Origin of the sequence: Rhizobium sp. CC1099 (assembly GCF_029714385.1) — a bacterium.
GTDB lineage: Bacteria > Pseudomonadota > Alphaproteobacteria > Rhizobiales > Rhizobiaceae > Rhizobium.
In genome coordinates, this window is record NZ_CP121641.1 from 961,080 (window position 1) to 1,186,470 (window position 225,391).

At 60.7% G+C, this 225,391-nt stretch carries 221 protein-coding genes, 5 tRNA genes, 7 pseudogenes and 1 riboswitch (2 of these 234 only partly in view); of the genes and pseudogenes, 121 read left to right on the plus strand and 112 right to left on the minus strand.

The features are described 5' to 3' along the window. Both QA644_RS04805 and cysS read right to left on the minus strand, forming a co-directional pair. On the minus strand, positions 1 to 143 hold the 5' end (the start) of the coding sequence (locus QA644_RS04805; RefSeq protein ID WP_074067203.1) for a GFA family protein. 331 nt of this gene lie to the left of the window's left edge; 143 of the gene's 474 nt are visible here — the first part of the coding sequence; its start codon is at positions 141 to 143; the stop codon falls past the left edge of the window. 214 nt (positions 144 to 357) lie between these two features. After that, entirely contained in the window at positions 358 to 1,749 is a 1,392-nt protein-coding gene (gene cysS / locus QA644_RS04810; RefSeq protein ID WP_283071311.1) for a cysteine--tRNA ligase, read from the minus strand. Between the two features lie 313 nt (positions 1,750 to 2,062). On the opposite strand from cysS, the gene QA644_RS04815 reads away from it, so the two are divergent. Further along, complete coding sequence (locus QA644_RS04815; protein ID WP_283071313.1) at positions 2,063 to 2,812, plus strand: GH25 family lysozyme; 750 nt, start codon at positions 2,063 to 2,065, stop codon at positions 2,810 to 2,812. Positions 2,813 to 2,815: 3 nt separating this feature from the next. Here QA644_RS04815 and QA644_RS04820 read toward each other — a convergent pair whose 3' ends face one another. The 4 genes from QA644_RS04820 to radA all read right to left on the minus strand — a co-directional run bounded on the left by QA644_RS04820 (position 2,816) and on the right by radA (position 7,451). Further along, positions 2,816 to 3,556: an SDR family NAD(P)-dependent oxidoreductase gene (locus tag QA644_RS04820; RefSeq protein ID WP_074070214.1), complete on the minus strand. Its 741-nt coding sequence runs from the start codon at positions 3,554 to 3,556 to the stop codon at positions 2,816 to 2,818. Positions 3,557 to 3,648: 92 nt separating this feature from the next. Next, on the minus strand, positions 3,649 to 5,139 hold the full coding sequence (purF, locus tag QA644_RS04825) for an amidophosphoribosyltransferase (RefSeq protein WP_074067213.1): 1,491 nt from the start codon (positions 5,137 to 5,139) through the stop codon (positions 3,649 to 3,651). Positions 5,140 to 5,311: 172 nt separating this feature from the next. Beyond that, a complete protein-coding gene (locus QA644_RS04830) occupies positions 5,312 to 5,950 on the minus strand; it encodes a CvpA family protein (RefSeq protein WP_039844445.1) in 639 nt (212 codons plus the stop codon). 97 nt (positions 5,951 to 6,047) lie between these two features. Then, positions 6,048 to 7,451, minus strand: a complete 1,404-nt coding sequence (gene radA, locus QA644_RS04835) for a DNA repair protein RadA (protein ID WP_194729337.1) — start codon at positions 7,449 to 7,451, stop codon at positions 6,048 to 6,050. 141 nt (positions 7,452 to 7,592) lie between these two features. Here radA and QA644_RS04840 point away from each other — a divergent pair, with 141 nt between their 5' ends. Beyond that, on the plus strand, positions 7,593 to 8,228 hold the full coding sequence (locus QA644_RS04840) for a LysE family translocator (protein ID WP_074067219.1): 636 nt from the start codon (positions 7,593 to 7,595) through the stop codon (positions 8,226 to 8,228). 8 nt (positions 8,229 to 8,236) lie between these two features. On the opposite strand, the gene alr is transcribed toward QA644_RS04840, so the two are convergent. Together alr and QA644_RS04850 are read right to left on the minus strand one after the other, a co-directional pair. Beyond that, on the minus strand, positions 8,237 to 9,397 hold the full coding sequence (gene alr, locus QA644_RS04845; protein ID WP_239599409.1) for an alanine racemase: 1,161 nt from the start codon (positions 9,395 to 9,397) through the stop codon (positions 8,237 to 8,239). Positions 9,398 to 9,501: 104 nt separating this feature from the next. Next, positions 9,502 to 10,998 (minus strand): replicative DNA helicase, encoded by a 1,497-nt coding sequence (locus tag QA644_RS04850; RefSeq protein ID WP_283071315.1) that lies wholly within the window; start codon positions 10,996 to 10,998, stop codon positions 9,502 to 9,504. A gap of 316 nt (positions 10,999 to 11,314) precedes the next feature. On the opposite strand from QA644_RS04850, the gene QA644_RS04855 reads away from it, so the two are divergent. Then, positions 11,315 to 11,758, plus strand: a complete 444-nt coding sequence (locus tag QA644_RS04855) for a MarR family transcriptional regulator (RefSeq protein ID WP_194729339.1) — start codon at positions 11,315 to 11,317, stop codon at positions 11,756 to 11,758. A gap of 77 nt (positions 11,759 to 11,835) precedes the next feature. Here QA644_RS04855 and rplI read toward each other — a convergent pair whose 3' ends face one another. The 4 genes from rplI to rpsF all read right to left on the minus strand — a co-directional run bounded on the left by rplI (position 11,836) and on the right by rpsF (position 14,296). Continuing rightward, on the minus strand, positions 11,836 to 12,414 hold the full coding sequence (gene rplI, locus QA644_RS04860) for a 50S ribosomal protein L9 (protein WP_039844450.1): 579 nt from the start codon (positions 12,412 to 12,414) through the stop codon (positions 11,836 to 11,838). A gap of 21 nt (positions 12,415 to 12,435) precedes the next feature. Next, positions 12,436 to 13,419 carry a DUF2232 domain-containing protein gene (locus tag QA644_RS04865; protein WP_283071317.1) on the minus strand — a complete coding sequence of 328 codons (984 nt, stop codon included), beginning with the start codon at positions 13,417 to 13,419 and terminating at the stop codon, positions 12,436 to 12,438. Positions 13,420 to 13,572: 153 nt separating this feature from the next. Continuing rightward, complete coding sequence (gene rpsR, locus QA644_RS04870) at positions 13,573 to 13,821, minus strand: 30S ribosomal protein S18 (RefSeq protein WP_004680498.1); 249 nt, start codon at positions 13,819 to 13,821, stop codon at positions 13,573 to 13,575. A gap of 13 nt (positions 13,822 to 13,834) precedes the next feature. Continuing rightward, a complete protein-coding gene (rpsF, locus tag QA644_RS04875; protein WP_039844451.1) occupies positions 13,835 to 14,296 on the minus strand; it encodes a 30S ribosomal protein S6 in 462 nt (153 codons plus the stop codon). A 326-nt stretch (positions 14,297 to 14,622) separates the two neighbouring features. Here rpsF and QA644_RS35100 point away from each other — a divergent pair. After that, a pseudogene (locus QA644_RS35100) lies at positions 14,623 to 14,876 on the plus strand (plasmid stabilization protein). Positions 14,877 to 14,937: 61 nt separating this feature from the next. Here QA644_RS35100 and QA644_RS04880 read toward each other — a convergent pair. Beyond that, a complete protein-coding gene (locus tag QA644_RS04880; protein WP_194729341.1) occupies positions 14,938 to 15,981 on the minus strand; it encodes an aldo/keto reductase in 1,044 nt (347 codons plus the stop codon). Between the two features lie 200 nt (positions 15,982 to 16,181). Here QA644_RS04880 and fabD point away from each other — a divergent pair, with 200 nt between their 5' ends. The 7 genes from fabD (at position 16,182) to gmk (ending at position 22,674) form a co-directional block, all read left to right on the plus strand. Continuing rightward, entirely contained in the window at positions 16,182 to 17,126 is a 945-nt protein-coding gene (fabD, locus tag QA644_RS04885) for an ACP S-malonyltransferase (RefSeq protein WP_239599402.1), read from the plus strand. 30 nt (positions 17,127 to 17,156) lie between these two features. After that, positions 17,157 to 17,894, plus strand: a complete 738-nt coding sequence (gene fabG, locus QA644_RS04890; RefSeq protein ID WP_039844455.1) for a 3-oxoacyl-[acyl-carrier-protein] reductase — start codon at positions 17,157 to 17,159, stop codon at positions 17,892 to 17,894. Between the two features lie 286 nt (positions 17,895 to 18,180). Continuing rightward, complete coding sequence (locus QA644_RS04895; protein ID WP_022714691.1) at positions 18,181 to 18,417, plus strand: acyl carrier protein; 237 nt, start codon at positions 18,181 to 18,183, stop codon at positions 18,415 to 18,417. Between the two features lie 88 nt (positions 18,418 to 18,505). Beyond that, positions 18,506 to 19,768, plus strand: a complete 1,263-nt coding sequence (gene fabF / locus QA644_RS04900; protein ID WP_283071319.1) for a beta-ketoacyl-ACP synthase II — start codon at positions 18,506 to 18,508, stop codon at positions 19,766 to 19,768. 117 nt (positions 19,769 to 19,885) lie between these two features. Beyond that, entirely contained in the window at positions 19,886 to 21,106 is a 1,221-nt protein-coding gene (mltG, locus tag QA644_RS04905; RefSeq protein ID WP_194729343.1) for an endolytic transglycosylase MltG, read from the plus strand. 14 nt (positions 21,107 to 21,120) lie between these two features. Further along, entirely contained in the window at positions 21,121 to 22,008 is an 888-nt protein-coding gene (locus QA644_RS04910) for a YicC/YloC family endoribonuclease (protein WP_283071321.1), read from the plus strand. Between the two features lie 3 nt (positions 22,009 to 22,011). Next, positions 22,012 to 22,674, plus strand: a complete 663-nt coding sequence (gmk, locus tag QA644_RS04915; RefSeq protein ID WP_022714695.1) for a guanylate kinase — start codon at positions 22,012 to 22,014, stop codon at positions 22,672 to 22,674. On the opposite strand, the gene rsmA is transcribed toward gmk, so the two are convergent. The 7 genes from rsmA to QA644_RS04950 all read right to left on the minus strand — a co-directional run bounded on the left by rsmA (position 22,671) and on the right by QA644_RS04950 (position 31,083). Then, positions 22,671 to 23,498, minus strand: coding sequence for a 16S rRNA (adenine(1518)-N(6)/adenine(1519)-N(6))-dimethyltransferase RsmA (gene rsmA / locus QA644_RS04920; protein ID WP_074067240.1), 828 nt, complete (start codon positions 23,496 to 23,498; stop codon positions 22,671 to 22,673). The genes gmk and rsmA overlap by 4 nt on opposite strands. Then, complete coding sequence (gene pdxA / locus QA644_RS04925) at positions 23,498 to 24,520, minus strand: 4-hydroxythreonine-4-phosphate dehydrogenase PdxA (protein ID WP_283071323.1); 1,023 nt, start codon at positions 24,518 to 24,520, stop codon at positions 23,498 to 23,500. Before pdxA ends, rsmA begins: the two co-directional genes overlap by 1 nt. A gap of 5 nt (positions 24,521 to 24,525) precedes the next feature. Next, a complete protein-coding gene (locus QA644_RS04930) occupies positions 24,526 to 25,476 on the minus strand; it encodes a SurA N-terminal domain-containing protein (RefSeq protein ID WP_194729347.1) in 951 nt (316 codons plus the stop codon). Positions 25,477 to 25,651: 175 nt separating this feature from the next. Next, positions 25,652 to 28,018 (minus strand): LPS-assembly protein LptD, encoded by a 2,367-nt coding sequence (locus QA644_RS04935; protein ID WP_194729348.1) that lies wholly within the window; start codon positions 28,016 to 28,018, stop codon positions 25,652 to 25,654. Next, positions 28,018 to 29,106: an LPS export ABC transporter permease LptG gene (gene lptG / locus QA644_RS04940; protein WP_092583163.1), complete on the minus strand. Its 1,089-nt coding sequence runs from the start codon at positions 29,104 to 29,106 to the stop codon at positions 28,018 to 28,020. Before lptG ends, QA644_RS04935 begins: the two co-directional genes overlap by 1 nt. After that, positions 29,103 to 30,281 carry an LptF/LptG family permease gene (locus QA644_RS04945; RefSeq protein ID WP_074070217.1) on the minus strand — a complete coding sequence of 393 codons (1,179 nt, stop codon included), beginning with the start codon at positions 30,279 to 30,281 and terminating at the stop codon, positions 29,103 to 29,105. The genes lptG and QA644_RS04945 overlap by 4 nt, the downstream gene beginning before the upstream one ends. A gap of 106 nt (positions 30,282 to 30,387) precedes the next feature. Continuing rightward, positions 30,388 to 31,083, minus strand: coding sequence for a phosphatase PAP2 family protein (locus QA644_RS04950; RefSeq protein WP_083635819.1), 696 nt, complete (start codon positions 31,081 to 31,083; stop codon positions 30,388 to 30,390). Positions 31,084 to 31,320: 237 nt separating this feature from the next. On the opposite strand from QA644_RS04950, the gene QA644_RS04955 reads away from it, so the two are divergent. Then, a complete protein-coding gene (locus QA644_RS04955) occupies positions 31,321 to 32,811 on the plus strand; it encodes a leucyl aminopeptidase (protein ID WP_239599389.1) in 1,491 nt (496 codons plus the stop codon). A gap of 7 nt (positions 32,812 to 32,818) precedes the next feature. Then, entirely contained in the window at positions 32,819 to 33,268 is a 450-nt protein-coding gene (locus tag QA644_RS04960) for a DNA polymerase III subunit chi (protein ID WP_194729350.1), read from the plus strand. Between the two features lie 9 nt (positions 33,269 to 33,277). On the opposite strand, the gene QA644_RS04965 is transcribed toward QA644_RS04960, so the two are convergent. The 3 genes from QA644_RS04965 to QA644_RS04975 all read right to left on the minus strand — a co-directional run bounded on the left by QA644_RS04965 (position 33,278) and on the right by QA644_RS04975 (position 36,840). Beyond that, a complete protein-coding gene (locus QA644_RS04965; protein ID WP_074067253.1) occupies positions 33,278 to 33,829 on the minus strand; it encodes a GrpB family protein in 552 nt (183 codons plus the stop codon). 83 nt (positions 33,830 to 33,912) lie between these two features. Further along, positions 33,913 to 34,839, minus strand: coding sequence for a Gfo/Idh/MocA family oxidoreductase (locus tag QA644_RS04970; protein WP_283071326.1), 927 nt, complete (start codon positions 34,837 to 34,839; stop codon positions 33,913 to 33,915). Positions 34,840 to 34,956: 117 nt separating this feature from the next. Then, the gene (locus QA644_RS04975) at positions 34,957 to 36,840 is read right to left on the minus strand and encodes an ABC-F family ATP-binding cassette domain-containing protein (RefSeq protein ID WP_283071328.1); all 1,884 of its coding nucleotides are present in this window, start codon (positions 36,838 to 36,840) and stop codon (positions 34,957 to 34,959) included. Between the two features lie 460 nt (positions 36,841 to 37,300). On the opposite strand from QA644_RS04975, the gene ndk reads away from it, so the two are divergent. After that, on the plus strand, positions 37,301 to 37,723 hold the full coding sequence (ndk, locus tag QA644_RS04980) for a nucleoside-diphosphate kinase (RefSeq protein ID WP_022714709.1): 423 nt from the start codon (positions 37,301 to 37,303) through the stop codon (positions 37,721 to 37,723). Positions 37,724 to 37,796: 73 nt separating this feature from the next. Here the strand turns inward: ndk and QA644_RS04985 are convergent, their stop codons facing one another. Beyond that, a complete protein-coding gene (locus tag QA644_RS04985) occupies positions 37,797 to 38,303 on the minus strand; it encodes a hypothetical protein (protein ID WP_039844469.1) in 507 nt (168 codons plus the stop codon). Beyond that, entirely contained in the window at positions 38,300 to 38,845 is a 546-nt protein-coding gene (locus tag QA644_RS04990; protein WP_239599385.1) for a CGNR zinc finger domain-containing protein, read from the minus strand. The genes QA644_RS04985 and QA644_RS04990 overlap by 4 nt, the downstream gene beginning before the upstream one ends. 66 nt (positions 38,846 to 38,911) lie before the next feature. Here QA644_RS04990 and QA644_RS04995 point away from each other — a divergent pair, with 66 nt between their 5' ends. Beyond that, the gene (locus tag QA644_RS04995; RefSeq protein ID WP_074067263.1) at positions 38,912 to 39,808 is read left to right on the plus strand and encodes a branched-chain amino acid ABC transporter permease; all 897 of its coding nucleotides are present in this window, start codon (positions 38,912 to 38,914) and stop codon (positions 39,806 to 39,808) included. Here QA644_RS04995 and QA644_RS05000 read toward each other — a convergent pair whose 3' ends face one another. The 5 genes from QA644_RS05000 to QA644_RS05020 form a co-directional block, all read right to left on the minus strand. Then, on the minus strand, positions 39,809 to 40,270 hold the full coding sequence (locus tag QA644_RS05000) for a molybdenum cofactor biosynthesis protein MoaE (RefSeq protein ID WP_074067265.1): 462 nt from the start codon (positions 40,268 to 40,270) through the stop codon (positions 39,809 to 39,811). It abuts the gene before it with no gap. A 262-nt stretch (positions 40,271 to 40,532) separates the two neighbouring features. After that, a complete protein-coding gene (gene moaD, locus QA644_RS05005; protein ID WP_039844473.1) occupies positions 40,533 to 40,787 on the minus strand; it encodes a molybdopterin converting factor subunit 1 in 255 nt (84 codons plus the stop codon). Beyond that, complete coding sequence (gene pgsA, locus QA644_RS05010) at positions 40,784 to 41,374, minus strand: CDP-diacylglycerol--glycerol-3-phosphate 3-phosphatidyltransferase (protein ID WP_022714716.1); 591 nt, start codon at positions 41,372 to 41,374, stop codon at positions 40,784 to 40,786. Before pgsA ends, moaD begins: the two co-directional genes overlap by 4 nt. Before the next feature lie 110 nt (positions 41,375 to 41,484). Continuing rightward, on the minus strand, positions 41,485 to 43,524 hold the full coding sequence (gene uvrC / locus QA644_RS05015) for an excinuclease ABC subunit UvrC (protein ID WP_239599383.1): 2,040 nt from the start codon (positions 43,522 to 43,524) through the stop codon (positions 41,485 to 41,487). Next, a complete protein-coding gene (locus QA644_RS05020) occupies positions 43,521 to 44,288 on the minus strand; it encodes an SDR family oxidoreductase (protein WP_074067273.1) in 768 nt (255 codons plus the stop codon). The genes uvrC and QA644_RS05020 overlap by 4 nt, the downstream gene beginning before the upstream one ends. 366 nt (positions 44,289 to 44,654) lie before the next feature. Here QA644_RS05020 and QA644_RS05025 point away from each other — a divergent pair, with 366 nt between their 5' ends. Next, a complete protein-coding gene (locus tag QA644_RS05025) occupies positions 44,655 to 45,290 on the plus strand; it encodes an outer membrane protein (protein ID WP_074067274.1) in 636 nt (211 codons plus the stop codon). A gap of 54 nt (positions 45,291 to 45,344) precedes the next feature. Here the strand turns inward: QA644_RS05025 and QA644_RS05030 are convergent, their stop codons facing one another. Continuing rightward, positions 45,345 to 45,941: a glutathione S-transferase gene (locus tag QA644_RS05030; RefSeq protein WP_194729358.1), complete on the minus strand. Its 597-nt coding sequence runs from the start codon at positions 45,939 to 45,941 to the stop codon at positions 45,345 to 45,347. Positions 45,942 to 45,996: 55 nt separating this feature from the next. Continuing rightward, positions 45,997 to 46,866: a 23S rRNA (adenine(2030)-N(6))-methyltransferase RlmJ gene (locus tag QA644_RS05035; protein ID WP_283071332.1), complete on the minus strand. Its 870-nt coding sequence runs from the start codon at positions 46,864 to 46,866 to the stop codon at positions 45,997 to 45,999. A gap of 83 nt (positions 46,867 to 46,949) precedes the next feature. On the opposite strand from QA644_RS05035, the gene QA644_RS05040 reads away from it, so the two are divergent. The 3 genes from QA644_RS05040 to QA644_RS05050 all read left to right on the plus strand — a co-directional run bounded on the left by QA644_RS05040 (position 46,950) and on the right by QA644_RS05050 (position 51,138). Continuing rightward, positions 46,950 to 49,088 (plus strand): molybdopterin oxidoreductase family protein, encoded by a 2,139-nt coding sequence (locus tag QA644_RS05040; protein ID WP_283071334.1) that lies wholly within the window; start codon positions 46,950 to 46,952, stop codon positions 49,086 to 49,088. After that, positions 49,085 to 49,678: an NUDIX domain-containing protein gene (locus QA644_RS05045; protein ID WP_283071336.1), complete on the plus strand. Its 594-nt coding sequence runs from the start codon at positions 49,085 to 49,087 to the stop codon at positions 49,676 to 49,678. The genes QA644_RS05040 and QA644_RS05045 overlap by 4 nt, the downstream gene beginning before the upstream one ends. A 296-nt stretch (positions 49,679 to 49,974) precedes the next feature. Further along, entirely contained in the window at positions 49,975 to 51,138 is a 1,164-nt protein-coding gene (locus QA644_RS05050; protein ID WP_194729362.1) for an alpha-D-ribose 1-methylphosphonate 5-triphosphate diphosphatase, read from the plus strand. Between the two features lie 4 nt (positions 51,139 to 51,142). Here the strand turns inward: QA644_RS05050 and purN are convergent, their stop codons facing one another. Further along, positions 51,143 to 51,805 (minus strand): phosphoribosylglycinamide formyltransferase, encoded by a 663-nt coding sequence (purN, locus tag QA644_RS05055; RefSeq protein ID WP_074067283.1) that lies wholly within the window; start codon positions 51,803 to 51,805, stop codon positions 51,143 to 51,145. Then, positions 51,802 to 52,875, minus strand: a complete 1,074-nt coding sequence (purM, locus tag QA644_RS05060; protein WP_283071338.1) for a phosphoribosylformylglycinamidine cyclo-ligase — start codon at positions 52,873 to 52,875, stop codon at positions 51,802 to 51,804. The genes purN and purM overlap by 4 nt, the downstream gene beginning before the upstream one ends. Before the next feature lie 238 nt (positions 52,876 to 53,113). Here purM and QA644_RS05065 point away from each other — a divergent pair, with 238 nt between their 5' ends. The 4 genes from QA644_RS05065 (at position 53,114) to ppx (ending at position 58,736) form a co-directional block, all read left to right on the plus strand. After that, complete coding sequence (locus QA644_RS05065; RefSeq protein ID WP_074067286.1) at positions 53,114 to 54,235, plus strand: AI-2E family transporter; 1,122 nt, start codon at positions 53,114 to 53,116, stop codon at positions 54,233 to 54,235. Beyond that, positions 54,232 to 54,930, plus strand: a complete 699-nt coding sequence (gene hdaA / locus QA644_RS05070; RefSeq protein ID WP_283071341.1) for a DnaA regulatory inactivator HdaA — start codon at positions 54,232 to 54,234, stop codon at positions 54,928 to 54,930. The genes QA644_RS05065 and hdaA overlap by 4 nt, the downstream gene beginning before the upstream one ends. Before the next feature lie 65 nt (positions 54,931 to 54,995). After that, on the plus strand, positions 54,996 to 57,200 hold the full coding sequence (locus QA644_RS05075; protein WP_239599372.1) for an RNA degradosome polyphosphate kinase: 2,205 nt from the start codon (positions 54,996 to 54,998) through the stop codon (positions 57,198 to 57,200). Positions 57,201 to 57,212: 12 nt separating this feature from the next. Continuing rightward, positions 57,213 to 58,736 carry an exopolyphosphatase gene (gene ppx, locus QA644_RS05080; RefSeq protein ID WP_283071344.1) on the plus strand — a complete coding sequence of 508 codons (1,524 nt, stop codon included), beginning with the start codon at positions 57,213 to 57,215 and terminating at the stop codon, positions 58,734 to 58,736. A 291-nt stretch (positions 58,737 to 59,027) separates the two neighbouring features. On the opposite strand, the gene QA644_RS05085 is transcribed toward ppx, so the two are convergent. The 4 genes from QA644_RS05085 to tnpA (QA644_RS05100) all read right to left on the minus strand — a co-directional run bounded on the left by QA644_RS05085 (position 59,028) and on the right by tnpA (QA644_RS05100) (position 63,317). Then, positions 59,028 to 60,386, minus strand: a complete 1,359-nt coding sequence (locus QA644_RS05085) for an esterase-like activity of phytase family protein (RefSeq protein ID WP_283071346.1) — start codon at positions 60,384 to 60,386, stop codon at positions 59,028 to 59,030. Positions 60,387 to 60,441: 55 nt separating this feature from the next. Continuing rightward, complete coding sequence (locus tag QA644_RS05090; protein ID WP_283071347.1) at positions 60,442 to 61,506, minus strand: adenylate/guanylate cyclase domain-containing protein; 1,065 nt, start codon at positions 61,504 to 61,506, stop codon at positions 60,442 to 60,444. A 93-nt stretch (positions 61,507 to 61,599) separates the two neighbouring features. Further along, positions 61,600 to 62,745: a ribonuclease D gene (gene rnd, locus QA644_RS05095; RefSeq protein ID WP_239599366.1), complete on the minus strand. Its 1,146-nt coding sequence runs from the start codon at positions 62,743 to 62,745 to the stop codon at positions 61,600 to 61,602. Positions 62,746 to 62,888: 143 nt separating this feature from the next. Then, positions 62,889 to 63,317: an IS200/IS605 family transposase gene (tnpA, locus tag QA644_RS05100; protein WP_283072454.1), complete on the minus strand. Its 429-nt coding sequence runs from the start codon at positions 63,315 to 63,317 to the stop codon at positions 62,889 to 62,891. Positions 63,318 to 63,383: 66 nt separating this feature from the next. Here tnpA (QA644_RS05100) and QA644_RS05105 point away from each other — a divergent pair, with 66 nt between their 5' ends. Further along, positions 63,384 to 64,631 (plus strand): transposase, encoded by a 1,248-nt coding sequence (locus QA644_RS05105; RefSeq protein WP_283071349.1) that lies wholly within the window; start codon positions 63,384 to 63,386, stop codon positions 64,629 to 64,631. A gap of 311 nt (positions 64,632 to 64,942) precedes the next feature. Here the strand turns inward: QA644_RS05105 and QA644_RS05110 are convergent, their stop codons facing one another. Beyond that, the gene (locus QA644_RS05110) at positions 64,943 to 66,334 is read right to left on the minus strand and encodes a multicopper oxidase family protein (RefSeq protein WP_283071351.1); all 1,392 of its coding nucleotides are present in this window, start codon (positions 66,332 to 66,334) and stop codon (positions 64,943 to 64,945) included. Positions 66,335 to 66,591: 257 nt separating this feature from the next. On the opposite strand from QA644_RS05110, the gene aspS reads away from it, so the two are divergent. Next, on the plus strand, positions 66,592 to 68,382 hold the full coding sequence (gene aspS, locus QA644_RS05115) for an aspartate--tRNA ligase (RefSeq protein WP_283071353.1): 1,791 nt from the start codon (positions 66,592 to 66,594) through the stop codon (positions 68,380 to 68,382). A gap of 61 nt (positions 68,383 to 68,443) precedes the next feature. Here the strand turns inward: aspS and QA644_RS05120 are convergent, their stop codons facing one another. Beyond that, positions 68,444 to 69,631 (minus strand): hypothetical protein, encoded by a 1,188-nt coding sequence (locus tag QA644_RS05120; RefSeq protein WP_283071355.1) that lies wholly within the window; start codon positions 69,629 to 69,631, stop codon positions 68,444 to 68,446. Between the two features lie 221 nt (positions 69,632 to 69,852). Here QA644_RS05120 and parC point away from each other — a divergent pair, with 221 nt between their 5' ends. Beyond that, entirely contained in the window at positions 69,853 to 72,108 is a 2,256-nt protein-coding gene (gene parC / locus QA644_RS05125) for a DNA topoisomerase IV subunit A (protein ID WP_194729371.1), read from the plus strand. A gap of 154 nt (positions 72,109 to 72,262) precedes the next feature. Further along, positions 72,263 to 72,718 carry an SRPBCC domain-containing protein gene (locus QA644_RS05130; protein ID WP_239599358.1) on the plus strand — a complete coding sequence of 152 codons (456 nt, stop codon included), beginning with the start codon at positions 72,263 to 72,265 and terminating at the stop codon, positions 72,716 to 72,718. Here QA644_RS05130 and QA644_RS05135 read toward each other — a convergent pair. The 5 genes and pseudogenes from QA644_RS05135 to hemB form a co-directional block, all read right to left on the minus strand. Next, entirely contained in the window at positions 72,707 to 72,892 is a 186-nt protein-coding gene (locus QA644_RS05135) for a hypothetical protein (RefSeq protein ID WP_338112346.1), read from the minus strand. The two genes, QA644_RS05130 and QA644_RS05135, sit on opposite strands and share 12 nt — an antisense overlap. A gap of 67 nt (positions 72,893 to 72,959) precedes the next feature. Next, a pseudogene (locus QA644_RS05140) lies at positions 72,960 to 73,819 on the minus strand (DMT family transporter). After that, positions 73,820 to 74,596 carry an arginyltransferase gene (locus tag QA644_RS05145; RefSeq protein ID WP_194729374.1) on the minus strand — a complete coding sequence of 259 codons (777 nt, stop codon included), beginning with the start codon at positions 74,594 to 74,596 and terminating at the stop codon, positions 73,820 to 73,822. 168 nt (positions 74,597 to 74,764) lie between these two features. After that, complete coding sequence (locus QA644_RS05150) at positions 74,765 to 75,223, minus strand: RDD family protein (RefSeq protein WP_074067308.1); 459 nt, start codon at positions 75,221 to 75,223, stop codon at positions 74,765 to 74,767. 71 nt (positions 75,224 to 75,294) lie between these two features. Beyond that, positions 75,295 to 76,308 carry a porphobilinogen synthase gene (hemB, locus tag QA644_RS05155; protein WP_283071358.1) on the minus strand — a complete coding sequence of 338 codons (1,014 nt, stop codon included), beginning with the start codon at positions 76,306 to 76,308 and terminating at the stop codon, positions 75,295 to 75,297. 132 nt (positions 76,309 to 76,440) lie between these two features. Between hemB and QA644_RS05160 the strand changes: the two genes are divergently transcribed. From QA644_RS05160 to QA644_RS05190, 7 genes are all read left to right on the plus strand, one after another. Beyond that, positions 76,441 to 76,878: a DUF6163 family protein gene (locus QA644_RS05160; RefSeq protein ID WP_283071359.1), complete on the plus strand. Its 438-nt coding sequence runs from the start codon at positions 76,441 to 76,443 to the stop codon at positions 76,876 to 76,878. A 131-nt stretch (positions 76,879 to 77,009) separates the two neighbouring features. Further along, positions 77,010 to 77,525, plus strand: coding sequence for a MarR family winged helix-turn-helix transcriptional regulator (locus tag QA644_RS05165; protein ID WP_074067312.1), 516 nt, complete (start codon positions 77,010 to 77,012; stop codon positions 77,523 to 77,525). Between the two features lie 463 nt (positions 77,526 to 77,988). Continuing rightward, positions 77,989 to 79,290: a L,D-transpeptidase family protein gene (locus QA644_RS05170; protein ID WP_039844501.1), complete on the plus strand. Its 1,302-nt coding sequence runs from the start codon at positions 77,989 to 77,991 to the stop codon at positions 79,288 to 79,290. Between the two features lie 325 nt (positions 79,291 to 79,615). Further along, entirely contained in the window at positions 79,616 to 80,914 is a 1,299-nt protein-coding gene (glyA, locus tag QA644_RS05175) for a serine hydroxymethyltransferase (RefSeq protein ID WP_283071362.1), read from the plus strand. 9 nt (positions 80,915 to 80,923) lie between these two features. Continuing rightward, the gene (gene nrdR / locus QA644_RS05180) at positions 80,924 to 81,400 is read left to right on the plus strand and encodes a transcriptional regulator NrdR (protein ID WP_283071363.1); all 477 of its coding nucleotides are present in this window, start codon (positions 80,924 to 80,926) and stop codon (positions 81,398 to 81,400) included. 3 nt (positions 81,401 to 81,403) lie between these two features. Further along, positions 81,404 to 82,660, plus strand: a complete 1,257-nt coding sequence (ribD, locus tag QA644_RS05185) for a bifunctional diaminohydroxyphosphoribosylaminopyrimidine deaminase/5-amino-6-(5-phosphoribosylamino)uracil reductase RibD (protein ID WP_283071364.1) — start codon at positions 81,404 to 81,406, stop codon at positions 82,658 to 82,660. After that, the gene (locus tag QA644_RS05190; RefSeq protein ID WP_074067318.1) at positions 82,660 to 83,280 is read left to right on the plus strand and encodes a riboflavin synthase; all 621 of its coding nucleotides are present in this window, start codon (positions 82,660 to 82,662) and stop codon (positions 83,278 to 83,280) included. The genes ribD and QA644_RS05190 overlap by 1 nt, the downstream gene beginning before the upstream one ends. Here QA644_RS05190 and QA644_RS05195 read toward each other — a convergent pair. From QA644_RS05195 to QA644_RS05205, 3 genes are all read right to left on the minus strand, one after another. Next, the gene (locus QA644_RS05195; protein WP_194729378.1) at positions 83,243 to 83,776 is read right to left on the minus strand and encodes a GNAT family N-acetyltransferase; all 534 of its coding nucleotides are present in this window, start codon (positions 83,774 to 83,776) and stop codon (positions 83,243 to 83,245) included. The genes QA644_RS05190 and QA644_RS05195 overlap by 38 nt on opposite strands. A gap of 29 nt (positions 83,777 to 83,805) precedes the next feature. Continuing rightward, entirely contained in the window at positions 83,806 to 84,300 is a 495-nt protein-coding gene (locus tag QA644_RS05200) for a cupin domain-containing protein (protein ID WP_074067320.1), read from the minus strand. Between the two features lie 113 nt (positions 84,301 to 84,413). Beyond that, complete coding sequence (locus QA644_RS05205; RefSeq protein WP_283071367.1) at positions 84,414 to 84,773, minus strand: hypothetical protein; 360 nt, start codon at positions 84,771 to 84,773, stop codon at positions 84,414 to 84,416. A 321-nt stretch (positions 84,774 to 85,094) separates the two neighbouring features. Here QA644_RS05205 and ribH point away from each other — a divergent pair, with 321 nt between their 5' ends. The 3 genes from ribH to QA644_RS05220 all read left to right on the plus strand — a co-directional run bounded on the left by ribH (position 85,095) and on the right by QA644_RS05220 (position 88,369). After that, positions 85,095 to 85,556, plus strand: a complete 462-nt coding sequence (gene ribH, locus QA644_RS05210; protein WP_074067324.1) for a 6,7-dimethyl-8-ribityllumazine synthase — start codon at positions 85,095 to 85,097, stop codon at positions 85,554 to 85,556. Next, a complete protein-coding gene (nusB, locus tag QA644_RS05215) occupies positions 85,553 to 86,035 on the plus strand; it encodes a transcription antitermination factor NusB (RefSeq protein WP_239599342.1) in 483 nt (160 codons plus the stop codon). Before ribH ends, nusB begins: the two co-directional genes overlap by 4 nt. 198 nt (positions 86,036 to 86,233) lie before the next feature. Next, entirely contained in the window at positions 86,234 to 88,369 is a 2,136-nt protein-coding gene (locus tag QA644_RS05220; RefSeq protein WP_283071369.1) for a sodium-translocating pyrophosphatase, read from the plus strand. 55 nt (positions 88,370 to 88,424) lie between these two features. Here the strand turns inward: QA644_RS05220 and QA644_RS05225 are convergent, their stop codons facing one another. Further along, on the minus strand, positions 88,425 to 88,949 hold the full coding sequence (locus QA644_RS05225; protein ID WP_074067331.1) for an outer membrane protein assembly factor BamE: 525 nt from the start codon (positions 88,947 to 88,949) through the stop codon (positions 88,425 to 88,427). Positions 88,950 to 89,138: 189 nt separating this feature from the next. On the opposite strand from QA644_RS05225, the pseudogene QA644_RS05230 reads away from it, so the two are divergent. The 7 genes and pseudogenes from QA644_RS05230 (at position 89,139) to QA644_RS05260 (ending at position 93,882) form a co-directional block, all read left to right on the plus strand. Beyond that, a pseudogene (locus QA644_RS05230) lies at positions 89,139 to 89,728 on the plus strand (ubiquinol-cytochrome C chaperone family protein). 10 nt (positions 89,729 to 89,738) lie between these two features. Then, positions 89,739 to 90,293: a DUF177 domain-containing protein gene (locus QA644_RS05235; RefSeq protein ID WP_194729379.1), complete on the plus strand. Its 555-nt coding sequence runs from the start codon at positions 89,739 to 89,741 to the stop codon at positions 90,291 to 90,293. Between the two features lie 105 nt (positions 90,294 to 90,398). After that, positions 90,399 to 91,445 (plus strand): phosphate acyltransferase PlsX, encoded by a 1,047-nt coding sequence (gene plsX, locus QA644_RS05240; RefSeq protein WP_039844515.1) that lies wholly within the window; start codon positions 90,399 to 90,401, stop codon positions 91,443 to 91,445. Positions 91,446 to 91,464: 19 nt separating this feature from the next. Next, positions 91,465 to 92,436: a beta-ketoacyl-ACP synthase III gene (locus QA644_RS05245; protein ID WP_194729380.1), complete on the plus strand. Its 972-nt coding sequence runs from the start codon at positions 91,465 to 91,467 to the stop codon at positions 92,434 to 92,436. A gap of 111 nt (positions 92,437 to 92,547) precedes the next feature. Next, entirely contained in the window at positions 92,548 to 92,886 is a 339-nt protein-coding gene (locus tag QA644_RS05250; RefSeq protein WP_022714764.1) for an integration host factor subunit alpha, read from the plus strand. 132 nt (positions 92,887 to 93,018) lie between these two features. Next, positions 93,019 to 93,603 carry a MerR family transcriptional regulator gene (locus QA644_RS05255; RefSeq protein ID WP_074067345.1) on the plus strand — a complete coding sequence of 195 codons (585 nt, stop codon included), beginning with the start codon at positions 93,019 to 93,021 and terminating at the stop codon, positions 93,601 to 93,603. 6 nt (positions 93,604 to 93,609) lie between these two features. Continuing rightward, positions 93,610 to 93,882, plus strand: a complete 273-nt coding sequence (locus tag QA644_RS05260) for a hypothetical protein (RefSeq protein ID WP_283071371.1) — start codon at positions 93,610 to 93,612, stop codon at positions 93,880 to 93,882. A 75-nt stretch (positions 93,883 to 93,957) separates the two neighbouring features. Here QA644_RS05260 and QA644_RS05265 read toward each other — a convergent pair whose 3' ends face one another. Continuing rightward, positions 93,958 to 94,272: a DUF1236 domain-containing protein gene (locus QA644_RS05265; RefSeq protein WP_239599338.1), complete on the minus strand. Its 315-nt coding sequence runs from the start codon at positions 94,270 to 94,272 to the stop codon at positions 93,958 to 93,960. Between the two features lie 303 nt (positions 94,273 to 94,575). Between QA644_RS05265 and QA644_RS05270 the strand changes: the two genes are divergently transcribed. The 3 genes from QA644_RS05270 (at position 94,576) to QA644_RS05280 (ending at position 96,015) form a co-directional block, all read left to right on the plus strand. After that, on the plus strand, positions 94,576 to 95,190 hold the full coding sequence (locus tag QA644_RS05270; protein WP_283072455.1) for an HAD-IA family hydrolase: 615 nt from the start codon (positions 94,576 to 94,578) through the stop codon (positions 95,188 to 95,190). A 194-nt stretch (positions 95,191 to 95,384) separates the two neighbouring features. Next, positions 95,385 to 95,458 (plus strand) — tRNA-Pro (locus QA644_RS05275). Between the two features lie 248 nt (positions 95,459 to 95,706). Further along, complete coding sequence (locus QA644_RS05280; RefSeq protein WP_239599337.1) at positions 95,707 to 96,015, plus strand: hypothetical protein; 309 nt, start codon at positions 95,707 to 95,709, stop codon at positions 96,013 to 96,015. 60 nt (positions 96,016 to 96,075) lie between these two features. On the opposite strand, the gene QA644_RS05285 is transcribed toward QA644_RS05280, so the two are convergent. Further along, the gene (locus QA644_RS05285) at positions 96,076 to 96,339 is read right to left on the minus strand and encodes a hypothetical protein (RefSeq protein WP_283071372.1); all 264 of its coding nucleotides are present in this window, start codon (positions 96,337 to 96,339) and stop codon (positions 96,076 to 96,078) included. A 317-nt stretch (positions 96,340 to 96,656) separates the two neighbouring features. Between QA644_RS05285 and QA644_RS05290 the strand changes: the two genes are divergently transcribed. Continuing rightward, positions 96,657 to 96,869, plus strand: a complete 213-nt coding sequence (locus tag QA644_RS05290) for a hypothetical protein (RefSeq protein WP_039844526.1) — start codon at positions 96,657 to 96,659, stop codon at positions 96,867 to 96,869. Between the two features lie 3 nt (positions 96,870 to 96,872). On the opposite strand, the gene QA644_RS05295 is transcribed toward QA644_RS05290, so the two are convergent. From QA644_RS05295 to QA644_RS05320, 6 genes are all read right to left on the minus strand, one after another. Then, entirely contained in the window at positions 96,873 to 97,022 is a 150-nt protein-coding gene (locus QA644_RS05295) for a hypothetical protein (protein WP_283071374.1), read from the minus strand. A 74-nt stretch (positions 97,023 to 97,096) separates the two neighbouring features. Continuing rightward, positions 97,097 to 97,390 (minus strand): transcriptional regulator, encoded by a 294-nt coding sequence (locus QA644_RS05300; RefSeq protein ID WP_039844528.1) that lies wholly within the window; start codon positions 97,388 to 97,390, stop codon positions 97,097 to 97,099. Between the two features lie 39 nt (positions 97,391 to 97,429). Further along, entirely contained in the window at positions 97,430 to 98,674 is a 1,245-nt protein-coding gene (locus tag QA644_RS05305) for an O-antigen ligase family protein (protein ID WP_194729383.1), read from the minus strand. Next, on the minus strand, positions 98,671 to 100,221 hold the full coding sequence (locus QA644_RS05310; RefSeq protein WP_283071376.1) for an undecaprenyl-phosphate glucose phosphotransferase: 1,551 nt from the start codon (positions 100,219 to 100,221) through the stop codon (positions 98,671 to 98,673). The genes QA644_RS05305 and QA644_RS05310 overlap by 4 nt, the downstream gene beginning before the upstream one ends. A gap of 46 nt (positions 100,222 to 100,267) precedes the next feature. Next, entirely contained in the window at positions 100,268 to 101,449 is a 1,182-nt protein-coding gene (locus QA644_RS05315) for a glycosyltransferase (RefSeq protein WP_074067359.1), read from the minus strand. A gap of 6 nt (positions 101,450 to 101,455) precedes the next feature. Then, positions 101,456 to 102,031: a polysaccharide biosynthesis/export family protein gene (locus QA644_RS05320; protein WP_022714777.1), complete on the minus strand. Its 576-nt coding sequence runs from the start codon at positions 102,029 to 102,031 to the stop codon at positions 101,456 to 101,458. A 193-nt stretch (positions 102,032 to 102,224) separates the two neighbouring features. Between QA644_RS05320 and QA644_RS05325 the strand changes: the two genes are divergently transcribed. After that, on the plus strand, positions 102,225 to 104,363 hold the full coding sequence (locus tag QA644_RS05325; protein ID WP_283071377.1) for a Wzz/FepE/Etk N-terminal domain-containing protein: 2,139 nt from the start codon (positions 102,225 to 102,227) through the stop codon (positions 104,361 to 104,363). Here the strand turns inward: QA644_RS05325 and QA644_RS05330 are convergent, their stop codons facing one another. Both QA644_RS05330 and QA644_RS05335 read right to left on the minus strand, forming a co-directional pair. Next, entirely contained in the window at positions 104,364 to 105,587 is a 1,224-nt protein-coding gene (locus QA644_RS05330) for a GNAT family N-acetyltransferase (protein ID WP_283071378.1), read from the minus strand. Between the two features lie 123 nt (positions 105,588 to 105,710). Then, positions 105,711 to 105,920, minus strand: a complete 210-nt coding sequence (locus QA644_RS05335) for a DUF2842 domain-containing protein (protein WP_074067363.1) — start codon at positions 105,918 to 105,920, stop codon at positions 105,711 to 105,713. Between the two features lie 111 nt (positions 105,921 to 106,031). Here QA644_RS05335 and QA644_RS05340 point away from each other — a divergent pair, with 111 nt between their 5' ends. Beyond that, a complete protein-coding gene (locus QA644_RS05340; protein WP_283071380.1) occupies positions 106,032 to 107,135 on the plus strand; it encodes a COX15/CtaA family protein in 1,104 nt (367 codons plus the stop codon). Positions 107,136 to 107,156: 21 nt separating this feature from the next. Here QA644_RS05340 and QA644_RS05345 read toward each other — a convergent pair whose 3' ends face one another. The 4 genes from QA644_RS05345 to QA644_RS05360 form a co-directional block, all read right to left on the minus strand. Then, positions 107,157 to 107,948, minus strand: coding sequence for a sulfite exporter TauE/SafE family protein (locus tag QA644_RS05345; RefSeq protein WP_074067368.1), 792 nt, complete (start codon positions 107,946 to 107,948; stop codon positions 107,157 to 107,159). A gap of 21 nt (positions 107,949 to 107,969) precedes the next feature. Then, positions 107,970 to 108,902 (minus strand): N-acetyl-gamma-glutamyl-phosphate reductase, encoded by a 933-nt coding sequence (gene argC, locus QA644_RS05350; protein ID WP_283071383.1) that lies wholly within the window; start codon positions 108,900 to 108,902, stop codon positions 107,970 to 107,972. A gap of 78 nt (positions 108,903 to 108,980) precedes the next feature. Next, positions 108,981 to 109,934, minus strand: a complete 954-nt coding sequence (gene speB / locus QA644_RS05355) for an agmatinase (RefSeq protein ID WP_283071384.1) — start codon at positions 109,932 to 109,934, stop codon at positions 108,981 to 108,983. Positions 109,935 to 110,018: 84 nt separating this feature from the next. Further along, positions 110,019 to 110,810 carry a phenylalanine 4-monooxygenase gene (locus QA644_RS05360; RefSeq protein WP_194729391.1) on the minus strand — a complete coding sequence of 264 codons (792 nt, stop codon included), beginning with the start codon at positions 110,808 to 110,810 and terminating at the stop codon, positions 110,019 to 110,021. A gap of 152 nt (positions 110,811 to 110,962) precedes the next feature. Here QA644_RS05360 and QA644_RS05365 point away from each other — a divergent pair, with 152 nt between their 5' ends. Further along, complete coding sequence (locus QA644_RS05365; RefSeq protein WP_074067377.1) at positions 110,963 to 111,424, plus strand: Lrp/AsnC family transcriptional regulator; 462 nt, start codon at positions 110,963 to 110,965, stop codon at positions 111,422 to 111,424. Between the two features lie 75 nt (positions 111,425 to 111,499). On the opposite strand, the gene rpsI is transcribed toward QA644_RS05365, so the two are convergent. The 3 genes from rpsI to QA644_RS05380 form a co-directional block, all read right to left on the minus strand. Next, on the minus strand, positions 111,500 to 111,967 hold the full coding sequence (rpsI, locus tag QA644_RS05370; protein WP_022714787.1) for a 30S ribosomal protein S9: 468 nt from the start codon (positions 111,965 to 111,967) through the stop codon (positions 111,500 to 111,502). A 2-nt stretch (positions 111,968 to 111,969) separates the two neighbouring features. Further along, positions 111,970 to 112,434, minus strand: coding sequence for a 50S ribosomal protein L13 (rplM, locus tag QA644_RS05375; protein WP_022714788.1), 465 nt, complete (start codon positions 112,432 to 112,434; stop codon positions 111,970 to 111,972). Positions 112,435 to 112,663: 229 nt separating this feature from the next. Then, the gene (locus QA644_RS05380; protein ID WP_039844541.1) at positions 112,664 to 113,089 is read right to left on the minus strand and encodes a PaaI family thioesterase; all 426 of its coding nucleotides are present in this window, start codon (positions 113,087 to 113,089) and stop codon (positions 112,664 to 112,666) included. Positions 113,090 to 113,290: 201 nt separating this feature from the next. Between QA644_RS05380 and QA644_RS05385 the strand changes: the two genes are divergently transcribed. Both QA644_RS05385 and QA644_RS05390 read left to right on the plus strand, forming a co-directional pair. Further along, positions 113,291 to 114,358, plus strand: coding sequence for an IS110 family transposase (locus tag QA644_RS05385; protein WP_283071386.1), 1,068 nt, complete (start codon positions 113,291 to 113,293; stop codon positions 114,356 to 114,358). Positions 114,359 to 114,635: 277 nt separating this feature from the next. Then, complete coding sequence (locus tag QA644_RS05390) at positions 114,636 to 115,466, plus strand: enoyl-CoA hydratase (protein WP_074067380.1); 831 nt, start codon at positions 114,636 to 114,638, stop codon at positions 115,464 to 115,466. Between the two features lie 52 nt (positions 115,467 to 115,518). Here the strand turns inward: QA644_RS05390 and tnpA (QA644_RS05395) are convergent, their stop codons facing one another. Then, positions 115,519 to 115,947 carry an IS200/IS605 family transposase gene (tnpA, locus tag QA644_RS05395; protein ID WP_283072456.1) on the minus strand — a complete coding sequence of 143 codons (429 nt, stop codon included), beginning with the start codon at positions 115,945 to 115,947 and terminating at the stop codon, positions 115,519 to 115,521. Positions 115,948 to 116,013: 66 nt separating this feature from the next. Here tnpA (QA644_RS05395) and QA644_RS05400 point away from each other — a divergent pair, with 66 nt between their 5' ends. Beyond that, a complete protein-coding gene (locus QA644_RS05400) occupies positions 116,014 to 117,261 on the plus strand; it encodes a transposase (RefSeq protein WP_283071388.1) in 1,248 nt (415 codons plus the stop codon). A 76-nt stretch (positions 117,262 to 117,337) separates the two neighbouring features. Next, positions 117,338 to 117,508 carry a hypothetical protein gene (locus QA644_RS05405; protein ID WP_239599324.1) on the plus strand — a complete coding sequence of 57 codons (171 nt, stop codon included), beginning with the start codon at positions 117,338 to 117,340 and terminating at the stop codon, positions 117,506 to 117,508. A 3-nt stretch (positions 117,509 to 117,511) separates the two neighbouring features. On the opposite strand, the gene QA644_RS05410 is transcribed toward QA644_RS05405, so the two are convergent. Both QA644_RS05410 and QA644_RS05415 read right to left on the minus strand, forming a co-directional pair. After that, a complete protein-coding gene (locus QA644_RS05410) occupies positions 117,512 to 118,348 on the minus strand; it encodes an EamA family transporter (RefSeq protein ID WP_194730107.1) in 837 nt (278 codons plus the stop codon). Positions 118,349 to 118,818: 470 nt separating this feature from the next. Further along, positions 118,819 to 119,142, minus strand: a complete 324-nt coding sequence (locus tag QA644_RS05415; RefSeq protein WP_239599323.1) for a hypothetical protein — start codon at positions 119,140 to 119,142, stop codon at positions 118,819 to 118,821. Positions 119,143 to 119,239: 97 nt separating this feature from the next. On the opposite strand from QA644_RS05415, the gene QA644_RS05420 reads away from it, so the two are divergent. The 3 genes from QA644_RS05420 (at position 119,240) to QA644_RS05430 (ending at position 121,406) form a co-directional block, all read left to right on the plus strand. Next, the gene (locus QA644_RS05420) at positions 119,240 to 119,668 is read left to right on the plus strand and encodes a CoA-binding protein (protein ID WP_022714794.1); all 429 of its coding nucleotides are present in this window, start codon (positions 119,240 to 119,242) and stop codon (positions 119,666 to 119,668) included. Between the two features lie 104 nt (positions 119,669 to 119,772). Continuing rightward, positions 119,773 to 121,056, plus strand: a complete 1,284-nt coding sequence (locus QA644_RS05425; protein WP_239599322.1) for an O-acetylhomoserine aminocarboxypropyltransferase — start codon at positions 119,773 to 119,775, stop codon at positions 121,054 to 121,056. Positions 121,057 to 121,061: 5 nt separating this feature from the next. Next, positions 121,062 to 121,406: a cupin domain-containing protein gene (locus tag QA644_RS05430; protein ID WP_283071389.1), complete on the plus strand. Its 345-nt coding sequence runs from the start codon at positions 121,062 to 121,064 to the stop codon at positions 121,404 to 121,406. Here the strand turns inward: QA644_RS05430 and QA644_RS05435 are convergent. Continuing rightward, complete coding sequence (locus tag QA644_RS05435) at positions 121,403 to 121,894, minus strand: MarR family winged helix-turn-helix transcriptional regulator (RefSeq protein WP_239599321.1); 492 nt, start codon at positions 121,892 to 121,894, stop codon at positions 121,403 to 121,405. The two genes, QA644_RS05430 and QA644_RS05435, sit on opposite strands and share 4 nt — an antisense overlap. Positions 121,895 to 122,041: 147 nt before the next feature. On the opposite strand from QA644_RS05435, the gene QA644_RS05440 reads away from it, so the two are divergent. Both QA644_RS05440 and QA644_RS05445 read left to right on the plus strand, forming a co-directional pair. Further along, positions 122,042 to 122,845, plus strand: a complete 804-nt coding sequence (locus QA644_RS05440; RefSeq protein ID WP_283071390.1) for an SDR family oxidoreductase — start codon at positions 122,042 to 122,044, stop codon at positions 122,843 to 122,845. A gap of 274 nt (positions 122,846 to 123,119) precedes the next feature. Then, positions 123,120 to 123,902: a DUF1194 domain-containing protein gene (locus QA644_RS05445; protein ID WP_283071391.1), complete on the plus strand. Its 783-nt coding sequence runs from the start codon at positions 123,120 to 123,122 to the stop codon at positions 123,900 to 123,902. Between the two features lie 17 nt (positions 123,903 to 123,919). Here the strand turns inward: QA644_RS05445 and QA644_RS05450 are convergent, their stop codons facing one another. Together QA644_RS05450 and QA644_RS05455 are read right to left on the minus strand one after the other, a co-directional pair. Beyond that, positions 123,920 to 125,164 (minus strand): cytochrome P450, encoded by a 1,245-nt coding sequence (locus QA644_RS05450; protein WP_283071392.1) that lies wholly within the window; start codon positions 125,162 to 125,164, stop codon positions 123,920 to 123,922. A gap of 50 nt (positions 125,165 to 125,214) precedes the next feature. Next, positions 125,215 to 126,468 (minus strand): GGDEF domain-containing protein, encoded by a 1,254-nt coding sequence (locus QA644_RS05455; protein ID WP_239599315.1) that lies wholly within the window; start codon positions 126,466 to 126,468, stop codon positions 125,215 to 125,217. 367 nt (positions 126,469 to 126,835) lie between these two features. Here QA644_RS05455 and clpP point away from each other — a divergent pair, with 367 nt between their 5' ends. The 6 genes from clpP (at position 126,836) to QA644_RS05485 (ending at position 135,903) form a co-directional block, all read left to right on the plus strand. Next, positions 126,836 to 127,465 (plus strand): ATP-dependent Clp endopeptidase proteolytic subunit ClpP, encoded by a 630-nt coding sequence (gene clpP / locus QA644_RS05460; protein WP_039844551.1) that lies wholly within the window; start codon positions 126,836 to 126,838, stop codon positions 127,463 to 127,465. Between the two features lie 302 nt (positions 127,466 to 127,767). Further along, a complete protein-coding gene (gene clpX / locus QA644_RS05465; RefSeq protein WP_022714809.1) occupies positions 127,768 to 129,045 on the plus strand; it encodes an ATP-dependent Clp protease ATP-binding subunit ClpX in 1,278 nt (425 codons plus the stop codon). 401 nt (positions 129,046 to 129,446) lie between these two features. Further along, on the plus strand, positions 129,447 to 131,864 hold the full coding sequence (gene lon / locus QA644_RS05470; protein ID WP_283071393.1) for an endopeptidase La: 2,418 nt from the start codon (positions 129,447 to 129,449) through the stop codon (positions 131,862 to 131,864). A gap of 205 nt (positions 131,865 to 132,069) precedes the next feature. After that, the gene (gene hupB, locus QA644_RS05475; protein WP_028739578.1) at positions 132,070 to 132,345 is read left to right on the plus strand and encodes a DNA-binding protein HupB; all 276 of its coding nucleotides are present in this window, start codon (positions 132,070 to 132,072) and stop codon (positions 132,343 to 132,345) included. A 121-nt stretch (positions 132,346 to 132,466) separates the two neighbouring features. Beyond that, positions 132,467 to 132,621, plus strand: a riboswitch (FMN riboswitch). A gap of 90 nt (positions 132,622 to 132,711) precedes the next feature. After that, positions 132,712 to 133,611, plus strand: a complete 900-nt coding sequence (locus QA644_RS05480; protein ID WP_283071395.1) for a DMT family transporter — start codon at positions 132,712 to 132,714, stop codon at positions 133,609 to 133,611. 81 nt (positions 133,612 to 133,692) lie between these two features. Continuing rightward, entirely contained in the window at positions 133,693 to 135,903 is a 2,211-nt protein-coding gene (locus tag QA644_RS05485; protein WP_283071397.1) for an esterase-like activity of phytase family protein, read from the plus strand. Between the two features lie 63 nt (positions 135,904 to 135,966). Here the strand turns inward: QA644_RS05485 and QA644_RS05490 are convergent, their stop codons facing one another. Continuing rightward, complete coding sequence (locus tag QA644_RS05490) at positions 135,967 to 136,953, minus strand: aldo/keto reductase (RefSeq protein WP_283071399.1); 987 nt, start codon at positions 136,951 to 136,953, stop codon at positions 135,967 to 135,969. 214 nt (positions 136,954 to 137,167) lie between these two features. Here QA644_RS05490 and QA644_RS05495 point away from each other — a divergent pair, with 214 nt between their 5' ends. From QA644_RS05495 to QA644_RS05625, 27 genes are all read left to right on the plus strand, one after another. Beyond that, positions 137,168 to 137,569: a cupin domain-containing protein gene (locus QA644_RS05495; protein ID WP_039844554.1), complete on the plus strand. Its 402-nt coding sequence runs from the start codon at positions 137,168 to 137,170 to the stop codon at positions 137,567 to 137,569. Between the two features lie 217 nt (positions 137,570 to 137,786). Further along, positions 137,787 to 137,863 (plus strand) — tRNA-Asp (locus QA644_RS05500). Positions 137,864 to 137,910: 47 nt separating this feature from the next. Then, positions 137,911 to 137,987, plus strand: a tRNA-Asp gene (locus QA644_RS05505). 246 nt (positions 137,988 to 138,233) lie between these two features. Then, positions 138,234 to 138,599, plus strand: a complete 366-nt coding sequence (locus tag QA644_RS05510; protein WP_028739579.1) for an NADH-quinone oxidoreductase subunit A — start codon at positions 138,234 to 138,236, stop codon at positions 138,597 to 138,599. After that, on the plus strand, positions 138,590 to 139,174 hold the full coding sequence (locus tag QA644_RS05515) for an NADH-quinone oxidoreductase subunit B (RefSeq protein WP_074067398.1): 585 nt from the start codon (positions 138,590 to 138,592) through the stop codon (positions 139,172 to 139,174). Before QA644_RS05510 ends, QA644_RS05515 begins: the two co-directional genes overlap by 10 nt. Positions 139,175 to 139,192: 18 nt before the next feature. Next, positions 139,193 to 139,795 (plus strand): NADH-quinone oxidoreductase subunit C, encoded by a 603-nt coding sequence (locus QA644_RS05520; protein WP_239599308.1) that lies wholly within the window; start codon positions 139,193 to 139,195, stop codon positions 139,793 to 139,795. 180 nt (positions 139,796 to 139,975) lie between these two features. After that, positions 139,976 to 140,059 (plus strand): hypothetical protein, encoded by an 84-nt coding sequence (locus QA644_RS35105; RefSeq protein ID WP_082046593.1) that lies wholly within the window; start codon positions 139,976 to 139,978, stop codon positions 140,057 to 140,059. A gap of 213 nt (positions 140,060 to 140,272) precedes the next feature. Further along, a complete protein-coding gene (locus QA644_RS05530; RefSeq protein WP_022714819.1) occupies positions 140,273 to 141,463 on the plus strand; it encodes an NADH-quinone oxidoreductase subunit D in 1,191 nt (396 codons plus the stop codon). Next, a complete protein-coding gene (locus tag QA644_RS05535; protein WP_283071405.1) occupies positions 141,463 to 141,735 on the plus strand; it encodes a hypothetical protein in 273 nt (90 codons plus the stop codon). The genes QA644_RS05530 and QA644_RS05535 overlap by 1 nt, the downstream gene beginning before the upstream one ends. A 16-nt stretch (positions 141,736 to 141,751) precedes the next feature. After that, positions 141,752 to 142,882, plus strand: a complete 1,131-nt coding sequence (gene nuoE, locus QA644_RS05540; RefSeq protein WP_283071407.1) for an NADH-quinone oxidoreductase subunit NuoE — start codon at positions 141,752 to 141,754, stop codon at positions 142,880 to 142,882. Between the two features lie 12 nt (positions 142,883 to 142,894). After that, positions 142,895 to 144,199, plus strand: a complete 1,305-nt coding sequence (gene nuoF / locus QA644_RS05545) for an NADH-quinone oxidoreductase subunit NuoF (protein WP_239599305.1) — start codon at positions 142,895 to 142,897, stop codon at positions 144,197 to 144,199. 5 nt (positions 144,200 to 144,204) lie between these two features. Then, positions 144,205 to 144,813, plus strand: a complete 609-nt coding sequence (locus QA644_RS05550) for a 5' DNA nuclease (protein ID WP_283071410.1) — start codon at positions 144,205 to 144,207, stop codon at positions 144,811 to 144,813. Between the two features lie 221 nt (positions 144,814 to 145,034). Continuing rightward, a complete protein-coding gene (gene nuoG / locus QA644_RS05555) occupies positions 145,035 to 147,116 on the plus strand; it encodes an NADH-quinone oxidoreductase subunit NuoG (RefSeq protein ID WP_283071411.1) in 2,082 nt (693 codons plus the stop codon). A gap of 11 nt (positions 147,117 to 147,127) precedes the next feature. Continuing rightward, positions 147,128 to 148,171 (plus strand): NADH-quinone oxidoreductase subunit NuoH, encoded by a 1,044-nt coding sequence (gene nuoH / locus QA644_RS05560; RefSeq protein WP_283071412.1) that lies wholly within the window; start codon positions 147,128 to 147,130, stop codon positions 148,169 to 148,171. A 40-nt stretch (positions 148,172 to 148,211) separates the two neighbouring features. Next, complete coding sequence (nuoI, locus tag QA644_RS05565) at positions 148,212 to 148,703, plus strand: NADH-quinone oxidoreductase subunit NuoI (protein WP_028739580.1); 492 nt, start codon at positions 148,212 to 148,214, stop codon at positions 148,701 to 148,703. A gap of 142 nt (positions 148,704 to 148,845) precedes the next feature. Further along, the gene (locus QA644_RS05570; RefSeq protein ID WP_283071414.1) at positions 148,846 to 149,460 is read left to right on the plus strand and encodes an NADH-quinone oxidoreductase subunit J; all 615 of its coding nucleotides are present in this window, start codon (positions 148,846 to 148,848) and stop codon (positions 149,458 to 149,460) included. Between the two features lie 24 nt (positions 149,461 to 149,484). Then, positions 149,485 to 149,793, plus strand: a complete 309-nt coding sequence (gene nuoK / locus QA644_RS05575) for an NADH-quinone oxidoreductase subunit NuoK (RefSeq protein ID WP_022714828.1) — start codon at positions 149,485 to 149,487, stop codon at positions 149,791 to 149,793. A 7-nt stretch (positions 149,794 to 149,800) separates the two neighbouring features. Further along, entirely contained in the window at positions 149,801 to 151,801 is a 2,001-nt protein-coding gene (gene nuoL, locus QA644_RS05580; RefSeq protein ID WP_194729410.1) for an NADH-quinone oxidoreductase subunit L, read from the plus strand. Beyond that, positions 151,801 to 153,312, plus strand: coding sequence for an NADH-quinone oxidoreductase subunit M (locus QA644_RS05585; protein ID WP_194729411.1), 1,512 nt, complete (start codon positions 151,801 to 151,803; stop codon positions 153,310 to 153,312). Before nuoL ends, QA644_RS05585 begins: the two co-directional genes overlap by 1 nt. A gap of 18 nt (positions 153,313 to 153,330) precedes the next feature. Beyond that, a complete protein-coding gene (gene nuoN / locus QA644_RS05590; protein ID WP_074067425.1) occupies positions 153,331 to 154,776 on the plus strand; it encodes an NADH-quinone oxidoreductase subunit NuoN in 1,446 nt (481 codons plus the stop codon). Next, positions 154,776 to 155,540, plus strand: coding sequence for a biotin--[acetyl-CoA-carboxylase] ligase (locus QA644_RS05595; RefSeq protein WP_194729412.1), 765 nt, complete (start codon positions 154,776 to 154,778; stop codon positions 155,538 to 155,540). The genes nuoN and QA644_RS05595 overlap by 1 nt, the downstream gene beginning before the upstream one ends. Positions 155,541 to 155,548: 8 nt before the next feature. Beyond that, positions 155,549 to 157,219: a ribonuclease J gene (locus QA644_RS05600; protein WP_074067428.1), complete on the plus strand. Its 1,671-nt coding sequence runs from the start codon at positions 155,549 to 155,551 to the stop codon at positions 157,217 to 157,219. 3 nt (positions 157,220 to 157,222) lie between these two features. Beyond that, positions 157,223 to 157,627 (plus strand): methylmalonyl-CoA epimerase, encoded by a 405-nt coding sequence (gene mce / locus QA644_RS05605; RefSeq protein WP_074067430.1) that lies wholly within the window; start codon positions 157,223 to 157,225, stop codon positions 157,625 to 157,627. Between the two features lie 122 nt (positions 157,628 to 157,749). Further along, positions 157,750 to 158,025, plus strand: a complete 276-nt coding sequence (locus QA644_RS05610) for a DUF1467 family protein (RefSeq protein WP_194729413.1) — start codon at positions 157,750 to 157,752, stop codon at positions 158,023 to 158,025. Positions 158,026 to 158,618: 593 nt separating this feature from the next. After that, a complete protein-coding gene (proS, locus tag QA644_RS05615; protein ID WP_283071417.1) occupies positions 158,619 to 159,941 on the plus strand; it encodes a proline--tRNA ligase in 1,323 nt (440 codons plus the stop codon). Between the two features lie 17 nt (positions 159,942 to 159,958). After that, on the plus strand, positions 159,959 to 161,266 hold the full coding sequence (locus QA644_RS05620; RefSeq protein WP_239599301.1) for a lipoprotein-releasing ABC transporter permease subunit: 1,308 nt from the start codon (positions 159,959 to 159,961) through the stop codon (positions 161,264 to 161,266). Positions 161,267 to 161,281: 15 nt separating this feature from the next. Beyond that, on the plus strand, positions 161,282 to 161,965 hold the full coding sequence (locus QA644_RS05625; RefSeq protein WP_074070226.1) for an ABC transporter ATP-binding protein: 684 nt from the start codon (positions 161,282 to 161,284) through the stop codon (positions 161,963 to 161,965). Here QA644_RS05625 and QA644_RS05630 read toward each other — a convergent pair whose 3' ends face one another. Continuing rightward, complete coding sequence (locus tag QA644_RS05630) at positions 161,966 to 162,430, minus strand: DUF5680 domain-containing protein (RefSeq protein ID WP_074067441.1); 465 nt, start codon at positions 162,428 to 162,430, stop codon at positions 161,966 to 161,968. 71 nt (positions 162,431 to 162,501) lie between these two features. Continuing rightward, a complete protein-coding gene (locus tag QA644_RS05635; protein ID WP_239599300.1) occupies positions 162,502 to 163,080 on the minus strand; it encodes a hypothetical protein in 579 nt (192 codons plus the stop codon). A gap of 305 nt (positions 163,081 to 163,385) precedes the next feature. Between QA644_RS05635 and dnaE the strand changes: the two genes are divergently transcribed. Then, positions 163,386 to 166,868: a DNA polymerase III subunit alpha gene (gene dnaE / locus QA644_RS05640; RefSeq protein WP_239599299.1), complete on the plus strand. Its 3,483-nt coding sequence runs from the start codon at positions 163,386 to 163,388 to the stop codon at positions 166,866 to 166,868. Positions 166,869 to 166,891: 23 nt separating this feature from the next. On the opposite strand, the gene QA644_RS05645 is transcribed toward dnaE, so the two are convergent. The 4 genes from QA644_RS05645 to QA644_RS05660 all read right to left on the minus strand — a co-directional run bounded on the left by QA644_RS05645 (position 166,892) and on the right by QA644_RS05660 (position 170,809). Further along, positions 166,892 to 167,398, minus strand: coding sequence for an HIT domain-containing protein (locus tag QA644_RS05645; protein ID WP_283072334.1), 507 nt, complete (start codon positions 167,396 to 167,398; stop codon positions 166,892 to 166,894). Between the two features lie 59 nt (positions 167,399 to 167,457). Further along, entirely contained in the window at positions 167,458 to 167,922 is a 465-nt protein-coding gene (locus QA644_RS05650; protein WP_194729418.1) for a hypothetical protein, read from the minus strand. Positions 167,923 to 168,143: 221 nt separating this feature from the next. Then, positions 168,144 to 169,382 carry a L,D-transpeptidase family protein gene (locus tag QA644_RS05655; RefSeq protein ID WP_283071421.1) on the minus strand — a complete coding sequence of 413 codons (1,239 nt, stop codon included), beginning with the start codon at positions 169,380 to 169,382 and terminating at the stop codon, positions 168,144 to 168,146. Positions 169,383 to 169,516: 134 nt separating this feature from the next. Continuing rightward, positions 169,517 to 170,809: a DNA polymerase IV gene (locus QA644_RS05660; RefSeq protein ID WP_239599297.1), complete on the minus strand. Its 1,293-nt coding sequence runs from the start codon at positions 170,807 to 170,809 to the stop codon at positions 169,517 to 169,519. Positions 170,810 to 170,887: 78 nt separating this feature from the next. On the opposite strand from QA644_RS05660, the gene QA644_RS05665 reads away from it, so the two are divergent. After that, positions 170,888 to 171,475, plus strand: a complete 588-nt coding sequence (locus QA644_RS05665; protein WP_283071422.1) for a GNAT family N-acetyltransferase — start codon at positions 170,888 to 170,890, stop codon at positions 171,473 to 171,475. Here the strand turns inward: QA644_RS05665 and QA644_RS05670 are convergent. Both QA644_RS05670 and QA644_RS05675 read right to left on the minus strand, forming a co-directional pair. Next, complete coding sequence (locus QA644_RS05670; protein WP_074067454.1) at positions 171,450 to 172,133, minus strand: hypothetical protein; 684 nt, start codon at positions 172,131 to 172,133, stop codon at positions 171,450 to 171,452. The two genes, QA644_RS05665 and QA644_RS05670, sit on opposite strands and share 26 nt — an antisense overlap. Before the next feature lie 5 nt (positions 172,134 to 172,138). Then, positions 172,139 to 172,447: a DUF3572 domain-containing protein gene (locus tag QA644_RS05675; RefSeq protein ID WP_092583059.1), complete on the minus strand. Its 309-nt coding sequence runs from the start codon at positions 172,445 to 172,447 to the stop codon at positions 172,139 to 172,141. 132 nt (positions 172,448 to 172,579) lie between these two features. On the opposite strand from QA644_RS05675, the gene QA644_RS05680 reads away from it, so the two are divergent. Both QA644_RS05680 and QA644_RS05685 read left to right on the plus strand, forming a co-directional pair. Beyond that, positions 172,580 to 172,951, plus strand: a complete 372-nt coding sequence (locus QA644_RS05680) for a response regulator (protein ID WP_022714852.1) — start codon at positions 172,580 to 172,582, stop codon at positions 172,949 to 172,951. An 18-nt stretch (positions 172,952 to 172,969) separates the two neighbouring features. Next, positions 172,970 to 174,343, plus strand: a complete 1,374-nt coding sequence (locus QA644_RS05685) for a PleD family two-component system response regulator (RefSeq protein ID WP_283071427.1) — start codon at positions 172,970 to 172,972, stop codon at positions 174,341 to 174,343. 747 nt (positions 174,344 to 175,090) lie between these two features. On the opposite strand, the gene rpmG is transcribed toward QA644_RS05685, so the two are convergent. The 10 genes and pseudogenes from rpmG to QA644_RS05735 all read right to left on the minus strand — a co-directional run bounded on the left by rpmG (position 175,091) and on the right by QA644_RS05735 (position 186,320). Beyond that, positions 175,091 to 175,258, minus strand: coding sequence for a 50S ribosomal protein L33 (rpmG, locus tag QA644_RS05690; RefSeq protein ID WP_003547442.1), 168 nt, complete (start codon positions 175,256 to 175,258; stop codon positions 175,091 to 175,093). Between the two features lie 93 nt (positions 175,259 to 175,351). Next, positions 175,352 to 176,536 (minus strand): MFS transporter, encoded by a 1,185-nt coding sequence (locus QA644_RS05695; protein ID WP_039844585.1) that lies wholly within the window; start codon positions 176,534 to 176,536, stop codon positions 175,352 to 175,354. Positions 176,537 to 176,767: 231 nt separating this feature from the next. After that, on the minus strand, positions 176,768 to 177,229 hold the full coding sequence (locus QA644_RS05700) for a DUF983 domain-containing protein (RefSeq protein ID WP_194729423.1): 462 nt from the start codon (positions 177,227 to 177,229) through the stop codon (positions 176,768 to 176,770). Between the two features lie 108 nt (positions 177,230 to 177,337). Next, positions 177,338 to 179,710, minus strand: coding sequence for a ribonuclease R (rnr, locus tag QA644_RS05705; protein WP_283071429.1), 2,373 nt, complete (start codon positions 179,708 to 179,710; stop codon positions 177,338 to 177,340). A gap of 2 nt (positions 179,711 to 179,712) precedes the next feature. Next, positions 179,713 to 182,373: a type I DNA topoisomerase gene (gene topA, locus QA644_RS05710; protein WP_239599295.1), complete on the minus strand. Its 2,661-nt coding sequence runs from the start codon at positions 182,371 to 182,373 to the stop codon at positions 179,713 to 179,715. Between the two features lie 419 nt (positions 182,374 to 182,792). Next, positions 182,793 to 182,987: pseudogene (locus QA644_RS05715) on the minus strand (hypothetical protein); the annotation flags it as partial. Positions 182,988 to 183,070: 83 nt separating this feature from the next. Next, positions 183,071 to 183,310: pseudogene (locus QA644_RS05720) on the minus strand (DNA-protecting protein DprA); the annotation flags it as partial. 1 nt (position 183,311) lies between these two features. Further along, a complete protein-coding gene (plsY, locus tag QA644_RS05725; protein ID WP_074067465.1) occupies positions 183,312 to 183,932 on the minus strand; it encodes a glycerol-3-phosphate 1-O-acyltransferase PlsY in 621 nt (206 codons plus the stop codon). Between the two features lie 157 nt (positions 183,933 to 184,089). Next, positions 184,090 to 185,382: a dihydroorotase gene (locus QA644_RS05730; protein ID WP_283071430.1), complete on the minus strand. Its 1,293-nt coding sequence runs from the start codon at positions 185,380 to 185,382 to the stop codon at positions 184,090 to 184,092. Continuing rightward, entirely contained in the window at positions 185,379 to 186,320 is a 942-nt protein-coding gene (locus tag QA644_RS05735; RefSeq protein ID WP_283071431.1) for an aspartate carbamoyltransferase catalytic subunit, read from the minus strand. The genes QA644_RS05730 and QA644_RS05735 overlap by 4 nt, the downstream gene beginning before the upstream one ends. Positions 186,321 to 186,498: 178 nt before the next feature. On the opposite strand from QA644_RS05735, the gene QA644_RS05740 reads away from it, so the two are divergent. Further along, the gene (locus QA644_RS05740) at positions 186,499 to 188,148 is read left to right on the plus strand and encodes an acyl-CoA dehydrogenase family protein (protein ID WP_074067469.1); all 1,650 of its coding nucleotides are present in this window, start codon (positions 186,499 to 186,501) and stop codon (positions 188,146 to 188,148) included. Here QA644_RS05740 and QA644_RS05745 read toward each other — a convergent pair. Then, complete coding sequence (locus QA644_RS05745) at positions 188,145 to 188,405, minus strand: type II toxin-antitoxin system VapB family antitoxin (protein ID WP_349254106.1); 261 nt, start codon at positions 188,403 to 188,405, stop codon at positions 188,145 to 188,147. The genes QA644_RS05740 and QA644_RS05745 overlap by 4 nt on opposite strands. 103 nt (positions 188,406 to 188,508) lie before the next feature. Between QA644_RS05745 and QA644_RS05750 the strand changes: the two genes are divergently transcribed. The 3 genes from QA644_RS05750 (at position 188,509) to QA644_RS05760 (ending at position 189,782) form a co-directional block, all read left to right on the plus strand. Further along, positions 188,509 to 189,168: a TetR/AcrR family transcriptional regulator gene (locus tag QA644_RS05750; protein ID WP_194729428.1), complete on the plus strand. Its 660-nt coding sequence runs from the start codon at positions 188,509 to 188,511 to the stop codon at positions 189,166 to 189,168. Positions 189,169 to 189,288: 120 nt separating this feature from the next. Beyond that, complete coding sequence (locus QA644_RS05755) at positions 189,289 to 189,459, plus strand: transposase (protein ID WP_052451501.1); 171 nt, start codon at positions 189,289 to 189,291, stop codon at positions 189,457 to 189,459. Next, the gene (locus QA644_RS05760) at positions 189,456 to 189,782 is read left to right on the plus strand and encodes a DUF6105 family protein (protein ID WP_074067474.1); all 327 of its coding nucleotides are present in this window, start codon (positions 189,456 to 189,458) and stop codon (positions 189,780 to 189,782) included. The genes QA644_RS05755 and QA644_RS05760 overlap by 4 nt, the downstream gene beginning before the upstream one ends. Here the strand turns inward: QA644_RS05760 and ruvX are convergent. Next, on the minus strand, positions 189,725 to 190,213 hold the full coding sequence (ruvX, locus tag QA644_RS05765) for a Holliday junction resolvase RuvX (RefSeq protein WP_039844596.1): 489 nt from the start codon (positions 190,211 to 190,213) through the stop codon (positions 189,725 to 189,727). The genes QA644_RS05760 and ruvX overlap by 58 nt on opposite strands. Before the next feature lie 115 nt (positions 190,214 to 190,328). On the opposite strand from ruvX, the gene QA644_RS05770 reads away from it, so the two are divergent. The 4 genes from QA644_RS05770 (at position 190,329) to QA644_RS05785 (ending at position 193,291) form a co-directional block, all read left to right on the plus strand. After that, positions 190,329 to 191,033, plus strand: coding sequence for a metal-dependent hydrolase (locus QA644_RS05770; RefSeq protein ID WP_074067475.1), 705 nt, complete (start codon positions 190,329 to 190,331; stop codon positions 191,031 to 191,033). Positions 191,034 to 191,103: 70 nt separating this feature from the next. Beyond that, entirely contained in the window at positions 191,104 to 191,391 is a 288-nt protein-coding gene (gene gatC / locus QA644_RS05775) for an Asp-tRNA(Asn)/Glu-tRNA(Gln) amidotransferase subunit GatC (protein ID WP_074067477.1), read from the plus strand. Positions 191,392 to 191,443: 52 nt separating this feature from the next. Beyond that, a complete protein-coding gene (gene gatA / locus QA644_RS05780; RefSeq protein ID WP_074067479.1) occupies positions 191,444 to 192,925 on the plus strand; it encodes an Asp-tRNA(Asn)/Glu-tRNA(Gln) amidotransferase subunit GatA in 1,482 nt (493 codons plus the stop codon). A 90-nt stretch (positions 192,926 to 193,015) separates the two neighbouring features. Beyond that, positions 193,016 to 193,291 carry a hypothetical protein gene (locus QA644_RS05785; protein WP_074067481.1) on the plus strand — a complete coding sequence of 92 codons (276 nt, stop codon included), beginning with the start codon at positions 193,016 to 193,018 and terminating at the stop codon, positions 193,289 to 193,291. A gap of 57 nt (positions 193,292 to 193,348) precedes the next feature. Here the strand turns inward: QA644_RS05785 and QA644_RS05790 are convergent, their stop codons facing one another. Then, a complete protein-coding gene (locus QA644_RS05790; RefSeq protein ID WP_133940261.1) occupies positions 193,349 to 193,606 on the minus strand; it encodes a YjhX family toxin in 258 nt (85 codons plus the stop codon). Positions 193,607 to 193,901: 295 nt separating this feature from the next. Here QA644_RS05790 and QA644_RS05795 point away from each other — a divergent pair, with 295 nt between their 5' ends. The 6 genes and pseudogenes from QA644_RS05795 (at position 193,902) to QA644_RS05820 (ending at position 197,768) form a co-directional block, all read left to right on the plus strand. Then, a complete protein-coding gene (locus tag QA644_RS05795) occupies positions 193,902 to 194,417 on the plus strand; it encodes a GNAT family N-acetyltransferase (RefSeq protein ID WP_283071435.1) in 516 nt (171 codons plus the stop codon). Positions 194,418 to 194,498: 81 nt separating this feature from the next. Beyond that, the gene (gene gatB, locus QA644_RS05800) at positions 194,499 to 196,001 is read left to right on the plus strand and encodes an Asp-tRNA(Asn)/Glu-tRNA(Gln) amidotransferase subunit GatB (RefSeq protein WP_022714873.1); all 1,503 of its coding nucleotides are present in this window, start codon (positions 194,499 to 194,501) and stop codon (positions 195,999 to 196,001) included. Positions 196,002 to 196,006: 5 nt separating this feature from the next. Next, complete coding sequence (locus tag QA644_RS05805) at positions 196,007 to 196,510, plus strand: GNAT family N-acetyltransferase (RefSeq protein WP_194729432.1); 504 nt, start codon at positions 196,007 to 196,009, stop codon at positions 196,508 to 196,510. Between the two features lie 24 nt (positions 196,511 to 196,534). Continuing rightward, a pseudogene (locus tag QA644_RS05810) lies at positions 196,535 to 196,720 on the plus strand (GNAT family N-acetyltransferase); the annotation flags it as partial. Positions 196,721 to 196,822: 102 nt separating this feature from the next. Then, positions 196,823 to 197,221, plus strand: coding sequence for an NADH:ubiquinone oxidoreductase subunit NDUFA12 (locus tag QA644_RS05815; RefSeq protein ID WP_239599277.1), 399 nt, complete (start codon positions 196,823 to 196,825; stop codon positions 197,219 to 197,221). A 115-nt stretch (positions 197,222 to 197,336) separates the two neighbouring features. Next, the gene (locus tag QA644_RS05820; RefSeq protein ID WP_022714877.1) at positions 197,337 to 197,768 is read left to right on the plus strand and encodes a DUF2155 domain-containing protein; all 432 of its coding nucleotides are present in this window, start codon (positions 197,337 to 197,339) and stop codon (positions 197,766 to 197,768) included. A 201-nt stretch (positions 197,769 to 197,969) separates the two neighbouring features. Here the strand turns inward: QA644_RS05820 and aat are convergent, their stop codons facing one another. The 5 genes from aat to QA644_RS05845 all read right to left on the minus strand — a co-directional run bounded on the left by aat (position 197,970) and on the right by QA644_RS05845 (position 201,784). Beyond that, entirely contained in the window at positions 197,970 to 198,584 is a 615-nt protein-coding gene (gene aat / locus QA644_RS05825; protein WP_194729435.1) for a leucyl/phenylalanyl-tRNA--protein transferase, read from the minus strand. A 5-nt stretch (positions 198,585 to 198,589) separates the two neighbouring features. Further along, a complete protein-coding gene (gene accC, locus QA644_RS05830) occupies positions 198,590 to 199,936 on the minus strand; it encodes an acetyl-CoA carboxylase biotin carboxylase subunit (RefSeq protein ID WP_074067497.1) in 1,347 nt (448 codons plus the stop codon). Between the two features lie 10 nt (positions 199,937 to 199,946). Next, positions 199,947 to 200,423: an acetyl-CoA carboxylase biotin carboxyl carrier protein gene (gene accB / locus QA644_RS05835; RefSeq protein WP_074067498.1), complete on the minus strand. Its 477-nt coding sequence runs from the start codon at positions 200,421 to 200,423 to the stop codon at positions 199,947 to 199,949. 20 nt (positions 200,424 to 200,443) lie between these two features. Then, positions 200,444 to 200,881 carry a type II 3-dehydroquinate dehydratase gene (gene aroQ, locus QA644_RS05840; RefSeq protein WP_074067500.1) on the minus strand — a complete coding sequence of 146 codons (438 nt, stop codon included), beginning with the start codon at positions 200,879 to 200,881 and terminating at the stop codon, positions 200,444 to 200,446. A gap of 144 nt (positions 200,882 to 201,025) precedes the next feature. Next, positions 201,026 to 201,784: a DsbA family protein gene (locus QA644_RS05845; RefSeq protein ID WP_074067501.1), complete on the minus strand. Its 759-nt coding sequence runs from the start codon at positions 201,782 to 201,784 to the stop codon at positions 201,026 to 201,028. A gap of 210 nt (positions 201,785 to 201,994) precedes the next feature. Here QA644_RS05845 and QA644_RS05850 point away from each other — a divergent pair, with 210 nt between their 5' ends. Beyond that, on the plus strand, positions 201,995 to 203,152 hold the full coding sequence (locus QA644_RS05850; RefSeq protein WP_283071439.1) for an aminotransferase class I/II-fold pyridoxal phosphate-dependent enzyme: 1,158 nt from the start codon (positions 201,995 to 201,997) through the stop codon (positions 203,150 to 203,152). Between the two features lie 597 nt (positions 203,153 to 203,749). Here the strand turns inward: QA644_RS05850 and QA644_RS05855 are convergent. Next, positions 203,750 to 206,584 carry a ribonuclease E/G gene (locus tag QA644_RS05855; RefSeq protein ID WP_283071441.1) on the minus strand — a complete coding sequence of 945 codons (2,835 nt, stop codon included), beginning with the start codon at positions 206,582 to 206,584 and terminating at the stop codon, positions 203,750 to 203,752. 629 nt (positions 206,585 to 207,213) lie between these two features. Between QA644_RS05855 and QA644_RS05860 the strand changes: the two genes are divergently transcribed. The 4 genes from QA644_RS05860 to QA644_RS05875 all read left to right on the plus strand — a co-directional run bounded on the left by QA644_RS05860 (position 207,214) and on the right by QA644_RS05875 (position 214,791). After that, positions 207,214 to 208,473, plus strand: a complete 1,260-nt coding sequence (locus QA644_RS05860) for an N-acetylmuramoyl-L-alanine amidase (RefSeq protein ID WP_074067507.1) — start codon at positions 207,214 to 207,216, stop codon at positions 208,471 to 208,473. Positions 208,474 to 208,711: 238 nt separating this feature from the next. Continuing rightward, positions 208,712 to 211,171: a penicillin-binding protein 1A gene (locus QA644_RS05865; RefSeq protein WP_283071442.1), complete on the plus strand. Its 2,460-nt coding sequence runs from the start codon at positions 208,712 to 208,714 to the stop codon at positions 211,169 to 211,171. A 99-nt stretch (positions 211,172 to 211,270) separates the two neighbouring features. Continuing rightward, positions 211,271 to 212,402 (plus strand): peptide chain release factor 2 gene (prfB, locus tag QA644_RS05870; RefSeq protein WP_239599276.1). Its coding sequence is split into 2 segments (ribosomal slippage): positions 211,271 to 211,339 and positions 211,341 to 212,402, totalling 1,131 coding nucleotides; the frame shifts between segments, so codons are not numbered across the junction. A gap of 550 nt (positions 212,403 to 212,952) precedes the next feature. After that, positions 212,953 to 214,791, plus strand: a complete 1,839-nt coding sequence (locus QA644_RS05875; protein ID WP_283071444.1) for an ABC transporter ATP-binding protein — start codon at positions 212,953 to 212,955, stop codon at positions 214,789 to 214,791. 68 nt (positions 214,792 to 214,859) lie between these two features. On the opposite strand, the gene QA644_RS05880 is transcribed toward QA644_RS05875, so the two are convergent. Further along, the gene (locus QA644_RS05880) at positions 214,860 to 216,311 is read right to left on the minus strand and encodes an MFS transporter (RefSeq protein ID WP_283071446.1); all 1,452 of its coding nucleotides are present in this window, start codon (positions 216,309 to 216,311) and stop codon (positions 214,860 to 214,862) included. A 229-nt stretch (positions 216,312 to 216,540) separates the two neighbouring features. On the opposite strand from QA644_RS05880, the gene QA644_RS05885 reads away from it, so the two are divergent. After that, a complete protein-coding gene (locus tag QA644_RS05885) occupies positions 216,541 to 217,473 on the plus strand; it encodes a LysR family transcriptional regulator (RefSeq protein WP_283071448.1) in 933 nt (310 codons plus the stop codon). Here QA644_RS05885 and QA644_RS05890 read toward each other — a convergent pair. The 7 genes from QA644_RS05890 to QA644_RS05920 all read right to left on the minus strand — a co-directional run bounded on the left by QA644_RS05890 (position 217,448) and on the right by QA644_RS05920 (position 220,211). After that, positions 217,448 to 217,957 carry a hypothetical protein gene (locus QA644_RS05890; RefSeq protein ID WP_074067517.1) on the minus strand — a complete coding sequence of 170 codons (510 nt, stop codon included), beginning with the start codon at positions 217,955 to 217,957 and terminating at the stop codon, positions 217,448 to 217,450. The two genes, QA644_RS05885 and QA644_RS05890, sit on opposite strands and share 26 nt — an antisense overlap. Positions 217,958 to 217,961: 4 nt before the next feature. Further along, positions 217,962 to 218,735, minus strand: coding sequence for an NAD kinase (locus tag QA644_RS05895; RefSeq protein ID WP_074067519.1), 774 nt, complete (start codon positions 218,733 to 218,735; stop codon positions 217,962 to 217,964). Between the two features lie 120 nt (positions 218,736 to 218,855). After that, complete coding sequence (locus tag QA644_RS05900; RefSeq protein ID WP_156886385.1) at positions 218,856 to 219,194, minus strand: hypothetical protein; 339 nt, start codon at positions 219,192 to 219,194, stop codon at positions 218,856 to 218,858. Positions 219,195 to 219,219: 25 nt separating this feature from the next. Then, positions 219,220 to 219,357 (minus strand): hypothetical protein, encoded by a 138-nt coding sequence (locus tag QA644_RS05905; RefSeq protein ID WP_156886386.1) that lies wholly within the window; start codon positions 219,355 to 219,357, stop codon positions 219,220 to 219,222. Beyond that, positions 219,354 to 219,527, minus strand: a complete 174-nt coding sequence (locus tag QA644_RS05910; protein ID WP_283071452.1) for a hypothetical protein — start codon at positions 219,525 to 219,527, stop codon at positions 219,354 to 219,356. The genes QA644_RS05905 and QA644_RS05910 overlap by 4 nt, the downstream gene beginning before the upstream one ends. A 130-nt stretch (positions 219,528 to 219,657) precedes the next feature. Beyond that, positions 219,658 to 219,864 carry a hypothetical protein gene (locus QA644_RS05915; protein ID WP_022714900.1) on the minus strand — a complete coding sequence of 69 codons (207 nt, stop codon included), beginning with the start codon at positions 219,862 to 219,864 and terminating at the stop codon, positions 219,658 to 219,660. An 86-nt stretch (positions 219,865 to 219,950) separates the two neighbouring features. Then, positions 219,951 to 220,211 carry a hypothetical protein gene (locus tag QA644_RS05920; protein ID WP_074067521.1) on the minus strand — a complete coding sequence of 87 codons (261 nt, stop codon included), beginning with the start codon at positions 220,209 to 220,211 and terminating at the stop codon, positions 219,951 to 219,953. Between the two features lie 192 nt (positions 220,212 to 220,403). Here QA644_RS05920 and QA644_RS05925 point away from each other — a divergent pair, with 192 nt between their 5' ends. Beyond that, a complete protein-coding gene (locus tag QA644_RS05925) occupies positions 220,404 to 220,577 on the plus strand; it encodes a hypothetical protein (RefSeq protein WP_022714902.1) in 174 nt (57 codons plus the stop codon). Between the two features lie 1,141 nt (positions 220,578 to 221,718). Here the strand turns inward: QA644_RS05925 and QA644_RS05930 are convergent. Next, a tRNA-Thr gene (locus QA644_RS05930) sits at positions 221,719 to 221,794 on the minus strand. Positions 221,795 to 221,956: 162 nt separating this feature from the next. Further along, positions 221,957 to 222,187, minus strand: a pseudogene (tnpA, locus tag QA644_RS05935) (IS200/IS605 family transposase); the annotation flags it as partial. A 62-nt stretch (positions 222,188 to 222,249) separates the two neighbouring features. Here tnpA (QA644_RS05935) and QA644_RS05940 point away from each other — a divergent pair. Next, complete coding sequence (locus tag QA644_RS05940; protein ID WP_283071454.1) at positions 222,250 to 223,503, plus strand: transposase; 1,254 nt, start codon at positions 222,250 to 222,252, stop codon at positions 223,501 to 223,503. An 80-nt stretch (positions 223,504 to 223,583) separates the two neighbouring features. Further along, positions 223,584 to 223,904, plus strand: a complete 321-nt coding sequence (locus QA644_RS05945) for a hypothetical protein (protein WP_194729446.1) — start codon at positions 223,584 to 223,586, stop codon at positions 223,902 to 223,904. Between the two features lie 121 nt (positions 223,905 to 224,025). Here QA644_RS05945 and QA644_RS05950 read toward each other — a convergent pair whose 3' ends face one another. Together QA644_RS05950 and rlmB are read right to left on the minus strand one after the other, a co-directional pair. Next, the gene (locus tag QA644_RS05950; protein WP_167377864.1) at positions 224,026 to 224,184 is read right to left on the minus strand and encodes a hypothetical protein; all 159 of its coding nucleotides are present in this window, start codon (positions 224,182 to 224,184) and stop codon (positions 224,026 to 224,028) included. 84 nt (positions 224,185 to 224,268) lie between these two features. Continuing rightward, the gene (rlmB, locus tag QA644_RS05955) at positions 224,269 to 225,159 is read right to left on the minus strand and encodes a 23S rRNA (guanosine(2251)-2'-O)-methyltransferase RlmB (RefSeq protein ID WP_194729447.1); all 891 of its coding nucleotides are present in this window, start codon (positions 225,157 to 225,159) and stop codon (positions 224,269 to 224,271) included. A 200-nt stretch (positions 225,160 to 225,359) separates the two neighbouring features. Between rlmB and QA644_RS05960 the strand changes: the two genes are divergently transcribed. Then, positions 225,360 to 225,391, plus strand: a tRNA-Tyr gene (locus tag QA644_RS05960); it runs 53 nt beyond the window's last position.

Genomic DNA, 225,391 nt, shown 5'->3' on the forward strand with positions numbered 1-225,391 from the left:
CCGCGCACGGAAACAAGCGGCGCATAATAGCCGCCGAACGCCTTCTGGCACATGCGGCAATGGCAGATCGACGAATGCGAAAGCTCGCCTTCCACCCGGAATCGGATCGCGCCGCACTGGCAGCCGCCGGCATAGACAGTCATCGACACTTCCTCCCGTTTGGCATGGGTAAAAAGACCTCTTCCAACCCTCCCCACAAGGCGGAGGTCTGGTTCGCGCCGCCGCGGGCATTGTCAGCGCCAATCTCGGCGGATGCTGCATGCTCGACAGGGGTGTTGCTCCGAAGCGGCGTGACGCAGTAGCCCCTCCCATATGTGGGGAGGGGTTGGGGAGAGGAATTTTTCGATAGCACTGACCTCACCGCTTCACCTCCCAGGTCGTCACGCGCTCGCCGGTGACCGCATCTTTGCCGTCCTTGAGCTGGATGCCCTCGGCAAGCAGCGTCTCGCGGATCTTGTCGGCCTCATTGAAGTTTTTTGCCTTCAAGAGTTCAAGGCGGGCGCGCACCCGCCTGTCGACCTCGGCGGCGACCGCCTCATCCACTTCCGTTTCCTTCGGCTCCACGCCGAGAAGGGCAGCGCTCGCCGCGAAGGCGGCGGCGTTGCCGGACTGCGCCAGGGCATGAAGCGCCTGAACGGCGGCGACGGTGTTCAGGTCATCGGCAAGCGCGTTCAGTACTGCCTCGTCCGGCGACGCGTCGCCGGCATCCGCCGCTGGCCACTTCGCCAGCAGGCGTTCGGCCTCTTCTAGCCGCTTGATCGAAAAATCGATCGGCTCGCGGTAATGCGTCATCAGCATCGCAAGCCGCAAAACTTCGCCCGGCCACTTCCGGCCGCCGAATTTTTCGGTGTGCAGCAGCTCGTAGATGGTGACGAAGTTGCCCTCGGATTTCGACATCTTGCGGCCCTCGACCTGCAGGAAGCCGTTGTGCATCCAGACATTCGACATCACATCCGTGCCGTGGGCGCAACGGGATTGGGCGATCTCGTTTTCGTGGTGCGGGAAGATCAGGTCCAACCCGCCGCCGTGAATATCGAAGACCTCGCCGAGATAGCGCTGGCTCATCGCCGAGCATTCGATATGCCAGCCCGGACGGCCGCGGCCCCAGGGGCTTTCCCAGCCCGGTTCGTTATGGCTCGAAAGCTTCCAGAGAACGAAGTCGCCGGGGTTCTTCTTGTGCGCATCGACGGCGACGCGCGCGCCGGCCTGTTGCTCATCGAGATTGCGCTTCGAAAGCGCGCCGTAATCCGCCATGGATTTCGTGTCGAACAGCACTTCGCCCTCCGCCTGATAGGCGTGGCCCTTGGCAATCAGCGTTTCGATGATCTCGATCATCTGCGCGATGTTTTCGGTCGCGCGCGGCTGGATGGTCGGATCAAGGCAGCCGAGAGCCGTGGCATCTTCGAGATACTGCGTCTCGGTTTTTTCGGTGACCAGGCGGATCGCCTCGTTCAGCGGCAAGCCGGGGTGGTCGCGCAGAGCCCGCAGGTTGATCTTGTCGTCGACGTCGGTGATATTGCGCGCATAGGTGACGTGCTCGGCGCCATAGACGTGCCTGAGCAGCCGGAACAGCACGTCGAAAATGATGGCGGGCCGCGCATTGCCGATATGGGCGTAGTCATAAACCGTCGGCCCGCAGACGTACATGCGGACGTTGAGCGGATCGATGGGCTTGAAGACCGTCTCCTCGCGCGTCAGCGTATTGTATAGCTTGATTTCCGGCTTCTTCAGTTCCGGCTGGCCGGCCATGTCTATTCTCCCAAAATGCAATGATCCGAAAAATACCGCCGCCGGCGGGCCGGGGCGTTTCTCATCTTTGGGTATTTGGGAGACGAAAACGGCCAGGCCAGCGAGCGCGCTAGCGAATAATCTTCCGGCAGATAATGCAGGTAACCGTTTTCATGGCGGGTTTTATGGCGCGGGAACGATGTTTGGTCAAGTGGTGCGTAAGAGACGAGCGTCGCGAACGCAAGTGCAGGGCTGGCATGGCGAATAATTCGCCATCTTTCCGGCGCAAGCCTTTCCTGGCCAAAGGCGGAAGCGGTGGAGCGAGAGAGCATCAGTGAAGAAAGCAGTTCAACGAGCCGTCATCAGCGCGGCGATTCTAGCGGTCGCATCCGCTTCCTATTTGGCTTACGATTTCGGCATGATCCGCTTCAATCATCCATCCATCAAGGACTATCCGATCCAGGGCATCGACGTTAGCCACCATCAGGGCGACATCGACTGGAAGAAGCTCGCCGCTCAACTGAATGTCCGCTTCGCCATCATGAAGGCGACAGAGGGTGGGGATCATAAGGACAGGCGATTTGCCCGGAACTGGCAGGCCGCAAAAGAGGCCGGCATCGTGCGCGGGGCATATCACTTCTTCACCTTTTGCCGTCCGGGCCGTGAGCAGGCGCGGAACGTATTGGCGACAGTTCCCAAAGAGCAGGGCACGCTGCCCATTGCGATTGATCTCGAATTTGTCGGCAACTGCGACAAAGTTCCGACGGTCGAGCAGCTGACCGCCGAGGTCAATGCCTTCCTGGCCGAGATCAAGAGCACATATCCGGAAAAGCCGATATTCTACGTCACGCAGGAATTCTTCGACCAATATCTGAAAGGCAACGAATCCAGCTTCCCGGATCATTATCTCTGGCTGCGCAGCGTATTCAAAGAACCAGAGCAGGAAAAATGCGGCCGCTGGTCGATATGGCAGTTTGCCGACAACGGCAAAGTCGATGGCATCGACGGGCCGGTTGACCTCAACGCGCTCTGCCCTACGGAAACGGGCCTTGCGGCGCTGTTTGCTGAAAAAGCCGGCCGGTAGCCCTTATTCCGGCAGCCGGTAATCTACAAGCCTGTTCTCGCGGACGATGAAGAGCTTGCCTGTCTCGGTTACATCCGGGCCGACGAGCGGCAGGATCGCCTTGGCGACTTCGGAAGGATGCGGCAGCGTCGCGGGATCTTCGCCGGGCACGGCCTGGGCGCGCATGGCGGTGCGGGTGGCGCCGGGATCGACGCTGGTGATGCGAAGAGCCGTCGACCGGCTTTCGCCGGCCCAGGTGCGGGCGAGCGCTTCGACCGCGGCTTTCGACGCGGAGTAAGGCCCCCAGAAAGGCCGGCATTTGTGAGCGGCAGCCGAAGAAATGATCACGGCGCGGCCGGCGTGCGAGCGCGCCAGCAGCGGATCGACGGAGCGGATCAGCCGCCAGGTGGCCGTGACGTTGATGTTCATCACTTTGTCGAAGGTCTTTGCCTCGATATGGCCGATCGGCGAGATGACGCCGAGCACACCGGCATTGGCAACGAGGATGTCGAGCTTGCCCCAGCGCTCGAAAATCGAGGCGCCGAGCGCGTCGATGGCGTTCATATCCGCAAGATCGAAAGGCACGAGTGTGGCGCTGCCGCCCGCAGCCTTGATCGCGTCGTCAAGCTCCTCGAGGCCGCCGACCGTGCGGGCGCAGGCGATCACGTGGGCTCCGGCCTTTGCCAGTTCCAGCGCCGTGAAATAGCCGATGCCCCGCGATGCACCGGTGACGAGTGCGATGCGGTTTTTGAGGTCGATGGTCATGATCGTGTGGTCCGTGTCGGTTGCGCGCAAACGCATCCCACCTGATGAGGGGAAGAGGAGGCGCCGGCGTTCATTCAGGTTTATGAAGTCCCTTAGCCGTTGCTGGCCATCACGGCGAGCTTGCGCACGTTGCTCGTGCTTTCCTTGTCGAGCAGGCGCGTCGGGTAGTCGCCGGTGAAATAGTGGTCGGTGAACTGCGGATTCTCGTTGTTGCGATCTTCCCCGCCGACCGCACGATAAAGCCCGTCGATCGAGAGGAATTCGAGCGAGTCCGCGCCGATGTAATCGCACATCGCCTTCAGGCTGTTGTACTGGTTGGCAAGCAGCTTGTCGGCGTCCGGCGTATCGATGCCGTAGAAGTCCGGGAAATAGATCATCGGGCTTGCGACGCGGATATGGACTTCCTTCGCGCCCGCGTCGCGGATCATCTGGACGATCTTCAGCGAGGTGGTGCCGCGCACGATCGAATCGTCGACGAGGACGACGCGCTTGCCTTGGATCATCGCCCGGTTGGCCGAATGCTTCAGTTTGACGCCGAAGGCGCGGATCTGCTGCGTCGGCTCGATGAAGGTACGGCCGACATAGTGGTTGCGGATGATGCCGTATTCGAAAGGAATGCCGCTCTGCTGAGCGTAACCGAGCGCTGCCGGCGTACCGCCGTCCGGAACCGGCACGACGACATCGGCATCGACCGGGGCTTCCTTGGCGAGATTGATGCCCATGTTCTTGCGGGCGACATAGATGCTGCGGCCGCCGACGACGGAGTCAGGGCGAGCGAAGTAAACAAATTCGAAGAGGCAGAGACGCTCCGGCTTCGGCGCTTCGGGCTTGCGGGCGTCGATGGTGATCGAGCCGTCCGGCTGGATTTCGCAGATGACGACTTCGCCGTTCTCGACGTCGCGGATGTATTTGGCGCCGATGATGTCGAGCGCACAGGTCTCCGAACAGAAGATCGGCTTGCCGTCGAGCTCGCCCATGACGAGCGGACGGATGCCGATCGGGTCGCGCGCGGCGATCAGCTTCGTGCGGGTCATGGCCAGCATCGAATAACCGCCTTCCATCTGGCGGATCGCATCGATGAAGCGGTCGGAGGAGGAGACCTGTTTGGAGCGGGCGATCAGGTGGAGGACGACTTCGGTATCCGAGGTCGACTGACAGATGGCGCCGTCGGCAATCAGTTGACGGCGAAGCGTCAGGCCGTTGGTGAAGTTGCCGTTATGGGCGACAGCGATGCCACCGACTTCCAGTTCGGCAAAGAGCGGCTGGACGTTGCGGAGTGCCACTTCGCCCGTCGTCGAATAGCGCGTGTGGCCGATGGAGATGAAGCCTGGCAGCTTCGCGAGCGTTGCAGGATCGGTGTAGTGGTCGCCGACGAGCCCCATGCGCTTTTCGGTATGGAACTGGCGGCCGTCGAAGGTGACGATACCGGCCGCTTCCTGTCCACGGTGCTGGAGGGCGTGAAGCCCGAGAGCCGTCAGCGTTGCTGCATCGGGATGGCCGAGAATGCCGAAGACGCCGCATTCCTCGTGGAGTGTATCTCCATCGAGTTCATCGTTGAGCGTGGAGGAATGGGACTGGTTCATTGATGCGGGCCTTTGCTCTCACAAGAATGGATCGGCTTTCCATAGCATGATGCCGGATTCAGGCATTTTAAACGGCGGGGGCCCGGCAGAGCAAATGCCCGGCCGGACCCTTATGTCACGTCCCGCTCAAATGGCAATTGCCACGCGGCAGGTCAAGCTGTTGAACACTGTGTCAATTCGACTGCGGCTGCGCGCCGCCCGACGGGGCTGCGCCACCTGCAGGCGCTGTATCATCCGCCGGGGCCTGTTCGCCGGCCGGTGCATTGCTGCCTTGCGTGCCTTCGGCCGGCGGCTGAACCTTCTCGAGCACGCTGGCTTTCACCATCTGTGCGAATTCCTCAGGCAGGACCGATTGCAGCTTTACGACCATCGAGTCAAGGAACGGCTTGGACTTGGCGTTGTTCACCCAAGAGGGCCGGTGATCGGCATCGACGAGCCAGTTCCAGAAGGCCACTGCCACGACGAGAAGCAGTATGCCGCGTGCCGCGCCGAAGAGGAAGCCCAAAGTGCGGTCGAGCGCGCCGATCCGGCTGTCGATGATGAAATCGGCAATCTTCATGGTGATGAACGAGATGACGATCAGCGCAATCAGGAACACGACGGCGGCGGAGCCGACGATCGCGATGCGGTCATCATCGGTGTACCTCTTCGCGTAAGGCACGAGGTACGGATAGAGGTAGTAGGCAGCGGCAGCCGAGCCGCCCCAGCTTGCGATCGACAGCACCTCGCGCGAAAACCCGCGGACCATCGCCAGAACGGCGGAGAATAGGACGACGCCGATGACAATACCGTCGAAAATCGTGATGGGCATATAAATTCAACTCCAGGACCGCCGCGTCGGTGATGCGGTTCGGTCGGGCCTCATTCGTGTGCATCCTATATCATCACCGTTTATGGCAATGAAAGGATCAAACCTCGTCTTCCACACGTCGTAGCGCACCTTTGGATCCGGCAATGCGCACGACCAGATCCGGCAGGCTGTCGATCTCGCTCCAGCGTCCGCCCGAACCCTTCGGCAAATCGACGGATGCTGACGGAAGCAGCGCTGCAGAAAATCCCAGCTTCTCGGCTTCTTTGAGGCGCTGAGGGGTATGCGCAACCGGACGGACGGCCCCCGACAGGCTGACTTCGCCGAAATAGACGCAATCGGCCGGCAGAGCAATACCGGCAAGCGAGGAAACCAATGCGGATGCGACGGCGAGATCAGCGGCCGGCTCGCTGATACGATAGCCGCCCGCGACATTCAAATAGACGTCATGCTGGCCGAGCCGAACGCCGCAATGGGCCTCGAGCACCGCAAGGATCATCGAAAGTCTGGCGGAATCCCAGCCGACCACGGCGCGGCGCGGCGTTCCGAGCGATGTCGGCGCCACCAGCGCCTGCACTTCGACGAGGATCGGGCGCGTTCCTTCCATGCCGGCGAAGACCGCCGCTCCCGGCGACTTTTCATTGCGCTCGCCGAGGAAAAGTTCAGATGGATTGCCGACCTCACGCAGGCCGCCGTCGGACATTTCGAAGACGCCGATCTCGTCGGTCGGCCCGAAGCGGTTCTTGACCGTGCGCAGGATGCGGTAGTGATGGCCGCGGTCACCTTCGAAGTAGAGCACGGCGTCGACCATGTGTTCCACCACCCGCGGACCGGCGATCTGGCCGTCCTTGGTGACGTGGCCGACGAGAACCATGGCCGCTCCCGTCTGCTTGGCGAAGCGGATCATCGACTGCACGCCGGTGCGCACCTGCGTGACCGTTCCGGGCGCCGATTCGGCCAGTTCGCTCCAGAGCGTCTGGATCGAGTCGATGATGACGAGGTCCGGCCGCTTGCCGTCGGCGAGCGTCGCGAGGATATCCTCGACATTGGTCTCCGCGGCAAGCATGACGTCGGTATCGGCCGCGCGCAGGCGCTGGGCGCGCAGCCGCACCTGCGCCACGGCCTCTTCGCCCGAGACGTAGATGATCTTGTGGCCGCGGCGCGAAAGCGCTGCCGCCGCCTGCATCAGCAGCGTCGACTTGCCAATGCCGGGATCGCCGCCGACGAGCACCGCCGAGCCGCGCACGAAACCGCCGCCGAGCGCCCGGTCGAGTTCCGAGATGCCGGTATGGATGCGCGGCGCTTCTTCGATCTCGCCGGAAAGCGCCGTCAGCGTCACCGGGCGGCCCTTCTTCGGCGTCCTTGCCGGTCCGCCGCCAATCCCGCCCATCGGATCTTCTTCGACGATGGTGTTCCACTCGCCGCAGTTTTCGCATTTGCCCGCCCAGCGGTTGTGGATCGTGCCGCAGCTCTGGCAGATGAATTGTGTCCTGGCCTTGGCCATCAATGATGCTTTCGTCCATGAGCGCCGGCGCGCCCGAATCAGATTTGCCCTAGATAATGGCCTGCGGGACCGATCAAAACTAATGATTTTCCCATCAGGCGCCCAAGTGGCAGCATGGCGGGATCATCCGACGGATCGCCAATGCTCGATTATTCGCTCGCCCACTGGATCGCCTTCTTCACCGCCGCCGTGCTTCTGAACCTGTCGCCGGGTCCGGATATGGCTTTTATCCTCGGCCATACGATCAAGAGCGGCACGCGTGCCGGCTTTTCGGCTGTCTTCGGCATCTGGACCGGCGCCTGCCTGCACGCGCTTCTCGCAGCCTTCGGCCTTTCGGCGGTCCTTGCCGCCTCTGCCGTTGCCTTCTCGGCAGCGAAGTGGATTGGTGCGATCTATCTCGTCTGGCTCGGCATCCAGGCCCTGCGGTCGAGCGGCGAGGGCGGCTTCGTCAAGGCGACAGGCGAAAGGCTGGGCTCAGGACGGATCTACCGGCAGGGTTTGCTCGTTTCGCTGCTTAACCCGAAGGTTGCGATCTTCTTTCTCGCCTTCCTGCCGCAGTTCGTCGTCGAAGGCGCCGGGCCTGCCTGGCTACAGCTTTCCGTGCACGGTGGGCTGATTATCGTCGTGGCCGCCTTCATAGAGCCGCCGCTGATCCTGGCCGGAGGGCGGCTTGCCGATCTGATCAAACGCAACAGGAGGGTCGGCCTCTGGCTCGATCGCGGGCTTGGCGCGCTGTTCGTTGCCCTCGGCGTGCGGCTGGCCCTGACAAGCCGCTGAGCCGGACCTCATTCTTCGCTGACGTATTTTCGCTCGTACCGCAACCCGACGCTTGCCAGCATCTCGTAGCTGATCGTGCCTGCCGCCCGTGCCGCATCGTCAACGGGGATGTTCCTGCCGAAGAGCTCGATGTAATCGCCGGCACGGATGAGGTTTTCCGGTAGGTCGGTCACATCGAAGATGGAAAGGTCCATGGTGATGCGCCCGGCGACCGGCACGGTGTAGCCCTCAAAGAAGCCTTGGCCGCCCTGCGGCACGACTTGGCGAAGCGGGACGCCGCCGCTCGACTGGCTGCGCATGTAGCCGTCGGCATAACCGGCGGAAACGATGGCGAGGCGGCTATCGCGGTCAAGCTTCAGCGCCCGGCCATAACTCACGGATTCGCCAGCGCGCACGGTGCGGACCTGGATCACGCGGGCCTCCGCGGTCGCAACCGGCCGCATGGGGTTCGCCATGCCGCTCACCGCTTCGCCGCCGTAGATGGCAATGCCGGGGCGCGTCAGGTCGAAATGATAATCCTCGCCAAGAAAGATGCCGCCGGATGCTGCGAGGCTTGATTCGATACCTTCATATGCGGCGCTAACCTTGCGGAATGATTCGAGCTGCTGCTTGTTCATCTGCGATGAAGGATCGTCGCCGCAGGCGAGATGACTCATGACCAGAACCGGGGCGAAGCTGGCCGGGCGGGAGACGTCATCAGCCAGCGCAAGCGCTTCGTCGATATGAAGGCCGAGCCGGTTGAAGCCGGTGTCGACATGCAGCGCGCAAGGGTAATCGCCATACTCCGAAAGCACCGCCATCCAAAAGGCGAGCTGCTCCTCGGAGGAGATGACCGGCACGAGGTCGTTTTCAAAGAAACGTCGTTCAGTGCCTAGCCAGATGCCGGCGAGCACGAAGATGCGCGCATCAGGCGCGTAGAGGCGCAGCGTCACGCCTTCATCGACCGTTGCGACGAAGAAGTCGCGGGCACCCGCGATGTAGAGCGCTTCCCCAGCGTCCTCGATGCCCATGCCATAGGCGTCGGCCTTCACGACCGCGGATGCGCGCGCCCTTTTGGAGCGCCGTGCCATGTCCCGCCAGTTTTCCGTCAGCGCAGTCAGGTCGACAGTCAGTCGCACGCCGGCGGAAGCAAACCTGTCTTCTTCGGAGGCGGCGGAAATTTCAGTCATGAATCCACATAAAAAAATGGCCGGAGATGAGTCTCCGGCCAGTTTAAAGGTCAATTTGGTCAATAGGAAGTCCGCCCCGCACTGCAGCAAGAAATCGGAACTGCTCAGTGTTCCTCGTACTGAATGAAGGACGGGTCGGCGAGGTCGGCAAAGCGCGTGAATTCCGCCTGGAAGGCAAGCTTTACTGTGCCGGTCGGTCCGTGACGCTGCTTGGCGATGATGACGTCCGCCGTGCCCTTCACCTTGTCGAACAGCGCTTCCCACTCCGCATATTTCGGATCGGCCGGATCGCGGGGTTCCATGTTCTTGACGTAATATTCCTCGCGGAAAACGAAGAGCACGACGTCGGCGTCCTGCTCGATCGAGCCCGATTCACGCAGGTCGGAGAGCTGCGGGCGCTTGTCGTCGCGGCTTTCGACCTGACGCGAAAGCTGTGAGAGCGCGATGATCGGAACGTTCAGTTCCTTGCCGAGGGCTTTCAGGCCGGTCGTGATCTGGGTGATTTCCTGGACGCGGTTCTCGTTCGACTTACCCGAGCCGGTCATCAGCTGCACGTAGTCGACGACCAGCACGTCGAGGCCGCGCTGGCGCTTGAGCCGCCGTGCGCGGGCGGCAAGCTGGGCGATGGAGATGCCGCCGGTCTGGTCGATGTAGAGCGGCACCTTCTGCATCATCATCGAGCAGGCGACGAGTTTTTCGAAGTCCGCGTCGTTAATGTCGCCGCGGCGGATTTTCGAGGAGGAGACTTCCGTCTGCTCGGAGATGATGCGGGTGGCGAGCTGTTCCGACGACATTTCGAGCGAGTAGAAGCCGACGACGCCACCGTTCTTCGCCTTCATGCCGCCGTCGGATTGGACTTCGCCCTCATAGGCGGCGGCGATATTGTAGGCGATATTGGTTGCAAGCGAGGTCTTGCCCATGCCCGGACGTCCGGCAAGGATTATCAAGTCGGAGCGCTGCAGTCCGCCCATCTTCGAATCGAGCGAATGGATGCCGGTCGAAATGCCCGAGAGGCCGCCGTCGCGCTCCTTGGCGACTGCCGCCATGTCGATCGCCAGCGCCACGGCGTCGTTGAAGGCCTGGAAGCCGCCGTCGTAGCGGCCGTTTTCGGCAAGCTCGAAGAGGCGGCGTTCGGTATCTTCGATCTGCGTCTGCGGCGGCATGTCGAGCGGCGCGTCGTAGGCGATGTTGACCATGTCCTCGCCGATGGTGATCAGCGCCCGGCGCAGCGCCAGATCGTAGATCGCGCGCCCGTAGTCCTCGGCGTTGATGATTGTCACGGCTTCGCGGGCAAGGCGCGCGAGATATTCGGAGACCGTCATGTCGCCGACCTTCTCGTCGGCCTTCAGGAAGGTCTTGATCGTCACTGGATTGGCGATCTTGCCCATACGGATGATGTCGCCCGCGACCTCGAAAATCTTGCGGTGGAGCGGTTCATAGAGATGGATCGGCTTCAGGAAGTCGGACACCCGGTAATAGGCGTCGTTGTTCATTAGGATGGCACCCAGAAGCGCCTGCTCGGCTTCGATGTTGTTGGGTGCTTCGCGGTAGTGCTGCTCTGCTGGAGCAACGGCGGCAATCTTTCGCGCGGCGTCGTTCATCTTGATCCGTTCTGTCTTTTCCGTTCCCGGATTTGAAGGCTCGCCAAGGCAAATGCAAGTGCAGCTCAGCAACAGCCTTGGGCCTGTCGTGAAATCTGTAACGCTTTGCACATTGTTCGACTTCTCCACAGCGCTGATGGCCGCCAGGGAGAAAATATTGCCGATGTCACCTTGAGGACACGGCATGAAGACCGCGACTCATTCCAACCGATAATATTTTAGCCTGAATGCCTTGAGCGTGGCACTTGAAAAGACGTCTGAACTCAATTAGACAGAGGAAATATAATTAGTGCGCTAACTAAATAATGGGGAATCTATGGGGAATATGCTTCTCAGGCGGCAACTCATTGAGGACATCGCTGCGTTTACCCGAAAATTGAGAGCGACGTTCGATTCCCTGGTGCGTGAGAGAAACATGACACTGCCGCGCGCGCGAGTCTTTTTTACGCTCAACAAGAAGGACGGCATCAATCAGCGAGAACTGGCCGAACGGCTGGAACTCGAAACGCCGACGCTGGTCCGGATCCTGGACGCAATGGAGGCGCAAGGCTTCCTGGAACGCCGTGTCGCTGGTTCCGATCGCCGCGCCAAGGAGATCTACATGACGGATGCGGGAAGGGTCGTCGCCGGCGAGGTCGAGGATCTTGCCGCAGACGTGCGCGCCCGGGTCGTCGCCGGCATTTCCGAAAGTGACTTGAGGACGACGCTGAGCGTCATCCGCGCCATGCAGGCAAACCTGCTGGCAGTTCGGGGGCAATGAGAACCGCGGCCAACTGACAAACGCAAGAAGCCCGGCCTGGAGCCGGGCTTCTGCTTTGTGAAGTAAGCGTGCTAAGCTTATGCTTCGTCTTCGGCGTTGCCGTCGGCATCCGGATCGAAGAAGTCTTCCGCACGAAGGGCGTCTTCATCAACGCCGTAGATCGCGTCGACGGAGGTGAGCGTCTCGCCCTTTGCCTGGCGCTCGGCTTCGTCGGCGGAGCGGGCAACGTTGAGATTGACGTGGATTTCGACTTCGGCGTGAAGCTGCAGTTCGACCTTGTGGATACCGATCGCCTTGATCGGCGTGTTCAGGTGAACCTGGTTGCGGCCGATGTTGAAGCCTTCGGCGGCCAGGATTTCAACGACGTCGCGGGCAGCAACCGAGCCGTAGAGCTGGCCGGTTTCGCCGGCAGAGCGAACGACGATGAAGGACTTGCCGTTAAGGACGTCGGCGACCTTCTGGGCTTCCGACTTGCGCTCGAGGTTGCGGGCTTCGAGCGTTGCGCGTTCGGATTCGAAACGGGCCTTGTTGGCGGCGTTGGCGCGCAGTGCCTTGCCGAGCGGCAGGAGGTAGTTGCGTGCAAAGCCGTCACGAACCTTGACGGTTTCGCCCATCTGGCCGAGCTTGGAGATGCGTTCGAGAAGAATGACTTCCATCTTCGTTTTCCTTTCGTGTCTCTAGGTTTTCTTGTCTGTGGATTGAGGGGCATCGGCATTCTTGTTCGGGGTCAGGGCAATCGCCTTGCGCGTATCGGACAGACCGACGACAAGAATGAAAAAAGCTGGCAGCATCAGAACGAGCGATGCCAGGTAGCAGAGGACGAGCGCCGGCAGGCGCCAGTCCTTGCCGCGCGTGCGGAAATGCAGCGCGGCGAAGCCGGAAAGCAGGAAGCCGGCGCCAAAGGCGCCGACGACAGTTGCTCCGATCATCGCCGGAACGCCGCCGAAGAAGGTGGCGGCAAGACCAGCGAGGAAGACGAAGATCGCATTGCGATTCATGCGCAGCGCGGACGGAATGTCCTCGCGCGGGCGGAGCGCGCGGCCGGACGCATTCACGATGCGTGCCGCGATATAGTAGGCCGCAAACAGCATCAGCACCCACATCGCGCCCTGAATGGCGGGCAGCATCAGGAGCAGCAGCGACTTGGTCTGCGCGGTGGCCGTGTCATTGAATGTGAAATCCGGCTGTTGTTGCGCAAAGGAACCGAAAAGTGCATCGACCATCTGGCCGATAAGTTCCGGGCCATAGCCGATCATGTAGCCGGTCACGATGACGGCGAGCGTCACCAGGCCGCAGAGATGCAGCAGGATGTCGGAGAGCGGATACCAGGCCGTCAGGTGTTCCGGGCCGCCGAGCTCGGCGGCGGGGCGGGCAAGGTTTGCCAGGTGGCTGATCCAGCCGGCGGGAATCAGCGTCACCAGCGTCATCATCAGCGCGAAAGCCGGAGAGGCGGCGACAGCGCCGAAGGCGGCAGCGGTGACGACGGCAGAGATTGCCGCGGCATTGCCCCAGCCGAGACCCACGAGAAGGATGGGCAGGGCGGAAGCGGCGTAGAGCAGGGCGCTGAACGACAACTGGACGCTCGCGCCGAGCGCCAGGAGCGCGGCGGTCAATCCGGCGAGCGCGCCGGTCAGCAGCCTCTTGAAGTTCATTTTGGTCACGTCGCTGTCCTGCTTCATCAAGCAGTTAGAGGATGTCTCCTGAATCAAATTCAGAAAAACCCGCCTCAACATGGGTTTTCAGGGTTCCGATCCGCGCCCACCGCGGAAGGGATGCGACCCTCTGGTTTGGGACCAGAGGGCCGCGATAGCAAATTAGGCTACGACGTACGGCAGCAGGCCGAGGAAGCGGGCGCGCTTGATCGCCTGGGCGAGTTCGCGCTGCTTCTTCTGCGAAACAGCCGTGATGCGGGACGGAACGATCTTGCCGCGCTCGGAAATGTAACGCTGCAGAAGACGGACGTCCTTGTAGTCGATCCGCGGAGCATTCGCGCCCGAGAACGGGCAGGTCTTGCGGCGGCGGTGGAACGGGCGGCGGACCGGAGCGGAGGAAGCTTCAGACATATCTCAAATCTCCTTATACGCGGTCTTCGCGCGGACGGCGCGGACGGTCTTCACGGTCGCCGAAGCCACCTTCGCGCGGCGGGCGCGGGCCACGGTCGAAACCGCCTTCGCGCGGGCCACGGGCGCCGTCACGCGGGCCGCGGTCGTCGCGGTCGCGCTTCTGCATCATGGCAGACGGGCCTTCTTCGTGCTTTTCGACAGCGAGCGTCATGTAACGCAGAACATCTTCGCTGATGCGCATCTGGCGTTCCATTTCTTGGACGGCAGCTGGCGGTGCATCGATGTCCATCAGGGCGTAGTGAGCCTTGCGGTTCTTCTTGATGCGGTAGGTGAGGGACTTAAGACCCCAGTTTTCGATGCGCCCGACTTTGCCGCCGTTAGCTTCGATCACGCCCTTGTACTGTTCTACGAGGGCATCGACCTGCTGAGCGGAAATATCCTGCCGGGCAAGGAATACATGTTCATAAAGAGCCATGACAGCTTTGCCTTTCTTGCGTTGGTTCAACCCGATATTCGGCGGCTAAGCCTCAACGACTGCTCCTGATTGGGCTGAACCCAGGCAAGAAAAGCGTTTCCGAGACGGTCGAGAGCGGAGACACGGGAGGCTGGAACGCTTCCGTTCCGAACGATTTCCAAAGAAACCGGCCCTCCGTTCAGCCACCAGCCAGAAGACCGGGTTTGCGAACAGGGGCGCTTATACGGATTTTTCGGCGAAAGGCAAGCGTTCGGATACAATTAAGCAGGGCCATCTTGCCGTTTACAGTCATCTTGAGGGCAAATTCTGCATATGTCAGAAAGGAGTTGTCCGCGGCCGAACCTCGGCTTTTCGCTCGCAGCGCCAAGCCCATAATCTTGTCCACAGGCTTGCGCACCGTGAAAACCGTTCTATCGCCGATATAGTCGTGAGCGCTCTCGAATTCGATGAGATCCGACAGGCGAGCCGGGAACCCGGCCCGGCTTTCTATAAGCGCTTGTCCGAAAGGCATGCGACAGACACCGACCTGAAAGCGGTCATCAAGGAAGGGCGCAGTCCTCACAAGGGTATAGACCTTTAATTCTCCGCAGCGCTGGAAACAGATGTTCCGGGCTTGGTTTATCCGAAGTCCGTAGCGCTCGTCACAGCGGCATCGGATACTGCCGGTGGACCTTTTCGATCTCGGAGAGGACGTCGCTCGAGAGTTTCACCTCGACGGCGCTCAGATCGACCTTCAGCTGCTCCATCGTCGTTGCGCCGATGATGACGGAGGTCATGAAGCGGCGGGTGAGGCAGAAGGCAAGCGCCATGGCTGCCGGATCAAGCCCGTGCCTCGCTGCAATCTCGACACAGGCCCTGGTGGGCGCTTCCTGCAGCGGCTGCAACCGGCCGCCGAGATCGCCGTTGATCGTAGCGCGCGATCCTTCTGGCCTGACGCCATCGAGATATTTTCCGGTGAGCAGGCCAGCCGCAAGCGGTGAATAGGCGAGCAGGCCGACATCCTCGTGATGCGACAGTTCCGCCATGTCCAGGTCGAAGTGGCGGTAGAGCAGGCTGTATTCGTTCTGGATGCTGGCGACACGTGGAAGGCCCTTGTGCTCGGAGAGCGTCAGGTATTTCTGCGTGCCCCATGCAGTTTCATTGGACAGGCCGACGGCGCGCACCTTGCCTTCCTTCACGAGCATATCCATCGTCTCGAGGATATCGGTGATGTTGGCGACCGCCTTTGCCCGATCCTGCTTGAAGGGGTCGTAATGCCAGTTCTGCCGGAAGTGGAAATGCCCACGGCTCGGCCAATGGATTTGGTAGAGATCGATGTAATCGGTCTGTAGCCGCTTGAGGCTCGCTTCGACGGCAAGCTTGATATTCTTGGCGTCGGCACCTTCGCCGCCCCGGATATAGGAGCGTCCAGGCCCCGCGACCTTTGTCGCCAGCACGATGTCGTTGCGCTTGCCGGTCGTTGCGAACCAGCTGCCGATATAGTCCTCGGTGCGCCCCTGTGTTTCCGCTGAAAGGGGAGTTGTCGGGTAAAGCTCGGCGGTATCGAAGAAGTTGACGCCTTTCTCGACGGCGTAATCCATCTGCTCGTGCGCTTCGGTTTCGGTGTTCTGCGTGCCCCACGTCATGGTGCCGAGGCAGATTTGCGAAACGGAAATATCGGTGCGGCCTAATCTATTAAACTTCATTGGAACCTTGAAAACGGATGAGCGGAGGTAGCCGGGGAGGGCGGCGCAAATTTAGGCGCGAATTGCGCAAGCGCAAGGAAAAAATCGCGGCTTTTCGCGCCTGCAACGGCTCTGGAGACCCTGGCAGCGCTATTGACTCTGCCCGCAAGAACGTCAATTGGAGGCGAAATAGTCCAAATTGACATAATAAGGGACATTAGATGACCGTCGCTTTCACATTTCCCGGCCAGGGAAGCCAGGCCGTGGGCATGGGCAAGGAACTCGCGGAAAATTTTTCCGAGGCCCGTTCCGTCTTCGAAGAGGTTGACGATGCGCTCGGCGAAAAGCTTTCAACAATCATGTTCGAAGGGCCGGAAGATACGCTGACGCTGACGGCCAATGCCCAGCCGGCGCTGATGGCGGTATCGCTTGCGGTGGTCCGTGTCCTTCAGGCGAAGGGTCTCGACCCCAAGTCGAAGGTGTCCTATGTTGCCGGTCATTCGCTCGGCGAATATTCCGCACTCTGTGCCGCCGGCACCTTCTCACTCGCCGAAACCGCGCGTCTACTGCGTATTCGTGGCAACGCCATGCAAGCTGCCGTTCCTGTCGGCGTTGGTGCCATGGCGGCGATCATCGGGCTCGAACATGCCGATGTCGTGGCCGTTTGCGAAGCTGCTTCGGTCGCTGGTGCCTGCCAGATCGCCAACGATAACGGCGGCGGCCAGATCGTCATCTCCGGCGAAAAGGCCGCGGTCGAAAAGGGCGCGGCACTGGCAACCGAGAAGGGCGCCAAGCGTGCGATCCTTCTACCGGTTTCCGCTCCCTTCCACTCCTCACTGATGGCGCCGGCTGCCGAGGCGATGCGCGAAGCGCTCGCGGGCGTTTCAAAGGCCAACCCGGTCGTGCCACTGATCGCCAACGTTCGCGCCGCGCCAGTGACAGACGCCGATGAGATTGCCAGGCTCCTCGTCGAGCAGGTCACCGGCCAGGTCCGCTGGCGCGAAACGGTGGAATGGTTTGCCGCAAACAATGTCACGACGCTTTATGAACTCGGCTCCGGCAAGGTGCTGACCGGCCTTGCGCGCCGCATCGACAAGACGGTGAACGGCATTGCCGTCAATACGCCCGCCGATATCGACGCGGCCGTCGCCGCCCTCATGGCCTGATTGGTTTCACCAGATATAAGGAACGCATCCATGCTCGATCTTTCCGGCCGCAAGGCGCTCGTCACCGGTGCATCCGGCGGCATCGGCGAGGAAATCGCCCGCATTCTCCACAAACAGGGCGCCGTCGTCGGCCTTCACGGCACGCGCGTCGAAAAGCTCGAAGCGCTGGCAAACGAGCTTGGCGACCGCGTCAAGATATTCCCGGCGAACCTCTCCGACCGTGACGAGGTCAAGGCACTCGGCGTCAAGGCCGAAGCCGAGCTCGAGGGCGTCGATATTCTGGTGAACAACGCAGGCATCACCAAGGACGGCCTCTTCGTCCGGATGAGCGACGAGGACTGGGATAACGTCATCGAGGTCAACCTGACAGCGATGTTCCGCCTGACGCGCGAGCTGACGCATCCGATGATGCGCCGTCGCTACGGCCGCATCATCAACATCACCTCGGTGGTCGGTGTCACCGGCAACCCGGGTCAGGCGAACTACTGCGCCTCCAAGGCCGGCATGATCGGCTTCACCAAGTCGCTCGCCCAGGAGATCGCGACCCGCAACGTGACCGTCAATTGCGTCGCGCCGGGCTTCATCGAATCCGCCATGACCGGCAAGCTGAACGACAAGCAGAAGGAAGCGATCATGGGCGCAATCCCGATGAAGCGCATGGGCACGGGTGGCGAAGTGGCGTCCGCCGTTGCCTATCTCGCCTCCTCCGAAGCCGCCTATATGACGGGTCAGACGCTGCACGTAAACGGCGGCATGGCCATGATCTGAAACAGAAACTGGCCCTGTTTGCGTTTTTCGGCGGAATAGCGTGTTGAGCAATGGAACAGGGTTGATTTTCAGGCTTTGCGGCAGACATAAACCGTGTTAAGCGGGCCATGACTGTCACAGTCGTTCCGGGAAACAAGGCGGACCAGCGGGCGTTTTGCCAGCGGGGAACATCTTAGAGAGCCGGGCTAACGAGTTTGCTGAAAGTGCCGAGAGGGCGCCGAAGGCTGAACCAGGGTAGGGATGTCGGAAGGCATTCTCATCAGGATATAAGGTCGAGGAAACCGACATGAGCGATATCGCAGAACGCGTAAAGAAAATTGTTATTGATCATCTTGGCGTCGATGCCGAGAAGGTTGTCGAGAGCGCCAGCTTTATCGACGATCTGGGCGCTGACTCGCTCGACACGGTCGAACTTGTCATGGCCTTCGAAGAAGAATTCGGCGTAGAAATTCCGGACGACGCAGCAGACTCGATCCTCACGGTCGGCGACGCAGTAAAGTTCATTGAAAAGGCCCAGGCTTAATCCTGTGTGATTTTCAAAGGGCGGGCCATGAGTCCGCCCTTTTTGTTTGTGCATTGCTTTAGCGAAAGAACAGGCGGGGAAGCTGTCGATGAGACGGGTCGTCATCACCGGTACCGGTATGGTATCACCCTTGGGATGCGGAACTGAAGTGACGTGGTCGCGGTTGCTCGCCGGCCGCAGCGGCGCCCGCCTTGTCACCGAATTCGAGGTGGATGATCTCCCTGCCAAGATTGCCTGCCGCATTCCGGTTGGTGATGGCACAGAGGGCACATTCAACCAGGATGACTGGATGGAGCCGAAGGAACAGCGCAAGGTCGATCCCTTCATCATCTACGGCATGGCCGCTGCCGACATGGCGCTGAATGACGCCGGCTGGCATCCTGAGAACGACGAGGACCAGATCGCGACCGGCGTGCTGATCGGCTCCGGCATCGGCGGCATCGAGGGTATCGTCGAGGCGGGCTATACGCTCCGCGATAGGGGCCCGCGCCGCATCTCGCCCTTCTTCATTCCCGGCCGCCTGATCAACCTCGTATCCGGCCAGGTCTCGATCCGCCACAAGCTTAGGGGGCCGAACCACTCGGTCGTCACCGCCTGCTCGACTGGCGCGCACGCCATCGGCGATGCTGCCCGTATGATCGCGCTCGGCGATGCCGATGTCATGGTCGCGGGCGGTACGGAATCGCCGGTCAGCCGCATCTCGCTTGCGGGCTTTGCTGCCTGCAAGGCGCTTTCCACGCAGCACAACGACGATCCTGAGAAAGCATCGCGTCCCTACGATCGCGACCGCGACGGCTTCGTCATGGGCGAAGGCGCCGGTATCATCGTTCTCGAAGAGCTGGAACACGCCAAGGCGCGAGGCGCGAAGATCTACGCCGAAATCGTCGGCTACGGCCTCTCGGGCGACGCCTACCACATCACCGCGCCGGCGGAAGACGGTGACGGCGCGCAGCGCTGCATGGCCATGGCGCTGAAGCGCGCCGGTCTGACGGCTGCAGATGTCGATTATATCAACGCGCATGGCACGTCGACCATGGCCGATACGATCGAGCTTGGCGCCGTCGAGCGTCTGGTCGGCAATGCGGCATCGAAGATTTCGATGTCTTCGACCAAGTCGGCGACCGGCCATCTGCTGGGCGCAGCCGGTGCCATCGAGGCGATTTTCGCGACGCTTGCGATCCGCGACAATGTCGCTCCGCCGACGCTCAATCTCGATAATCCCGAGCGCGAAACGGCGATCGATCTTGTCCCGCACAAGGCTCGTCAGCGAGAAATCGATGTTGCACTCTCGAATTCCTTCGGATTCGGCGGTACGAATGCATCGCTGGTGCTGCGCCGCTATACTGCCTGAAGGCGGTTTTTGACAGGACGGGAGGACGGGCCAGTACCTTTCGGGAGGGTGGCCTACCTGTTTTTTGCCGTATTGCTTCTTAAAACAGCGGACAGGGCCAAGTTTAGAGGATTGCCGGTGAGCGATACGAATCAGAGCAACGACGCGGCGGGCCACAACGGCCATCCGGCGCAGAACGGGCCGATCATTCCGAAGTCGCCCAATGAAGCGCTGCGCCCGGAACGCGTTCCGGAGCCGCCGAAGCGCTCGAAGAAGGCGCGCAGCCAGGTCGTCATCTTCCTGAACTTCCTGATGACGATGGTCGTGCTTGCCTGCGCCGCCGGCATCTTCGCCTTCTACTACGCGATCTCCAGTTACCAGGACCCCGGTCCGCTGGAGACGAACACCAATTTCATCGTGCGCAGCGGCGCGGGCCTTTCGGAAATCGCCACCAATCTCGAGCGCAACAACATCGTCTCCGACGCCCGCATCTTCCGCTATCTCACGGCGACGTACCTGAACGAGGGGGAGAGCCTGAAGGCCGGCGAATACGAGATCAAGGCGAAGGCTTCCATGAACGACATCATGGAACTGCTGAAGTCCGGTAAATCGATCCTCTATTCGATCTCCTTCCCGGAGGGCCTGACGGTGCGCCAGATGTTCAACCGCATGAGCGGGGATACCGTCCTCGAAGGCGAGCTGCCGACGGCGCTGCCGCCCGAAGGCAGCCTGCGTCCCGATACCTACAAGTTCTCCCGCGGCACGAAACGCTCCGAGATCATCGACCAGATGGCTGCAGAGCAGAAAAAGCTCGTCGACCAGATCTGGGAGAAACGCGATCCTTCGGTCTCGCTGAAATCCAAGGAAGAGTTCGTGGTACTTGCTTCGATCGTCGAGAAGGAGACTGGCATTCCCGACGAGCGCGCGCATGTCGCATCCGTTTTCCTCAACCGGCTCGCCAAAGGCATGCGGCTTCAGTCCGATCCGACGATCATCTACGGCCTCTTCGGTGGTGACGGCAAGCCTGCCGACCGGCCGATCTACCTGTCGGACCTGAAGAAGGAAACGCCTTACAACACTTACGTGATCAAGGGCCTGCCGCCGACGCCAATCGCAAATCCCGGCCGTGATGCCCTGGAAGCGGCGGCCAATCCCTGGAAGACGGCGGACCTCTATTTCGTTGCCGACGGCACCGGCGGCCACGTTTTTGCGGCGACGCTCGAAGAGCACAATGCCAACGTCAAGCGCTGGCGCAAGCTCGAAGCTGACAAGGGCGCCGATCCGAATATCGTGGTTGACGGCCAGCCGGAGGCCCAGGCCGAGCCGGCGGCTCAGCAGAAGAAAAAGAAGACGAACTGATTTCGGAGGCTCGGATGGCTTTGCAGTCCATGACCGGTTTTGCGCGGCGCGAGGGAACGAGCGGCCGCTGGCGCTGGGCTTGGGAACTGCGGTCGGTCAACGGCAAGGGGCTCGACCTGCGCCTTCGCCTGCCGCCGGGCCTCGAGCGCATGGAAACAGACGTTCGCCGCATTACGGGTGAACAGTTCAGCCGAGGCAACATGCAGGCCAACCTTTCGGTTTCGGCAGCCGAAAACCGCTTCGAAACGGTTCTCAATCAGCACGCTCTGGCCAATGTGCTTGCAATGCGTGACCAGCTTGCAGGCGTCATCGATCCGGCGCCTCTGACCCTCGATACGCTGCTTTCGATCCGCGGACTCGTCGAATTTCGCGAGACGGAGGACAGCGAAGAAGAAATCGCCGCCCGCGATGCGGACGTCACCAGGGGCCTGCTGGCTGCACTTGCTGACCTCAAGCTCATGCGGGAACAGGAGGGGGCTGCACTGTCTCGCGTGCTGCTCAATCATGTCTCGACGATCGAGGACTTGACGCACGCGATCGAACGCGACCCGTCGCGCACGCCGCAGGAGATTTCCGCGCGCATCAAGGCGCAGGTTGCCTTGCTGATGGACGGAGCGGGCGCGCTCGACCGCGACAGGCTGCATGCGGAGGCCGCTCTGCTTGCGACGAGGGCCGATTTGCGCGAAGAAATCGACCGGCTGAAGGCGCATGTCGCGGCCGCACGGGATCTGTTGGGCCGCGGCGGCCCGGTCGGCCGCAAGCTCGATTTCCTTGCACAGGAATTTAACCGCGAATCGAATACCATCTGTTCGAAGTCGAATGCCTCGGCGGTCACTGCCGCCGGCATCGAACTGAAAGTCGTCATCGACCAGTTCCGCGAACAGGTCCAGAATCTGGAGTAGGACATGAAACCGGCGAAAGCCTCGCCCGTTCCGATCGCTCGCCGCGGTCTGATGCTCGTCATCTCGTCGCCCTCGGGCGCGGGAAAGTCGACGATTGCGCGGACGCTGCTTGCGCAGGATAGCCAGATCGGCCTCTCCGTCAGCGTGACGACCCGCCAGCGGCGCCCGAGCGAGGTCGAGGGCATTCACTACCACTTCAAGAGCATCCGCGAATTCGAGCGACTGCGCGATTCCGATGCGCTGTTGGAATGGGCTGAAGTGCACGGCAATTTCTACGGCACGCCGCGCGAACCGGTGGAAGCAGCGATGGCCGAAGGCCGCGACATGCTTTTCGACATCGATTGGCAGGGCGCCCAGCAGCTGCAGGAGAAGATGTCGGCAGATGTCGTATCCATCTTCGTGCTGCCGCCGACGATGACCGAGTTGCAATCACGGCTTCACCGCCGTGCGGAAGATTCGGAAGAGGTCATCGCCCAGCGGCTTGCCAATTCGCGCGCCGAAATCGCCCATTGGCGGGAATATGACTATGTCATCGTCAACGACGATCTCGATACTGCCTTCGACGCCGTGCAGTCGATCGTGAAGGCCGAGCGCCTGCGCCGCGACCGGCGGCACGGCATCTACGATTTCGTCACCAAACTGCTGGAAGAGACGCCGGTCCTTTAAAGCGAATTCGCGAGCAGGCAGAATTCCTCGACGGATAGCGTTTCGGCGCGGCGCTGCGAGTCTATACCCACCTTGTTGAGCAGATTCTCGCCGCCGAGCGGCTTGAGGCTCTGGCGAAGCATCTTGCGCCGCTGACCGAAGGCCGCATGTGTTACTCTTTCAAGATTGGCGACGGCGCAGGGGATGGGGTTTGCCTTCGGCGTCAGATGCACCACCGTCGACGTCACCTTCGGAGGCGGCGTGAAGGCTTGCGGCGATACGTCGAAAGCCATGCGGGCATCGGCGCGCCAGCCGCAGAGTACGCCGAGGCGGCCATAGTGGTCGTCATCCTGTTCGGCGACGATGCGCTCGCCGACTTCTTTCTGGAACATCAGCGTCAAGGATTCCCAAAATGGCGGCCACTCTTTTGGCAGCAGCCAATTTACCAGCAGTTGCGTGCCGACATTGTACGGAAGATTGGCGATGATCTTGACGGGTCCCCCAGGCGCCAGCGCCTCGAAATCGGTCTTCAGCGCATCGCCGCCCATGACCTCGAGCCTGCCAGGATAATGAGCGGATATTTCCGCCAGTGCTGGCAGGCAGCGCGGATCACGCTCGACGGCAATCACCTTCTTCGCACCCAGCGCCAGGATGGCGCGCGTCAGCCCGCCGGGTCCAGGTCCCACTTCGAAGACGGTGCAGCCTTCCAGCGATCCTGCCGTGCGGGCGACTTTCTGCGTCAGGTTGAGGTCGAGAAGGAAGTTTTGCCCGAGCGCCTTGCGCGCATCAAGGCCGTGACGCTGGATCACGTCGCGAAGCGGCGGCAGACCATCGAGCGCAGCCATCAGCGGTGTTCCGCGGGACGACTGAGATGGGCTGCAAGCTTGAGGGCGGCAATCAGGCTCTTTTCGCGCGCGATGCCCTTGCCGGCAATGCCAAAAGCTGTGCCATGATCCGGCGATGTCCGCACGAAAGGCAGGCCGAGCGTCACATTGACGGAATCGTCGAAGCCGAGCGCCTTGACCGGGATCAGGGCCTGATCGTGATACATGCAGACCGCGACATCATACCGGGCGCGAGCCTCGTCGTGGAACATGGTATCGGCGGGCAGGGGGCCGATCGCGTCGATGCCCTCGGAGCGCAGAAGCTGTATGGCGGGATGAATGATGTCTTCGTCCTCGCGCCCCATCGTTCCGTTTTCGCCGGCATGCGGATTGAGACCGGCGACGGCAAGGCGCGGCCTTTCGATGCCGAAGCGGTGCCTGAGATCGGAATGCGCGATACGGCAGGTCTCTGCGATCAATTCACCGCTCAAAGCCTGCGGCACGTCCTTGATTGGGATGTGAATGGTAACCGGTATCGCCCGCAACTTCGGTCCGGCAAGCATCATCACCGGCCTGACCGGATTGCCGGTCGCGCGGCTCGCGAGATCAGCAAGGAATTCGGTGTGGCCGGGAAACTTGAAGCCGGCCTCGTAAAGAACAGCTTTGGCGATGGGATTGGTGACGACGCCCTCTGCCTCGCCCTTGACGACCAGCGATACGGCCGTTTCGATCGCGGCGATCGTACCCGCTGCAGTCGCGACATGCGGCTCGCCGGCAGCCACCTCGACGCCCGCAGGAACAGGCAGGACGGGGAGAGCATCGGCAAAGACATCCGCGGCCGTTGCGGCGTTCGCTTCGGCTATCGCGACGGAAAGATCGAGCTGGCGTGCTCTTACCGCCAGCACGTCAGGATCGCCGATCAGAAAGAAGGGCGGCAGGCCGAGCTCATGCCGCCTCAGCCAGGCCATCAAGGTTATGTCCGGGCCGATGCCGGCCGGATCGCCTTGCGTCAGCGCAAGCGGGCGCGAAAACGGGGTAGCCACGGCGGTCAGCGATAGATGATCTGCGCCTTCTTGCGCAGCTCTTCGAGATATTTGGTAGCGTTTTCGTTTTCCGGGGCGCTCTTGCCAGCCTTGGCCTTGTCGAGATCCTCCTGGCGGAACACGATCTCAGCGGCGGTGTCGTCGGATACCTCGCGCTGGCTGCAGATTGCAAGATATTCCACGCCCTTTTCTGTCACGCGGGTTGCCGTAGTATTGCCCTTGGCCTGCTCGATCAACGGCTTCCACTCGACCGGAAGCTCCGGTGCCAGCACGCGGCCGAGTTCGCGGACCGATACGTCACGCATCGTTGCTGCAAAGACCTTTGCCTGTTCGCAGCCTGGATATTTCGAACGGGAGGCTTCGGCCTCGCTCTTGCGTTTGCCCGTAATGCCTTTCTTCGATTGCGGCACCACGAAGATGATCTGCTGAAGCATATATTCGGTCGTGACGGGCTTCTGCTTATTGTTTTCCATCATGCGGCTGACAAGGTCGCTGCTCGACATGCGGGCGCTCGACCCGTAGCGCGCATTGACGACGCGCGGCCAGCTCATTTGCACGGCAATATACTGCTTGAAATGATCGGCCCCGACCCCAGCCTGAGTGAGAATTTGCGTAAGCTGCTCGGTGGAGAGCTTGTTTCCGGACGCAAAACGCACAAAGGACGCATCGACTTCATCCTTGGAGACGGACATGCGCACACGCGAGATTTCCTGACGTTTCAGGGTCTCGTCAACGAGCGATTCTTCCGCCGTCTTCGCATCGGCCTTCTGGTGCTGGAGACGAAGAAATGCCTGGCGCCTTGCGACATCGCCCGTGGTCAGTGCCACCCCGTTGACGACGGCCTTGACTTCGCTGGCTGCAAATGCGGAACCGCTTTGTGGCTGAGCAAGCGCCGCGAGCACACAGAACGCAGCGCCGGCAAACAGAGTCGTGACAGTCTTTCTCGCGCCAATCATGTGTCGATCCTTCCCATAGACGCTGCGGCAGCACGTGCGCGTGAACACAGCTTTACCGAGGTCGAAGCCGCCTCCACGCGACATTCCTATGCCTCATAACCCGATTGACGGCAATGTCCTGCATAGTGTTGCGGCGAAAGAAAGGCTCGCTTTCTTTCGCCGTCCAATATCGCAATCAATTATTGTAGATATTCTTTTCGATATCGTCAGAATATCCGACGTTGACATCGCCGAGCGTACGGAACGTAAGTCTGGCGCCAATGCTCCAGTCGCTTGCCGACTCGTCGCTTGTATCGCGTTTTGAAGTATAGGCGATCGTGAAGATCGTGCATTCGTCTTCATAGGAGAGGCCGAGCGTCTTCCTGCTAATGACGTCGTTGTTGAGATCCCACGCAATGCCGCCGAAGACGGACCAATAGTCCCTGAACTTGACCGTTGCCTTGGTCTGGATTTCATCACCGCCTTCGGCGGACCCGTAATCCGGCTGAGGCGAAATGTGGGTGTAAAGAAGCTGGCTCTGGAATGTATCGGTCTGGAACCCGGCCGTCAGATCGCCACGGCGAAAAGAGAGATCCTTCTCGTCCAGACGGTACGAGGCGGCGAGGGAAAGGCCCTGCGGCGTCTCGATGCCGCCCAGCCCGACATAGTCGGAACGGTCGGTCTCAAGACCCGAATTCGCCCCCGCATTCACGAGATCGTCCGTGGCGAACGAGTTCTGGCCGGCAAGATGATAGGACTGGCCGAAAATGCCGTGAAGTTTGTAGCCGTTGTCGAAGGTGCCGGTGTACTGGAAGCCGATATTGGCACGCGTGCCGCCCTCGATGCGATCGTAACCCGAGAACTTGTCGCGCTCGAAGAGCGACGTCGCGTCGAAGACGAAGCTCTGCGCGTCCTCGTTGGGCAGGGCGCCCGCCAGAGACTCATCGGGACGGGCGTAGATTTGGGCGATTGGCTCGAAGACATGCGTGCTGTTGGCCGTCGTCATCAGAATCGGATAGCGCGCTTCCAGGCCGGCGGTGATCATCCCGCGCGTTGCGCCATCACCGTTTTCGAAGTCGCCGTCGTATACGGACGTCCCGCTGATGGAGTTGGGATCGTCCACATTCAGCGCCAGTGCATCGCCGCGCGCGGCGAGCAGAGGCGTGATGAGTACGCCCTGCGGCGTCACGAAAGTTCGCTTCCACTCGAGTTCCCCGGTCAGACGCGATGTCTGCCCCTTCAATGAGAAGCGATCATCACCTACGGGGTTGTCGAAGAAACTGTCATGCGTGCGCGAAATATTCGTGAAGTTGACGTCGAGCGACAATTCGCCGCCGGCCAGCGGCTGCGGAGCCACGGCATGATAGTCTATCACGGGATAGACGATCGCCTGCTGCTTTTCTTCCTCGCTATGCGGGTCGGAGTCCTGAACGTCGAAGTAGAACGATCTGATGTCGAAGTAATTCCGCTTCCCGAGGCCGGTCAGGTAGACTTGGTTGACATGGGTTGTCTCGTTGAACCCTCTGAGTTCGTAGGTACGCGAGAAGTTATTATCGCTCTGCACCATGACATCCCAGCCGAATGCCCAGCGGGGATTGATCTTGAACTCCGCCTTGGATCCAATCATTCCGCGGTCATCGGCCTCCTGGTCGCTTGTTCCCTCGGTGAAGCTCTCCGGGCGCATCTGGTTGATGCCCGCTACGCGCAGGGTATGCGTGCCGTTCTCGAAACGCTGCCGGAACTCCGCGTCGAGCAGGAAGCCCTGATTCGTGTAGCCGGTGCCGCTGACCGTCAGGTCCATGCTGGGCGAGAAGACATAGTAGTAGGGAACGGTAACGCCGAATCCGAGGTTTTCCGATGTACTGAAACTCGGAAACAGAAAGCCGGACTTCCTCTTGACCGTCTGGTCCGGGACCTCGATCCAGGGGAGGAAGGCGATCGGATGGCCGAGCAATTCGAAGCGTGCCTTCTCCAGCCGGATGGTATGTTTTTCGCCATTCTGAATGACGCGCTCGGCCTTGACTTGCCAGAAAGGCGGTCGTTCCGGCCGTTCGGCGCAGGGAAGGCATGCGGTGTAGACGCCCTTGTTGAGGATCATCAGATTGTCGTTGACGCGCTCACCGCTTTCGGCCGCGATGCGCGTGTTGTCCGTGGTCTCGATACGCAACGCATTGACGAAGCCTTCGGCGAAGTCGTCGGTTACATCGAGCTTGTCGGAATACATGCGGTTGCCGTCGGGGCTGATCAGCTCGATATTGCCGACCGCCATCATGCGGCCCGTCTTCTGGTTGTATTCCACGCGCTGGGCCACCATTCTGTAGCCCGCATAGTTGATCTGGACGCCCCCGACTGCGGAGACGATCTGCTGGTCCCTGTTGTAGACGAGCTCGTTGGCCGAAAGCATCATTTTCGCTTCGGGATCGATCTTCGGCTGCAGCCTCTGCAACGTCGAATTCTCCTGCGCGAACACAGCAGGAATGCTTCCAGAATAGCCAAGCAGAGTCGCCCCTGCGAGCAGGGCAACCAACTGTTTACTAAAAGTCTTGCGGTCGCCTGCCGCCACTAGCCGTCCTCCTGATGAAGCAGAATCGTTGCGCCCAGAGCCAGCGCGACGACTACCGGAATCCACGCCGCCACGAAAGGCGGTACGACTCCGCTGCTTCCAAATGCTTTTACAAGCACGTTGACGACATAAAGCACGAAGCCCGAAAGGATTCCACCCAGAATCACCGACCTCGACTGGTTGAACCGGCTAAATTTTAAAGACACTGTTGCAGCAATGAGAGTCATCGCGACAAGCAGCAGTGGTTGAGACAGCAATGAGTGAAATTGCGTCTCCAGCGCCTTCGTCGGAACACCGAAGGATTTTGCAATTGCTATTCGATTGGAAAGGTCAAAAAAAGCAATGGTTTCAGGCGATGTCAGGCGCTCCTGGACGAAGTCTTGTTTCAAATTGGTGCGAAGCTGGACCGTATCCTTGCGGACCGCGATTTCGCCCGGCCGGCGCTCGGTAACGTTCTTAAGGAGCCAGTAACCATCTTCCAATTTTGCGGAAGCTGCATCCTGGCGCAGAATCACGCGGCCGTCCGAATCGAAGTGGATCAAAACGGCATCGATCAGCAGCGTTCCGTTCTCCTGAATCGTACGAGCGCCGATGATGACGTCGTCCTTTCCGCTGATCTGGCGCAGCCAGGGAACCTGCGGCTTACTGCTTGTGGCCTTCTCCTGGCCGCGCCAATCGGTCTCCACCAGTGCCGCCTGACGCTGGCCCCAGGCCGCGAGCGGATTGATGACTGCCATCGTCAGGATGCCGAGCAGGAAGGCACCGGCGATGAAGGGCGACATGAACTGCCATACCGAGATGCCGGCTGCGCGCGCCACCACGAGTTCATACTTGCGGTTCAACCCGATCAACACCGTCATTCCGACAAAGAGCGCAATGAACGGAACGGTCTGCTGGATGATGAGCGGCAGTCGGACGGCCGTCATCAACAGGCCACCGGCTACGGTATAGCCCGGAAGCCCGGACATTCGGCCTGCCGTCTCGCTGAAATCGATCAGAAAGACAATCGAGATGATTCCAAGGAAGAACCAGATCGTTATCGCAAGATAGCGGCGGAAGAAGTAGCGTCCCAAGGTGCCGAAGATCATGCGCTGCCTCCGGGCGTCTTTCCGAGCGCAGAAGGCAGTCGCCGCTCGATTCTGTGCCAGATGCCGGCGGCACGTTCGCCCACGGCGGCCGGAATCGAAAGGCGCTTATGCATATTGAGGAAGCCGCTCGCCGCGACGCCGGCCACGACCGGAATCGCATACAGCACGCCGATGTAAAACGGATTGGTGTCGATCTGGTTCGCGGCGTAGAACGACGCCCAGCGCAGCGCAAAGGAAAAGGTCAAAGCCGTGACCATCGGGTGCAGGCGCGCCTCGCGATGCGAACGCGCGTCACCGGCGATCGCCAGCGAAATCAGCGCCAAAACGAAAGGCAGAACCCAGTCCGTCAGCCGTCTGTGAAGTTCGGCGCGGTATGATTGCGGCCTGGAGATGTAATCCTTGTCGGCCGGATCCGGATTGAGCAGGAAGCCCAGGTCGCGGTCGCTGGCGCGGAGCGTCGCCTGTCCGCGGTTCTGCGTCAGATCGGAGAGATCGAAAGAATAGGAGTCGAATTTGATAATCGAGACGTTGCCGTCGCGGGCCTTGCGCTGAACCTCGCCGTCGCGCATGATGAGCGATGTTCCCGTATCGTCGACGGCGCCCTCGCGCGCATAATAGATCATGTCGAAGGCAGGATCGCGCTCGTCGACGACGAACAGGCCCCTCAGCACGCGGCCGGCCAGCCGCTCCGAAATCTGCACATAGAGACCCTCATCGATCCTGCGGAAGTTCTTTTCTTCTATGACGGTGGACAGAAGATCGGCATAGGCCGCCGCAATCATCTGTCGCGCACCGGTCTTTGCCTTCGGCTCGACGACGTTGTCGACGAAGAAGGAGAACGCGCTGATGACAGCCGCAAGCAGCAGGATCGGCCGGACGATGATGTTCCGCTTGGCGCCGGCCGCATCGATAACGGTCAGCTCCGAATCGTTGTTCATCGTTGTCAGCGTCTGGGTGACGCCGATCACAAGGGCGAAGGGCAAGACGACAGGAATAATCGACGGCAGGATCAGCGTCGCAAGCTTGGCGAACGAGCCGATCGACTGACCGCTATCGGTGACCAGGTTGATGCGCTGCAGGACCTGGGTCGTCCATATGATCGCGAGCACCGGCAGCAGCGCTACGAGAAACATCTGGCCGACGCGCCGCAATATGTAGATTTCAAGTAGTTTCATGCCTGCCCTTGAAACGCACCTGCGAAGCGGAAGCATCGCAGCAGGAACCATCTAAGCTCTTTGCTGCGCTTTTGCGACAAGCAGGTGTCAAAATTTCATGCAAAATTCAGAATTTTTTGGCCCGTGTGATGAATTCGGTACCCGCATAGACACCGGCAAAAACGACAATCGCCAATAGCCAGCCGAGTACGATATCGGAAAGGAAGTGCGCGCCGAAGGAAAGCCGCATCAGCGGCGTGAGGATAGAGATCGCCAAAATCGGCAGGAATAGTCCGGTTCGTGCCGGCTGCGGTATCAGCATGACGAGACAGAGCAGCCAGCCGGCGCTTGCCGCTTCTCCGGAGACAAACGAGCAGTTCGAAATGCACTTTCCGGCAAGCGATCCCGCCTGCACGAAATCGAGGGTACCGCCGAAATTGAGGGTCTCGATCGGCCGCGGGCGGCCCCAATGCTCCTTGAGGATGACGTTCGCGATAAGGCCGGGTCCGAGCAGCAGCGATGCCAGAGCGATCTTGAGATTTCGGGCCCGAAGCGCGTTGAACGTTGCACCGTGAGGCCAGTAGCACGCGATCAGCATGGCGAGTTGAACAGCCGCCACAACATACGGCAGCCGGAAGAAGATCGTTCTGAGCGTGTCCAGAAAGGCTGTCTGACGGGAGGGGAAACGTCCGCAAACCTGTGCCGCTGCGTCCGAGGTTTTGCAGGTATCGACGAGAAAGAAATGCCACGACGCTACGATGTCGACATGCGGGAAGGTATGGAATATCAGAAGCAGCGCCCACCACAGACAGAAGAGGCCGATGAAAGTACCTGCCGCGCTGGGCGGGAAGCGAACTTGGGAGCCGGATAATTTGTCTGCAAGACTAGCGGTCACGTCAGGGCATTCTTCTCGTGGTTTTCGGCGCCGTTTCAAGCACAGTTGCTTTTTGACTCGGTATCGCGGATTTGTCCATGGCCTCCCGATCAAGCCTTGTTTTCGGCGCTGAAACCCGAAATTATCGCCGCCGGTTGGATTCTGCAGAATCCGAATGGAGAAAACATGGCAGCCAAATTCGATATCTCATTTTCAAAGTCGGCCAAGATCAGCGGCGGACTGACCATTGTGTTGAAGGCAAGCGACGCCGATTTGGCTGCGGGAGCTGAAATCGCCGACCCGGCCGGTGTCATCGCCAGGGCCGCGAAAATTGCCAAATTCTCGGCAAAACCGGTGAGTACGCTTGATCTTGTCGCCCCCGAAGGCTCGCCGGCCGAACGCGTCATCGTGGTTGGTCTCGGCAAAGCCGAAGAACTGACGGCGCATGACTGGCTGAAAGCTGGCGGTACGGCTGCCTCGAAGATCAAGGGAGCCGAGAAGGCGACGGTCTTCATCGACGCGCCAGGCGTTGGCGTCGATGCCAGGGCCGGGGCCGATTTCGCGCTCGGCATGCTGCTGCGGGGCTACAGCTTCGACACCTACAAGACGAAGAAGACCGATGACGAGGACAAGGCGAGCGGCAAGGCCAAGGTTACTATCATTACCGCCGATGCGGCTGGCGCAAGGAAGGCCTTTGCCGATGCCGAAACTGTCGCCGATGGCGTCAACCTGGCGCGCGATCTCGTGAACGAACCGCCGAACGTCCTTGGCCCCGTCGAGTTCGCCGCGAAGGTAAGGGAACTGGAAAAGCTCGGTGTCGAGGTCGAGATCCTGACGGAGCGCGAGATGAAGCGCCTCGGCATGGGCGCGCTGCTCGGCGTCGCCCAGGGTTCCGTCCGTCCGCCGCGCCTTGCCATCATGCAGTGGAAGGGCGGAAAGGCCAAGGAGCGTCCCGTCGCCTTCATTGGCAAGGGCGTCGTCTTCGATACAGGCGGCATCTCGATCAAGCCGGCAGCGGGCATGGAAGACATGAAGGGCGATATGGGCGGTGCGGCGGCCGTTACCGGCCTCATGCATGTTCTTGCGGCGCGCAAGGCGGCCGTCAACGCGGTCGGCATCATCGGCCTTGTCGAGAACATGCCGGACGGCAATGCCCAACGCCCGGGTGATATCGTCACCTCGATGTCCGGCCAGACGATCGAGGTTATCAACACCGATGCCGAGGGCCGTCTCGTGCTCTGCGATGCGCTTTGGTACTGCAACGACCGCTTCAAGCCGCAGTTCATGGTCAACCTTGCGACGCTGACAGGCGCTGTCGTCGTGGCGCTCGGCAGCGTCTATGCCGGCCTGTTTTCGAACGACGACGCGCTTGCCGGCCAGTTGACGGAGGCCGGCTTCTCCACAAGCGAGAAGGTCTGGCGCATGCCGCTCGGCAAGGAATACGACAAGATGATCGACAGCAAGTTCGCCGACATGAAAAACACCGGCGGCCGCTATGCAGGTTCGATCACGGCGGCGCATTTCCTCAAGCGCTTCGTGCAGGACACCCGCTGGGCGCACCTCGATATCGCGGGCACCGCGATGGGTTCGCCGCTGGATGAGATCAACCAGTCCTGGGGCTCCGGCTTCGGCGTCCGCCTGCTGGATCGCCTGGTGCGCGACCACTACGAAGCCTGATCGCGCAATGACGGAAGTCCTGTTCTATCATCTGACCGAATCCAAGCTGGAGGACGCGCTGCCGCCGCTCGTCGACAAGAGCGTGGGGCGCGGCTGGCGTGTCGCGATCCAGGTGAAGGAAACGGCTCGAAGGGATGCGCTCGACGCGCATCTGTGGACTTTCCGCGAAGACAGCTTTTTGCCGCACGGTACGGACGAGGCTGAATTCGCCGAAGACCAGCCCGTCCTGTTGACGGCATCGGCCGGAAACGCCAACGCTGCGACCGTGCGTTTCGTCGTCGACGGCGCCGAACCGCCGTCGGTGGACACCTATGAGCGCATCGTCTTCATGTTCGACGGATACGACCAGGAGCAGCTCGAAGCCGCGCGGGCCCAGTGGAAGAGGCTGAAGGGCGAGGGGCACAGCCTCACCTATTGGCAGCAGACGCCGGAGGGACGCTGGGAGAAGAAGGCCTGACCGCCAAGGTCAGGCAAGACCGCTGTCCGTCACGACCTTGTCGATGAAAGCCTTCTTCGACGCGGTATAAGCGGCGCGATTTTGGGCATATTTCCGCGCAAGATCGATCTTCAGCTCTTCATAGGCTTGGACGAGAATGGGATCGCTCCGAAGCCTATCGCGGAAAAGAATGTTCCGCTTCCAATTGTGACCCTGATACTCGACGATATGGGCGAGGTGCGTGCGCGTCTCGCCCTTGATGCCGCGGCCGAAGATGTAGTCGTCGGGCACGATATCGGCTCCAGCATAATCGTAGCCGATCTGTTCCATCGGGCCGATAAAGGTCGCCCCGTCTTCGAAACGTCTGACGCCGATCAGAATGTCGATTATTGGTTTTGCTTTGATTGCCGGGATGGCGGTGCTGCCAAAATGCTGGATGTCGAGCGCCAGAGATCCGAGCGCACCTCGGATTCTAGCCTCTTCCAGCGCATAGGCTTCCCGCCATCTTGCGTCGGGAGCGGCGAGCGTGACGGTCAGATGCCGCACGCCCAACCCAAAAGATTCGTCTTGCTCCTGATGCATGGTATTGGACGTCCTTGGCGAGGGTCGATCTTGCCACTCTAACATTCAACGGTAGCACTGGCAGCCGGCCGACGATCCGTCGGTCAGTCGTGGAATGCTTCCACGAACTTCCGCTTGCCGAGCATGAAGGCGTCGGCCACGTGACGTAGCGGTGCGAGGTCGACATCCGACGTGCCTGCCTTGATGATCTCTGCGAAGCGCCGGTAGAGCGCCGGATATTCCTCCTCCGGAGCGGAGAATTTCAGTTCGCCGTTGACGGAAAGCTTCGATCCGCCTTCCGCAAGCTCCATCTTGCCGGCTGCCGTCTCGGCAATGATGTCCCAACTCTGTTTGCCGGTTTGGCGCCAGTCGAATTCGCCGTGAACCGGGACATCGTCGGCATTCTTGAAATGCATGTCGGCCGCAATCGGCGCGTCGCGGTTTTCCGGAAACTCCAGCGTGGCGCTCGTCAGGAAGATCGCCCTCGGCAGGATATGGGTGACGATTGACAGCGCATTGATACCCGGATCGAAAACGCCGAGCCCGCCCGACTGCCAGATCCAGTCCTGATTCGGATGCCAGTGGCGCACGTCCTCCTTCCAGATGACGTGGACGCTTTCGATCTTCGTCGAGGCGAGGAAGGCCTTCGCGGCCTCGACCGCAGCCGCATAGCGCGAATGCCAGCTTGCAAAAAGCGAGACGCCTCTTTCGGCGGCCAGCGCTTCAAGGTCGGCGACCTCGCTCAGGGTCGCGCCCGGCGGCTTTTCGAGGAAGACGTGCTTGCCGGCAGAAAGCGCCTTATGGGCTGCCTCGTAGCGATATTGCGGCGGCATGCAAAGCGACACGGCGTCGATATCAGGCACGGCGTCGAGCATGGCCTCGATGCTTGTGAAGCTCTGGATGCCGTCGACGCTGCCGTGGCGGCTTGCCGTCGCGATAAGCTTGAAATCCGGATTCTTGGCGATCGAGGGGAGGTGCTGGTCGCGGACGATCTTGCCGACGCCGACGATGGCGAGGTTGATGGGTGACATGGCTGAAGCTCGCGTTCGGTGTTTCGCTCAAAAGTATGATTTATTGGGCGGTGTTTTATCAGAATGTTACCGCCGGGCAAGCGGCCTTGTCACGTGCAGATCGAAAAGGCGCGACACTCAGCCCGCCATGGCGTCCTCATATTCGGCAGAAAGCTCCAGCCACTGTTCTTCGGCGGCTGCGAGCTTTGCGGCTGCCTCGCCACGCTGCTTGGCTTTCTCGCTGGCCTTTGCCGGCGCCTTTTCGTAGAGCGCCGGATCGGCAAGCTCCGCATCGAGCTCCTGAATCTGTTTCTCCAGCTTTGCCGTCAAAGATTCGATTTCATTGATCTTTTTCCTGAGCGGCGCGAGCGAGGCGCGCTTGCCGGCATTCGCCTTGCGCTGCTCCGACTTGGAGGAGGGCTCTTCGCTCAGATCAGGCCTTTCGTCTTTTTTTTTGCCCGAAGAGACGACGAGATTGCGGTATTCCTCCATATCGCCCTCGAAATTCGAAACCGTGCCGTTGTTGACCAGCCAGAGACGGTCGACCGTCGCCTCGATGAGATGGCGGTCGTGCGAAATGAGGATGACGGCGCCATCGTAGTCGTTAAGCGCTTCTATCAAAGCGCGGCGGCTGTCGATGTCCAGGTGGTTGGTCGGCTCGTCGAGAATGAGAAGGTTCGGCGCGTGGAATGCAGCAAGCCCCATCAGCAGGCGGGCCTTCTCGCCGCCAGAAAGATCCTTGGCGGCGGTCGTCATCTTTTCCGTCGAAAGCCCCATCTGCGCCACGCGGGCGCGGACCTTGGCCTCGGGCGCTGCGGGCATCAGGCGGCGCACATGCTCGACCGGCGACTCGTTGGGGACGAGATCGTCGAGCTGGTGCTGGGCGAAAAAGCCGATCTTCAGGCTCGGTGCGAGTTTGATGTCGCCGCTTTCGGCCGAAAGCCGGCCGGCGATGAATTTTGCGAAGGTCGATTTGCCGTTGCCGTTGGAGCCGAGCAGCGCGATGCGGTCGTCGTTGTCGATGCGAAGGCTGATGTTTTTGAGGATCGGCTTGCCCGATTCGTAACCGACGGCACCGCTCTGGATGGCGACGATCGGCGATGCCGGCTGCTTTTCCGGTTCCGGGAAAGTGATCGGCTGCACATGATTTTCGATCACCGCGGCGACCGTGCCCATGCGTTCCAGCGCCTTGACGCGGCTCTGCGCCTGGCGCGCCTTGGAGGCCTTTGCCTTGAAGCGGTCGATGAAACTCTGCAGATGTTTGCGCGCGGCCTCGTTCTTGGCCTTCGCTTTCGTCTGCAATTCGTCGGCTTCCGCCTTCTGCCGCTCGAACTGGTCGTAGCCGCCGCGGTAGAAGGTCAGCTTCTTCTGGTCGAGATGGACGATCGAATTGACGGCATTGTTCAGAAGGTCGCGGTCATGGCTGATGATGATGACCGTGTGCGGATAGCGCCGCACATAGTCTTCCAGCCAGAGCGTACCTTCGAGGTCGAGATAGTTCGTCGGCTCGTCGAGAAGCAGCAGATCGGGTTCGGCAAAGAGCACTGAGGCAAGGGCCACGCGCATGCGCCAGCCGCCGGAGAAGGCCGAGGCCGGGCGCTGCTGGGCATCCTGGTCGAAGCCGAGGCCGGCAAGAATGCTTGCCGCCCGCGCCTCTGCCGAATGCGCATCGATATCGACAAGGCGCATCTGGATTTCCGCAATCCGGTGCGCATCGGTCGCGATCTCGGATTCGACAAGCAGCGCGGCGCGCTCCTTGTCGGCGGACAGCACGATCTTGATCAGCGAATCTTCCGTGCCCGGTGCTTCCTGCGCCACCTGGCCGATGCGGGCGTTCTTCGGTATGGAAACTGAGCCAGTTTCTGCGCCGAGATCGCCGGTGATGATCCTGAAAAGCGTAGATTTGCCCGCGCCGTTCCGCCCCACAAGGCCAGCCTTCGTGCCCGCCGGAAGCGTCACGCTGGCATTGTCGAGGAGAAGGCGCCCGGCGATGCGGGCAGAAATGTCGGTAATCGTGATCATGCGCGGCGTTTTGGCCGAAAGCCGCGATCAAGGCAAGACCGTGGCGGCAACCTCGTGAATGTCGATCCGAGATACACGTCCGTGACCTGCTGCGAATGCGGGGTCGAGGGACAAGGGAAACCGCGAAAACCAAGCGAAGTTCCTCTGCCTCTCCTGCGGACAGGCAGACCATGCCGACGTCAACGCGGCGGTCAACATCCTGGCGGCCGGAACACGGCCATCGAAGGCGGTTAAACACGTCTCCCGAGAACGCGAAAGGGCGACCTGAGCCGCCCCTGAAAATCTCCGTCCTTTCGGGCGGGGAAAGATGTCAAGAGTTGGTTCGAGCGCTGCCTTGATCTGTATGAAGGCAGGGCCGCACCATGACAACGGCGTGAAATTGCCGCGTCCCCCTTGTTTTCGGGGCTAGGGGCGGATAAAGACCGCCCACTTTTCCCGCTAAACCAGAGGATTTGACCCAATGGCGATTGAACGCACCTTTTCGATGATCAAGCCGGACGCAACGAAGCGCAACCTGACGGGCGCTATCACCAAGATGCTGGAAGATGCGGGCCTGCGCGTCGTTGCTTCCAAGCGCGTTTGGATGAGCAAGCGCGAAGCTGAAGGCTTTTACGCCGTTCACAAGGAGCGCCCGTTCTTCGGCGAACTCGTCGACACCATGACCTCCGGCCCGACCGTCGTGCAGGTTCTCGAAGGCGAAAACGCAATCCTCAAGAACCGCGAAATCATGGGTGCGACGAACCCGGCAAACGCTGACGAAGGCACGATCCGCAAGGTGCACGCCCTTTCGATCGGCGAAAACTCCGTTCACGGCTCCGACGCTCCGGAAACGGCTGCGCAGGAAATCAAATACTGGTTCTCCGACACCGAAATCGTCGGCTGAATCGGAATTTCAGCCGAGAGGCTGAAGCCTTTGAAATGTTTCTGAAAGCCGGTGCTTCGCTCCGGCTTTTTCGTTATGCGGCAGGGCACTTGTCTGTATTGCTGAAGTCCGTCGTTCCGTCCGGCTTGAAGACATCCGGGTTCTGCGTATAGAGCGGCCCGACGACCAGCGGCTTGCTCGGCAGGATCGATTGATCGACGTCGGAGACCAGTTGTGTCTTCAACTCCTGCAGCGTCGCCCCCTCGGCATCGACGAGACGGATCTTTACGGAATAAGGCCTATCCTTGCGGATGCAGTGTACTTTTGGGCTCTGGAGGGTGATCTTGTCCCAGGCCGGATAGATCTTCTCGGTGAGCACGATTGGGTCGCCGCCGGCCGGGTTCTCGAATTCCGCGATCGCCACCGCGCCATCGGGAATGGCTGCAGTCTTCTTCAATGTGACGAGGTAGGTCGCGCTTGCGACGCGGTAGTTGAACACGAAAATATGGCCGCTCACTTCGACCATCTTCTCCATCTCGCGCTGGCAGCCGGCGAGCAGCGCGGCGCTCAGCGCCAGCGCCGTGATAACCTTGATCTTCATGTCGCGTCCTCTTTCTTCCGGCGGTAGTGCCGGCTTGCCTTGGCGCGGTTGCCGCAGACGCCCATGTCGCACCAGGCACGGCTTTTGTTCTTGCTGCGGTCTATGAACAGCCAGCCGCAATTGCGGCATATCTTCAAGCGCTCCGCATCAGGCATCGCGATCAGGCGAAGCACCGAATGCGCGGTCGCGGCGTCGAGCCCGTTGGGCCGGGCATTGCGGAGGGTTACGGCAAGTTTTCCAAGCAGGTCCGCGAGGAGTCGATCGTCATTGCCTGTCAAAACCCGTTGCCGGAAATAGCGGTCCGTCGCCTCGCGCAGCGCGATGAAATTCGGCCTGTCTTCTGGCGCCACCGGCAGAACTTCCCTGAAAAGTGCGCGCTCCGCGCAGAATTCCGCAGCTGCATGCGGAAAGCTCGTGAACTGTTCATCCGCCGCAAAGCGGTCGATGCTGCGCGCTATATCATGACGCAGAATGACGCTGTTGGCGACATCCAGCGCCAGCGCGCCGCCAGAGAAACGATGTGCGGTCCAGGCAAAGATCATAAAGAAAATATAACTGGTAAAATAGGTTTTGCCAGTTATTATTTGCAGAGGATCCGGAGTTTCCTGATGGGTTATCTATTGCAGCAGCTGGCAAACGCGGTGCCGTTGGCAGCGCTCTACGCGGCACTTGCCTTTGGCTATGCGCTTGCCTTCGGCGTCACCAAGCGCGCCGATATCACCTATGGTGCGGTCTTCGCTTTCGCGGGACAGATCCTGCTGCTGTTCACCGATTTCGCCTATAACCGCCTCTGGCTGGTCCTGCCCGCATCGCTCGCGATCGGCGCCGTCATGTCTTTCGTCTATTCGCTCGGCGCCGGCTTCTGGATCGGCCGCTCCGTCATGCAGCCGCTCGTGCGACGCTCACCGAATACGGTCATCGTCGCAGCCCTCGGCGTGACCATCCTGCTCATGGAGACGGCGCGGTTGGCCTCCGATACGCGGGAGCTCTGGCTCTCGCCCTTCCTCAACCGCACCGTCGTTTTCTGGAGCGACGCATCCTTCAAGGTGACGCTGACCTATATCCAGCTTATCAATACCGGGCTGATGTGTGCGCTGATCGCGGTCGGCGGCCTGGTGCTGCGCCGCAGCGCCTGGGGTCGCGTCTGGCGCGCAGTGACGGACGATCCGCTCGCCGCTGAACTCTGCGGCGTCAGCGCAATCCGCGTGTTCCTCGCTGCCTATGTGGCCGCCGTCTTCATCGCCACCTGCTGTGGCATCCTGACGACCTTCTATTATGGTTCGATGGATTTCGGTGCGGGTCTGCTCTTCGGCCTCAAGGTGCTGATGATCGCCGCTGCCGGCGGCTATTCCGATCCGCTGAAATCCGCAGGCGGTGCAGCAGGCATCGGTTTTGCCGAAACCCTCTGGACCGCCTACGGCCCGTTCCTCTGGCGGGATTTCGTCATCTTCTCGCTGCTCGTCTTCCTGCTGGTGCTGAGCCGGCGCGAGCGCGCCATTCCGTGACTACTTCCACTTGTCGCGCGCAGCGTCGTCTGCGTCCTTGGCAGAGACCCAATCGCCTGCCGAGCCATCCGTGCCATGTTCCCTCTTCCAGAAGGGCGCGGAGGTCTTCAGATAATCCATGACGAAGTTCGCGCCGTCGAATGCCGCCTGCCTGTGCGGCGCCGCGGCAATCACCAGCACGATATTTTCCCTTGCGGCGATTTTTCCGAAGCGGTGGATGGCGGTGAGCCCAAGCAGGCCAAAACGCTCGATCGCCAAATCGGCGATGCGCGTCATCTCCGCCTCGGCCATGCCCGGATAATGTTCCAGTTCCAGCGCTGCCAATGTGCCGCCTTCGTCGCGGCAGAGGCCGGAGAATGTCACGATCGCTCCAACGCCGGGCGCGGCCTTTTTCAGCCGGTCGACTTCAGTCTGCATGTCGAAATCTTCGCGCTGGACGCGGATGGTGGGGGCTGGGCTCACGTCATGCTTCCCCTTTGCTGATGTACGATGACCTCAAAACGCACTCCCTCATCGCTGTGCTTGTCACAGGCAGCGGGTGCGCCCAACGCCTTGGGAGCGAAAGAAGTTCTTGCAAGACAAAGAGAGTCATTCACGGCGTGGACGCGCCGTGGCTCGATTCCGGTGACAAGCACAGGAATGACGGAGAAGCGTGGGGCAGCCGTCTCCATAGGCAGTGTTTCCATTTGTCTTCTCGGAAACGCGAGCGTGCGTCCGTCATCCGTCACCCGCCCGTCATCGGCGGAAAAATCCCGATCTCCCGGGCATTGCCGACCGGTTCGTCGTGTTCGGCGTGTTCCTGATCGAGCGCCACGCGGATGACGTTTTCGTATTGAAGCGCCGTTTCGTATTCTTCGCCCAGGGTCTTCAAGTGACCGAGAAGATCGGCAACGGTGACGACGGAGGCGGGAAGGGCGATGTCTTCCTCACTCTTGCCGATCCGTTCCCGCACCCAGGCAAAATAGACAAGACGCGTCATTCTTCGTCATCCACGATATGCTTCAAGCCGGCGCGGAAATAGTCATAGCCGGTATATATGGTCAAAATGGCCGCGATCCAAAGCAGGCCGATGCCGATCTGCGTCGTATAGGGAAAAATCTCGTCGCCCGCAGGACCGGCAAGCAGGAAGGCGATAGCCACCAGTTGCAGCGTCGTTTTCCATTTGGCGATCCGTGTGACGGGAACGCTGACCTTGAGGGCGGCGAGATATTCCCGCAGTCCCGAAACGAGGATTTCGCGGCACAGGATGGTGATTGCCGCCCAGATCGACCAGCCGGCGATTGTCTGATCCGCGGCAACCAGGAGCAGGATCGAGGCGACCAGGAGCTTGTCGGCGATCGGGTCGAGCATGCGGCCGATATTCGAAGTCTGGTTCCAGATGCGCGCCAGATAGCCGTCCAGGAAATCGGTGAGAGAAGCGATGATGAATATCCAAAGGGCGACCCATCGCGCCGTGTTGCTGATCGCAAGCCGTCCCTCGACAAAGAAGCACAGGACGATCAGCGGTACCGCGAGAATGCGGCCGTAGGTCAGCAAATTGGGAATATTATACGCGCGCGATGCCATGAAACCGTTCTCTGAATTTATGTGCTTGTAGATGACGGGTTTGACCGCAAGCCGTCAACATTCTTTCTGTTTTTCTGCCGCCTTTGCGTGGAATTTGCGACCGTAGCCGCCTATTTCGCGGCATCGTCGTGAAAATGGTTATAGACCTGCTTTGCGACCGTTTCGGAAATGCCGTCGACTGCCATGAGATCGGAAAGCGCTGCCCGCGAAACGGCCTTTGCGGTGCCGAAATGCTGCAGCAGCGCCCGCTTGCGCGACGGGCCGATGCCGCCGATCTCGTCGAGCGGGTTCTTCACCATCTCCTTCTTGCGTCGCGCGCGATGCGAGCCGATGGCGAAGCGGTGGGCTTCGTCCCGCATGCGCTGGATGAAATAGAGCACGGGATCGCGTGGCGGCAGCGTAAAGCTTTCGCGCCCCGGCGGGAAGAAACGCTCGCGCCCCGCATCGCGGTCGACGCCCTTGGCAACGCCGATGGCAATGACGCTGTCCGAGATGGCGAGTTCCTCGAGGATGGCGCGCACCGCCGTCATCTGACCCTGGCCACCGTCGATCAGGATCACGTCCGGCCAAACAGGGAAAGGCAGATCGGCGGCCTCAGCGCTCGATACCGTCTGCGTCCGGTCCGGGATGCCTTCCTCCTTGATGAGCCGCGAAAAGCGCCGGGTCATCACCTCGCGCATCATCCCGAAGTCGTCTCCGGGCGTGATGTCGGTCGATTTGATGTTGAACTTGCGGTACTGGCTCTTCACGAAGCCTTCTGGCCCCGCCACGACCATGCCGCCCACGGCATTCGTGCCCATGATATGCGAGTTGTCGTAGATCTCGATCCGCTGCGGCGCATAGGGTAGACCGAACGTTTCCTTGAAGCCCTCGAGCAGGCGCGATTGCGAAGCAGTCTCGGCGAGCTTGCGGCCATGTGCCTCGCGGGCATTGGCAACGACATGGTCGACTAGATCGCGCTTTTCGCCGCGCTGCGGCACCAGGATCGAAACCTTGTGCCCGGTCTTCTCGCCGAGCGCTGCCGCCAGCAGCGCCATTTCCTCGACGGTTTCCGACAGCATGATCTGCTTCGGCACCGGCTTGTCGTCATAGAACTGCGCGAGGAAGGCATTCAGAACCTCGGCGCCCGAAAGCTGCGGGTCGGCCTTTGGGAAATAGGCGCGATTGCCCCAGTTTTGGCCGGTGCGAAAGAAGAAGACCTGGATGCAGGAAATCCCGCCCTCGTGGTGGATCGCAAAGACATCCGCCTCCTCGACGCCTGCCGGATTGATGCCCTGATGGCTCTGGACGTGCGACAGCGCGGCAAGGCGATCGCGATAGATCGCCGCACGCTCGAAATCGAGATCTTCGGCGGCGGCGTTCATTTCCTGCGCCATGTGAGCCTTCACCTTCTGGCTTTTGCCGGAAAGGAAATCCTTCGCCTCCTGCACCAGTTGCGCATAGCCTTCGTCGCTGATCTCCCGGGTGCAGGGGCCAGAACAGCGCTTGATTTGATAAAGCAGGCAGGGGCGCGTGCGCGTCTCGAAAACGCTGTCCGTGCAGGTGCGGATCAGGAAGGCGCGCTGCAGCGAATTGATCGTGCGGCCGACTGCGCCGGCGGAAGCGAAGGGACCGAAATAATCGCCCTTGCGGGCGCGGGCGCCGCGATGCTTGAAGATCGAGGGGGCGCGATGATCGCCGGTGATGAGGATATAGGGAAACGACTTGTCGTCGCGCAAAAGCACGTTAAAGCGCGGCCGCAAGCGCTTGATCAGATTCGCTTCCAGGAGCAGCGCCTCGGTCTCCGTGCGCGTCGTCACGAATTCCATATGCGAGGTCAGGCGGACCATCTGCGCGATGCGGTTGGAATGGACCCGGCCCATCGCATAGTTGCCGACGCGCTTCTTGAGGCTGCGCGCTTTGCCGACATAGAGCACGTCGCCATCGGCATTGAACATGCGGTAGACGCCGGGGCTGTTCGGCAGCCGCTTGACGAATTCGCCGATCAGTTCCGCGCCGGCAAGCCCGCTCTCGTTGCCGCCGCCTTCATTCCAGTCGATCGCAGCCGGAAGCGGCGAGGCGGAAAGGTCGCTTTCCACCTCGATATCGTCTTCGTTTTCATCGGTTTCATCATAAAGAACACCGCCATCGGGCAGCTTCTTGGCATTCATTCCTTGATCTCCAGCACATCCGGCGTCTGCCACGCGAGATGCTGGCCGCCGTCGAGTGCAATCATCTGACCCGTGATCGAAGGCGTCTCGAACAGAAAACGAATCGTCCGGCCGAATTCCTCCAACGCAGGTCCTTGCTTCAAGATAAGGGCTGCGACCTGCGCTTGGAAGTCTTCCTGCAACTGCCGTTCGCTTGGCATCGAGGGGCCGGGCCCGATGGCGTTGACACGAATCTTCGGAGCAAGCGCCTGCGCCATCGTCTGTGTTGCGGTCCAAAGCGCCGACTTCGACAGGGTGTAGGAATAGAAGCTCGGCCGCAGCGCCCAGACGCGTTGGTCGATCACATTGACAATGAGGCCAGTGGACTTTTCCGGTAGCTGGGCGGCGAATTGGGCGGCGAGGATCGACGGCGCCCGGACATGCACGGCGAAATGCTCGTCCCAGACACCGGCATCCATCTTTCGCACCGAATCTTCGCGGAAGACGGAGGCATTGTTGACGAGCAGATCGATGGGACCAAGCCGGTCTGCGGCCCTTTTTACCAGGGCTTCCGTCTCGTTTATTTTCGTGAGGTCGCCTTGCACTGCGACGGCGTATTTGCCTTTTTGCCGCAATTCCGCCGCAACCGCCTCCGCCTCGTCGATCGAGCTATTGGCATGAATGGCAACGGAAAAGCCGTTTTCCGCCAAATCCTCGACTATCGCCCGGCCTATTCTCTTGGCAGCCCCGGTTATGAGCGCGGCCTTAAGTCTTTTCTCGTTCAAAAGCGTGCCTTCTGGTCCCGCGAGTCTAAGTGCGTTTCTATATAGGGGCAGGCACAGACTATATAAATAGGGTGTCACGATTGCCTTTGTGGCAGACCTATTCTATGTATTATTTGAGAAATAAATTTCTTAGAATAAGTAGTGACAATTTAACCCATCGTTATGGTTAACAAATATTCTGTTGCTCTATAGCAACATCAAATTTCAGCCGCTTCGCTGCCTCAATCATTTCACAATTTGGCTCTCTCAAATCCGCAATTGCGCTCCACTTTCGACCTCGATCCGAGAGGGACATCTTGTAATTTCTCGCGAATGCTTCGGCGTAGGACAGTCACGAAGGGCGCGAGATCGAAAGGAGAAATGAGTATGCGTACATTTATTGCTAGTCTGATGGCGTCCGCCTTCGTGATCGCCGGCTTTTCTGCCGCCAACGCCGCCGATGCAGTCGACCAGGTTCCGGAAGCTCCGGTAGCACAGGCCGAGCCGGCCGCTCCGGCAGGTAACTGGGAAGGCTTTTACCTCGGCGGCGCGGGCACCTATAACAAGGGCAACTTCGGTGCAGACCGCGACGGTTACGCGATGGGCGGCCAGCTCTACACGGGCTACAACTGGCAGAGCGGCCAGATCGTCTACGGTGTCGAAGCCGATCTCGGTTATTCCGGCCTCGACAGCACGTCTGACGGCATCACCAACAAGAACCGCTTCAACGGCTCCGTTCGCGGCCGTGTCGGTTACGACCTGAACCCGTTCCTGCTCTACGCCACGGCTGGTGCCGCTGCAGCGAACAACAAGGTCAGCGGCTTCGGTCAATCCGATACCAATACGGCTTTCGGTTACACCGTCGGCGCCGGCGCTGAAGCTATGGTGACGAACAACATCACGGCACGTGTCGAATATCGCTTCAGCGACTATCAGAACAAGGACTTCGATCTCGGCGCCACGAACGTATCCCGCGGCTATGACGAACACAGCGTCAAGGTCGGTATCGGCGTCAAGTTCTAAGTCTGCCGAACACATCTAATGAAAGCCGGGCCTCGCGCCCGGCTTTTTTGTTTCTCAGCCGTGCGGCTTGAGTTCCTGATAGGCAGGAAATTTCTTCTCGAATTTGCGTGCCCAGTCGATCAGTTCCGGATGTTCGGCTTCCCACTGGCCCTTGAAGCGCAGTTCCAGATAGCCGATCGTCGCAGCAAGCGCGAAGTGACCGCCATTCAGCCTCCGGCCGATCTTCGGTGGATGCGCGCTGATGTGGTTCAGGCCGCTGACGGCCTTCTTCCACTGCCGGTCGATCCAGGGCTGGTGCACCTTCTCCTCGTCGCGGAAGCGGCGCTCGTAAACGATCGCCAGCAGGCAGTCGCAGATGCCGTCGCAGAGTGCTTCCAGAATTTCGGCATCGGTTCGCTTGCCGTTCTTCGAAGGGTAGAGCTTCGTGTTCTTGAGCCGCCCGAAATAATGCATGATCGCCACGCTGTCGAAGACCGAAACCCCTTCGTCGGTCAGAAGCGTGGGGATTTTGCCGAGCGGGTTGTTGTCGACGAGGATTGCCGGGCCGGCATTGGTATCGACACGGATTTCGGTGACGCCGAGTTCCAGATAATGCGCAGCCATCAGCACCTTGCTGGAATAGGGCGATGTCGGGGAGCAGAGCAGCTTCATGTTTCACCTCGAAAGCGGTTTCGGTGCGGACAAATTTCGCACGCGCAGCAAGCGGTCAATCGGCGTTTCCGGACTTCGCTTCGCCACGCAGCCAGAATGCGCGCTGTGAGGCGAACCGATCTTGGGCGAGATGATCCTTGAGCGCCGGCAGCAGCGCGTGCAACTCGTCCTTCAGCGTGAAGGGCGGGTTGACGATGATGAGACCGGAGCCCGTCAACCCGGTAACGCTGCGGTCGCTGCGCACGCTGAGTTCAGCGCACAACATCTTCGGAATTTGGGTCGCCTGCAGCGCCTCGTGAAATTCCTTGATGGGAGCGCCCTTCTTCAGCGGATACCAAAGGCAATAGGTGCCGCCCGGAAACCGCCGGTGGGCCCTCGCCAGGCCGTCAACTAGACGCTCGTATTCGCCGTCCTCCTCGAACGGTGGATCGACAAGCACGATGCCGCGTTTTTCCTTCGGCGGCAGATGCGCGCCGAGCGCCAGCCAGCCGTCGAGCTCGGTGATGCGGGCATGGTGATCGCCTTCGAACAGCCGGTGAAGGCGGATATAGTCCTCCGGATGCAGTTCCATCGCCGAAAGCCTGTCCTGTGGGCGAAAGAGCATGCGCGAAAGCTTCGGCGAACCGGGATAGAAGCGCACGCCGCCATCCGGGTTGAGTTCCCGGACCGCGGAAAGATAGGGCTCGAGCAGTCCGGCCACCTGCGGCGCAAGCTCGGCCTCCATGATCCTGCCGATGCCGTCCTGCCACTCGCCAGTCTTTTGCGCCTCTTCCGAGGAGAGGTCGTAAAGCCCGACGCCGGCATGCGTGTCGAGCACTCGGAAAGCGCCGTCCTTCTTTTGCAGATAGCGGATGAGACGCGCCAGAACGGCGTGCTTCAGCACATCGGCAAAATTGCCCGCGTGATAGATGTGGCGGTAGTTCATTTTCGCTGATGCCTGTTATGAATTCATGTCATAGCCGTCATTTCCGGCTTTTGGCGGATGACGGCTTGGAATATAGAAAAGCCATGAACATTGCGACCCCCATTCACGCCAAATCCGCCGATCCCGGCAAGAAGGTCGGGCACACCGCGTGTCCGCACGACTGTCCCTCCACCTGCGCGCTGGAAGTGGAGATTGCGGAGGACGGCCGCATCGGCCGTGTGCGCGGTGCCAACGACCACACCTATACGTCCGGCGTCATCTGCGCCAAGGTCGCGCGCTATGCCGAACGCCTCTACCATCCGGACCGGCTGATGCATCCTCTGCGCCGCATCGGCGCGAAAGGCGAGGGGCGCTGGCAGCAGATTTCCTGGGACGAGGCTCTGGACGAGATCGCCGAAGCCTTCATGAAGGCCGAAGGGAAGGATGGCAGCGAGGCGGTCTGGCCTTACTACTATGCCGGCACCATGGGTTGGGTGCAGCGCGACAGCATCGAGCGCCTGCGCCACGCCAAACGCTATTCCGGCTTCTTCTCGTCGATCTGTACCAACCCGGCCTGGACCGGCTTCACGATGGCGACGGGCACGCTCCGCGGTCCCGATCCGCGCGAGATGGGCCGCACCGATTGCGTCGTCATCTGGGGTACGAACGCGGTCGCGACGCAGGTTAATGTGATGACGCATGCGATTAAGTCGCGCAAGGAACGCAGCGCGAAGATCGTCGTCGTCGATATCTACGACAATCCGACGATGAAGCAGGCCGACATGGCGCTGATCGTCAGGCCTGGCACCGATGCGGCGCTCGCCTGCGCCGTCATGCACATCGCCTTCCGCGACGGCTACGCCGACCGGGCCTATATGGCAAAATATGCCGACGATCCGGCAGGTCTCGAAGCGCACCTCAAGACGAAGACGCCGGAATGGGCGGCCGCGATCACCGGTCTCTCGGTGGATGAGATCGAAGCCTTCGCAAAGCTCGTCGGTACGACGAAGAAAACCTATTTCCGCCTCGGCTACGGCTTCACCCGCCAACGCAACGGCGCGGTCGCCATGCATGCCGCAGCCTCGATCGCCACCGTGCTCGGCTCCTGGCAGTATGAGGGCGGCGGCGCCTTCCATTCGAACAGTGACATCTTCCGCATGAACAACGCGGAGCTGACTGGAAAATCGATGAAGGATCCGGATATCCGCATGCTCGACCAGTCGCAGATCGGCCGCGTGCTGACGGGCGATGCCGCATCACTCCGCCATCGCGGACCGGTCACCGCCATGCTTGTTCAGAACACCAATCCGATGAACATCGCGCCTGAGCAACGCCTTGTGAAGGGCGGCTTTGCGCGGGGCGATCTCTTCGTGGCCGTACACGAGCAGTTCATGACCGAGACGGCGGAAATGGCCGATATCGTCATTCCCGCCACGATGTTCGTCGAGCATGACGACATCTACCGCGCCGGCGGCCAGAACCATATCCTGCTCGGCCCGAAACTCGTCGAACCGCCGCCGACGGTGCGCACCAACCTTTTTGTCATCGAGGAGCTCGCAAAGCGCCTCGGCGTTGCGGATCAGCCAGGCTTCGGCTTTAGCGCCCGGGAAATGGTTGACCGCATTCTCGAAACAAGCGGCCTGCCGGACTACGATCACTTCCTCGAGCATAAATGGTTCGACCGCCAGCCTGACTTCGAAGACGCGCATTTCCTCAACGGTTTCGCGCATACGGACGGCAAGTTCCGCTTTCGGCCGGATTGGGCGAACCAGCCGGCGCCTAACCGTCCACCGGAATCCGTCGGCTTGCTCGGCCCGCATCCCGAGCTGCCGGCTTTTCCCGATCAAGTGGATGTCATCGAAATGGCCGATGCCGAACATCCCTTCCGGCTGGCAACCTCGCCCGCGCGCAACTTCCTCAATTCCAGCTTTTCCGAAACAAAGACGTCGCGGCAGAAGGAGGGGCGTCCCGAACTGATGATCAATCCGCAGGATGCCGAGATAAACGGCATTGGCCACGGCGATCTCGTCCAGATCGGAAACCGGCGCGGCGAGGTGCGCCTGCACGCCCACGTCACGACCGAGGTCAAGCCGGGCGTTCTGATCGCCGAAGGCTTGTGGCCCAACAAGGCGCATGTCGACGGCGAGGGCATCAATGTGCTCACCGGCGCAGACCCCGTTGCGCCCTATGGCGGTGCGGCGGTCCACGACAACAAAGTCTGGCTGCGCAAGGATGCCGTATGACGAAGTTCGCGAAGGCAAGGGCGGAGGTCGTCGAGGAAACGACGCTCGCGGAGGGCTGGACGCGGCTGAGCGTTTATAAGCTCGATTACACGGATTCGAACGGCCTTACCCATCGCCTCCATCGCGAGGTCTATCACCGCACGCCGGCCGCGACGATCCTGCTCTACGATCCGAAACGCGGCTCCGTCGTACTCGTCAAACAGTTCCGCCTGCCGCCCGATCTTCGGGGCGAGCCCGCCTTCATGATCGAAACGCCGGCCGGCCTTCTCGACGGCGAGGAGCCGGAAGCAGCGATCCGCCGCGAAGCGATGGAAGAGACGGGCTTCCGCGTCCGCGACGTCCGGTTCCTCTTCAGGGCCTACAGCTCGCCCGGTTCGAACAGCGAAGTCGTGCATTTCTTCGCCGCGCCGATCGATACGTCCGACCGCGTCTCGAACGGCGGTGGCCTGGACGAAGAGCATGAGGATATCGAAGTGCTGGACGTGCCGCTGGACACGGCAACAGCCATGATCGAAAGCGGCGATATCCGCGACATGAAGACGATCATCCTGCTGCAATGGGCGGCGATGAAGAGGGATAGCTTGATCTAATCGACATTTTTTCCCAGGACCGTTGATCTTTCGGCAGTCGACCGGTTGGATCGATGACCCTCACCTGATACGCAAGCGTGCTCGACCATTTCCAGAGTACGAGATTGATGGCCGTTTCCGCACGATGGGCAAAGGACGGCACGAGCAGGCCGACATATTTTTCATGCAGCTCATCAAGTATTGTGAAAGTGCTTTGGGTTGATTGTCGCAGCAGCATCCAAGTTCATACCGTTGTCACGAATCCCGCCTAAGCGCTGCAGTTTATCAAATCATGGAATGCCGTCAGGAGAGTGCCTATGTGGCTCAGCAATTTCACGCTCGTTCTTCCCGAAGAGGTGGTGAGCCGGGGCGCAATCCGGATCGAGGACGGGGCGATTGCCGAGATACGGTCGGAGCCGGTCGGCAATGCCGCGATCGACGGCGGCGGGCGGTTGCTGATGCCGGGTTTCGTCGATCTGCATGGCGACATGGTCGAGCGCGAGATCGCGCCGCGCCCGAACGCCATGATGCCGATTGATTTCGGCATCCATGAACTCGACAAGAAACTCGCGGCCGCCGGCGTGACGACGGCTTTTGCGGCGATCTCCTTTGCGACCGAGAGCGTCTACGGCTATGTCCGCTCACTCGAAACAACAGGTGCGATCATCGAGGGGATCAACCGGCTCAAGCACGATCTGCTGATCGACCATCGCGTCCATGCGCGCTATGAGATCACCAATCTGGGTGCCGCGCCCGCGCTTGAAAAGCTGCTTGAAGCCGGTCATATCGATATGGTGTCGCTGACCGACCATACGCCGGGGCAGGGGCAGTACAACAACATCCAGAGCTACATATTGAGCATCGCCGAGCGCCGGGCGATCTCCGAGGAAATGGCAGCGGAAATGGTCGCCAAGCGCATTGCCATGCGCAGCAATCCGGAGATCGAGGCAAAGCTGAAGGAGATCGTCGCCCTCTCGCTCAAGGGGAAGCTGTCGCTTGCTTCGCACGATGACGATAGTGCTGAAAAGGTCGCCGAGATGCATGATCTCGGTGTGACGATCAGCGAGTTTCCGGTCACGCTACCAGCTGCCGTGGAGGCCCGCCGCCGCGGGCTCTGGACGCTTATGGGAGCGCCCAATGCGCTTCGCGGCCAGTCAATGTCGGGCAATCTGAGTGCGCTCGATGCCGCCAAGGCCGGGCTACTGACGGTGATTGCTGCCGATTATCACCCGGCGGCTTTCGTGCCCGGCATCTTCAAGATCGCCGAGTACACCGCAATGCCGGCCGCGGTCGCCATGGCGACCAGGAATGCTGCCCGTTCCGCAGGTCTGACGGACCGCGGCGAGATCGCCGTCGGTCAGCGCGCCGATCTGGTCGTCGTCGAGCCGGGCGATGTGCACCGCATCCGCGCCACCTTCTGCGGCGGACGCTTCGTCTACAGCGACGGCACCTTGCATCAGCTTCGGGCGCTCGTTGCCTGAAGGATCAGGCGATCAGGGAAATGATGTGATTGGCATTGGGGCGGGCGGATATCTCTGCGCCCACCGCCCTGCCGCCTTCCATCCGCACCTTGCCTTCGGCAAAGAGCCGCAGCGCTTGCGGATAGAGCTGATGCTCGACCGTGAGGACACGCGCGGCGAGCGTCTCGGCGGTATCGCCGGACAGAACCGGTACGGCGGCCTGTCCGATCGCCGGCCCTTCATCCATGCCTTCGGTCACGAAATGCACCGTGCACCCTGCGATCCGCATGCCGGCGTCGATGGCGCGCTGATGCGTGTGGAGGCCCGGGAAGAGCGGCAGAAGGGAAGGGTGGATGTTGATCATCCGGCCCTCGTAACGTTGGATGAATCTCGCGCTCAGAAGCCGCATATAGCCCGCAAGGCAGAGAATATCCGGCGAGAGCCGGTCGAGCGCTTCAAAGATCGTCGCCTCGTGGGCTTCCTTACTGGCATAATCCTTGCGAACGAAAGCGAACGTGGAAATGCCTTCCGCGGCGGCTTTCGCAAGGCCGCCCGCATCCGCCTTGTCGGAAATCACGCCGACGATTTCAGCGGGAAAGTCCGGAGCTTTCGCTGCCGCGACGAGCGCCATCATGTTGGAGCCGCCGCCGGAAATGAAGACGACGACGCGTTTGCGCGGCATGGTCATAGAGCGAGCGTGCCCTTGTAAACCGTTCCCGGCGCACCTTCTGCGCGGCCGATCATCCGGCCGAGCGTGACGATCTTCTCGCCTTCCGATTCCAGGACGGCGGTCACCGCAGCGGCATTTTCAGCCGAGACGACGGCGATCATGCCGACTCCGCAGTTGAAGGTGCGCAGCATTTCCTTCGCCTCGACGCCACCCGTCTTGGCAAGCCAGGAGAAGACCGGCGGAACCTTGACCGCGGCAAGATCGATCTCGGCGGCAAGATGCTTAGGCAGCACGCGCGGGATATTTTCGGGGAAGCCGCCGCCGGTGATGTGCGCCAGCGCCTTGACGGCGCCGGTTTCGCGGATCGCCTTCAGAAGCGGCTTCACATAGATGCGGGTCGGCGTCAGCAGCGCTTCGCCGAGAGCCGTGCCTTCGGCGAAAGGCGCCGGCGCCTCCCAGCCGAGACCCGAAAGCTCAACGATCTTGCGCACCAGCGAAAAGCCGTTCGAGTGAACGCCGGAGGAGGCGAGGCCGAGGATGATATCGCCCTCGGCAATATCGCCTGCAGGCAGAAGCTGGCCGCGCTCGGCGGCACCAACGGCAAAGCCTGCGAGATCGTAATCGCCGGAAGAATACATGCCCGGCATTTCCGCCGTCTCGCCACCGATCAATGCACAGCCCGCCTCGCGGCAGCCGGCAGCAATACCGCCGACGATCGCCGCACCCTGTTCCGGATCGAGCTTGCCGGTCGCGAAATAGTCGAGGAAGAAGAGCGGCTCAGCACCTTGCACGACAAGGTCGTTGACGCACATGGCAACGAGGTCGATGCCGACCGTTTCGTGGTAATCCGCGTCGATGGCGATCTTCAGCTTGGTGCCGACGCCGTCATTGGCGGCGACGAGAACCGGATCGGTGAAGCCGGCGGCCTTGAGATCGAACAGGCCGCCGAAGCCTCCTATTTCGCCATCGGCGCCAGGCCGCCTCGTGGAGCGTACGGCAGGCTTGATCTTCTCAACCAGAAGATTTCCGGCATCGATATCGACGCCTGCGTCGCTATAGGTCAGGCCGTTTCTTCCAGACTGGCTCATGCTGATCTCCGATGGCTGGTTCGGGCGGTATAATGGACCGCGTCACATGCGGGTCGCAATTGCATGAGAGTGCGCTTTATGCAAGGCGGCGATGGAGAAAAGCCCCAATTTCCCGCTCTTTCCATAGGGGAGGGTTGGATTTTCCGCCGCAGGGTTGACCATCTTCCGGCCCGCATCCTATGTGCTTCGAGTAGCGGCGCGAAAAGATTGCGTCACGGGCGGACGAACGGGGAAAGCGATGCCACATCAGGTCAGCGGAGCAAGTCTCAAACGGCAGGTCTTCTTCTGGCTGGGCGTGCTCGTCTTCTTCATCGTCTTTCTCTATATATTCAGCTCCATCCTGCTGCCCTTTGTCGCCGGCATGGCGATCGCCTATTTCCTTGATCCCGTGGCCGACCGTTTGCAGCGTCTGGGGCTCAGCCGCCTGATGGCAACAATCGGCATCCTGGTCGCCTTTGTCATCATCTTCGCGCTGGCCCTGATGATCCTCATTCCGGTCCTGATCAATCAGTTCAACGATTTCGCCCAGCGGCTCCCCGGATATATCAGCCAGCTGCAGGCCTTCATCGCCAATGTACAGGATTCCGTGCTGCCGGGTTGGATCAGGAACCAGCTCGGCACGATCAAGGACAATTTCTCCGGCATATTGTCGGAAGGCATGGGCTTCCTGACCGGCCTCTTTGGCCAGATCTGGAATTCCGGCAAGGCCATCGTCGACGTCATCTCGCTGCTGGTCGTGACGCCGGTCGTTGCTTTTTACATCCTACTCGACTGGGACCGCATGATTTCCAAGGTCGATCAGTGGATTCCGCGCGATTATGTCAGCGACGTTCGCCAGATCGCTCATGAGATCGATCAAGCGATCGCCGGCTTCATTCGCGGGCAGGGCTCTCTCTGCCTGATCCTCGGAATCTACTACGCCGTCGGTCTGTCGCTCGTCGGCTTGAACTTCGGCCTGCTCATCGGACTCTTTGCCGGCATGATAAGCTTCATCCCCTATGTCGGCTCGCTGGTCGGGCTGGTTCTTGCGGTCGGCGTGGCGCTCGTTCAGTTCTGGCCGGATTATCTCTGGGTCGGCGCCGTGCTCGTTGTCTTCTTCAGCGGCCAGTTCCTGGAAGGCAATATCCTGCAGCCGAAACTCGTCGGCCACAGCGTCGGACTTCACCCGGTCTGGCTGATGTTCGCGCTCTTTGCGTTCGGCGCGCTCTTCGGCTTCGTCGGCCTGCTCGTTGCCGTGCCGGCCGCTGCCGCCGTCGGCGTCCTTGTCCGCTTTGCGCTCTCGCGCTACCTTCAGAGCGATCTTTATGCGGGCCGTTCGCAACCTGCCGACGCCCGGAAGACAAAAGCCGAATCCAAATGAACGACGTGAAGCGCAAGGCGGGGGAACAGCTCCCGCTGGTCTTTTCCCATGATGCGGCAAGCGGCCGGGACGACCTGCTGGTCTCCGACCGGCTGAGCGCTGCGGTGACCATCATCGACGCCTGGCCGCAATGGCAGTCGCCGGTCGTCATTCTGGCCGGGCCGGTCGGTTCCGGAAAGTCGCATCTTGCAAGCATCTGGAAAGAGCATAGCGGTGCCGTCAGCATCCATCCGAAGCGAGGATCGGATGCCGCCGTTACTGCGGCAAACGGGCCTGTCCTTTTCGAGGATGTCGACCGCCTCGGCTTCGATGACACCGAACTTTTTCACGTCATCAACAGCGTGCGCGAAAACGGCAACAGCCTGTTGATGACGAGCCGCCTGTGGCCGATGTCGTGGCCGGTGGAGCTTGCCGACCTGCGCTCGAGGCTCAAGGCTGCGACCGTCGTCGAAATCGGCGAGCCGGACGAGGAATTGCTGTCGCAGGTTATCGTCAAGCTCTTCTCCGACCGGCAGCTTAATATAGATGACAAACTCGTCCTTTATATCGTGAACCGGATGGAGCGGTCGCTGAACGCGGCCCAGACGATCGTCGAAAGGCTCGACCGGCTGGCCCTTGCACGGGGCACGAAAATCACCCGGTCTCTCGCTGCCGAAGTGTTGAATGAATTGGGTAATTCGGCGTCGTCCGATTGACTGTCACAGTTCCGTCGTGAAACTGATATACTGCGCATGGACGAGTGAAACGGGGTGATCGGAACATGGACAGTGCGGTAGCAGAGCATCAGGAACCCATTCCGGAAACAGCGGCAGCAGTCCCGCCGCTGGAAGACCTGCTCGCTAGTCCCGAACGTTTCATCAACCGTGAATTTTCCTGGCTGCAGTTCAACCGTCGCGTTCTCGAGGAAACGCTGAACACTGAGCACCCGCTGCTCGAGCGCGTCCGTTTCCTGTCGATTTCCGCGGCCAATCTCGACGAATTCTTCATGGTGCGCGTCGCGGGCCTCGAAGGCCAGGTACGCCAGAACATCGTGGTTCGCACGCCGGACGGGAAGACGCCCGCCGAACAGCTCGATGCAATCCTGCAGGAGATCGACAATCTGCAGATGGAGCAGCAGGCTTCGCTTGCCGTCCTGCAGCAGTATCTCGCGAAGGAAGACATTCTGTTCGTCCGTCCCGGCGCTCTCAGCGACGCCGACCGGCAGTGGCTGGCCGCAGAGTTCGAGCAGGCGATCTTTCCGGTTCTGACGCCGCTGTCGATCGACCCGGCTCACCCGTTCCCGTTCATCCCGAACCTCGGTTTCTCGATCGGCTTGCAGCTGACCAGCAAGCACGGGCGCGAGCCGATGACGGCGCTGCTTCGCCTGCCGCCTGCGCTCGATCGCTTCGTGCGCTTGCCCGATGACGCCGGCACGATCCGCTATATCACGCTGGAGGATGTCGCGAACATCTTCATTCACCGGCTCTATCCCGGTTACGAGGTGCAGGGCTCCGGTACATTCCGCCTCATCCGCGACAGCGATATCGAAGTGGAGGAAGAAGCCGAAGACCTCGTGCGCTTCTTTGAAACCGCGCTGAAGCGCCGCCGCCGCGGCAAGGTGATCCGCATCGAGACGGATTCCGAGATGCCGGCATCGCTGCGCCAGTTCGTGGTGCAGGCGTTGAACGTTCCAGACAATCGTGTCGCCGTTTTGCCGGGCCTGCTCGCGCTCAATACGGTCTCCGAGATCACCAAGGCACCGCGCGACGACCTTCGGTTTCCGCCCTACAATGCGCGATTTCCCGAACGCGTTCGCGAGCATGCCGGAGACTGCTTCGCGGCCATTCGCGAAAAGGACATGGTGGTTCATCACCCCTACGAGTCTTTCGACGTGGTGGTCCAGTTTCTTCTCCAGGCTGCGCGCGATCCTGACGTTCTGGCGATAAAGCAGACCCTTTACCGCACTTCGAACGACAGCCCGATCGTCCGGGCTCTCATCGATGCTGCCGAAGCCGGTAAGTCGGTGACTGCCCTCGTCGAGCTCAAGGCCCGTTTCGACGAAGAGGCGAACATCCGTTGGGCACGCGACCTAGAACGCGCCGGCGTGCAGGTCGTCTTCGGCTTCATCGAGCTCAAGACACACGCAAAGATGTCGTTGGTCGTTCGCCGCGAGGAGGGCAGACTTCGCAGCTACTGCCACCTCGGCACCGGCAACTACCATCCGGTCACCGCGAAGATCTATACCGACCTCTCGTTCTTCACCTGCAATCAGGTGATCGCCCACGATATGGCGAACATCTTCAACTTCATCACCGGCTACGGCGAGCCGGAGGAGAGCATGAAGCTCGCCGTTTCGCCTTATACGCTGCGCTCGCGCATCCTCCGTCACATCGACGAGGAGATCAAACATGCCAAGAACGGTGCGCCGGCAGCGATCTGGATGAAGATGAACTCGCTTGTCGATCCGGAAATTATCGACGCGCTCTATACGGCAAGCCGGGCAGGCGTTGAAATCGATCTGGTTATTCGCGGTATCTGCTGCCTACGCCCGCAGGTGCCGGGCCTCTCCGACAATATTCGCGTCAAGTCGATCGTCGGCCGCTTCCTGGAGCACAGCCGCATCTTCTGCTTCGGCAATGGACACGGCCTGCCGTCCGACAAGGCGCTCGTCTATATCGGCTCCGCCGACATGATGCCCAGAAACCTCGACCGCCGCGTCGAGACGCTCGTCCCGCTCATCAATCCGACTGTGCACGAGCAGGTTTTGTCCCAGATCATGCTAGGCAATATCATTGACAATCAGCAGAGCTACGAGATATTGCCCGACGGCACGTCTCGGCGCATGGAAGTGCGCAAAGGCGAAGAACCGTTCAATGCGCAGCAGTATTTCATGACCAATCCCAGCCTTTCCGGCCGTGGTGAAGCCCTGAAATCCAGTGCGCCCAAGCTGATTGCCGGCCTGCTTTCCGGCTGGACCAAGAGATAAAACTGGACCTGCATGGTTGAATCAGAAGCCCAGGGGCGCCTGCCAGGGATTGCCCCGGTCTCCGTCGTCGATATCGGGTCGAATTCGATCCGCGTGGTCATCTACGAAGGCATGTCCCGGTCGCCGGCGATCCTTTTCAACGAAAAGGTGCTCTGCGGCCTCGGTAAGGGCATCGCGCTGAACGGCAGGATGGATGAGGAAAGCGTCGCCCGCGCGCTGGCCGCCCTGCATCGTTTCAAGGCACTTTCCGACCAGGCCCGCGCGGCGACCATGTATGTGCTGGCGACGGCTGCCGCGCGCGAAGCCTCCAACGGGCCTGACTTCATCCACCAGGCCGAAACGATCCTCCAGCGCAAGATTCGCGTGCTTTCCGGCGAGGAGGAGGCGAAGTTTTCCGCGCTCGGCGTCATCAGCGGCTTCTTCCATCCGGACGGCATCGCGGGCGACCTCGGCGGCGGCTCGCTGGAACTCATCGACATCAAGGAGCGCGAGATCGGCAGGGGGATCACCCTGCCGCTCGGGGGGCTTCGCCTTTCGGAATATGCCGGCGGCTCCCTCGTGAGAGCCCGCACTTTCGCGCGCAAGCATGTTCGAAGCGCGACGAAAATCCTGGAAAAGGGGGCCGGGCGAACCTTCTACGCGGTTGGTGGCACCTGGCGTAACATCGCCAAGCTGCACATGGAACTTACCCAATATCCGCTTCACATGATGCAGGGCTACGAGGTTTCTCTCGAAGGGATGATGCAGTTCCTCGATCAGGTGGAAGTAGCCAGGGACTCCAAGGATCCGGCCTTCCAGGCGGTCTCGAAGCATCGCCGTGCGCTGCTGCCCTTCGGCGCCGTTGCCATGAAGGAAGTGTTGAGCGCGATGAATCCCGGTGTCATTTCCTTCTCGGCGCAGGGCGTTCGCGAAGGCTACCTCTACTCGCTGCTGTCGGAGGGCGAGCGCCGCGCCGATCCGCTGCTTTCGGCGGCCGGCGAGCTTGCCATCCTGCGCGCGCGTTCCCCTGAGCATGCGCGCGAGCTTGCGCGATGGACCGGCTACATGATGCCGTATTTCGGGGTTGTGGAAACGGAAGAGGAAGCCCGCTACCGCCAGGCGGCGTGCCTGCTCGCCGACATCAGCTGGCGGGCGCATCCGGACTACCGCGGCCTGCAGGCGCTGAACCTGATTGCCCATTCCTCCTTCGTCGGCATCAGCCATCCCGGCCGGGCCTTCATCGCGCTCGCCAATTACTACCGCTTCCAAGGCCTGCATGACGACGGCTCGACGGCACCGCTTGCCACGATCGCCGGCCCGCAATATGTCGAGCGCGCCAAGCTGCTCGGCGGCATGCTGCGCGTCGTCTATCTCTTCTCGGCCTCCATGCCGGGCCTGGTGAAGAACCTGACATTCCGCAAGTCCTCCAATCCAAGCATCGACCTCGAATTCGTCGTGCCATCGGAATATCGCGACTTCGCGGGAGAACGCCTCGACGGCCGCCTGCAGCAGCTCTCGCGGCTGACGAACAGACGGCTGGCGTTCAGGTTCGAGTAGGGGGCATTCGTGGATTTTGTTCTGCGGTGAAGCGCCCTTGAACACCGTCATTCCTGTTCTCGTCAGAGGAACCCAGCCACGGCGGGTCTGCGCCGTGAATAACTCTCCCGCAAATCAAAATGAACCTCCCGCGCCTCAAGGACTTGGGCGCACCTGATTCTGTGGCAGGCACAGGTATGAGGCGGGAGAACGAAAAAACGGTCTGCCGAGCAACGCCTCATCCGCAGTCAGCCGCAAGGAAGGGGAGGATGGCACTCACGCGCCACCCTCTCCATCCCCAAGAGCGTCTATCTATTTCGCACTCAAAAAATCACCCACTTCCAGCAGGCTGAACTCGTTGTCATCTGCCTTGTCGACGGCGCGGCCGGCGGAGAAGGGAAGGTTGTTGTCGTTGCCGACGATGATGTGCGTGGCATCGACGCGGTCGACATTCTCGATCGTCACGAAGGGCATGTCGTAGAAGCCTTCGCGGCCGCCCTGTTTCTTCTTGTTGTCCGGGTCTTCGATATGCATCAGGTCGATGTAACCGATCTTGCGCACGGCCTTGCCGGCGTTGGCATCGTCGAGCTCGATTTTGTAGATGCGCTTGAACTCCGCCGGAGCTTGGAAGCAGTCCGGCTTAGGCTCCTTGGGATCGGCACAGACCTTGTCCTTCGTACCGGCGCCATTGTCGCGCTCGATGACGAGGGCGGTCGTGTCGTCCAGCATGTTGAAGTCGCCAATCGCGGCACCCTTGTCCTCGAATGGATAAAACCAGCTGCGGCCCGTCCATTTCTTGGAGGCGACGTCGAACTCGATGACGCGGATGGCAGTGTGGCCGTCAACGGATTCCATCTTGCCGTCATCCTGATAGAGCGCGCCTTCCAGAAGGCCGTAAAGCTTGGTTCCGTCCTTCGACATGGCAAGACCTTCGAAGCCACCGGAGCGCTTGAGGTTGAAGGCAGGCATCTTGGCGGCCGGATTTGCCGGAACCGAGAGCAGCGGGTTGTCGGGCGACATCACCAGCTTGCCATCGGCCGTGGTGGCGATCACGTCGGTCAACCGGCCTTCGGTATCGACTTTCAAAAGATAGGGACCGAACTCATCGCCGAGCCAGAAGCCGTCGGCGACCGGCTGGATGGATTCGATGTCGAAATCTCCGCCGGTCAGATAGCGTTTCTCGGCACCTTCGAGAGTAATCGGGAAGGGCGCGATCTTGTTTGGATCGGAGAGGAAGATGTTCTTGACGACGTCGGCCTTGCCGGTCGTCCAGTCGAGTTTCATCTGGTGCAGGAAGAGCATGGCGTCGCTGGAGTTGCCCTTGGAGCCGAAACCGTTGTCGGAGAGCGTCCAGAACGTGCCGTCTTCCATCGACTTGATGCCGGAAAAGCCTTGGACAGGCTGGCCGTCGAGCGGCAGCTTGATGTCGGTGACGCGCTGTCCATCCTTGCCGGGAACGGAGCCGAGCGCTTCGGTGCGCTTGCGGTCCGGAGTGGTGAACTTGCCGGCGTGCTTCAGGAATTCGGGCGCGTCGGCGGGTGCCGGAACCAGCGTGTTGGCAGGCAGGATCGCCTGGCCGGCGAGCTTGGCCGGAAAAGCCCGCTGGTCGGCGGAAGCGGAGGCGGCGACGAGGAAGAAGAGGGAGACGGAACTGAAAAGCGCAGCTTTCATGGAAACCTCCAGTAAAATGAAATGGCGGTTTCGCTTAGCAGTCCATTGATGGCGCCTAATTGAAGGTTGAATGAAGCTTTGGTGACGCTGCCGACGTGGGCAGGGCCTGTGCCAGCGTCATGACGCCGAGTCCTTGGCCCCGGCCCTTGAGCGCATGAACACCCAGGTCCTGCGCGCTGATCCTTTCAGGCAGCGTCAGACGTTGGGCAAGCTCGCTCGAGATCAGCACCGGCCGGTTCAGTGTCTTGCAAAGGGACTCAAGCCTTGAAGTTGTATTCACAGTGTCGCCGAAATAGGCGATCTTGTGGTGATCGACGCCGATTTCCGCTGTGATGACGAAGCCACCATGGAGTGCTGCGCGCAGGCGGGGCACCTGTCCATATTGCTTCAGCCAGCTTTCCGCATCGGCTTCGATATCGTTCAGGATGTCGAAGATACAGCGCACGCAGCGGCCATCCTTCAGCCCGCGCGCGAGCGGCCAGGTTATGATCGCGGAATCGCCGACGTAATCATCAATCGCCCCTTTGTTCCGCCGCACCGGTTCGGCAAAAGCGGCAAACAGCGAGTTCAGCAATTGCTGCGCTCGAAGATCTCCGTGCTTTTCGGCAAAAGGGGTCGAATCGACGAGGTCGATAAAGAGGAAGATGCGTTCCTCCTGGACGGGGGTCCGGTAGCGGCCGGAAAACATGCTGAGAAAAACATCGCGGCCGAGCAGTTCGCGCACGCGCAACACGAAGATGACGATGGCGCAGACCCCCAGCGCATACATGAAGACGTTGAACGGCATCACCAGGATGTTCAAGAGCGACTCAGGCTTGATCAGCCCGATCGCCGACAGCAGCGAGGCGGCCAGCGCATAGCCGATGTTCATGAGGGCTTCATAAATCAGCAAAGCTGAAATGATGAACGACGCCGTCGGAAGTTTCTGGAGCCGCCGGTAGAGCGGGCGCAGGAAGGCTCTCCGCTCGAAGGCCAAAATCGGCATGCCGATAAAGACCGCAAAGACCGCGCCGATGATGACCGGTTCGTCGGGATAGACCACCAGGCTATAGGCTACGCCGCTTGCAGCCATCACGGCCGTTAAGAGAAGCCAGTTCTGCGCTGGAGAAATCTCTCTCATGACATCTGACCTGTGTTGGCGCCCGCGCGCATTTTTCCACGCGAGACACTTCGGTCAAGCGATTTCGCAAGCCGGCTCAAGGGGCGAGGGCCATCAAAGCGAAACGGTATCGACTTTCTTGCCGACGAAACGAAGCGCGATCTCGCCCTTGATAAGCTGCAGCGCGGGCGCACCGAACAATTCGCGGCGCCAACCGCTGAGTGCTGCGACCTCCGCCTTCTCGCCGTCCGCGGCAATCTTGTCGAGGTCTTCGCTGTTGGCGATGACTTTCGGCGCGACGCCGTGTTTTTCCGAAATCAGCTTCAACAGTACCTTGAGCAATTCGACCGCGGCGGCAGCACCCTCCGGCGCCTGCGTGTGGCGGGGCACATGGGGCATCTCGGCTTTCGGCAGGGCAAGGGCCGTATTGACGGCTTCGAGAACCGCCGTACCGGCGGCAGAACGCTCCCATCCCTTCGGGATCGTGCGCAGGCGGCTCAGGGCCTCGGTGTCCTTCGGCTGCTGCTGGGCGATCTCGTAGATCGCATCGTCCTTCAATACGCGCGAACGCGGCACGTTGCGCGATCGCGCCTCCCGCTCGCGCCAGGCCGCGACATATTTGAGGGTCGCAAGTTCCTGCGGTTTGCGCAGCCGCATCTTCAAACGTTGCCAGGCGTCATCCGGATGCATGTCGTAGGTCTCGCGCGATTCGAGAATATCCATCTCCTCCGAGAGCCAGGACGAGCGGCCTTCGCGCTCCAGTTCGGCCTTGAGATAGAGATAGGCGTCGCGCAGATGTGTGACGTCCGCCAACGCATAATCGAGCTGCTTTTCGGAAAGTGGCCGGCGGCTCCAGTCGGTGAAGCGCGAGGATTTATCGATTTGCACGCCCTTTGTCCGGCTGATGAGCTGGTCATAGGAAACGCTGTCGCCGAAGCCGCAGACCATGGCGGCGACCTGCGTGTCGAAGATCGGATGCGGGATCAGCCCGCCGCGATGGAAGATGATTTCGATGTCTTGGCGCGCCGCATGAAAAACCTTCAGCACATTCGGGTTGGCCATCAACTCGAAGAAGGGTGCAAGGTCTATGCCCTTAGCAAGTGGGTCGATGATGACTTCCGTCGTCAAGCTTGCCATCTGTATCAGGCAAAGCTCCGGCCAGAATGTCGTCTCACGCAGGAATTCAGTGTCGATTGTAATGAAGTCGGACTTGGCCAGCTCTTTGCAGGCGGCCGCCAATTCGGCGGTTGTTTCTATCATGTCAATTCATTCGCAAGGAAAAAGGTCGATTAACCTTCCTTCTCCTTTACGCTCGATATGTCAATACGTTGAAGGTGCCTATGCCGGCGTGGCCGGCGGGTTATTCGCCGGGATCGATACAGCGCTTCGCACGATTGCTGTATTCATCGTGAACCTCGCGGGATACCCCGGCGTTCAGGCCGGGGAGGAACGCCAGAGCGGCCTTGGGCCGCTTCCCGCTGGGATTTGACATATTCGGCGATCACCGAGAGCGGTGCGCCGCCACAGCTTGCCGCAAAGGAGGACGGCGACCACAAAACGCCGTTGTGGTAGCGCCCGGTGATTTCCGGGCGGCTCTCGCGCCGACGTCGGCTGGATACGCCTTTGCGGCTGTTGACCAGCTTCGACAGGGCGATCTTCGGAGGGTAATGCACCCGCAGGTGAACATGATCGTCCTCGCCGTCGCATTCGATCAATTCGGCCTCGAAGTCGCGACACAGCTTGGCGAAGATGCGCCGCAGGTGGCGGATTGCCGGTTCTGACAGAACGTCACGGCGGTATTTCGTGACAAAGACCAAATGACCATGGAGCATGTAGACGACATGCCTGCCGGTGCGATCCACGGTTGCGCTCCTTGGAGCAATTGATAGAATCGTAACATGATCCACCGCGCTTTCCGCTACAAGCGCGCTCCGACCGCCGAACAGGAAGTCCTGTTGCGGCAGTTCGCGGGTGTTGTGCGGCTGGTCTATAATCTGGCGCTGGAGCAGCGCAGGGACTGGTGGCGGCATTACCGGCGGCAGACCGGGAACCGCTTGAACGACATCGCCCAGGCGCGGGAATTGACCGCACTGCGGGCCGCGTTCGACTGGATTGCCGCCGTGCATGTGACGCCCCAGCAGCAGGCCCTGCGCGATCTGGATAAGGCGTATGCCAACTTCTTCGCCGGGCGCGCAGGATATCCCTCACCGCGCAAGAAGGGCGTGAACGGCGCCTTCCGCTTTCAGGGGCGGGAGATCGAGGTCAAGCGCCTGAACGGCAAGTGGTCCGCCGCGCGCCTTCCCAAGATCGGCTGGGTGAAGTTCCGCGACACGCGGCGCCTGCGTGGCAAGACCATGAATGTGACGGTGAGCCTGGCGGCGAACGGCTGGCACATCGCCTTCGCCTGCGAAATCGACCATGCCGTCCCGCAAAACGATTTGCCCGCCGTGGGGATCGACCGGGGCGTGGCGAACACGCTGACGCTTTCGACCGGGGAGCATTGGTGGATGCCTGCCGGCCTTGCGGAGATCGAGCCCAGGAAGCGCCGGGCCCAGCGCGTTCTGGCGCGGCGCAAGCGCGGGTCGCGTCGCCACGCGAAGGCCCGCCGCCGGGTTGCAGCCTTGCAGGCCCGTGCTGCCCGCATCCGGCAGGATTGGCGGCACAAGGCCAGTCTTGATATCGCCCGTCGCTTCGCAACGGTCGTGCTGGAAGACCTCGCCACGCGCAACATGACGCGCAGCGCCAGGGGAACCGTGGACGCGCCCGCAACCAACGTCTGCCAGAAGGCGGGCCTGAACCGGGCGATCCTCGAACAAGGCTGGCACGGCTTTGAAACCGTGTTGGCCGACAAGCTCGAAGAACGGGGCGGATACCTGTGCAAGGTCGATCCCCGCCACACCTCGCAGACCTGTTCGGCCTGCGCAGCCGTGGACAGGGAAAGCCGCGAAAGCCAAGCGTCTTTCCGCTGTTGCCAATGCGGCTTGCGCGCCCATGCCGACCACAATGCTGCAATCAACATCCTGCGTCGGAACACGGCGTCTATGATCGTGGAGGAAGGGCAGCGGCTCTCCGTTGAAGCGATAACGATCGGCGGAGCTTCGCGCCCCCTCGGAAATCCCCCGCTTTCAAGCGGGGGAAGATGTTAATGGCGAGCACGGCAATCCAGCCTCCGGCGGCGATCGTCGCAGGCAGAACAATGAAAGCGAAGATTGCGATGCCGCTCATAGGGGTAGGCCCTCTCAGTGCACGTCCTCCTCCGAGATGTAATGCAATCGGCGAGGAACAAGATGCAGGAGGCTGCGTCATGCCGAAGCCCTTCACCCTAACCCTCTCCCCGCAAGCGGGGCGAGGGACTTGCCTCGCGAAATGGCTGAGAAGGACGGAGAGGTTGCGGCATATCACCTGTGCCCCGTTAAAGCCGAAGGTGCCGGCAGGCGGACGAGGGCTTTAGCTTACCTCAAGCAACCCGCACATAACTCGTCATGCCCGTCTTCTGATGCTCGATGATATGGCAATGAAGCACCCAGTTGCCCGGATTGTCGGCGACGAAGGCAAGCTCGACCTTCTCATCGGGCTGGACGAGATAGGTGTCGGAAACGAGCGGCATCACCTCGCGTGTCGAGGACGAAATGACCGTGAAGCTCATGCCGTGCAGATGGATCGGATGCAGGTGCGGCGTCAAGTTCTCGAGCTGGAAGATGTAGCTCTTGCCAAGCTTCAGTTCGGCAAGCGGGGCGGTCGGATCGGCAATGTCGCCCGGCCACGGCAGCCTGTTGATCGCCCAGAAACTGAAGCCGAGTGTGCCGCATATGCTGTCGACGGAGGCGCTTTCCGCTGTGGCGCTGAGCACCAGCGGGATCTTTTCGGCGGCGGAAAGATCGGCCTGCGCGACCGGATTGGCGGCAAGCGGGGCAAGGTCGCCCGCGTTGCGTTTCAGCGACTGACCGACGGCGCGCAGGCTCGCGATCGTTTTCGGCGTGGTCCCGCGGATATCCTCCAGTATCGCTACACCGCCTTCGCTGTCCGGCATCCGCACGGCAAGGTCCAGCCGCTGCCCGGGACCGATCTGGAGCAGGTCAAGCGGAAAGCGCTGCGGCACCGGATTGCCGTCGATGGCGATTACCGTCGCCTTGGCGCCTTCCATCCGCAGCGAGAAGACGCGGGTGACATCCGTCACGGCGATGCGCAGGCGGACAAGGCCGCCGGCCGGCGCATCATATTGCGGCTCCTGCTGCCAGTTCGCCGTGCGCACCGATCCATAGGTGCCGGTCTTTGCCGCCTCGCGCGGACGGAAGGGCGCGATGAATTGCCCATCTCCGCCGAGCCGCCAGTCGCGCATGTTGAGCGCGATCTCGGCATCGAAAGCCGGATCGGCAGGATCCTCGATGACGATCACGCCGGTCATGCCGCGGCCCATCTGGGTCAGCGTATTGCAATGCGGGTGATACCAGAAGGTGCCGGCATCCGGCGGCGTGAAGGCGTAGTCAAAGCTGTCACCCGTATAGACGTAGGGCTGCGTCATGAAGGGCACGCCGTCCATCCTGTTGTCGATGCGAAGGCCATGCCAGTGGATCGTCGTCGGCTCGTCGAGAGCATTGGTCAGGCGTGCGGCATAGGGCCTGCCGCGGGTCATGCGAAGCACCGGCGGCGGGCCGCCATCGCCCCAGGTCATGACATCCCTCGTGGGTCCGGCAGCAGTAAGCGAAGCCTCGGTCTTCACCGCCTTCAGCACCTGCGGTTCGGGCGCCGAGCCGGCAAAGCCGAACTTGCCGGCAATGCCCATGCCGGCACTGTAGGCGCCGGCGACGGCGGACGCCTTCAACAGATTGCGGCGGGTGAGTAGGGGCATCTGGCGCTCCGGCAACAACAATGGCGCCATCTTTAAAGTTGACTGCGCTTTTCATCAATAAGGAAGTGAGGGCCAAACTGCCGCAGTTGCCTTGCATCAGGCGCCCGAATAAACCGCGCCAAAGTGGTGCTCAATGCGGCCCAAGCCTTGACAAATCAGACCGTCCATGCGCTTTTCCGCCCGATTTTCTTGTCGGCACCGGAGAGCCATTCGAGCCCCTGCTGCCGTCTCAAGCCAAAATACCAGGATTAGACATTATGCATCGCTACCGCAGCCACACATGTGCAGCCCTCCGTAAGTCGGATGTTGGCGCGAATGTCCGGATTTCCGGCTGGGTCCACCGCGTTCGCGACCATGGCGGCGTTCTCTTCATCGACCTTCGCGACCATTACGGCATCACCCAGGTTGTTGCCGATCCGGATTCGCCGGCTTTCAAGATCGCTGAAACCGTTCGCGGCGAATGGGTCATCCGCATCGACGGCCTCGTGAAGGCGCGTACTGAAGACACCATCAACAAGGCGATGGCGACCGGCGAGATCGAGCTCTACGCGCAGGAGATCGAAATCCTGTCCGCCGCCAAGGAACTGCCGCTGCCAGTCTTCGGCGAGCCGGACTATCCAGAAGACGTCCGCCTCAAGTACCGCTTCCTCGACCTTCGCCGCGAGACGCTGCACAAGAACATCGTCAAGCGCACGCAGATCATCTCTGCCATGCGCCGTGAAATGGGCAATATCGGCTTCACCGAATATTCGACGCCGATCCTGACGGCCTCCTCGCCGGAAGGCGCGCGTGACTTCCTCGTGCCGAGCCGCATCCATCCCGGCACCTTCTACGCCCTGCCGCAGGCGCCGCAGCTGTACAAGCAGCTCTTGATGGTTGCCGGTTTCGACCGCTATTTCCAGATCGCGCCCTGCTTCCGTGATGAAGACCCGCGAGCCGACCGCCTGCCTGGCGAGTTCTATCAGCTCGACCTCGAAATGAGCTTCGTGACCCAGGAGGACGTCTGGAACGCCACGGGTCCGCTGATGACCAAGGTGTTCGAGGAGTTTGCCGAAGGTAAGCCGGTGACCAAGGAATGGCCACGCATTCCTTATGACGAGGCAATTCGCAAATACGGCTCCGATAAGCCGGACCTGCGCAACCCGATCGTCATGGAGGCCGTGACCGAACACTTCGCCGGCTCCGGCTTCAAGGTCTTCGCGAACATGATCGCGTCCAACCCGAAGGTCCAAGTCTGGGCGATCCCGGCAAAGACCGGCGGCTCCCGCGCCTTCTGCGACCGCATGAACGCTTGGGCGCAGAGCCAGGGCCAGCCCGGCCTCGGCTACATCTTCTGGCGCAAGGAAGGCGAGAAGCTCGAAGGAGCCGGTCCGCTCGCCAAGAACATCGGCGAAGAGCGCACGGATGCGATCCGCACTCAGCTCGGCCTCGATGACGGCGATGCCTGTTTCTTCGTCGCCGGCGAGCCGGACAAGTTCTACAAGTTCGCAGGCGAAGCGCGCAACCGCGCTGCCGACGAGCTGAACCTCATCGACCGCGACCGTTTCGAACTCTGCTGGATCGTCGACTTCCCGTTCTTCGAATGGAACGAGGACGAGAAGAAGGTCGACTTCGCGCACAACCCCTTCTCCATGCCGCAGGGCGGTTTGGAGGCGCTGCAGAACCAGGATCCGCTGACGATCAAGGCCTTCCAGTACGACGCCGTCTGCAATGGCTTCGAAATCGCTTCGGGCTCGATCCGTAACCAGTCGCCGGAACTGATGGTCCAGGCCTTCGAAAAAGTGGGTCTCAGCCAGGCGGACGTCGAGGATCGCTTCGGCGGTCTCTATCGCGCCTTCCAGTACGGCGCACCGCCGCATGGTGGCGCCGCCTTCGGCATCGACCGGATCGTGATGCTGCTTGCTGGCGCGAAGAACCTGCGCGAAATCTCGCTCTTCCCGATGAACCAGCAGGCCCAGGACCTCCTGATGGGCGCACCGTCGCCGGCAACGCCTGCGCAGCTGCGCGAACTGGCGATCCGCCCGATCCCGCCGGTCAACAAAGACTGAGTTATTCCAATGCAATAAGCCCGGTGCGTTACCGGGCTTATTTGTTGGTGGAGTTCAAATCTTACTGGTTCGCCGTCACCTTCACGCCGAGCACGCCGGGCAGTGTGTTCGGAGCGCCCATGGCAGCACCCATGATGGTCGGGAAGGGGACAGGCTTGGCCGGTGCGGCGCTGACGGCGAAGCTTTTCGGGTCGTCGAGATAGGTGTTGACCGCTGCCGAAATCGCATTTTGCAGTTCCGGGATGTTGAGCTGCGCCAGCGCAATCGGCGCCATAGCCTTCAGCGCATCCGCCATCTGCTGTGCCGAGATGTTCTGCTTGGAGCCAGCATATTCCAGCGCACGCTTGGTGATCGATGCGTCATCGAAGCGGATTTCGGCGCCGTTGAACGAAAGTTGCTGCATCAGGCCGAGCATGGCAAGGCCAAGCGCCTGCTGCGCTTCTTCCTTGTTCGGGTTCGCTTCGGAGGCCTTCGCCGCTTCCTGCAGCGACTTCATGAAGGGCAGGGTGTATCCCGAAATCTTGAAGGCAAGGTTTAGGCGGCCGACATTTGTCACGTCGAAGGCAAATTCGGAGATGTCGATCGTGCCGGGGCCGAGATCCCAGGCGCCCTTCATCGTGATGTCGCCGTTGACGTGCTGCAGGGTTAGCTTCTCGATCGCTTCCTTCGCCTGTGGGTCCGGAGCATCGCTGAGGTCCGCCTTCATGCTCTTGAATGCGCCGTCGAAGTCGAAGCCGGATTCGTCTTCACGAAGCGACAGGTTCATCTGGGTTTCGCCGAGCGAGAAGACTTCCTTGCCATTCTTGGTAACCTTGAACGGGCCGACATGCGCCGTTTCGTAAAGCAGTATGGAGTCGAGGCCGTCACCGCTGACATCAGCAGGAATGGATATGCCGCCGAGCGTCATTTCGGAGGCGCTGACGGTCGCGCCGTCTTCCGTGATGTTGATGTCGGGAAAGGCTGCTTCCTCGATGTAGTAACCGCCGTCTTCGTCTTCCTCGACGCCGGTCATCGTGATGTCGCCGATGTGGAGGGCCTCGCTGCCAGTGGGCTTGAAGCTCGCGTTCTTCAGCGTCACCGTCGTGTCGTCGACATCGACACCATCGGCAGTGATCGTTCCGCCTTGGGCGCTATAGGCGGCATTCAGCTTCTTCAGGAGATCCTGCCCGTCGAGCGCGAACGCGGAGCCGGCGAGTGACAGGAACGCGGCGCCAGACAGGATCAGCCGGGTTGTCCGGTAAAAGGTCATAGGTAAGTCCTTTGGTGGCGGTTGCAAATTGCAGTGAAATTACTGCGAATCGAACGCGGTTTATATTTGCAGGTTTCTAAATTTCTGTTGAAGGGGAAAGCAAACAAAGTCCAAATTGGTGGCGATGCTTGATGACCTTTTCATGTCGTTCCGGGAGGTCATCCACAGGGCCACCCCGCTCATTCCTTGCCGTGAATCGCCTTCTGGGCTAGGCAAGGCTCATGGGACAAGAGATTTTGCCGCCTTCCGGCGGAGACGACGACAGCATTCACCCGGTTGATCTGAAGGCCGCGCTCGAGGAGCGTTACTTGGCCTATGCACTTTCGACCATCATGCACCGCGCGCTTCCAGACGTCCGCGACGGTCTGAAGCCGGTTCATCGGCGCATCATTCATGCCATGAGCGAGATGGGCATACGCCCGAACGCGGCCTTTAAGAAATGCGCCCGCATCGTCGGCGACGTCATCGGTAAGTTCCACCCGCATGGAGACCAGTCCGTCTACGATGCGCTGGTGCGTCTCGCGCAGGATTTCTCCCAGCGTTATCCGCTCGTCGACGGGCAGGGAAACTTCGGCAATATCGACGGTGATAACGCCGCCGCCTACCGTTATACCGAAGCGCGCATGACGGAGGTCACGGCGCTGCTTCTCGAAGGCATCGAGCAGGATGCCGTCGATTTCCGCCTGACCTATAACGAGGAAGACGAGGAACCGACCGTTCTTCCGGGGTCTTTCCCGAACCTGCTCGCGAACGGCTCCTCCGGCATCGCCGTCGGCATGGCGACTTCCATTCCTTCGCATAACGCCCATGAGCTTTGCGATGCGGCACTGCACTTGATCAAGCATCCGGATGCGACCGTCGAAAAACTCGTCGAGTTCATTCCGGGGCCGGATTTTCCGACGGGTGGCATCATCATCGACGGTCGCGAAAGCATCATCGAAAGCTACCGGACCGGCCGCGGCGGCTTCCGGGTACGCGCCAAGTGGCAGATCGAAGATCTCGGTCGCGGCGGCTATCAGATCATCGTCACCGAAATCCCCTTCCAGGTGCAGAAGTCGCGATTGATCGAAAAGATCGCCGAGCTGCTGATCGCCCGCAAGCTGCCGCTGCTGGAAGACATACGCGACGAGTCTGCCGAAGACGTCCGAGTCGTGCTGGTGCCGAAGAGCCGTACCGTCGATCCGACGATCCTGATGGAATCGATGTTCAAGTTGACGGAGCTGGAAAGCCGCTTCCCGCTGAACATGAACGTTTTGTCCATGGGGCGCATTCCGCGCGTCATGGCGCTGAACGAGGTGCTGAAGGAGTGGCTGAATCACCGCCGCGAGGTCCTGCAGCGCCGTTCACGCTTCCGCCTTGCCGCAATCGACAGACGCCTCGAAATCCTCGGCGGCTTGCTCATTGCCTACCTGAACATCGACGAGGTGATCCGCATCATCCGCGAGGAGGACGAACCGAAGCCGGTGATGGTGGCCCGCTGGGGACTGACCGACAACCAGGTCGAGGCGATCCTCAACATGCGGCTGCGCTCTTTGCGCAAGCTCGAAGAGTTCGAAATCCGAACCGAGTTTGACGAACTCACGAAGGAGAAGACCGGCATCGAGGCGCTGCTCGCCTCCGAGGAAAAGCAGTGGCAGACGGTCGCCTGGGAAATTGGCGAGGTGAAGAAGAAGTTCGCCAAGGCAACCGAAATCGGCCGCCGCCGCACCCAGTTCGCCGAGGCGCCCGAAGCCGACGAACAAGCCATCCAGCACGCGATGATCGAGAAGGAACCGATCACCGTCGTGGTTTCCGAAAAAGGCTGGATCCGTGCGCTGAAGGGCCACATCGCGGACACCGCGAGCCTGACCTTCAAGGAAGGCGATGCGCTGAAGATAGCCTTCCCGGCACAGACGACGGACAAGATCCTTGTCGTCACCACCGGCGGCAAGGTCTTCACGCTCGGCGGCGACAAGCTGCCCGGCGGGCGTGGCCATGGCGAGCCGCTGCGCATCATGGTCGACATGGATAACGATCAGGCTGTGCTGACGGCCTTCGTCCACGATCCGGCGCGCAAGCAGCTGATCGTCTCGACGGCCGGCAACGGCTTCGTTGTGGCGGAATCCGAAATGGCTGCCAACACCCGCAAGGGCAAGCAGATCATGAATGTTGCGATGCCGGACGAGACCAAGCTCATCGTGCCTGTCGGCGGCGATCACGTCGCTGTCGTCGGAGAGAACCGCAAGATGCTGGTCTTCCCGCTGGCCCAGGTTCCGGAGATGGGCCGCGGCAAGGGCGTGCGCCTGCAGCGATACAAGGATGGCGGCATTTCCGACGTCCGTTGCTTCGCGATCGCCGACGGTCTCGTCTGGGAAGACAGCGCAGGTCGTACGTTCACAAAAAACAAGGAAGAACTGGCCGAATGGTTGGGCGACCGCGCTTCTGCGGGCCGCACGGTTCCAAAGGGCTTCCCCCGCAGCGGCAAATTTGCCGGCTGAGGCAATAACAAATTGGCGATCCGCTCTTGGCGAGCGGGTCGCATCCTCTATTTCATTCCTGTTATCAAAATTGGGAACAGGTTCATTCCGAGGACGGACGGAATGGCCGTTGGGCATTGCGCTCGCAGCGCAGCCCCCACACGGAGGAGCATCAATGTCTGCCAATACCATCAAGCTGCATGTCGATCACACCTATAATGCGCCGCCTTCCGTCGTCTACGACGCATGGCTCAACCCGCAAATCGCCAGGCGCTTCCTTTTCGCGGCGAAGGATGGCCATGTTATCCGCGCCGAAATCGCTCCCCATGTCGGCGGCCGCTTTCTGATCATCGACAGGCGCCCAACCGGCGACGCATGCCACTGCGGCATATTTCTCGAACTTCGCAGGCCGAGACACATGGCCTTCAGCTTCTCGGCGGAGGAGCACGACCACAATCCCGACCGCGTCGAGATCGACATCGAGCCGCTGGGTAACGGCAGCCGCCTGACGCTGTCCCACGAAATGTGCGCCGAATGGGGGGCCTTCGAAGAAAAGACCCGTCAGGGTTGGACGCGTGTGATGGACGGTCTGGAACGGGTGCTGGAACAGACGGACCGGCTAGCGAGCTAAGGATACGCTGAAATCGCGCAGAAAACGCGTCACGCCCGCTTCGTCTATTTCGCAGGCGGCGACAGAGGCGACGAAGGCAACAATTCGTGCATTCTCGGCATCAATGAGACAGCCGTTTACATATAGGAAGGCGAACGCAGCGAGGGAGCCGGTCTGCTTGTTGCCGTCGATCAAAGGATGGTTTCGGACAATCCCATGAAATATGCATCGGCGAGGACAAAGATATCGTCCTCGCCGAACGCTATCGTCGCTGCCGAACACCGCTTCCGCGTGCCATCCAGAGCGAATGCGTCATGATCGCTATGAAGAGGATGGCGCCGCCCATGAGTGTCATCGCGGTCGGAATTTCGGCGAAGATGAATCAGACCCAGATCGGGGCAAGTACCGTCTCCAGCAGGTAGAACATGCCGACTTCGGGGGCCGGGAGATAGCGCGGGCCGGTTGCCAGACACCAGAAGGCGACGGGCATGACGATGGCGCCGTTGAAGATGATCCAGCCGGGATGATCGATCGAAACGCCCGCAGGCAGCGCCATGCCGAAGCCGAGGATCGCCGGGAACATCGCGGCAAGGAGCGGCACGAACCCCATGTCGCGCCGAGAGGCCCGGCCGACCGTGATTGCCGCGCGAAGGATGAGCGCGCTCAGCAGCGCCGTCGCGTCGCCGAAGATGTGGCCGCTCGAAATTCCGTCATGCACGATCAGCCCGACGCCGACGATCATGGCGGCCATCGCCAGCAAGGTCGAAACCGGCGGCCGCTCTTTCAGAAATATCCACGAAAGCAGCGCGCCGAACATCGGATTGAAGGCAACGATGAAGACGACGTCGGCCGTCGCCGTGTTGAAAACTGAAACCGTAAAGCAGTCCCGCAGCGATGCCGTGCCGTCCCGGGATCAGGATCGGCCTTTTCCCTTTCAGCACGCCGATCGCTGCGACGATAAGCAGCGTCACCAGAACCGTCGTGATGCTGCGAAGGCCAAGGATCGGCCACATCTTTCCTTCGGCGAGTCGCACGAAGCGGAATGTCCATGGAAAGGGCAAGGCCACCGATTGCCGTCAGGGCAAGGCCTTTCCGGTGACCGGAAAGGGCAGGAAGGGACATTTAGTCGTGCGTGCTTTCGGGCACCGTGGAGGGATCGAAGCGTTCCCAGCCGCGCGGCGTCAGGTGCTCTTGCGGCTGGAAGCGCGTCTTGTAATCCATTTTGCGCGATCCCTGAACCCAGTAGCCGAGATAGACATGTGGAAGGCCGAGCGCCTTTGTGCGCTTCACATGATCGAGGATCATGAAGGTGCCGAGCGAGCGCTTGTCATATTCGGGATTGAAATAGGAATAGACCATGGAAAGGCCGTCGCTCATCGTGTCGGTCAGCGCGGCAGCCAGGAGCTCGCCGCGCGGACGGGTCTCCAGCCCCGAACCTTCCTCGCGTTTGCGGTATTCGATGATCTTGGTGTTCACATGCGTATCTTCCACCATGATCGCATAGTCGAGCACCGTCATGTCGGACATGCCGCCTTGCTGATGGCGGTCGTCGAGATAGCGGCGGAAGAGTGAATACTGCTCGCTGGAAGGCTGCGCCGGAAATTCGGTCGCAATGACGTCGACGTTGTGGGCGAGCACCCGTTTCATCGAATTCGTCGGCTGGAACTCCTGCGCGAGGATACGCACCGAGACGCAGGCACGGCAGGCTTCGCAGGCGGGGCGGTAGGCGATGTTCTGCGAACGGCGGAAGCCGCCTTGTGTCAGGATGTCGTTCATTTCTGCAGCGCGCGGACCGACGAGATGCGTGAAGACCTTACGCTCCATCTCATGCGGCAAATACGGACATGCAGCCGGAGCCGTCAGATAAAACTGCGGTGATGGCGAGGCCTGCGTATTCATCTGCCGGGGAAATGTCCTTTCGCACTGACTATTTGAAGACAGCATGAACTAAGAATAGAAAACGTCAACAGCGCGGCTGGTCTATCCGCGCTATCAATTTTCTGTTCTTTTTTGATATGGCGCCGCGGGCCGGCCGGCAAAGACCGGCGGCGGATTTTATTTGCCGCCTCAGTCGGTGCGAACGGTAACCGTGCCGACAAGCAGGTCGTGAATCAGCCGGCTGCGCTCGGTAAAAAGACCAGCAAGCAGAATCAGCGGCGTCAATAGCGAATTAAGGATCCAGAAAAGCGCCAGATGAGCGATCGCCAAAAGGAAATCCATCGGGCGGCCATCGACGCGCACGATTGCGATCCCCATCGCCCGCATGCCGGGCGAAGCCTGGTTCGGCCCGCCGACCGTCAAGCCGAAATAAAGGCCGGCAACCAGCACGAAGAGCGCCGGATAGAGAAAGAAGCCGAGGCCGAGCGTCAGAATCGACAGAAAAAACAGCACGACTGCCGCGGGAATGCAGAGCAGCAGCACAATGATGTAGTCGAGAATGAACGCGAAGACTCGCCGGCTCAGCGTGCCGCTATACGCGCGCCAGTCTTCCGGTGCGGCATAAAGCGGGTTCGGATTAAGGCTCATCTGCGGTCTCCTTTGGAAATCGATGCAACTGATATGGTGTCGGCCGCCGGAGATACAATAATGCGCGAGGATCAGCGCTTTGCCAGCAGTCTGGCGACCTCGATCGCGAAATAGGTCAGGATCCCGTCGCAGCCGGCGCGCTTGAAGGCTAGCAGCGTTTCCAGCATCGCCCGTTCGCCGTCGATCCAGCCATTCATCTCTGCAGCCTTGATCTGCGTATATTCCCCGGAAACCTGATAGGCGAAGGTCGGAAGTCCGAAGGCCTCTTTCATCCGCCAGCAGATGTCGAGATAGGGCAGGCCGGGCTTGACCATCAGCATGTCCGCACCCTCTTCGACATCGAGTGCCGCATCGCGGATCGCCTCGGTGCCATTGGAAGGATCGATATAGTAGGTCTTCTTGTCACCCTTCAGCAGGCCGCCGGTTGAGATCGCCTCGCGATAAGGCCCGTAGAATGCCGACGCGAACTTGGTGGCATAGCTCATGATCCCGACATTCTGGTGCCCTGCAGCATCGAGCGCCCGGCGGATCGCGCCGATGCGGCCGTCCATCATTTCCGACGGGGCAATGATATCGGAACCGGCATCAGCCTGCATGACGGCGGCGCGCGCGACCTGATCGACGGTCTCGTCGTTGACGATTTCGCCACCGTGCAGGATGCCGTCATGGCCGTGACTGGTGAAAGGGTCGAGAGCCACGTCGGTGATCACGCCGATGTTTCCAACGGCTTTCTTGATGGCGATCGTCGCCTGATTGATGAGATTGTTGGCCTCCAGGCTGTTCGAGCCCGTTTCGTCACGTAGTGCCATCTCGATGTTCGGGAAGGTGGCGATTGCCGGGACGCCGAGGTCAGCCGCTTCCCTGGCTGCATCCGCCAGCTTGTCGATGCTCATGCGGTTGACGCCGGGCATGGCGGGGATCGGTTCCACGATGCCGGAACCGGGGATCACGAAGACCGGCCATATCAGGTCGTCCACCGTCAGCCGGTTTTCCTGCACCAGCCGGCGCGTCCAGTCCGCCTTGCGGTTGCGGCGCATGCGGCGGTGTCCGGTGATCTCGTCGACGAGGTGCGTCTTGTCCTGCATTGTCTTTCGTCCCTGGCCATTCCATTTCTTGGTCCGCTCATTATCATGACGGACCGGAAAACCAAACCGGGCGATTGGCCGCGGCGGATCAGCCGCTGGTGGAGCCGCAACGGGAACCCTAAAGTCTGCGCCATGGAAAATGATTCTCCGACGATGCCGAAGCGGACGCTGATAGACATCCTGTTCATCCTCTTCCTGAGGCTGATCGCGATCTCCTGCTTCTGGTTCGGCCTACAATATTGGGCGATGCTTGTTGGCTATTCACTGGTGGGGGCAGGGCGCTTCGATCTTCTGAGCTTGCCGTGGAAAGTTGCGGCCACCAGCCTTGCCGTTCTCTTCCCCGTCGCTTCGCTCGGCCTCTGGCTGACGGTATCCTGGGGCCCGGTCGTTTGGGTGCTCGCCGCAGGCGGACAAATCCTGATGTATGGCCTGCTGCCGCAGACCTTCGGCTCCAACCGGCTCATCCTTGTGATGCATGGCGCGGTTGCCTTGGTCTATCTGGTTTTCCGCCTGGCGCTCTGGCTGGAGAAACGCCGCCAGCGCCGCAAAGTAAGCGTTGATTTACCCTGATACAACGCGGGGTTTCCGGTAAGGTGCTGTTAAGCCTGCAGTTTAAGTAGAATTTTATTTGTATTCGATAGGGTCTGTCTCAAGGCGGGAAGAAAACCAACACCGCCAAACAAAACAGTGAGGCAGTCATCATGAATACGAAAATCAAGCCGCAGGCGGTATCGAACCTCCGTGATCAGCAGGACCAGGACATCCGTGATCTTTACATGGAATCCCTTCACCTTGTTGAACGTCTTCACCGCCGCCTTCTGGATGTCATCAAGGACGAGTTCGACCGTCAGGGCCGCAGCGACGTCAACGCCATCCAGGCTCTGCTCCTTTTCAACATCGGCAATTCCGAGCTGACCGCCGGCGAGCTGCGCTCGCGTGGCTACTATCTCGGCTCGAACGTGTCCTACAACGTCAAGAAGCTGGTCGATCTCGGCTTCATCAACCACCAGCGTTCGCGCATCGACCGCCGCTCCGTCCGCATCAGCCTGACGGAAACCGGCACTGAGGTCGCCGAAACAGTCGCCAGGCTCTACGAGCGCCACATCGCCTCGATCGACAAGGTCGGCGGCATCGGCACGGACGAGTTCACCCAGATGAACAAGCTCCTGCAGCGCCTCGACCGCTTCTGGAACGACCAGATCCTTTACCGGCTCTAAGGTAAGAGACCTCCTCCAAGGTCGAAGAAAACCGGACGCGTCCCTGCGCGTCCGGTTTTGCCGTTCCGGGCCAAGCGTGTCATCTTTGCAACGCATCGCACCCAAGCACAGCGGCCTGTATTCAGGTCCTGTATTCAGGCCGTTTTTTAGCCGTTATTAACCAGCACCGTTTACGACGGATCGATTGGTTTCGTCCGTGCCGCTCCCGACCATCGGTAGGCACCTTGGACGTCGGCGACACGAATTGGCCATATTGGTATGACAGCGGACATGCAAGGCAAGCGGCGCTTCTCAGATGGTAGTTCAAAGTCGTCCGCGCTTCCGGCTCGCAATCTTGTGATGGCCAGGCGCGGAAAACCTGTGATGCGCCGGAAAACGGAATGGTAGTGATCTGGGCCGTGGCGCAGTGAATCGCAAAGCCCGCGGTTTTCCTTTCAAGCTGCGGCATTGAGTGGTTGGGATTATGTCGAAGAAAAACCGTATTGAAGCTCTTTCGCGTCGCGCCTTTCTTGCGTCTGCGGCAACCGTCGGCGCCAGTGCAATCGCCGCCCCGGCATTTGCGCAGTCCGCGCTCGATGCGCTGATCAACGCACCGCGCCGCGGCGCCTGGGATGACCAGTTCGATGCCAAGGCTGCCTCGCGTACGGCGAGTGCCGCCGTCTCCAATACCCCGATCCTCAGCCCGCAATCGGTTCCGAGCATCCAGCAGGCGATCATGGAGTATCAGCAGATCGCCTCAGCAGGCGGTTGGCCTGAGGTCAATCCGGCTGGCCTGCGTCTCCAGCTCGGCGTGACGGATCCTTCCGTTCAGGCTCTGCGCCAGCGCCTTGCCATCACCGGCGACCTGCCGCGCGAAGCAGGCATGTCGTCTGCCTTCGATTCCTATGTCGATGGAGCGGTCAAGCGCTTCCAGGCTCGTCATGGCCTTCCGGCGGACGGCGTCATTGGCGAATTCACGCTGAAGGCGATGAACATTCCGGTTGATGTGCGCCTGCAGCAGCTGAACACCAACCTCATCCGCTTGCAGACCTTCCCGGAAGATCTCGGCCGCCGCCACGTCATGGTCAATATTCCGGCCGCCTATGTCGAGGCGGTCGAGGACGGCAGCGTGGCGACACGTCATGCGGCCGTCGTCGGACGTATCAGCCGCCCGACGCATATCGTCAACTCGAAGATCTACGAGGTCATCCTCAATCCCTATTGGACTGCGCCGCGCTCGATCGTCGAGAAGGACATCATGCCGCTGATGCGCAAGGATCCGACTTATCTCGAGAAGAACGCCATTCGCCTGATCGACGGCAAGGGCAACGAAGTCGCCCCGGAAACCATCGATTGGAATGGCGAGGCGCCGAACCTGATGTTCCGTCAGGATCCAGGCAAGATCAACGCCATGGCCTCGGCGAAGATCAATTTCCATAACAAGAACGGCGAGTACATGCACGACACGCCGCAGCAGGGCCTGTTCAACAAGCTGATGCGCTTTGAGTCGTCCGGCTGCGTCCGCGTCCAGAACGTCCGCGACCTGACGACTTGGCTGCTGCGCGACACCCCGCCGTGGTCGCGCCAGCAGATGGAGCAGGTGATCGCCAGCCGGGTCAACACGCCGATTACGCTCGCCGAGGAAATCCCGGTCTATTTCGTCTACATCTCCGCCTGGGGCATGCCGGACGGCCTCGTGCAGTTCCGCGACGACATCTACCAGATGGACGGCAACGCCGAGCTTGCTCTCGATACGACCGCTGGAATGGAACAGCCGGTTCAGTAAGCGTCATGCGTATGAATTGGGAAACCGCGCTGGAAGGCGCGGTTTTTTCTTTGCGAGCGGTTGCCCTACATCCGTTTGTCGGGATCTTCTCCCGGTAAACGCATGAAGGGGATATGTCGCAACGCTTCGGTTAATCTCCAAGTTTTGTGAGGCACGTCCCCTCCAAGCTGGCGCAGAGAGGATTAGGGTGAGGCGCATCCCACGATAACATGCCAAGCCCAGGACACTCCTGCGCGTAGATTGCCCAGCAAATGTCGTTCTTCGTATTGCTCTCGGCAGGGCGGAACGCTAATACCTTCGCGCATTCCAGTTGAGGAGCCCGCCCATGACAAATGCTTCCACGCAGACCTTCTTCAATCGCTCGCTTGCCGACACCGATCCGGATATCTTCGGCGCGATTGAAAAGGAGCTCGGCCGCCAGCGGCATGAGATCGAATTGATCGCATCGGAGAACATCGTTTCCCGCGCGGTGCTGGAAGCCCAGGGCTCCATCATGACGAACAAATATGCGGAAGGTTATCCGGGCAAGCGCTACTACGGCGGCTGCCAGTTCGTCGATATTGCTGAAGAACTGGCGATCGAACGCGCCAAGAAGCTCTTCGGCGTCAACTTCGCCAACGTCCAGCCGAATTCCGGCTCGCAGATGAACCAGGCGGTCTTCCTGGCGCTGCTGCAGCCGGGCGACACCTTTATGGGCCTCGACCTGAACTCGGGCGGTCACCTGACGCACGGTTCGCCGGTCAATATGTCCGGCAAGTGGTTCAACGTCGTGTCCTACGGCGTTCGCGAAGGCGACAACCTGCTCGACATGGACGAAGTCGCCCGCAAGGCCGAAGAGCACAAGCCGAAGCTGATCATCGCCGGCGGCACCGCTTACTCCCGTGTCTGGGACTGGAAGCGTTTCCGCGAGATTGCCGATTCCGTCGGCGCCTATCTCATGGTCGACATGGCTCATATCGCCGGCCTCGTTGCCGGCGGCCAGCATCCGTCGCCGTTCCCGCACTGCCACGTCGCAACGACCACGACCCACAAGTCGCTTCGCGGCCCGCGCGGCGGCGTCATCCTGACGAACGACGAGGATCTGGCGAAGAAGTTCAACTCGGCTGTTTTCCCGGGCCTCCAGGGTGGTCCGCTGATGCACATCATCGCCGCCAAGGCCGTCGCCTTCGGCGAAGCGCTGCAGCCGGAATTCAAGGACTACGCCGCGCAGATCGTCAAGAACGCTAAGGCGCTTGCCGAGACGCTGATGGCAGGCGGACTCGATGTCGTCTCCGGCGGTACCGACAACCACCTGATGCTCGTCGATCTTCGCAAGAAGAACGCGACCGGAAAGCGCGCCGAAGCAGCGCTCGGGCGCGCCTACATCACCTGCAACAAGAACGGCATTCCGTTCGATCCGGAAAAGCCCTTCGTCACCTCCGGCGTCCGTCTCGGCGCTCCGGCAGGCACGACGCGCGGCTTCAAGGAAGCGGAATTCAAGGAAATCGGCAACCTCATCGTTGAAGTTCTCGACGGCCTCAAGGTCGCCAATTCCGATGAAGGCAACGCTGCAGTCGAAGCAGCCGTTCGTGGCAAGGTGGTCGACCTTACCGACCGCTTCCCAATGTACGACTACATCGGCTAAGGATAGCGCATGCGCTGCCCATTCTGCGGATCGGAAGACACCCAGGTCAAGGATTCACGTCCGGCGGAGGACAATACGTCCATCCGCCGCAGACGGATCTGTCCCGATTGCGGCGGCCGCTTCACGACCTTCGAGCGCGTGCAACTGCGCGAGCTGATGGTCGTCAAGAAGACCGGCCGCAAGGTGCCTTTCGACCGCGATAAGCTGGTACGGTCCTTCGAGATCGCGCTGCGCAAGCGTCCGGTCGACCGTGACCGCATCGAAAGGGCTGTTTCCGGCATCGTCCGCCGCCTCGAAAGCTCCGGCGAAGTCGAAATCAGCTCCGAGGCCATCGGCCTTCAGGTGCTGGAAGCTCTCAAGAGTCTCGATGACGTTGGCTTTGTTCGGTACGCGTCGGTCTATCGGGATTTCTCGCATGCCGAGGATTTCGAAAAGGTCATCTCCGAAATCAACGCCAAGATCAGCCGCGACACTTTGGAGTCCTGAGCCTTGAGCGCCGGGCCGCATGACAAGCGTTTCATGGCCGAGGCAATCCGTCTTGGCCTTCTGCATCTCGGCCAGACCTCCACAAATCCTTCCGTCGGCTGCGTCATCGTCAAGGACGGCGAAATCGTCGGCCGCGGCACGACGGCGATCGGCGGGCGCCCGCATGCCGAGCCGCAGGCGCTCACCGAGGCAGGCGAACTGGCTCGCGGCGCCACCGCCTATGTGACGCTCGAACCCTGCTCTCATCACGGCAAGACGCCGCCCTGCGCCGACGCGCTGATTGCCTCTGGTGTCGCGCGCGTCGTCATCAGCGTGACCGATCCTGATCCTCGTGTCTCCGGCCGCGGCATCGCGCTTCTGCGCGAAGCCGGCATCGAGGTTGATACCGGCGTGCTGGAAGAGGAGGGCAGGCGCTCGCTCGCCGGCTATCTCACCCGGCAGACGAAGAACCGGCCCTATGTGACTCTGAAGCTTGCCGTTTCCGCCGACGGCATGATCGGCCGCAAAGGCGAGGGACAGATCGCCATCACCAGTCCTCTCGCCCGCGCACAGGTCCAGGCGCTCCGCGCTGAAACCGACGCCATCCTCGTCGGCATCGGCACGGCGATCGCCGACGACCCGGAACTGACGGTGCGCGTGCCGGGCCTGCAATCGCTGTCGCCGGTGCGTGTCGTGCTTGATCCGCGGCTTGATTTGCCGCTCGGCAGTAAACTTGTGCGTTCAGCACGAGAGGTGCCGACCATTGCCGTTGCAGGCGAGGCATCCCCCTTTATCCTGCCGGACATCTCTCCAACGAGGGGCGAGATAGATGGGGTGAACGCTCGCCCGCATTCTTCCGCCGGGACCGACGCCACCACTGATGAGGTGCCAGTAGAAGCAAGCTGCGGCAACCTGCCGATCCCTCCCCTGGTGGGGGAGATGCCCGGCAGGGCAGAGGGGGGTGAGGCTCGCGCCGAAGCCCTGCGGGCTGCAGGCGTTGAAATTCTCTATTGCCATCCTTACCATCCCGAAGTGCTGCTTCCGGCGCTCGCCTCACGCGGCATTTCCTCGCTCCTCGTCGAAGGCGGTGCGAAGACGGCGCGGCTTTTCCTCGACGCCGGTCTCGTCGATCGAATCCAGCTTTACCAGGGCCAGCTCATCATCGGCGAGGGCGGTATTGAATCGCCATTGACGAAGACCGATATGCCATCCGGTTTTGCCCATAGAGGCACATTCATGTTCGGCGACGACCGGCTGGACGAATACGAAAGAGAATTTTGATGTTCACCGGAATTGTCACCGATATCGGCATGATCGAATCCGTTTCTCCCATGAACGAGGGTGTGAAGCTCCGCGTCGTGAGCAATTACGACCCTAAGACAATCGATATGGGCGCGTCGATTTCCCATTCGGGCATCTGCCTGACGGTGACCGGCCTGCCGGACGAAGGCAGCAACGGGCGTTGGTTCGAGGTGGAGGCCTGGGAAGAGGCTCTGAGGCTCACGACGCTTGCAAGCTGGAAGGAAGGCACCCGCGTCAATCTCGAGCGTTCTCTGAAGATCGGCGACGAACTCGGCGGCCACATCGTCTCAGGGCATGTCGACGGCAAGGCAGAAATCCTGTCGGTGACTACGGAAGGCGATGCGACCCGCTTCCGTCTGCGCGCCCCGGAGCATCTTGCGAAGTTCGTGGCGCCCAAAGGCTCGATCGCGCTCGATGGCACGTCGCTGACGGTCAACGCCGTCGAAGGCACGGATTTCGATGTGCTTCTCATTCGCCATACTTTGGAAGTCACGACATGGGGCGAGCGAGAGGCCGGCGATTTCGTCAATTTCGAGGTCGATACGATGGCGCGCTATGCCGCTAGGCTGGCTGAATTCCCTGCCGCGAAAGCAGAATGATTTCGCCGTGATAATCGGTACGTGCCACCTCGCGGAAGCCGAGCTTTTCCGCGACGCGTAGCGAAGCTGCGTTTTCCGGGCTGACGATGCAGGTCATCTCCTTGCCGGGGAAATGACAGTCAGCCCATGCGATCAGCGCCGTGAGCGCTTCTGTCGCATAGCCCCTTCCGTGTGCGGAAGGCAGCAACACCCATCCGGTTTCCAGTGTTTCCTCGATGGGTGGAGACATCTCACGTCGGGCTTCGTGGAAGCCTGCTTCGCCGATTAGCCGCCCGCTTTGCTTTTCCTCGATGATCAGAAAGCCGAAACCCATATGATGCCACATGCCGCTCGCCCTTATGAGGCGGGACCATGTCTGCTCGCGTGTCGATGGCACGCCGCTGATATAGCGAACGACGTCCGCATCTGCCCATAAATGTATGTAGGCATCGAAATCGTCGAGCCGGTGCGGCCGCAGAATCAACCGTTTCGTTTCGATGGTCGGAACATTGATCATCTTGGATATCGTTTCTGTGAACACCTGTCTCACGCGCCTGCTTCGCCGTCCCAGTAGTCGAGATCGTTCTCCGCGCGCCCGATGAAGCGGAAGCGCCCGACGTCATGATTTGTCTTGGCGAGGAATTTTTGGGAATCCGGGTATTCGACGATCTCCGTCTTCGCCATCGTGGAGATGCCGAGATAGATCAGCGTCGTGCTGCCGGTATTGAGGATCTGGTGTGCCGTTTCCTTCCCGCCGGCAGGTGCGCCGAGCGTGTCGCCTTTCCTGATGGGGTAACGTTCGCTTCCAAAACGGTATTCGCCTGTCCCTTCGATTACGAAGAACAGCTCATCCTCGACATGGTGATTGTGGAACGGACAGCTCGATTTGCCGGGCGGCACCTCGTTGTAGCTGATCCCGAGATTGGAAAGGCCAAGCAGGCGGCCGAAGGATGTGTCGGCGCCCTCGTAGAGCGCGCCCTGTTGCCACCGCTCCAGTGTCAGGTCGGCAATATTGAGAACCGGTTTGATGTCCCGTGGCATGTCTTTTCCCCTTTTGCAGGGACGAACAGACCATCAATTCGGGATGGTTTTCAATAGGCGTCAGTAGAATTGTCGGGGGGGGCGGCGCAGCGATCTGCGCCGCCCTGCGCCGATCAGTCGGTATAGAAGGTAATGCTGCCATCGGCCGCCTGTTCGGCATTGATGACGTTGCGGACATTGATTCCGTCATTGCCGAGCTTGCGCGTCAGCATCTTGTTGGCGTCGATCGATGCCTGAATCTGGCGCACTTCCTGGGCCGAGCGTGGCGGAGCGGAGCGCGGACCATATGCTTCGGGGCTTGCGTCGTGCCAGTTGTAGAAATGCTTTACGTTGAAGTCGTTACCCCGGAAATTGCGGAGCGTCTGTTCGATGCCCGATGGGCTGTTCATGCCAAAGCTTTCCGCACGGCTGACGCCGGCAAGCGCGAGGGAGGAGAACGCGGAAACGATGGCGATTGTGGCAACGCGGTTCATGATGGTATCCTTTCATCTGCTATGACGGTCGGCTGTCGTGCAGGGGATCGTCAGCGTTACGCTTGTTGAGTTGGGTCGGCCGCAGCGTGGAATCAAGAGCTAAACACCTGAAATAACATTACAAATTGTTCATAACGATTGCCTTCGATTTGCCGTTTTCAAGGTGCTTGCGAGGGTGCATGGCAAACGGCCGGCGTATATTTCCGCTATCCTCTTGCAGAGATTTCCGGCCATGATCCGAATTTGCTTGCCATTCATCGAAAGGCATGTTTTGACCGCGGCCTGCCAAATGGCAAAGTCCTCAGAAACCGAAGGTGATGCATGGCGCGAGATAACGCTCCCCATATTTTGATCGTCGAAGCCCGCTTCTACGACGACATGGCCGACGCTCTTCTGGAAGGGGCAACCTTTGCGCTCAAGGAAGCCGGCGCGAGCTACGATGTCGTCACCGTTGCAGGAGCTCTGGAGATTCCGCCGGCGATTGCCATGGCGCTTGACGGCGCCGACAATGGCGGCACGCAATATGACGGCTATGTCGCTCTCGGCATGGTCATCCGCGGCGAGACCTACCACTTCGACATCGTGTCGAACGAATCCTCCCGCGCATTGATGGATCTCGCCGTCAGCGAATCCCTTGCCATCGGCAACGGCATCCTGACGGTCGAAAACGATGAGCAGGCTTGGGCACGCGCCCGCCGCTCGGACAAAGACAAGGGCGGCTTTGCCGCTCGCGCAGCTCTCACGATGATCGAGCTGAAGAAGAAACTGGGTGCATACGAATGACTAGTGAAAATCCGGAGCGTCAGGTAAAGGCGGCAAACCAGCGCGGCGCTGCGCGTCTGGCTGCTGTTCAGGCGCTCTACCAGATGGATATCGGCGGCACCGGTGTTCTGGAAATCGTCGCCGAATATGAGGCTCACCGCCTCGGTCAAGAAATCGACGGCGAGACCTATCTCAAGGCCGATGCCGCGTGGTTCCGTTCCATCGTTTCCGGCGTGGTGCGCGAGCAGCTTCGTCTGGATCCTTTGATCGCCTCTGCCCTGCAGGACGACTGGGCGTTGTCGCGCCTCGACAGCACCGTGCGCGCGATCCTGCGCGCCGGCGTTTTCGAACTTCTCGACCGCAAAGACGTGCCGGTGGCCGTGATCGTTACGGAATATGTCGAGATCGCCCAGGCTTTCTTCGAGGATGACGAGCCGAAGCTCGTCAATGCCGTGCTCGACCGCATCGCCAAACAGCTGCGCGGCGAAACGAAGAAGTAAGCCTTCCGTCCACTATCGGACCATTTCGCGCTTTACGCTGCACTGCAAGGGTTTTCGTCCCTTGCGGTCTTGACGTCGTGTTTCCCACCCCGCAATCTCCGCACGCAAAGCTAGAGCGTTTCTGTGGAGAGAAGACGATTCGGCTGCGTTCGTGGCCGGAGGGAGGAGTGCTCCGGCACTTTTGGAGGAAAGAGCGAAATGATAATTCTTTTATGCGTAATTGCATGCGGTCTGCTCTCGGTGGTTTATGCCATCTGGGCAACCCGCTCGGTGCTGGCGGCCGATCAGGGAAACAGCCGCATGCAGGAAATCGCGGGGTATATCCGTGAAGGCGCGCAGGCCTATCTCATGCGCCAGTACAAGACGATTGCGATCGTCGGCATCGTTGTTTTCATCGCAGCCTGGCTGCTTCTCTCCGGCATGGCCGCCATCGGCTTTCTGATCGGCGCCGTGCTTTCCGGTGCCGCCGGCTTTATCGGCATGCACGTCTCCGTTCGCGCCAACGTCCGCACGGCGCAGGCCGCATCGCACAGCCTCTCGGCCGGCCTCGATATCGCCTTCAAATCCGGTGCCATCACCGGCATGCTCGTCGCCGGTTTGGCACTGCTCGGCGTATCCATCTATTATTTCATCCTGACCGGCCTGCTCGGCCATGAAAGCGGTTCGCGCGAAGTCATCGATGCGCTTGTCGCGCTCGGCTTCGGTGCCTCGCTGATCTCGATCTTCGCTCGTCTGGGCGGCGGCATCTTCACCAAGGGTGCCGATGTCGGCGGGGATCTCGTCGGCAAGGTCGAGGCAGGCATTCCGGAAGACGACCCGCGCAACCCGGCGACGATCGCAGATAATGTCGGCGACAACGTCGGCGACTGCGCCGGCATGGCCGCCGACCTTTTCGAGACCTATGCCGTTTCCGTTGTCGCAACCATGGTTCTTGCCTCAATCTTCTTTGCCGGGGCACCGATCCTGCAGTCGGCGATGGTCTATCCGCTGGCAATCTGCGGCGCCTGCATCCTCACCTCGATCGTCGGTACCTTTTTCGTCAAGCTTGGAACCAACGGCTCGATCATGGGCGCACTCTATAAGGGCCTTATCGTCACCGGCCTCCTGTCGATCGTCGGCCTAGGCGCTGCAACATCGTTGACGGTGGGCTGGGGGTCGCTCGGACAGGCCGGCGGTGTGGATGTTACCGGTACCAATCTCTTCTTCTGCGGCCTCGTCGGCCTCTTGGTAACGGCGCTCATTGTCGTCATCACCGAATATTATACCGGCACCAACAAACGCCCGGTCAATTCGATCGCCCAGGCATCCGTGACCGGCCACGGCACCAACGTCATCCAGGGCCTTGCGGTCTCGCTGGAATCGACGGCGCTGCCTGCGATCGTCATCGTCGCCGGTATTATCGGCACCTACCAGCTCGCCGGCCTCTTCGGCACCGGCATCGCCGTCACCGCCATGCTCGGCCTTGCCGGTATGATCGTTGCGCTCGATGCCTTCGGTCCCGTGACCGACAACGCCGGCGGCATTGCCGAAATGTCCCATCTGCCGCCGGAAGTCCGCAAGTCGACGGACGCGCTCGACGCCGTCGGCAATACGACGAAAGCCGTGACAAAAGGCTACGCGATCGGCTCTGCCGGACTCGGCGCGCTGGTGCTTTTTGCGGCCTATTCCTATGACCTCAAATACTTTGCGGCAAATGGCGACAAGTTTCCCTACTTCGCAGGCATAGGGGAGATTTCATTCGATCTCTCCAACCCCTACGTGGTGGCCGGATTGATCTTCGGTGGGCTCATTCCCTACCTCTTCGGCGGTATCGCCATGACGGCCGTCGGCCGCGCCGCCGGCGCAATCGTCGAGGAAGTGCGCCGTCAGTTCAAGGAAAAGCCGGGCATCATGCAGGGCACGGAAAAGCCGGACTACGGCAAGGCCGTCGACCTTCTGACCAAGGCCGCAATCCGCGAGATGATCATCCCCTCGCTATTGCCGGTCCTGGCTCCGATCGTCGTTTATTTCGGTGTTCTGCTGGCCTCCGGCTCCAAGGCCTCGGCCTTCGCCGCACTCGGCGCATCGCTCCTCGGCGTCATTATCAACGGCCTGTTCGTCGCCATCTCGATGACGTCGGGCGGCGGTGCATGGGACAACGCGAAGAAGTCCTTCGAGGACGGCTTCGTCGACAAGGACGGCGTCCGCCACATGAAGGGCTCGGACGCACACAAGGCCTCCGTCACCGGCGATACGGTCGGCGATCCTTACAAGGACACCGCAGGTCCAGCCGTCAATCCGGCGATCAAGATCACCAATATCGTCGCCTTGCTCCTCTTGGCGGTCTTGGCCTGATCGAAGAAGAAACCCGCCGGAGCGATCCGGCGGGATTCTTTGTTGGGTCGGATATTTATCGGATACTTGCAGGATTCTGCGGATTGCCTGAAGGCGTTCCGAACAGGCTCTTTGCTGCACCGCCCGCGCCGCCTGCCAGAACCTGCTGCAGGAAGGTCAGTTCGCGGCCGCCGGTCGGGGTCACGCGCGAAATCGTATCGAAGACCCTGCCGTCCTGGAGCGTGTAATTCGCGCGGCGCGTGACGACGCCGTCCTTATCGAAGTAGATCGCAAGCACGCTCTGGTCGACGACCTTCAGTTTCTGGAAGGCGACGGAACGCGTGCGCTTCTGCGAGATGTAATAGAAGACCTCGGTGTCGAACGTTGCCGTCGTCGAAGGCGTGCCGAGCGACAGAAGCACCTGTTCGCGGCTCGAGCCTTCCGGAACGAGATTGAGGGATTGCTCGTCGACGATATAGCCGCCGTTAAGCACTGTTCCCGTTTGGCAACCTGTGAGGCCTGCTGAGGCAATCATGATGGCGATGGCTGCGCTGCTGAAGAATCTTATGTCAGACTTGAAATACCGTTTCTTCAACGACATCTACTCCCTTGAGGTCTCGATAGGCAGCTTTCCGGCCCTGCAATCACCGCTGATGCAAAACCTTTGTGGCCTTTCCGGGGTCGAATACTCCCAATTCCCCGAGATCGAGCCGACAAGGGCGCTGTCCCGAAAGTGGCCACCTTCGGCATTGCAATTCGCGCCTGCTTCGGTAAACCAGCTTTCGAAATCATGCAACACGGCCCACGCAACTCCGCGTGAAGAACGAGGCTTTTCCGGAAGAAACAATGATCTTCGGGCTCTTTCGCAAGAAAAACAACAATCAGGCGATCGTCGAACGGCAGTATTCGGTACTGACTGCCGCAGCCCGTATGCCGGAATTCTACGAGACCATGCATGTTCCGGACACCGTGATGGGCCGTTTCGAGATGCTGTCGCTGGTGATGATCCTCTTCTTCCGCCGCACACGCTCCTGCGAAACCAGCGGACAGGAGATTGCCCAGGAGATCGTCGATGCCTTCTTTGAGGATATCGACCATTCGATCCGCGAACTCGGCATCAGCGACAACGGGGTGCCGAAACGCATGAAGAAGCTTGCCGGCATGTTCTACGGACGTCTCGAGTCCTATTCGGCGGCAATCGATAGCGGCGACCGCGCGGCCCTTGCCGCAGCCCTTAACCGCAATATCCATCCGCAAGCCGCCGACGCTTACGACATGACGGCGCTTGCCAACTGGATGTTTGACGCCGAAGCCGATCTGTCGGCCCAGTCCGAGGAGCGGATCGCCACCGGCTCGGCGACGCTGCCACAGGCAGCGTAAGGAGGACGCCATGAAACATCGCAACGACGACATTGCATTTTCTTACCTCGTCAAGGTCGGCCATATCTCCGCAAACCCTGTCGAAGTGCACCTCAAAGCAGACGAGAAGGAGCGGAAAGCGCTTGCCGAACGCTGGGATGTACTGTCCGTCGACGATCTGCGCGCGGACCTGCAGATCAATCGCTGGAAGAAGGATGGCGTCCGCGTGAAGGGCAGGGTGCAGGCAAAGATCGTTCAGGCCTGCGTGGTGACGCTCGACCCGGTACCTGCCGATATCGACGAGCAGTTCGAGCAGATCTACGTGCCCGAGAATTCGAAACTCGCGCGGCACCCGGCCAATGATGCCGGCGAAATGGTTCTCGATCCCGACGGGCCGGACCTGCCTGAAACCTTCTTTGGCGACACGATCGACGCGGGAGAAGTGGTGATGGAATTCGCCGCGCTGGCGATCGATCCCTATCCCCGCAAGAAGGGTGTCGAGTTCTCCGGCCATATCGAAGATACGGGGGAAAACGATAAGAAGCCTTCTGCCTTTGCGGTACTCAAGGATTGGCAGAAGGACTGAACACCCGTGGGGTATTTGACACAATTCAGTTGTAAGCGATAGGAAAACCGGTATTTTGGCCGAAATTTTCGCTCCCCTCAGGCGAAAGAAAAGGATCAGGGACGCGTGATCAGAATATCTCTCGACCTCATGGGTGGCGACTTTGGTCCCCAGGTTGTCATCCCCGGTGCCGCGAAAGCATTGGAAAGGCATCCGGATATCTCCTTCGTCTTTTTTGGACTGAAAGAGCAGTGCGATCCGGTTCTCGCCAAGTTTCCGAAGGTGAGGGAAAAGTCCGTCTTCCACGATTGCGAACTTGCCGTTCGCATGGACGAGAAGCCCAGTCAGGCGCTGCGCCGCGGCCGATATATTTCCACCATGTGGCGCTCGATCGAGGCCGTGAAGACGGGCGACGCTGATGTCGCCGTTTCCGCGGGCAACACCGGCGCTCTGATGGCCATGGCAAAGTTCTGTCTGCGCACGATGGCCAATATCGAGCGCCCGGCGATTGCGGCCATTTGGCCGACGCTGCGGGGCGAGAGCATCGTTCTCGATGTTGGCGCGACGATCGGCGCTGATTCTCAGCAGCTGATGGACTTCGCCCTGATGGGCGGCGCCATGGCGCGCGCCCTCTTCGAACTCGAACGGCCGACGATCGGCCTGCTGAACGTCGGCGTCGAAGAGATGAAAGGCCAGGAAGAAGTCAAGGAAGCAGGCCGGCTGCTTCGCGAGGCCAATATCGATTCGCTCGAATATTCCGGTTTCGTCGAAGGCGACGACATCGGGAAAGGCACCGTCGATGTCGTCGTGACCGAAGGCTTTTCGGGCAATATCGCCTTGAAGGCGGCAGAAGGTACGGCAAAACAGATCGCCGCATACCTGCGTGCCGCGATGTCCCGCACGCTGCTTGCCAGGATCGGCTATCTCTTTGCCAAGAGCGCCTTCGACATGCTTCGCGAAAAGATGGACCCGAGCAAGGTCAATGGCGGCGTATTCCTTGGTCTCAACGGCATCGTCATCAAGAGCCATGGCGGTGCCAATGCAGACGGCATCGCTGCTGCCATCGAGGTCGGCTATGATATGGCCAAGAATGGCCTCAATCAGAAAATAGAAAACGATCTCAAGAAATATCATGCCAAGCGGTTACCCCCGATGGGGCCGGAAGCCGCATGAGCAACGAGGTTTAACCAGAATGATCCGTTCAGTGGTTCGCGGGTTCGGAGCCGCACTTCCGAAACGCGTAATGACCAATCGCGAGATGGAAGATGTCGTCGATACGTCTGACGAGTGGATCGTCCAACGCACCGGCATCCGCCAGCGACATATCGCAAGCGATGACGAGACCACGTCTTCGCTCGGCGAGCGGGCCGCGCGTGCGGCGCTCGACAAGGCAGGGATGACGCCTGCCGATATCGATCTCATCATCTGCGCCACCTCGACGCCGGACAACACTTTCCCGGCGACGGCGGTCAATATCCAGAACCGTCTCGGCATGCACCACGGCTTCGCCTTCGACGTTCAGGCGGTCTGCACCGGCTTCGTCTATGCCGTGACGACGGCCGACGCCTATATCCGTGGCGGCCTCGCCAGGCGTGCCCTCGTGATCGGTGCGGAAACCTTCTCGCGCATCCTCGACTGGAACGACCGCACCACCTGCGTGCTTTTCGGCGACGGCGCCGGCGCGATCGTGATCGAGGCTGCCGAAGGTGAGGGTACGACAGCCGATCGCGGCATCCTGACGGCGCATCTTCGCTCCGATGGCTCGCACAAGGAGAAACTCTTCGTCGATGGCGGCCCGTCCACCACCGGCACCGTCGGCAAGCTGCGCATGGAAGGCCGCGAGGTCTTCAAATATGCCGTCGGCATGATCACCGACGTGATCCAGGCCGCCTTCGATTCGACGGGTACGACCGCCGAAGATCTCGACTGGCTTGTGCCGCACCAGGCGAACCGCCGCATCATCGACGGCTCCGCCAAGAAGCTGCATATTGCCCCCGAGAAAGTCGTCATCACTGTCGACCTGCACGGCAACACCTCAGCCGCCTCGATCCCGCTCGCACTTGCCACTGCAGCAGGCGATGGCCGCATCAAGAAAGGCGATCTGGTGATGCTGGAGGCGATGGGCGGCGGCTTCACCTGGGGTGCTTTGCTGCTGCGCTGGTGACGGCGAAGAATCGCAAAAAACTGGCGACGAACAAGAGCTTGACCGTAAGGCGCAAGACAAATAGTCTTTGCTCGCTTTTAAAAAATATTTTGTAGAATTGGCGGGGAGACCATGACCGGAAAGACAGTGACGCGAGCAGACCTGGCGGAATCGGTTTTCCGGAAGGTCGGTCTCTCCAGGACCGAATCCGCCGAACTCGTCGAGACCGTGCTCGACGAAATCTGCAACGCCATCGTCCGTGGCGAAACCGTCAAGCTTTCCTCCTTCGCCACCTTCCAGGTCCGCGATAAGAACGAGCGCATCGGCCGCAACCCCAAGACGGGCGAAGAAGTGCCGATCTCGCCCCGCCGGGTGATGACCTTCAAGGCTTCGAACGTCCTGAAGACCCGTATTCTCAAGGCGCACACCCTGCGCAAGGTCAAGCAGAAGCCCGCAAATCCGGCCATGTAAGGGTGCAATGGGATAAGTTGAATATCTGTCCCTGAATGCTGCCTCCTGATCATTTTTCTCCAACCGCGCTTCCGGCTTGTGGGCTATGCGAAGACATGACTTGAATTCAACGCCGCAAACCGTTGAAATATGATGAGTCGCGGTTTGGACCGCCCCGGTGATCGCGTAGGGAGTACGACCTTGGACAAGAGCCCCGATGCCTTCCGAACAATCAGTGAAGTCGCTGACGACCTCGATCTGCCGCAACACGTTCTGCGTTTCTGGGAAACGCGCTTTCCGCAGATAAAGCCAATGAAGAGGGGCGGCGGGCGCCGCTATTACCGGCCGGAAGACGTGGATCTGCTGAAGGGCATCCGCCATCTCCTTTACGACCATGGCTATACGATCAAGGGCGTTCAGAAGCTCCTGAAGACAAACGGCAACAAGTTCGTCGTCGCTGTCGCGCAAGGCGATCTCGCCAGCGTCGAGGCGCTTGCGGCGGGCGGCAGGGACAGCGCTCCGGGTGAACCGCGCGTCGGCATTGCGGAGGAAGATCAGCTGGTCGGCCGCGCAAAGCCGCCGATTACCCGCCGCTTCTTCAATTTCGTCGCCGGCGACGACGATCAGTCTGAAGTCTCGATCGGCAAGTCGAGCGTCAGCAAGGAGGACAGGGCGCTTCTGCAGGAGGCGCTCTACGATCTTCTGGAATGCAAGCGCCTTCTCGATCAGGTGCGCTAAAAATCCTTGCGCCCTGGGAATGCGGTCCGTGAGCAGGTACTGGACGGTGATCACCAGATCGGCCTGACGTCGGCCAATTCCCAGGCGGCATCGTCGACGTCGATTGCCTCTCCCGTGGAAAATGTCGCCGGAAGCAGCGTCTTTCCGACGGGAGGGCAGGCGAATCCGGCGCTACCAGCGGTCGTGCTCGCCATGCGGCTGGCGGAACAGCTGCCGCGTCATGCGCCGGGAAGTCTATTCATCGCCGGCTCTGGATCAAACATTGAGAAGGCTTCCTGAGGATGGAAAGCCTGTGCTGTCTGCTGCTCTGGGAGGGACATGGGCGCGAAGCTGTGAGCTTCGCGCCTGATCTGGTCATTCGAGGATTTGAATGACGCGGTGCGTCTGAGGTTCGACGATCACTCTGCGATTGTTGACGACGGTATAAGCATAACCGTCCATATCCGGGACCTCGTGGATTTCGACGGTCTCCGGAAGCATCGTTCCGACGACGACATCGCCCTCATAGACGACAGAAGGTACCTGCTGCTCCATCACATAGGTGCGAACTTCGCCCGGCAAGACGATGGCGCCGGTGGGTGCAGGGTCGACGATTACCGTACTCTGTGCGAAGGCGGCAGAGCAGACCGTCAGTGTTACGGCGGCCGTAGCCAGCATGGTCTTGCGCATAGGACAAATCTCCTTTTCCTACCCAGCCTTGATGAAAAAACGCCCCCATGGGTCCGTTGTTCCGGAAAAGGTCACAGCCGCCTGCTGCTTCGGCGCTGACGTGGCACCGATCTTGGCAAAGCCGCCGGCATCTGTTTAGAGAGGATCGCACGAAAGGACTCGTGCTGAGAACCGCCAGAAAAACGGGAGAGACAATCCTGATCTCCGTCCGCCTTTCTGCTTACTAAGCCCCATTTCACAAGGAATTCCCCTGTGTCCTCTTTCAATGTACCCGGCAAAGCCTACGATGCATTCCTCTTCGACATGGACGGCACGCTGCTTAACTCCATAGCGGTCGTCGAGCGCATCTGGGGCGATTGGGCAAAGGATCACGGCCTCGAGCCGGAAGTGTTCCTGAAGACGATACACGGCGTCCGTGCCAGCGACACCATCCGTCAACTGGCACTTCCCGGTGTGGATCCGGTGCTTGAAGCGAAAAAACTCCTGATCGAGGAAATGGAAGACGTCGACGGTATCGTGCAGATCCCCGGCGCAATCCGCTTTCTGAACGGCATTTCCGCCGACAGATGGGCGATCGTCACCTCCGCCCCATTTGAACTCGCCAAGCGACGCATGGCCGCCGCCGGCATCCCGATGCCGAAGGTCATCGTCACCGGCGAGGAAGTCCAGGCAGGCAAGCCCAGCCCGGAATGCTACCTGCTCGGCGCCAGCCGCCTGGGTGTCGATCCGAAACGCTGCTTGGTCTTCGAAGACGCGGTTGCGGGCATACTTGCAGGAGAAGGTGCAGGAGCCGATGTCACCGTCATTACCGCGACACATGCCACGCCCTTCGAAACACCGCATTTCTCGATTGCGGACTACGAGGCATGGACCGTGAAGAAAATCGGCGGCATCGGAATCGGAATCGTCGGAGCCTAAGTGGCACATCGGCTTTTTGCGCGGAGTACGGCTTTTTCCGCTTGCATTGGGCGACACGAAAAACTAAACGAAACAAGCTGTTTCGGCAGGTCGAGGCGTAGCGCAACCAGGTAGCGCACTTGACTGGATCAAGGGGCGCTGGTTCGATATAAGGATCAGCGAAATTGTTGAGGCCTACCGAATGACGCATATGACGGAATGTAGCGCAGTCTGGTAGCGCACTTGACTGGGGGTCAAGGGGTCGTCGGTTCAAATCCGGCCATTCCGAGATTTTTACTCGTTAATTCAACGAGTTATCTTTGGGCATCCGAAAGGCGGCTGGTGGGGCAAGCGTCCGACTGGCCGCTATTTCTATCTGGAACAGTTACTTCGAGAGCTCGTCATGGAGCGGAGCCGGAAGAAACCGGCCGCTCGCGAAAGCGTGATGAGCTGTTATCATGAACCGCCGTTTTTCCCGGAACAAGCCCGTCTTCTTAGGGTTAGCCTGCCGTCACCCACGCAACACTGGAGGACGTTATGCGTATGAAACTTTTAGCAGCATCCATTCTGGCCCTCGGCATGGCAACATCGGCTTCCTATGCCCAGAGCCAAGGCGCTCCGGCCAGCTCAACGAATTCGCCCCCATCGGTGCAGGAAGGGGAAGACTATCCTTTCGGCAACAATAGCAATGCGCCTGCTGCGGTTGATCCCAATGTAACCGGCAGCACGACCATGACACGGGGAGGCTCCATGGAAAGCAATTGCTCTGCGTACGACAAGGCGCGGACCTCTCCTGGCCGCGGCGACGACCAGACCGCCATGGCAGAACTATGCGGTAACAAGTAACCGATGTGCTTCCAAGGAAAGGCCGGTGTCGCACCGGCCTTTCCTTTTGCTTGTGTCCACTCAATCAGCGCTGTCGACCACATCACGCCGTCTTACGAGCTTGAGGCTTCTGTCCGGTTGAATGATGTAGGTTTCCTCCACCCATCGGCCGGTCGGGTCGATAAATTGATGGGGCAGAACAGAGCCGGGCGGCGATTTGCTAAGCCGCACCGGTGGCTGGCCTCCATATGTGATGCTTCCGCGTATCGGCTCAATTCCTTCGGAGCTGCTGGTGCAGCCGGATAACACCAGTGCAGCTATCAAAATCGTCGGTCGAATTCCCATTACTGTTGGCCTTCAAATGTTTTGCCGTGTAACGGAGGAACGTTCCGTGTCGCGCGCCTCTGGCGCACGAAGTAAATGGTGCTCTGTTTTATGCAGGAAAGCGTAAGCTCGACTGGCATGCAAAAAAAGCACGCAGAACCCCAGTCAGGGGGCCGGCACAAGCGCAGGCGCGCCGGAAACCCAGCCTGCGACCCCGAGACATTTGTTCCAGTTGCCAAGCCGGAAATCGGCGCGCATATTATCTATATCGTCGGCCATGGATGGGCGGCTGGCGAATGATGCAGTTGTGCTTTCGCCCTCATGTGAAGTGCGGCTCGATGCTCGATACACCTTTTCATCCCCGTGATCTGCCGCTCTTTTCGGAAGACCTAGATGTGATTTCCGGAGTGTTGGATGTCGTTTGCAAGGCGAGGGGACTAAGCCGCAACACGCCCGAAGCCGAGCACCTCGGCGCGCTGATCATCCAGCTCTATCGCCAGGGTGCCAAGGACAGCACGAAACTCGCCGCCCTTGCGAAGGCCTATCTCTAGCCCTCACTTTTCCTCGACGGAAATGCCGTTCTGGCCGATGCGAAGTTCGATGCCATCGGGCTTGCGTTCCTCATTGAAAATATAGGCGCCAAGGCCGACAATGACGACGACCAAGGCGCCGACGACGAAATAGAGAACATTGTTGCGGTTCAAGATGTTTTCCCCAACGTTTTGATATCGAAGGAAAAACGCGTGAACATCCCTTTGGTTCCTTGTGCGGGCCACACTCAGTCGTCGTTGGTGGCGTTGAGGTTTTCGGGGCGGATGCCGTCGTCGCTTGACGTGCGCGCCCGCAGACGCACACCGGGGCCGCCCTCGTCCTGATTGCCGCTTGCGATAAAGATCACGCCGGCTGCTTCCAGCGCGTGCTTGGCGGCAAGGAATGCGCCGGGCTCGCCCATTCCGTCGCCGTCTTCGAGTGCCTCTATAGCTTCCGGCGTCAGGCCGGACGCAGCGGCAAGCTCATCGATGCTCATCCCGGTCATGGCGCGCGCGCCGCGTATCTGCATTCCTGTGATCATGCTTGGAAGTTTAGCGCGAATGCCGCCGTTCTCAAGTACTCAGGCCGCGCTATGGCCGGGGAAACTCTGCCGGTGGCGATGTTCGAGCGCGGCGCACCCCCAGACGATGCCGAAGAGAAGATAGACATGCCGCCAATGGTCGATGTCGATCACGTTGCCGATGACCGCGTGGCCGATGATGCAGATCCAGGCGATCATCAGATAAGGCTGCCAGGGCCGATCCCTGAGGAGGTTCTTGAGGCCGAGGTAAAGCGTCCACACGAGGAGCGACACGTAGGAGACGAAGCCGAGCCAGCCATAGGTCGTCAGCGTCTTCAGCCAGATATTGTGCTCGTCTTCCGGAAAGATGGTGCCGAACACCATCGGGCCGAGACCGAGCGGCCTTTCCATCATCATCTGAAAGCCGATGCGGTGGCGGTCGAAACGGCCGAGATATTCGCCGTCATATTCCTGGACGAGCTGTGCGCGGGTGCTGAACAAATCGCTGACCTGCGGGAATTGAAGCGCGATCAGAAGGGCTGCGACCATCAAAACGATCGCCAGAAGCGAGAGGATGAGGATGCGCAGCCGGAAAGCGCCGCTTCGCTCCTTCAGGAGCATCAGGAAGATGAGCAGCACCACACCGAGCAGGAAGAGGCCCCAGGCGGCGCGCGAGAAGGACAGGAATACGCCGAGCGCAACGATCAGCAGCGCGGCGGCGCGCAACGGCGAGGTCTTCAGGTCGCGCGTCAATATGCCGTGGATGAGATAGAGGGACGGTACGACGAGGAACGGTCCGAAGACGTTCGGATCCTGGAATGCGCCCTTCGCGCGGTCGTAGAGCGTGAAGACCTCGGCGCCGGGAAAGGCATGGAAATATCCAAGTATACCGAGCAACGAGGTGATGACGGCTGCAAAGACCCAGGCATTGAAGATCAGCGGCAGCCGCTTGGCGCTGTCTTCGATGATGGCCGCATAGAAGACCGAGGTCAGGGCAAGGAAGGTCGAGACCGCGACATACATCGGCCCGCCGGTCATGTCCTTCATTTGCGTCAGTGAAAGCATGCCGCCGACATTGAAGGTCAGGAGCAGGGTCAGAAGCATCGCGGTGAAGCGCGAGATTCGGAGGCCGAGGATGAACCAGATGCCGACGAGCCCCGCCATCCACAGTTCGTAAGGCGCAGGCTCATTGATGACGAAGCCAGCGAGGAAGACGCCGAAGGCAACCATCGCCGAGCCGATGAAGCGCAGTGCGGCGCGCTGCGGTTGGGCGACGTGGGAATATGCCGCCTCGATCGCGCTCAATAGGCGTTTTCCGTGTTGAGCAACCGCACCGGCGTCAGGAACAGTATCTTGAGATCGAACCAGAGCGACCAGTTCTCGATATAGTAGAGGTCGTAGGCGGTGCGGAACTTGATCTTGTCGTCATTGTCGATCTCGCCGCGCCAGCCGTTGATCTGCGCCCAGCCGGTCACGCCGGGCTTCACGCGGTGACGGGCGAAATAGCCTTCCACGATGTCGCCCCAGGCGCGATCTTTGGTCTGCGCCAGGACTGCATGCGGCCGGGGGCCGACGAGCGAGAGATCGCCTTTCAGCACATTGAACAGTTGCGGCAATTCATCGATCGAGGACTTGCGGATGAAGCGGCCGACCGGCGTCACGCGCGGATCGCCCTTGGTCACTACGACCTTGGCGTTGTGATCGCTCATGTTGGTGTACATCGAACGGAACTTGAAGACGTTGATGACCTCATTGTTGAAGCCGTGCCGCTTCTGCATGAAGAAGACTGGACCCTTGGACGTCAGCTTGATTGCAATGGCCGTCAGGATCATCACCGGCCAGAGCAAAGCAAGCGCAAGCGATGCGAAGAAGATGTCGAAGCCGCGTTTGGCGACAGAGTCCCAATCGCGGATCGGCTTCTTGAAAATGTCGAGCATCGGCACGGAGCCGATATGCGAATAGGCACGCGGCCGGAACCGCAGGCGGTTGGCATGTGCCGCAAGGCGGATATCGACCGGCAGGATCCAAAGTTTTTTGAGAAGCTGCAGGATGCGCGCCTCGGCGCTGAGCGGCAGCGCGATAATCAGCATGTCGATCCGGGTCAGCCGTACGAATTCGACCAGTTCGGCAACGGTGCCGAGCTTCGGATAGCCGGCGACCATGACCGGCGAGCGCTTCTCGCCCCGGTCGTCGAAGATGCCGCATATGCGGATGTCGTTGTCTGCCTGCTGCTCGAGAACGCGGATCAGATCCTTGGCAGGTTCGCCGCCGCCGACGATCACGGCGCGGCGCTCCATGACGCCGTTGCGCGCCCAGTTGCGGATGCCGTAGGCGACCAGGAAGCGTGAGCCGAGCAGGAAGATTGAGGCAAGCGAGAACCAGGCGACATGCAGGTTTATCTCTGCCCATGCGAGATCGCGGAAGAGCGAAAAGATCACTTCCGTTACGGCAAAGGCAGCCGCCCAGGCGCCGAAGATGCGCGGCAGCAGGCGAATGCGGGCCCGCAGCGCCGGAATGGAATAGGTATCCGAAAGCTGCAGCGCCATGACGCCCAACGCCGCCGCGGCGGCTGCTATGCCCGCCCGCGCGCCAAGGCTTTCGCTGCCGTCTCCAGGCCAGATCAGGAAGGCGAGCAGCCCGATTGCGAATTGCGAGACGAATTCGAAGAGGCGCAGCTGGCCGATGACCATCGACGGGGAACGCGTTCCCTCGCGGAACTGTTCGGCAATCTGCCGGGCATAGGCGTTGATCTCTCCCGGGGTTTCCTTCCCGCCACCGTCTGCGCTGGCAGCGGAAACCCGCTTGCGCAGGGCTTCCACGTCGAACTGATCGCTCTTTTCTGCTTTGTTCATAAGGCTTCAGCCGCTCGTTGTTTCAAACGGCATTAGCAGAAAGGCCCTAAGAAAGATTTACGGATGCCTCATAGGTTTCGGAGGCTGAAGACCCCTCCGCGAGCGCGTGGTACAGTTTCAGGACATCTCTTGCCATTACGGAAGAGGAAAAAACGGACTTCACCGAGTCGATCGAAGGCATCACGGCATTATGCCAGCCGGGTGTCGTCAGCGCGTCGGCCATGACGCGGGCTAGGTCATCCGCGTTGTCGGGCGCGACGAGGGCAGGGCTGCTCCTGCCGAGCACTTCCGGAATGCCGCCGACGCGGCTGGCGATGACCGTCTTTCCGGCGCCGAGCCCTTCGAGGATGATGTAGGGCATTGCTTCGGCGCGGGATGGCACCACCAGGTTCTGCGCCATCGCGAAGGCTTCCTGCACACGCATCGGCGGCAGCATGCCGATACGCTTGCCGAGGCCGCGCTCGACCATCATGTCGCGGTATTTCTCCCGGTCCGGCCCGTCGCCGATCATCAGCGCGGAAAGAGGGCGACCAATCAGCCGCTCGGTCTTGGCAAATGCATCCACAAACAGATCGGGACCTTTAAGGTCCCGGAGCATGCCGACATAGATGAAATGTACGGCATCGGATCGTGTGGGAATGATCTGGAAATCCCGCTCCCCGATCCCGTTGTAGATCAGCCGCGTCATGGGTCTCGGCCGGCCCACTTTCTGCGCATAGGTGTCGCGCTCGTATTCGCAGATGAAGACGAGGGCATCAGTGAAATATTCCTGCAACCGCTCCATCCGCAGGACGAACTGTCCGGTGAGCGACGAGCGGGAATAGTGCAGGCTTCCGCCGTGGGCGGTATAGAGGCGGGCTACGCGATACCTGTTCACCCGCAAGGCTGAGCCGACAAGGCGCGCGAGCACGCCGCCCTTGGCGCCGTGTCCGTGCAGCACGTCCGGCCGCAAACTTTTGATTTTCTTGTATGTCTCCCATATCACGCCGATATCGGAAAGCGCCACGGAACGCCGGATCGGTATGCGCGTCAGCCCGAGCGAGAGAAAGGGACGGATATCGTCGAAAAGCCGGTCCTCGTGCTCGCCGCCGGTGGAGCTGTCGCAGAGGATGCCGATCTCATGCCCGGCCGTGCTGTGTTCTTCCACCAGATCGCGGACATGGCGAAATATCCCGCCGACGGGCGATCTGAAACAATGGAGTATGCGGAGGGGGCGCTGTTCTGCCATCAGCGATCAGAACAGCCGTTCGCGGACATAGATCGTGTCGCCGGCGATGATTGAGGACGAAATGTTGACGCGTCCGGTCAGCACCTGGCCGTTGATCTTGCGGGTGACGTCGACCGTGCCCTGATTGGCGCGGGAGGTGAAGCCGCCGGCAACGGCGATCGCGTTCTGCACCGTCATGCCCGGTACATAGGAATACTGGCCGGGCTGACCGACTTCACCCATGATGAAGATGGAACGGTAGCGGTCGACATCGATCGTCACATCGGGATCGCGCAGATAACCCTGCTGCAACTTCTGGGCGATCTGGCCGGAAAGCTGCTGCAGCGTGCGTCCGCGCGCCGGCACCTGTCCGACGAGCGGGAAGGCGATGTAGCCTGCCTGATCGACCATATAGGTATTGGTCATGCTCGGCTGATCGAAAACGGTGATGCGCAGGCGGTCGCCGCTGTCGAGCGTATAGGGCTGGATCGTTGCCTGATTGAAAGCTCTCGGCGCGGGCTTATAGGTGTTGCAACCGCTCAATGCCGCCGTCATGGCGACAAGGCTCAGAGCCAGAAGCGTCTTGGGCTGGACGAAAAGCATCCGCGTTATGCTCACAGGAAACGAACTCGGTGCTGCCGTTATCGATCCGTTAGGGTTAATGGCTGGTAAAAATACGCCGCATTTTTTGCTTTTTGCCCGGTCACGCTTCGCTTTGCTTATGCCGGGCAACATTAACCCTCGGGTTACTATAGTCGTTTACGCTTCGCGCCATGTTTGTTCTCGGAGTACGAGTATGTCCGGCGTAACGGGTAATCAGGATGTGGACATCGACCTTGGCCAGCTCGCTCGAGCCGTCTGGGCCCGCCGGCTGAAGGTTGTCGCCGTCACGCTGATCGGGGCAGGGGTCGCCTTTGCCGGCGCCAAGATGATCTCGCCGAAATACAGTGCCGAAACGCGTCTGCTGATCGAGCAGCGTGCACCGGCTTTCGCCAACACCCAATCGAACGACGGCAATGCCGGACCGCTGCTCGACGAGTTGAACATTGCGAGCCAGGTTCAGCTTCTGCAGTCCGCCGATATCATCAAGCAGGTCATCAACAGCGAGAAGCTCTATGAGCTGCCTGAATTCGACGATGCCGTCAACGGCTCTGCGCTGAGCGACATCCTTGTGGCGCTCCATATCAAGAAGAACCCGCTTGAAAATCCGCCTGAAGAGCGCGTGATCGATGCGTTCATCGAGCGCCTTCAGGTCTACCAGGTTCCCGGTTCGCGCGTCATCGGCATCACCTTCACGTCGAAGGATCCGAAGATTGCCGCGCGCATTCCGAATGCCATGGCGAATGTCTATCTCGCGACGCAGAGCGGCGCCAAACTCGATACGAACTCGGAGGCCACCCGTTGGCTCGAGCCGGAAATCGAGAACCTTCGCAAGAAGGTAAACGACGCCGAGCAGAAGGTTGCCGAATACCGCGCCAAGCACGGTCTCCTGCCGACGAACGGAGGCAGCAACTTTCCGCAGCAGCAGCTGAACGATATCTCTGTTGAGCTGACCCGCGTACGCGGCGAAAAGGCGAATGCCGAGGCGCGCGCCCAGTCCGTCCGCAACGCGCTCGCCTCCGGTGAGGCGTCGGATACGTTGCCGGACATCATGTCCTCGCAGTCCATGCAGCGGCTGAAGGCCACTGAGTCGGGCCTCCAGTCGCAGATTTCCGATCTCAGCACGTCGCTGCTCAATAACCATCCGAAGTTGAAGAGCCTGCGGGCGCAGCTTGCAGACATCAAGACGCAGATCCGCCAGGAGACGCAAAAGATCCTGGCCAGCGTAGAGGGCGAGGCGAAGGTCGCCGGCCTTCGTACTGCCGAACTCGAGCGCCAGTCCGGCACGTTGCGGGCAAACAGCGCCCAGGCGGGCGAAGACGAGGTCGGCCTCAATGCCCTGCAGCGCGAGGCGAACGCCCAGCGCCAGCTGCTCGAGACCTACCTCGCTCGCTACCGGGAAGCCGCTTCCCGCGCCGACAGCAATTCGAGTCCGGCGGATGCGCGCATCGTCTCGCGCGCCATCGAGCCTGTCGATCCGTACTTCCCGAAGGTCGTGCCGATCGTTGTCGTCGCTGCCGTCGCGACGTTGGTCATGAGCGCGATCGTCATCATGCTCGCGGAACTTTTCAGCGGCCGGGCACTGCGTCCGGTCGACGGCAGCGTCGAGCCGGCTGCGCCGATCGAAGAAAAAACGCAGGCCGCCGCTGCGCCGAAAGCCAAGCGTGACGTCAAGCCCAGCATGCTTTCGGCACCGGTGGAAGAAGAGCCTGCGCAGGAGGCGCCTGCACCTTTGGAAGACGAAAGCGAATTCTCGATCAGCTCTGTCGCCCATTATCTCACGAGCAGCCGGGCAACGCTCGCTGTCGCGATATCGCCGACTGGCGACGATGGTTCCGCGGCGACCGTTTCGCTGGCCCGCGCACTTGCCGACGTCGGTCAGCGCGTGGTTCTGGTCGACATGACCGGCTCCGGCTATCCGACCGAGTTGATGGGCGACGACCCGAATGCGCCGGGCGTCACCGATCTGCTCTGCGGCGCTGCCGCTTTCGGCGAAACGATCCATGGCGACCGTGATTCAGATGCTCATCTGATCCCGCAGGGCATCAGCGACATCCGTCAGGCGATGCGCGGCGCAGACCGGCTTTCGCTGCTGCTCGACGCATTGTCCTCAGCCTATGATCTCGTGATTGTCGAGTGCGGTGCAGCCGATGTTGCCGGCGTCTCCCGCCTGACGCGCAGCAAGGATGTCGAGATCATCCTTTCGATGCCGGACGTGATCGAAGAGGAGTTCGTCGTCGCGATGACGGAATTCGAAAAGGCGGGCTATCAGCGCGTCGTGCTGATGTCCGGCGACGAGACAATTGCGGAGGACCTCCCGCGCCGCGCGGCCTGATCAGACGCCGATCTTTGAACGAGCGCGCTGCGCGAATTTATAGAGGCCGGGCCGAGCCTTGATGTGGGCCTTGCTCCGCGTGATGGCCCGGTGCGCAAGCCCGGCGATCCTTCCCACGAAGGACAGCGGCAGCACTATATCGTGATGATCCGTTTCGATCGGTGCCCAAGAACGTTTGTAGACCTGATCGCCGAGACCGAAATCGAAGAGGGTGACGCCCGTCCCGTGCAATTTGGAAATCATCTGCCAAAAGAGGAATTCGCCCGGGCTTGCATCCGCCGCAATGCTTTCGTTGATCGAACTGAACTGGCAGATCACGTGATCGCCCTTGCGCGAGATACCGGATAGCGCAGCGACATGCCCTTCGTTCTCGCCCTTGAGGCGGATCGCATGCATCTCAAGCCCGAAATCGTCGCCCTCGCGGATATCGATCAGGCCATGGAGAAAGGTCCGCGTTTCGGCGTCCGCAAACACGTCGGGCAGCCCGAGTGCCCTGAAGCGCTCGGCCTTCTGAGCGAAGAACTGGTCAAGAAAGGCGTGCTGCTCGCCGGCCGTCCCGCCAGCGACATAGTCGAAGCCGCCGATGGCTTCGAGCCGTTTCGACTGCACCCGGAACTTCTTCCGGCGGCTCTTGGAGTTCAATTGCCTGAGCGTCGCCTCGAAATTTTCAAGCAGCGGCAGATGATAGGCGTGGTTCTGGTTCTGCACCAATGGCAACAGACCGAGCGGGCTCTTCTGGCCGCGCCATTCCAGCGGGATGTTCTGCAAGAGCAGCAGATCGGCCTTGCCGCGAAGGGCGTGACGAAGGCTCTCGGCGAAGCAGTGCGCATCGAGGTCAACGGCGCGGCGCAGAAAATGCTCCGTGAAAAGTCCGGTATTGATGTTGCTGTGATTGGCGCCGATGAATTTCGCGATCCGCACGCCATGGGAGCGCTCGATTTCGACCGGCAGGATAAAGGCCGTTTCTGGCCCGCAGACGCCCCGCAAAATGGCGAGCGGCCGCCGATAGGCGCCGACCCAGCTATGGCACCAGTCATAGCCCTGATGGAGAGACGTCAGATTGTCGAACTCCAAGGCGCGCCAATCCTTTTCCAGCGGCGCCATTGTGTCGAAGACCGTGACATCGAGTTCCGCGCTCAGCGAGCGAGGGTTCGCAATGCCTTCTTCGACTTTCGCCGCTTCGTCGAGCGGTCGTTGATGGGCATCGAGCTTTTGCGTCTGCACGGGTCTTCTCCGGTCAAGATGGCTTGGCCGGAAGCATAAAGGGCGAGCGCCTTCATTTGGCTTAAATGCAATAGGGCAGACCGTCTTTTCCGCGGATCACGGTTATTCCGGCGTTAACGGCGTTCACTTCTGCCGCGGACCGGCCATCCATTTGATGATCAGCATCGCCGGCAGGACCCAGACAAGGCCCGTCACCGAGAAATAGAGGAGGTGGACCCACCAGGACGATTCCCCAAGTGTCGCGACGGCAATCGTGTTCGCCAAAAGCGCATAAAGAAGCACGAGAACGACGATGAGGATCGTGCCGATGAATTTGCGCAAGCGGATGGGCATGAATTCTCTTTCCGGAGTATGTGGACCCGCGCGACGGCATGCCGCAAAGGTTCGGGGCTTGTTTTGCATGAGCCGTTGGGGCAAATCAACTGCCGGAAAGAAGGAACAATCATGGCCGTCGCGAACTTGACCACGCAACAGACGATCTTGAGCGAGGTCCGCAGGTTGGACCGGAACCGCCGCGCACTGCGCATCTGGCTGGGTATCGTGCTCCTCGCGCTCGTCTGTCTCGTGCTCGTCGGCGGCGCGACGCGTCTTACCAATTCCGGCCTTTCGATCACGGAATGGAAGCCGATCCACGGCGTCATTCCGCCGCTCACTGCCGCTGAATGGGAGGAAGAATTCAAGCTCTACCAGAGCATTCCCGAATTCCAGCAGCTAAACAGCGACATGGCCGTGGAGGATTTCAAGACCATCTTCTGGTGGGAATGGGCGCACCGGCTGATCGCCCGCGGGATCGGCGTCATCTTCGCTCTGCCGCTTGTCTTTTTCTGGCTGACGGGCATGGTCGAACGGCGGCTGCGCTGGCCGCTCGCCGGCATCCTGGCGCTCGGAGGCCTGCAGGGCTTCATCGGCTGGTGGATGGTCTCGTCCGGTCTTTCGGTGCGGACCGACGTCAGCCAGTATCGCCTCGCGGCGCACCTCGTCATGGCCTGTCTGATTTTCGCCGCCTGCATGTGGATCATGCGCGGCCTTTCCCCGCATTCGAACGACGCCGCGCCTACCGAAAGCTCGCGGGCATGGGCGGCGATAATTGCCATTTTCGCGCTCTTCCAGATCTATCTCGGCGCGCTGGTGGCCGGTCTTGATGCCGGCTTCACCTACAATACCTGGCCGCTGATGGACGGCGCGATCATCCCCTCCGATCTTCTCATCCAAAAGCCCGCTTGGATCAATTTCTTCGAAAACCCGAAGACCGTTCAATTCATCCATCGCGCCGGCGCCTACGTGCTCTTCGCGCTCGCTTTCATCAATATGGTGGTTGCGCTCCGCGCAGCTCCCCAAACCACACACGCCCGCCGCGCTGTCGTTCTCTTCGCGCTCGTTACGCTGCAGGCCGCAATCGGCATCGCTACGCTCCTTCTGCAGGTCCCGCTTCATTGGGGTCTTTTACATCAGGCAGGCGCCCTGATCGTCTTGGGCTTCGCCGTCGCCAACTGGCGCGGCTTCTACGGTGAGTTTGCGCACGACACGATGATTGCGGAAAGGGACTGAGCAGGAGGTTGCGTCAGGCGCTTACCGCAAGATCCCGTCGAGCGCTGGCATGCCGATGATGGCGGCCGCGGCGATGAGCAAATAGCAGATCAGCCGGAACGTGCTCTCCTTCGCCAAGCCGAACAGCTTCGAGCCGCCATAGAGGCCGAGCGCATAGCCCGGCAGGATGACGAGCGTCAGAGCAAAGACGGCCTGCACGAAAAGCCCTCCGGCATAATAGCTGATTGCGCTGAAGCAGGTGGAGATCGAGAAGTAGAGGATGACATTTGCCCGGACGCGGGTAAACTCGCTCTTGCCGCCGAGCCAATAGGCAACGACCGGCGGGCCGCCAAGCTGTGCCGCGCCGCTGAAAAGACCGGCGATAAGGCCGACCCCGGCACTGAGCGGCGCGCGCGGCTCGCCGTGATGGCGCCAGCCTGACACGAGGAGCGCCAGCAGCGATATAGCCACGGCGGTGATGATCCAGCGCAGCGTCAAGGTATCCATCAGCGCAAGTGCAACTGTGCCCGCGGGAACGCCGAGAGCCGCGCCGATCGCCATCGCGAAGACTTCACGCCGGTTGGCGCTGCGCCAGGCAGGCGGGATCATCCCAAGTGTCGCAAGCCCGTCGATGAGAAGCAAAACGGGAGAAATCAGCTTCGGGCCGACAATCGCGCCGCCAAGCGGAATGAAGATCAGCGCCGCCCCGAAGCCCGAAAAGCCGCGCGCGAGCCCGGCAATGAAGGCAAAGAAGATTAGCGCATAGATGCCGTGATCCGGCAGCGCAGCGGAAAACCATTCAGCAACGCCGGCCGAAAGCGTATCGATCGGCATGTCCTTGGGGCTCCGGAAGGTTTACGAGGCGAGCATCAGGTCCATGTTTTGGACGGCCGCCCCCGAGGCGCCCTTGCCAAGATTGTCGAGCAGAGCGACGAGGTTGACCTGACTGGAGCCCGGCGTGCCGAACACGAAGAGCTTCATCGTGTCCTTCCCGGCAAGCTCCACGGCATCGATACGGGCAAGTGTACGACTCTCCTCGAGCGGAACGACCGTGACGATATCCTGACCGGCATAATGCGCTGTCAGGGCCGCATGGATGCTTTCGAGCGTCGCATCGCCCGAGAGATCGTCGAGATGCAGCGGCACCTGGACGATCATGCCCTGCGCGAACTTGCCGACCGAAGGCGAGAAGATTGGCGCTCGGTCGAGCAGGCCATGGATTTTCATCTCCGGCACATGCTTGTGTGTCAGCGGCAGGCCATAGAGGAAATGCGGCGCGGTGATTGCATCGTCGCGGCTCTGGTCTTCGATCTGCGCGATCATCTGCTTGCCGCCGCCGGTATAGCCGGAGACCGCATTGACGGTGACTGGATAGCCGTCCGGCAGAATGCCTGCAGCGCGCAACGGCCGGATGAGGCCGATGGCGCCCGTCGGGTAGCAGCCGGGGTTGGCGACAAAACGGGCGGCCCTGATCTTTTCGGCCTGCTCCTTGTCCATTTCGGCAAAGCCGTAAGCCCAGCCGGGATTGACGCGGAAGGCGGTCGACGTGTCGATAACGCGCACATTGTTGTTCGCCGAAACCATCTGGACGGCTGCCTTCGACGCGTCGTCGGGCAGGCAGAGGATGGCGATATCGGCGCTGTTCAGCATGTCCTCGCGCATCGCGGCATTGCGGCGTTCAGCCTCCGGAATGGACAGAAGCTCGACATCGCGGCGGCCGGCCATGCGCGTGCGGATCTGCAGACCCGTTGTGCCGTGTTCGCCATCGATGAAGATTTTCGGTGCCATGATAATCCTGCGCTTTCAATGAGTTCGGATTGCTTGCGGAATCAGTGTGCCATGAAGTTGAATCAGTTTGATAACGGCCTAGCGTGCCGCTGCGTGCCTCTCGGCGCGGAGCCCCAGCATATACATCGCGACCGTCGCCCCTGCAATGGCGGTGATATCGGCGTGATCATAAGGCGGCGAGACCTCGACCACGTCTGCGCCGCGGATATCGAGCTGCTGCAGGCGCTGCAGGACCGAAAGGATCTTGGCGCTCGACGGCCCGCCCGCTACTGGCGTGCCGGTGCCTGGCGTATAGGCCGGATCGAGGCAGTCGATATCGAAGGTCAGATAGGCCGGAGCGTCCTTGGTGTGCGAGACGATTGCCGAGGCGATCTCAGCGGCATTCATTTCTTCGACCTGATGGCCGTAGAGGATGCGAATGCCGAAATCCTCCGGCGCGTGGGTGCGGATACCGATCTGGATGGAGCGGTCCGGGTCGATGATGCCGTCGCGGGCCGCGCGTGCGACGAAGGAGCCGTGATCGATCCGCCGGTTATCGTCGAGCCAGGTATCTTGATGCGCGTCGAACTGCACCAGCGCCAGCGGACCGTGCCTGGCCGCATGCGCCTTGAGGATCGGCCATGTGACATAGTGGTCGCCGCCTAGCGTGAGCAGGAAGGCGCCGCTGTCAAGAATCGTATTCGCCTGCCGCTCGATCGCCGCCGGCGTCTCCTGGTGATTGCCGTAGTCAAGCAGGCAGTCGCCGTAGTCGATGACCGCCATTTCGGCGAAGAGATCGCGATTGAAGGGATATTGCGGATCGTTGTCGAAGATCGCCGAGGCGCGACGGATCGCCTGCGGCCCGAAGCGCGTTCCTGGCCGGTTGGAGGTTGCCGCATCGAAGGGAATACCCCAGACGACGACGTCGGCGCCTGTCAGAACCTTGGTGAACCGACGCCGCATGAAGGAGAGCGCTCCGGCGAAGGTTGGGTCAGTGGCCGACGATGTGAGGCTGGTCGCCATAAAGGCGTGATCGATCGACTTCTCTGCCATGGCGTCCCTTCATCACATGTTGGCGGGACGTTGGACAATCACGGCCGACAAGGCAAGCCCCGAACGAAACGAAATTCCTGTCGCTCAGGACGCCTTGGCTTCGAATGCCGGCGGAAAGTCGCCGAGAGCCTTGGCCTCGTTGATGCGGGCACCGATATCTTCCTCGATGATCGACTCCAACTGCGAAAAGCTGTCGATCACGTAGTAAATCGGCTGGACGATATCGATCCGGTAGGGCGTTCTCAGCGCTGTCATCAGGTCGAAAGGCCGGAATTCGCATGCCTTGCCTTCCATTGCCGCCCGCGTCTCGTTGGGCGAGGAGACGATGCCGGCGCCGAAGCAGCGGCGTCCCTGCGGCGTGTTGATGAGGCCGAATTCCACAGTGAACCAGAAAATCCGAAACAGATGCCAGGAATACCCCTTGCCGAGGCCGACGGCCTTCTCGCCGAAGCGGCGGACGAAATTGGCGTAGCTCTGGTTGGTCAGCAGCGGACAATGGCCGAAGACCTCGTGGAAGATATCCGGCTCTTCGATATAATCGATATGCTCGCGGCGCCGGATGAACGTCGCCAGCGGAAACTTGCCCTGCGACAGCAATTCATAGAAGCGCGACGGCGGGATGAGGGCTGGGACGCCTTCCACGCCGAAGCCGGTGGTTTCGTTAAGACGCCGATTGACGTCGCGAAGCTGCGGAACCTTTTGCGGCTTCAGCCCGAGGGTCTTCACGCCGTCCAGATATTCCCGGCAGGCCTTGTCGGCGAGCAGCGTCATCTGGCGCTGATAGAGCTCGCTCCAGATTTGGTCTTCTTCAGCGGTGTAGTGATAGATGCCGTTCGCATCCGGCAGGTTCGCCGTGTAGGTGCTTTCCTTGGTCATGAGCGGCCTCCCGTCCTCTGATCCAATGAGCCGGGCGATTTCGACCTCCGGCTGTCATGTCACCATTATATCCCTGGGAATGCGGGTAAACATTTCAGCATTGCCGGATTATGGTTGGAAAATGGGAGAATAATCCGTGAGGAGGGGAAAGAATGAAAGAAAATTTGAAGGCGGCCCGCAAGCTCCTGCAGCTTGTGCAGGCCGGCAGCACTCTGTCGCTCGCCGAGCTGGCGGAAAAGGCCGGCATGTCGCAAAGCACCGCCTGGCGCAAGATGCAGGAACTCGAGACGGAAGGCGTCATTCGCAAGCGTGTGGCGCTCCTCGATCCGGCAAAGCTCGATCTCAAGCTCTGCATCATCGCCCATGTAACGTTGGAGGACCACCACGAAGAGGCGATCGAAGCCTTTGCCGCCGCAGTGCGCGACCGGCCCGAGATCATGGAATGCTATGCGCTATCGGGGACGTTCGACTATATGCTGAAGATCAGGGCGCGCGACGTCGAAGCCTACGAGGCCTTCATGACACGCTACCTGATGCGCAATCCACATGTGCGCAATGTGGTTTCGAGCTTCGTCCTGCGCGAACTGAAGTCGACGACAGAGCTGCCTATCTGAGGGCCGGTTGCGAGCGGTGGCAAAAGAAAAGGCCGGGAAAGACCCGGCCTTTGCAAAATCCGTATTCTGGAGCGATTAGCGCTTCGAGAACTGGAACGAACGGCGGGCCTTGGCCTTGCCGTATTTCTTACGCTCGACGACGCGGCTGTCGCGGGTCAGGAAGCCGCCCTTCTTGAGCACACCGCGAAGGCCCGGCTCGAAGTAGGTGAGGGCCTTCGAGAGACCGTGACGAACGGCACCGGCCTGGCCGGAAAGACCGCCGCCTGCAACCGTTGCAACGATGTCGAACTGGCCGTCGCGGGCTGCAGCGACGATCGGCTGGCGCAGGATCATCTGCAGGACCGGACGGGCGAAGTATGCCGTGAAGTCCTTGCCGTTGACGGTGATCTTGCCGGAGCCGGCCTTGAGCCAAACACGGGCTACGGCATCCTTACGCTTGCCGGTCGCATAGGAGCGGCCAAGCGAGTCGACCTTGCGGACGTGAACCGGAGCAGCTGCTTCCGACGACGTGCCGAGGTCCTTCAGGGAAGAGAGGTCAGCCATTATCAGGCGCTCCTTACGTTCTTCTTGTTCAGCTTGGCGACGTCGAGGACGGTCGGCTGCTGTGCTTCATGGGGATGGTTGGAACCGGAGTAGACGCGGAGGTTCTTCATCTGGCGACGGCCGAGCGGACCACGCGGGACCATGCGCTCAACGGCCTTCTCGAGGACGCGCTCCGGGAAGCGGCCTTCGATGATCTGGCGAGCGGTGCGCTCCTTGATGCCGCCGGCATAACCGGTGTGCCAGTAGTAGACCTTGTCGGAATACTTCTTGCCGGTGAAAACGACCTTGTCGGCATTGATGACGATAACGTTGTCGCCGTCGTCAACGTGAGGCGTGAAGGTTGCCTTGTGCTTGCCGCGCAGACGCATGGCGATGAGGGAAGCGAGGCGGCCAACGACAAGCCCTTCGGCGTCGATGATCACCCACTTCTTCTCCACCTCTGCAGGCTTCTGGGAGAAGGTTGCCATAGTAATTCTCTCTTTTGGATCCCTGAACCCGAGGGCCAAGGGCGTTTCTTGTTGCTTGGTTTGACGCACCCGAAAGCGCGCCAAAAAGAAAGCAGCCCGGAAAGGCTGCGTTTCTGGCGCGGTTTATAGAGGGAAAGGCCTTAACGGTCAATATCACCTGTCTGCGCCACCGTAAAAAATACCAAACAAAATCAATATGTTAATTATGTGGTAATATGATACCGTAATTTTATCGCGGTGGAATCGAATAAGTTGCCGTCGCATGGGCCACCAGCTCGGCCGGATTTTCCTGAAAGATGGCGGCGTCGATAACGGCGAGCCGCTTTCCGAGCTTGAGGATCCGGCAGGTGCAGGTTGTCGGCTGCGGCTTCGGCAGGCGCAGGAAATTGATGTTGAGGCTGGTCGTGACGGCAAGTGCGACCGGGCCGATATGGGCAAGCACCGCTGCATAGGCGGTGACGTCCGCCAGCGTGAAGAGGGCAGGACCGGACACGGTGCCGCCAGGGCGCAGATGCCTTTTTGACGGATCGAACCGCGTCGAGACACTGCCGGGCGTAATATCCGTCACGGTAAAGACGCGCCCGTCCGTGTGGATCTGCGGGAAATCGGTCTCCAGAAACTGGTGGACCTCCTCGATCGTCATGACCGGCTGCATCGCTTCTCCTCGAAATTGCCGATAGCTTGTGACAGAACTGTTAGCACGAAATCGCAATGTAAGGAGATGGCATGAAAGAGGCCGCGCCCGCTGAGAGAACGGATCACTGAGATGCAGGTGATGATCGAGGGACAGTCACGCTTCGAGCCTTTCGGCTTACCTTATTGGGGTTCGCAAGATCTCAATAAAGGAGTTGGAAGCATGACTGCCTCTTATAATTACCATATCGGCGTCGACTACCACAAATCCTATAGCCACTTGGTGGTGCAGGACAGCAGCGGCAAGACGCTGAGATCCGGCCGGGTGAAGAACGACCGCCAGTCTCTGGGTGGGTTTTTGGAACGCTACCGGGAGAATTCGCATGCGGTTGTCGAGGCGACCCGCAACTGGATGGTGATCTACGACTGGCTCGACGACATTTGTGATGATGTCGTTCTCGCCCATCCCTGGAAGGTCAAGGCGATTGCCGACGCCAAGATCAAGACCGACAAGATCGATGCGACGGTGCTGGCGCATCTGCTCAGAGCCGACCTGGTGCCGGAGGCCTGGGCTCCTGGAGAACGCGCCCGAGAACTGCGCGTCGCCCTTCGTGAGCGGATGTTTTACGTGCGGCTGCGCACGATGACGAAGAACCGTATCGTCACGGTGTTTGATCGTTATCCGGAGCAGACGGCGCAGCTGAAGAAGCTCGGCGACCTGTTCGGCAAGGCCGGCCGCGCCCAATTGGCTCAAGTGAAGGTGTCAGAGATCGACCGCATCCAGATCGATCGTGGCCTCGATTTCATCGGCGACATCGATGTGCGGATCAAGCAGTCGGAGGCGACGATCCGGGCGATGACCAAGGCCAATGCCAATGTGAAGCTGTTGAAGACGATCCCCGGCATCGGTGAGTTCTTCGCCCGGCTGATCGATGCAGAGATCGACGACATAGCGCGGTTCCGCAACCCGAAGAAACTGGCCGCCTATGCCGGACTGGTGCCGTCGACCTATTCCTCCGGCGGCAAGACCTTTCACGGCAAGATCATCAAGCAGGGCAACAAGTGGCTGCGCTGGGCTTTCGTCGAGGCGGTGGCTCCGGCCATCGCCAGCGATGCGCAGCTTCGCGCCCAATACGAGCATCTGAAGTTCAGAGGAGTAAACAAGGCGCGCGTTGCCATTGCGCGCAAACTTTTGACGATCGCCTTCCAGATCCTGCGTGACCAGCGCGCCTATGAGCGGCGCGGCGAAAGCACCATGGAAGGCGTGCTGACGATATCCCGGTTGTCCTGATGGTCTACTAGCGAGCCCGGTCAAGTCCCGGGTTGCGCTCCTTAAGGAGGAGAATGGGAAACCGGGAGCCGAACGTCACTCTGTGACCGAAGCTAACGCATCAGGTCACGCATTGGAGATTGGTTCGAGAACCGAAGGACGGCAACAACAACCTGTCCAGCGAAAGAAAGAGATTTAGCCGATCGGCAAAAAAGCTGATCAAACCATAACCGAACCCAAGGAAAAGCCGCCAGTTAAAGGCGTTTTGCCCCTTGTGTTCTTTCATTGGAGTTAGACCATGGCCGAAGTCGTATCCTTCCGGAAGGGCGCAAACGAGGATGGGAGTGTCCTCGTTACCCGCTCGCTTGCCGATGGCGTGCTGCGGCTCACGCTCAACAACCCGCCGGCGAACGTGCTTTCGATCGCGGTGATGGAACTGTTGATGGGCGAGCTTCAGAAAGCCGCTGAAGACGGCGAAGTCCGCGTAGTGGTCATCGCCTCGACCGGCGATGTGTTCTCTGCGGGGCACGATCTCAAGGAGATGACGGAGCATCGTGCCGATGCCGATGGCGGGGTGGCCTTCTTCGAGGAGACATTTGCGCTTGCAGCCGATCTCATGCTGGAGATCACCCGCCTGCCGAAACCGGTGATCGCGCAGATCGACGGCCTTGCGACCGCAGCCGGCTGCCAGCTCGTCGTCTCCTGCGACCTTGCGATCTGTACCGACACCGCGACCTTCTGCACACCTGGCGTCAATATCGGGCTGTTCTGCTCGACGCCAATGGTCGCCGTTACGCGCGCCGCGCACCGGAAGCAGGCGATGGAAATGCTGCTGACCGGCGAAACGATCGATGCTTCGACCGCCAAGGACTTCGGCCTCGTCAACCGGATCGTACCCAAGCAGTATCTGACGCAGGTCGTGAGCAAATACGCTTCCGTCATCGCTTCGAAATCACCCTTGACGCTGAAGATCGGCAAGGAGGCCTTCTACCGCCAGCTTGAAATGCCGACAGAAGAGGCATACAGCCATGCGGCCCAGGTGATGGTCGACAACATGCTGACTGCAGACGCGGAAGAGGGCATCGGCGCGTTTCTTGCAAAACGGGTGCCGAGTTGGACCGGCGAGTAGCGCGCTCGACATTCTGCGGGACGAGCAGACAAGGCCAAAAGGCGAGTCGTGCTCATCGTGAACCTCGCGGGATACCCCGGCGTTCAGGCCGGGGAGGAACGCCAGAGCGGCCTTGGGCCGCTTCCCGCTGGGATTTGACATATTCGGCGATCACCGAGAGCGGTGCGCCGCCACAGCTTGCCGCAAAGTAGGACGGCGACCACAAAACGCCGTTGTGGTAGCGCCCGGTGATTTCCGGGCGGCTCTCGCGCCGACGTCGGCTGGATACGCCTTTGCGGCTGTTGACCAGCTTCGACAGGGCGATCTTCGGAGGGTAATGCACCCGCAGGTGAACATGATCGTCCTCGCCGTCGCATTCGATCAATTCGGCCTCGAAGTCGCGACACAGCTTGGCGAAGATGCGCCGCAGGTGGCGGATTGCCGGTTCTGACAGAACGTCACGGCGGTATTTCGTGACAAAGACCAAATGACCATGGAGCATGTCGACGACATGCCTGCCGGTGCGATCCACGGTTGCGCTCCTTGGAGCAATTGATAGAATCGTAACATGATCCACCGCGCTTTCCGCTACAAGCTCGCTCCGACCGCCGAACAGGAAATCCTGTTGCGGCAGTTCGCGGGTGTTGTGCGGCTGGTCTATAATCTGGCGCTGGAGCAGCGCAGGGACTGGTGGCGGCATTACCGGCGGCAGACCGGGAACCGCTTGAACGACATCGCCCAGGCGCGGGAATTGACCGCACTGCGGGCCGCGTTCGACTGGATTGCCGCCGTGCATGTGACGCCCCAGCAGCAGGCCCTGCGCGATCTGGATAAGGCGTATGCCAACTTCTTCGCCGGGCGCGCAGGATATCCCGCGCGCCGCAAGAAGGGCGTGAACGGCGCCTTCCGCTTTCAGGGGCGGGAGATCGAGGTCAAGCGCCTGAACGGCAAGTGGTCCGCCGCGCGCCTTCCCAAGATCGGCTGGGTGAAGTTCCGCGACACGCGGCGCCTGCGTGGCAAGACCATGAATGTGACGGTGAGCCTGGCGGCGAACGGCTGGCACATCGCCTTCGCCTGCGAAATCGACCATGCCGTCCCGCAAAACGATTTGCCCGCCGTGGGGATCGACCGGGGCGTGGCGAACACGCTGACGCTTTCGACCGGGGAGCATTGGTGGATGCCTGCCGGCCTTGCGGAGATCGAGCGCAGGAAGCGCCGGGCCCAGCGCGTTCTGGCGCGGCGCAAGCGCGGGTCGCGTCGCCACGCGAAGGCCCGCCGCCGGGTTGCAGCCTTGCAGGCCCGTGCTGCCCGCATCCGGCAGGATTGGCGGCACAAGGCCAGTCTTGATATCGCCCGTCGCTTCGCAACGGTCGTGCTGGAAGACCTCGCCACGCGCAACATGACGCGCAGCGCCAGGGGAACCGTGGACGCGCCCGCAACCAACGTCTGCCAGAAGGCGGGCCTGAACCGGGCGATCCTCGAACAAGGCTGGCACGGCTTTGAAACCGTGTTGGCCTACAAGCTCGAAGAACGGGGCGGATACCTGTGCAAGGTCGATCCCCGCCACACCTCGCAGACCTGTTCGGCCTGCGCAGCCGTGGACAGGGAAAGCCGCGAAAGCCAAGCGTCTTTCCGCTGTTGCCAATGCGGCTTGCGCGCCCATGCCGACCACAATGCTGCAATCAACATCCTGCGTCGGAACACGGCGTCTATGATCGTGGAGGAAGGGCAGCGGCTCTCCGTTGAAGCGATAACGATCGGCGGAGCTTCGCGCCCCCTCGGAAATCCCCCGCTTTCAAGCGGGGGAAGATGTTAATATGCGAAATCGCTCGACGATTTAAGCCCGCTAAATCTGTTGGACTGCATAGATTGAGCGGCGATCGGAAAGGTCAGTGGGCAACGACAATCAATGGCCCTTGGCGTCTATGCTTTCGCTGCGAAGACGGGAAACGATCCGCAGCTTTTGGCTCAATCTGCAATCTGCTTGCGATCTGGCTGTTGCAGAACGTGAGAAGGGCGAGCGGATTTCAAAAGAGGTTATTCCAGCGCAATCTGCCGCGTAGTTCTTACCCGAGCTTCAGGATCAGTCCGCCGCTCGCGATGATCACGCCTGCGACATAACGCCATGGGCTGGCTTTCTCCTTCAGGACCAGCACCGAAATGATGAGCGCGAAGAGGATCGACGTTTCCCGCAGCGCGGCAACGGTGGCGACGGGCGCCTTGGTCATGGCCCAGAGGGCGAACCCGTAGGAGGCGATCGAACCGGCGCCGCCAATCAGACCGCGCCACCAATTGTAGCGGACATGAACCGCGACTGCGAGAAGGCCGCGGCGCGAGATCGCCCATGCAAAGAGCAGCACCGGCGGCAGCAGCGCCATCCACAGCGTATAGGACACCGCATTGCCGGAGACGCGTGCGCCGATGCCGTCGACATAAGTATAGGTAGCGATGACGCAGGCGTTGACGAGCGCGAGCATGATGGCATGTTTGCTGCCGCGCCGCGCCTCGAAGGCAAGGGTCAGAATGCCGGCGCAGATCGTCATCGTGCCGATGAGCGCGCCGCCCGAAAGGCTTTCGTTCAACACGAAGCCGCTTGTGGCGGTGATGAGGAGCGGCGCACAGCCGCGCATCAGCGGATAGACGAGGCCGATATCGCCTGCGCGGTAAGCGGCCGCGACCAATTGAAAATACGCAAATTGCAGGACGGCCGACGCGCCGATGAAGGGCCAGGCCGTTGGCTGCGGCAGCGGCAGAAAGGGCAGGAACGGCAGCGCCGCCACTGCCCCGCCGGCCGAAACAAGCGCCGCGTCCAGCGACTTGTTGGTCCCCGCCTTGATGATCGCGTTCCATGTCGCATGCAGGAATGCACCGAAGAGAACGAGCAGAATGACGTCGAGGGGCACGATGCGGACCGGAATGAAAGGGAAGGCTATCTGGGGAGAATGGGTATGGGCCGTGTTGACGCGAAAATCAATCTTGCGAGCGGATTTTGCAACCGGTGGCTGGTCTCCTGCTTGAAAATGAGAATCGTCATGCTCGGTTCCGGCGCTAACGTGCAGCATCATCGGGGCGTAGCGTGCGCGCTCGAAATACGTTTATTTTGGCCGCGCACACTCAACTATGAGGTGTTTCTAATAGACGCAAGAACGAAAAAGGAACAAAACGAAGACAAAAGAAGTTTAATAGATGATAATATTTCTCCGCTTAGTCCATTCTGGATTTATACTTCTGTAATATAGAGATTGTTCTATAATTTTGCTATATCCATTTTGATGCAAATCCAAGTAGCAATTCGAACCGCTTCTGATTTACAATGGCCGGAAGCTGCGTGTTTCCGGCTCTTGCGAAATCGTTTTCGCGTCCCGAACACCTGCTACAGGGAGTGGTTTGGTACGAAGAACATCCCGTCAAGATTGTCGATACTCTGGCAATTGAGGACCGGGCAGGACCGGTCGTCTCTGGTCGGTATGTTCTTCCACTCCGCATATTCGTTAGCGTCGCAGTACCGACTGTTGCGGACGTAGCGATCGTAAAGCGGAAGGCCGCGCGGCGAGGTCCAGCGGAAGATGACGGCGCCTTGATTGTGGATGGCGGCGCGGGCACTTTGGCAGGTCATGGACATCGGATTGTAGCGGGAGATCGCCAGCGATGGTGAGGCCGCAAGGAAAAGCGCTGCGGCGAGAGCGAGTTTTTTCATGGGTTATTCCTCCTTGGGAACCCGGATGCCTATATATACGCCCGAAGGAACTGTCAGTTTCAACGCTCTGCAAATAATGTCGACTGGAGGAAAGCTGATGAATCACGACCGTTATCCGGACGATTACATTGCCGGAATTTTGAACTCCGTGAAGACGATCGCGCTGACCGGGGCGTCTCCCAATCCGGCCCGGCCGAGCAACGGCGTGATGGGCTATCTCCTGTCGCGCGGCTACAATGTCATTCCCGTCAACCCCGGGCAGGCGGGCAAGCAGATCCAGGGCCAGCTCGTCTATGCCCGGCTTGCCGATATCCCGGTGCCGGTCGATATGGTCGACGTGTTTCGCGCCTCGGAATATCTCCATGGCGTCGTTGATGAGGCTCTGGCTCTTCCCTTGCGGCCGAAGGTGATTTGGTCGCAGCTCGGCGTGCGCGATGATGCTGCCGCAGCGAAGGCGGAGGAAGCTGGCATAAAAGTTGTGATGGACCGCTGCCCGGCAATCGAAATCCCGCGCCTTGCCGCGTGAGTGCACGGATTTTTCTCCAGACGCCCGATGGTTGAAACGCAAAGCGATTAACATTTGCGGATCGTAGTCTATGCTCCCGCCATCGATAGCGACGGGAGGACGACATGGCGACGAGCGATCCGGGTTTCAACACGCTGGCAATCCATGCCGGTGCGCAGCCGGATCCGGCGACGGGCGCGCGGATAACGCCGATCTATCAGACGACAGCCTTCGTCTTTAACGATTCCGATCACGCGGCCTCGCTCTTTGGCCTGCAGGCCTTCGGCAATATCTATACGCGCATCATGAACCCCACGCAGGCGGTGCTGGAGGAGCGCGTGGCAGCCCTTGAGGGCGGTACGGCAGCGCTTGCCGTGGCTTCGGGTCACGCGGCGCAGGTCGTCGTCTTTCATACGATCATGCGTCCGGGCGAGAATTTCGTCGCGGCCAGGCAGCTCTACGGCGGCTCGGTCAATCAGTTCGGCAATGCCTTCGGGAATTTCGGCTGGCAGGTGCGCTGGGCCGATTCCCTCGATCCGGCAAGCTTTGAAAGCCAGATCGATGAGAAGACGCGGGCGATCTTCATCGAAAGCCTGGCCAATCCCGGCGGCACGTTCGTCGACATCGCGGCGATTGCCGAAGTGGCCCACAGGCACGGCCTGCCGCTTATCGTCGACAACACGATGGCGACGCCTTACCTCATCCGGCCGATCGAGCATGGCGCCGACATCGTCGTGCATTCGCTGACGAAGTTCCTCGGCGGCCATGGCAATTCGATGGGCGGCATCATCATCGATGGCGGCACCTTCGACTGGTCAAAGTCCGGCAATTATCCAATGCTGTCCACCCCGCGCCCGGAATATAACGGCATGGTGCTGCATTCGACCTTCGGTAATTTCGCCTTCGCGATCGCCGCCCGCGTGCTCGGCCTTCGCGACCTCGGCCCGGCCATCTCGCCCTTCAACGCCTTCCTGATCCTCACCGGCATCGAAACGCTGCCGCTAAGAATGCAGCGCCACAGCGACAATGCCATAGCGGTCGCCAGATGGCTGAAAGCACACAGCAAGATCGCCTGGGTGAATTATGCGGGTCTCGAAGACGATCCGAACCACACCCTGCAGCAGCGCTATTCGCCGAAGGGTGCAGGCTCGGTCTTCACCTTCGGCGTCAAGGGCGGCTACGAGGCGGGCAGGGCGCTGGTGGAGGGCCTGGAGCTCTTCTCCCACCTCGCCAATATCGGCGATACGCGCTCTCTGGTCATCCACCCGGCTTCGACCACCCACCGCCAGCTGACCGACGAACAGAAGGCCGCCGCCGGCGCCGGTCCCGATGTCGTCCGCCTCTCGATCGGCATCGAGGACGTAAAGGACATCATCGCCGACCTTGAACAGTCGCTTTCGAAGATCTGAGGTCCATGGCAAACCACATCACCTTCGGCATAGACGGAACTGAACCCGAGTTCGGCGCACCGGATGCGGACCGCATCGTTTCCGGCAATCCGCAGTTCCGCACCTGGAACCTGGAGGAGGCCGAAGGCGGCCTCTATTCGGGTATCTGGGAGGCGACGCCCGGCAAATGGCGGATTTCCTATGACGAGTGGGAATATTTCAACGTGCTCTGCGGGCACTCGATCGTCACCGAGGACGGCGGCGAGCCGGTGCATCTGAAGGCAGGCGACCGGATGATTCTAAAGCGCGGTTTTAAGGGAACCTGGGAAGTCGTTGAAACGACTCGCAAGGATTATGTGATCCGGGTTTAGGGCGCAGTGCCTCTGTCCTTTTCAGGGCCGGCGACGAATTTCTTTGCAAAGTCCGGTGAAGCGATGCGGTTCATCGCATTGCGCAGCGCTGCCGATTCCTCTTCGCCGAAGGCGTTGTCGAAACGCGAATGCGCCTCGCGCCAAAGCAGATGCGCCTCTTGCCACTTTTCGACGCCGATCTCCGTCAATCTTGCCCGCTTCACGCGGCGGTCCTTCTCGTCAGGCACGAGTCCCACAAGCCCGTCGCGGATGAGGGGCTTGAGTGTGTGTCCGAGTGCGGAAAGATCCATCACCAATCCATCGGCCAGGGATTTCAGGGAAGGGTTGCCGTTGAAGTGAATCTGGCTGAGCAGGCCGTATTGCGTCGCCTTGAGCCCGCTTGGTGCCAGCACATCGTCATAGAGCTGGCCGAGTTGCCTGGTGGCGCGGCGCAATGCGCTGTTGCTGCAATTGGCCCAGCTTTCAAAGCCTTCCGTCTTCTCGTCCATAATCGCTCTCCTGAGGCGATGTCTGCGGATTGTTGACGATCAGTCAATCGCCACTTGGGAATTTTCCATCGATTGCTCTTGCAGGAAATCAGGTTCCGATCAATATGGTGGCATATACCACTAAATTCATCTCGGAAAGGATTACCAATGTCTCGCTCGTCTCTTGGAACTGCACTCGTGACCGGCGCCTCCTCGGGGATCGGCGCGACCTATGCCGATCGCCTGGCAAAACGCGGCTATGATCTCCTGCTTGTCGCCCGCGATGCCAGTCGCCTGCATGCGCTTGCCGAAAAGCTGACGGCAGAGCGGGGCATCAAGGCAGAGGTGCTGCCGGCCGATCTCACGGAGCGTGAAGATGTCCGCAACGTCGAACAACGGCTGCGTCAGGATGAAGACATCACGCTTCTCGTCAACAATGCCGGAATCGGTCCGAAAGGCACGCTGCTGGATGATGATATCGACTATCTCGAAACGATGATCGAATTGAATGTCGTAGCCGTGAACCGGCTCGGCATCGCCGCGGCGCAAACATTCGCCAAACGCGGCAAGGGCGCCATCATCAACATCGCGTCGGTCGTAGCGCTGATCGCCGAGCGCTTCAACGGCACCTACAGCGCCACCAAGGCCTTCGTGCTCAATCTGACGCAGGCGATCAACGCCGAAGCGGGGCCAAAGGGCGTGAAGGTCCAGGCCGTGCTTCCCGGATTGACCCGGACCGAAATTTTCGACCGTGTCGGCAGCTCCTTCGATCGCTTCCCGCCGACGATGATCATGGACGTGACGGACATGGTGGATGCGGCACTGGCAGGCTTCGATCAGGGCGAACTCATCACCATTCCCTCTCTTCCGGACAATGCCGACTGGAACGCGTTCAGCGCTGCCCGCTCGGCGCTTGGCCCCAACCTCTCGCACGACCACCCGGCCGCCCGCTATGGTGTCCCGAGGGCCTGAGGCGGCGCGCCTATCTTGGGACTGCGGCGAACCAACGCAGTCCCAAGTGCCCTTTTTTGAGCAAGCGTTCCGTTTCGATCGAGGCGCTAATTCCGAAGTATTACTACAGCTGACCGCGAGCAAATCACGTTCGCTCATTATATTATATTTAGCTAATTTAACTTGAGATCGCTTTCCACTATTGAAACCGCCATCCGGCCCGATCTTCGCGCCGGCAATTTCGTCCGTACGCCTCTTTTCACGCAATCAATCAACTCTTCTTGGGGAGGGTGACATGCAGGTGTCGAGGGAAACATCCAGAGGGCACCGCCATATCGCTGAATTGCTTGCCGGCCTTTCGATGGCTGCGACAATATTCAATGTCGCCATGGCCGGCGAGCCTGTGAATATGCAGCTGGTGATCGCGGCTAACGTATCGACATCAATGGATGCGGAGGAAAAGGCGCTGCAGCAGCGGGGCTTCGTCGAAGCGTTCCGGCGCCCGGAAATCATCGAAACGATCGCAGCAGGCAGGCACGGCCGGATCGCCGTCACTTATGTCGAATGGGGCGGCGACGGACAGCGAAGGCTAGTCATGCCATGGACCATCATCACGAATGAGATCGATTCCTGGATGTTTTCGCTGAAGCTTGAGGTGAGTTTACCGGCAAAGATACGCCGAGGCACGTCCATCAGCGGCATACTTTCCTATGCCGATTATCTGATCCGCTCCAGCGGCTATGAGGCGACGCGCTCGCTCATCAATATCTCCGGCGACGGCGTCAACAACAAGGGGCGCGATGTCATGCCCGTCCGCGCCGGCGTCCTTGCCCGCGGCATCACCATCAATGCCTTACCTGTTGTGTATGGCGGATTGCTGGGCGATGAAGGAGAGGTCATATCGCCCGAAAACTTGCTTGCCTATTTCCGGAGCGAGGTGATCGGCGGACCAGACGCCTTTGCTGAGCCAGTCGCAGCTCCCGAAGAATATTCCCCGGCAATCTATCGCAAGCTTTTGCGCGAAATCTCCAACATGAGCGAAATCGCAGCGATCGGCGATAAGGCCCGGCATCGCTGAGCTTTGGCGGACAATCGTCACCAGGCGAGATTCAGCGCATCCAGCCCGTGGAAGTGGTAGACGTCCTTCACAGACGGCGTCTTCGCCAACTTGAGGCCCGGCAGCCGTTCGAAGAGGATCGGCAGGACGACGTTGAGTTCGAGCCTGGCGAGCGGCGCGCCGATGCAGAAGTGAATGCCGGCCCCGAAGGAGAGGTTCGGCGCTTCGTTGCGGTCGGGCCTGAAGCTCAGCGGATCGGTGAATTTCGCCGGATCGAGATTGGCGGCGGCAAGGATCAGGCTCACCTTGTCGCCGCGATTGAAAGAGATGCCATCGATCTCGACGGGCTCCAAGGCCCAGCGCTGGAAGATATGCACCGGCGCGCAGATACGCAGCGTTTCCTCGACCGTGCGCTCCGTCGCCGCTTCGTCTTTGAACAATTCGGCGGGATCACAGCCGCTTTCCAGGATGACGCGGACCGAGTTGCCGATCTGGTGCACGGTCGCCTCGTGGCCGGCATTGAGGAGCACGATCGTTGTCGAGACCAGCTCGGCATCGGTCAGGTACTGGCCCTTGTGCTCCGTGTGGATCATGTGCGTCAGCAGATCGTCGCGCGGGTTGGCGCGGCGCTCGGCAATCACTGTCTTCACATGATTGGAAAATTCGCTTGCGGCTCGCTCGGCGCCGTCCTCGTCTTCGCGCGTGCGGCCGAAAAGATACATGCGGATATAGGCATGTGACCAGGCAAGAAGCTGCGGTCCCATTTCTTCCCGAATGCCAATCATGCGGGCGATCATCGTCACCGGGATGATATCGGCGAAGGCGGAAAGCAGTTCGACCTCGCCCTTGTCCTTGAAACCGTCGATGAGCTTGTTCGCGAGCTCCGCAAGCTCCGGCTTCATCTTCTCGACATGGCGTGAGACGAAGGCGCGGTTGACGAGGGTGCGCAGGCGCGTGTGCTCCGGCGGCTCGAGTTCGAGCAGCGAGTAGCGCTCGGCCAGATCGAAATTTGCCAGATGCTGCTCCGGCTCGGCAAGGCCCAGCTCTTCGCGCGTCGCGATATGCAGGATCTGGCGGCCGAAGCGTCGGTCGCGCAGCAATCCGTTCACATGGTCGTAGCCGGTGAAGAACCACTGCTTCTGCTGTTCCCAGTAAAAGGTCGGACAATGGCAGTGCAGCGCCTCATAGACGTCGTTCGGATTGCCGTAGAAAGCCGGATCGCTGCTGTCGAGGGAAACGCGGCGGGTGGCGGGATCGATCGAGAAAAAGGGCGCTATCATCATGTTCGCAGGCTTAGCGGATTTGACAGGCCCCGAAAAGATGGATCGGAAGGTCAGCCGGCGCGCGACAGCGAGCCCATCCGCCGGAGCGCGTCGACCTGATCGTCAACCGTCGGGACCAGCTCGCCGGCATTCTTGTCCATTTCCGCAGGTGCGGGGGCGGCGGCTTCTTCCGCTCCGAAAATGACGCTGCAGTTCCGGCCAGCGGCCTTTGCCGCATAGAGTGCGCGGTCGGCTGCGGAAATCAGCTTGTCCATATTGGTTTCGGCCGCAGAACTGAGCGCAATGCCGATGCTGACGGTGGCCGGCACGATCGCCTCGCCGGTTGCGACCGGCACGCGGCAGAATTCGGCGCGGATCGATTCGGCAAGCGCCTCTGCCTCCATCTGGTCGGCAACGATCGCGAAGGCCGCGAATTCCTCGCCTCCCATGCGGCCGAAGACGTTATCCGGCACGAACTGGCGCGCCGTCCTCGCAAAAGCCGAAAGAACGGCGTCGCCCGCCTGATGGCCGAAACGGTCGTTGACGCGTTTGAAATGATCGAGATCGAAAAGCAGGACTGCGATCTGGCGCTTGTCGTCGAAGGCCTTCTCATGCATTGCATCGAACCGGGCGAAAAGGCCGCGGCGGTTCCAGACGCCGGTCAATGAATCGGTGAGGCTCAAGGCGCGCAAGTGCTTTTCCGAACGTTCCATGATCATGCGGCAGGTGAATGCGAAGGCGATCGTCAGCAGAAAGGCGCTCGCCATGGCAGCTGCGCCGCTGTAGTTGGTCGCTTCCGCGTCGCTCGGCAAGGTCACGGCCATCGTCAGAGCCACGGCAAAGCAAAGCCATGCCTGGACGATGAAGACGGCGGCAAGTTTGCCGCGCGTCGGTTCGCGGCGCATGCCGGCGCTGCAGACGGCCATGGCAAGGCCGGTGGCGCCGGTCGCCGAAGCAAGATTGTAAAGGATGACGCGGTTGCCGGAGTCGTCGTTGACCCAGGGCAGGTAAACGCCGGCAAGCCATATCGCCGGCGGCAGCAGCGCCCACCATTCGATCTTCCGGCGATCGAGCGCCATGAAGCCTGCAACCCAGGCGCTCTGGCCGAGGAGTGCGGTCGCGTTGCCGGCCTCGATCGATAGGATATCGGGGATTTGGCTGCGCAGCGCGATCATGGCAAAACCGGTGCCGCTCAACAGGAAGCCGAGACTCCAATAAAGATAGGCCCTGTTGCGGACGTTATGGCGCCAGGCCATGAACAGCAGCAACGCGAGCGTCATGGCTTCCGCGCACCAGATGGCTAATCCTGTAGTAATATTAAACACGGCAACACCCCTTGGAATGCGGGCATTCTCGCCGCCGAAATTCTCCAGTCGATTAATGCCGGAACGCCTTCTGCCCTATATTCGCCATTAGGCTTTCCACAAGGTAAACCGCCTCGGGACTATCCGAGTGGTATTTAGGGTTCGTTCATCCTGTCGCGGAGAAAAGCTGTGAGCCCCCTTGGTGGCCTCTCCCGGTCAAGCGGCGGCTGGGAGATAGCCCTGTCATGAGGTTCATCCTGCGCCGGCTCCGCTTCTTAACGTTATCCTTATGCGTGTCTTGAAGAAGAGGGCGGTGACACTCTATGTAGGGATGAAGCATTTTCTTTGATTCCCGGCGGCAGCCGGCAGACGTTGGCAAAGGACGCACATGAGAAACCCAGTCGATACCGCTATGGCCCTCGTGCCGATGGTCGTGGAACAGACCAATCGCGGTGAACGCTCCTACGACATCTATTCCCGCCTGCTGAAGGAACGCATCATCTTCCTCACGGGCGCCGTCGAGGATCACATGGCGACGCTCGTGTGCGCCCAGCTTCTCTTCCTCGAGGCCGAAAACCCGAAGAAGGAAATCGCGCTCTATATCAATTCGCCGGGCGGCGTCGTGAGTGCCGGCATGGCGATCTATGACACGATGCAGTTCATCAAGCCCGCCGTTTCGACGCTCTGCATCGGCCAGGCGGCCTCGATGGGCTCGCTGCTTCTGGCCGCCGGCCACAAGGATATGCGCTTTGCCACTCCGAATTCCCGCATCATGGTTCACCAGCCCTCCGGCGGCTTCCAGGGGCAGGCATCCGACATCGAGCGCCACGCCAAGGATATCCTGAAGATGAAGCGCCGGCTGAACGAGGTCTACGTGAAGCATACCGGCCGCAGCTACGAAGAAGTTGAAAAGACCCTCGACCGCGACCACTTCATGGATGCCGACGAGGCTCAGAGCTGGGGCGTGATCGACAAGGTCCTGACGTCGCGCATCGAAATGGAAGGCGATCAGGCCTAGTAATTAATAGGGATGGTGTTTTTGCCGCCACAGTTCTATCCCATTTGTGATTGAACAAGGGGTTTAATGCGGTAGCGAAGACGCTAATAGTAACTATTAATGCTATGTTGAATCTGTATGACATAGCATTCGGCATTCGAAGGGGAGTTCGTTGCCGCCGGAACCCGGGCATGTTTTGGTTGGGTACCGGTTTTTACCCCTTAAAGCCTTGGCCGGCTGATGCTCCGGTGGGAGCAGGCCGGCGGGCCATTGAGTGGACCGCGATTTCACCTTGAAATGCGGCGTGCTGGAAGGAAAGTGATATGAGCAAGGTCAGCGGCAGCAACGGCGGCGACTCCAAGAATACCCTGTATTGTTCGTTCTGCGGAAAGAGCCAGCACGAAGTCCGGAAGCTAATCGCCGGGCCGACCGTCTTCATCTGCGATGAATGCGTCGAACTGTGCATGGACATCATCCGCGAGGAGAACAAGTCCTCGATGGTCAAGTCCCGCGACGGCGTTCCCACCCCCCAGGACATCATCAAGGTTCTCGACGAATACGTCATCGGCCAGCGGCAGGCGAAAAAGATACTGTCGGTTGCCGTCCACAACCATTACAAGCGCCTGGCGCATGCCACCAAGAACAGTGAAGTCGAACTGGCGAAGTCGAACATCATGTTGGTCGGCCCGACCGGCTGCGGCAAGACCTATCTCGCCCAGACGCTCGCCCGCATCATCGACGTTCCCTTCACGATGGCCGATGCAACGACGCTGACCGAAGCCGGCTATGTCGGTGAAGACGTCGAAAACATCATCCTGAAGCTTCTGCAGTCTGCCGACTACAATGTCGAGCGCGCCCAGCGCGGCATCGTCTATATCGACGAGGTCGACAAGATCTCCCGCAAGTCCGACAATCCCTCGATCACTCGCGACGTGTCGGGCGAGGGCGTGCAGCAGGCGCTTCTGAAGATCATGGAAGGCACGGTCGCTTCCGTTCCTCCGCAGGGCGGCCGCAAGCATCCGCAGCAGGAATTCCTGCAGGTCGACACGACGAACATCCTGTTCATCTGCGGCGGCGCCTTCGCCGGTCTCGACAAGATCATCTCGGCACGCGGCGAGAAGACCTCGATCGGCTTCGGTGCGACCGTCAAGGCGCCGGATGACCGCCGCGTCGGCGAAGTGCTGCGCGAACTCGAGCCGGAAGATCTGGTGAAGTTTGGCCTCATTCCGGAATTCATCGGTCGTCTGCCGGTCCTGGCAACGCTCGAAGACCTCGATGAGGATGCGCTGATCCAGATTCTGTCGGAACCGAAGAACGCGCTCATCAAGCAGTATCAGCGCCTGTTCGAGATGGAAGACGTGGAACTCACTTTCCACGAGGATGCGCTCCGCGAAATCGCCCGCAAGGCGATCGTACGCAAGACCGGTGCCCGCGGCCTTCGCTCGATCATGGAAAAGATCCTGCTCGATACGATGTTCGAACTGCCGGCGCTGGAAGGCGTTCGCGAAGTCGTTATCTCCGAGGAAGTTGCCCGCGGTTCTGCCCGTCCGCTCTACATCTATGCGGACCGTCAGGAGGAAAAGGCAAACGCCTCGGCCTGATGCCGGTCCTCGTATGGTTAGATTTAGGGGCTTGCCGAAGGCAGGCCCCTTTCTATTTGAAAAACCGTGTATGGTCCTGTTAATAATGGCTGGCAAGACTGGGAAAACGCTATTGCTGACGTTGCGGAATGTTCCGTCCTTAAAGATGATGGAATGATTCCATAGCGAGTTTTCCGGCCTTGTGTTTTAGCCGGTTCGAAAGCGGTAAGCGTCGATCCAGTTAGGCGCTTCATTGTACTAGCGTTCCGTTGTAATAAAGCTGTCACAACCGTGGAACGCGGGCGTTAGCGTGGCTTGAAATGCATAGTCAGAACCTCCACTTGTAGCCCAGGTGAGAGCGCCGGCCAATCGCATGCGGCCGCGCAAAGAGCCCGGAAACGGGACGATGGAAAGGAAATAAAATGACGAAGAAAACGTCTGTAGCGAGCAGCACTGCCTATCCTGTTTTGCCCCTGCGCGACATCGTGGTCTTCCCCCATATGATCGTGCCGCTGTTCGTCGGACGGGAAAAGTCGATCCGTGCGCTTGAAGAGGTCATGGGTTCTGACAAGCAGATCATGCTGGTCACCCAGATCAACGCAAGCGATGATGATCCAGATCCTTCAGCAATTCATAATGTCGGCACGGTTGCCAATGTTTTGCAGCTCCTGAAGCTGCCCGACGGCACCGTGAAGGTTCTTGTCGAAGGCCGCGCCCGTGCCGAGATCGATGCCTATACCAGCCGCGAGGATTTCTACGAGGCGCTCGGCCATGTGCTCGAAGAGCCGCATGACGACCCGGTCGAGCTGGAAGCGCTGTCGCGCTCCGTCGTTTCGGAGTTCGAGAGCTATGTGAAGCTCAACAAGAAGATCTCGCCTGAAGTGGTCGGCGCTGCCAGCCAGATCGACGATTATTCCAAGCTCGCCGATACGGTTGCCTCGCACCTGTCGATCAAGATTACCGAAAAGCAGGAGATGCTGGAAACCACCAGCGTCAAGGCTCGCCTCGAAAAGGCGCTCGGCTTCATGGAAGGCGAGATTTCGGTCCTGCAGGTCGAAAAGCGCATCCGCTCGCGCGTCAAGCGCCAGATGGAGAAGACCCAGCGCGAATACTACCTGAATGAGCAGATGAAGGCGATCCAGAAGGAGCTCGGAGACGGCGAGGAGGGCCGCGACGAGATGGCCGAACTGGAAGAGCGCATCTCCAAGACCAAGCTTTCCAAGGAAGCGCGCGAGAAGGCCGACGCGGAGCTGAAGAAGCTGCGCCAGATGAGCCCGATGTCTGCCGAAGCAACCGTCGTCCGCAACTATCTCGACTGGCTGCTCGGCATTCCGTGGGGCAAGAAATCGAAGATCAAGTCGGACCTCAACCACGCAGAACAGATCCTCGAAGCCGATCACTTCGGCCTGGACAAGGTCAAGGAGCGGATCGTCGAGTATCTCGCCGTGCAGGCGCGCGCAGCCAAGCTCAAGGGGCCGATCTTGTGCCTCGTCGGCCCTCCGGGCGTCGGCAAGACCTCGCTTGCGCAGTCGATTGCCAAGGCGACCGGCCGTGAGTATGTCCGCATGGCGCTCGGCGGCGTTCGCGACGAAGCCGAAATCCGCGGTCACCGCCGCACCTATATCGGCTCGATGCCCGGCAAGGTCATCCAGTCGATGAAGAAGGCGAAAAAGTCCAATCCGCTCTTCCTGCTCGACGAGATCGACAAGATGGGCATGGATTTCCGCGGCGATCCGTCCTCGGCCCTGCTCGAAGTGCTCGACCCGGCCCAGAACTCGACCTTCATGGATCACTACCTGGAAGTCGAATACGACCTGTCGGACGTGATGTTCATCACGACGGCGAATACGCTGAACATTCCGGCACCTTTGATGGACCGCATGGAGATCATCCGTATCGCCGGCTATACCGAAGACGAAAAGCGAGAAATCGCCAAGCGGCACCTGCTGCCGAAGGCCATCAAGGAACATGCGTTGCAGCCGGAGGAATTTTCGGTCAGCGACGATGCCCTGATGGCGATCAGCCAGCAATACACCCGCGAAGCAGGGGTGCGTAACTTCGAACGCGAACTTATGAAGCTCGCCCGCAAGGCGGTGACCGAGATCATCAAGGGCAAGTCGAAGTCGGTCGCCGTCACGGCTGCCAACATCGACGACTATCTGGGCGTTCCGCGCTTCCGCCACGGCGAAGCCGAGCGCGAGGATCAGGTCGGCGTGGTCACCGGTCTTGCCTGGACCGAAGTCGGCGGCGAGCTGTTGACGATCGAAGGCGTGATGATGCCGGGCAAGGGCCGCATGACGGTCACTGGCAACCTGAAGGAAGTCATGAAGGAGTCGATCTCCGCTGCGGCCTCGTACGTTCGCTCGCGCGCTGTCGATTTCGGCATCGAGCCGCCGCGCTTTGACAAGAGCGACATCCACGTGCACGTGCCGGAAGGCGCGACGCCGAAGGATGGCCCGTCGGCCGGTGTCGCCATGGCAACCGCGATCGTCTCGATCATGACCGGCATTCCGGTCAACAAGGATGTCGCCATGACCGGCGAGATCACCCTTCGCGGCCGCGTTCTGCCGATCGGCGGCCTGAAGGAAAAGCTGCTCGCAGCGCTTCGCGGCGGCATCAAGAAGGTGCTGATCCCGGAAGAAAATGCCAAGGATCTGGCGGAGATTCCGGACAACGTGAAGAACAACATGGAGATCATCCCGGTATCCCGCATGGGCGAGGTGATCAGGCATGCGCTGGTTCGCAGGCCTGAACCGATCGAATGGGATGGAACGGTTGAAACGCCGGTCATCGCGACGGTCGAGGGCCTCGATGAGACAGGTGCAGCCATCGCTCACTGAGCGCTGCCTGCCACATTTATGTCAAAATGCTGCAAAACTCGGAAAAGGCTGGCTTAAAACGCCAGCCTTTTTTGTGAAAACGTCACAGAGCCGCTTGCTTTTCCTTGATTTGCAGGGCTTTTGGGTTGCGGCGGGCCTGATGAAACTTATTCTGTGCCTGGCTTACAGATTTGAGTCGTTTCGAACCATTGAAAGGGGTGGAAACATGAACAAGAATGAACTCGTGTCCGCAGTTGCCGAAAAGGCTGGCCTCACCAAGGCTGACGCTGCTTCTGCTGTCGACGCTGTTTTCGACGTTGTCCAGGCTGAACTGAAGAAGAAGGGCGACATCCGTCTCGCCGGCTTCGGCAGCTTCACCGTTTCTCATCGCGCTGCCACCAAGGGCCGCAATCCGTCCACCGGCGCCGAAGTCAATATTCCGGCTCGCAACGTGCCGAAGTTCACGCCCGGCAAGGGCCTGAAGGATGCCGTTAACGGCTAATGAGATTTCTGGCCGCCGGATAACGAGACTGGCAGCCCAGGTTTGGAGGGGTTCGGCGAAAGCCGGACCCTTTTCCACTTTCCGCAGGTCTTGCGGGCTTTTCAAGTTTTATCTACGGCTTTTCTGTTCTCAGGGCGGGGTGAAAGTCCCCACCGGCGGTAAGGGCCTCGGCCCGAGCCCGCGAGCGCCTTCCGCGCGCCGATGGGCGGGGAGGGGTCAGCAGATCCGGTGCGATGCCGGAGCCGACGGTCATAGTCCGGATGAAAGAGAATGATCGCATGCACGAAGGGCAGGGAACTGCCCGGCGGTGTTGTTGCGCTCATGCGTCCTGATTTGTGTTGGTCCTTTTTATCTTGGATGAATGACATGAATCAGACTTCCCTCACTATTTCCACGTCGCGTGCCATGGCAGGTGCCGCCTGGATGGTGCTGGCCGGCGTGGCCTTCTCGATCCTCAACGTCGTCACGCAATGGGCGGCGATGAAGCTTGCCTTCCCGGCCGCGTCCATTGCCTTCTGGCAATATGCCTTCGCGCTCGTCTTCTCGCTGCCGTTCCTCTACCGAGCCGGCTTCTCGGCGATGCGCACCAATTATCCTTGGCGCCATGTCGTGCGCGTCGCCTGTGCGGCGCTTGGCGTCGAAGCCTGGGTCACGGGGCTCGCCTCCGTGCCGATCTGGCAGGCGATCGCGCTGGTGATGACATCGCCGTTTTTCATCATTCTCGGTGCGCGACTCTTGCTCAGGGAACGCGTTGGTCCGGCCCGTTGGACGGCAACGATCGCCGGCTTTGCCGGTGCGATGATCATCTTGCAGCCCTGGTCGGTCAGTTTCACTTGGGCGGCCCTGCTTCCGATCCTCTCGGCGCTGCTCTGGGGCGCTTCCTCGCTGATCACCAAGAATCTGACGGGCATCGAGCGGCCCGAAACCATCACGGTCTGGCTGCTGGTGCTTCTGACGCCCATCAATGGCGGGCTTGCGCTGGCGGCCGGCTTCGAGGTTCCGGCGGGCGTCACGCTGGGGCTTTTCGTACTCGCCGGCCTGCTGACCGTGCTCGCGCAATATTTTCTCACACTTGCCTATACAGCGGCCGACGCTGCCTATGTGCAGCCCTTCGACGATCTCAAGCTGCCGCTCAACGTCTTAGCGGGTTGGCTCGTCTCCGGCTATGCGCCTACCGGTTACCTCTGGCTCGGAGCGGCATGGATCTTTTGCGCCTCCCTCTTCATCATGCGCAACGAACTGCGCCGCGAGCAGACGGCCGCATAGACAGGGCGGTGCAAAACGCGCCGGCTGTCATGTGTCTGTCATCAGCGTCCCTCAAAAATTCCCCGTTTCGATATTCGACACATGGGGGATTTCATGACCATTTCATCGCGCAAGGCAACACTGGCTGCCGTGCTTCTCACGTCCGTTGCTTTCCCGGCCGCTGCGGAGCCTGTTTTCAATCGTATTGCGTCCTTCCCGGTTGCCGCAAACCTGCCCGCCGGCAAGGACAAGCTTTCCACGACCTCCGCCGAAATCATCACCGCCACCGATGACGGCAGGACGCTGATTTACAGCGACAGCCCGCTCGGCGCGATCGGCTTCGTCGACATCATCGATGCCAAGGCCCCGAAGGCCGTCGGCGCGCTGATGATGGACGGCGAGCCGACATCCGTTACGTCGGCAGCCGGCAAGGCGCTCGTTGCCGTCAACACCGGCGAGAGTAAGCAGAAGCCTTCCGGCCATCTGGCAATCGTCGACGTTGCCACCAAAAAGATCGAGAACACCTGCGATCTCGGCGGTCAGCCGGATTCGATTGCGCTCAACAAGGACAAGACGCTCGGCACCATCGCCATCGAAAACGAGCGCGACGAAGACGTCAACGACGGCAAGATCCCGCAGATGCCGGCAGGCGATCTCGCTATCTTCCAGGTCAAGGACGGAACGGTCGATTGCAGCACGATCAAGCACGTTGCGCTGACCGGCCTCTCGGCCGTCGCGCCGGAGGACCCGGAGCCGGAATTCGTCGCCTTCAACGGCCAGGATGAGATCGCACTGACACTGCAGGAAAACAACGAGATCGTCATCATCGACGCCAAAACCGCACAGGTGAAGACGCATTTCCCCGCAGGCAGCACCGACCTTTCCGGTATCGACGCGAAGAAGGACGGGGCGCTGAAGTTTGCTAGCGAACTGAAGGGTGTTCTGCGCGAACCGGACGCTGTGAAATGGCTGGACGACAACCGTCTCGTCGTCGCCAACGAAGGCGATTATGAAGGCGGCTCGCGCGGGTTCACGATTTTCGATAAGACCGGCAAGGTTCTCTACGAATCCGGCAGCTCCTTCGAGCGCGCCGTGGCTGATCTCGGCCATTATCCGGACGGTCGCTCTTCCTCGAAGGGCGTCGAACCGGAGGGCCTGGAAGCAGCCACCTTCGGAGGCCAGCAATATTTCTTCGTGCTTGCCGAGCGCGCTTCTGTTGTCGGCGTCTACAAGGACACGGGCGCCGACCCGGAGCTCTCGCAGATATTGCCATCGGGCGTTTCGCCGGAAGGCGCTGTCGCCATCCCCTCGCGCAACCTCTTTGCGACCGCCAACGAAGTCGATCTCGGAAAGGACGGCGGCCCGCGCTCGCATGTGATGATCTACGAGCTTGCCGAACGAGAGAAGGCCTATCCGCAGATCGTCGCGGCCGAGAAGGATGGCAACCCGGTCGGCTTTGCCGCCCTTTCGGGCCTTGCTGCCGTTCCGGAAAAGCCCGGCAAGCTCTTTGCGGTCAGCGACAGCGTGCTCGGCATGCAGCCGACGATCTACACGATCGACGCGACGCAGAAGCCCGCCGTCATCACCGAGACGCTGACCGTCAAGCGTGATGGTGCTGCCGCCCAGAAGCTCGACATCGAGGGCATCGCCGTCGATGAGAAGGGCTGGTTCTGGCTCGCTTCCGAAGGCAACAGCGAAAAGCTGCTGCCGCACGCGCTCTACCACGTCAATCCGAAGGGCGAGATCAAGGCCGAGGTCGCCCTGCCGAAGGAACTGACCGCCAACGAAATCCGCTACGGCTTCGAAGGCGTGACGATCATCGGCTCCGGCGATGATGCAACGCTGTGGATGGCAATTCAGCGCGAATGGAAGGACGACGAGAAGGGCTTCGTCAAGCTCGTCTCCTACAATCTGAAGAGCAAGGAATGGGGCGCCGTGCGCTACCCGCTCGACAAGTCCGAAAACGGCTGGGTCGGTCTTTCGGAAATCTCTGCCCATGGCGACAACGTCTATATCATCGAGCGCGACAACCTCGTGGGCGATGCAGCGAAGTTGAAGAAGCTCTATAAGGTGGCGATCGCCGATCTCAAGCCCGCCAAGCTCGGCGGCGAGCTGCCGGCCGTCGAGAAGACCGAAGCCTACGACTTCGTCAACGAGCTGAAGACGGCCACCAACGGCTACGTGCTCGACAAGATCGAAGGCTTCACCTTCGACGCTGGCGGCAAGGCCTATGCCGTCACCGACAACGACGGGGTCAGCGACTCCTCAGGTGAAACCCTGTTCTTCCCGGTCAACCTGGTCGGCACGAACTGAGGTCCCAGAACTGAAAGGAAATGGCGGGTCAAACCCGGCCATTTTTGGTTCTGAAAGTTACGCTTACCAGCGCTGATGCACATGCGGTGCAATCAGCCGCTCGTAGATCTCGCGGGTCGCGTCCATCACGTCGTGGGAGAGCGGCGCGAGATCGGCGGCCGCTGCGTTGGCCCTTGCCTGTTCGGCGTTGCGCGCGCCGGGGATGACCACGGTCACGGCATCGTTCATCAGGATCCAGCGAAGCGCAAAGGCTGCCATAGAGGCGCCCTGCGGCACCAGCTTGCGCACCTCCTCGACCGCTTGCAGGCCGACCTCGAAGGGAACGCCCGCGAAGGTCTCGCCGACATCGAAGGCCTCGCCGTGGCGGTTGAAATTGCGGTGGTCGTCGCTTGCGAACTTGGTGTCGCGGGTGATCTTGCCGGAGAGCAGGCCACTTGCGAGCGGCACGCGGGCAATCACGGCGACGTTCCTGCGGCGGGCTTCCTGGAAGAAGAGGCGATCGGGGCGCTGACGGAAGATGTTGTAGATGATCTGGATGCTTTCAACGCCCGGAAACTCGATCGCTTTCAAGCCTTCCTCCACCGTCGAAACGCTGACACCATAGCCCTTGATCTTGCCGGCCTTCTGCAGCTCGTTGAGACCGTCGAAGACTTCCGAACGGTAAAGCACCTCGGTCGGCGGGCAGTGGAGTTGGACGAGGTCGAGACTGTCGACCTGCAGGTTCTTCAGGCTGCGGTCGATGAAGCCTTCGAGATTGGCCTTGGTATAGCCGCCGGCGACATGCGGGTTCAGCCTTCGGCCGGCCTTGGTGGCGATCATCGGGCGCGTGCCGCCACGGCTCTTCAGCACGTCGGCGACGATCTTTTCCGATCGGCCGTCGCCATAAACGTCCGCTGTGTCGATGAAGGTGATGCCGGCGTCGAGCGCCGCATTGAGGGCCGCCCGGCCGTCAGCCTCGCTAACCTCGCCCCAGGAACCGCCTATCTGCCATGCGCCGAACCCGACATTGGTGACTGAAAACGGCATGCGGCCGAAAGAATGCTGTTTCATGGGAATCCTCCATTCGTGATGAAAAGCTCGCACGGCGACTATCAGCCAGGCCCCGGGCGGACAAGCGCCTGCGGGGGAAATAGGGCGCAGACGTTGCTTATTCGAGACGGTGCCGATTGGTCTGGCATATCTTCCCGCTCCACTTCAAATGGGCCGACCGATGACCTACTTTCTGTGAGGGACGCGCCGGATCAAACAACGAAGAGGCAATAGTATGGAAATCAAGACAGCCGGTTCCCGGCCATCGGCGAAGGCTTCGGCGGACTATTTCGCTGGCACCGTGCGGCTTGATCCGTTGATCGAAGCGCCGGATCCGGCCCGCGTGAGGGTCGTGCACGTGACATTCGAGCCGGGAGCGCGCACCGCGTGGCACACGCATCCTCTGGGCCAGACGCTGATCGTCACGTCCGGCAAGGGGCTTGTGCAGAGCTGGGGCGGCGAAATCCGCGAAATCCGGCCGGGCGACACCGTCTGGTTCGCGGCCGGCGAAAAGCACTGGCATGGCGCAGCCCCGGAAACGGCGATGACGCATATCGCCATCCAGGAATCACTGAATGGCAGTGTCGCCGACTGGATGGAGCAGGTCAGCGACGAGCAATATGCCGGAAAGGCCTGAAGCGGCGTCAGACGCGCGAAAATGCGTCGGAAGTCCTGTCAACGCTCAGCTCTTGTGCGGCGGCTGGACTTCGCCTCGAAAACAATTTCCGGACTGTCATGGTTTTGTCTCCAAACCTGCTTGACACTCAAATGCGAACCCCTTAGTTAGCCGCTCATCGAAGCGGCCTGTCCGTTTTGACAAGGATGCGAAAGCTCCGGATGACTTGAAATGAAGTGCGGGTGTAGCTCAGTCGGTTAGAGTGCCGGCCTGTCACGCCGGAGGTCGCGGGTTCGAGCCCCGTCACTCGCGCCATTTTAAGATGTGCCGCAAGGCGCTTTCCGGCCTTTCCTTCAAGATGCGCGGGTGTAGCTCAGTCGGTTAGAGTGCCGGCCTGTCACGCCGGAGGTCGCGGGTTCGAGCCCCGTCACTCGCGCCATTCTTTTCTCCGAGCCATGCAGTTTTTGGTTGGCTGCCATGCAACCTCTCGCAACTTGTGCGTATTTGTCGCGACATCGTTGCATCTGCTTGATAATGTCGCATCCTCACAGGTGGAATTGGCTTTCTAAAAGTCTTGCGCCATGGCTCCGGCTGCGCTAACCACGGCTTGTTGCAACGCACGTTCGCTTGCCGGGCATTTGCCCGTTGCGCTGCCTGGCGCATTCGGCAAGCAGGGATGAACATGATGACTGAACTGCTCAGTTCCTATATTCCGATTGCTATCTTCATCGGCATTGCCCTCGTCATCGGCCTGGCGCTTCTGATTGCGCCGTTTGCCGTGGCCTTCAAGGCGCCCGATTCGGAAAAGCTTTCCGCATACGAATGCGGCTTCAACGCCTTCGACGATGCTCGCATGAAATTCGACATCCGCTTCTATCTCGTGTCGATCCTCTTCATCATCTTCGACCTCGAAGTCGCCTTCCTCTTCCCATGGGCGGTTTCCTTTGGCGCCATCGGCTGGTTCGGCTTCTGGTCCATGATGGTCTTCCTGCTCGTGCTCACCGTCGGCTTTATCTATGAATGGAAGAAGGGAGCCCTGGAATGGCAGTGACCCCCTCAAGCAATCGCACGCTCGTGGCGCCGCAACCGAAGGGGATCATCGATCCCGCAACCGGCAAGCCGATCGGCAGCAACGACGGGTTCTTCGGCGACATCAACAACGAACTGGCCGACAAGGGTTTTCTCGTCACCTCGACCGACGAACTGATCAACTGGGCGCGTACCGGCTCGCTAATGTGGATGACCTTCGGTCTCGCCTGCTGCGCCGTCGAGATGATGCAGCTGTCGATGCCGCGTTACGACGTAGAGCGTTTCGGCTTTGCGCCGCGCGCTTCGCCGCGCCAGTCGGACGTGATGATTGTTGCTGGCACTCTCACCAACAAGATGGCGCCCGCGCTCCGTAAGGTCTATGACCAGATGCCTGAGCCGCGTTACGTGATCTCGATGGGCTCCTGCGCCAATGGCGGCGGCTACTATCACTATTCTTATTCGGTGGTGCGCGGCTGCGACCGCGTCGTGCCGATCGACATCTACGTGCCGGGCTGTCCCCCCACGGCGGAGGCGCTGCTTTACGGCGTGCTTCTGCTGCAGAAGAAGATCCGGCGCACCGGCACGATCGAGCGGTAAGGGTTAAGGACAAGACATATGAGCGAAGCCCTCACTGAGCTTTCGTCCCATCTCTCGGAAGCGCGTGGCAGCCTGATTGCCGCGACGCAACTGAAGTTCGGCGAGCTGACACTGACGACGACGGGCGAAAACCTGATCGCGCTTCTGGCGTTCCTGCGCGATGACGCCAAGTGCGGTTTCGTCAACCTGACGGACATCTGCGGCGTCGATTGGCCGGAGCGCGAAAAGCGTTTCGACGTTGTGTATCATCTTTTGTCGCCGAAGCAGAACCTGCGCATCCGCGTGAAGGTCGCGACCGACGAGGATACGCCGGTTCCGTCGGCCTGCGCGGTCTATCCCGGCGCCGACTGGTTCGAGCGCGAGACCTGGGACATGTACGGCGTTCTCTTCACCGGCCACCCGGATCTCCGCCGCATCCTGACCGATTACGGTTTCGAAGGACATCCACTTCGCAAGGACTTTCCGACGACCGGCTTCGTCGAAGTCCGTTACGACGATGCGGCAAAGCGGGTCGTTTACGAACCGGTGGAACTGAAGCAGGAATTCCGCAACTTCGACTTCATGTCGCCTTGGGAGGGTACCGAGTACGTGCTGCCGGGCGATGAGAAGGCGAAGCAGTAGAAGCGAATAGTGAACAGCGACGAGTTGGGAAGGGGTTGCAGACGATAAACTCCGACAAGGATCTCAAGGTCTGGCAGTTGGCGATCGATCTCGCGGTGGACTGCTATCGGATGACCACGGATCTTCCCAAGTTGGAGATTTGACGGTCTGACGACCAAGATACGCAGGGCAGCAAATTCGATTGCTGCCAATATTGCTGAAGGGCACGGACGTGAAGTCACTGGAAGCTTTATTCGATATCTGCGCATGTCCCAGGTTCGTTGAAGGAATTGGAAACAGATATTCATTTCTCACCGCGTCGGTTGATCGGCGAGATTGCGTTCAGGCAGATGACCGAAAAGTGCGACGAGATCAGACGGATGATCAGGGCGCTGATACGGAGTCTCCAGGAGAAACAATGAAACGGAACGAAACTATTCGCTATTCGCCATTCGCCACTCGCCTAACCAGCGGCGCGTTTGGCTTGGAGTTTGCAGCATGACCGAACATAACGTCCGCAACTTCAACATCAATTTCGGGCCACAGCATCCGGCGGCGCACGGCGTTCTCCGTCTTGTCCTGGAGCTTGACGGCGAAATTGTGGAGCGCGTCGATCCGCATATCGGCCTGCTGCATCGCGGCACCGAGAAGCTGATCGAAACCAAGACCTATCTGCAGGCCGTTCCTTATTTCGACCGCCTCGATTATGTGGCGCCGATGAACCAGGAACATGCCTACGCGCTGGCCGTCGAGAAGCTGCTTGGCATCGAAATCCCGATTCGCGGTCAGCTGATCCGCGTTCTTTATTCGGAAATCGGCCGTATCCTGTCGCATCTCCTCAACGTCACGACCCAGGCCATGGACGTCGGCGCGCTGACGCCGCCCCTCTGGGGCTTCGAAGAGCGCGAAAAGCTGATGGTGTTTTATGAGCGCGCTTCCGGCTCGCGCATGCATGCGGCTTATTTCCGTCCAGGCGGCGTCCATCAGGATCTGCCGGAAAAGCTCGTTCAGGATATCGGCGACTGGTGCGATCCGTTCCTGAAGGCGTTGGACGACATCGACGATCTTCTGACCGGCAACCGCATCTTCAAGCAACGTAACGTCGATATCGGCGTGGTATCGCTTGAAGACTGCTGGGCTTGGGGCTTCTCGGGCGTCATGGTCCGCGGTTCGGGCGCTGCCTGGGACCTGCGCCGTGCGCAGCCTTACGAGTGCTATTCCGATCTCGAGTTCGATATCCCGATCGGCAAGAACGGCGACTGCTATGACCGTTACCTGATCCGCATGATTGAAATGCGTGAATCGGTCCGCATCATGAAGCAGTGCGTGAACCGCCTGCTTGGCGATGCCAGCACCGGACCGTTCTCGTCGGTCGACGGCAAGGTGGTGCCGCCGAAGCGCGGCGAGATGAAGCGCTCGATGGAAGCTCTGATCCACCACTTCAAGCTCTATACCGAAGGCTACCACGTTCCGGCCGGCGAAGTTTACGCCGCCGTCGAGGCGCCGAAGGGCGAGTTCGGCGTCTATCTCGTCTCCGACGGCTCCAACAAGCCGTATCGCTGCAAGATCAAGGCTCCGGGCTATGCCCATCTTCAGGCGATGGATTTCATGTGCCGCGGCCACCAGCTGGCTGACGTCGCTGCCATTCTCGGCTCGCTCGACATCGTGTTCGGCGAGGTGGACCGCTGATGCAGCTTGCCGCGCTTTCAGCAGCCGTTTTCCTCATGGCATCCGGAGCGTTCGCTCAGGATAATCAGGGATTCGGCCAGAAGCTGGGCGCGCAGGATGTAGCGCCTCCGGGCGGCCAGGCCTCCATGGGCGAGCTATTGTCCCGGGGCTATGAAATCAAGGCTGCCGTTCCGAACGGCAACAAGTTCGTTGTGTTTATGCAGAAAGACAAGTCGGCCTATGCTTGCGAGATGCAGTCTCTGACAGCCTCGCGGTGTGGGACCCTAAACTGACAAGGCGTGAGGAAGAATGTCCGTTCGTCGACTAGCCGAAGATCAATTCCAGCCTGCCGCATTCGCGTTCAATGACGAAAACGCGGTTTGGGCGGACAAAACGATCAAGAAATATCCCGCAGGCCGTCAGCAGTCGGCGGTCATCCCGCTGTTGATGCGGGCGCAGGAGCAGGACGGCTGGGTCACCCGCGCGGCGATCGAGAAAGTCGCCGACATGCTGGACATGGCCTATATCCGTGTCCTCGAAGTCGCGACCTTCTACACCCAGTTCCAGCTGGGTCCGGTCGGAACGCGCGCGCACGTCCAGGTCTGCGGCACGACGCCCTGCATGCTGCGCGGCTCTGAAGGCCTGATGAAGGTCTGCAAGAGCAAGATCCACGATCACCCGTTCGAGCGCAATGCCGAAGGCACGCTCTCCTGGGAAGAGGTCGAATGTCTCGGGGCCTGCGTTAACGCACCGATGGTGATGATCGGCAAGGACACTTACGAAGACCTGACGCCGGAGCGCCTCGAAGAGATCATCGACACGTTCAATGTCGGCAATGGGGCGAGCATCAAGCCCGGCCCGCAGATCGACCGTCATTTTTCCTCGCCCGAAGGCGGTCCGACGACGCTTCTGGCGCCGGATCCGAAGCCGAAGCCTTCCGCAAAAAAGGCCGTCAGCGATGCCGTCAGCCTTCCGCCCTCCGAGGCCGGCCGGCCGAAGAGCTCGGACGCCGAAACCAATCCGGCGTTGAAGACGCCCCATACGGCGCCGAAGGCCGCGGCCAAGAATGTCAAGGCCGTCGAGGCTGCACCGCTGCCTGCACCGGCCGAAAAGCCCGCAAGGGCAGCCGCGGCTCCGGCCGTGAGCAAGCCGGCGCTGACCGACAAGAACCGGCCGGTCGGCATCGAAAAGCCGACAGCTCCGGACGATCTCAAGCTGATCTCGGGCGTCGGTCCGAAGATCGAGGCCATTTTGAACGAACTCGGCATCTTCACCTATGCGCAGGTCGCAGGCTGGAAGAAGGCCGAACGCGAATGGGTCGATGGATACTTGAATTTCAAGGGCCGCATCGAGCGCGACGACTGGGCCAAGCAGGCCAAGGCGCTCGCCAAGGGCGGCGAAGCGGAATATATCAAGGTCTTTGGCAAGAAGCCGCGGTAAGAGGTGTGAAGCATGTTACAAGATAAGGACCGCATCTTTACCAACATCTACGGCCTCAAGGACAAGTCCCTGAAAGGCGCGATGAGCCGCGGCCACTGGGACGGCACCAAGCAGATCCTCGAAAAGGGCCGCGATTGGATCGTCAACGAGATGAAGGCGTCCGGCCTTCGCGGCCGTGGCGGCGCAGGTTTCCCGACCGGTCTCAAATGGTCCTTCATGCCGAAGGAAAGCGATGGCCGGCCGCACTATCTCGTCGTCAATGCCGACGAGTCGGAGCCCGGCACCTGCAAGGACCGCGACATCATGCGCCACGATCCGCATACGCTGATCGAAGGCTGCGTGATTGCGAGCTTCGCCATGGGCGCGAACGCCGCCTACATCTATGTCCGCGGCGAATACATCCGTGAGCGTGAGGCACTACAGGCGGCGATCGACGAATGCTATGATGCCGGCCTGCTCGGCAAGAACAACAAGCTCGGCTGGGACATGGAAATTTATGTCCATCACGGCGCCGGCGCTTACATCTGCGGCGAAGAAACCGCCCTGCTCGAAAGCCTTGAGGGCAAGAAGGGGCAGCCGCGCCTGAAGCCGCCGTTCCCGGCCAATATGGGTCTCTATGGCTGCCCGACGACGGTCAACAACGTCGAATCGATCGCCGTTGCCCCGACGATCCTTCGCCGCGGCGCCGGCTGGTTCTCCTCGATCGGCCGTCCGAACAATGTCGGCACCAAGCTTTTCATGCTCTCCGGGCACGTCAACAAGCCGTGCACCGTCGAAGAGGAAATGGGCATCACCTTCCGTGAGCTCGTCGATCGTCACGCCGGCGGCATCCGCGGCGGCTGGGACAACCTGCTCGCCGTCATTCCCGGCGGCGCCTCCTGCCCGATCGTGCCCGCCAAGGACATCATCGATTGCCCGATGGATTTCGACGGCCTGCGCGCTGTCGGTTCGTCCTTCGGCACGGCCGCCGCGATCGTCATGGACAAGTCCACGGACGTCATCAAGGCGATCGCCCGCATCTCGGCTTTCTTCAAGCATGAGAGCTGCGGCCAGTGCACGCCGTGCCGCGAAGGCACCGGCTGGATGTGGCGCGTGATGGAGCGCATGGCCAAGGGCAACGCCCACAAGCGCGAGATCGACATGCTCTTCCAGGTCACCAAGCAGATCGAGGGCCACACCATCTGTGCGCTCGGCGATGCCGCCGCATGGCCGGTGCAGGGTCTGATCCGTAACTTCCGTCCGGAGATCGAAGCGCGCATCGATCAGTACACAGCAAGCGCAATGGATCACGGTGCGGTTCTCGAGGCAGCGGAGTAAGAAAGATGACGAAGGCATCCGGTAGCACAGGGAAGGATGGAGCGGCCGATTTCCCGGCAGACTTCGGCCGTCTTGCAGCCGAGATGCTGGAGCGGGCTCTGCCGATGCATCCGCTGATGGCGCCGCCCGTAGCGGCGATGGCTGCGGCAACGGCGATCGGCTTCGGTTTCTCGACGCAGATAGCTGGCGCTTTCTTCGGCGCTCTGCAGGGCGCGTTCGAGGAGACCAACAGGCTGGCGGAAGCGCTTGACGACACGCCGCCGGAAGAACCAAAGCCGGAAGTGCGCATCAAGCCGGAGAATATCCGGCCGGCGGCGGTGGAGAAGGCCAAGCTTTCGCTTGTCGGCGCAACTGGATCAAAGCCTACGGCACCGAAGAAGCCGGCGGCACGCGCGAAGAAGGCAGACGACCTGAAGCTGATTGCCGGCATCGGTCCGAAGCTCGAGCAGGTGCTGAACGCAAAGGGCATTCGGACCTTCGCCGAGATTGCCGCCTGGACGGATGCGGAAATCGCAAAGCTCGACGCCGAACTTGGTTTCAACGGCCGCATCGCACGCGACGACTGGACCGGTCAGGCGAAGGCGCTTTGTGCGAAGGGCCGGAAGCGGACGTGATCTTTTCGGCTGACCCAAGCAGCCGGAGGGGGATGGCGAAGCGGCAAGCGGGCAGGGGCCTGCGAACTGCGCGCCGATCGGGTTTCGGGTTTTCCGAATCCTGGAAGGACAATTGGGCGACACCGGTGCCTGCGGGGGCAAAATCCCGCCTGGCAGCGGTCATGTTGCAGAATAGGTTTGTTTGCCGCCATCCGGCGAACGGGAAACAGGACTGAGTGACGATGGCAAAACTGAAGATAGACGGCAACGAGATCGAAGTCCCGGATCATTACACGCTCATCCAGGCGTGTGAGGAAGCCGGCGCTGAAGTTCCGCGCTTCTGCTTCCATGAGCGGCTGTCGGTCGCCGGCAATTGCCGTATGTGCCTTGTTGAAGTGAAGGGCGGCCCGCCGAAGCCGCAGGCATCCTGCGCTATGGGCGTTCGCGACATTCGCGGCGGACCGAACGGCGAACTGCCGGAAGTCTTCACCAACACGCCGATGGTCAAGAAGGCGCGCGAAGGCGTAATGGAATTCCTGCTGATCAATCACCCGCTCGATTGCCCGATCTGCGACCAGGGCGGCGAATGCGACCTGCAGGACCAGGCGATGGCCTTCGGCATCGATACCTCGCGCTATCAGGAAGACAAGCGCGCCGTCGAGGACAAGTATATCGGCCCGCTCGTCAAGACGGTCATGAACCGCTGCATCCACTGCACGCGCTGCGTCCGCTTCACGACGGAAGTCGCCGGCATCTCGGAACTCGGCCTGATCGGCCGCGGCGAGGACGCCGAAATCACCACCTATCTCGAGCAGGCGATGACCTCCGAGCTGCAGGGCAACGTCGTCGACCTTTGCCCGGTCGGCGCGCTGACCTCGAAGCCCTTCGCCTTCACGGCCCGTCCGTGGGAACTGAACAAGACGGAATCGATCGACGTCATGGACGCGCTCGGCTCCGCAATCCGCGTCGATACCCGCGGCCGCGAAGTCATGCGCATCCTGCCGCGCGTCAACGAGGCGATCAACGAGGAGTGGATTTCCGACAAGAGCCGCTTCATCTGGGACGGCCTGAAGACGCAGCGTCTCGACAAACCCTATGTCCGCAAGGGTGGTCGCCTGCAGCCCGCGACCTGGGCGGAAGCCTTCGGCGCGATCAAGACTGCAGTTTCCAAGACGACCGGCGAAAAGATCGGCGCGATCGCCGGCGACCTCGCTTCGGTCGAGGAAATGTACGCGCTCTCCGAACTGGTGAAGTCGCTCGGTTCCGAGAACCTCGACTGTCGCCAGGATGGGACGGCACTTGATCCGTCGCTCGGCCGCGCAAGCTACCTCTTCAACCCGACGATCGAAGGCATCGAACAGGCTGATGCGCTGCTCATCATCGGCGCGAACCCGCGCTTCGAGGCTCCCGTGCTCAATGCCCGCATCCGCAAGCGCTGGCGCCGCGGCGGCTTCCCGATCGGCGTGATCGGCGAAGGCGGTGACCTGCGTTATGATTACGAATATCTCGGTGCCGGTCCGGATACGCTGAAGGATCTGGTGGATGGCAACCATGCCTTCGCCAAGGTTCTGACGGAGGCCAAGACGCCGCTGATCATCATCGGCCAGGGCGCGCTTTCCCGCACGGATGGCGCGGGTGTTCTGGCAAGCGCCGCAAAGCTCGCCGTCAACGTCGGCGCGGTAGTCGAAGGCTGGAACGGTTTTGCCGTCCTGCACACGGCCGCATCGCGTGTCGGCGGCCTTGACCTCGGCTTCGTGCCCGGCGCCAAGGGCGTCAACGGGGCTGCCATGCTGGCCTCCATGGACGTGCTTTTCCTGCTCGGCGCCGACGAGCTGGACTTCACCGCCAAGAAGGCCAAGCTCACGGTCTATATCGGCTCGCACGGCGACAACGGCGCGCACCATGCCGACGTCATTCTGCCGGCTGCCGCCTATACTGAAAAGTCGGGCACTTGGGTCAATACCGAAGGCCGCGTCCAGATGGGCAGCCGCGCCGGTTTCGCACCGGGCGACGCCCGCGAGGACTGGGCGATCCTGCGTGCGCTCTCCGACGTCCTCGGCAAGAAGCTTCCCTTTGATTCGCTTGCCGAACTGCGCTCGAAACTCTATGCCGCGTTCCCGCATTTCGCCGCCGTCGACGAGATCGCCGAAGGCGACAGCGCCAAAATTGCCGCACTGGCCAAAAAAGCCGGGAAGATGAACAAATCCGGGTTTGCGTCACCGGTCAAAGACTTCTATTTGACGAACCCGATCGCACGCGCCTCGGCTGTCATGGCCGAATGCTCGGCATTGGCCCGCAACAACTTCAAAGTCGCGGCAGAGTAAGGGCAGGGACTATGGACTCTTTCTTTTCCACATATGTCTGGCCGGGGATCATCATGGTCGGCCAGTCGCTTCTCCTGCTGGTCTGCCTTCTGGTCTTTATTGCCTACGTGCTCCTTGCCGACCGCAAGATCTGGGCTGCGGTGCAGCTTCGCCGCGGCCCGAACGTCGTCGGCCCCTTCGGCCTGTTCCAGTCCTTCGCCGACCTTCTGAAGTTCGTCTTCAAGGAGCCGATCATTCCGGCGGGCGCAAACAAGGTCGTCTTCCTGCTTGCGCCGCTCGTCGCCGTGCTTCTGGCGCTGTCCACCTGGGCGGTCGTGCCGCTCGCAGATGGCTGGGTGATTGCCGACATCAATGTCGGCATCCTCTATATCTTCGCGATCGCCTCGCTCGAAGTTTACGGCATCATCATGGGCGGCTGGGCTTCGAACTCGAAGTATCCGTTCCTGGGTGCGCTTCGTTCGGCCGCGCAGATGGTGTCCTACGAAGTCTCGATCGGCTTCGTCATCGTCTGTGTCCTGCTTTGCGTCGGTTCGCTGAACCTGACCGACATCGTCAATGCGCAGCAAGACGGCCTTGGAACGATGCTCGGCCTGCCGGCGTCCTTCCTGGATTGGCATTGGCTCGCGCTGTTCCCGGTGTTCATCGTCTTCTTCGTTTCCGCGCTTGCCGAAACCAACCGTCCGCCCTTCGATCTTCCAGAAGCCGAATCGGAGCTGGTCGCCGGCTTCATGGTCGAATACGGCTCTTCGCCGTACATGATGTTTATGCTTGGCGAATATGCGGCCGTCTGCCTGATGTGCGCGCTGACGACGATCCTCTTCCTCGGCGGCTGGCTGCCCCCGGTTGACGTTTGGTTCCTGAACTGGGTACCGGGTATTATCTGGTTCACGCTGAAGGCCTGCCTGGTGTTCTTCATGTTCGCGATGGTCAAGGCCTTCGTGCCGCGCTACCGCTACGACCAGCTGATGCGCCTCGGCTGGAAGGTCTTCCTTCCGCTGTCGCTCGCCATGGTCGTCATCGTTGCATTCGTGCTGAAGCTGATGGGATGGGCATGATGATGTCCGCCCTCGTTTCCAGCAATTTTGGAGGTTGAAGATGGCAAGCTTGTCCAACGCCGTCAGCTCGCTGTTCCTCAAGGAATTCGTTGGCGCATTCTTCTTGTCGATGCGCTATTTCTTTCGCCAGAAGGCGACGATCAACTACCCCTTCGAAAAGGGTCCGGTCAGCCCGCGCTTCCGCGGCGAACATGCGCTGCGCCGCTATCCGAACGGCGAAGAGCGCTGCATCGCCTGCAAGCTCTGCGAAGCGATCTGTCCCGCTCAGGCGATCACCATTGAAGCTGGACCGCGCCGCAATGACGGCACGCGCCGCACGGTGCGCTACGACATCGACATGGTGAAGTGCATCTATTGCGGCTTCTGCCAGGAGGCCTGCCCGGTCGATGCGATCGTCGAAGGCCCGAATTTCGAATTCGCCACGGAAACCCGCGAAGAGCTTTATTTCGACAAGCAGCGGCTTTTGGACAATGGCGACCGGTGGGAACGCGAAATCGCCCGCAACATGGCGATCGACGCACCGTACCGCTGATTGGAATTTGAAATGCCGCGCGGCGGGCGCTCGCCTCCCGCGGTCAACATGCACCGGAGCTTTGCGGGCTTGACGTCACGCCAAGCTCCATTCGGGCAGGGAAACTCCCGGCTGCCCGGGGGAAGATGAAAAAGGCACCAACATGGGTCTGCAGGCTCTATTTTTCTATCTTTTCGCCTTTGTCGCGGTAGCGTCGGCGTTCATGGTCATCTCGGCGAAGAATCCGGTTCATTCGGTTCTGTTCCTCATCGTGACCTTCTTCAATGCCGCAGGCCTCTTCCTGCTGCTCGGCGCCGAGTTCCTGGCAATGATCCTGCTTGTCGTCTATGTCGGCGCAGTCGCGGTTCTCTTCCTCTTCGTGGTCATGATGCTCGACATCGATTTTACGGAGCTGCGCGCGGGTGTTCTCGAATATGCCCCGATCGGCGGCTTGATCGGTCTGGTTCTTGCAGCCGAACTCATCGTCGTTGTCGGCGGCAGCGCGATCTCTCCGGAAGTCGCAAAGACCGTCGCGATGCCGATCCCGGCCATTACCGAGCGCACCAATACCGCCGCCCTCGGCGACGTGCTCTATACGAACTACATCTACTTCTTCCAGATCGCCGGCCTGGTCCTTCTCGTCGCGATGATCGGTGCGATCGTGCTGACGCTGAGGCACCGTACCAACATCAAGCGGCAGAACATTCCAAGACAGGTTGCCCGCACGCCCGCAACTGCCGTTGAGGTGGTCACGGTCAAGCCGGGGCAGGGCCTCTAAAGGCAGGGACAAGGAACAAAGAACATGGTCATCGGTCTTTCCCATTACCTGACGGTTAGTGCCATTCTCTTCACAATCGGCATTTTCGGCATCTTCCTCAACCGGAAGAACGTCATCGTCATCCTGATGTCGATCGAACTCATCCTGCTTGCGGTCAACATCAACATGGTCGCCTTCTCGTCATTCCTGAACGACATCGTCGGCCAGGTCTTCGCATTGTTCATTCTGACGGTTGCTGCGGCTGAGGCAGCGATCGGTCTTGCAATTCTCGTTGTCTTCTACCGCAACCGCGGCTCGATCGCGGTCGAAGACGTTAATATGATGAAGGGCTGAGCGGCTCATGTTCCTCTATAAGGCTATTGTCTTTCTTCCCTTGATCGGCGCGATCATCGCCGGCCTCTTCGGCCGTGCGATCGGCGCCAAGGCATCGGAATACGTCACCTGCGGCCTGATGATCGTCGCCGCTGTCCTGTCCTGGTACGTCTTCGTCACCGTCGGCATGGGGCATCTCGAAGGCGGGCCGATCAAGGTTGAGGTCCTGCGCTGGATCCAGTCCGGCGGCATCGATGCTTCCTGGTCGCTGCGCGTCGACACGCTCACCTCCGTCATGCTGATCGTCGTCAACACGGTCTCGACGCTGGTGCACATCTACTCGATCGGATACATGCACCATGATCCGCATCGTCCGCGCTTCTTCGCCTATCTCTCGCTCTTCACCTTCGCCATGCTGATGCTGGTGACCTCCGACAACCTCGCCCAGATGTTCTTCGGCTGGGAAGGCGTGGGTCTGGCTTCGTATCTGCTCATCGGTTTCTGGTACAAGAAACCGTCGGCAAACGCCGCCGCAATCAAGGCCTTCGTCGTCAACCGCGTCGGCGACTTCGGCTTCGTGCTCGGTATTGCCGGCATCTTCGTTCTGTTCGGTTCGATCAACCTCGACACGATCTTCGCCAATGCCTCGAGCTTCGCGCCGCATGAAGGTGCCGAAGCCGCGGGTGAAGTCGTACTTAACCTCTTCGGCATGCAGCTCGACAAGGCGCATGCGCTGACCGGCATTTGCCTGTTGCTCTTCATGGGCGCGATGGGCAAGTCCGCTCAATTCCTGCTGCACACCTGGCTGCCGGACGCTATGGAAGGCCCGACGCCGGTTTCGGCACTCATCCATGCCGCGACCATGGTCACCGCCGGCGTCTTCCTCGTCGCCCGCATGTCGCCGCTCTTCGAATTGTCGCCCGATGCACTGGTCTTCGTCACCATGATCGGCGCGATAACCGCCTTCTTCGCAGCGACCGTCGGTCTCGTGCAGAACGACATCAAGCGCGTCATCGCCTATTCGACCTGCTCGCAGCTCGGCTACATGTTCGTGGCGCTCGGCGTCGGGGCTTACGGCGCGGCGATCTTCCACCTCTTCACACACGCCTTCTTCAAGGCGTTGCTCTTCCTCGGCGCCGGCTCGGTGATCCATGCCGTCGACGGCGAGCAGGACATGCGTTACATGGGCGGCCTTCGTAGGCACATCCCGGTCACCTTCTGGATGATGACGATCGGCACGCTGGCGCTGACCGGCGTCGGCATTCCGTTCACGCCGGTCGGTTTCGCCGGCTTCTTCTCGAAGGACGTGATTATCGAAGCGACCTACGCCTCGCATTCACCGGTTGCAGGCTTCGCCTTTACGCTTCTGGTGATCGCGGCCCTGTTCACGAGCTTCTATTCCTGGCGTCTTGCCTTCCTCACCTTCTTCGGCACGCCGCGTGCCTCGCACGAGGTGATGCACCACGTCCACGAATCGCCGCAGGTCATGCTCGTGCCGCTCTATCTTCTGGCGGTCGGCGCCGTTCTCGCGGGTGTCCTGTTCGAGGGCTACTTCTACGGCCACCACTATGCCGAGTTCTGGAAAGGCGCGCTCTTCACCGGCGCCGAGAACGAATTGCTGGAAGAATTCCACCACGTGCCGGCCTGGGTGGCGCTGAGCCCGTTCATCGCGATGCTTCTCGGCTTCGTGACGGCTTGGTACATGTATATCAAGTCGCCTTCGACGCCGCGCGTTCTCGCGCAGCAGCACCGCGTGCTTTACCAGTTCCTGCTCAACAAGTGGTACTTCGACGAGCTCTACGATTTCCTCTTCGTCCGTTCCGCCAAGGCGCTCGGCCGCTTCCTGTGGAAGAAGGGTGATATCGGCGTCATCGACGCTTACGGCCCGAACGGCGTTGCCGCCCGCGTCGTCGACGTCACCAATCGCGTCGTCCGCCTGCAGACCGGTTACCTCTATCACTATGCCTTCGCGATGCTGATCGGCATTGCCGCACTCGTTACCTGGATGATGCTCGGGAGTTCCTTCTGATGACCGATTGGCCTATTCTTTCAACGGTCACCTTCTTGCCGCTCGTCGGCGTGGTGCTTCTGCTGCTGATGAGCGAAAACGGCCCGAGCGGCAGGCGCAACGTGCTCAACATCTCGTTGATCACGACCATCGTCACGTTCATCGTTTCGCTGTTCATCTGGATCGGTTTCGACAATGCGAACCCGGGCTTCCAGATGGTCGAGAAGCATGGCTGGCTCGGCACGGGCATCGGCTATCATGTCGGCGTCGACGGTATCTCGATGCTGTTCGTCGTCCTGACGACGGTCCTCATGCCCTTCTGCATTCTGGCGAGCTGGCTCTCCATCGAAAAGCGCCTGAAGGAATACATGATCGCCTTTCTCATCCTTGAAGTGATGATGGTCGGTGTCTTCGTGTCGCTGGATATCGTGCTCTTCTACGTCTTCTTCGAAGCGGGTCTCATTCCGATGTTCCTCATCATCGGTGTCTGGGGTGGCAGGGACCGCGTGTACGCAAGCTACAAGTTCTTCCTCTACACGCTGCTCGGTTCGGTACTGATGCTGCTCGCCATCATGGCGATGTACTGGCAGGCCGGCACGACGGATATTTCCGCGCTGCTCGCCTACAAGTTCCCGCCTGCCATGCAGACCTGGCTGTGGCTTGCCTTCTTCGCCTCCTTTGCGGTGAAGATGCCGATGTGGCCGGTTCACACCTGGTTGCCGGATGCGCACGTCCAGGCACCGACGGCCGGGTCCGTCATCCTGGCAGGCGTGCTGCTGAAGCTTGGCGGTTACGGCCTCATCCGCTTCTCGCTCGGCATGTTCCCGGTCGCGTCCGATTTCTTCGCGCCGATGGTCTTCGCCCTGTCGGTGATCGCCATCATCTACACCTCGCTGGTCGCGATGATGCAGGACGACATCAAGAAGCTGATCGCCTATTCGTCGGTTGCCCACATGGGCTACGTCACCATGGGCGTCTTTGCGGCGAACATGCAGGGCGTGCAGGGCTCGATCTTCCAGATGCTGTCGCACGGCATCGTTTCGGGCGCGCTCTTCCTTTGCGTCGGCGTCGTCTATGACCGCACCCATACCCGCGAGATCGTGGCCTATGGCGGCCTGGTCAACAACATGCCGAAATATGCCGTCGCCTTCATGGTCTTCACCATGGCGAATGTCGGCCTTCCGGGCACCTCGGGCTTCATCGGCGAATTCCTGACGCTGATGGGCGTCTTCCGCGTCAATACCTGGGTAGCGCTCTTCGCCGCAACCGGCGTGATCCTGTCGGCAGGCTACGCTCTGTGGCTCTACCGCCGCGTGATCTTCGGCGCGCTGGAAAAGGAAAAGCTGAAGGCGCTTCTCGATCTTTCGCCGCGCGAGCAACTGATCCTCTATCCGTTGGTGGCACTGACGATCTTCTTCGGCGTCTATCCGGCGCCGGTCTTCGATGCGACGGCCGCCTCCGTGGATATGCTGGTGAACAACTATACGGCCGCTGTAAACGCTGCGCACGACGTTGCGCTGTCGATGAATTGATGACGGGACTTTTTGGACATGACCGCTGAAACCATTCTCGCAAGCCTGCATCTTTCCGCGCCGGAGATCATCCTCGCGGTCGGCGCCCTTGTCCTGCTCATGATCGGCGTCTTTGCGGGCGAGCGGTCGGGCCGTATGGTGAGCGTTCTGGCGCTGATCCTGTTTGCGGCATCTGCGCTGTGGCTGATCTTCGTGCCGGGCGATGGCCTCGCTTACGGCGGCGTCTACCAGGCGGACGGTTTCTCCCGCTTCATGAAGATCACCGCGCTCGTCGGCTCCTTCGCAGCGCTCTTCATGTCGATCGGTCTTGCCAGGGAAAACCAGCTCGACAAGTTCGAGTTCCCGGTCCTGCTCGTGCTCTGCACCCTCGGCATCTTGCTGATGATCTCGGCAAACGACCTGATCGCGCTCTATCTCGGTCTCGAGTTGCAATCGCTGGCGATCTACGTCGTGGCGGCGATCAACCGGGAGAACCTGAAGTCCACCGAAGCGGGCCTCAAGTATTTCGTTCTCGGCGCGCTTTCCTCGGGCTTGCTGCTTTACGGCATGTCGTTGGTCTACGGCTTCACCGGCCATACGCATTTCGACGATATCGCCCAGGCGCTTTCCGCCGAAGGTGCCCGCTCGCTTGGCCTGGTCTTCGGCTTGGTCTTCATCCTCGCGGGCATCGCCTTCAAGATCTCGGCGGTCCCCTTCCACATGTGGACGCCGGACGTATACGAAGGTGCGCCGACCCCGGTCACCGCCTTTTTAGCAAGCGCGCCGAAGGTTGCGGCCATGGCCATGATGACGCGCATCGTCATCACTGCCTTCCAGCCGGTCATTGCCGACTGGCAGCAGGTCGTGGTCTTCATCTCGATTGCCTCGATGCTGCTCGGCTCCTTCGCCGCCATCGGGCAGCGGAACATCAAGCGTCTGATGGCCTACTCCTCGATCGGTCACATGGGCTATGCGCTCGTCGGGCTTGCCGCCGGCAACCAGACCGGCGTGACGGGCGTGATGCTCTACATGGTCATCTATATGGTCATGACGCTCGGCTCCTTCGCGATCATCATGTCGATGCGCCGCAAGGACGGCACGGTCGTCGAAGCTGTCGACGATCTCGCCGGCCTTTCCAGCACGAACCCCTTCATGGCGACGGTGCTGACGACCCTGATGTTCTCGCTCGCCGGCATTCCGCCGCTTGCAGGCTTCTTCGCGAAGTACTTCGTCTTCGTCGCTGCCATCGAAGCCAAGCTCTATGCGCTCGCCATCATCGGCGTTCTCGCGTCGGTCGTCGGCGCTTACTATTATCTGCGTGTCATCAAACTGATGTGGTTCGATGAAGCGACGGATGAGTTTGCCCGCGTTTCCGGCCCACTTCGCCTCGTGTTCGGCCTTTCCGGCCTGTTCGTTCTTGCCTATGTCGTCATCGGTGGCCCGATCGGCGGTGCGGCCGAGCTCGCGGCTGCGACGCTCTTTTGATGATGTTTCCCGTGCGGCGCCGGATATCGCTCGGCGATTTCCGGCACGAGGCGCTGTCGGAAACATCCTCCACCAACAGCGAATGCCTTGCCCGCGCCAGGGCAGGGGACGATGGTTTCCTGTGGGTGACTGCGGAAAAGCAGACCAGTGGCCGCGGCCGCCGCGGCCGCGCCTGGGCTTCGGAACGGGGCAATCTCTACGCTTCCCTTCTCTTGATCGATCCGGCGCCGATGGAGCGCCTTTCGTCGCTTCCGCTGGCAATCGCCGTTGCCGTGCATCAGGCAATCCGCATGGTTCTGCCGCCTGGCGCAGCACCGCTCGAGGTGAAGTGGCCGAACGACATCCTGATCGGCCGCAGGAAGACCTGCGGAATCCTCGTCGAAGGTGAAAAGCTTGCAGATGAGCGCTACGCGCTGGTGATCGGGATCGGCATCAACGTCGCCCTCATGCCCGACAATCCGCTCTACCCGGTGACCTGTCTGCGCCAAGAGGGAAGCACCGCCGCCCCCGAGGAACTCTTCGCCCATCTCTTTGCTTCGATGGCAGAGGTGCTCGATATTTGGAACGAGGGACGAGGCGTTCGCGAGATCACCGCCCGTTGGCGGGATGTCGCCTGCGGCATCGGCGAGAAGATCACGGTCAATCTGCCGGACCGCTCGATTTCCGGACAATTCGCCGGGATTGATGATAATGGCTTGTTGATGCTCAAAACCGGCACGGGCAAGATGATGCAGATTGCCGCCGGGGATGTATTTTTTGGATAGTGGAGCTTATGGCTAAGCAGGACGAACTGGTATTTCTGCCTTTGGGCGGTGTCGGCGAGATCGGCATGAATCTCGCGCTATACGGCTACGGCCCGGCAGATCACCGCCAGTGGATCATGGTCGATTGCGGCGTCACCTTCCCGGGTCCGGATCTTCCGGGCGTCGATCTGGTGCTGCCCGACATCCGCTTTCTCGCCGCTGAGCGCAAGAACCTCAAGGCGATCATCATCACGCATGCGCATGAGGATCACTACGGTGCACTGGCCGACCTCTGGCCGGGCCTGAATGTTCCCGTCTACGGCTCGCCCTTCACCGCGGGCCTGCTGGAAGCCAAGCGCAATTTCGAGAAGGATGCGATCGGCGAAGTGCCGGTGACGATCTTCAAGGCAGGCGATACGATCAATGCCGGTCCCTTCAGCATTGAAGGCGTGGCTGTCAATCACTCGATCCCCGAGCCGATGTCGCTGATGATCCGCACGCCGCTCGGCAATGTGATCCATACCGGTGACTGGAAGATCGACCACGAGCCGTCGCTCGGACCGCTGACCGACGAGACCCGCTTCCGCCAGCTCGGCGACGAGGGCGTGTTAGCGCTGATGTGTGACTCCACCAATGCGCTTCGCGACGGCGTTTCGCCGTCCGAAAAGGACGTTTCGGAAAGCCTGAGCAGGATCATCGAGAATGCCGAAGGCCGCGTTGCGGTCACCAGTTTCTCCTCGAATGTCGGCCGTATCCGCACCATTGCCGAGGCCGCTGAAGCCGCAGGCCGCGAAGTCTTGCTGCTCGGAAGCTCGCTGAAGCGCGTCGTCGATGTCTCGCGCGAGATCGGACTGATGGAAGGCGTCAAACCCTTCATCTCCGAGGACGAATACGGCTATATCCCGCGCGACAAGGTCGTGGTCATCCTGACCGGCAGCCAGGGCGAGCCGCGCGCAGCGCTTGCCAAGCTATCGCGCGACGAGATGCGCAACGTCGCACTCGCCGCCGGCGATATCGTCGTCTTCTCATCCCGCGCCATCCCCGGCAACGAGAAGGCGATCCAGGACATCAAGAACGGCCTCACCGAGCAGGGCGTGCACGTCATCACCGACAACGAAGCGCTGGTTCACGTCTCCGGCCATCCGCGTCGCAACGAGCTGCAGAAGATGTACGAGCTGACACGCCCGAAGATCGTCGTGCCCGTGCACGGCGAGGCGACGCATCTGACAGCTCACAAGGAACTGGCGGAACAATCCGGTATCGGCATCGTGCCGCGCGTGCGCAACGGCGATATTCTGCGACTTGCGCCCGGTCCGGTCGAGGTCATCGACGAGGCACCGCACGGACGCATCTACAAGGACGGCATGCTCATCGGCGATTTCGACGAGATGGGGATCGGCGAGCGCAAGAAGCTCTCCTATGTCGGCCATGTCGCGGTCAACCTCGTGATCGACAGCCGCTACGACATCGTCGGCGATCCCGATCTCGTGGCCATCGGCCTGCCGGTCTATGACGACGAGGGCGACGAGATGGAAGACACGCTCTTCGACGCCGTCGTCGGCGCTATCGAGAGCATCCCGCGCGCCCGCCGCAAGGACCTCGACATGATGCAGGAGGCGGTGCGCCGCGCGGTCCGCGCTGCGGCAAACCAGACCTGGGGCAAGAAGCCGATCGTCACGGCGTTCATCACAAAGGTCTGATCGATGCTTGGCCGCGTCAACCACATCGCCATCGCCGTCCCCGACCTTGCCGCAGCAACGGCAGGCTATCGCGACACGCTGGGTGCCAGGGTCTCGCAGCCGCAAGCTTTGCCTGAACACGGCGTCACCGTCGTCTTTGTCGAATTGCCGAACACCAAGGTCGAACTGCTGGAGCCGCTCGGCGAAAATTCGCCGATCGCCGCCTTTCTCGAAAAGAACCCTTCCGGCGGTATGCATCACATCTGCTACGAGGTTTCGGACATCCTTGCGGCGCGCGATCAACTCGCGAAATCGGGCGCGAGGGTGCTTGGCAGCGGCGAGCCGAAAACCGGCGCCCATGGAAAGCCGGTGCTCTTCCTGCATCCGAAGGACTTCTTCGGCACACTGATCGAGCTGGAACAGGTCTGAGGCAGGCTGCGGCAGAGTGACCTGACTGCGGAAGCGTCCGGATATGGGATTTGAGCTATCCACCATTCCGCTCTATAAGCGCGTCTGTTGCAATGTTTGCAACGGCGTCGCGGGACACAGAAATGCTGCAGATTTTTCTACAGGGCTTTGCCGTCTATTTCGTCGTGTGGTGGATCACGCTTTTTGCCGTGCTGCCGATCGGCCTCCGCACGCAGGCGGAGGACAATGATGTGGTTCTCGGCACCGTTCCGAGCGCGCCGACGCGTTTTCGGGCGCTTTTCACCTTCTCACTGACGACCATCGTTTCGGCGGTTATCTATGGCGCCTGGTATATCTCCTCGACCTATTTCGGCTGGGGTTTCGACGCCCTCCCGCAGATTGGCCCGAGCTTCCGATGAAATGGAGCTTTTGCTCAATCTTTGAGCATATGTAAACTTGCCGGAAAGTCGGAGCAGTCATACGGGCGACACGGAAATGACGCAGAGAACTTACGCAACGGCATGACGCCTTGCCGTAAGGTAAGACCCAGGGCTTTTCTGCGTCGGAGTTAGGTTGGAAAAACCAAAAAAAAACAAGGCTGAAAGCCTTGTTTTAAGTATCGCGTGATCTGTAACCGTTGCCGGGGCTGCGACGAGCGCGCCTAAGATCTGATCCTCCCAAGACTTGACCGCGAATTCGACAGGAATTTAATCTCCCTGCCTGTTTTGTGAGCTAAAGCTAGCTCAAAGATTAAGCTTTGTCATCAGCTTTTTTTGCATTTTTGCTACACTTGAGAAAAAAATACCTGTTGACAAGATTTTGATGCAAACCTTTAGAAATGCCCGCTTTTTTTCGCATAGGCATTTTTCGGCCGCAAACTTGCGTATACGATAGGCTGCTCGCGCGTCACGCGGGTTTCTTTCCGGCCGCGAAGCGGTTATGACGCTCCCGATATCAACGATCGCCGTCGATTCCGCATGAGAGCGGAATCCCAACTGCTCTGGAATCCGTCATGCGTCTGTCCCGCTATTTCATGCCCATCCTCAAGGAAAACCCCAAGGAGGCGGAAATCGTCTCCCACCGGCTGATGCTGCGCGCCGGCATGATCCGCCAGCAGTCGCAGGGCATTTATTCCTGGCTGCCGCTCGGCAAGCGCGTTCTCGACAAGGTGAACTCGATTATCCGCGAGGAGCAGAATCGTAGCGGCGCGATCGAGCTTTCCATGCCGACGCTGCAGTCCGCCGAGCTCTGGCAGGAGAGCGGGCGCTACGACGCCTATGGCAAGGAAATGCTGCGTATCAAGGACCGCCAGGACCGGCCGATGCTCTATGGACCGACGAATGAGGAGATGGTGACGGATATCTTCCGTTCCTACGTCAAGTCCTACAAGAACCTGCCGCTGAACCTCTATCACATCCAGCTGAAGTTCCGCGACGAGATCCGCCCGCGTTTCGGCACCATGCGCTCGCGCGAGTTCATGATGAAGGATGCCTATTCCTTCGATCTGACGCGTGAAGGCGCCGAGCACTCTTACAAGAAGATGTTCACGGCCTACCTGCGCACCTTCGACCGCCTGGGGCTGCGCGCCATTCCCATGCGCGCCGACACCGGTCCCATCGGGGGCGATCTCAGCCATGAATTCATCATTCTCGCGGAGACCGGCGAATCGGAAGTGTACAGCCACAAGGATTTCGTCAATTTCGATATCCCGCCGGCCGATACCGATTTCGACGATGCCGCCGGCCTGAATGCGATTTTCGACAAGTGGACCTCTGTCTATGCAGCCACCTCGGAGATGCACGACGAAGCAGCATTCAACGCCATCCCGGAAACCGAGCGTCTTTCGGCGCGCGGCATCGAAGTCGGCCACATCTTTTATTTCGGCACGAAATATTCCGAGCCGATGGGCGCCAAGGTGCAGGGGCCAGATGGCAAGGAACACACCGTTCACATGGGTTCCTACGGTATCGGGCCGACACGCCTTGTTCCCGCCATCATCGAAGCATCGCATGACGACAACGGAATCATCTGGCCGGCTTCTGTTGCGCCGTTCGATGCGCTCGTGATCAACATGAAGGCGGGCGATGCCGGTTGCGATGCAGCATGCGAGAAGATCTACGCGGCGCTTTCGAAGGCCGGCAAGGACGTTCTCTATGACGATACCGATGATCGCGCCGGAACGAAATTTGCCACCGCCGACCTGATCGGCATACCGATGCAGATCATCGGCGGCCCGCGCGCGGTCGCGAACGGCGAAGTGGAACTCAAGGACCGCAAGACCGGTGCCCGCGAAACGATGACAATCGACGCGGCGATCAACAAGCTCTTGGCGTAAGGCCGAACGGAGGCGAAATGGCAGATGCGGCGGTGGACCAGCGGGGTTCGAAATCCGGCTTCGGTCCGGCGGTCAGGCCATTTTCCGCCTTCGAACGCCTTGTGGCGTGGCGTTATCTGCGCGCGCGCCGCAAGGAAGCCTTCATCTCGGTCATCGCCGGCTTTTCCTTCGTCGGCATCATGCTGGGCGTTGCGACGCTGATCATCGTCATGGCGGTCATGAACGGTTTCCGCACCGAGCTGATCTCGCGCATTCTCGGCATCAACGGCCATATGATCGTGCAGCCGGTGGACGGACCTTTTACCGACTATGCGGCATTGACCGACAGGTTCGCGGCGGTGCCCGGCATCAGGATGGCGCTGCCGTTGGTCGAGGGGCAGACGCTGGCGTCGGGCCAGGCGGGTGCTGGAACCGGCGCACTGGTGCGCGGCATCCGCGCCGAAGACCTGACCAAGCTCAAGACGGTTTCCGACAATATCAAGTCCGGAGACCTCGTCGGATTTGCTTCGGGGCAGGGCGTTCTCGTCGGTTCGCGCATGGCGGAGCAGCTCGGTCTGCAGGCAGGCGACACCATCACGCTGATTTCACCGGAAGGTGACGTGACGCCGATGGGCATCAATCCGCGCGTCAAATCCTACACGGTCTCCGGCATCTTCGAGATCGGCATGTCGGAATATGACGCGGCGATTATCTATATGCCGCTTGAGGAGGCGCAGCTCTATTTCAATGCCGAGGGCCTCGTTCAGTCGATCGAGCTCTTCGCCAACAATCCCGACGATATCGACAATCTCCGCCCCAAGGTGGAGGAAGCGGCAGGCCGTCAGATCGCCATCACCGATTGGCGCCAGCGCAACCAGACCTTCTTCTCCGCCCTGCAGGTGGAGCGCAATGTGATGTTCATGATCCTGACGCTGATCGTTCTGGTCGCGGCGCTGAACATCATCTCCGGCCTGATCATGCTGGTGAAGGACAAGGGCAGCGATATCGCGATCCTGCGCACCATGGGCGCGACGTCCGGCGCCATCATGCGCATCTTCTTCATGACCGGTGCTGCGATCGGCATCGTCGGCACTATTGCTGGCGTGCTGCTCGGCGTCGTCGTCTGCATCAACATCGAGTCGATCCGCCAGTTCTTCTCCTGGGTCACGGGCGCCGTGCTCTTCAATCCGCAACTCTATTTCCTGAGCCAGCTGCCGGCCGAGATGAGTCTCGGCGAGACGGTCTCTGTCGTCGTCATGGCGCTGGCGCTCTCCTTTCTCGCGACCATTTTCCCCGCCTGGCGGGCCTCGCGGCTCGATCCGGTGCAGGCGCTCCGCTACGAATAAGGAATGCTGATTTCAATGAAACGGAACGTCGTTCTCAAGCTTTCCGGCGTCGAGCGTCACTATGGCCAGGGCGATACCGTGCTCACCATTCTGAAGGGCGCCAATTTTACCCTCCACAGCGGCGAGATCGTCGCCCTGGTCGCTCCTTCGGGCACCGGCAAATCGACGCTGCTGCATGTCGCGGGCCTGCTGGAGCATCCGGACGGCGGCGAAGTCATCGTCAACGGTCAAGTCTGTGAAGGGCTGACCGACGAGAAGCGCACGGCGATCCGCCGCAGCGAGATTGGCTTCGTCTACCAGTTCCACCATCTCCTCCCGGAGTTTTCGGCCCTCGAGAATATCATGATGCCGCAGATGATTGCCGGTCTGCCGCGAAAGGAGGCGGGCGAACGCGCAAAGCAGCTGCTCGACTATATGCGCATCGGCCACCGCGCCAGCCATCGTCCCGGCGAGCTTTCGGGCGGCGAGCAGCAGCGGGTCGCGATTGCGCGCGCGGTTGCCAATGCGCCGACCGTGCTTCTCGCCGATGAGCCGACCGGGAACCTCGATCCCGAGACCGCGAGCTACGTGTTCGATGCGCTGGAGGCGCTCGTCCGCCAGTCCGGTCTTGCAGCGCTGATCGCCACTCATAACCACGAACTCGCCGGCCGCATGGACCGTCGCGTGACCATCAGCGACGGTAAGGTTGTCGAGTTCTGATTAGGGGCGGATGAGGCCGCCTCGGTAGTCCAGCTCGTAGGCTCTCCGCTCTGCAACGATGATCATTTCCCGTCCGCTGAAGTGATCGCAATCGCCGGTGCTGTGGTCGGCATAAAAGCCGAAGGCATGCTCGAATTCCATGCCGCCCAGGAAGCGACTGTATTCGGCATACATCGTCGAAAGCGCGGCTTTGATGACGGCGCCTGCCTTCTCCCCATCGATCAGCGTCGGCTCGACAATGCGGCCGAAATAGTTCATCACCCAGACGGGCTCGCCGCCCAGCCACACGACTTCTTGTCCGGCGAAATCCGTTCCGCCGAAATAGCTGTCGAGATAGCGCCATTCTCCGCGCTCGTAGCCGATGTCGTGCGATCCGCTGCGGCAGGGGTCCAGCTTTCTCCCGCCGCCGACATAGGTATTTGCCTTCGCTTCGACGATGAAGCCGTTCAATGCAGCAAGATTCATGGCTCTCGGCCTCCCGCGCTGAAGCTCTCCCAAAAACATATGCCTGTAAAGAACAAAAAGAGAACTGGCGACTATTGGCCGCAGATCGATTGACCGGTTTCGTCGTTCCACTGCTCGATGGTGATCACGCGCGGCGCGGCTTTTACGTCCTTTCCGTTCTTCTGCAACTTGCCGGTCAGCGCATTGTAGTCGCATGAACCGCCGGCATTGGGATCGAGCGTGTCGTAGTGATTGTGGGTGTAGCCGGCGACAACGAATTGCTTGTTGCGGTAGGCAAGCGTCAGCGTCAGATCCCAGCGCTCGCGGCCGATCGCGCTGTTTTGGGAATGGACTGCAATGGAGGATTTGCCGGCAGCCTTGATCGTGGGCTCTTGGCCGAAAACGCCGTCTGTATCCGTGCTGCCCCAGATCTTACTGGGCGCGCTTGCCGAAAGCCTGAGCAGTTCGTGGTCGGCGTCGCGCAGATAGATGTAGATGCCGATCTGCTCTTTTCTCTCCGCATCGGCCGGTGCGACGAGGATAGCCAGATCCAGCTTGCCGTCGCCGTTCCAGTCTCCCGTCGCGCCATCGACGATGGCGCCAGGGTTTATGTCCGCAGCCGACGTCGCCGTTGCGACGAGAATGGCGGTGAATGCAATGACAACCCTCATAATTCTCCTCCGGTCCGCCGTTAACTATGCGCAAATGATTCCTGTTGACAACAGAACAATAGCGGAACAAATTGGAAACATAACGAGTAAAGGAGAGCCAGATGACTGACATGATCCGTGATATCGCAGCATTCACCTCCATTGCAATGTTCGTTGCCAGCTTTTCATTGATCCTCATGGCACTTTAAGTTTTCAGGGGACCGCATCGCTTTCATGCGGTCCGCACAAGGGACTGCTTCTGGACATCGCTGTCATCAACGCCGACAATGCAAACCGATTCATTCGGGCGATTGGAAGGGTATGAAATGGCGGATGCGCACAGCGGCTTCGTCGGCGGTACGCCGGGTTTCGTGCATCTGCGTGTCCACTCGGCTTATTCGCTCCTTGAAGGGGCGCTGCCGCTGAAGAAGATCCTTTACAAGGCATCGGGCGATAGCCAGCCGGCGATCGCCATCACAGACACCAACAATCTGTTCGTCGCTCTCGAATTTTCGCAAAAGGCGATGGAAGAGGGGCTACAGCCGATCATCGGCTGCCAGCTGTCGATCGATATGGACGGCCTGGAGACAGAAAGGCGCGGCGGTCAGCAGGCGCTGGCCAAGCTGCCCTCGATCGTCGTGCTTGCCGCGACCGCGGAAGGCTACGAGCGGCTCGTCGATCTCGTCAGCCGCGCTTATCTCGGCGGCGACGACAACCAGGCGGTCCATATCAGGGCATCCTGGCTGGAAGAGGCCGGAACCGAAGGGCTGATCGCGCTGACGGGTGCGCTTGGCGGTCCCGTCGATGGGGCACTGAAGCAGGGCCATGCCGCGCAGGCGCAAACCCGGCTGCTTGCCCTGAAGCGCCTCTTCCCAGACCGGCTCTATGTCGAATTGCAGCGCCACGGAACCTATGACAAGCGCCATGAGCAGAAGGTCGTGGGGCTTGCGTATGAGCACGATCTGCCGTTGGTGGCGACCAACGAGGCCTTCTTCCCGACGCGCGACGATTATGATGCCCATGATGCGCTGATGGCCGTTGCCCATAACGCCATCGTCTCGGACGACAGCCGCTTCCGCCTGACGCCGGACCACTATTTGAAGAGCCGCGCCGAGATGGCGAAACTCTTTGCCGATCTGCCGGAAGCGCTGCAAAACACGGTCGAGATCGCCCGCCGCTGCTCCTTCGTACTGAAGACCCGTAAGCCCATCCTGCCGCGCTTTACCGGCGCCACCGACGATCCCGAGGAGGCGGAACGCGCCGAAGCGCTGGAGCTCCGCCGGCAGGCGGAGGAGGGCCTCGACATGCGCCTTTCGACGCTCGGCATGTCGCCCGGCTATGAGGAGAAGGATTACCGCGAACGGCTGGAATTCGAACTCAGCGTCATCGAGCGCATGCGGTTTCCGGGCTACTTCCTGATCGTTGCGGACTTCATCAAATGGGCAAAGCAGCATGATATCCCTGTTGGCCCCGGCCGCGGTTCCGGTGCAGGCTCGCTCGTCGCCTATGCGCTGACGATCACCGACGTCGACCCGTTGCGCTTTTCGTTGCTCTTCGAACGCTTCCTCAATCCGGAACGCGTCTCGATGCCCGACTTCGACATCGACTTCTGCCAGGACCGCCGCGAAGAGGTGATCCGCTACGTGCAGCAGAAATACGGCCGCGCACAGGTGGCGCAGATCATCACCTTCGGTTCGCTGCAGGCGCGCGCTGCCCTCCGCGACGTCGGCCGTGTGCTGGAAATGCCTTACGGCCAGGTCGACAAGATCTGCAAGCTGGTGCCGAACAATCCGGCCAATCCGACGCCGCTCTCCAAGGCGATCGAGGAGGAGCCAAAGCTTCAGGAGGAGGCAGCGAAGGAGCCCGTGGTGGCGCGCCTGCTCGATATCGCCCAGAAGATCGAGGGCCTTTACCGCCACGCCTCGACGCACGCCGCCGGCATCGTCATCGGCGACCGGCCGCTCTCGAAGCTGGTTCCGATGTATCGCGACCCGCGCTCCGATATGCCGGTCACCCAGTTCAACATGAAGTGGGTCGAGCAGGCCGGCCTCGTAAAGTTCGACTTCCTCGGCCTGAAAACGCTGACGGTACTGAAAGTTGCGGTCGATTTCGTAGCCAAACGCGGCATCAAGGTGGACCTCGCCGCGATCCCGCTCGATGACAAGAAAACCTACGAGATGCTCTCTCGCGGCGAAACGGTCGGCGTGTTCCAGGTGGAAAGTGCTGGCATGCGCAAGGCGCTGATCGGCATGAAGCCGGACTGCATCGAGGACATCATCGCCCTCGTCGCCCTTTATCGCCCGGGCCCGATGGAAAACATCCCGACCTACAATGCCCGCAAGCATGGGGAAGAAGAGGTGGAGTCGATCCATCCGATGATCGATCACCTGCTCAAGGAGACACAGGGCGTCATCGTCTATCAGGAACAGGTGATGCAGATCGCCCAGGTCCTGTCCGGCTATTCGCTCGGCGAAGCCGATCTTCTGCGCCGCGCCATGGGCAAGAAGATCAAGGCGGAAATGGACCAGCAGCGCGAACGCTTCGTCGACGGTGCCATCAGCAACGGCGTGTCGAAGCCGCAAGCCGACAACATCTTCGAGCTGCTGGCAAAGTTCGCAAACTACGGCTTCAACAAGTCGCACGCCGCCGCCTACGCTATCGTCTCTTATCAGACGGCCTATATGAAAGCGCATTACCCGGTCGAGTTCCTGGCCGCGTCGATGACGCTCGATATGTCGAACACCGATAAGGTCAACGATTTCCGGCAGGATGCCAAGCGCCTCGGCATCGAGGTCATCGCACCCTCGGTTCAAAGCTCGTTCCGCCAATTTGAAACCGGCGACAACCGCATTTATTACGCATTGGCGGCGCTGAAGGGCGTCGGCGAAAATGCCGTCGATCACATTGTCGAGGTGCGCGGCGACGAGCCTTTTGCCAGCATCGAGGATTTCTGCCTGCGCATCGATCCGCGCCAGGTCAACCGGCGCGTGCTGGAAAGCCTGATCTATGCCGGCGCCTTCGATTGTTTCGGCCAGGATCGCGCAGAGCTCGCAGCCGGCCTTGATCGCATTCTGGGCTATGCCCAGCGCGCGCAGGAAAATAAGCTGAGCGGCCAGTCGGATATCTTCGGCGGCGCGCTGTCGTCCGGACCGGAGAAAATCGCGCTGCCGCCGTTTTCGCCGTGGCTCGCTTCCGAGCGGCTGCTCAAGGAGTTCCAGGTGTTGGGCTTCTACCTGACGGCGCACCCGCTCGACAGCTACAACAACATCCTGCAGAAGATGCGGGTCCAGACCTTTGCGGAATTCTCCGCCGCCGTGAAGCAGGGCGCAACCAATGCCCGGCTTGCCGGGACTGTCATTTCGAAGCAGGAGCGCAAGACGCGCACCGGCAACAAGATGGGCATCATCGTCTTTTCGGATTCGTCCGGACAGTTCGAAGCTGTGCTGTTCTCCGAAATGCTGAACCAGTACCGCGACGTGCTGGAACCCGGGAAGTCCTTTGTGCTAACCGCCACCGGCGAGGAGCGGCCGGAAGGCGTCGGTCTGCGCTTGCAGACGATCCAGTCGCTCGAGGAAAAGTCGCTGCAGATGCAGAAGTCGCTGCGCGTTTATGTCCGCGATTCCGGTCCTCTGCGCGCCGTTGCGGCGCACCTGAACGCCAAGGGCGACGGCCTCGTTTCCTTCATCGTCATCAAGGAGGACGGCAAGCGCGAGGTCGAGGTCGAACTGCCGCAAAAATACCGCATCACACCGGAAATTGCCGCCGCCTTGCGCGCCGCCCCCGGCATCGTCGATGTCGAGCTTGTCTAGGTCATGAACTGCCTGAACCAGAATCAGGGAACGCCCCGTTCCTGAAGAAAGGCTTGGGTGATCTGCTCCGCTAGCCATGCCATCTCGCCGGCGGGAATCTGCAGCACGCCATGCTCGGCCATGAGCGCGTGGTACTGTTGCTCTTCGAGGGGTACGCCCGCAGGCAGAGGAACCACATGGAAATGGAGGTGGCTGTTGGCTTGCTGGCTGCCGAGTGAAAGAACGTAGATTCTTTCAGCCTCGAATGCTTTTTTCAGCGCCCGAGACAAGAGGTGTACATGCCCTTGCAATCGCAGGTATTCTTCGGTCGAGAGATCCTGAGGCAAGTCTTCGCGGTGTTTCTTTGGGGAAACCAAACAGTATCCGGGCAGCGTTGGATACTTACTGAGAAAGATGATCGTCTCCTCATCCTCGAAAATGCGATGATGGAAGAACGCAGGATCTCCGCTCACCAGCCCGCAGATAAAACAGGGCCTTGTCGCTATATCGCGCAGGTAGGCTTCGAGATTGAACGGCTGGCGTTTGCCCATGCTGAACATCATCAGGACCATGCGCATAAATCAAGATTTCTTGCGCTGCCTTTTCAATTTCAAGCGAAGGTTGTTTTGAGCGCCTTCGCCGCATCCTGCGTGTGGTCTCTGCGGTCAATGAAGTTGCGTGCCCGAGGGATTGGGTCATGCAGATACTGATCGGGACCCAGCATCTTGCGTTGATTTAGCTCGGCCGTGCTGAGCGGATCGAAATCGACTCCCTCGATCGCGCAGCCCCACCCAAGATTATGAGATGCCCACCCCTTCCGATGGTGTTCCAGAAGCCGTTCGCGCCCGGAATAACCGTGATAATCGAAGGCGATGATGCCGTTCGTCACATACATATGGCCTCCTGCAAAACCCTCGTTCGGAATGATCCGCTCAGCATGGAAACCTTCGAGCGGCGGACGCTGAAGGAAGACACCGGCGAGGATGTGGCAGGCGCCATAGCCAAAGAAGATACGGTCAGGCAGCGCCCACCGCTTTTCAGGATTTTTCTTGATGCCGTGTTTCAGGACATACATGCGTGAGCATTTCCATTTTCGATCAGGCCACCACTTGGTTGATCGAACGTTCCAAATGAATCGCTCTATCATGCAACCAGTATTTCATTGATTGCGACGAGATTGCAATTAGGCGTTATACGCCATGCCTGCAAAATCGATAACTCAGGCGGTGCCGGAACCAACTGCAAAAGAGCTGCCGGTACGACGGCCGTGCCGCCAGCCATCGATGACTTTGCGCTCTAGCGCGTAATTGTGATGAAATCCGTGCCGGCGCCGGTCTCTGGGCCGATGCCGGTGTCGGAAATCGTCAGAGTCGAGCCTGCGGCCAGCATGCCGCCGATCCGGCGGCGTGTTTCGTCGGGTATCGTGATGCGGTCGAGCGCGTTGGCGATCGGCGTGCCGGTCACGATCGAACTCTCGTTGGCGACGATCCCGAGCCGCTTCATTGCCTGCCTGGAAAGATCGTTCTTGAGCGTCACGCCGAGCCAGTCGGCCTTGCCGTTTTTGGCGTCGACGGCGTGCAGTGCGAAGAAATGCGTGCCAAGTGCCTGCCGTGGATTGTCGATCGTCAGCGGCGCCTCGAGGACTGGCATGAAATCCTGCCGCACCATGATAATGCCGTTCGGCGGCTCGCCCTTGCCTGCCGCAGCGTAAACTTCCCTAAGGAGGGTGTCGCTGACGAGCTCTTTGTCACCTTTGAATTGTGCAGGCCGCAGCGCCTTGAAGGTGTTGATGGCCTGAATGGTGGCCGTGCCGACAAGGCCGTCGGGTGTGCCCGTCGAAAAACCCAGCTGGTTGAGATAGGTCTGGATATCGATCACCGTCTCGCGCTCGGTGCGCCGGGAGATGAGAATGCGGATCGGATCGGTGTTTTCCGGTGCCGCGACCTGCGCGACAGGCGGTGGCGCGGCGTTGTTCATCGCCAACTGAACAGGCTCTCCGCGGTTTTCGCCGATCGCCGGGCGCAGTTCCGCATCCGAAAGCAGCAGTGGCGGTTCCGGCAGATCGGGACGGAAGAGATTTGGATGCGCGATCGGCTCGGGCGCCACTTCGGCATCGCTGACGATGACCGGCACGCTGAGATCCGTCATCTTGTAGAGTTGCTTGGCAAAGGCGGCGGGCATGCGCACGCAGCCGTGGGAGGCCGGATAGCGCGGCACGGAATTCGATTCATGAAGCGCGATGCCAGACCAGGTCAGTCGCTGCATCCACGGCATCGGAGCTGCCGAGTAGAGGTTGGACTCGTGGTATTTCTTTTTTTCGAGAACGGAAAAGATACCGTTCGGTGTCGTGTGGCCGGCCTTGCCGGTCGAGACTTTCGAGGTCGCGATCACTTCTGTGCCGTCATAGACGACAAGCGACTGCTTGTCCTTGGAAACAAAGATTTGCAGGGTGCGGGCATCCACCGCAAAGGCAGGGTGATGCACGAGTGCGGTCGCCGACAGCAAGCCGAGGCCGAAAACAAAACGCGAGAACATGTGAGCCAACCAATACGCAATACTTGTCCTTCATATACGGCACGATGCTTAAGGAAGGCTTGAGCGTTCGTTGGATCGGCGCTCACGCATGGGTGATCTTTGGCCGCCACAGCCGTGTACTTGCGATTGCCCGATTATCCGTCGCGTTTGCCGCTGCCGAACGTATAGCCGGTCTCCACGGTCTTCTTGCCGAATTTCTCGCGCAGCTTGTCCATCGCGGTTTCCGCCGCCGCGCGCCGGGTGGATTGCTGGTCGATGAGGTCCGGCGGGTCGGCGCGCGCCGGGTCGCAAAGGTCGGTGACGCCGATGCCGATCAGGCGGAATTTCGTGCCGTCCGTTTCCTTCTCCAGAAGCTCGATGCCGGTTCGGAAAATCCTGTCGGCAAGCTGCGTCGGGTCTTCCAGCTTCCGGTTGCGCGTGCGGGACTTGAAGTCCGTCGTCTTCATCTTCAAGACGACGGTATTCCCGGCAATGCCGCTCTTCTTCAACCGCCAGGAGACCTTCTCGGAGAGACTGCGCAGGATCGGCACCAGCTCGTCATAGCGTGAAATATCGTCAAAGAAGGTCGTCTCCGAGGAGACGCTCTTTGCCGGATCGTTGAGGTGAACCTCGCGGTCGTCGATGCCGCGCGAAAGGCGCGCGAGCCTCTGGCCGATACTGCCGTAGCGGCGCATCAGGTCCGTTTCCTCCATCGTCTGCAATTGTCCGATTGTGCGGATGCCATCCGCTTCGAGCGTTGCCGCGAAAGCCTTGCCCACGCCCCAGATCGTCGTCACCGGGCGCGGCGCCAGAAACTCCACGGCTTCTTCGCGGCCGATGACGGAAAAGCCGCGCGGTTTCTGCAGGTCTGAGGCCACCTTGGCGAGGAACTTGCAGTAGGACAGCCCGACGGAAACCGTGATACCGATCTCCTTTTCGACGCGACGGGCGAATTTCGCGAGCGTGCGGGCCGGCGGGTCATGGTGCAGGCGCTGGGTGCCGCCGAGTTCGAGGAATGCCTCATCGATCGAAAGCGGCTGCACAAGCGGCGTCAGCTCCTGCATCATGGTGCGGACCTCGCGGCCGACCTTGACGTATTTCTCCATATCGGGACGGATGACGACCGCCTGCGGGCATGCCTCCAGCGCCTTGAACATCGGCATGGCGGAGCGAACACCGTGGATGCGGGCGATGTAGCAGGCAGTGGACACGACGCCGCGCTTGCCGCCGCCGATGATGACCGGCTTGTCGGCGAGCTCCGGATTGTCGCGCTTTTCCACCGCCGCATAGAACGCGTCGCAATCGATATGTGCGAGGGTCAGATCATAGAGTTCCTTGTGCCGCACGAGGCGCGGGCTGCCACAAGCCATGCAGCGGCGCGCCTCGCCCTTCTGCTCGGCAAGGCAGTCGCGACAGAAGCCGGGTGTCTTGTCAGGGGTGGGGGTCATCGTGGTGAGAACAAAGATTGAACATTGTGAGACTACGCCTTAAACTTCCGAGTCTCAAGAGACTGGAGAGGTTTGGCTTTGGATATCGATCTGCGTTTTGAGCCGGTGACGCCGGAGCGCTGGACAGATTTCGAGACGGCCTTCGGTCCGCGCGGTGCCTTCTGTGACTGCTGGTGCGTGGCTCTCAGATTGCCGCATGCAGTGCGCACCAAAATGCGGCCGGATGAGCGGAAAGAGTATATCAGAAACCGCATCGCCGCCGGTCCGCCGCCCGGCATTCTCGCCTATGCGGATGGCCAACCGGTCGCCTGGGTGCAGGTGGGACCGCGCCAAGATGTTGCCCAATTCAACTCGCCGCGCACGGTTTCCCGGCCGCTGGCGGAGGGCGATGTGCTGGACCCGTCCATTTGGGCTGTGAGCTGTTTCTTTCTTTCGCCGCCACTGCGTGGCAAAGGTCTCAGTCATCGCCTGCTGCAGGGCGCGATCGATCACGCGCGGCAAAACGGCGCGCGCTGTCTCGAAGGCTGTCCCATCGACCATACGAAGCAGTCGAAGTCGGTCACGCTCTGCATCGGCTCGACCGCGATCTTCGATGCGGCGGGCTTCGAGCCGGTGGCGCGGCGAAAGGACGGGCGGCCGCTCATGCGGTTGGATTTGCTGCAGTGAGGCTTCGAGCCGCGTCGGCTTCAGTGAAATGACGGCCGATCAGCGATGCAGCCTCGTTCCAGTCGTGAATCCGCTGAATGTCGTCCATGGCCGCAGGCGCGAAACGGTGAATTTCGGAGACCGGCATCAGATGCAGCAGAAGGCAGTTGTCGACATGTTCGCGCACCGAATGAAGATTGACCGCCATGTCGTCGATGAAAGCAACGGGCAGGGGGCGCATGCCATGCAGCGCCTTGACGACCGGCCCTTTCGGCTGACGGGTCGCAAGCAGCGGGTAGGGAAGGCTGAAGCGGTCGAGCAACCGCCGCCGTTGATCCGCATAGACCGGCGGCATTGCGGTCAGGAAAACGATATCGGCAGTGGCGGAGAGCCTGCCGAGCGTCTCCGTGGCCCGCGAAAGTGGCAGCTGCCACTCCTCCTGCCGTTCGAAGAAGGTTTCGATCAGCCGGCTGACATGGATAACCTCGAGCGCAACCCCATCTTTAGAAACGATATTGCCATGAAGATGAAAGGAACGCGGCAAAAGCTCATGCCCTTCGCTGAGAAGAAACCGCTGAAAGGGATCGATGAACTGCAGCACGACGTCGTCGACGTCGCAGACGATCAGCGGCCGGTCGCCGAGCCGCACATGCGAGATGTCGAAAGTCCCGGTCTCCATTGCGCTCAGTATTCTCCGGAATCGAGGCCGGGAGAGGAGAAATGCCGCCATACGGCAGCGAGCGTATCTGGCTTCGTGCCGGTCGCCTCGCAGAAGGCCACCGCCGTTGGCTCGTGGTTCATCAGGAAATCCAGCATGCCGGCGAGGAAGCCAGGATCGTGGACGGCGTTGCGGACCTGGGCAGGCTCCACGCCCGTCAGCGCCAGGAAACGCGAGAACATGTCGGGTTCATTCGCCAGCCAGCTGAGAACGGCAATCGCCGTTTCCTGGGGATCTGCGGCCAATTGTTTGGAAGTCTTGAAGTTGCTTTGCATTTCGCTGGGTAAGTTACCTTTTCTTCAACCAAATACCGGTAGTTTACCACTATCGGTTTCCTGGATTCGTGCGCGCAGTCTTCTGTCACGGCGCGATCGGCTGCAGGGACGAGACGTAGGGACAAGCGTGCCATGCCCAAACAGGTGATGATTGTAGAAGATAACGAGCTCAACATGAAGCTCTTTCGCGACCTGATCGAGGCGTCCGGCTATACGACAATTCAGACCCGAAACGGAATGGAAGCGCTTGATCTTGCTCGAAAATACAAGCCGGACCTGATCCTTATGGATATCCAGCTTCCGGAGGTTTCCGGCCTGGAGGTTACCAAATGGCTGAAGGAAGACGACGAACTGCATGTCATCCCGGTGATTGCGGTGACGGCCTTTGCAATGAAGGGCGACGAGGAGCGTATCCGTCAGGGCGGCTGCGAAGCCTATGTCTCCAAGCCCATCTCGGTTCCGAAGTTCATTGAAACGATCAAGACCTATCTCGGTGATGCCTAGCGCATCTGAAAGACGTTTATGACTGCGCGCATATTGGTGGTTGATGATATTCCGGCGAATGTGAAGCTGCTCGAAGCGCGGCTTCTCGCGGAATATTTCGACGTGCTGACGGCGGCGGACGGCTATCAGGCGCTGGCGATATGCGAGCGCAACCAGGTCGATCTCATCCTGCTCGATGTGATGATGCCGGGGCTTGACGGCTTCGAGGTCTGCGCGCGTCTGAAGGCGGGCGCGAAGACCTCGCATATTCCCGTCGTGATGGTGACGGCGCTGGACCAGCCGGCTGACCGCGTGCGCGGCCTGAAGGCGGGCGCCGATGATTTCCTGACCAAGCCGGTCAACGACCTGCAGCTCATCTCCCGCGTGAAGAGCCTTCTGCGACTGAAGACGCTGAGCGATGAACTGCGCATCCGCGCCGAAACGGCCGAGACGATGGGGATCGACGATCTGCTGCGTGCCGGCGAAGGGCGCCCGGAAGAAGCCGGACAGATTCTATTGGTCGACAGCCGCGCCAATTCGCAGGAGCGTATCATCAAGGCGCTGAAGCCGATCGCCGATGTCACGGCCATCTCCGACCCGCAGGCAGCCCTGTTCGAAGCTGCCGAGAACGCCTTCGAACTCGTGATCGTCAATGCCAATTTCGACGATTACGATCCCCTGCGGCTCTGCTCGCAGTTCCGATCGCTGGAGCGTACCCGTTTTCTGCCGATCCTGATCATAACGGAGCAGGGCGCTGACGACATGGTCATCCGGGCGCTTGATCTCGGCGTCAACGACTACATTGTCCGTCCGGTCGATACGAACGAACTCGTCGCCCGGGCCCTGACGCAGATCCGCCGCAAGCGCTTCAACGACCGCCTGCGCGCCAGCGTCAAGCAGACCATCGAGCTTGCCGTCACCGATCCCCTGACGGGTCTCAACAACCGCCGCTACCTCGACAATCATCTCAAGGTTCTCTTCAACCGCTCGATGGCCCGGGGGCGGCCGCTATCCGTGCTGATCACCGACATCGACCGCTTCAAGCAGGTGAACGACACGCACGGCCATGATGCCGGCGACGAAGTGCTCAAGGAATTTGCCAACCGCATCCGCTCGACCGTCCGCGGCGCCGATCTCGCCTGCCGCTATGGCGGCGAGGAGTTCGTCGTGGTGATGCCGGATACGTCGCCTGAGGTGGCTGCCGCGGTTGCCGAGCGCCTGCGGGCCTCCGTCGAAAGCATTCCTTTTGGGTTGAAATCGGCAGGGCAGGAGCTGAAAGTCACCGCCTCCTTCGGTATCTCTTCGCGCCTGTCCTCGGTCATCACGCCGGACCAGCTTATGAAGCAGGCTGATCTTGCTCTTTATGAAGCAAAGAACACCGGCCGGAACCGCGTCGTTGCTGCCGCAGCCTGAAGGCAATACTGTCTCAGGACCGGCGCAGGACATCGTTTTCCACCGGAAAACGCCGAACATTACAAATTTGTAATCGTGGCCTTGGCAAAGGACACGCTTCTTTTGTGGAAAAGACCCGGAAATGGATCACTGCCGTCGGTGACCCTCTTAGGGTGCATCTGCCCCCGCTGGAAGAACAAAGGCGCTCTGTCAAAGAATACACGGATAGCGGCAGGCGGCTATGCAAGCAGTGCTATTTCCCGAATGGAAATGTTGCGACCTTACGTAACGTCAACATCCGGTAAAGTTACTGCTATGTGCCTATTGGTTTCTTTGCAAAGCTGGTTCATTTCCTGAGCGCCTAAGTCATTAGGCTGATCTCCACCTGCCCCAAAATTGGACTTTTAACCATAGGAACAGGCAGGAATAGCTCATCATTAAGAATTTGTTGATTTTCTTTCTTTTTTGCGCAAATTATTGGCTCATAAGAGAAAAGCACTCCCTCTTGAGGAGTCCGCATACCCCATGATGCTCAGGTCCGCCGCATCTCCTGGGTCGTGGGGTCCGGTCGGCTAGCTCGCAACTTTTCGCGGTTCCTCGTGCCGCCTTGCCTGCTGGCCGACCCCCTTTGCCTGAAAAACGCCGTCTTTCCCATCACGGAGAAAGACGGCGTTTTTGTTTGCGCTGAGAGGGCAAAAACACAATCCAGGAATGAAAAAAGCGCGCAGCCAGACGGCGCGCGCTTTTTAAACAACCTGAGATCAAGAATTACTTGATCTTGGTTTCCTTGAACTCGACGTGCTTCTTAGCGACCGGGTCATACTTGGTCTTCGTCATCTTGTCCGTCATCGTACGGCTGTTCTTCGTCGTGACGTAGAAGAAACCGGTGTCGGCCGTCGACAGCAGCTTGATCTTGATTGTGGTAGCCTTGGCCATGGTTGTCCTGCCTTTACGAAAATGAAAGCCGTGGAAAGCCGGATGGGCTCCACGGCAAATTCTGGCGCGAAACTACGAATCCGGCCCGAAAAGTCAAGCCCGCTTTCGGAGGAAAAGCAGTCTTATGCCGGCCAGCAAGGCATAAAGCCCGAAGAAACAGGCAATCGCATATGCAAAACCATTGTTTCCGGCAACGTCGATAGCAACTCCGATTGCCTGCGGGCCGGCAACGGTGCCGACGGCATAACAGAAGACGAAGGCGGCATTCGCCGCTGCAAGATCGGAACCTGTCAACCGGGAACCGAGGTGGCTGAGGCCGACGGTGTAGAGGCCGGCAACGCAACCGCCCCAGAAAAGCAGGACCCCTGCCATCATGATCCAGCTGTGGGACAGCAGCGGAAGCATCAGCGAGCCGATAAGGCCCATGAAGGCCATGGCGGCAAGCAGCGGGCGCTTGTCGGAAATCCGGTCGGAGAGCATTCCGACCGGGATCTGAAAGATCACATTGCCGATACCCATGACCGTCAGCAGCAGTGCCGCCTGCGATTCGGTGAAGTTCGCGCGGATCGCATAGATCGGGAACAGTGAAAGGCCGCCCGCCTCGACCGCGCCGAAAATGAAGACTGCGGCCGTTGCCGTCGGTACCAAAAAGACGTAGCGCATGAAGTGCAGCTCCGGCTTCTCTTCTAGGATCGGGCTTTCGTGTCGCGCGATAAAGATCGGGATGGCCGCAAGCAGGATCGCGGCTGCGCCAACCAGAAACGGCAGTATGCCGTCGCTGCCGAGAATCGAGAAGAGCAGGGGGCCCGCCGCGAAACCGAGCGAAAGCACTGTCGCGTAGATGCCAAGCACGAAGCCTCGTTTCGTAGGCGGTGAGGCGGCATTGATCCAGAACTCGGACAGGATGAACAGGGTCGTCGTCGCGCCGTGGAATGCAAAGCGCAAAGGGAACCAAAGCCAGAAATTCTCGGCGTAGTAAAATCCGAGCGAGCTGAGCGCGGAAATCACCACCGCCCAGAGCATTGTCGGGGCGACCCCGTATTTATGCGCGAGCTTTGTGGTGATCGGGGCGGCAGCCATGGCGGCGATCCCTGCCATGGCCGTATTCAGGCCGATGAGCGTTGAGGGGATACCGCGCTTTTCCAGGATGATGCTGAGAAGCGGAAGTCCGAGGCCGATCGCGATACCGACAGCGGAAATCGACGAGACGGCGGCAACCAGCGACGGCCAATGGATTTCCTCGACATCGCCCGGTGTGCCGTTTCTCGGCTGAGACATGAATCCATCCTTGAATGACTGAAACGAATCGCCCGTTTGTGGCACATAGAAAGACACACGCGTGCCAAATCCAAGTGACGGGTTGTGCTTTACGGAAAGTCCGGTGCCGATGGCAATAGATCAAATAATCCAGCTCGTGATCACTCAGGACTGGCGCTGCAATCCTGCAGCGCCGGCGAGCGTTGCCCACTACACGCGAATTATGTCTGGACGGTGAAGGTGCAGGACTGCTTACGATGAGCGCCCGCGGCCGGGGATATCGTAATCGTCGTGATCGTCGTTCTGGTCGCCGAAACCATGCAGGCGAAGCGCCCATTGCAGGCCGATGACGCCGCCCTTGATCGGCTGGATCGAGACGAGGGCGGTCAGAACGGTGATGGGAGCCCAGATCGCCAGCGTCAGCCAGAGCGGCAGCGGCCAGATCATGTCGGTCATCATGTAGCCGCCGACCACGACGTGGCCGAGAACGAGGATGACGAGATAGGGCGGCAGGTCGTCGGAGCGGTGATGGTGCATGGCCTCGCCGCAGGCGGCGCAATGGTCGACGGGCTTCAGAAAAGCCCTGAAAAGCTTGCCGCTGCCGCAATGCGGACAACGGTTCAGCATGCCGCGCATGATGGAGCGGCCGAGCGGGCGCTCGGCCTTTTCTGCGTCCCCATAGCGGACCGGTTGTTCGGTCGATGCAGTGGTCATGATCGTTCCTTTTCGAGCGTCCCTACACGCACGAAGCGCCGCAACCCGCCGCCTGGCGGAGAAGCGACGCTCCTTACTTCAAATGCAGAGCATCCCGAAAAGGATGCCCTATCGCCGCCCCCTTGGCGGCCTTGTCCCGGCCATCTTGCGGGCCTGCCGGTTGTCACGGCGGCCTGCCTTGTGGAACGAGCGCACTGCCGTCGGCATATTGCGTCCTTCGCTTATCATCTCGAAGCGAAGCGCGCCGGCGAGCGGGATCGCTTCGGCAAGCTTTACGGTGACATCGTCTCCGAGACGGTACCCCAGCCCGGTCCTCTCACCCGACAGCGCCTGATGCGCCTCATCGTAGATGAAGTAGTCCGTGCCGAGCGTAGATATAGGTACGAAGCCGTCGGCTCCATAGTCGGGGAGGGCGACAAATAGTCCCGATTTCGTGACGCCCGATACGCGCCCTTTGAACTCTTCCCCGACACGCGTGCTGAGATGATGGGCGACCAGCCGGTCGACCGTCTCGCGCTCCGCGGCCATTGCACGGCGCTCGAAGGTGGAGATTTCGGCGGCGATGTCGTCGAGCGCGGCCTCTTCCTGCGGTGTGATGCCGCCTTCGCCGAGACCGAGCGAGCCGACCAGCGCACGATGAACGATCAGGTCCGCATAGCGGCGGATCGGCGAGGTGAAATGCGCATATTTCATCAGGTTCAGCCCGAAATGGCCGATATTTTCCGGGCTGTAGATCGCCTGGCTCTGCGAGCGCAGGACCATCTCGTTGACCATCGTCTGATGCGGCGTGTTCTCGGCTTTTGCCAGGATGCCGTTGAAGCTGTTCGCCCGCACATTGCCGCCCTTAGCAAGCGAGATGCCGAGCGTCGCCAGAAATTGGCGCAGGATCTCCTGCTTGGCGAGCGTCGGGCCGTCGTGGACGCGATAGATTAGCACCTGACGCTTCTTCTCGAGCGTTTCGGCCGCGCAGACATTGGCCTGGATCATCATTTCTTCGATGAGCTTGTGCGCGTCGAGCCGCGGCGGCACGACGACGCGGTCAACCGTGCCGTCCGGTTTCAGCAGGATCTTGCGCTCGGGCATATCGAGTTCGAGCGGCTGGCGCCTCTCACGGCCGCGCCTTATCACTTCGTAGGCGTGCCAGAGCGGCTTCAGGATCGGTTCCAGCATCGGCCCGGTCTTGTCGTCTGGCTTGCCGTCGATCGCCGCTTGCGCGTTGCTGTAGGAAAGCTTCGCCGCACTTTTCATCATGATGCGGTGGAACGTATGTCCGGCCTTGCGGCCTTCCTTCGAGAAGACCATGCGCACGGCAAGCGCCGGCCGGTCGACGCCTTCCTTCAGCGAGCAGAGATCGTTGGAGATGCGCTCCGGCAGCATCGGCACGACGCGATCGGGGAAATAGACCGAATTGCCGCGCTTCAGCGCTTCGCGGTCGAGTGCCGAATTGGACCTCACATAGTAGGAGACATCGGCGATCGCCACGGTGATGATCACGCCGCCCGGGTTGTCGGGGGAAGGGTCCGGTTCGGCATAGACCGCGTCGTCGTGATCCTTCGCATCGACCGGGTCGATGGTGATCAGCGGCACGTCGCGCCAATCCTCGCGATGCGACATCGTCGCGGGCCTGGCCGCATCGGCTTCGTCGATCACCGGCTGCGGAAAGACATGCGGAATGCCGTGCGCGTGGATCGCGATCATCGAGATCGCCTTTTCCGAGGCGACGGAACCGACGACCGACAGCACCTTTGCGCGCGGCAGGCCGAAGCGTCCGAGGCGCGCGATCTCGACTTCGACGAGGTCGCCGTCCTTGGCGTCGCCGGTATAGTCCGGATCGATCAGCATTTCTTCGCCGCGCCGTTCGATCGGCAGCAGCCGTCCAGCGCCGCCGGGGGCGGTGCGGAAAACACCCATGGTCGCGCCGCGGCGCTTGTCGATGATCTTGATGATGCGCGCGGTATAGGCCGGTCCGCCGCGGTCAGCCGCCGGGAAAATCTTCGCCACGACGCGGTCACCCATTCCGGCAACGGGTGTCTTTCCCTTGCCCTGACGTCCGGCAGGCGACGTCTGGCGGATCGCGACGGCAGGCGCAACGCCCTGATCCTCCGGCCATTCCGCCGGCCGGGCGATCAGTTCGCCGTCCTTGTCGCGTGTGGTGATGTCGAGGACGGTTACGGGCGGCAGTGCGCCCGGCCGGATCAGCGACTTCCGTGTCTTCTGCAGCATGCCTTCCTGTTCGAGGTCCCGTAGCATGTGCTTGAGTTCGACGCGGCTGTCGCCCTTGAGGCCGAAGGCCTTGGCGAGCTCGCGTTTGGACGCTTTTTGCGGATGTTCGGCGATGAAGCGCAAAATGACTTCGCGCGACGGCAATGCGCCGTGCACGATGTTCAGCGGTTCGACGGGAGCGGCATCGCGGCTCGCGCGGCCGATCTTCCCCGGGCGCTTGCCCATGGTCTTCGTTCTTTCGCGCGGATTCCTGCTCACTCTCAGCTCTTCTTCGTTTTCGCGGGCGCTTTCGCTTTCGCAGCGGCTTTAGCCTTGGACTTGGCGGCGCTTTTCGTCGCCTTGCCTTCGGAAGCGGCAGCCTTTGCCTTCGGTTTTGCTCTGCCCTTGGCCGCCGGCGCCTTGCTGGCCTTGGCGGCGATCAGGGCCAGCGCCTCCTCGACCGTGATTGCCTGCGGATCCTTGCCCCTCGGCAGCGTGGCGTTCACCTTGCCCCAGCTCACATAGGGACCATACTTGCCGTCACGAACGGTGATTGCGCCGCCATCCGGATGCTCGCCCAACTCCTTGAGCGCCGCCGGTGTTCCACGTCCGCGGCCGCCCGGAGCCTTGTTCGCCTTCTCGGCAATCAGCGTTACCGCACGGTTGAGGCCGATCGAAAACACGTCCTCGACGCTTTCCAGATTGGCATAGCCGCCGTCATGCAGCAGGAATGGGCCGTAGCGCCCGATACCGGAGGAGATCATCTTGCCGGTTTCCGGGTGCTTGCCGATGTCGCGCGGCAGCGAGATCAGCGCCATCGCCTTCTCGTAGTCGATGTCTTCCGGCTTCCAGCCCTTCGGCAGCGAAGCGCGCTTGGCATCCTTGCCGTCGCCGCGCTGGATGTAAGGGCCGAAGCGGCCGGAGCGCAGCGTCAGCTCCTCGCCGGTCACCGGATCGGTGCCGAGGTTCTTCGGTTCGTTTTGTGCCCCACCTTCGGCTTCTGCGCCGTTTTCGGAGGTGAGCTGGCGGGTGTAATTGCATTCCGGATAGTTCGAGCAGCCGACGAAGGCGCCGTATTTGCCGAGCTTCAGCGACAGGTTGCCGGTACCGCAGACCTGGCAGATGCGCGGATCGCTACCGTCCTCCCGCTTCGGGAAGACGAGCGGCGCCAGCTGTTCGTTCAGCGAGTCGAGCACATTGGTGACGCGCAGTTCCTTTGTATCCTCGATCTGCGAGAAGAAATCCTTCCAGAAATCGCGAAGCACCTGTTTCCAGTTGAGCTCGCCTGCCGAGATCCGGTCGAGCTTCTCTTCAAGGTCGGCGGTGAAATCGTATTCGACATATTTGGTGAAGAAGCTCTCGAGGAACGCCGTCACCAGCCGTCCTTTGGAATGGGGGATCAGCTTGCGCTTGTCGATCGTCACATATTCGCGGTCGCGGAGCGTTGCGAGCGTCGCGGCGTAGGTGGAGGGACGGCCGATGCCGAGCTCTTCCATCTTCTTGATCAGTGTCGCTTCCGAATAGCGCGGCGGCGGTTCGGTGAAGTGCTGCGTCGAGTTGATTTTCTGCTTTGCGAGGTTCTCGCGCGCATTAATCTCCGGCAGGCGGCCGCCTTCGTCGCCTTCGTCGCTCTGTTCGCCGTCTTCCTTCTGGTCGGTGTAAGCCGCAATGAAGCCGTCAAACCGGATGACGGATCCGACGGCGCGCAGGCCGGCCTTCTGGCCATTGTTGTCAGCAGTGATTTCGGCCGTCGTGCGCTCGATTTCGGCCGAGGCCATCTGGCTCGCAATGCCGCGCTTCCAGATCAGGTCGTAGAGCTTGATCTGATCGGCATCGAGGAATTTCCGCACGCGGTCAGGCGAACGGTAGAAATCCGTCGGACGGATTGCTTCGTGCGCTTCCTGGGCGTTCTTCGCCTTGGTGGAATAGAAACGGGCCTTCTCCGGCATGTAGCGCTCGCCGAACTGATCGACGATGGCGCGTCGCGCCGCATCGATCGCTTCGGGTGCCATCTGCACGCCATCGGTACGCATATAAGTGATGAGACCGACCGTCTCGCCGCCGATATCAACACCCTCGTAGAGTCTCTGGGCGATCTGCATCGTGCGCGATGCAGAGAAACCAAGCTTGGAGGAGGCCGCCTGCTGCAGCGTCGAAGTCGTGAACGGCGGTCCCGGGTTGCGCTTGACGGGCTTTGCCTCGACGCTGTCGACGACATAGGCCGCACCCTCGAGCAGGGATTTCAGCTTGGCGGCGTCTTCGCCATTGGCGATCGATCGCGCCTGCAACCGTTTGCCATTGGCTGCAACCAGCTTGGCCTCGAATTCATCCCCGCGCGGCGTCTTCAGGAGGGCCGAGATGTTCCAGTATTCTTCAGAGATGAAGCGCTCGATCTCGGTTTCGCGGTCGCAGACGAGACGCAGCGCGACCGATTGCACGCGACCGGCCGAACGGGCGCCCGGCAATTTGCGCCAGAGAACCGGCGAAAGATTGAAGCCGACGAGGTAATCGAGCGCGCGGCGTGCGAGATAGGCATCGACCAGCGGTACGTCGATGTCCCGGGGCTCGGCCATCGCGTCCAGAACCGCCTTCTTGGTGATGGCGTTGAAGACGACGCGCTTCACCGACTTGCCGTTCAGCACGCGCTTCTTGTTCAGGACGTCGAGCACGTGCCAGGAGATCGCTTCACCCTCGCGATCCGGGTCGGTTGCGAGGATGAGCCCGTCGGAAGACTTCACCGCGTCTGCGATATCCTTCATGCGCTTGGCCGAGGCGCTGTCGACCTCCCAAAGCATTTCGAAGTCCTGGTCAGGAAGAACAGAGCCGTCCTTGGCAGGCAGATCGCGCACATGGCCGAAGGAGGCAAGCACCTTGTATCCGGAGCCCAGATACTTGTTGATCGTCTTGGCCTTGGCAGGCGATTCCACCACTACAACATTCATCATGATTCTCTAAAAAACTACCGCGCCCGGCGAGGAGAAGAGCGTAATACTTGCCGCCCGAAGAATACCGGCCCTCCGACATGGACAGGGAAATCGTTCCGGTCAAGGGGTTTGCTGAATTTTAGGCGTTACAATCCAATGCAACCAAAGAGCGATTAAGAACGCATTGCAATTTAAGGTATTATGGTTATCGTTTTTCAAGTCGGCCAGGGCTCCTTGCAAGCAACGGTCCGTAATCGTCCAGAGACCCTTCATGGCGCCTAAGGTTGAAAAGAAGAACAGCGATGGATCGGCCTCGCGGGGAAAAATCGCATCCATCCGCCAGAATGCTCGCCGAGTTGCGTCAGGTCGCCGAAAAGGAAGAGCTGGATTATGCTGTGCTGTCTGATCGAGATGGCCTATGTCGAGGCCGGCGAGCTTCACAACCGCATGTAGGAAGCTCGATCGCCCATCGCAAGGGAGACGAGGTAGCCGGGATGCCGGTGCAGCCTTGCGCCGATATCAAGCTCAAGCAGAAACGAGATAGACCGCCGGGACGGAGAGCCCGGTGTGCCGGATGATCGTATCGATCTCGACCGGTGTCGGCCCAGCGCATCGACGATCCTGGCGCGCTCGGGAACATCGGCCGGCAGCATGTCCCTTCCGCCAGCGGGGCACCTTCGATCTGTCTCACGTCGACGAAGGGACGCCGAATTTGCGCCGGTTCCAGTTCCCGATGCGCCTCGGCTTCGGTCGCGATCCGGGTTGCGCGCGTGGCGCCGCCGCGCGGCGAGAGCTCCGAAAGCACCGAGAGCGCGGTTTGCGCGAGCCGAAAATGATTGATGAGGTCGCGGAAGGTGGGCGGGGCCGACATTCTCGGAGCGATCAGCCGCAGCTAGGCAATCCGTTGCCGTTTCCTCAGCGCAATTCCCTTCGGCCTTGCGCTTGCCGCGTCCATCTTATCCCTTTGCCCCGATCTTGCTCTCCGTCCCACTCATGAGGCGGGAAATGTTGGCCTTGTGCTTGTAATAGGAGATGACCGACATCACGGCCATGACCGCTGCAACCTTCTCGGCTCCCAATATCCACAATGCAACCGGGATGACAAGCATCGCGACCAGCGCCGACAGCGACGAGTAACGGGTGGTAAAGGCAACCGCGAGCCATACGGCGCCGAAAAGCAGAACCATGACCGGCGCGACGCCAAGCAGCGTGCCGATATAGGTGGCAACGCCTTTGCCGCCCTTGAAGCCGATCCAGACGGGGAAGAGGTGGCCGATGAAGGCAAAGAAGCCGGCAATGATGCCCGCTTCCCCGCCAAGGAAATAACCGACGATCCAGGCTGCGGCCGACGCCTTCAGCGCATCGAGCAACAGGGTCGCAGCCGCAAGCTTCTTGTTGCCGGTGCGCAGCACATTGGTCGCGCCGATATTGCCGGAGCCGATGCTGCGCACATCGCCGAGCCCCGCCGCCTGCGTCAGGATAAGGCCGAAGGGGATGGAGCCCAGCAGGTAGCCGATCGCGGCCGCCGCAAGCGCCAGCGGCGGTGTAATCTGCCAGGTCATCAAGTCAGAGATCATTTACTCCATCCCTTTCGTCCAATGGGCTTACCCCTCACCCTGACCTCTCCCCGCAAGCGGGGCCAGGGAACCTGCACAGCGGGCGCGCTGCGAGTCACCTTCACCACGCCTGCGGGGAGAAGGTGCCCGGCAAGGCGGATGAGGGGCAACTCCCAATTTATTCCAATCCGTAAACCAGCTTCCCCGCGACATAGGTCGCGACAGCCCGTCCGCTGAAGCGCGCATCCTCGAAAGGCGTATTCTTCGAGCGCGAGAGAAGCATGTCTTCCGAGACAAGCCAAGGCTCGTCGAGATCGATCAGCGCGATATCGGCTTTGGCATCCGGCTTTAGCGTGCCGGCTTTCAGGCCGAAGATCTGCGCAGGGCGCGTCGACATCGCATCGATCAGCCGCATCAGACTCACCTGGCCGCTGTGGTGGAGGCGCAGGGCCGCTGCAAGCATCGTCTCAAGACCCACTGCGCCATCAGCCGCTTCGCCGAAAGGCAGCCGTTTGGTATCGACATCCTGCGGATCATGCGAAGAAACGATGATGTCGATTGCGCCTCTCGCCAGCGCATCCACCATCGCCACGCGGTCGTCTTCGGAGCGCAGCGGCGGATAGAGCTTGAAGAAGGTACGGTACTCGCCGATGTCGTTTTCGTTAAGCGCCAGGTTGTTGATCGAGATGCCGCAGGTCACCTTGGCGCCGCGGGTCTTCGCACGCTCGATCGCCTCGACCGACTCCGGTACCGAGATCATCGCCGCATGATACGTGCCGCGTGTCAGCTGCGCGATGCGGAGGTCTCGTTCAAGAGGAATGAGTTCCGCTTCCTTCGGAATGCCCCCGAGACCGAGCCAGCTGGCAAGCAATCCTTCATGCATGACGCCGGTGGCGCCGAGATATTTGTCGCGGGTCTCGCAGGAGATGACGGCGCCGAATTCCCGCGCATAGGTCATCACCCGCCGCAGCACCTGCGTGTCGTGAACGCTGGAACGGCCATCCGTGAAGGCGACGGCTCCGGCTTCCATCAGCAGGCCGATCTCGGTCATCTCCTCGCCGGCCAGATGCTTGGTGATCGCCGCAGCCGGATAGATGTTGACGAGCGCCGTGTCCCTCGCCGTTTTCTTGACGAATTCGACCAGCGCGATGTCATCGATGACAGGATCGGTGTCTGGCATCATGATGATCGAGGTGACGCCTCCTGCGGCCGCCGCCCGGCTCGCCGAAGCGATCGTCTCGCGGTGTTCGGCGCCCGGCTCGCCGATATTGACGCATGCATCGACCAGGCCCGGCGTTGCGACGAGACCGCTGCAATCGCGAACCGTGGCGCCTTCCGGCGCCCCCTGGTTCTGCGCATCCTTTCCGGCTGCCGCAATCATGCCGTCCTTGACGATGATCGTGCCGATCTCATCGAGATTGCGCGAAGGATCGATGATGCGAACATTCTTGAGAACGATCGAGTTCGTCATGCCCGCGGCCCCCGGTTCTGAGACACAAGCAAGGTCTCCATCACCGCCATGCGCACCGCGACCCCCATTTCCACCTGTTCGGCAATCACGCTCTGCGGTCCATCCGCCACCTCGGATGAGATTTCCACCCCGCGGTTCATCGGTCCCGGATGCATCACCAGCGCATCGTCCTTGGCAGCTTTCAGAGTTTCCGCATCAAGCCCATAGAAATGGAAATATTCCCGCACCGAAGGCACGAAGGCGCCGGACATCCGCTCGCGCTGGAGGCGCAGCATCATAACCACATCGGCGTCCTTCAGCCCTTCCTTCATCGAGTGGAAGACCTCGACGCCCATCTCCGCGATGCCGGCCGGAAGCAGCGTCGCCGGTGCGACGACACGGACCCGCGCGCCCATGGCATTCAGAAGCAGGATGTTCGAGCGCGCCACCCGCGAATGGAGCACGTCGCCACAGATCGCCACGATGATGCGCGACAGCCTGCCCTTGGCGCGGCGGATCGTCAGCGCGTCGAGCAGCGCTTGCGTCGGATGCTCGTGCTGGCCGTCGCCGGCATTGACCACCGAGCAGGAGACCTTTTGCGCCAGGAGTGCGGCGGCACCGGCGCTCGAATGGCGGATCACCAGCACGTCCGGCCGCATCGCATTCAGCGTCATCGCCGTATCGATCAGCGTTTCGCCCTTCTTCACCGAGGAATTGCCGACCGACATATTCATGACGTCGGCGCCAAGGCGCTTTCCGGCGAGTTCGAAGGAGGCTTGCGTCCGTGTCGAGGCTTCGAAGAAGAGGTTGATCTGCGTCAGGCCGCGAAGGGTCGATGTCTTCTTCTCGCGCTGCCGGCTGATCTTGACGGCCTCATCCGCCTTGTTGAGCAGGTAGGTGATATCCTGCTCCGTGAGGCCTTTTATGCCGATGAGGTGGCGGTGGGGAAAGAAGACCATGAACCTGCCTCTTGCTGTGTCACGCGCTCTATAATGAGTGGCGCGGTGAGGGGCAAGCATGTGCTGCGGACAAAGGCTTACGTCCCCATGCAATTTTGTCGTAAATTCGCTAGAGCTGAAGCGGGAAAGCTCGAACTTCCGCTTTCCCTTTGCCTGTCTCTTGCACTAGAAGCGACTCATGACATCCGCTGAAGAAAAACTCGCCGAGCTGAACCAGCCAAGTCTCTGGTCCGGCATCAATGCCTACCGGTCCGATCCGCTGATCGTCGACTTGACTGCGGCGTTGCCGCGCGGCACGCGCGAGGACCTGGAAAACATGGGCCGCTACGTGACCTCGCCGGAGGCGCAGGAGCTGGCGCGCATGGCAAACCAGGGTACGCCGCAGCTTCGCACCCATGGCCCGCGCGGCGAGCGTCTGGATGTCGTCGAGTTTCACCCGGCATGGCATGCACTGATGCGCCGCTCGATGTCCGTCGGCCTGCATTCCTCAGTCTGGGATCCACAGGCCGATGCCGACGCCAAGGATCAGGCGCACAAGATCCGTGCGGCCCGCTTTTACCTCACTGCCCAGCTCGAATCCGGCCACCTTTGCCCGCTGACGATGACGAGCGCTTCGGTGGCAGCACTCTCCGCTTCGCCTGCCGTGCAGAAGGATTGGGCGCCGAAGATCCTCTCGCGCAAATATGATTCGTCGAACAAGCCTGCCATGCAGAAGTCTGCCGTGACAATCGGGATGGGCATGACCGAGAAGCAGGGCGGCACCGACGTCCGCTCCAACAAGAGCACAGCCGAAAAGATCAGCGAAGGCATTTACCGCCTGTCGGGCCACAAATGGTTCATGTCGGCGCCGATGAGCGATGCCTTCATCATGCTGGCGCAGACGAAGGAAGGCGTGGGCTGCTTCCTGGTTCCGCGCCTGCTGGAAGACGGTTCGGCCAATGGCCTGCAATTCCAGCGCCTCAAGGACAAGGTCGGCAACCGCTCGAACGCCTCCTCCGAAGTCGAGTTCAGCGATACCTTCGGCTTCCTGCTTGGCGGCCCGGATGCAGGCATCCGCACGATCCTCGACATGGTGACGTTGACGCGTCTTGACTGCGCGCTTGCCTCGTCGGGCATCATGCGTGCCTCGCTTGCCGAAGCCGTGCACCACACCCGCGGCCGCAGCGTCTTCGGCAAGATGCTCGTCAACCAGCCGATCATGACCCGCGTGCTGGCCGATATGGCGCTCGACGTCGCGGCCGCAACGGCTCTGTCCTTCCGCCTCGCTGATGCTTTCGACAAGGCCCGCGGCAATGCGGAAGAGGCTGCCTACGCCCGCGTCATGACGCCGGTTGCGAAATACTGGTGCTGCAAGATCGCGCCGGCGCTCATCTATGAGGCGATGGAATGCATCGGCGGCAGCGGCTACATCGAGGAGCGCCCGATCGCCCGCCACTACCGTGAAGCCCCGGTCAACGCCATCTGGGAAGGCTCCGGTAACGTGATGGCGCTCGATGTGCTGCGTGTGCTGACGCGCGGCAAGGATCTCTTCGAAACGGTGTTCACCGGCCTTGCCCGCGACCTCGGCCCGGCCGGCAAGAAGACGATTGACGTCCTTCGCGCCGCAATGGCGCTCTGCGAACGGGACGAGGGCGCGGCCCGTCTGCTGGTTGAACAGCTTGCGCTCGCCGCCGCCGCTGCCGAGCTCTACCGCCTCGGTGCCGGCCGCATCGCCGACGCCTTCATCGAAACGCGTCTCGCAGGCGGCTGGCGAGCGACCTACGGCATGCTCGATTCCCGCTTCGACGCGACCTACATCGTGGACCTGCTTTATCCGCCGGCAGGTTAGGGCAAGATAACACCCCGAAGTACTTGCGCATGGGTTCGAAATCTAAATCGTGATGCAACAGGCTGTGACCGCTCCCAGAGTTCGTCCATAGCTTTGCGCTGTGCCCGGCGCCGGATGAGATCTTGCAGGGCTTCCTCGATGGTCGCTTTTTTCGTCGGCAAGCCTTTGAGGCGCATTGCCTGTTCCCTTAGCTCGTCGTCGATGTCTACATTGGTTCGCATGTTGGCCGCATGTGTATCTTTGGCCGAATTACACATTCGTCCATTTCAAACAATATCCCCAGGCTTTCCGAGACCTGCCCATTGTCGGCAAGCTAAGGCTTCGCTACTCACCGCATAGTGACAGGCTGGGCGATCCGATATGTTGAATGAATCCGCGGTACTTGAAGCTCTTCCGCAGGCTGCAAGCGAAGCTGATAAGCGCGTCCGCGACCGCGGTGCGACCGAAAAGGCGATCCTCAGGGCGGCCAAGGCGCTGCTCTCGGAAGAGGGGTTTCAGAATTTCGGCATTAACGCGGTTGCCCGCCGGGCCGGATGCGACAAGCAACTGATCTATCGCTATTATGGCGGTCTGAACGGCCTTGTCGAAGCGATCGGCGCCGATCTCGGCACCTGGGTCAGGGACCGCATTCCGGAAGATACCGGCGGCATGTTTCTGCTCACCTACGGCGATCTCATGGAGCGCCTGGCGTTGCTTTTCCTCGAGGCGCTTCGCGACGACCCGCTGATGCGCCGCATCGTCGCCTGGGAAGTCTCCGAGAATACGGAGCAGGTGAGGCGGCTTGCCGAATCCCGCTCGAAGGCGCTGTCGCAATGGCTGGAGCGCATGAAGGGCTCGCTGGCGCCGCCGAAGGGCGTCGATGCCGCCGCCGTCAACGCAATTCTCATTGCCGCGATCCAGCACCTCGTGCTCTCGGCTTCGGCAGGCGGCCAGTGTGCGGGCCTTGCGCTGAAGACCCCCAAGGATTGGGAAAAAGCAGCAACCGCTTTGAAGCGCATCGTTCGCGGCGTTTACGGCTGACGCGGCTTCGTGTCATCCACAGGCGGCGACCCGGCCGTTAACCTTAACGAATGGTTTACATTGCACCCTGCGGGTTAACGAGACAGGGTATCCGCAGTCTAAATCTTAGCTGTCGGAATCATGGGAACCAAAGCTGCCAAAGCCATGCTGCTCTTTGCCGCGATGATGTTTTTCGCGGTGCTTGCGCTGGATATCGCCGTGCCTGCACTGGTTTTGAGCGTCATGGCATTGTCGACATGGGCGGTCACTCCCGACGCGTCTTTGAGCCGGCAGGAAGGGGAGGCCGCATGAAGTGGTTCCTGGTCTTCTGGTTGGGACCGATCGCCTTTCTGGGCGGCTGGTACTGGCTTTCCTACTACGACATGAACTTCGGCATCTTCATGCTGACGCGCCAGGTTCATGACCTGACCTTCCAGATTTACGGCGATGTGCTCGGCGTACCGCCGGAAACCATTCCGCCGCTTGTCGCGCGCGCGATCGCTGTCGACAGCCTCGTCGTCTTCGCCATCATAGGCTTTCGCAAGCGCAGGAAGCTCATTGCCTGGTGGAAGGCGCGTCAGGCCTCGAAATCGTCCGATCTGGCGAGCAGCGAGAGCCTGTCCAGCGCCCCCTGAAGAATGAAGCTGGCGGCGGCCGAATCGATCCGCCCGGCACGTTTGGCGCGCGACACATCCATCTCGATCAGCGCCCGTTCCGCCGCAACCGTCGAAAGCCGCTCGTCCCAATAGACAAAAGGCAGGGCGGTCTTTTGCTCCATGTTGCGCACGAAGGCTCTCGTCGCCTGAACGCGCGGACCGGCCGAGCCATCCATGTTCATCGGCAGCCCGATGACGAAACCGGAGACTTTTTCCTTCGCGGCAAAAGCAAGCAGCACTTCGGCGTCAATCGTGAACTTCTGCCGTTTGATGACCGGCCGCGGCGTTGCGAAACGCCGCCCGAGATCGGACATCGCAAGGCCGATCGTCTTTGTGCCAAGATCTAGCCCGGCGATCGCCTGTCCGGACCGCAACACAGCCGCCAGTTCCTCGATCGTCAGCACCGTCATCGTCGTTCATCCCGTCAAAAGAAATTGAAGCATTGGCCGCTTTTCTTTGTGGCCATACCGGATATGTCCTTAGCATCCAATTCCGCTTTTGCATCACGTATTAAGGAGCGATTCCATGAAGATCACCTGGCTCGGCCATTCCGCCTTCCGCATCGAGACGAATGCGGCAAAGATACTGATTGACCCGTTTCTCACCCACAACCCGTCCTTCGCCGGTCAGGACATTAAGCAGGTTGCGAGCGGCATCACCCATATCCTCCTGACGCACGGCCATGGCGACCATGTCGGCGATACCATTTCGCTTGCCCGCGAGACGGGAGCCGTTGTGCTCGCCAATGCAGACCTCGCCGCCTGGCTCGGCTCCAAAGGCGTCGAGAGGGTCGAGATGGGCAACACGGGCGGCACGGTTTCGCTCGGAAGTTTCACCGCCACCTTCACCAATGCGCTGCACTCCTCCGCCCAGATCACCGAGGACGGCGTCTCCCATTCGCTCGGCAATCCGAATGGCCTGATGCTGCATTTCGACGATGAGGCGAGCCTGCTCCATATGGGCGATACCGACATCTTCTCCGACATGGCGCTCCTCAATGAACTGCACCAGCCGGACATCGGCATCGTGCCGATCGGCGACCGCTTCACCATGGGCGGTGCCGTCGCAGCACTCGCCTGCCGGCGTTACTTCAACTTCAAAACCGCAATCCCCTGCCACTACGGCACCTTCCCGATCATCGACCAGACGCCGGAAAAATTCGTCTCCGGCATGGAAGGCTCGAAGACGCAGGTGAAGACGCCGAAGCAGGGCGAGACGCTGTCCATCTAAGCAAAACGCCGTTGCACTGGGCGGATATGGCCTTTATAGCGGGTGGGAAATTTCCCATTCGGAGAATGCCATGTCCGTCGATCTTGCCACCGTTAAGCGCGTCGCGCACCTTGCCCGTATTGCCGTTTCGGAAGAAGAGGCAAATCGCATGGTCGGCGAGCTGAATGGCATCCTCGGTTTCGTCGAGCAGCTTTCCGAGGTGAATGTCGAAGGCGTCGAGCCGATGACCTCCGTCACGCCGATGGCGATGAAAAAGCGGAAGGACGAGGTCACCGACGGCAGCAAGGCCGAGGACATCGTCGCCAATGCGCCGGTCAGCGACCACAATTTCTTCCTGGTGCCGAAAGTCGTCGAATAAGCCCAGCGCTTTTTCCGACCCCGTTGCCAATTCAAGAATCCGAGCGAACACGATGAGCAAACTCACCAGCCTGACCATTGCCGAATCCCGCGAGAAGCTGCGCGCCAAGGAGATCACCGCGACCGAACTGACGGAAGCCTATATTTCGGCTATCGATGCGGCCAATGACCGGCTGAACGCCTATATCAAAGTCACGCCCGATCTCGCCCGCGTCATGGCGAAGAAATCCGACGAGCGCATCGCCGCAGGCCAGGCCGGCGATCTCGAAGGAATCCCCCTCGGCATCAAGGACCTCTTTGCGACCGTTGGCGTCCACACCCAGGCCTGCAGCCACATCCTCGACGGCTTCGAGCCGCGCTACGAATCGACCGTCACCCAGAACCTTTGGGACGACGGCGCCGTCATGCTCGGCAAGCTGAACATGGACGAGTTCGCCATGGGCTCCTCCAACGAGACCTCGCACTACGGCGCGGTCATCAATCCGTGGCGTGCGGCGGGCTCGAACCAGCAGCTCGTTCCGGGCGGCTCTTCCGGCGGCTCGGCGGCGGCGGTTGCGGCCCATCTTTGCGCCGGCGCCACCGCCACCGATACCGGCGGTTCGATCCGCCAGCCGGCCGCCTTCACCGGCACCGTCGGCATCAAGCCGACCTATGGCCGCTGCTCGCGCTGGGGCACGGTCGCCTTCGCATCCTCGCTCGATCAGGCCGGTCCGATCGCCCGCGACGTGCGCGATGCCGCGATCCTGTTGAAGTCGATGGCAAGTGTCGATGCGAAGGATACGACCTCCGTCGACCTGCCGGTGCCGGATTACGAAGCCTCGCTCGGCAAGTCGCTGAAGGGCATGAAGATTGGCATTCCGAACGAATACCGCGTCGACGGCATGCCGGAAGAAATCGAGACCCTCTGGCAGCAGGGCATCGCCTGGCTGAAGGACGCCGGCGCCGAGATCGTCAACATCTCGCTGCCGCATACCAAATACGCGCTGCCGGCCTATTACATCGTGGCTCCGGCCGAAGCCTCCTCGAACCTCGCCCGCTACGACGGCGTGCGCTACGGCTTGCGCGTCGACGGCAAGGATATCGTCGACATGTACGAGAAGACCCGCGCCGCGGGCTTCGGCAAGGAAGTCAAACGCCGCATCATGATCGGCACCTACGTGCTGTCGGCCGGCTACTACGACGCCTATTACCTGCGCGCCCAGAAGGTCCGCACGCTGATCAAGCGCGACTTCGAACTCGCCTTCGACGCCGGCGTCGACGCTATCCTGACGCCTGCCACCCCGTCCTCGGCCTTCGGCATCGCCGACGAGAACCTCGCCTCCGACCCGGTCAAGATGTACTTGAACGACATCTTCACCGTGACGGTCAACATGGCGGGCCTCCCGGGCATCGCCGTGCCTGCCGGCCTCGACCACAAAGGCCTGCCGCTCGGCCTCCAGCTCATCGGCAAGCCCTTCGATGAAGAGACCCTCTTCAAGACCGCGCATGTCATCGAACAGGCCGCGGGCAAGTTCACGCCGGCGAAGTGGTGGTAACGGGCTCATCATCTGCAAGATGACGGCTTCCGATAAGATGCATCTTGAGATGGTACTCAGTCGTCAATTGCTGCGGCGCGAGGAGGCTTCATGGACAAGACAGATCTCGCGCCGTTGATCCAGGCATTCGATCGTCTCGCGGCCGGCGGTTTTCACATGGGCGCAGACTGGCAGGCCGTGCACGAAATCTGCCAGGCCCACGAGGGTGAAAAGCCCTTCGACTGGGGTCATGCCCTTTGCCATCGCATCGAAGGCGACGACTGGAATGCTGATTACTGGTACCGACGCGCGGGTAAGAAGCGCGCAGCCGGTACCGTGGCTGAAGAGTGGTCGGCGATGAGGGCCGAGCTTTCGGCGCAGCTCTGACATCGCCGCCAAGGCCGCGCGCCGAAAACGACACGCGGCTTGGATGATGCTGCGAAACTATCGATTATCCTGCTCGGCTCTTACCAACACCAAACCGCGCTCCGTGATGCGGTAGGGCTTACCGCTCGAAGATTTGATCGCCTTCTTCTGTTTGAGTTTGCGGAAGGTGATCAGGTCAAGGCCGGAGAATACCCAGCCTTCGCGGGTATAGAGCTGCAGTTTTTCGATCTTTTTCTTTTCGTCGCGTGTGATTTCGATGCGGCCGCCCTGGGCCAATAGGTGCAGGATGCGCTGCTCCGTGCGGGAAATGTCCATTTGAATGTTGATCCGGTCTTCGCGCCGAAAAAGCGCGTAAAAAAACGATCCGGCGTTCGAGGCGAGCGTCGGGGCTTCGTTTTTTTCTGGCCCATGCGCGCAAGCAGGCTTGCAGGCAGGGCCTTTAGCGGGTCTGAGAATGGCTCAACATAAGGACTTGGTAGCTCGCCTCGAACAGGAGGTCAAGCAGGCGCCGGGCTTGCGAAAATCGGCTGATAACGATGGCGCGAGCGCGCAAATCATTGGAAAAACCACCGATTCGGTGTTCTACTGAAAGCGTTGAGCGGAGGTGCCATTGATCCACATTCGCAATGCCCGCGAGGGCGAAGCGGACCTTTTGAGTGAGATCGGCCTCAGAGCCTGGCAAAAGGCGATGACGGCAATGGGCGAGTCGGACGCGCTGCTGGATGCGGCGCGCAGTGCCTTCGTCAATTTTACGCAAGGCACATGGCTGACGATCACGGTGATCGAGCTTAACGGTATCGTTGCCGGCTGGGCGGCGCGCGAGCACCTGGACGAGACAATATCCGATTTCTGGATCGATCCGGCCTATACCCGCCAGGGCCTCGGCTCTGCGCTCCTGGAAGAGATCGAAAAGGACGTTGCCGAGCAGGGTTTCGCGAAGGCGGCAATGCAGACGCATTCGGGAAATACCGAGGCGATCAGCTTTTTCCAGAAGCACGGTTACGCCATCCACTGGCTTTCAATCGCCTATAATCCGAAGCTCGACCGCGACGTACCATCGGTCGGATTGGCGAAGGACCTGGAAACCGAGGGCGACGGCAGTTACGGGCCTGGCTCTAGCTTCTGACTGACGTGCCGAAAGCCTTGCACCGGCAGACCATTTCCTTTACCTCACCAGTTGAAAAGAACAGCCTCCAAAGAGCATCAAATGACCATTGTCGACGTTCGCACGCCTGATCCGAAACGCTTCATTCCCGGCGCCACCGGCGATTGGGAAGTCATCATCGGCATGGAAGTCCATGCGCAGGTGCTGTCGAATGCGAAGCTCTTCTCCGGCGCCTCGACGGAATTCGGCAAGCCGCAAAATTCGAACGTCTCGCTCGTCGATGCTGCCATGCCCGGCATGCTGCCGGTCATCAACGAGGAATGCGTCAAGCAGGCGGTGCGCACCGGCCTCGGTCTGAAGGCTCAGATCAACAAACGTTCGGTCTTCGACCGCAAGAACTATTTCTATCCCGACCTGCCGCAGGGCTATCAGATCTCGCAGTACAAGGATCCGATCGTCGGCGAAGGCACGATCGTCATTTCGCTTGGTCCTGACCGCCAAGGCCAGTTCGAGGATATCGAGATCGGCATCGAGCGCCTGCATCTGGAACAGGATGCCGGCAAGTCGATGCACGACCAGCATGCGACGATGTCCTACGTCGACCTCAACCGCTCCGGCGTCGCGCTGATGGAAATCGTCTCGAAGCCCGATATGCGCTCGTCGGACGAGGCGAAGGCCTACATGACGAAGCTCCGCTCGATCGTGCGATATCTCGGCACCTGCGACGGCAACATGGACGAAGGCTCGATGCGCGCCGACGTCAACGTCTCCGTCCGCCGCCCTGGCGAGCCCTTCGGCACGCGCTGCGAGATCAAGAACGTCAATTCCATCCGCTTCATCGGCCAGGCGATCGAATACGAAGCCCGCCGCCAGATCGGCATCCTGGAGGACGGCGGTACGATCGATCAGGAAACCCGCCTTTTCGACGCGAACAAGGGCGAAACGCGCTCCATGCGTTCCAAGGAAGAAGCGCATGATTATCGCTACTTCCCCGATCCGGACCTGCTGCCGCTCGAATTCGACGATGGCTTCATCAAGGATCTTGCAGCCCACCTGCCTGAGCTGCCGGACGACAAGAAGGAGCGCTTCGTCCGCGAACTCGGCCTTTCGGTCTACGACGCTTCGGTGCTGGTCTCCGAAAAGGCGATTGCCGATTATTTCGAGGCCGTGGCCGAAGGCCGCGACGGCAAGACGGCTGCAAACTGGGTCATCAACGACCTGCTCGGCGCCTTGAACAGGACCGGCAAGGACATCGAAGAGACGCCGGTTTCGCCGGCTCAGCTGGGCGCGATCATCGATCTCATTAAGGCCGAGACCATCTCCGGCAAGATTGCCAAGGACCTCTTCGAGATCGTGCTCAACGAAGGCGGCGATCCGGTTGAGATCGTCGAAGCCCGCGGCATGAAGCAGGTGACCGATACCGGCGCCATCGAAAAGGCCGTCGACGAGATCATCGCCGCCAACCCGGATCAGGTGGCCAAGGTTCAGGCAAAGCCGACGCTTGCCGGCTGGTTCGTCGGCCAAGTGATGAAGGCAACCGGCGGCAAGGCCAATCCGCAGGCCGTCCAGGCGCTCGTCAAGGCCAAGCTCGGAATCGAGGAGTAGGGACCGTGTATTTCGTGCGCACGGCAAGCGAGCGGGACCTCGACAAGGTCCGCGCCCTGCTGGTCGAGGCGTTTCGTTCCGCCTATGCCGATCTCTATGGCGAGGCGAAGGTGAGCGAGCTGATCGCGCACCTGTTTTCTCCGGCAGCGCTCCAGGCGCGGCTGGCGAAGAAGAACGCGGAATTCCTCGTCGCCGACAACGGCAAGGCCGTGGGCGGCATTGGCTATGCCGCCATGTCGGACGAGAGGACGAAGACGGTCATGCTGCATTTGCTTTACGTGCGGCCGTCGCTGCATCGCCAGGGCATCGGACGCCAAATCTTCGCCGAGCTCGAGACCTGCTTTCCTGATGCAGAGATCATGCGTCTGGAGGTCGAGCCAAGGAACGAAAAGGCGATTGCCTTCTATCACGCGCACGGTTTTGCCGACGCAGGCCGCAACGAAAACGACGGACCGGGCCAATCCGGGATCGCGACGCTGATCCTTGAAAAGCAGCTCGAACCCCATTGAACCGGCAACGATGGCCAAAGTTGACGTGGCGACATGCGCGGCAACGGAATTGGTGCGCCGATGATCGAATTCTACGTCGGCGAGGCAAAAGGCCGCGGCCTTTCGCATCTGCAATTGATCTCCAACGCCAAGCGCCGGGATGCGCATCGTTTCTCCAAGCGCCTCAGTTTCAAGCCGTCGCATTTGGGCTCCAAGATGGCCCTGAAATGAGGTTTCGCCCCATGGGAATCGCTGGACAATCCAGCGTTCCGGCGGCATAAGCGAAGAACGAATTCCAGTCCCGCTCGCCTTCGGCAAGCACAAGGAAAAGACATGAAGAACCTTCTTTTGCAAATCTTCACCTGGTGGAACGGCCAGACGTTGGGCACGCGTTTTGCGACCTGGCGTTTCGGCAAGCGCGTCGGTGAGGATGAATTCGGCAACGTCTACTATGAAGGCGGCATGTCCTCCTACGGCCTGCCGAAGCGCTGGGTGATCTACAAGGGATATGCCGAAGCCTCCGCCATCCCCCCGGGCTGGCACGGCTGGATGCACCACCGCACCGATGTTCCGCCGTCGAAGGAAAACTACGTCGCCAAGGAATGGCAAAAGACGCACCGTCCCAACCTCACCGGCTCTCCGCAGGCGTACCGCCCGCCGGGCTCGCTTGCCGTTGCCGGCGAACGCCCGCGGGTGACCGGCGACTACGACGCCTGGACGCCCGGCAACTGATGTCGCTCAGCCAAGCGAGCCGTCCGGCCCCGCTTTTGGCCACAATTGACCTTTACCCGCAGATTGGTCGCACGAGCTGCGGCCTTGATCTGAAATGCGCTGGAGACGGGTAGATATGAAGCTTTTCACGCGGAATCATGTCCTGCGTGCTGCCGGGTTTGCCCTGGCGCTTGGTTCTTCCTTCTTGCCGCAGGCGGCGTCTGCCGCACGCATCGACAATCCCGTTGCCGTCTTCTCCGGCCTCGACAAAATCACCGGCCGCATCACCACCTTCGACGTCTATGTCAACGAGACCGTGCAGTTCGGCGCACTTCAGGTCACGCCGAAGGCCTGCTATTCGCGCGACCAGGCGGAAGCCCAGAAGATCGACGGTTTCGTCGAAGTCGACGAGATCACCCTCGACCGAAAGATCCGCCGCATCTTCACCGGCTGGATGTTCGCAGACAGCCCCGGCCTCAACGCTGTGGAACACCCGATTTATGACGTCTGGCTGAAGGACTGCAAGGCGCAGTCCGAGGTGCCGGCGCCCGAAGGTGCGGCGAAGTAGCGTTCCATTTCATGAGCAGCGTCGTGGCCATCCTCGTCCTTCGAGGCTACGTCGTGTAAGCTTCCCCCTCAGGATGAGGATGGAGGCAGCACCGATATTTGCCAAGCGCCGACGCGTGAGAAGCCTTCACCCTGAGGCGAGAGCGAAGCGACCCTCAAAGGGCGAGGGCGGGCGGCGCGGGAAAGACGCTTGCCGCAGCCCTCAAAACTTCAGGTGCGGTGAATCCATCGCCGCGGCGAGCATCACCGCATAGTCGTCCTTGGGCACGTCGATGGCGCCGAAGGTCTTCAAATGCTCGGTGGTGAATTGCGTGTCGAGCAGGGTGAAGTCCCTGTCGCGCAGACGCGCAACCAGATGAACGAGACAGATCTTCGAGGCGTCGGTGCGGCGGGAGAACATGCTCTCGCCGAAGAACGCGGAACCGAGCGAGACGCCATAGAGGCCGCCGACCAGTTGATCGTCGTGCCATGCTTCGACGGAATGGGCATGCCCCATGCGGTGGAGCGTCGAATAGAGTGATCTGATCGTATGGTTTATCCAGGTGCTCGGACGGTCGAAGGTCGCCTCGGCACAGGCCGCGATCACGGCGTCGAAATCATGATCAAAGCGGATATCGAAGGGCTGCCTGCGGATAGTCTTCGCAAGGCTTTTAGAGACATGGAAGTTGTCGAGCGGCAGCACGCCGCGAAGCTCCGGCTCGACCCAGAAGATTTCCGGATCGTCGGCGGATTCGGCCATCGGGAAGAGGCCGATGGAATAGGCGCGCAGGAGAATCTCCGGGGTAATGCCTGGGGACTTCCTGCGCGAGCCTGCCATTTCCGTTATGCCGGATGGTTGGCCAGGTAGTGTTCCAGCCAGTGGATATCATAGTCGCCGTTGGCGATATCCTGATTGGACACGAGATCCTGGAACAGTGGTAGCGTCGTCTTGATGCCGTCGACGACGAATTCGTCAAGAGCACGGCGCAGACGCATCATGCATTCGACGCGGGTACGTCCATGCACGATGAGCTTGCCGATGAGGCTATCATAGTAGGGCGGGATCTTGTAGCCCTGATAGGCGCCGCTATCGATGCGCACACCGAGGCCGCCCGGCGCATGGAAATGCGTGATCGTGCCGGGCGAAGGCACGAAAGTGCGCGGGTCCTCGGCATTGATGCGGCATTCGATGGCGTGACCCTCGAAGGTGACCTCTTCCTGCGTGACGGAGAGGCCGCGGCCGGAGGCGACGCGGATCTGCTCGTGCACGAGATCGATGCCGGTGATCGCTTCGGTGATCGGATGCTCCACCTGCAGGCGGGTGTTCATTTCGATGAAATAGAATTCGCCGTTTTCGTAGAGGAATTCGATCGTGCCGGCGCCGCGATACTTCAGCTTCTTCATGGCGTCGGCGCAGATCTGGCCGATCTTCATGCGCTGCTCGACGTTAAGCGCCGGAGAGTTTGCCTCTTCCCAGACTTTCTGGTGACGGCGCTGTAGCGAGCAGTCACGTTCGCCAAGGTGGATCGCATTGCCTTCACCGTCGCCAAACACCTGGATTTCGATGTGGCGCGGCTTGCCGAGATACTTTTCCATGTAGACGGCGTCGTTGCCGAAGGCCGCCGCCGCTTCCGCGCGTGCCGTCGACCAAGCCTCGATGAGGTCGGCCTCGGATTTTGCGACCTTCATGCCGCGGCCGCCGCCGCCTGCCGTTGCCTTGATGAGAACCGGATAGCCGATCAAGGCTGCCGTCTTGATCGCATCTTCCTCGGTCTTCACTTCGCCGTCCGAGCCTGGAACAACCGGGATGCCGAGTTCCAGCGCGGTCGTCTTGGCGGTGATCTTGTCGCCCATGATGCGGATATGGTCCGCCGTCGGACCGATGAAGGTGATGTCGTGGGCATCGAGAATGTCCGCGAACTTGGCATTTTCCGAAAGGAAGCCATAGCCCGGATGCACGGCATCCGCACCGGTGATTTCGCAGGCAGCAACGATCTGATGGATGTTCAGATAGCTATCGCGCGAGGGCGGCGGGCCAATGCAGACGCTCTCGTCGGCAAGGCGCACATGCATGGCATCGGCATCGGCGGTGGAGTGAACCACGACGCAGGGAATGCCGAGCTCCTTGCAGGCGCGCAGCACGCGCAGCGCGATTTCCCCGCGATTGGCTATGAGGATTTTGGAGACCATGACGCCTGCCTTATTCGATGACGACGAGGAGTTGGCCGTATTCGACGGGCTGACCATCCTCGACGAGGATCTCCGTGACCTTACCGGACTTCGGAGACGGGATCTGGTTCATCGTCTTCATTGCTTCGATGATGAGAAGCGTTTGGCCTTCCTTGACGGTCGCGCCGACTTCGATGAAGGCACGGGCGCCGGGAGCCGGAGCCATGTAGACAGTGCCGACCATCGGCGCGTTGACGGTGTTGGCCGGGTTACGCACTGCGGCGGCCGGAACAGCGGGAGCAGGCTGCGGTGCGGCTGCAGAAGAAGCGGCTGCAGCATAGGCAGGAACACCGATCGGCGCCTGGACATAATGCGTGTTGCCGGCGCGCGAAACGCGGATACGCAGATCGTCCTGCTCGACCTCGATCTCCGTCAGGTCCGTGTCGTTGAGGATGTTTGCGAGATCGCGGATCAGCGCCTGATCGATACCTTTTTTCGTCTCAGCCATGAGTGTGCCCTGTCTTCTTCTTATGCCGTGAGGTTCTTCAGCGCGTGGAGCGCCAGGATATAGCTATGGGGGCCAAAACCGCAGATGACGCCCTTCACCGCGGGCGCAATCAACGACTTGTGGCGAAATTCTTCGCGAGCATGAACGTTGGTGATATGGAGTTCCACCACCGGAATGGAAATAGCGCGGATTGCATCGTGCAGTGCGAGCGAGGTGTGCGTGTAGGCGCCGGCATTGAGCATGACGCCCGCCGCCTTGCCGTTTGCCTCGTGGAGCCAGTCGATGAGGACGCCTTCATGATTGCTCTGGCGGAAGTCGATCTCCAAGCCGAGTTCGCCGCCCGCCGCCTTGCAATCCGTCTCGATATCCGTGAGCGTCTTTCCGCCGTAAATGCCGGGCTCTCTGGTGCCCAGCAAATTCAGGTTAGGTCCGTTCAGGACGAAAATGGTCTGCGTCATCGAATGTTCCGTCAAAAGCACGAGGGCCACCTATAGACTCCCCATGCCTTGATTGAAAGCCCTTTGGGGAAGGCAGCCGGAATCGTGCCATATTTGTCCACATGGCTGAAACACTTGGATTTTGGCGAATTGATGGGCGCGGCCTCAGCAGCTCGTCTTGCCGCAGGTGCGCATGTTCTTGACCTTGGCCTCCAGGTCGTCGAAGCCAACCGCGCCCTGCACCAGCTCGTTGCCGATCACATAGGACGGTGTGCCGGTGATGCCGAGGTTCTGGGCAAGCTGATAGGTCTTCTGAACGCTCTCGTCACTCGGGCTCTTCTTCATCTCCGCGAGGATCTGCTCCTTGCTGACGCCGAGCGATTCCGCAACGCCGAGAGCCTTCTCCTCATCAGCCCGTCCACCGCTGCCGAGCAGGGCGATGTGGAACTCGCCGTATTTTTCAGGCGCAAGCTTGCGGAAGGCGTCCGAGACCTTGTGGGCAGCAGCCGATTCCGGCCCGAGGATCGGAAGTTCCTTCAGCACGAAACGGACGTTCTTGTCTTTTTCGAGCATGGTCTGCATGTCTGAAAGAGCGTGGCGGCAATAACCGCAATTGTAGTCGAAGAACTCGACGATCGTGACGTCGCCCTTCGGATTGCCGATGGCCGCGTCGTATTTCGCGTCGAAGATTTCCTTCTCGTTGTCTTCGATCGCCCTGTTGGCTTTCACGAGGCGAGCCTCTTCCTGCTTCTTCTGCAGGGCATTTTGAACGTCAATCATGATCTCGGGGTTCTGGATCAGGTATTCCTTGATGAACTCGCCGAACTCCTTCTTCTGCGCGTCATCGAGGGCTGCCGCCGGAAGGGGCAGGGCAACGCTCGCTGCGAGCGCAAGGGCGGTGAAGGCTTTCGGGAAGAAGGTCATTTTATCCTCGTCTACGGCGGATGGGGCGCGATATTTGCTGCATCTTATCATCGCCGTGTTAACAGGTAGAACTGCGAAGCACCAAATTACGGCGCATGGTCCCGTCCTCAAACAGGATTTTTCGCAGGCGCGACACAATCGCGGGATTGTGATGAGCCGATTATTGCGGCAATTGTCTGGCCGCAAGTGAACTTCCGGAGATATGCAGCCTTGTTTTCCATATCGAGACGCAGCGAAGTCGAACCCTTCCACGCCATGGACGTGCTCGCCGAGGCGACCAGACGGCGCGCAAGCGGTCATCCGGTTATTTCCATGGCGGTCGGCCAGCCTTCGCATCCCGCGCCGCAGGCAGCACTCGATGCGGCACGCGCAGCGCTCGCCAAGGGCAGGATCGGCTATACCGACGCCCTCGGCACCGCACGCCTGAAGCAAGCGCTCGCTGAGCACTACCGCGACCGGCACGGGCTTGACATCGACCCGCTGCGGATCGCCGTCACCACCGGCTCGTCTGCGGGCTTCAACCTTGCCTTTCTTTCGCTCTTCGATGCCGGCGATGCCGTGGCGATCGCCAGGCCCGGTTATCCGGCCTATCGCAATATCCTCGGCGCGCTCGGTTTGAAGATTATTGAAGTGCCGGTGACGGCCGAGGCGCATTTCACGCTGACGCCGGAAAGCCTGGAGGCGGCGCAGCAGGAAGGCGGCGTCAGGCTGAAAGGCGTACTGCTTGCAAGCCCGGCCAATCCGACGGGCACGGTGACGGGCAGGGAGGCGCTGAAGGCGCTCGCCGATTATTGCGCCGCCAACTCGATCGCCTTCATCTCCGACGAAATCTACCACGGGCTGACATTTGCCGGCGAGGAGACGAGCGCGCTGGAGCTGACCGGCGAGGCGATCGTCATCAACTCCTTCTCGAAATATTATTGCATGACCGGCTGGCGCATCGGCTGGATGGTGCTGCCGGAGCGTCTGGTCCGGCCGATCGAGCGCATGGCGCAAAGCCTCTACATCTCGCCGCCAGAGCTTTCCCAGATCGCCGCGACGGCGGCACTCAACGCAACGGCGGAGCTCGATGTCTATAGGGCAAGCTATGCCAGGAACCGCGATTTCCTGATGCGGCGTCTTCCCGAGATCGGGCTTTCGATCGCTTCGCCCATGGACGGCGCCTTCTATGCCTATGTCGACGTCACCCGCTTCACCAATGACAGCATGGCCTTCGCCAAGCGCATGCTGGCGGAAATCGATGTCGCCGCCACACCCGGCTTCGACTTCGATCCCTTGGAGGGCAACAGGACGATGCGCATGTCCTATGCGGGCTCCGAGGCCGAGATCGCCGAGGCGGTGGAGCGCATTGCCGTCTGGCTGAAATAGAGTCTGATTTCCGAGGCTTGCCGAGGATTTCGAAAGGATTTTTGAAAGTACTTGAATCAAAATATTCGCAATCATGGTCTCGTGTTCACGCGGTGGGTTTCACCCCGCGTCTTGCATCTTGCGTTCCACTCGGACGGGCTGGAATTTGCCGCGTTGAAGTGAAGCATATGGGGCTTCCCACCGCCCCTTCGGCGATTTTTATCGGCAACTCTCTCTCTCTCTCTCTCTCTCTCTCTCTCTCTCTCTCTCTCTCTCTCTCTCTCTCGGATACCGGCGCCTCGTTGGAGCGCAAGGCTTTGGGATGAACGGCCGCACTTTCCTGGCGGGGTCTGTCTGTGTGTCTCACAGACATGTCCGGTAACACCCGGCCCGGAATTTTCTGTCCGACCGCCGCCCAGAGGGGATCATTTCTGCGGGTAGCATTCCCCTTACCAATAAAACCTAAGCCTTGGCCAAGGGCCAAGGGCAAGATTTTACAAACTGCCAAACCTCGCCAGAGCCTCTTGCTACATCCTTCGCGCAACCAGACGAGCGGATAAAAAAATCCGGCCGCGTTGCCGCAGCCGGATTGTCGCTTCATGATCCTGGGTCGGCGTCTCAGAAGAAGCCGCGGCGTTGCCACCAGCCGGCTTTTTTTGGCTTGCCGTCATTGTCGGCCTCGGCGGGCTCGCTGCGCGTGGATTTGACCGTCGGGGTCGCCGAAGAGGAGATGTTCGATTCGCGGTTGGCGCGGACCGGCTTGGCTTCGTCCTCTGCCGGAGTCGCGAGATCGGCGTAGGCTTCGGCCGTTTCGGCTTCCGCAGGTACGGCTTCGGCAACCGGTTCTTCGACGGGAGACGCGGCGGCCTTGCGGCGGCTGCGGCCCTTGGCGGGCTTTGCTTCCGTGACAAATGCGCCGGACTCGACGGCTGCCATTGCCGGCTGGCCATCGGCGGCTTCTTCGGCAACGGCCTCGACGATCTCAGCCTGCGTTTCGGCCTCGGTGCCATCCCCGGCATCAGCGGCGTTTTCGTCGACGGCTTCCGCGCCGGCGCTCAGTTCTTCGCCTTCCTCGCGGTTGCGGCGGCCGCCACGTTTGCCGCGGCGCCGGCGTTTGCGGCGCTGGGATTCTTCGCTTTCAGCCCCCGTTTCGGAGGTTGCTGCGGCTGTATCATCGCCCTCGCTACCCTCCTCGTCGCCTTCATCCTCGTTGCCGGTTTCGCCGGAAACGGTATCCTGGGCGGCGATCTGCTCACCGGCACCATTGCGGCCACGGCGGCGGCGGCGGCGCTTGCGCTTGCGGCCGCCTTCGCCATCACCTTCGGCGCGCTGCTGGGGCGCGCGCTCGGCGGCTGCGGGCTTTTCTTCAAGCTCCTCGTCTTCTTCCTCCTCCGTCTCGATGACGATATCTTCGTCGTCATCGTCAGGGATGGCTGCGAAGTTGAAGAGGGTTTCGATCTTGACCGGATTTTCGACCGGTTCGCCCCGATCGATCGCGAAATGTTGCGAGCCGACTGCGCTATCGGCATCGACGACAATTGCGACGCCGAAGCGGGTTTCATAATCGACGATCGACTGGCGCTTGTGGTTGAGCAGGTAGAGCGCGATTTCCGGCGTGGTGCGCACGGTGATGTCGTGCGTCGTGTTCTTCAGCAGGTATTCCTCGACGCCGCGCAGCACATGCAGCGCGACGGAGGACTGCGAGCGCACATGGCCGGTACCGCCGCAATGCGAGCAGACCTGGGTCGTGGATTCAAGCACCGAAGCGCGGATGCGCTGGCGGGACATTTCGAGCAGGCCGAAATGCGAGATGCGGCCGACCTGGATGCGGGCACGGTCGTTCTTCAGGCATTCCTTCAGCTTCTTCTCGACGGCGCGGTTGTTGCGCTTTTCTTCCATGTCGATGAAGTCGATGACGATGAGACCGGCAAGGTCACGCAGGCGAAGCTGGCGGGCGACTTCATCGGCAGCCTCGAGATTCGTCTGGAGTGCGGTGTCCTCGATCGAATGTTCACGCGTCGAGCGGCCGGAGTTGACGTCGATCGAAACGAGCGCTTCCGTCTGGTTCATGATCAGGTAGCCGCCGGACTTCAGCGTCACCTGCGGCTGCAGCATGCGGTCGAGTTGCGCCTCGATGCCGGAGCGCGAGAAGATCGGATGGATGTCGCGGTAGGGCTGAACCACCTTGGCATGGCTCGGCATCAGCATCTTCATGAAGTCTTTCGCTTCACGATAGCCTTCCTCGCCGGAAACGATGATTTCGCTGATGTCCTTGTTGTAGAGGTCGCGGATCGAGCGCTTGATGAGCGAGCCTTCCTCGTAGACGAGGCAGGGCGCGGTGGATGCGAGCGTCAGCGTGCGGACGTTTTCCCACAGGCGCATCAGATATTCGAAGTCGCGCTTGACCTCGACCTTGGTGCGGTTGGCGCCGGCCGTGCGCAGGATGACGCCCATGCCCTGCGGGACTTCGAGCATCCGGGCGATTTCCTTGAGACGCTTGCGGTCCTGCGGATTGGTGATCTTCCGGGAAATGCCGCCGCCGCGAGCCGTGTTCGGCATCAGAACCGAGTAGCGGCCTGCGAGCGAGAGATAGGTGGTGAGCGCCGCGCCCTTGTTGCCGCGCTCTTCCTTGGCGACCTGCACAAGCAGGATCTGGCGGCGCTTGATGACTTCCTGAATGCGGTACTGCTTGCGCGGCTTGCGCTGTACGCGGTCCGGAACCTCTTCCATCGCGTCTTCGGCGCCGACGGATTCGATCACTTCCTCTTCATGGTCGTCGTCGTCATCGTCGTCATTGCCGCGGCGGCGGGAATCGACGTCTTCGGAGATCGAGTCGGTCTCGACAGCAGCAGCCATGCTGCCGCCGACGGGGCCTTCGTCATCATTGTCGACGACTGAGGCGGAAGGTGCTTCGACATCGGTCGGGATGGCATCTTCGGTTGCGGTGGTTTCGACGGCCTTCTTGCGGCTGCGGCGCGGCTTGGCCTTCTTGGCCGGAGCCTCTTCGGCGGTCGGAGCGCTTGCTTCAACCGGAGCGGCGTCTTCGGAAACCTCTTCGGCGGCCGGCTCTTTCTTCGGCACGATGCCGATGTCGGGCTGCTCCTGGGTCGACAGGTCGCTCACCGGCGCGGTTTCGACATGCTCGACATCGTCGTCTCGGCGGTGCTCCTCGGCCTCGGCGCGAAGCAGAGCCTGACGGTCGGCCAGCGGGATCTGGTAATAGTCGGGATGGATTTCGGCAAAGGCCAGGAAGCCGTGCCGGTTGCCGCCGTAATCGACGAAAGCGGCCTGCAGCGAGGGTTCGACCCTCGTTACTTTTGCGAGATAGATGTTGCCGCGTATCTGCTTCTTGTGCTGCGACTCGAAGTCAAATTCTTCTATACGGTTCCCGCGAACGACAACGACACGTGTCTCTTCCTCGTGAGACGCGTCGATAAGCATTTTGTCTGCCATGTAAGGTGTGCTCCTCGGCGCAGCCGCAGACGCGCATTCCCGCCTGTATTGATAACAGGGGGCATGCGGTCGAACGTGGGTGCGCCGGATAATGAAAGTCGCGCTTGGTTCGGGCGGGACAGCAGCAGCCAGGCAACAGCGGGGAAATCATTCTCCCGGGGCCTGTAGACTTTGGATAAAACCTGCTGCGAAACCATTATGACCAAGCGAGATCGACAATACTTAAGACCCCTTGGGGTCCGATGAGTTTGCTCCTCAGAGCGTTTGGTGGCTATCCACCGATGAAGTTTCCGCATACGCCGGAAAATTCAGGATCCAGTTTACCGTGGAGAGAAGCGCGTAAGACGGCGGACGATTGCCGGTTGTGGCGCCAGGTCCTCGTGGGGTTGGCAGCCGCGCGGCGACTCTATCCCGTCAACACTTTCTAACCTGAAAATCGTTGTATGGTTTCTCTGTCACAATAGCAAGGGAAAAGCCAAATGCGCCATAATATTGATGGATTTCGAAACGCATAGACAATGGGGAAATAGCGGTCCTGATTCGGCGCGGCGTACAAGCGCTGAAAGCCGGGCGGTGCGTGTATTAGGCCGCAAGGATCCATTGCAATGACAGATAGGGTGTGCGGTCGATTGTTTAAGAGGGTGCGGCCCGCAGCGGGGGAATCCGGCAAGCGGAAGATGAGATTCGTAGGCGTGCTCGCAGCGGCGGCGGTTTCGCTCCAGGCCATCATCGCGCTTGCCGCCGATCCGAAGAAGCCCGAGGCGTTGCTTGCCTATGGCGCCCGCATCATCGGCGACGACGCTCGAACCCGCGTCGTCATCGATTTCGACCGGCAGCCGAGTTTTTCGGTCCACTATATAGCCAATCCCGAGCGCATCGTCGTCGATCTGCCGGCGACCGCTTTCGGATTCCAGGCCAAGGATCTGGCGGCGAGGGGGCTTTTCAAGGACATCCGCTACGGCACGATGGACGAAGGCAGCGCCCGCATCGTGCTGAGCGCCGTCAAGCCGGTGAAGCTGGCGACGGCCAAGGTGCAGGCGGACGAGGATGGCAGGGGCTACCGCCTCGTGCTCGATGCCGAGATGACCGGCAAGGAGGAGTTCACGGCCCTCGTCAAGGCGCAGTCCTGGAGCGATCCGGCAGACCGTCCGCAGCCGGCGAACGCAATGCCGGCGCCCGAGGCGGCAAAGCCCGGCGATTTCATCATCGCCGTCGACGCCGGCCATGGCGGCATCGATACCGGCGCGATCGGCGTCGATACCAAGACCGAGGAAAAGCAGGTGACGCTCGCCTTCGCCAAGGCGCTGACCGACCGGCTGAACCGCGAGCATGGCATCAAGGCGTTCCTCACCCGCAGCGAGGATGAATTCCTGTCGCTTGCCGAGCGCGTGCAGATCGCCAGGCAGAACCATGCTGGCCTCTTCATCTCGCTGCACGCCGATACGCTGAAGCAGAAGGATATCCGCGGCGCGACGGTTTATACGATCTCGGACAAGGCCTCCGACAAGCTTGCAGCCGATCTTGCCGAGCGCGAAAACCTGTCCGATCAGATCGCCGGCAAGGAAACCGCCGCCGAACCGCCGGAAGTGGCCGATATCCTGCTCGACCTGACGCGCCGCGAGACCCAGGCCTTCTCGATCTCGCTGGCCGAAAGCGTGCTCGGCTCCTTCAAGGATCAGATCAGTACGATCAACAATCCGCATCGGCATGCGGGCTTCCAGGTTCTGCGGGCGCCGGATGTGCCCTCGATCCTGCTCGAACTCGGTTTCCTCTCCAACGCGGAAGACGAAAAGCTGCTGCTCGACGAGAAATGGCGGGTGAAGATCGCCGAGCTGTTGACCGACGCCGTCAAGCGCTACCGCTCCTCCGTGGTTGCCAATGGTGGCTGAGGCCGTGGCTGAGATGTGACACCCGCGGCGAAAGCAAAGCGGAGCATGTGAATGGGGCAGGGGAGCCCTATTTTGCTCACATTCAGGCCGTTACTCGCCGCTATGTTTTCGACAGGCGGGCTGGACGGCTTGTCGCGATGGCGCTCATGGAGTAAGCCCGCGCGACGTGCAAGTCGCCCGCTTAGATGCAAATATAGCGCCTGCGCCGATTGAAAATTTGGAATACCGGTAGCTCAATATGATCAGACTTCTTGGATATTTCTTCGGAATTGCTTGCGTCCTGTTTCTCGGCGCTGCTGCCGTCGTTGCCGTCTACCTGGCAAACGTCGCGAAGGATCTCCCCGATTACGCCGTCCTGAACAGCTATGCGCCGCCGGTCACCACCCGCGTGCATGCCGGAAACGGTGCGCTGATGGCCGAATATGCCAAGGAGAAGCGTCTTTTCCTGCCGATCCAGGCGATCCCGGATCGCGTCAAGGCGGCCTTCCTTTCGGCCGAAGACAAGAATTTCTATAACCATCCCGGCGTCGACTTGAGCGGCCTTGCGCGCGCCATCGTCGTCAACCTGCAGAATTTCGGCTCCGGCCGCCGTCCGGTGGGCGCCTCGACGATCACCCAGCAGGTGGCGAAGAACTTCCTCCTGACATCCGACCAGACGATCGACCGCAAGATCAAGGAAGCGATCCTCTCCTTCCGCATCGAGCAGGCCTACAGCAAGGACAAGATCCTCGAGCTCTATCTGAACGAGATCTTCTTCGGCCTGAATTCCTACGGCATCGCCGGTGCAGCACTCACCTACTTCAACAAGTCGGTCACCGAACTCACCGTTGCCGAAGCCGCCTATCTCGCCTCGCTGCCGAAGGGCCCGGCAAACTATCATCCCTTCCGCCATCCGGATGCCGCGGTGGAGCGCCGCAACTGGGTCATCGACCGCATGGTCGAAAACGGCTATGTGAGCCAGAGCGACGGGGCGGAAGCCAAGAAGCAGCTGCTCGGCGTGACCGCCCGCAGCAACGGCCCCTCGCTCTTTGCTTCGGATTACTTCGCCGAGGCTGTCCGCCGCCAGCTCATCGGCCAGTATGGCGAAAAGGCGCTTTACGAAGGCGGGCTTTCGGTCCGCACCTCGCTCGATCCGCAGATGCAGCTTGCCGCCCGCAAGGCGCTGCAGGACGGCCTGACGACCTACGACGAACGCCGCGGCTTCCATGGACCGCTGAAGTCGATCGACACCACTGCCGATTGGGGCAAGGCGCTCGCGGAAATCCCAGCACTCTCCGACGTGCCCGAATGGCGCCTCGCCGTCGTGCTTGCCGTTTCCACCGAAAGCGTCGACATCGGCCTCCAGCCCGCCAGGGACGGTGCGGGAAAGGCTGCCGCCGAGCGCGAGCATGGCACGATCGAGGCGAAGAACATGCAGTGGGCCCACCGCTCCTCGACCGGCGAGCGCAAGACGGCCAAGTCGCCGGAAGGCGTGCTTTCGCCGGGCGACGTCGTCTATGTCGAGCGGCTGGGGGGCGAAGGCTCGACCTCCTACCGTCTTCGCCAACCGCCGAAGGTTCAGGGCGGCCTCGTTGCCATGGACCCGAAGACCGGCCGCGTTCTTGCGATGGCAGGCGGTTTTTCCTATGGGCAATCGGAATTCAACCGCGCGACGCAGGCGATGCGCCAGCCGGGCTCTTCGTTCAAGCCGTTCGTCTATGCTGCGGCCATGGACAACGGCTACACGCCGGCTTCGGTGATCATGGACGCGCCGATTGAGGTCGTCTCCGGCGGCCAGGTCTGGAGGCCGGAAAACTACGGCGGTGAGTTCAACGGTCCGTCGACGCTGCGCTCCGGCATCGAGCACTCGCGCAACCTGATGACCGTGCGCCTTGCCAATGACCTCGGCATGAACATCGTTGCCGAATATGCCGAGCGCTTCGGCATCTACGACAAGATGCCGGCGCTGCTTGCCATGTCGCTCGGCTCCGGCGAGACCACCGTGTTGCGCATGGTTTCGGCCTATTCAGTGATCGCCAACGGCGGCAAGCAGATCAAGCCGACGCTGATCGACCGCATCCAGGACCGCTACGGCAAGACGATCTTCAGACATGAGGAACGCCTCTGCGACAGCTGCAATGCCGGCGACTGGCAGAACCAGGAAGAGCCGAACATCGTCGACAACCGCGAGCAGGTTCTCGACCCGATGACGGCCTATCAGATCACCTCGATGATGCAGGGCGTCATCACTCGCGGCACTGCGGCCGGCAAGATCGACCTCGGCGGGCGCGACGTGGCCGGCAAGACCGGCACCACCAACGACGAGAAGGATGCCTGGTTCGTAGGCTTCACGCCCGACCTCGTGGCCGGCCTCTACATGGGTTTCGACAATCCGGCGCCGCTTGGCCGCGGCGGTACGGGCGGCGGCCTCTCGGCTCCGATCTTCAACGAATTCATGCAGGCAGCCGTCAAGGACATGCCGGAATCGAAATTCGTCATCCCGCAGGGCATGAACCTGATCCCGATCGACCGCAAGACCGGCATGGCGGCGATGGAGGGCGATCCGAACACTATTATCGAGGCCTTCAAGCCCGGCACCGGTCCGGCCGACAGCTTGTCCGTCATCGGCATGGACAGCACCATGGCGCCGGAGGAAATCCTGAAGACCTCGCCGCAGGCGAACCAGGCCGTGCAGTCTGGCGCAGGCGGCCTCTACTGAACAATCCCCGCATGGATGCGACGGCGGCGGCTCTTTACATCCGCGGCCGCCGCAACTATTTGACGGACCAACTCTAGACCAACGCGAAGAAGCAGGAAAATGCGAGCGGAAATCGAAAACGTAGTCGATGAAACCAAGCAGGCTATCACCCTGCTGAGGAGGCATCTTTGACTGGGACCAGGCGATAAGACGGCTGGACTGGTTAAACAACAAGGCAGAGGACCCGAATCTCTGGAACGACGCTGCCGAAGCTCAGAAGCTGATGCGCGAGCGCCAGCAGCTCGATGACGGCATCAACGGCGTGAAGCAGCTCGAACAGCAGCTGAACGACCATGTCGAACTCATCGAGATGGGTGAGGAAGAGGGCGATGAAAGCATCGTCAAGGAGGCCGAGGACGCGCTGAAGATCCTGAAGGCCGAGGCCGCGCGCCGCCAGGTGGAAGCCATGCTATCCGGCGAGGCCGATGCCAACGATACCTATCTCGAAGTGCATTCGGGCGCCGGCGGCACCGAAAGCCAGGACTGGGCAAACATGCTGCTTCGCATGTACACCCGCTGGGCCGAACGCCAGCGCTTCAAGGTCGAGCTTCTCGAAGTCCATGACGGCGAAGAGGCGGGCATCAAGTCCGCGACGCTGCTCGTCAAGGGACACAACGCCTATGGCTGGCTGAAGACGGAATCGGGCGTGCACCGGCTCGTGCGCATCTCGCCCTACGACAGTAATGCGCGCCGCCATACGTCCTTCTCGTCGATCTGGGTTTATCCGGTGGTCGATGACTCTATCAACATCGAGATCAACGAAAGCGACTGCCGCATCGACACCTACCGCTCGTCGGGCGCGGGCGGCCAGCACGTCAACACGACCGACTCGGCAGTGCGCATCACCCACATCCCGACCGGCATCGTCGTCGCCTGCCAGCAGGAGCGCTCACAGCACAAGAACCGCGCCAAGGCCTGGGACATGCTGCGCGCCCGCATGTATGAAGCGGAACTGAAGAAGCGCGAAGAGGCAGCAAGCGCCGAAGCGGCGTCCAAGACCGAGATCGGCTGGGGCCACCAGATCCGCTCCTACGTGCTGCAGCCCTATCAGCTGGTCAAGGACCTGCGCACCGGCGTTTCGAGCACGGCACCGGGCGACGTGCTCGACGGCGACCTCAACGAGTTCATGGAAGCAGCGCTCGCGCACCGCATCAGCGGCAAGCCGGACGCTGTTCTCGAGGACGTTGATTGAGATTGGAGGGAGAACCGTCAGAGACGGTGAGCCTGACTTAAACGTGTGGCATCCGGCTTAGCGGCTAAATCCGCTTGCAGGACGCAATTCCGTTCAGTTCGATCAGATCGGAAAGTGCAGCGAGAGCCGTTTTCTCGAGCAATTCCAGCGTTTCAGCCTCTACTGGCAGTGCTTCCACGTCGTTGTCGATGCGACCCAGACACTCGCGTCCTCATGCCACGCGGTGCGGACAAATATCGACAGCGCTTTATAATCTCAGCGAGCTCGACTTCGAAAAACATGCGTCGTCCAGTTGCTGCGAACAGTTCGTCGCCTTCTCATTTCGCGACGGAAATCCATACTGCAGCCAGCTACACGCTGAGCGGCAGCGGCGGGCCAAAGGCTGTTGCATAGTGACAACACCGGCCGATCTCTTTCCGCTGCCGGGTTGAATCGGTCGCGGTTGTCCGCGATGCTTAGGCTCTCATTGGTCCGATCCCCGGGGAGACTGACATGAAAGCGAACCTGTCCAACCAGAAAGGAAACATCGCCCACAAGGACATTCTGCTTCATGCACACTCTGTTTTCCCGCGCGAGGAAAAGCCCGCCGCGCCATAACCGCTTCCTGAAATTCTTCCGCGACTATCCGCGCAACGCCGACCGCGACCGGCGCCGCTTGCGCATGCGCAAGTTCCTCTCCTACTATCGCCCACACCTGCCTTTGCTGCTGGCGGATCTGCTCTGCGCAATCCTCGTCGCCGGTACGGCGGTGGCGCTGCCGCTCTGTGCCAACTTCGTCACAAGCCGCCTTCTGGCTCTGCCCAACATGCCGGAGGCCTACGAGCAGATCCTTGCCGTCGGCGCCTTCATGCTTGCCATCCTGGCGATCCAAACCGTTGCCATCTTCTTCGTCGACTATCAGGGGCACGTGATGGGCGCCCGTATCGAGGCCGCCGTCCGGCAGGAGCTCTTCGAACACTGCCAGAAGCTCTCGTTCAGCTTCTACGACCGTCAACGCACTGGGCAGTTGATGAGCCGCATCACGAACGATTCCCTGTGGCTGGGCGAGCTCTTCCACCACGGCCCGGAGGACATCTCCATCGCTGTACTCAAATATGGCGGCGCCATGCTGGTGCTGTTCTTCATCGATCCACCTTTGGCCAGCCTCATCCTGCTGCTCACGCCGGTGGCGGCGGCTTATGCGCTGCATTTCAACCGGCGCATGAACCGCGCGCTCGAAGCGAGCAAGCGGCAGATCGCCGCCGTCAACGAACGCGTGGAGGACGCACTGGCGGGCATTCGCGTCGTCCAGTCCTTCGCCAACGAGGCGCTGGAGCAGGAGCGTTTTGCCAAGCTGAACCGGCGGTTCCTGCAAGGCCGCGCCGACGGCTACCGCAGCGAGGCCTGGTTTTCGGTGGGCACCGAAACGTTCGCACAGCTCATCACCATACTTGTCATCGTGATCGGGGGGCTGCGCATCCTGACGGCGGAGCTGTCCGTGGCGGACATCCTCACCTTTCTGCTCTGCGTGGCGGTGCTGGTCGATCCGATGCAGCGGCTCGCCAATTTCGTCCGCCTCTGGCAGGAGGGCTACACCGGCTTCGTTCGGGCCATGGAGATCCTGGAGATCGCACCGGACGTCTTCGACCGCCCGGCCGCCCGTCCCATGCCAGCTCCAAGGGGTGAGATCAGTTTTTCCGACGTCGTCTTCGGCTACGAGTCCGATGGCCCCAAGGTGCTCGAGCGGCTCTCGCTTACCATTGCGCCGGGCGAGTTCGTGGCCTTGGTTGGTCCTTCAGGGGTGGGCAAGAGCACGCTTTGCGCGCTCATACCGCGCTTCTACGATGTGCAGGCCGGGGTGATCCGCGTTGACGGTACCGACATTCGCGACGTGACGCTCTCGTCACTGCGGCGACATGTCGGGGTGGTGCAGCAGGACGTCTATCTCTTTGCCGGCACCGTGGCGGAGAATCTTCGCTACGGCCGGCCCGACGCGACCGATGCCGAGGTGGAGGCCGCCGCCCGTGCCGCCAACGCTCACGACTTCATCACGGCTCTGCCAAATGGCTACGCGACCGATATCGGCCAACGCGGTGTCAAGCTTTCGGGCGGCCAGCGGCAGCGCCTCACGATCGCGCGCGCTTTCCTCAAGGATCCGGCGATCCTGATCTTCGACGAGGCAACCAGCGCGCTCGACAACGAGAGCGAACGGGCGGTTCAGAAGGCGCTGCTCAATCTCGCGAACGGCCGAACCACCCTGGTCATCGCCCACCGTCTCTCCACCGTCCGCCATGCCGACCGCATCCTGGTGCTCACAGGCGATGGCATCATCGAACAGGGCACCCATAACGACCTCATGGCGCAGGAAGGCGTCTATGCCAACCTGCACAGCGTGCAGGCAAGCATTTGACCACTGGCCCGCCGCAAGGGCGGCGGGCGGGGAGTCAAAAAGCGGCGAAAGCGGGGCTTCAGGCCGCCTTAAGCCGACCTGTCTCCCCGAGGCGAGGGACGCATGGCAAGGGCGCGGCCTTGGACGGCGATGGCGATCGCGACGGCGGTCAGAGCCGCCGCGACGGCGAAGGTGACCTGCATGCCGGTGGCAACGGCTTCGGGACGTGCCGTCGTGATATCGGCCGTCATCGCGGCGAAGGCGAACACGGCGCCCATGACGGAAGCGCCGGTGATGAGCCCGAGATTGCGCGACAGGCTGAGCAGGCCGGAAACGACGCCTCGCCGATCGGCGGGGATGTCCGTCATGACGGCGGTGTTGTTGGCTGCCTGGAACAACTGATAACCAGGGGTCAGGACGGCGATGGCGGCAATGTAGCCGGCAACGCCGAACATTGCCGGAAGAACGGATAGGGCAACTGCACCGACGGCCATTTCGATGAGCCCGACGATGACCCCGAACGGCGCGCCCAAACGGTCGACGAGACGGCCAGCCGGCGCGCCGGTCAGCGCCGAGACAACCGGGCCAATCGACATGACCATTCCAACGAACGCCGCGTTGAGCCCGAGCGCACGGGAGAGATAGAACGGGCTCACCACCAGCGTCGCCATCATTATCGTCGAGACGAGGGCGTTCATGGCAAGGCTGGCGCTGAACTCCGAATTGCGGAATGCTGCCAATGGGATCAAAGGCGATGCCACTTTCGCCTCAGTGAAAACAAAGAGGACGATGCCGGTGAGTGCAGACATCAGGAGCGTCGCATTCAGCGTGCCGAAATGGCCGCGCCCTATCGTCATGGCGAGAGCATAGGCGGCGAGCGCGCCTGCAAGCAGCAGCGTGCCCAGAGCGTCGAAGCCAGGGCGGTCCGTTTTCGGCGTATCGCGGTCGACGGGCAGGAAACGGTGGGCAAGAAAAAAGGCCAGCAGACCGAGCGGGATGTTGACGAGAAAGATTGCCCGCCAGCCGAGCCAGGCGATCGCAATGCCGCCAAGCGACGGACCGAGCGCGGTGCCGATTGCCGACATCGCTCCGAGCAGTCCGATGGCGCTGCCGGTTCTTTGCTTGGGGACCGTCTCGCCGACGAACGCCATCGTAAGCGCCATCAGGACGGCGGCGCCGAGGCCCTGCGCGGCCCGGGCGGCAATCAGCCACCAGAGCGAGGGTGCAAGGCCGCAGAGCGCCGAGGCGACAGTAAACACGACCAGCCCCGCCAGGAGGACCCGCCGGCGCCCGGCAATGTCGCCCAGCCGTCCGACGCCGACGATCAAGATCGTGATCGCCAGGAGGTAGGCAAGAATGACCCACTGCACCTGTTGGAATGGTGCGGCGAACACCTGAGCCAATGTCGGCAAGGCGACATTGGCAATGCTGGTGCCGAGCGAAGATAGCAGCATGGATAGGCAAAGGCCGGCAAGCGCCCATCGAACCGAGGTTGCCGAGGTTATGCCATCGTTGGTGGCGTCATCTGTGCAGGAGGTCATCGGCCCTTCCCCCTCAGGCTTCTACGAGGCTGTTGACGACCCGGCGCGCGAGCGGTGCGACAGCGAAGGCGGCAGGAACAAATCGGACCGATATCATGAAGAGCTACTCCAAAATTGCGTTAGGAGGGGAGATAGCTCACGGCCAGATAGGGCGGAAGGTGCATCATATGCATCTCATTCGTGCGTTTGACGCCATGTCATCTTGCACCGGCCGTGCTATGGTCGCTGCATGTCGCATCCCGATCTCAATCTGCTTATCACCCTTGATGTGCTTCTGACGGAACGCAGCGTCGCCCGCGCCGCCAACAGGCTGCGGCTAAGCCCGTCCGCGATGAGCCGCGCGCTGGCGCGATTGCGGGAGGCGACCGGCGATCCGCTGCTGGTTCGGGCCGGACGCGGCCTTGTTGCGACGCCGCGGGCGCTCGAGCTTCGCGAGCGCGTCGGCCAGCTCGTGCAGGACGCCGAAGCCGTTCTGCGTCCCGTCGAGACCCTCGACCTGACACGGCTTGTGCACACATTCACGCTCAGAAACCAGGATGGCTTTGTCGAGAATTTCGGACCTGATCTCATTGCACGTGTCGGCGAACAGGCGCCGGGCGTGCAGTTGCGTTTCGTACCAAAGCCGGACAGGGACAGCGCGCCGCTGCGCGACGGCAGCGTTGACCTGGAAACGGGCGTCGTCGGAAAAACCATGGGGCCGGAGGTGCGCGCGCAAGCGCTGTTCCGAGACCGCTTCGTCGGCGTTGTCCGGATGGGGCATCCGTTGTGCGAGGTTGCGATCACGCCTGCGGATTACGCTGCCGGCCGGCATATCCTCATCTCGCGGCGCGGGCTCGACAGGGGACCGATCGATGACGCGCTTGAGCCATTCGGCCTGAAACGGGAGATCGTAACGGTCGTTGGCGGCTTTTCGGAAGCTCTGGCTCTGGCGCGTGCCTCGGATCTGATCGCCAGCGTCCCCGAACGCTATACGGGAAACCTGCGTGACGGGATGTTCTCTTTCCCTCTGCCGGTTTCGCCGCCGGACATTACGATCTCGCTGTTGTGGCACCCGCGGACGGACCTCGATCCGGCGCATCGCTGGCTGCGCGAGTGCGTTCGGGAGGTTTGTGCGGGCAGGCCGCCGGTTCGAGCAGTCAGTTCGTCGCCTTCTCGATGGTGATCTCGCCGAATTCGTCGATCAGCACGGTCCAGCCCTCGGATTCGGCATTCGGATCGGTCTTCAGGTAGACCGTGGCGAAGAGGCCGGGCTGCTTGCCCATGCCCGTGGAACTTTCCGGACGGATATCGGTGACATAGGGTTTGAGCTGCGTGAACTCGTGCAGCTCGACGCTTGAGACGATTTCCGGGCCGCTGTCGGCCTGCGCGATCTGCTGCAGGTAGATTTTCGAAGTCTTGTCCGGCTGGCGGACGGAAAAGAGCTTGTAATAGCCGCGGCGCGGCTGAGGTTCCACTTTTGCCGGATCGCTTGCTGCGCCCGGCGCACGCTCGATCGCGATATCCGCACGGCTTTCCTCCCAATAGCCGGTGCTGGTTGCAAAGATCACGGCGGGCGGAAGGATCGTGTCGGCCGGCGTAACAGCCTTCGCAAGGCCTGCCGGGCCGGTGATGAGCGCAGCGGCAAGAAGAGCGGTTCGAAGCTGCATGGCCTCAATCCTCGAATTGTTCGGCAAGAATGCGATCCGACCATGAGCGGTCCGGATCGGAAAGGATGCGCGCCGTCATGTGCTCCGACTGGGCGATGCGGATATGCAGCACGGATTTGACCTCGGCATTGTCGGCAACCGCATTCACGGGCCGCTTTTCGGCCTCGAGAATATGGATGTCGACCGTCACCTTGTTCGGCAGCAGCGCGCCGCGCCAACGCCGCGGGCGGAAGGCGCTGACCGGCGTCATGGCAAGCAGCGGCGCTTCCAGCGGCAGGATCGGGCCGTGGGCCGAAAGATTATAGGCGGTGGAGCCCGCGGGCGTTGCCACCATGAGGCCGTCGCAGATCAGTTCCGCGAGACGCACATGCCCGTCGACCTCGACGCGCAGCTTGGCGGCCTGGTAGGACTGACGGAAGAGCGAGACTTCGTTGATGGCGAGTGCCGTGGAATTGGTGCCGTCGGCGTTGGCCGTCGTCATCTGCAGGGGATGGAAGGCATTCTCGACGGCCGCGCAGATGCGGTCCTGCAGTTTCTCGGTGCGATAGTCGTTCATCAGGAAACCGACAGAACCGCGGTTCATGCCATAGACGAGCTTGCCGGAATTCATCGTGCTGTGCAGCGTCTGCAGCATGAAGCCGTCGCCGCCGAGCGCCACGATGACATCGGCTTCCTCGGCGGGAACCTCCCCATAAAGGCGAATCAACTCTTCCCGCGCGGCAAGCGCCTCCGTTGCCGAGGAAGCGAGGAAACAAAGCGTCTGAAATGAACGGCCCATGTGATGCCCTTTATGATCTTCGCCTAGCTAAAGGATAAAGGGCTTATGCGACAAGGTATTTTGCGCGCAAGCAGACTCTGCCGCCTCCGCTGTGGGCTGCCGAAGAGGGAAGGGCGGCTGCTATTTCTGCTCTCGCGTGCCCGGCGCTGCTTCGCGCTGATCCCTGTCTTCCAGGTCGGTTTCGACGATGTAGACATCGCCGTGGAGGCGGGCCTGTTCCTTCAGGGCGGCCTGTTTCGCGCGTTCATCGGGCTCGATTTCCCCAAAAGGGCGGTCCCGCGCTCGATCGATGTCCTCCGGCTTGATATCCAGCAAGGCCTCGTGCGGATGGCCCATTCCGGAAGCCAGCCCGCGCGCGGCCTGCAATTTGGCTTCCTCCCGACGCTCGGCAGCGGCCGCAGTGTCCGAGCAGCGTGCATCATCCGTGCCGGAATCAAAGCTCTTGTCCTGACCTGGCATGTCGATCTCCTACTGTGACTGGCTCCTACTGTGACTGGTCGATTGCGTGGGGAGCGGGCCGGCCGGGCGTTTCGGACGACTGGAAATAACCGGCGCTCTCGGCGGCAAGGACGGCAGCAAGCGCCAGCGCGATGGCGACCGCCCAAGCATACCGCCGGCTCATCGCGATGCCTCATGCGGCGGCTTCTCGTAGAGTTTCCGCACCTTGCGGTCCTGCGCGTCCTGCTCACTGTGCGAGAGCTTGCGGTTTGTGAGCATGCCGTAGGCGATCGCGCAGCCGAGAAGGAAGGCGCCGCCGGCGATAGCGAAGAGCCATAGATACTCCGCAACCATGCTTCGATCCTCCTTGACGATTCGAACCGGTGGACGGCGGATTTGTTCCGTTGTGGCAACAGCAAGTCCGGAAGGGGACGGGCCGGTTGGGCCTGCGGCTGCAAATTTTCAGGAGACGGAAAGGCGGCCGTCAGGCGCTCCGGCGAAACGAAGCCGCGTAGCGATCCGCTGCGCGTTCGATGCTGTCGAGGGTATTCATGAGATCGACCATATCGCAGGCCTCCGCCCACTGCATGCCGCAGATCGGGATACCGTCCAGGGCGGCTGGCTGCATTGTCATTCCGTCAACAACAAGCCAGCGATCATCGGCTTCATGCCGGAGATTATACCGTCGCATCACCGCTCTCCCGCGGCGACCATATCATATTTTAGCAAGAGCGCGAATACGCCTGGTCAGTCGGTGGATAGCGAATGCAGGGCCGGTCAGTGCACGGATTGCTCGGTATCGTCCAGAAACGAGCGAATGCCGTCGCGGGCGATTGTCGCCAGGAATTCGTCAAACGCCTCGCGGTCGGTCGCGAACGGTTCGTCCCAGCGGATGAGATCCTCCTCCTGCGTCACGACTTCCATCGACCAGTCCTCGTTGGAGCCGGCTGTCCGGAAGATATCGACGAGCACGGTAATGCCGTCCTCGGTGAATTCGCCGGCAAGTTCCGAGTATTCGAGTTTCGGTTTTTTGGGCATTCGATATCGCAATCCATAATTGTCATAGCGTACACGAGCGAGGTACTTTCACGTGCGCTTGGTAGATTTGTCAAGGAAACAGCCATTCAAAGCAACGCCGCGGTCCGGTTGCGCCGGGTTCCCCGGGAAGAGGGAACTCTCTTGGCCGCGTGTCGTTGTTCCCATGTCACTACCAGCCAATGGAGCGTCAAAATGAGCAAAACAGACGTCAAAAAGCTCGTGAAGCGGGCCGAGCGCCAGGTCGAAAACACCAGCGCCGGCGGCCATCTCGGCGGCACCTATTTCGGCCAGCAACCCGACGGAAAGACGGCATCCTCGACCAACAGCGAGGCGCGCAAGTCACGCTCGAACGACGGCAGCAACTGACGACGAGTATGGAAGCCTGCCCTCGGCAGACGATGCGATCGGGGCGTCCGGACTGCACGGGCGTGTGGCACCGTGCGCCAAAAAAAATCGTGATGCAAATGGGCCTCCGGCAGGGTTCGAACCCCTGATCACAAATCAGGATGGAAAGCTTATTCTACAGGTGCTTCTATGCGTCATGCACCATTTGTGCGCCATCGCCGAAAATAGAGCACGAAACCTGATCCATTAGATTGCGGTGCGTGTCGCTTGGAAACATGTGGACTGAGCGGCTCATCGTGACGGCCAGTGAGGAGTGACCGGCGAACGTGTGGACAGTTCTTCGGCTGCATGCCAGCCTTCATCCATGGGCTGATCGCGAAGCGGCCGATTGCGTGCCAGTTGAAAGCCTTCGTGCTCGGTTGCCTTGCGAGCAGCGGCCGGAACTCGCGCTTTAGAATGTTCTTGTGATCGAGGAATCCGCCCTTGGAATTCGGAAACACAAGGTCATCAGCTCGGAGCTCTTGGCCGTGTCTTTCCACTTTCGAAGCTCGGCCAGCATCGCCGACGACAACGGCACCTGCCGAATGCCTGCTACTGACTTCGTTGTGTCCTCATTCTTGTAGGCGTCGACACGCTCACTCTCAACTGGCCGACGGTTCCTTTCTCGGCGCGATTTGCGCGCCGGCCGGTGCGTGGCATGTTTCGATCCCGGCGCTTTGACCGCAAACCACCACAGCCCGCCCACCGGCCTCACCAGCCGGCGGGTTTTTCTTTACAGCCTCATCAAAAAAAAGAGACCGCCCCGATCTGCGAGGCGGTCAACACGGATTCGATATCCGCCGACCACGGTGAGAGAGGGGTGAGAGACACCGAAGTCGATAGCAGCTTGGCGCAGCTGATCGCCTCTATGGTTGGGGTGTTGAAGCGATAGCGCAACATACCAATGGACCGCGCCTCCCGACATTATACGTTGGTTGTCTCAAGCTAGACCCTTGGTATGCTGCGTCTTGTTTCTTATGCGCGATCCATGTTCCGACGAATGGCCGCTACCCTCGGGAAAAGCCCGGAAAACATGGTAATTCTGGTTAAATCATTGGCGCATGAAAAACCCGCCAACTAAGCGCGGGCTAGCATCAAGTCACTGATTTTATTAACTAATATGTGGTGCCCCCGGCAGGGTTCGAACCCGCGACCCCCTGATTACAAATCAGGTGCTCTACCAACTGAGCTACAAGGGCAATGCGTGCCAACTAGCAGATTCTTCCGGTCTGTAAAGAAAAATCCGACCTGGGCGCGATTTCGTGATCGATCATAGACCCAATCCCTCTTCACCGTGAACCTCGCGGGATACCCCGGCGTTCAGGCCGGGGAGGAACGCGAGAGCGGCCTTGGGCCGCTTCCCGCTGGGATTTGACATATTCGGCGATCACCGAGAGCGGTGCGCCGCCACAGCTTGCCGCAAAGTAGGACGGCGACCACAAAACGCCGTTGTGGTAGCGCCCGGTGATTTCCGGGCGGCTCTCGCGCCGACGTCGGCTGGATACGCCTTTGCGGCTGTTGACCAGCTTCGACAGGGCGATCTTCGGAGGGTAATGCACCAGCAGGTGAACATGATCGTCCTCGCCGTCTAGACGACATGCCTGCCGGTACGATCCACGGTTGCGCTCCTTGGAGCAATTGATAGAATCGTAACATGATCCACCGCGCTTTCCGCTACAAGCTCGCTCCGACCGCCGAACAGGAAGTCCTGTTGCGGCAGTTCGCGGGTGTTGTGCGGCTGGTCTATAATCTGGCGCTGGAGCAGCGCAGGGACTGGTGGCGGCATTACCGGCGGCAGACCGGGAACCGCTTGAACGACATCGCCCAGGCGCGGGAATTGACCGCACTGCGGGCCGCGTTCGACTGGATTGCCGCCGTGCATGTGACGCCCCAGCAGCAGGCCCTGCGCGATCTGGATAAGGCGTATGCCAACTTCTTCGCCGGGCGCGCAGGATATCCCTCGCCCCGCAAGAAGGGCGTGAACGGCGCCTTCCGCTTTCAGGGGCGGGAGATCGAGGTCAAGCGCCTGAACGGCAAGTGGTCCGCCGCGCGCCTTCCCAAGATCGGCTGGGTGAAGTTCCGCGACACGCGGCGCCTGCGTGGCAAGACCATGAATGTGACGGTGAGCCTGGCGGCGAACGGCTGGCACATCGCCTTCGCCTGCGAAATCGACCATGCCGTCCCGCAAAACGATTTGCCCGCCGTGGGGATCGACCGGGGCGTGGCGAACACGCTGACGCTTTCGACCGGGGAGCATTGGTGGATGCCTGCCGGCCTTGCGGAGATCGAGCCCAGGAAGCGCCGGGCCCAGCGCGTTCTGGCGCGGCGCAAGCGCGGGTCGCGTCGCCACGCCAAGGCCCGCCGCCGCGTTGCAGCCTTGCAGGCCCGTGCTGCCCGCATCCGGCAGGATTGGCGGCACAAGGCCAGTCTTGATATCGCCCGTCGCTTCGCAACGGTCGTGCTGGAAGACCTCGCCACGCGCAACATGACGCGCAGCGCCAGGGGAACCGTGGACGCGCCCGGAACCAACGTCTGCCAGAAGGCGGGCCTGAACCGGGCGATCCTCGAACAAGGCTGGCACGGCTTTGAAACCGTGTTGGCCTACAAGCTCGAAGAACGGGGCGGATACCTGTGCAAGGTCGAACCCCGCCACACCTCGCAGACCTGTTCGGCCTGCGCAGCCGTGGACAGGGAAAGCCGCGAAAGCCAAGCGTCTTTCCGCTGTTGCCAATGCGGCTTGCGCGCCCATGCCGACCACAATGCTGCAATCAACATCCTGCGTCGGAACACGGCGTCTATGATCGTGGAGGAAGGGCAGCCGCTCTCCGTTGAAGCGATAACGATCGGCGGAGCTTCGCGCCCCCTCGGAAATCCCCCGCTTGCAAGCGGGGAAGATGTTAATTCATGAACAAAAGCTGAAGTAGCGATTCAGGAGGCGTTCAGGGCAGGAGGCGCAGATTTCGCTCACCTTCATCAAGGAGATGAGCCATGAGAATTGCCCGTTTTGCCATTGCAGCGCTTCTGTCGCTCGGATCGGCCGTCGTTGCCGTCGAGCCCGTGGTTGCCGCTCCCGTATATGCACCTGTTGCGTCCGTCGATAAGAGCGACGTCGTGAAGGTGCACTACCGTGATCATCGCCGCCATGGGCGCCATTCGTGGCGGCATGAACGCCGTTACTGGCGCCATCATCCGTATGCCTATGAGCGCCGCCACTACCGGCCCTGGCGCGCCGAACGCAGGTGGAGGGAACGTCATTACTGGCGTCATCATCAGCGGCCGCACTACTTGTATTTCCGCATCGACCTATGATCGCCCGCTGGCTTGCTGATGCCGGCGCTCAAAAGGGCGGCATCATCAAGATACCGAGAATGGGGCTGCTGGAGCAGCCGTCGATCAGCAAACGTGATGCCGCCGGTGCGATTCCCGGCGGCTATTGCGCCGGTGGTGTCGGTGTGGGTACCGGCGTCACAGGCGCCAGAGGATCCGGCTGGCGCGTCGGCTGGGTGGGATCGACCCATATGATGCTGAGAATGATGGCGACGAAGACTGCGATGAACAGGATGCCGAACAGGAGGGGCCGGATTGCCATGCCGGGTATTTTCCTTCTCTCTTGCTGTTGCGCTGCGCTCCGGCGAACCTTAGGCCCACCATTCGTTCATTTTGAGACGTCCGCTTATTTCTTCAGATGAAGCCGGGCGGCATACATCGCGATCGCAGCCGCATTCGAGACGTTCAGCGATTTGATCGCGCCCGGCATGTCGAGCCGCGCAAGCGCGCTGACGGTCTCGCGCGTCTTCTGCCTGAGACCCTTGCCTTCGGAACCGAGGACGAGCGCAACCTTGTCGCCTGAGAACGTGCCTTCGATCGGCGCCGGTCCTTCGGAATCGAGGCCGATCGAGAAGAAGCCGAGCCGGTGCAATTCACCAAGCGCGTCGGCAAGATTGGTGATCTGTATATAAGGAATGAGTTCCAGCGCGCCGGAAGCCGATTTCGCAAGCACGCCCGATTCGGTCGGGCTGTGTCTTTGCGTGGTGATAACGGCGCCTGCATTGAAGGCGACGGCCGAGCGCATGATGGCGCCGACATTGTGCGGATCGGTGACCTGGTCGAGCACGAGGAGCAGCGGGCTGTCCTTCAGCGCCTCCAGGCGCCGGACGGGCAGCGGGCGGGTCTCCAGCATTACGCCCTGGTGGATCGCATCGGGGCCGAGCACCTTGTCGATATCCTGCGGCGAGACGATCTCGACCGGAATGCCGAGCTGCCCGGCATCGATTTCGAGGCGGGTGAGGGCATTCTGCGTCACCGTCAGCTTGACGTTTTTCCGCTCGGGATTTTCGATTGCGGCGCGCACGGTATGCAGGCCGTAGAGATAGACCTGGTCGGCCGTAAGCGCCGGCGCCTTCCAATCCTCGCCGCCGCGTTTGCGCTTCTGCGGAGGCGGCGTCGGAATTTCGCCGCGCTCGCGCTTGGCATCGCGGTGGGCACGCCGCAAAGTGGCGTAGTGCGTATCCTTGGGGGACTTGTCGGTTGCGGGCTTGCCGCCGGATTTGTTGTCTTTGCTCATGCGGCTTTATAACGGCGGTGCTTCACCGCGCATAGGGTTTCTTTGCCGGCGGCGGCTTTCAACAGGCGATGAAATTTTTCGTGTTTTTTCTTTTGACTTCATGTTGACATGGGCAAATGCTCCGGTCATATACGCGGCGCAGATCGAGGGGCGGTAACGCTCCTGGGTCTTCGAGCTTGGTTACGATCCAGACGAAAACTGGAGAGATGCCCGAGTGGTTAAAGGGGACGGA

Coding starts and splice junctions, on each gene's coding strand:
- QA644_RS05225 (WP_074067331.1), bottom strand. CDS start 88,949: ATGTCGTTGAAGAAACGGTATTTCAAGTCTGACATAAGATTCTTCAGC.
- QA644_RS05530 (WP_022714819.1), top strand. CDS start 140,273: ATGACCGAACATAACGTCCGCAACTTCAACATCAATTTCGGGCCACAG.
- QA644_RS04975 (WP_283071328.1), bottom strand. CDS start 36,840: ATGATCACGATTACCGACATTTCTGCCCGCATCGCCGGGCGCCTTCTC.
- QA644_RS05445 (WP_283071391.1), top strand. CDS start 123,120: ATGCAGGTGTCGAGGGAAACATCCAGAGGGCACCGCCATATCGCTGAA.
- QA644_RS05150 (WP_074067308.1), bottom strand. CDS start 75,223: ATGAGCCTTAATCCGAACCCGCTTTATGCCGCACCGGAAGACTGGCGC.
- QA644_RS05925 (WP_022714902.1), top strand. CDS start 220,404: ATGAGCAAAACAGACGTCAAAAAGCTCGTGAAGCGGGCCGAGCGCCAG.
- QA644_RS05365 (WP_074067377.1), top strand. CDS start 110,963: ATGAAAGAAAATTTGAAGGCGGCCCGCAAGCTCCTGCAGCTTGTGCAG.
- QA644_RS05790 (WP_133940261.1), bottom strand. CDS start 193,606: ATGGACATTTCCCGCACGGAGCAGCGCATCCTGCACCTATTGGCCCAG.
- QA644_RS05380 (WP_039844541.1), bottom strand. CDS start 113,089: ATGCAGCCGGTCATGACGATCGAGGAGGTCCACCAGTTTCTGGAGACC.
- QA644_RS05090 (WP_283071347.1), bottom strand. CDS start 61,506: ATGAGAGAGATTTCTCCAGCGCAGAACTGGCTTCTCTTAACGGCCGTG.
- speB (WP_283071384.1), bottom strand. CDS start 109,934: ATGGCAGAGAAGTCGATCGATCACGCCTTTATGGCGACCAGCCTCACA.
- QA644_RS05190 (WP_074067318.1), top strand. CDS start 82,660: ATGTTCACCGGAATTGTCACCGATATCGGCATGATCGAATCCGTTTCT.
- nuoK (WP_022714828.1), top strand. CDS start 149,485: ATGGTCATCGGTCTTTCCCATTACCTGACGGTTAGTGCCATTCTCTTC.
- QA644_RS04910 (WP_283071321.1), top strand. CDS start 21,121: ATGGCTTTGCAGTCCATGACCGGTTTTGCGCGGCGCGAGGGAACGAGC.
- QA644_RS04990 (WP_239599385.1), bottom strand. CDS start 38,845: ATGATCTTTGCCTGGACCGCACATCGTTTCTCTGGCGGCGCGCTGGCG.
- QA644_RS05290 (WP_039844526.1), top strand. CDS start 96,657: ATGCTCGATACACCTTTTCATCCCCGTGATCTGCCGCTCTTTTCGGAA.
- nuoL (WP_194729410.1), top strand. CDS start 149,801: ATGTTCCTCTATAAGGCTATTGTCTTTCTTCCCTTGATCGGCGCGATC.
- QA644_RS05655 (WP_283071421.1), bottom strand. CDS start 169,382: ATGTTCTCGCGTTTTGTTTTCGGCCTCGGCTTGCTGTCGGCGACCGCA.
- accC (WP_074067497.1), bottom strand. CDS start 199,936: ATGGTCTCCAAAATCCTCATAGCCAATCGCGGGGAAATCGCGCTGCGC.
- QA644_RS05660 (WP_239599297.1), bottom strand. CDS start 170,809: ATGACCCCCACCCCTGACAAGACACCCGGCTTCTGTCGCGACTGCCTT.
- ribH (WP_074067324.1), top strand. CDS start 85,095: ATGGCGCGAGATAACGCTCCCCATATTTTGATCGTCGAAGCCCGCTTC.
- nuoN (WP_074067425.1), top strand. CDS start 153,331: ATGACCGCTGAAACCATTCTCGCAAGCCTGCATCTTTCCGCGCCGGAG.
- QA644_RS05485 (WP_283071397.1), top strand. CDS start 133,693: ATGGGGGATTTCATGACCATTTCATCGCGCAAGGCAACACTGGCTGCC.
- QA644_RS04895 (WP_022714691.1), top strand. CDS start 18,181: ATGAGCGATATCGCAGAACGCGTAAAGAAAATTGTTATTGATCATCTT.
- QA644_RS05950 (WP_167377864.1), bottom strand. CDS start 224,184: ATGGCAATCCGGCCCCTCCTGTTCGGCATCCTGTTCATCGCAGTCTTC.
- pgsA (WP_022714716.1), bottom strand. CDS start 41,374: ATGGCATCGCGCGCGTATAATATTCCCAATTTGCTGACCTACGGCCGC.
- QA644_RS05535 (WP_283071405.1), top strand. CDS start 141,463: ATGCAGCTTGCCGCGCTTTCAGCAGCCGTTTTCCTCATGGCATCCGGA.
- QA644_RS05310 (WP_283071376.1), bottom strand. CDS start 100,221: ATGAACAAAGCAGAAAAGAGCGATCAGTTCGACGTGGAAGCCCTGCGC.
- QA644_RS05740 (WP_074067469.1), top strand. CDS start 186,499: ATGACATCCGCTGAAGAAAAACTCGCCGAGCTGAACCAGCCAAGTCTC.
- QA644_RS05570 (WP_283071414.1), top strand. CDS start 148,846: ATGGGTCTGCAGGCTCTATTTTTCTATCTTTTCGCCTTTGTCGCGGTA.
- ruvX (WP_039844596.1), bottom strand. CDS start 190,213: ATGACGGTGCTGACGATCGAGGAACTGGCGGCTGTGTTGCGGTCCGGA.
- QA644_RS05905 (WP_156886386.1), bottom strand. CDS start 219,357: ATGAGCCGGCGGTATGCTTGGGCGGTCGCCATCGCGCTGGCGCTTGCT.
- purF (WP_074067213.1), bottom strand. CDS start 5,139: ATGAACCAGTCCCATTCCTCCACGCTCAACGATGAACTCGATGGAGAT.
- QA644_RS05880 (WP_283071446.1), bottom strand. CDS start 216,311: ATGACCTCCTGCACAGATGACGCCACCAACGATGGCATAACCTCGGCA.
- QA644_RS05435 (WP_239599321.1), bottom strand. CDS start 121,894: ATGGACGAGAAGACGGAAGGCTTTGAAAGCTGGGCCAATTGCAGCAAC.
- rplM (WP_022714788.1), bottom strand. CDS start 112,434: ATGGCAACCTTCTCCCAGAAGCCTGCAGAGGTGGAGAAGAAGTGGGTG.
- QA644_RS05280 (WP_239599337.1), top strand. CDS start 95,707: ATGCGTATGAAACTTTTAGCAGCATCCATTCTGGCCCTCGGCATGGCA.
- QA644_RS05920 (WP_074067521.1), bottom strand. CDS start 220,211: ATGCCCAAAAAACCGAAACTCGAATACTCGGAACTTGCCGGCGAATTC.
- QA644_RS05885 (WP_283071448.1), top strand. CDS start 216,541: ATGTCGCATCCCGATCTCAATCTGCTTATCACCCTTGATGTGCTTCTG.
- fabG (WP_039844455.1), top strand. CDS start 17,157: ATGCTCGATCTTTCCGGCCGCAAGGCGCTCGTCACCGGTGCATCCGGC.
- hupB (WP_028739578.1), top strand. CDS start 132,070: ATGAACAAGAATGAACTCGTGTCCGCAGTTGCCGAAAAGGCTGGCCTC.
- rpsI (WP_022714787.1), bottom strand. CDS start 111,967: ATGGCTGACCTCTCTTCCCTGAAGGACCTCGGCACGTCGTCGGAAGCA.
- QA644_RS05165 (WP_074067312.1), top strand. CDS start 77,010: ATGAATACGAAAATCAAGCCGCAGGCGGTATCGAACCTCCGTGATCAG.
- nusB (WP_239599342.1), top strand. CDS start 85,553: ATGACTAGTGAAAATCCGGAGCGTCAGGTAAAGGCGGCAAACCAGCGC.
- nrdR (WP_283071363.1), top strand. CDS start 80,924: ATGCGCTGCCCATTCTGCGGATCGGAAGACACCCAGGTCAAGGATTCA.
- fabD (WP_239599402.1), top strand. CDS start 16,182: ATGACCGTCGCTTTCACATTTCCCGGCCAGGGAAGCCAGGCCGTGGGC.
- QA644_RS05945 (WP_194729446.1), top strand. CDS start 223,584: ATGAGAATTGCCCGTTTTGCCATTGCAGCGCTTCTGTCGCTCGGATCG.
- parC (WP_194729371.1), top strand. CDS start 69,853: ATGGGACAAGAGATTTTGCCGCCTTCCGGCGGAGACGACGACAGCATT.
- aroQ (WP_074067500.1), bottom strand. CDS start 200,881: ATGACGCAGACCATTTTCGTCCTGAACGGACCTAACCTGAATTTGCTG.
- QA644_RS05760 (WP_074067474.1), top strand. CDS start 189,456: ATGAAGTGGTTCCTGGTCTTCTGGTTGGGACCGATCGCCTTTCTGGGC.
- QA644_RS05130 (WP_239599358.1), top strand. CDS start 72,263: ATGTCTGCCAATACCATCAAGCTGCATGTCGATCACACCTATAATGCG.
- argC (WP_283071383.1), bottom strand. CDS start 108,902: ATGGCACCGAAAATCTTCATCGATGGCGAACACGGCACAACGGGTCTG.
- QA644_RS05515 (WP_074067398.1), top strand. CDS start 138,590: ATGGCAGTGACCCCCTCAAGCAATCGCACGCTCGTGGCGCCGCAACCG.
- radA (WP_194729337.1), bottom strand. CDS start 7,451: ATGGCCAAGGCCAGGACACAATTCATCTGCCAGAGCTGCGGCACGATC.
- fabF (WP_283071319.1), top strand. CDS start 18,506: ATGAGACGGGTCGTCATCACCGGTACCGGTATGGTATCACCCTTGGGA.
- QA644_RS05425 (WP_239599322.1), top strand. CDS start 119,773: ATGGCGACGAGCGATCCGGGTTTCAACACGCTGGCAATCCATGCCGGT.
- rlmB (WP_194729447.1), bottom strand. CDS start 225,159: ATGAGCAAAGACAACAAATCCGGCGGCAAGCCCGCAACCGACAAGTCC.
- nuoG (WP_283071411.1), top strand. CDS start 145,035: ATGGCAAAACTGAAGATAGACGGCAACGAGATCGAAGTCCCGGATCAT.
- QA644_RS05035 (WP_283071332.1), bottom strand. CDS start 46,866: ATGAACTACCGCCACATCTATCACGCGGGCAATTTTGCCGATGTGCTG.
- QA644_RS05635 (WP_239599300.1), bottom strand. CDS start 163,080: ATGAGGGTTGTCATTGCATTCACCGCCATTCTCGTCGCAACGGCGACG.
- QA644_RS05770 (WP_074067475.1), top strand. CDS start 190,329: ATGAAGATCACCTGGCTCGGCCATTCCGCCTTCCGCATCGAGACGAAT.
- gatB (WP_022714873.1), top strand. CDS start 194,499: ATGACCATTGTCGACGTTCGCACGCCTGATCCGAAACGCTTCATTCCC.
- QA644_RS04995 (WP_074067263.1), top strand. CDS start 38,912: ATGGGTTATCTATTGCAGCAGCTGGCAAACGCGGTGCCGTTGGCAGCG.
- QA644_RS05650 (WP_194729418.1), bottom strand. CDS start 167,922: ATGTATGTCCTGAAACACGGCATCAAGAAAAATCCTGAAAAGCGGTGG.
- QA644_RS05490 (WP_283071399.1), bottom strand. CDS start 136,953: ATGAAACAGCATTCTTTCGGCCGCATGCCGTTTTCAGTCACCAATGTC.
- QA644_RS05420 (WP_022714794.1), top strand. CDS start 119,240: ATGAATCACGACCGTTATCCGGACGATTACATTGCCGGAATTTTGAAC.
- QA644_RS05385 (WP_283071386.1), top strand. CDS start 113,291: ATGACTGCCTCTTATAATTACCATATCGGCGTCGACTACCACAAATCC.
- glyA (WP_283071362.1), top strand. CDS start 79,616: ATGACAAATGCTTCCACGCAGACCTTCTTCAATCGCTCGCTTGCCGAC.
- QA644_RS05875 (WP_283071444.1), top strand. CDS start 212,953: ATGCACACTCTGTTTTCCCGCGCGAGGAAAAGCCCGCCGCGCCATAAC.
- QA644_RS05670 (WP_074067454.1), bottom strand. CDS start 172,133: ATGGAGACCGGGACTTTCGACATCTCGCATGTGCGGCTCGGCGACCGG.
- QA644_RS05145 (WP_194729374.1), bottom strand. CDS start 74,596: ATGAATACGCAGGCCTCGCCATCACCGCAGTTTTATCTGACGGCTCCG.
- nuoE (WP_283071407.1), top strand. CDS start 141,752: ATGTCCGTTCGTCGACTAGCCGAAGATCAATTCCAGCCTGCCGCATTC.
- QA644_RS05200 (WP_074067320.1), bottom strand. CDS start 84,300: ATGCCACGGGACATCAAACCGGTTCTCAATATTGCCGACCTGACACTG.
- QA644_RS05325 (WP_283071377.1), top strand. CDS start 102,225: ATGTCCGGCGTAACGGGTAATCAGGATGTGGACATCGACCTTGGCCAG.
- QA644_RS05595 (WP_194729412.1), top strand. CDS start 154,776: ATGATGTTTCCCGTGCGGCGCCGGATATCGCTCGGCGATTTCCGGCAC.
- QA644_RS05110 (WP_283071351.1), bottom strand. CDS start 66,334: ATGCCCCTACTCACCCGCCGCAATCTGTTGAAGGCGTCCGCCGTCGCC.
- nuoH (WP_283071412.1), top strand. CDS start 147,128: ATGGACTCTTTCTTTTCCACATATGTCTGGCCGGGGATCATCATGGTC.
- QA644_RS05440 (WP_283071390.1), top strand. CDS start 122,042: ATGTCTCGCTCGTCTCTTGGAACTGCACTCGTGACCGGCGCCTCCTCG.
- QA644_RS05480 (WP_283071395.1), top strand. CDS start 132,712: ATGAATCAGACTTCCCTCACTATTTCCACGTCGCGTGCCATGGCAGGT.
- tnpA (WP_283072454.1), bottom strand. CDS start 63,317: ATGCTCCATGGTCATTTGGTCTTTGTCACGAAATACCGCCGTGACGTT.
- QA644_RS04945 (WP_074070217.1), bottom strand. CDS start 30,281: ATGAAACTACTTGAAATCTACATATTGCGGCGCGTCGGCCAGATGTTT.
- QA644_RS05300 (WP_039844528.1), bottom strand. CDS start 97,390: ATGATCACAGGAATGCAGATACGCGGCGCGCGCGCCATGACCGGGATG.
- QA644_RS04930 (WP_194729347.1), bottom strand. CDS start 25,476: ATGATTGGCGCGAGAAAGACTGTCACGACTCTGTTTGCCGGCGCTGCG.
- QA644_RS05120 (WP_283071355.1), bottom strand. CDS start 69,631: ATGACCTTTTACCGGACAACCCGGCTGATCCTGTCTGGCGCCGCGTTC.
- QA644_RS05845 (WP_074067501.1), bottom strand. CDS start 201,784: ATGACCTTCTTCCCGAAAGCCTTCACCGCCCTTGCGCTCGCAGCGAGC.
- mce (WP_074067430.1), top strand. CDS start 157,223: ATGCTTGGCCGCGTCAACCACATCGCCATCGCCGTCCCCGACCTTGCC.
- QA644_RS05865 (WP_283071442.1), top strand. CDS start 208,712: ATGATCAGACTTCTTGGATATTTCTTCGGAATTGCTTGCGTCCTGTTT.
- QA644_RS05620 (WP_239599301.1), top strand. CDS start 159,959: ATGGCAGATGCGGCGGTGGACCAGCGGGGTTCGAAATCCGGCTTCGGT.
- QA644_RS05040 (WP_283071334.1), top strand. CDS start 46,950: ATGAACATTGCGACCCCCATTCACGCCAAATCCGCCGATCCCGGCAAG.
- purN (WP_074067283.1), bottom strand. CDS start 51,805: ATGACCATGCCGCGCAAACGCGTCGTCGTCTTCATTTCCGGCGGCGGC.
- QA644_RS05645 (WP_283072334.1), bottom strand. CDS start 167,398: ATGGGCAAACGCCAGCCGTTCAATCTCGAAGCCTACCTGCGCGATATA.
- nuoF (WP_239599305.1), top strand. CDS start 142,895: ATGTTACAAGATAAGGACCGCATCTTTACCAACATCTACGGCCTCAAG.
- QA644_RS04840 (WP_074067219.1), top strand. CDS start 7,593: ATGCTCGATTATTCGCTCGCCCACTGGATCGCCTTCTTCACCGCCGCC.
- QA644_RS04960 (WP_194729350.1), top strand. CDS start 32,819: ATGACGGAAGTCCTGTTCTATCATCTGACCGAATCCAAGCTGGAGGAC.
- QA644_RS05510 (WP_028739579.1), top strand. CDS start 138,234: ATGACTGAACTGCTCAGTTCCTATATTCCGATTGCTATCTTCATCGGC.
- QA644_RS05075 (WP_239599372.1), top strand. CDS start 54,996: ATGGACAGTGCGGTAGCAGAGCATCAGGAACCCATTCCGGAAACAGCG.
- rplI (WP_039844450.1), bottom strand. CDS start 12,414: ATGGAAGTCATTCTTCTCGAACGCATCTCCAAGCTCGGCCAGATGGGC.
- QA644_RS04830 (WP_039844445.1), bottom strand. CDS start 5,950: ATGCCCATCACGATTTTCGACGGTATTGTCATCGGCGTCGTCCTATTC.
- plsY (WP_074067465.1), bottom strand. CDS start 183,932: ATGATCTCTGACTTGATGACCTGGCAGATTACACCGCCGCTGGCGCTT.
- QA644_RS05250 (WP_022714764.1), top strand. CDS start 92,548: ATGACCGGAAAGACAGTGACGCGAGCAGACCTGGCGGAATCGGTTTTC.
- rsmA (WP_074067240.1), bottom strand. CDS start 23,498: ATGGCTGCGCTCGATGGTCTGCCGCCGCTTCGCGACGTGATCCAGCGT.
- QA644_RS05345 (WP_074067368.1), bottom strand. CDS start 107,948: ATGCCGATCGATACGCTTTCGGCCGGCGTTGCTGAATGGTTTTCCGCT.
- proS (WP_283071417.1), top strand. CDS start 158,619: ATGCGTCTGTCCCGCTATTTCATGCCCATCCTCAAGGAAAACCCCAAG.
- QA644_RS05160 (WP_283071359.1), top strand. CDS start 76,441: ATGGAAAATGATTCTCCGACGATGCCGAAGCGGACGCTGATAGACATC.
- QA644_RS05195 (WP_194729378.1), bottom strand. CDS start 83,776: ATGATCAATGTTCCGACCATCGAAACGAAACGGTTGATTCTGCGGCCG.
- QA644_RS04820 (WP_074070214.1), bottom strand. CDS start 3,556: ATGACCATCGACCTCAAAAACCGCATCGCACTCGTCACCGGTGCATCG.
- QA644_RS05675 (WP_092583059.1), bottom strand. CDS start 172,447: ATGCAAAGCAACTTCAAGACTTCCAAACAATTGGCCGCAGATCCCCAG.
- cysS (WP_283071311.1), bottom strand. CDS start 1,749: ATGGCCGGCCAGCCGGAACTGAAGAAGCCGGAAATCAAGCTATACAAT.
- QA644_RS05360 (WP_194729391.1), bottom strand. CDS start 110,810: ATGACCAAGGAAAGCACCTACACGGCGAACCTGCCGGATGCGAACGGC.
- QA644_RS04965 (WP_074067253.1), bottom strand. CDS start 33,829: ATGCATCAGGAGCAAGACGAATCTTTTGGGTTGGGCGTGCGGCATCTG.
- QA644_RS05400 (WP_283071388.1), top strand. CDS start 116,014: ATGATCCACCGCGCTTTCCGCTACAAGCTCGCTCCGACCGCCGAACAG.
- QA644_RS05245 (WP_194729380.1), top strand. CDS start 91,465: ATGATCCGTTCAGTGGTTCGCGGGTTCGGAGCCGCACTTCCGAAACGC.
- rnd (WP_239599366.1), bottom strand. CDS start 62,745: ATGATAGAAACAACCGCCGAATTGGCGGCCGCCTGCAAAGAGCTGGCC.
- clpX (WP_022714809.1), top strand. CDS start 127,768: ATGAGCAAGGTCAGCGGCAGCAACGGCGGCGACTCCAAGAATACCCTG.
- hdaA (WP_283071341.1), top strand. CDS start 54,232: ATGAACGACGTGAAGCGCAAGGCGGGGGAACAGCTCCCGCTGGTCTTT.
- lptG (WP_092583163.1), bottom strand. CDS start 29,106: ATGATCTTCGGCACCTTGGGACGCTACTTCTTCCGCCGCTATCTTGCG.
- QA644_RS05735 (WP_283071431.1), bottom strand. CDS start 186,320: ATGGTCTTCTTTCCCCACCGCCACCTCATCGGCATAAAAGGCCTCACG.
- QA644_RS05495 (WP_039844554.1), top strand. CDS start 137,168: ATGGAAATCAAGACAGCCGGTTCCCGGCCATCGGCGAAGGCTTCGGCG.
- QA644_RS05680 (WP_022714852.1), top strand. CDS start 172,580: ATGCCCAAACAGGTGATGATTGTAGAAGATAACGAGCTCAACATGAAG.
- QA644_RS05030 (WP_194729358.1), bottom strand. CDS start 45,941: ATGAAGCTGCTCTGCTCCCCGACATCGCCCTATTCCAGCAAGGTGCTG.
- gatA (WP_074067479.1), top strand. CDS start 191,444: ATGAGCAAACTCACCAGCCTGACCATTGCCGAATCCCGCGAGAAGCTG.
- gmk (WP_022714695.1), top strand. CDS start 22,012: ATGAAACCGGCGAAAGCCTCGCCCGTTCCGATCGCTCGCCGCGGTCTG.
- QA644_RS05600 (WP_074067428.1), top strand. CDS start 155,549: ATGGCTAAGCAGGACGAACTGGTATTTCTGCCTTTGGGCGGTGTCGGC.
- QA644_RS05915 (WP_022714900.1), bottom strand. CDS start 219,864: ATGCGACGGTATAATCTCCGGCATGAAGCCGATGATCGCTGGCTTGTT.
- QA644_RS05340 (WP_283071380.1), top strand. CDS start 106,032: ATGGCCGTCGCGAACTTGACCACGCAACAGACGATCTTGAGCGAGGTC.
- QA644_RS05585 (WP_194729411.1), top strand. CDS start 151,801: ATGACCGATTGGCCTATTCTTTCAACGGTCACCTTCTTGCCGCTCGTC.
- QA644_RS05265 (WP_239599338.1), bottom strand. CDS start 94,272: ATGCGCAAGACCATGCTGGCTACGGCCGCCGTAACACTGACGGTCTGC.
- QA644_RS05270 (WP_283072455.1), top strand. CDS start 94,576: ATGGACGGCACGCTGCTTAACTCCATAGCGGTCGTCGAGCGCATCTGG.
- QA644_RS05900 (WP_156886385.1), bottom strand. CDS start 219,194: ATGCCAGGTCAGGACAAGAGCTTTGATTCCGGCACGGATGATGCACGC.
- QA644_RS05855 (WP_283071441.1), bottom strand. CDS start 206,584: ATGGCAGACAAAATGCTTATCGACGCGTCTCACGAGGAAGAGACACGT.
- QA644_RS04880 (WP_194729341.1), bottom strand. CDS start 15,981: ATGAAGTTTAATAGATTAGGCCGCACCGATATTTCCGTTTCGCAAATC.
- QA644_RS04855 (WP_194729339.1), top strand. CDS start 11,315: ATGGGGAATATGCTTCTCAGGCGGCAACTCATTGAGGACATCGCTGCG.
- QA644_RS05335 (WP_074067363.1), bottom strand. CDS start 105,920: ATGCCCATCCGCTTGCGCAAATTCATCGGCACGATCCTCATCGTCGTT.
- ndk (WP_022714709.1), top strand. CDS start 37,301: ATGGCGATTGAACGCACCTTTTCGATGATCAAGCCGGACGCAACGAAG.
- clpP (WP_039844551.1), top strand. CDS start 126,836: ATGAGAAACCCAGTCGATACCGCTATGGCCCTCGTGCCGATGGTCGTG.
- QA644_RS05550 (WP_283071410.1), top strand. CDS start 144,205: ATGACGAAGGCATCCGGTAGCACAGGGAAGGATGGAGCGGCCGATTTC.
- QA644_RS05820 (WP_022714877.1), top strand. CDS start 197,337: ATGAAGCTTTTCACGCGGAATCATGTCCTGCGTGCTGCCGGGTTTGCC.
- QA644_RS05050 (WP_194729362.1), top strand. CDS start 49,975: ATGTGGCTCAGCAATTTCACGCTCGTTCTTCCCGAAGAGGTGGTGAGC.
- QA644_RS05730 (WP_283071430.1), bottom strand. CDS start 185,382: ATGACGAACTCGATCGTTCTCAAGAATGTTCGCATCATCGATCCTTCG.
- QA644_RS05610 (WP_194729413.1), top strand. CDS start 157,750: ATGCTGCAGATTTTTCTACAGGGCTTTGCCGTCTATTTCGTCGTGTGG.
- purM (WP_283071338.1), bottom strand. CDS start 52,875: ATGAGCCAGTCTGGAAGAAACGGCCTGACCTATAGCGACGCAGGCGTC.
- QA644_RS05520 (WP_239599308.1), top strand. CDS start 139,193: ATGAGCGAAGCCCTCACTGAGCTTTCGTCCCATCTCTCGGAAGCGCGT.
- QA644_RS05755 (WP_052451501.1), top strand. CDS start 189,289: ATGGGAACCAAAGCTGCCAAAGCCATGCTGCTCTTTGCCGCGATGATG.
- hemB (WP_283071358.1), bottom strand. CDS start 76,308: ATGCAGGACAAGACGCACCTCGTCGACGAGATCACCGGACACCGCCGC.
- QA644_RS05025 (WP_074067274.1), top strand. CDS start 44,655: ATGCGTACATTTATTGCTAGTCTGATGGCGTCCGCCTTCGTGATCGCC.
- QA644_RS05285 (WP_283071372.1), bottom strand. CDS start 96,339: ATGGGAATTCGACCGACGATTTTGATAGCTGCACTGGTGTTATCCGGC.
- QA644_RS05390 (WP_074067380.1), top strand. CDS start 114,636: ATGGCCGAAGTCGTATCCTTCCGGAAGGGCGCAAACGAGGATGGGAGT.
- aspS (WP_283071353.1), top strand. CDS start 66,592: ATGCATCGCTACCGCAGCCACACATGTGCAGCCCTCCGTAAGTCGGAT.
- QA644_RS05255 (WP_074067345.1), top strand. CDS start 93,019: ATGAGTCGCGGTTTGGACCGCCCCGGTGATCGCGTAGGGAGTACGACC.
- QA644_RS05695 (WP_039844585.1), bottom strand. CDS start 176,536: ATGTCTCAGCCGAGAAACGGCACACCGGGCGATGTCGAGGAAATCCAT.
- QA644_RS05170 (WP_039844501.1), top strand. CDS start 77,989: ATGTCGAAGAAAAACCGTATTGAAGCTCTTTCGCGTCGCGCCTTTCTT.
- gatC (WP_074067477.1), top strand. CDS start 191,104: ATGTCCGTCGATCTTGCCACCGTTAAGCGCGTCGCGCACCTTGCCCGT.
- QA644_RS05910 (WP_283071452.1), bottom strand. CDS start 219,527: ATGGTTGCGGAGTATCTATGGCTCTTCGCTATCGCCGGCGGCGCCTTC.
- QA644_RS05940 (WP_283071454.1), top strand. CDS start 222,250: ATGATCCACCGCGCTTTCCGCTACAAGCTCGCTCCGACCGCCGAACAG.
- rpmG (WP_003547442.1), bottom strand. CDS start 175,258: ATGGCCAAGGCTACCACAATCAAGATCAAGCTGCTGTCGACGGCCGAC.
- QA644_RS04985 (WP_039844469.1), bottom strand. CDS start 38,303: ATGAAGATCAAGGTTATCACGGCGCTGGCGCTGAGCGCCGCGCTGCTC.
- QA644_RS05625 (WP_074070226.1), top strand. CDS start 161,282: ATGAAACGGAACGTCGTTCTCAAGCTTTCCGGCGTCGAGCGTCACTAT.
- QA644_RS05105 (WP_283071349.1), top strand. CDS start 63,384: ATGATCCACCGCGCTTTCCGCTACAAGCGCGCTCCGACCGCCGAACAG.
- QA644_RS04955 (WP_239599389.1), top strand. CDS start 31,321: ATGGCAGCCAAATTCGATATCTCATTTTCAAAGTCGGCCAAGATCAGC.
- QA644_RS04970 (WP_283071326.1), bottom strand. CDS start 34,839: ATGTCACCCATCAACCTCGCCATCGTCGGCGTCGGCAAGATCGTCCGC.
- QA644_RS05320 (WP_022714777.1), bottom strand. CDS start 102,031: ATGCTTTTCGTCCAGCCCAAGACGCTTCTGGCTCTGAGCCTTGTCGCC.
- QA644_RS05895 (WP_074067519.1), bottom strand. CDS start 218,735: ATGGGCCGTTCATTTCAGACGCTTTGTTTCCTCGCTTCCTCGGCAACG.
- QA644_RS05315 (WP_074067359.1), bottom strand. CDS start 101,449: ATGGCAGAACAGCGCCCCCTCCGCATACTCCATTGTTTCAGATCGCCC.
- QA644_RS05205 (WP_283071367.1), bottom strand. CDS start 84,773: ATGAACCGCGTTGCCACAATCGCCATCGTTTCCGCGTTCTCCTCCCTC.
- accB (WP_074067498.1), bottom strand. CDS start 200,423: ATGGCTGAGACGAAAAAAGGTATCGATCAGGCGCTGATCCGCGATCTC.
- QA644_RS04850 (WP_283071315.1), bottom strand. CDS start 10,998: ATGAACGACGCCGCGCGAAAGATTGCCGCCGTTGCTCCAGCAGAGCAG.
- QA644_RS05085 (WP_283071346.1), bottom strand. CDS start 60,386: ATGAAAGCTGCGCTTTTCAGTTCCGTCTCCCTCTTCTTCCTCGTCGCC.
- QA644_RS05685 (WP_283071427.1), top strand. CDS start 172,970: ATGACTGCGCGCATATTGGTGGTTGATGATATTCCGGCGAATGTGAAG.
- nuoI (WP_028739580.1), top strand. CDS start 148,212: ATGGCAAGCTTGTCCAACGCCGTCAGCTCGCTGTTCCTCAAGGAATTC.
- QA644_RS05815 (WP_239599277.1), top strand. CDS start 196,823: ATGAAGAACCTTCTTTTGCAAATCTTCACCTGGTGGAACGGCCAGACG.
- QA644_RS05745 (WP_349254106.1), bottom strand. CDS start 188,405: ATGTGTAATTCGGCCAAAGATACACATGCGGCCAACATGCGAACCAAT.
- topA (WP_239599295.1), bottom strand. CDS start 182,373: ATGAATGTTGTAGTGGTGGAATCGCCTGCCAAGGCCAAGACGATCAAC.
- rpsF (WP_039844451.1), bottom strand. CDS start 14,296: ATGGCTCTTTATGAACATGTATTCCTTGCCCGGCAGGATATTTCCGCT.
- QA644_RS05220 (WP_283071369.1), top strand. CDS start 86,234: ATGATAATTCTTTTATGCGTAATTGCATGCGGTCTGCTCTCGGTGGTT.
- QA644_RS05235 (WP_194729379.1), top strand. CDS start 89,739: ATGAAACATCGCAACGACGACATTGCATTTTCTTACCTCGTCAAGGTC.
- alr (WP_239599409.1), bottom strand. CDS start 9,397: ATGACTGAAATTTCCGCCGCCTCCGAAGAAGACAGGTTTGCTTCCGCC.
- uvrC (WP_239599383.1), bottom strand. CDS start 43,524: ATGAATGCCAAGAAGCTGCCCGATGGCGGTGTTCTTTATGATGAAACC.
- QA644_RS05430 (WP_283071389.1), top strand. CDS start 121,062: ATGGCAAACCACATCACCTTCGGCATAGACGGAACTGAACCCGAGTTC.
- QA644_RS05890 (WP_074067517.1), bottom strand. CDS start 217,957: ATGCAGCTTCGAACCGCTCTTCTTGCCGCTGCGCTCATCACCGGCCCG.
- QA644_RS05415 (WP_239599323.1), bottom strand. CDS start 119,142: ATGAAAAAACTCGCTCTCGCCGCAGCGCTTTTCCTTGCGGCCTCACCA.
- lon (WP_283071393.1), top strand. CDS start 129,447: ATGACGAAGAAAACGTCTGTAGCGAGCAGCACTGCCTATCCTGTTTTG.
- ppx (WP_283071344.1), top strand. CDS start 57,213: ATGGTTGAATCAGAAGCCCAGGGGCGCCTGCCAGGGATTGCCCCGGTC.
- QA644_RS05045 (WP_283071336.1), top strand. CDS start 49,085: ATGACGAAGTTCGCGAAGGCAAGGGCGGAGGTCGTCGAGGAAACGACG.
- tnpA (WP_283072456.1), bottom strand. CDS start 115,947: ATGCTCCATGGTCATTTGGTCTTTGTCACGAAATACCGCCGTGACGTT.
- QA644_RS05630 (WP_074067441.1), bottom strand. CDS start 162,430: ATGAATCTTGCTGCATTGAACGGCTTCATCGTCGAAGCGAAGGCAAAT.
- QA644_RS05065 (WP_074067286.1), top strand. CDS start 53,114: ATGCCACATCAGGTCAGCGGAGCAAGTCTCAAACGGCAGGTCTTCTTC.
- QA644_RS05450 (WP_283071392.1), bottom strand. CDS start 125,164: ATGATGATAGCGCCCTTTTTCTCGATCGATCCCGCCACCCGCCGCGTT.
- dnaE (WP_239599299.1), top strand. CDS start 163,386: ATGGCGGATGCGCACAGCGGCTTCGTCGGCGGTACGCCGGGTTTCGTG.
- aat (WP_194729435.1), bottom strand. CDS start 198,584: ATGGCAGGCTCGCGCAGGAAGTCCCCAGGCATTACCCCGGAGATTCTC.
- QA644_RS05785 (WP_074067481.1), top strand. CDS start 193,016: ATGGACAAGACAGATCTCGCGCCGTTGATCCAGGCATTCGATCGTCTC.
- rpsR (WP_004680498.1), bottom strand. CDS start 13,821: ATGTCTGAAGCTTCCTCCGCTCCGGTCCGCCGCCCGTTCCACCGCCGC.
- QA644_RS05750 (WP_194729428.1), top strand. CDS start 188,509: ATGTTGAATGAATCCGCGGTACTTGAAGCTCTTCCGCAGGCTGCAAGC.
- QA644_RS05700 (WP_194729423.1), bottom strand. CDS start 177,229: ATGACCACTGCATCGACCGAACAACCGGTCCGCTATGGGGACGCAGAA.
- moaD (WP_039844473.1), bottom strand. CDS start 40,787: ATGACGCGTCTTGTCTATTTTGCCTGGGTGCGGGAACGGATCGGCAAG.